The organism is Kribbella capetownensis (genome assembly GCF_004331485.1).
GTDB lineage: Bacteria > Actinomycetota > Actinomycetes > Propionibacteriales > Kribbellaceae > Kribbella > Kribbella capetownensis.
Window position 1 is genome coordinate 224459 of record NZ_SJKD01000001.1, and the last position, 229501, is coordinate 453959.

The window sequence follows — 229501 nt, forward strand, 5'->3', positions numbered from 1 at the left end:
CCTGGCCCCCTTGGTGCCGACGCCGAGCGCCTGCTCGAGCTCGGTCCGCTCCTTCTCGTCGACTCTCTCGGCGCTCGCCTTGGACTCTTCCTTGGCCGCGTCGAGCAGCTGCTGCGCCGACTTCAGGCAGGCACCGATGTCACGCAGCGCGAACGGAACCTCGAGCACCTTCGTACGGCGCTCCCGCACCTGCTCGTCCCTCGCCAGCGCGCGGGCCCGGCCGATGTGCCCCTGCGCGGCCCGCGCCGCGAACCCGGCCAGCTCCGCATCAACCCCAAGCTTGCTCGTCAGCATGTCCGCCACCGCTGCCGCCGGAGGCGTCCGCAGCACCAGCAACCGGCACCGCGACCGGATCGTCGGTACGACGTCCTCCACGGTCGGCGCGCACAGCACCCAGACCGTCCGTGGCGCCGGCTCCTCGATGCTCTTCAGCAACGCGTCCGCGGCCTGCTCGGTCAGCCGGTCCGCGTCCTCGACCACCATCACCTGCCAGCGGCCCTGGGTCGGGCTCATCGCGGCCCGGCGAACGAGTTCGCGGATCTCACTGACCCGGATCGACAACAGCTCGGTGCGGATCAGCGACACATCGGGGTGCGCACCGCTGAGCGCAGTACGGCACTCGTTGCACTCGCCACAGCCCTGGTTCGCACACTGGAGTGCGGCCGCGAACGCACGCCCGGCGTTCGATCGGCCGGATCCGGGCGGTCCGGTGATCAGCCAGGCATGCGTCATCCCGGCCACCGCGGCGCCGGTCTCCCCGCGCATGCCGGCCTCGGCCCCGGCCACAGCCTTCTTGAGTACGGCGATCGCCGGCTCCTGCCCGACGAGGTCGTCCCACACACTCATAGGTCCACCTTCGGGAGCATTGGCTGGAGTCGGGCTCTAATTTGCTTGGCGATGTCCTCGCGGTCCTGGGTGGCGTCGAGGATCAGGTAGTGCTGCGGCTCGGTGGCCGCGAGCTCGAGGAACGCGTTGCGGACCCGCTCGTGGAAGTCGTGCGACTGCGCCTCGATCCGGTCCCGTTCGGCGAACCGGCCGAGTCCACTCCGCGGCGGCAGGTCGAGCAGGATGGTCAGGTTCGGCCGCAGGTCGTCGGTCGCCCAGCGGTTGACCCGCTCGACGTCGGACAGGTCCAGATCGCGCCCGGATCCCTGGTAGGCCAAGGCGGAGTCGACGTACCGGTCGGTGATGACGACCGCGCCGGCCTTCAGCGCGGGCTTGATCACCGAGTCCACGTGCTCGGCCTTGTCGGCGGCGTAGATGAGCGCCTCGGCGCGATGCGAGATGTCTCCCGTGGCCGGGTCCAGCACGATCTGCCGCAGCGTCTTGCCGAGGTCGGTCGCGCCGGGCTCGCGAGTGAGCAGGACCTGCTGGCCGTGTTCCTTCAGCCACTCCACCAGCAGCGCGGACTGGGTCGACTTCCCCGCGCCCTCACCGCCTTCGAGCGCGATGAACAGGCCGGTCGTCGGGTACACGCCCGGAGTCTTGCCGAAGCTGCGCCGGAGGTCACGCCAGAACGGGACGCCCGGGCGGTCATCCATCTGCCGCCAGGCGATCAGGCCGATCACCCCGGCCACGATCGCCGCGATCAGCATCGTCATCGAGGCACCGTTGTAGGTGACCGACTTGCCGCTGATCGAGTACGTGTGCCGGCCGATCGCACCAGCCGCGAACGGCGCGATCGCCAGCGTCACCGCGAGCACCGTGCGTACGGCGGACTGCACGAAGGCGAAGGTCCGCCCGCGAACCGCGTCCGGCACCTCGAGACCGAGCAGCGTGTAGCCGGAGACCCAGGACGCGCCGGCGCAGAACCCGAGCAGGATCGCGATCATGGTGGCGATCTCGATCTGCTGGATCAAGGCCAGTCCGGTCAGGCAGATCCCCGATCCGACCAGCCCGGCCGCGAACAGCCGGCGCCGGGACAGTCCGGAGAACAGCCGCGGTCCGAACCCCATCCCGAGGGCGAGGCCGCCGAAGACAGCACCGAAGAGCACGCCGTACCCGGGGTCGCCGGCCCCGAGGTCCTCGACGTACGTGCGGCCGAGGCCGATGACCACCGCACCGGCGGCGAACGCCCCGGAGATGCCGACCACGAGTCCGCGGACCACCGGCGTACCGGTGACGTAGGACCAGCCCTCGACCATGGTCCGCCACAGCGTCGGGTGGTCCTCGTGCTCGTGCACCGCGCGGCCGATCTCCGCGACCGAGACGATCGCGAGGGCCGAGATCACGAAGGTCGCGGCGTTCACGTACACGGCCAGGTCGACGGCGAAGTCGCCGGCCCACCGGAAGACGAGGGTGATCGCGGTGAAGACGACGGCGGCCGGCAGCGCGGTCCCGTACGTCGTGATCAGGCTGATCTGGTTGGCCGCCTCGAGCCGGTGCCGCGGCACCAGGTTGGGCACGCTGGCGTCCTTGGCCGGGCCCCAGATCAGACTCACGATCTCGATCAGCACCGTTGCCACCAGCACCCAGGTGAGTGTGCCGACGATCGGGATGCTGACGAAGAACGCGGCCCGGACCAGATCGCCGATGATCATCGTCCAGCGCCGGTCCAGCCGGTCCGCGATCCAGCCGGCCACCGGTCCCATCACCAGTGCGGGCAGCACGCGCAGGAACAGCACGCCGCCGATGGCGAAGTTCGCCGCCTGGTAGTCGTCACCGGCGAACGCCTTCGCCATCGCGGTCAGCGCCAGCAGGCCGATCCAGTCACCGAGGCTGGACAACCCGAACGCGATCCACAGCCGCCGGAACGCCCGGATCCGCAACACCGCGCGCACGTCATGCGCCGGTGCGGGATCGGTCAGCGGGTCATATACCTCCGGCACACCCAAAGCCTAGTGCCTGGTCGACCAGGCACTTCAGTCGTCGGCATCGACAGCCTGGTGCAGTGCGGTCGCCAGGGCGTCGAGGGCGGCCTTCAGTTCCACTGGCGGGGGGAATCCGAAGCCCAGGCGGAACACGCGCGGCTCGTCGCCGAACCAGTCGCCGTCGGCGAGCCGCACGCCCAGCTCAGCGATCGCCCGGCGGAAGCTTCCGACGTCGACCGACGGCTTGAGCCGGATCGTGCACATGGCGCCCGCATCCGGCCGGACCCACTCGACCAGCTCACTGTGCGCCCGCACCCAGTCCTCCGTCGCGGCCAGTCCTTCGGCGAGCCACGGACGGCGTACGGCGAGGATCTCGTCCTCGAGTTCGAAGACGCGAACGGCGAGCGCCTCGGTCACCGGGGACGCGGACACCACCGTGTTGAACTTCGCGGTCACGAGTTGATCGACGAGATCCGTGTCGGTGCTGACGATCCACCCGATCCGCAGCCCGGCCGCACCGTGGCATTTCGACAGCGACGCGACCGTCACCACGTTCGCGCCGAGGTGGACAGCGGTCTCCGCCACCGGGTCTTCGCCGTACGACGCGGTGCGGTAGGTCTCGTCGACCATCAGATACGCGTCGGGGCAGATCTCGTTCATGGCGGCGACGATCTCGCGCAGGGTCTCCGGCGGTACGGCGACGCCGGACGGGTTCTGCGGTGTCGTCAGGCTGACCAGTTTCGTCTGTGGCGTAAGGCGTTCACGGACGGCGTGAGCGGTCAGCCGGTAGCCGTCGTCGAAGGTCAGTGGGATCACCCGGACGTCGGAACCCACGGATTCGTAGGCGTTGCGGGTCAGCGGGAACAGCGGTGCGGTCGTGACGACCTCGCCACCGTGATCCGCGAGCAGATAGGCGAGCAGGAAGATCGCGTGCATCCCGCCGACCGTGACGACCACCTGATCGGGCCGTACGCCGTGCGCGTCGGCGATCGCGGTCCGGAGCCGGAGGTCGCCGGCGGCGGTGCCGTAGCTCAGCTCCAGGTCGCCCAGCTCGGGGGTGAGCAGGTCCGAGAGCCGGAGGTCTGGCCCGTAGCTCTCGCCCAGCTCATGGCGGGATTCTTCGTCGGTCAGGGACACGATGTCGTTGTGCGGGAAGGTGGCCATGCCGCCATCGTCCGGGACCGGCTCTGGCGGCCCCAGAGCCAATCCGGCACAATTGGTTTGCAGATGAGACCAATCGAGCTGAGCGAGCGGTTGGGGCGGTGGTCGTCGGGCCGCGGCCCGCTGTACGTGCTGCTCGCGGCCAGGATGCGGCGACTGATCGACGACGGTGAGCTGCCTCCGGGCGCGCTGCTGCCTCCGGACCGCGCGCTGGCTGGGGCGCTGGCGGTCGGGCGTACGACGGTGGTCGCCGCCTACGAGCTGCTGCGCTCCGAGGGGCGGATCACTCGGCGCCAGGGCAGCGGGACGCGGGTGGCTGGAGTCCCGTCTGGGGCCGCGGTCGAGGACGCTCCGGTGGACCCGATCTTCCTCGACTCCCTGGAGTCGCACGATGACGGCGTACTGCTCGCGATCTGTGCCGCGCCGGAGGATCCACCGCCGCACGTCGCGGAGGCGTACGCCCGGATCGTGCCGGAGCTCGGGAGGATCACCGGCGACATCGGCTACTACCCGTACGGCGTACCGGTCCTGCGGGAGGCGGTCGCTCGGCGTTATGCGGAGTACGGCGTACCGACAGTGCCCGAGCAGATCCTGGTGTCGAACGGTGGTCAGCAGGCGCTCTCGTTGCTGGCGCACACGCTGCTGTCTCCTGGGGATCAGGTGCTGGTCGAGGCGCCGACGTACCCGGGTGCGCTGGAGGCGTTCCGAGAAGGGGCCGCGGTGCTGCGCGGGCTGCCGGTTGGGCTGGAGGGGTTCGAGGCGGCGGTGCGGGAACGGCGTCCGGCGTTGGCTTATGTGATTCCGACGTACCACAACCCGACCGGGTCGGTGCTGTCCCCGCTGGCCCGGCAGCGGCTGGCACGGGCGGCTGCGGCGGCCGACGTACCGCTGATCGAGGACGAGGTGCCGGCGGATCTCGGCTTTCCTGGTGAGCCGCGGTTGAAGCCGTTGGCGGCGTACAGCGATGCGGTGATCTCGGTCGGCTCGCTGAGCAAGAGCATCTGGGGCGGCCTACGCATCGGCTGGGTCCGCGGACCGGCTCCGTTGATCACCCGCCTGGCCCGCGTCCGCGCCGTCCACGACCTCGGTGGCAACGTCCCCGCCCAACTGGCCGCTGCACACCTGGTGACACAACTCGACGACCTGAGCCTCGCTCACGACCTGGAGACCCGCCACAACCACCTACACGCACTCCTGGCCGAGCATCTCCCGACCTGGCACGTCCCACCCGTCCGCGGCGGCCAGAGCCTCTGGGCCCGCCTCCCCCACGGCGACGGCAACTCCTTCGCCCAATCCGCCCTCCGCCAAGGCCTGGCCATCCTCCCCGGCGCCGGCCTGGACGTCACCGGCGCCGCCGACCCCTACCTCCGCCTCCACTTCCGAGCCCGCCCACCCGACCTGACCGAAGCAGTAACCCGCCTAACCACAACCTGGTCCACCTACCGCCCCCCAACCACCCGAGTACACCCCCGCCCAGCCATCGCCATCTGAGCTCCTGGCAGGACGCAATCCACCTCGGGCGGATCTGTGCCACTCACCAACCGGGCGTTTTGGTGACCGCGGGCCTGCAACTGAGCGCGACCCCCACGGCTGGCACCAGCTTGGTGAGTGGCGCAGGCCCATCCCGACGGACCCGCCTCAGCCGACGAACGGCTTCTCCACCGTGACCCACGTCGGACTCGCTGCATCCGGAACCCTGTCACGAGGTTCCGGCCAGTCGTGCGCAACCGCCAGCGGAACAGTTCTCACCGGCTCAGGCAGCACGAGGGTGAGTCCGTCGCCTCGAGCCTCGAGCTCGGCGGCGTACTCGGGATCGGCCCGGTCGAGACCGATCATGATCAGACCCGACACCGGGTCCGGACCAGTCGTGGTGACGCTGGTCGGCAGCCGCAACTCCTCCTGCCTGCGCATCAGACCGAGCACCCACTGCAGGGTCCACTCAGCCTCCTGCTCCGACGGTTTCCAGCGTCGGAAGCGCACAAGCTCAGGGAAGCGCACGAGCGGGGGGATCTCGGTCCGGGCCCGAACCAGCTCCTCGTGATCGGGGAGGCTGATCACCAGCACCACGCGGTCGCCGCCGTGTTCGGTCGTCTCACTCAACTGAGCCTGCGCACCAGGGTTCCGCTCGACCCACTCCCGGACGACCGCCAGGTCTGGAGAACTCGACGCAGACATGTACTTGTAGGACACCCTCACCTCCGGCTGATGCTTTCAGGAAAGCATCAGCCGGAGGTGAGCAGAACCGCTATGCGGTGGTGAAGCGGAGGGTGAGGGTTGCTGGGGCGGTTTTGAGTTTGTCTCGGTTGGGGAGGGCTGGGCCGCAGGCGGCTGTGCCTACGCCGGTTTGGGCGAGGTCGAGGGTGACGTAGGTGGTGTCGCCGGGGGTGAGGTCTGCCGTGTGTTTGGCGGTCTCGAGGGCGTGGGTGGTCCAGTCGCGGACGGTGAGGCCGAAGAGGGGGCCGAGCGCTTCGATCCGGAGGCCGTCGAGGGTGGCCCAGCGGGTGTCGATGCGGTGGCCGTTCTCCTGCGGGCGGACGTACGGCGTCTGCAGTTCGGCGACCGTGGCCGAGTACTTGCCGACCGCGGCAGCCTCGCGGGTGTCGACGTACGCCTCGTTCGGGCCGGTGCCGAACCACTCGACCCGCTCCACCTTCGGCAGCTCGAACGTGACGCCGAGCCGCGGCAGCACCTCCGGGAACTGACCTTCAGGTACGACGTTCAGCTCGAGAACGACCGCACCGTCAGCAGCCGTCCAGCGCCAAGTGCTGACGAGACCCCACTGCAACTGCGGCGGCGCAGTCCGGGTGACGACCTCCCAGGCACCATCACGTTCGCCCTGCGACACGATCCGGTGCTGCACCCGATGCATCCCCTGCTCACGCCACGCGTCCGCAACCCCGGGGTTCGCATCGTTGTCGATCGGCGCGCGCCACACATCCAGCCGGGCGTTCCGCACATCCCCAAAGGAGATCCCGCCCACACCAGCCGCCACATTGGTAGCCGGCACCCCCGCGCCCACCTCGGCTGGGCGAGCCGGTTCGTCCAGCCGCATCTGACCCCAGGCAACGCGGTGGCCGGCTTCGGCCCACGACGTCGCCTCGATGAGCTCAGCAGACACAGTCAGCCAGGTCTCCGGCCGGCCCGCGTCGCGCAGCTTCACCAGCGCCGGCGGGAACTCGACCGACACGGTCTCACCGGCAGCGATGACCGGAGCCGGCAGTCCACCGCCGCCGACCACCTCGCCGCCGGCCTCGATCCGCACGGTGAACCTCAGGTGGCTGGTGTCCAGCACCTCGTAGCGGTTCGTGATCGCGATCCGGTCATTGCCGTCAGCAACAATCCGCAGCGGCTCGATCACCTTGATGTACTCGAGCATGCCCGGCGACGGCGTCCGGTCCGGGAACAGCAACCCGTCGCAGACGAAGTTCCCGTCGTGGATCGTCTCGCCGAAGTCACCGCCGTACGCGTAGACCTCGCGCCCGTCGATCGTGGTCCGGATGCCGTGGTCGATCCACTCCCAGATGAAGCCGCCCTGGCAGCGCGGGTACTTGTCGAACACCTCGCGGTAGTCGAGCAACCCACCCGGCCCGTTGCCCATCGCGTGCCCGTACTCGCACAGGATGAACGGCAGATTCCGGTACAGCGAGGTGTCCGCACCGATCTCCGCACACCCCTCCGGCGAGGTGTACATCCGCGAGTAGATGTCGACGAACTCGGCCTCGGTGTCGCGCTCGTAGTGCACCGGCCGGGACGGGTCGATCGCCTTCACCAGGTCGTACATGGCGCGCAGGTTCTCGCCCATCCCGCACTCGTTCCCGAGTGACCAGATGATGATCGACGGGTGGTTCTTGTCCCGGTGCACAGTCCGCGCCATCCGCGCCACCAGGTCGTCGCGGAACCGCGGGTCCATCACCGGGTTCGGCAACTTCGGCGGCTCCGGCTCGTACCCGAACCCGTGCGTCTCCAGATCACACTCGTCGATCACATACAGGCCGTACTCGTCGCACAGCGACAGGAAGTGCGGGTGCGGCGGGTAGTGGCTGGTCCGGACCGCGTTGATGCCGGCCCGCTTCATCAGCAGTACGTCGTCCAGCATGTCCTGCTCGGTCAGCGCCCGGCCGCGGTCGGGGTGGAACTCGTGCCGGTTGACGCCGTTGAACAGCACCCGGTTGCCGTTGACCTCGAGGACGCCGTCGACGATCGCGACCGTACGGAACCCGATCCGCAGCCGCACCTCACCACCGTCGGTCCGCAGCACACCGTCGTACAAGCGCGGCACCTCGGCACTCCACGGCTGCACCCCCTCGATCCGGGTGTGCTCGTTGGTCGGCAACTCCAGCCCCAGCTCGGGCACCGACACCGTGCCCGGTACGTCGGACTCGACGAGCAGCGTGCCCGCGCCGTCGATGTGATCCCAGGCAGCCTTGACGAAGACGTCAGTGGGAGCACCTGACTTGAACGCGAGCAGGTTCACCTCACGGAAGATCCCGGACAGCCACCACATGTCCTGGTCCTCGACGTAGCTGCCCGCCGACCACTGGTGTACCCGGACGGCGATCCGCGCTTCCTTGCCCGGAGCAACCAACTCGGTCAGCTCGAACTCCGACGGCAGCCGCGAACCCGACGACCAGCCGACCATCGAGCCGTTGACGTGGACGGCGAACCGCGAGTCGACGCCCTCGAACCGCAGCACCACCCGCGAACCGGACCAGTCCGCCGGGATCGTCACGGTCCGGACGTAGTCACCGGTCGGGTTGTCCGTCGGCACGTACGGCGGCTCGAGCGGGAACGGATAGACCACGTTCGTGTACGCCGGGGCGCCGTACCCGCTGAGTTGCCAGTGCCCGGGGACCGCGATGGTGTCCCATCCGGTGGTGTCCGGGTCCTTCAGGTCGCCGGGGGCGTCGGCCACGCTCGGCGACAGCCGGAAGCTCCAGTCCCCGCTGAGCGGGATCCGCTCCGCATCGTCGTCCAGCCAGGCCCGCGGGGGAAGTACGCCCGCACCGGGGGCAAAGTCCTCGACATAGCTCAGGTCATCCGTCACACCCACCGACCCTAAGCCCAACCTGTTCACATATCCACACCGATGAACAGATATGGACAGTGAGACTCAGCTCTGGCACTCCACGCACACGCCGACCAGGGCGACCTGCTCGGGCGCCAACTGGAAGCCGAGCTCGCGCTGGACCTTCTTCCGGGCGGCCTCCAGGATGTCGCCCGGAGCGTCGTACACGGTGCCGCACTCGGAGCAGCGCAGGTGCAGGTGGCGAGGCGCGAGATCCCCAGCCAAGTGGTACGTCGTCCCGGCGCGCCCGAGGTGGACGTGCGTAACGAGGCCGAACTCACCGAGCGCGTCCAGCGCCCGGTAGACGGTGGCGCGGTGGATCCCCGGACGCAACTCCTCGGCGCGCTCGCCGATCTGCTCGGCGCTGAGGTGCTCCTCCGTGCCGGCGAGCACCTCGACGACCGCCAGCCGGGCCGGTGTGACCCGCTCGCCACGGTCCCGCAGCCGCTGCGCGGTGACCTCGACAGCACTCGTCACATCGGCCTCCTCACGCTATGACTTCTTCGCGGCCGTCTTCTTGGTCGCCGTCTTCTTCGCGGCGGCCTTCTTGGTGGTGGTCTTCTTGGCCGCTGTCTTCTTGGCCGCTGTCTTCTTCGCCGCGGTCTTCTTCGCGGGCGACTTCCGGGCCGTCTTCTTCACCGGTCCACGAGCCCGCTTGTCGGCGAGCAGTTCGGCCGCGCGCAGCAGCGAGATGCTGTCGACCGAGTCGTCCTTGCGCAGGGTCGCGTTCGTCTCGCCGTCGGTCACGTACGGACCGAAGCGGCCCTCCTTGACCACCACGGGCTTGCCGGACTCCGGGTCCTCGCCCAGCTCCTTCAGCGGCGGCGCCGCGGCCCGACGGCCACGCTGCTTCGGCTCGGAGTAGATCTTGAGCGCTTCCTCGAGGGTGATGTCGAACATCTGCTCCTCGGTCGCCAGCGACCGCGAGTCCGTCCCCTTCTTCAGGTACGGCCCGTAGCGCCCGTTCTGCGCCGTGATCTCCTCGTCCGTCGACGGGTCCTTGCCGACCACCCGCGGCAGCGACAGCAGCTTCATCGCGTCGCCGAGGTCGATGCTCTCCAGCGTCATCGACTTCAGCAGTGAACCGGTCCGCGGCTTGGCGCTTTTCGGCGCGTCCTCCGGCAGGACCTCGGTCACGTACGGCCCGAACCGCCCGGCCTTCGCGACCACCTTCAGGCCGGTGTCAGGCGCGTTCCCCAGCTCGTGCTCGACCCCGGACGGCTGGCTGAGCAGTTCCTGGGCCTTGTCCACGGTCAGCTCGTCCGGCGGCAGGTCCTCCGGCACGTTGGCGCGCCGCTCGTCCTTGTCCTCGACGTACGGCCCGTAGCGCCCGACCCGGAGCACGACCCCGGAGTCGTCGCCGCCGACCGGGAACGTCGACATCTCCCGGGCGTCGATGTCGCCCAGATCGCTGACCATCGACTGCAGGCCCTCGACGCCGTCGTCACCGAAGTAGAACCGGCCGAGTACGCCCTCGCGCTGCAGGTTGCCGGCCGCGACCTCGTCGAGGATGTCCTCCATCGACGCGGTGAACGTGTAGTCCACCAGCCGGGTGAAGTGCTCCTCCAGCAGCCGCACGACCGCGAACGCCAGCCAGGCCGGCACCAGCGCCTGGCCCTTCTTGTAGATGTATCCGCGGGCCACGTTCGTGCCGAGGATGGTCGCGTACGTCGACGGACGGCCGATCTCGCGCTCTTCCATCTCGCGAATCAGCGTGGCCTCGGTGTAGCGGGCCGGCGGCTTGGTCTCGTGCCCGGAGGCCAGCACCTCGATCGCGGGCAGTACGTCGCCCTCGGTCACGTCGGGCAGCCGGGTCTCCTGGTCGTCCGTCCCGGCGGACGGGTCGTCCGCGCCCTCGACGTACGCCTTCAGGAAGCCGTGGAAGGTGATCACCCGGCCGGACGAGGTGAACTCGCACTTCTCCCCGGTCGACGCGGTCGCGTCGATCCGGATCGAGACGCTGCGTCCCTCGGCGTCCTTCATCTGGGACGCGATGGTGCGCATCCAGATCAGCTCGTAGAGCCGGTACTCAGCACCCGACAGACCGGTCTGCGCCGGGGTCTGGAAGACCTCGCCGGCCGGCCGGATCGCCTCGTGCGCCTCCTGCGCGTTCTTCACCTTGGAGGTGTAGACGCGCGGCTTGTCCGGCAGGTACGACGCGCCGTACAGCTCCCGGACCTGGGCCCGGGCCGCGGTGATCGCGGTGTCGGACAGCGTGACGCTGTCCGTACGCATATAGGTGATGTTGCCGTTCTCGTAGAGCCGCTGGGCGATCTGCATGGTCTGCGAGGCGGACATGCCGAGCTTGCGGCCGGCCTCCTGCTGCAGCGTGGTGGTCCGGAACGGCGCGTACGGCTTGCGGGTGTACGGCTTGGAGTCGATCGACCGGACGGAGAACTGCGAGTCGCGCAGCGCGCCGGCCAGTGCGGTCGCGGTCGCCTCGTTCAGATGGACCGTGTTCTGGCTCTTCAGCTCACCGATCGAGCTGAAGTCGCGCCCCTGAGCCACCCGTCGGCTGTCCACCGAGATCAGCCGGGTCGGGAACTGCCGGGGCGAGCGACCCTCACCCGCGTCGAGAGTGGCGTCCAGGTCCCAGTACGACGCGCTGCGGAACGCGATCCGCTCCCGCTCCCGGTCGACCACCATCCGGATCGCGACGGACTGCACGCGGCCCGCCGACAGCTTCGGCATGACCTTCTTCCACAGCACCGGCGAGACCTCGTAGCCGTACAGCCGGTCGAGGATCCGGCGCGCCTCCTGCGCGTCGACCAGCGCCTCGTCGATGTCGCGGGCGTTGCCGACCGCGTCCTGGATCGCCTTCGGGGTGATCTCGTGGAAGACCATCCGCTTCACCGGGACCCGCGGCTTCAGCTCCTCCAGCAGGTGCCAGGCGATCGCCTCGCCCTCGCGGTCCTCATCGGTGGCCAGGAAGAGTTCGTCGGCGCCCTTGAGCAGGTCCTTCAGCTTGCGGATCTGGGCCCGCTTGTCCGCCGGTACGACGTACAGCGGGTCGAAGTGGTCCTCGACGTTCACGCCGAGCCGTGCCCACGGCAGGCCCTTGTACTTCGCCGGGATCTCGTCCGCCCCGCTCGGCAGATCACGGATGTGGCCGAAGCTCGACTCCACCACGTACCCGGACCCCAGGAAGCCGGCGATCATCCGCGCCTTCTTCGGCGACTCGACGATCACCAGGCGGCTGCCCGCCGATGTCTTCGTCCCTGCTGCCCCTGCCACTGCGCTCCTTGCTCTCGCTCTCGTCCTGCGCCAACGTCCATGACCGGACGTCTGTTCCCCCGGACACAGACCGACCCCGTCCGAGGACAGGGTACGGCCGACGGCAACACATTTCTCAACGCACGGTAACCGCTGCCACCCCGGTCCGCCTCCCAGGGTTTCAGAAAGTGGCGAACCACCCACAGTCGTCGCGCGTCGCGGCGCGGCCACCTCCGGCCCCCGAGATGTCCCGAGGGTACGCCGTCTCAGCGGACGAAACGGATCTCCGGGTATTTCGGGGAGTCGCCGCGGAGCAGCAGCCCGGGCCGGCGGCGCAGGGTCTGGTCGAAGAACGCCACGAGGTATTCGCGCTGCGCGAGCACGCTGCGCGCGGGGTCGGCCTTGCCGACGAGGGCCGTCATCACCGAGGTGATGATCGGGTCGTCGCCGTAGATCGCACGGAACAACTGGTCGAAGACGAACTGGTAGTCGGTGAACGCCTTCTGCTTGGCGCCGGCGAGCCGGAGGTTGAGCTTCCAGCCGCGCTGCGCCGCCCAGAAACTGGCCCAGGACTTGTCGTAGTTCTCCTGGTCCGGATCGGTCCGCTGCGTGGTGTCCGATCCGAACAGCAGGAACGGCTGGTCCAGACCCTTACGCGCGACGTCGCCGAGCGGACCCTTCGCGAGGTCGTCCTGCAAGGTGCCGTCCAGATCCAGGCCGGCCGAGATCCGCCGGTCCTCGAGCAGCGTGTTCGCGGTCGCGTAGCCGCCGAGCGAGAAACCGAACATGCCGACCCGGCGCAGGTCCAGCCCGGCCGCCAGCCCCGGCGGGAGATCGTTGCCCTCGGCACCGGGATTCTGCCCGGCGGCGATCTTCTCCAGCTGGTCCAGCACGAACCGCGCGTCGGCCGTGCGGGTCTCGACCGCCTTCCGGGTGAAGACCGGATCCGGCAGCTGCGACGCCGGCACGCCGGGCAGGAACCGCCCACCGGGGAACTCGACCGGCGTCTCGTGGGTGTGGTCCATCGTCACCACGACGTACCCGCGGCTGGCCAGCTCCTCGACCTGGGCGGTGTTCACAAAGCGGCTGTACTGATAGCCGGGAGAGAACAGGACGACGGGGTGCCGCATCGGCTGCATCGGCGCGTCGATGCGCGAGTGCGTCTCGGTGCCGGCGAAGTCGAACGAGCCGGGCGGCAGTGCGAGGCCGTACTCACCGGTCCAGGTGTCGTCCACCTCCTTGGCGGTCCGGGCCGGCATGTACTTCGCGAACGGCGCCGAGCCGATCACCGAGGCCGGGTACCAGATGCTGATCATCAGCTCGCGCCGGCCGCTCGGCATGCTCGGGTCCGGCCGGGACTGGTCGATCAGGTGGACGGCGGTCGTGCCGAGCGCCTTGCGCCCGGTCGGCGCCGGTAGCTCGAAGGTCACCGGGTGGAAGTCGGGGTCGTCTTGGTCCGGGTCGAACCGAACGGCTCTGGCGACGCCGGGAGCGGCCATCGCGAGGCCTGCGGCCAGCCCTGCCGTCAGCACACCCCGCCTTGTCACAGGCCTCGTCACAACCTTGGTGACCATGTGGCTGGTGGTGCGGATGGGACGCCTGTTCGCCATGCGACTCATCGTCACGGCCACATTTCACCCCGTGATAGCGACCTCGTCTCAACTTCATGACGGCGAGCTGATGACAACTGCCGACGGGTGAGCTTCAATGAGCGCACTCTTGTTCATAGATGCGTGAAGTGAGGCAGTCGTGAACATCTCCGCCCGCATGAAACGTTCATTAGTCGCCTTGGCCCTGATCGCCGGCGCCCTCGTGCACACGGCCGCTCCTGCGCAGGCCGACAGCACCGCGCTCGGTGACGTCACCGGTTTCGCGGCCGACAAGGCGACGTACACCCTGACGGCCGGTGCCGCGAAGGTCCGGGTCGTCTTCCTGAAGGACGACGTGTTCCGGCTCTGGCTGGCGCCCGACGGGAACTTCACCGACCCGGCCGGTACGCCGCCCACCGACCCGAACGAGCCCGCGTCGACAATCGTCACCAAGACCGACTACGGCACCCCGCACACCTCCTGGCGGGACCGCGGCTCGTACTACTCGCTCACGAGCGGCAAGGTCGAGGTCCGCGCGCAGAAGCACCCACTCAAGTTCAGCGTCTACCGCGGCAACGGCCAACTGGTCTGGGCCGAAACGGCGCCGCTGTCCTGGGACGACACGTCCACCACTCAGTCGCTGGGCCGTGGACCGAGCGAGCAGTTCTTCGGCGGCGGCATGCAGAACGGCCGCTTCTCGCACCGGGACCAGACCATCACCATCTCCCGCGACTTCAACTGGGAGGACGGCGGCAACCCGAACGCTTCGCCGTACTACATGAGTACGGCCGGGTACGGCGTACTGCGGAACACCTTCAGCCCCGGTAGCTACAGCTTCACCGACCCCGTCGTCACCAAGCACGACGAGCAGCGGTTCGACGCGTACTACTTCATCGGCGACCTCAAGACCTCACTGGACCGCTACACCGAGCTCACCGGCCGCCCGTTCATGCCGCCGATCTACGGACTCGAGTACGGCGACTCGGACTGCTACAACCGCGGTCACTACGGGACGGACCCCGACCCCAGCAACGACTGGAAGGTGCACCCGGACAAGGTGACCACGCTGGACGCGGTGAAGGTCGCGCAGCGGTTCAAGGACGAGGACATGCCCGGCGGCTGGATGCTGGTCAACGACGACTACGGCTGCGGCTACTCCGACGACACCGACTCCGAGCAGGTCGACGGCACCTGGTGGGGCAAGCGGGAGATCCCCGCGCTCAAGCAGACCGGTGACGAACTGCGCAACCGCGACATCCAGATGGGTCTGTGGACGCAGTCGTCGCTGGACCGCCAGCCGGACGAGGTCGGCGAGGCCGGAGTGCGGGTGCGCAAGTTGGACGTCGCCTGGGTCGGCCCGGGCTACCGGCACGCGCTGAGCGCCTGCGACACCGCACATGACGGCATCGAGCAGTACAGCAACGCCCGCGGCTTCGCCTGGATGGTGGAGGGGTGGGCCGGTGCGCAGCGGTGTGCGGTGCAGTGGACCGGTGACCACAGCGGTTCGCTGGACGCCATCAAGTGGCAGATCCCGGCCATCACCGGCTCCGGCAACTCCGGCATCGCCTACAGCGCCGGCGACGTGGACGGCATCTTCGGCGGCTCCGCCACTTCGTACGTGCGCGACATGCAGTGGAAGGTGTTCAACCCGGCGTTCATGACCATGTCCGGCTGGGCCACACCGGCGATCAAGCAGCCGTGGGCCTACGGCGAGCCGTACACCTCGATCAACCGCAAGTACCTCAAGCTCCGCGAGCGCCTGCTGCCGTACTTCTACACCTACGCCGCCGAGGCGCACCGGACCGGCGCACCGCTGAACCGGTCGCTGGTGCTGGAGTACCCGAACGACCCGAAGACCTGGGACGACACCACGAAGTACGAGTTCCTGGCCGGTCAGGACTTCCTGGTCGCGCCGATGTGGGGTGCGGACGAGGTGAAGGGCGGGATCTACCTGCCCAAGGGTCAGTGGGTCGACTACTGGACCGGCCGGGTCTACCAGGGTCCTACGACCGTCAACGGCTACCACGCCGCGCTCGACACGCTGCCGCTGTTCGTGAAGGCCGGTGCCGTCGTACCGATGTGGAAGCAGGGCATCAACTCCGCGGCCGAGCAGGGCTTCGGCGAGCGGCTCACGCTCGACATCTACCCGCAGGGCAAGTCGTCGTTCAGCCTCTACGAGGACGACCGGGTCACCCGGTCGACCAAGTCCGCGACGCAAACCCTCACCGTGGACGCACCGACGCAGTCCCGCGGCGATGTGACAGTGAAGATCGGCGCGAGTGTCGGGACGTACGCCGGCAAGCCCGCAACCCGTCCGTACGAACTCACGGTCCACACCGGCACCGCACCGCGCGAGGTCACCGTGGACGGCCGCAAGGCCAGTTGGACCTATGAAAACGGAGTCGTCCGGGTACAGACCGCGCCGATCTCCACCGCACGCACCGCAGTGGTCCGGCTCAGCGGGACCTCTTCCGTCGGTGGATCCGACGTGACGAACACCTTCGGGACACCCGAGCTCACCACGCCGTCGTTGTGGAACGCTCCGGGCCAGGCGACCGAGGTCACTGCCACGTTCCGCAACGGCAGCCCGACCACCATGCGCAACGTGAACCTCGCGCTCCAGCCGCCGGCTGGGTGGACCGTCGCCGGGCAGAAGGTGTTCGACAACGTCCGGCCTGGACAGACCGTCACGACCAAGCTGCAGGTCACCCCCGGCGCTGAGGTGAAGCCGGCGAGCTTCACGCTGGAGCTGGCCGCAACCTACGTTGCGCAAGGCAAGAGCTGCACGAACAGCGCGGTCGCGACGGCTCAGTTGCCCTATGCATCGTTGTCCCAGGCAGCGAACGTGGTCGGTGTCAGTGACGCAACGACCTATGCCCAAGGCAACTTCGACGGATCCGGCGACAGCTACAACGGCGAGGCACTCGCGGCGGCCGGCTACACGCCGGGCGCGACGGTGACCGTCCAGGATGCCGAGTTCACCTGGCCGACCGGAGCACCCGGAACGCCCAACCTGGTGAAGAACCAGCCCGCTCCGATCCTTGTCTCCGGCACCGGTTCGCATCTCGCGCTCCTGGGCGCCGGCGCGAGTCTCAACGCCCGCGGCACCGTGACGATCGTCTACGCCGACGGGACGGAATCCCAAGGCACGTTCCAGCTGCCCAACTGGTGCTGCCAGGACCCGGCCACCGGTGGAGCCAAACTGGCGGTGTCGGTGAAGGGTCGCTACACCCCGGCGGGTCTCGCCAACACCACGACCGACTATCGCGTCTTCTACACCGCCGTACCGCTCGATCCGGGCAAGACGGTCAAGGCGATCAAGCTGCCCGGCGGTGGGCTCGGGTTCTTCGCCGCCACGATCGCCGACAAGCCGTTGCCTCCGGCACCGACCGGTGAGCAGTGGGTGAGCGACCTGGAGTTCCTCGACTCGACGAACGGCTGGGGTCCGGTCGAACGGGACCACAGCAACGGCGAGGACGGCGCCGGTGACGGTGGGCCGATCACCCTCGACGGCGTGCAGTACGCGAAGGGTCTCGGGACCCACGCGGCGTCGTCGGTGAGTGTCCGGATGGGCGGGAACTGCAAGACCTTCACCGCCAAGGCCGGGATCGACGACGAGATGGAGGACCGCGGCAAGGTCAGCTTCAAGGTCCTCGTCGACGGGACCGCGAAGTACACCTCGGACCTGCTCACCGGTACGTCGCCGACCGCGAGCGTCTCGGTGGACGTGACCGGCGGCCAGACGCTGACGCTGCAGGTCACCGACGGCGGCGACGGCGTCACCAGCGATCATGCCGACTGGGCAGAAGCCAACCTGACCTGCAACCCATAACCCACCCAACGACGCCACCCACCGCACCACCCCGCCACCGCACGACCCACCACCCCACCACCCGCCGCCCCAACAACTCCCCCCGCCACGCCGCCACCCGCCACCCGCCACCCGCCACCCGCCACGCTCACCCACCCCGCCACACCCACAGGGGCATTTGAGCGGATAACCCTCCAAATGCCCCCTTCCACCCTCGTATTCAGACCGCAGAACCGACTACTTCAGGGGTTGTCCGTCCACCTTGCCTGCTGTGTGGTCGGTTCAGGCTGGGGTGTGGGGCGGCGTACAGACGGACAGGAGGTGTCAGGCCGTACGTAGTGCACCTGAGCGCAGGCGTTGCCCTGCGTACGGCGTCTCACAACTGCACTACCTGTCGGTCTGCACACCGCCTGTCCGCGCACCACCTGTCCGCGCACCACCCGTCGGCAGACGACCGGCTGGTGACCGGCGCCGTCCTGGCCGTGACGTGCAGAAGGACGGTTGTCCCCTCGAATGACCGGTTCTCTGGCCGAAATACGGCGGGAGAAGGGGCAAGCTCAAGGGTTGTCCCCTGAAATTTGCCGGAGGGGGTGGTGGGAGGATGAGCGCGTGAACGGACTGACGGGGAGCGACGTGGACGCGCTGCGAGAGGCGTTCACGGTAGCCGGGTACACGGTTGAGGGAGTGGCCGGCCGGCTGGGTCCTCAGGCGAACGGTGCGCTGGCCCGCAACGAGACCACTCTCGCGGGCCGGCGCACCTCGTCCGGCGACCCCCTCGACACGATCATCCGGTTGTTCCTGCTACAACACGACGTACCGGAATCCCTTGCCCTGCGGGCTTTTCCGGGTATCGACCTGGTTGCTCTCGGCATCATCGCGGTCGACGGCGGTTCTGCTCGGGCTCGCCTCGACATCAGGCCGTACGCCGAGGACGACCGGCAATGGTGGGTGATCGCGGACCTGACGCCCGGCCTGGACGGGCGGCGCGAGCCGATGCGCAGCGACTACGCTCTCGGGATCTCGTCAGCCAGCCTCAGCCTGGTCAATCTGACCGTGCCGATCAAGGCCGAACGGGCACTCGACATCGGCACCGGCAGCGGGATCCAGTCGCTGCATCTGTCCAACCGGGTCAACCAGGTCGTCGCCACTGACGTGAACCCCCGCGCGCTCCGGCTGGCCCGGTGGACGGGCGCGCTGAACCGGATCGAGCTCGATGTCCGCGAAGGCAGCCTGTTCGAACCGGTCCGGGGCGAACGCTTCGATCTGATCGTGAGCAACCCGCCGTACGTGATCTCACCTCCGGGCGACGATCAGCTGACGTACCGCGAGACGGGGTTCGCCGGCGACTCCCTCGTCGAGCAGCTGGTGCGGCAGGCGCCGGACCACCTGACCGAGGGTGGCTGGTGCCAACTGCTCGCCAACTGGACCTACGTCCGCGGCGAGGACTGGCGTGACCGGATCGCTGCGTGGACAGGCGATCGGTCCGCCTGGGCAGTGCAACGCGAGCAGCTCGACCCCTCCGAGTACGTCGAACTCTGGCTCCGCGACGCCGGTGCGCCTGGCACACCGTCGTACACCTCTCAGTACGACGCCTGGATGCGCTGGCTGGACGCGCAGGACGTGGAAGCGATCGGCATGGGCTGGATCACCTTGCACAACGTGGCAGGGACGCTCGACGCCGAGGAGTGGCCTTACGAGATCGAGCAGCCGATCGGTCCGCACCTACTGCACCGGTTCGAGCGGGCAGAGGGAACGCCGGCTGACCTGACCGGGCTGCATCTGGTGGTAGCGGACGACGTGATCCAGGAGACGACCGGGCGACCGGGTGCGGAGGATCCGGCGGCCATCGTGTTGCGGCGCCAGCGTGGGATGCGGCGGGCGGAGCAGGTCGACACCGTGCTGGCCGGCTTCGTCGGTGCGTGTGACGGCGACCTGACTGTCGGGCAGATCCTCGCCGCGCTCGCCGACCTGTTGGATCGTCCGGTCGTGGAGGTCCTGCAGGACTACCTGCCGCAGATCCGTCGCCTGGTGGTGGAAGGGTTCCTGGACTACTAGGCCTGTCCGCGGCGGCGGCGTTTCTCGGCGTACATCCGCCGGTCCGCCTCGGTCAGCAGTTCGCCGACCGCGATGCCGTCGGTGCTGCTGGCCTGGCCGATGCTCAGCCGCAGCATCGTGAACCACGGTTCGACCGCGCTCGCCGCGACCCGGTCGGCCGTGGACTTGATCCGCTCGACCAGCTCCCGCGCGCCGCGCTCGTCCGGATTGTCCAGCACCACGACAAACTCGTCGCCACCAGCGCGCGCGACCACGTCCTCGGCACGACTTTGCTCGGTCAGGAGCTGGCCGACCCGGCGCAGTACCGCGTCACCGCAGGCGTGCCCGTAGCTGTCGTTGATGACCTTCAGGTTGTCGACGTCGATGGCGATCACCGCGACCGATCGCGCGGCGTCGTGGGCCACCGACATCCGTTCATCCAGCGCACGCCGATTGCCCACACCGGTCAGCGGATCCTCACGCGCCGCGCGCCATTCCGCGTCGTGTCTGATCGACAACTCATGGTTGGCCAGTGCGGTCCGTACGGCGTACAGACCGCGCAGCCGCTCCGCCCACCAACCTCTGGTGATCGCCCGCGCGTACTGCAGGCCTGTCGCGGCTCCCGCGTCACCCGACTCGGCAACGATCTGTACGGCGGTGTGCCGGATCAACGCCTCCACCGGCGGATCCGAGGTCGGCGGAAGATCCGTGCCGGCCCGGTCCGCGGCCTCCATCGCATCGTCGAGTTGGCCCATGGCGGCGTACGCCTTGGCCAGATAGGCACCCGCGATCGCGGCCAGCTCCAGGTCGCCCAGCTTCGCCAACTGGTCCCGGCAGTCCTTCAGGATCACCGTGGCCTCGGCGGCCTCGGTGTCGTCGTTGCTGGCGGCCAGCCACATTCGGCCGGCGATCGGCCAGTACCCGAGCAGGTCGGCGCCGACGATCACCTGGATCGCCTCACCCGCCCACCGGCGCGCCTCCCGCCGCCGTTCGGCGATCTCCTCGCCGTACGACGTGTCGCCGAGCCGCTCGAGCTCGTGCGCCCAGCGGAGGTTGGACTCGGCCAGGTTGAGCCGGTTGATCGCCGGAGCCTCCGCCAGCCCGAGTGGGTCGTGGTCGCCCTCGGCGGCAAGCTCGAAGTGCGGGATGCACAGCTCGTACAGGCGGAGCAGATCGTAGGCGTAGCCGAGGCCGGTGTGGGCCCAGCCGGCCAGGCCGAGATCGCGGGTCCGGGACAGCGCGTTCTCCGCCGCGACCAGGTCCGCGACCGAGTCGCCACCCTCGCCGGTACGGATCAGCGTGACGATCCGGATCGCGATCGCGTTCGCCTCCCAGCCCGGCTCGTCGATCGCCCGCGCGACCCGGATACAGGCGTTGACCGCGTCCAAGGCCTCCATCGCGTCGGTGGCGTGGTGTGCCGCGACGGCCCGCACGTACTCGGCCGCGGCGCGCTCATGCGTCGGCTCCGGCCCGAGTTCGACCAGCAACCGGTTGATCTCGGTCGCCGCCTCAGCCGGATTACCCGACTGGGCCCGGGTCATCGCCGCCGCGATCCGCGCCGTCACCCCCGACGTCTCGCGCAAGAAACCTCCCCTGAGTGCCTGCCTCACCGCTGACGACGTTTGTCGCCGTACAGCCGCCGATCCGCCGTCGCGATCAGCTGGTCCACTGCAACACCTTCCGCCGTAGCGGCGTACCCGATGCTCAAACCGAGCCGCCGCAGCCACGGCTTGTCCGTCGCCGCCGCGATCGCCCTGACCGCGGTCCGGATCCGCAGTGCCAGCAGCGCACCGCCCTTGGCGTCCGGCTGATCGAGCACCACGACGAACTCGTCGCCCCCCGATCGAACCACGGCATCAGTTGCTCGCGCCTGTTCTACCAGCAGGTTTGCCACAACCTGCAGCAATTCGTCCCCGCAGGCGTGCCCGAACGTGTCGTTGACCACCTTCAGGTTGTCCACATCGATCGCGAGGACAGTCACAGCCCGCCCCGAATCACGCGCCGCGGTCAGTCGCTCGTCGAGCGCGCGCCGATTCCCCACGCCGGTCAGGGGATCCTGCCGCGCCGCATGCCACTCAGCGTCGTGCCGCGCCGAAAGGTCGTGCGCGGCAAGCGCATGCCGTACGGCGGTCAGCGCACGCTGCCGCTCCTTCCACCAACCGCGCGCCTCCGAACGCGCATACTCCAACCCTGCAACGGCTCCCCGCTCACCGGACGCGGCGGCGATCTCCGATCGGGTCTGCAGAACCAGCACGTGCGTGGCCGGATCCGCCAATGGAATCAGGTCATCCGCGGCCCGATCGGCCGCCGCCCTTGCCTCTTCGGACTTGCCCTGTGCTTGCAGAGCCCTGGCCAGGTAGGCGCCCGCGATCGCGAGCCGCTCGGTCTCACCCAGCTTGCTGATCTCGTCGCGGCACTCGGTCAGCTCGGCCACCGCCGAGTCCGGATCGTGGTCGGTCGCCGCGCCGGCCAGCCACAGCCGCGCACTCAACCGCCAGAACTCCTGGCTCTCGTCGTCGACGATCACCCGCTCACCCTCACGCGCCCAGTACGCCGCCGATCCGAGCCGCTCGCGGATCTCCCCGACGTACGACGGATCGCCCAGGCGCTCGAGCTCATGCGCCCACCGGAGATAGGTCTCGGCGAGATTCAGCCGGTCGATCGCCTCCGACTCGGCCAGCTCGAACACGTCGGCGTCCGCCCGGGCCGCCTGCTCGTAGTGCGGGATGCACAGCTCGAAGAGGCGAAGTACGTCGTACGCGTAGCCGAGACCTGTGTGTGCCCAGGCGGCCAGGCCGGGATCCTTCGTCCGGATCAGCGCCTGCTCTGCGGCGACCAGGTCGTTGACGGTGTCACCACCGCGGCCGCTGCGGGCGAGGTTGATGATGCGGATCGCCAAGGCGTTGGCTTCCCAGCCCGGCTCGTCGATCGCCTTCGCGACCGCGATACACGCGTCGACGGCCTTGAGCGCCTCGTCGGCGTCGCTGGCATGGTGCGCCGAGACACCGCGCACGTACTCCGCCGCGGCCAGCTGATAGCTCGGCACGCCACCCAGCTCGGCCCGGATCAGCTCGATCTCGGCAGCCGCGCTCGCATGCCCACCGGACTGAGCCGATGTCATTGCGGCGGCGATCCGGGCGGTCAGTACGTCGCCCGTCGCCATCTCGCCACTCCCCATACCCGCCGGCGGCCTCCCCTGATCCTCACCCGCACCTCGGGCCGGACCGCCCATTGTGACCACCCACCCCCACCTCTGTCACGACCCGATCCGGCCAACGACCACCTAGTGCCACCCCAAAACTACCCACCGCCATTCCGGACCCCAAAGTTCACCAAACTCCAGTGGTTCCCCACACCCCACAACCCGACGCCTGCAGACAGCTGGTTCCCCCACGCGTGCAGGTGCATCCTCTGAAGACTGCGGACAGTGGACCGGCGGTGGCTGCGGCGACTGGGTGGGGTGGTTTGGTAACTCTGCGGGGGGTTCAGGCATCTAGGGGGTGAGGGGTCTAGCCGTCGGTGGCTGCGTGTCTGGGGCTGGGAGTCGTGGTGGTCGTGCGGCAGATCGGAGCGGAGGGGATTCCGATGAAACTCAGGCGGGTAGTGGTAGTGGTTGCGGTCGCGGGGTTGGGGCTGGTGGGAGGACTGGGCGCGGGGCCGGCGGCGGGTGCGGAGGTGCAGGTCAAGCCGAAGGCGTCCAGCGCGGCGGGACCGACGGCGGTGAACGACGCGTGCCGGCAGAGTGTCGGTTGGTTCACGGCGACCGGGATGAACGGTCGGGCCGCGTTGTTCTCCACGCGGCCACCGACCATCGTGGCGTCCGAGCAGTCGTGGCAGGTGTTGCCGGTGAAGGCGAGCGCCAACTGGTACACGTCGCCCATCGATGGGAGCTTCTGGGAGTACGGGAACGTCATCAGCGGATCGGCCCTGTACTACGCCGAGATCTTCTGGGCGCATGCCGATCCGACCCAGCCCAGCATCGGCACGCGCCGGATCGGTGGTGGCTGGGATCGGTTCACCCAGATCCAGACCTCCAACTACCGCGACCAGCAGGGCGAGACCCACAACCCCATGTTCGGCACCCTGTACGGCCTCCGCGACGACGGTGTTCTGTATCGCTGGGTCACGAAGGCCGGTCGTACGGCGCGCCCGGAGTCGTACCCCGGGTTCTCGGCGGTCAAGGCGATGACACTGATCAGCACCACCGCGACGTACGACACCCTGCTGGCCACCCTCCGCGGCGGATCGCTCTACACGATCCGGATCCCGGTCGCGTCGCCCATGAAACCGATCGTCAAAGCCGTCCGTACGTCCACCTGGCAAGGCTTCGAATCCCTCGTCGCCACCAGGTGCGGCACCCAGAGCACCCTGCTCACCGGCATCGACCGCGACACCGGCAGCGCCTACATGTACGCCGTCGGCCACGCCAACGGACTCTCGACTCCGATCCAGAGCCTCGGCAAGGTGCCGTACGCCTTCAGCAACCCGGTCAACCACACCTTCGGTGGCGCGAACGGTGTCGTGGACAACCTCTTCGGCGAGTAAGTTGCCTTGACCCTGGGGGCAACGTTCTAAGGTGCTGCCCCACGGCGGAAGGAACGGGATGAAGTTCGCGGTCAGCTACAGCACGACCATGTTCGGAGTGGATCCGGATCACTTGGCGGCGTTCGCGCAGCATGCGGAGGCGTGTGGATTCGAAGGGATCTACGTGCCGGAGCGGGTGGCGCTGACGACCGGTGACACGTTCGGCGGTACCGAACTGCCGGTGACGCTGCCGTACGGCGCTCCGCTCGACCTGCTCACGTACGTCGCTGCGGCGACCGAGCGGATCCTGCTGGGAACCGGAGTGTTGCTGCTGCCGTACTACCACCCGGTGATGCTGGCGAAGCGGCTGGCGACGATCGACGTGCTCTCGAAGGGGCGGATGCGACTGCTCACCGTGGGCATCGGCGCTCTGCCGAGTGAGGCAGTGGCGGCCGGCGTGGATTTCAGCACCCGCGGTCGCCGCGCCGACGAGGCGATCGACGTACTGCGGCTGCTGTGGTCCGACGAGGCGGACGGGGCCAGCTACTCCGGTGAGTTCTTCGAGTTCAAGAACGTCCACAGCTTTCCGAAACCCCTGTCCCGGCTGCCGATCCACGTCGGCGGGTCGAGCCGCGCCGCGGCCCGGCGGGCGGGACTGCGCGGTGACGGGTACTTCGCCGGCGGCGCGCTGATGGGCGACGAGCGCGCGGCCCAGTGGGACCTGGCTCAGACCATGGCAGGCGACCGCACCCTCGACTACACACGCTGGGGTTCGATCGAGCTGACCCCTGCCTCGCTCGAGGCGTACGCCGCCCAGGGAGTCACCCGCCTGGTGGTCGGCACGTCGAGCCCGGACCCCTCCGAGCAACGCGACCAACTCTCCGCCTTCGCCGACCGCTTCGCCCTGAGCCCAAGCACCCCAAGCACCCCAAGCACGCCGAGCCCCCCGAGCTGAGAGCTCAGGCGACGCGCACGCCGTGCTCACAGAGGGCCGTCGTGCCTTCGTGCACGGCCGCGAGGGCAGCGGTGAGTCGATCGGCCAACAGCGGCTTCACCCGCGCGCGTACGTCGGCCAGGGAGTAGAGCCCGACGGACAGAATCTCCCCGTCCGGGAACGTGAACGCGGCCAGGTCGGCCTCCGTCACGACACCGCCGTCGAAGACGAAGATCATGCCTTCGAGGCGGCCGTCGTACGCGTGCACGTGATCCACCAGCAGCAACCGCCCGATCGGCCGCTCCGCCCCGAGCTCCTCCTTCAGCTCGCGGGCCGCCGCCACCCACGGCGCCTCGTTGGCCTCGACCACACCCCCGGGCAGCTCCCAGTTCGGCTTGTACGACGGCTCCACCAGCAGAACGCGATCGTCCTCACCTCGGAACAACACCCCCGCCGCCATCCGCTTCCGCGGCAACCCGGCGGCGTACTGCTCGGTGGACTGCACGTCAGCCGGCCACCTGCTCGGGCTCTGCGGCGTGGAGCTGGACGGGCAGAGTCTCGACGCCGTAGACGATGGAGAAGTCGCGGAACCTGAGCTGCTCCTCGGGAATGGCGAGGGACAGGTCGGGGAAGCGGTGGGCCAGCGCGGAGAACGCGGCCCGGAGTTCCATCCGGGCGAGTTCGGCGCCGACGCAGCGGTGCATGCCGTGGCCGAAGGCGAGGTGCGCGGCCGGTGCGCGACGCGGCCAGAACTCCTCCGCGTCCGGACCGAACACCTCCTTGTCGCGGTCGGCCCCCGACAGCGACACCGCGACCAGGTCGCCCTTCTTCACCTGCTGGCCGAACAGGTCCTGGTCGTGCCGCGCGAACCGTGGGAACGCCACCTGGACGACGGTCAGATACCGCAGCAGCTCCTCGACGATCGCGTCGACCGCCCCGGGTTCGTTGCGGATCCGCTCGAAGTTCTCCGGGTTGCGCATCAGCACCAGCGTGCCGAGCGCGAGCATGCTCGCGGACGTCTCGTAACCACCCAGGAACACGCCGTCGGCGAGCCCACCGAGCTCGACGTCGTCGATGTCGTCACCCTGCTCGCGGATGATCGACCCGATCAGTCCGTCGCCCGGGTTCTTGCGCTGTTTGCGGACGATCTCGAACAGGAAGTCGCGGGACTCGCTGGCCGAGCCGAACACCCCGATCCCACCACCGGACAGGTCGAACCGCGCCGGCCCGAGCGCCCGGAAGCGGTCGCGATCCGACTCCTCGACGCCCAGCAGGTCGGCGATCAGCAGGAACGGCACGTTGAAGGCGAAGTCCGACACGATGTCTGCGACCGGACCCTTGGCCTCCATCAGGTCCAGCTGGTCCTGGACGATCTTCTCGATCGCCGGCTCCAGCCGCGCCAGCCGCCGCTTGGTGAACTCCGGTGTCAGCAGCTTCCGCAGCCGGGTGTGGTCCGGCGGGTCGGTGAACCCGAGCCCCCCGATCCCCTCCGACGGCTTGTTCGGGTCCGAGCCGACCAGCGGCCGGATGTCGTTGCTGAAGTTCGTCGAGTCGGCGAGCACGGACTTGGCCTCCGCATGCCCGCTCACCACCCAGACGTTGAGCCCGAACAGATGCGCCAGCTTGTGCACGGGCTCTTCCTCGCGCACCTTGGCCAGCTCCGGCACCGGGTCCACGCCGTGACGGCGCAGCGGCATCGAGACCTGGCTGGGAAACATCCGCATCTTCGACAGGTCGAGACCACCCTTGCGAGTGGTCCTGTTCAAGATCCGGCTGCCGACCCATCTCTTCAGGTATGTCGCAACCATGACTTCCACGCGCCCTCTCTGAACTGCTTGCCCCCGACGGCTTTCGTCACCTAAAAAGTAGCGTTGCCAAGGAGCAGATCTGATGGTGTTGGCACTACTGCGGTAGTGGCGTTGGCACCACCATGGGAGGGGACCACGGCAATACCAGCACAGACCTTGTCATGAACGAGATCTCTGCATCTACCGGAAACCACCTGTACATCGCCCTGGACCGCGGCACGCCGTACCTCGGGGACACTTCAGGGAAATCTCAGCCGAAAGTCGGATGCGGGTCTCATCCTTCGACGGCTGTGGTGCGGATGTGATCAAGTCAACACCCGTCCGCCGCAAGCTCACAGATAGTACGGCGTCACCATCCGGACGACCTCGGTGATCTTCGCCTTCACGAGGTCGCGGTGCGGGATCTGCGTGACCGGGCCGGAGCTCGGCACGCGAACGCCGTGGTCGACCAACAGGTAGAGGACCCGCAGCGTGCGGATGGTGTTGGTGACCTCCGGTGTGATGCCCTCGCTCGGCGGATTGGCGAGGATCCGGACGGCGGGGTCGAGCCACTCGGTGGCATCGGTCTCGGTGAGATCTGAGCGGGTCAGGGTGGTCGCCAGAGCGTAGCCGAGGCGGTCGTCCTCCATGTCCCGCAGGACGTACTGTGTCGGCGTCAGAATGCGGCCTATGCCCAACCGGAGCATCTGCACCGGCTCGACGGCCGGATGCAGCCCGAGGGCGCCCAGCAGGTCGGAGCCGTGCGCGATCGCGTGCAGCCAGCCGAGCTTGGCGTCGTACCCGCGCAGGTCCTCCTCGGCGACGTACCAGCGTTCGAACGGCGGCACCCAGTGCGGCTCGAAGACACCTGCGGTGACGATGCAGTCCAGGATCAGCGGCGCGAACGTGCGGGCCTGCGTCTCGGGGTCCGCGAACCGCACCACCATCTCGTCGCCGAGCGCGCGCAGCTGATCGGCGGACAGTACGCCGCGGCCGATCCAGGTGGCGAGGATCGAGTACGCCTGGGCGTCGCGCAGCACCGGGTCCGGGGAGCGCAGCAGCGCGGACAACTCGGCGACGAGCTCGGTGAGCGGACGATCGGTCGGGACGGAGAACTCATCGGCGCGCACCTGCGCCCAGTCGGTCATGCGCGGCAGGCTAGACGCTTTCCCGCCGCCCCCGCCACCCCTACGCAGCGGTACGGCGACCGCCTCGGAGCAAGGGTGGGCCCGTGGAACGTGACGTTCCACGGGCCTCAGCGCGGCCAGGACCCCTCAGCCCGGCCGGGCCTCACGACCCCGGCCAGGGCCCCTCAACCACGGCCGGGATCGTCGTCATCGCGATCAGGCGTCGCGCTTGCTCGCCGTGAACAGGGCGATCACCAAAAGCGCCGCCGCCCAGCCGGCGAAGTACAGCAGGGCCCACCAGGGACCGAGGGCGAAGTCGCTGCCACCGGCACCCGCGCCGGCCAGACCGAAGTCCTGGCCCTGGTTCAGGAACGAACTGCCGTTCGCGAACGGCGCCCACTTGGCCAGGTCGTCGCCGACCTTGGGGATCAGCGTGACCAGGTTCTCCACCAGCAGCGGCCAGAGGATCAGGATCGCGATCGCACCGGCGCTCTGCCGGATCAGGATGCCGACCGCCACCGCGATCACCGCGGACAGCGCGAAGATCAGGCCCTGGCCGGCCAGCAGCCGCCACTCGGCCCCGGTGTTGATGGCCAGGTCCGCGTTGCCGGCGAACAGGCTGCCGATGCCCCAGGCACCGAACGACGCGATCAGGCCGATGACCCCGGCCAGGAAGGCCACGACCGCGGTCTTGCCGAGCAGCAGCGCGGCACGCTGCGGAACAGCCTGGAAGCTGGTCCGGATGGTGCCGAAGCGGTACTCGGTGGTGACCGCGAGGGCCGCCATCACCATCATCACCATCTGGCTGAGCTGCGCGCCGGGCTGGGTGATGAAGATCGTCGCCTGCTGCTCGTCCGTGGAGTTCAGGAAGCCGGTGGTGAGGGCGGCGAAACCGACGGTCAGGAACGCCGCGATGACCATGCACCACCACGGCGAGCGGGTGGAGAAGAGCTTGATCCGCTCGACTGTGATCACCGACATGTCAGTTGTCCTCCTTCGGACCCGCAGCCACCTCGGCGGCGGTCGGCGCCTCGAGCTGGGTCACCGCGGCGACCTCGTCGTGCGCGTGGTATTCGACCGAATCCCCGGTCATCTGCATGAACGCCTGCTCCAGCGAGCCGCGTTGCAGGGTCAGTTCGTGCAGCACGATGCCGTGCGCGGCGGCGGCCTCACCGACCTGGTCGGTGCTCAGGTCGCCCTCGACGAACAGGACCTTGCCCTGGTCCTCGACGTCCTCGATCCGAGTGACCAGCTGCTGCTGTTGCAGCACACCGGCCAGCTGGTCGAGCTGCGGGGTCCGGACCTTGACCGTCGTACCGCTGGCGCGGTCGACGAACTCCTGGGTGGTGCTCTGGGCGATCAGCCGGCCGCGGCCGATGACGATCAGTTCCTCGGCGGTCAGCGCCATCTCGGACAGCAGGTGGCTGGACACCAGCACGGTCCGGCCCTCATCGGCCAGCCGGTGCATGAAGGTGCGGATCCAGACGATGCCCTCCGGGTCGAGGCCGTTGACCGGCTCGTCGAACAGCAGCACCTCAGGGTCGCCGAGCAGTGCACCGGCGATGCCTAGCCGCTGCGACATACCCAGTGAGTAGGCGCCGGCCCGCTTGTTCGCGACCGTGGTCAGGCCGACCATCTCCAGTACCTTGTCGACGCTGTCCTTCGGCAGCTTGTTGGAAGCCGCCATCCAGGCCAGGTGCGATCGGGCCGACCGGTTCGGGTGCACCCACTTGGCGTCCAGCAGCGCGCCGACCTTGGTCAGCGGCTGGTGCAGGTCGCGGTAGCGCTGGCCGTCGATCCGGACGTCGCCGGATGTCGGGGTGTCCAGGCCGAGGATCATCCGCATCGTGGTCGACTTGCCGGCCCCGTTCGGGCCGAGGAAGCCGGTCACCTTGCCGGGTTTCACCTCGAAAGACAGGTTGTCAACGGCAACAGTTGCGCCGTATCGCTTGGTGAGGCCCTTTGCCTCGATCATCGCCTACTCCTCGTTCGGTGGCGCCAGTGTTCCCGGTCGGGCGGTGGTGTCGCATTGAGTTCAGTATCGAGGTCGGACCGGTGCAGAACATCGGACCCGGGGCGGATCCGGTGTGTCCACCCGTGGGTTGATTCTGCCGTCCGCCCGGGCCAGGCGACCATCCGTTAAAGCCCTGACCACGACCCCGACGATCCCCCATCCGGCCACCCGCCCACATCAGCCGAAAGTCGACGACCGGCCGTACTTCGGTTGGGAGTAGATGGAAGTGACTACCAAAAGAACGGCCCCCGCGGCTAGGTCGTGTCTGGTAATCCCGCGCAGTAGGCGCGGGATTGCCAGCCACGGCCTAGTCCACCGGAACACCGTAGAGCACGAGATTGCTGCTGTAGCGGTGCGTCGTGTGGTTGTACGAGCCGGTGCAGGTCACCAGCGCCAGCCGCGGCTTCACTGCACCGTGGAAAAGGTCCGCGGGCAACGCTTCCTGCCGGTAGGTCCGGCGCGCCACGATGCGGTACCAGTGCACGTCTCCGCCCCCGGCCGTCACGGCAACCCTGGTGCCCACCCGCACCCCTGAGAGCGCGGCGAACACTCCGCGACCGCGAGCCGTGTCCACGTGACCGGCCAGCAGCACCGTACCGCCGGCCGAGCCCGGCGCCGCACCAGCCGCCCACCAGCCCACGTCGGCCGCCGACGCAGGCATCTGCAGCCGCCCGTCGCCGGCGGTCGCCACCGGCTGCACCGATGCCTCCAGGACGCCAGGCAGCTTCAGTCGCACCGGCGGAACGGCAGCCTCGCGGTCCATGGCCGCCGCACTCGCGTCCGGGACCTGCCCGCTGTCACCGGGCCTGCCGAACACCATGACCAGTGCGGCACCGACCGCTACGACTCCGAGCAGACGCCGCCGGACCGGAACCGGCTTGCCGACAAGAAGGAGAAGTACGCCGACGCCGAACAGCAGCACCGCCGCCCGAGACCGAGTCCGCTCGGCATCGGCCACCTGACCGCCGTCGCCGGTCGACACGACCGGCGGCTTGGTCTCGTCCTTGCAGGGACCTGACAGCGTGCGCAGGTGCATCTCGATGACCGGTTTGGCGCCGTTGGCCACTGACTCGACGGCAGGCGAGGCGCTCTTCGGCAGCTCGCCCTCGACCAGTGCCAGGTACTGCTGGTGCAACTGGCGCTGCAACTCCAGCCAGGCGGCGTCGTACCCGGAAGTCCCGGCTTTGGCCGCGAGCGCGGCGAGCTGCTCACGCTGCGCGGCCGACGGCAGTGTCACCAGCCCGATGCCGAACTGATTGGCGACCTCGAGCTGCTGCGCGGCCAGCTTGCGATGATCGCGTTCCTCTTGGGCGGCGACGTTTTTCAAGCACGTAGTCCGGCCGTGGATCGTCCCCGAGTGGGCAGCCTGGATAATCGTCAGATCGAGTTGGTGGGCGGCGTTGAGATAGTCGGCATCCGGCTGCTGTGCGGTCGCGCTCGCAGGCTGCGCAGTTGCGAGCGCTCCCGCCACGATGAGAAGCAGGAGCGCCGAGAGACGGGCGAGCGTCGCCCGTCTCGGGGAAGCAGAGCCCGTGGCCGGTCGTCGAGGCACCGCTACCTCCCTACGCTCGGCGTAGCGCAGTTCGTCGTACAACGACAGTAAAAGGGCGGACCGTCCTGGTCCAGCCATACGAAACGGCCCGCCGGAAACCGGCGGGCCGTTTCTGCGTGTTACCGCGCTCAGGCGGCGGCGTTCACCTCGGCCGGGGTGTCGGAAATGACCGACTCACGGCGCTTGGAGACGAACACGGCAGCCGCCAGGATGACGACCGCGACCACGGCGATACCGATCCGCAGCGGCTTGTTGGTGTCGTCGCCGATCGCCGACAGTCCGACGACAGCCGGAGCGATCAGCACGGAGACCAGGTTCATCACCTTGATCAGCGGGTTGATGGCCGGGCCGGCGGTGTCCTTGAACGGGTCACCGACGGTGTCACCGATGACGGTGGCCTCGTGCGCGGGCGAGCCCTTGCCGCCGTGGTTGCCGTCCTCAACCAGCTTCTTGGCGTTGTCCCAGGCACCACCGGAGTTGGCCAGGAAGACCGCCATCAGGGTGCCGGCACCGATCGCACCGGCCAGGTAGCCGGCCAGCGCCCCGGCACCGAGGCCGAAGCCGACGGCGATCGGCGCAGTCAGCGCGAGCAGACCCGGAGTCGCCAGCTCCCGCAGCGAGTCGCGGGTGCAGATGTCGACGACCTTGCCGTACTCCGGCTTGCCCGTGCCCTCCATGATCCCGGGGATGTCGCGGAACTGACGACGTACCTCGTAGACGACCGCACCGGCGGCGCGGCCGACGGCGTTGATCGCGAGGCCGGAGAACATGAACACCACGGCCGCACCGAGGATCAGGCCGACCAGGGTTTCCGGGTTGAACACCAGCGCGGAAGCCTCGAACTTGGCGTAGTTGTCGCCCAGCGAGGACCGGATCGAGTCGGTGTAGGAGCCGAACAACGCGGTCGCGGCCAGTACCGCGGTGGCGATCGCGATGCCCTTGGTGATGGCCTTGGTGGTGTTGCCGACGGCGTCCAGTTCGGTCAGGATCTGGGCCGCCTCGCCGTCCACCTCGCCGGACATCTCGGCGATGCCCTGCGCGTTGTCGGAGACCGGGCCGAAGGTGTCCATCGCGACGATGACGCCGACGGTGGTGAGCAGACCACAGCCGGCCAGCGCGATCGCGAACAGCGCGACCACACCGGTGCCGCCGACCAGGAAGGCGCCGTACACGGCCGCCGCGATCACCACGGCGGTGTAGACGGCGGACTCGAAGCCGACCGAGATACCCGACAGGATCACGGTCGCGGCGCCGGTCAGCGAGGTCTTGCCGACGTCCTTGACCGGCTTGTCCTCGGTGCCGGTGTAGTAGCCGGTCAGGGCCAGGATGATGGCCGCCAGCACGATGCCGATGATCACCGAGACGGTGGCGATCAGCCGCGGGTCGCCGTCGGTCGCGGCGATCGTCTCGGTGGCGCCGGTCAGGTCCTTGAAGCTGCTCGGCAGGTAGACGAACGCTGCCACCGCACAGAGCACACCGGAGATGATCGCCGAGATGTAGAACGCCCGGTTGATCGTGCGCAGGCCGTTCTCACCGGTCCGCGGACGGGTCAGGAAGACGCCGATGACCGCGGTGATCGCGCCGATGGCCGGCACGATCAGCGGGAAGATCAGGCCCTGCTCGCCGAACGCGGCCTTGCCCAGGATCAGCGAGGCCACCAGCATCACGGCGTACGACTCGAACAGGTCGGCCGCCATACCGGCGCAGTCACCGACGTTGTCACCCACGTTGTCGGCGATGGTCGCCGCGTTGCGGGGGTCGTCCTCGGGGATGTTCTGCTCGACCTTGCCGACCAGGTCGGCGCCGACGTCGGCGGCCTTGGTGAAGATACCGCCGCCGACACGCATGAACATGGCGAGCATGGCGGCACCGAAACCGAAGCCCTCGAGCACGGTCGGGGCGTCGCCCTTGAACAGCAGCACGACCAGCGAGGCGCCGAACAGGCCGAAGCCGACCGTCGCCATGCCGACGGTTCCACCGGTGCGGAACGCGACCCGCATCGCGGGGTCGCGGCCCTCGTCGCGGGCCGCGGCGGCGACCCGGACGTTGGCGCGCGTCGCGAGCCACATCCCCAGGTAGCCGATCAGCGCGGAGAAGCCCGCACCGATCAGGAAGAAGACGGAGCGGAAGATCTTCAGCGTGGTCTCGTTGTCGCCGTCACTGTGGGCGGGCAACAGGAACAGCAGCAGGAACGCGACGATGGCGAAGACGCCCAGCGTTCGGAACTGCCGGTTCAGGTAGGCGGATGCGCCTTCCTGGACCGCCGCGGCGATCGTCTTCATGTTCTCGGTGCCATCGTTCGCGGCAAGCACCTGGCCCCGGAAGACCATCGCAATGGCGACCGCGAGGATCGCGATCACTCCGACGACGATCACCAGTGTGGTGTTGCTCGACGAAAGATCCACCGCTTGTGCAAGCAGCGCGGACATCCGTCCTCCTTGTAGGCAACCCCTCAGGGCTTGACGGCCCCCGTCTGCCGCAACCGAAGGGTTGGGAAAATACGGCACAGCACCAAAGAGACTTGGCGCGGTGGGTCACTCTAACGGGTATCCGACCAGACCTGACGACAGGGTGGTCTACGCCATACCCGAGCGCGCGAGCTGGTACCTCACTCTTCGTGTTGAAGGGGACACGTTTTCACTTCGTCGTCACGTCGTCAGATCGCCGAGGCGACGTCCGGATGGATGTCGAACACCTTCGTCAGGCCGGTGATCCGGAAGATCTTCAGCAGCCGTTCCTGGGTACAGACCAGGGACAGGGATCCGTCGTGGGTGCGCACCCGTTTCAATCCACCGACGAGGACGCCGAGACCGGTGGAGTCCAGGAAGTCCACCCGTTCCAGGTCGACCACCAGGTGGTAGACGCCTTCGTCGACGAGCGCTGCGATCTTCTCGCGGAGCTTCGGTGCGGTGTAGACGTCGATCTCCCCCGCCACCTCGATGACGGTGCGCCCGCCCTCGGCGCGCGCGGTCAGCGACAGATCCACTTCGGCCTCCGATCCCGTGAACTGCTGCATTCAACCATGTACGGACCGTGAGAAGGACCGTTGCCGAAAACTCTTTCATCTCGTCGAACCGAAGTCGATCTTCCTCCCCAAAATGAGGCGTGCATCCGGCGCGTGCACACGCCCCGTGCACTCCCGCCGCGTGCTGTCCGTGGCCGGCACTACGCTCGCGGTATGCGCGGAGGTGGTGAGGCGGCGGCTGTGCTGAAGCGTCTGGCAGCAGGCCGGGACGACCGGCTCACGCATGTCGAGACCGTGCCGGCGCGACTGGGGCAAACGTCTGACTGGCCGCGCTGGGCGCCCGCCGAGGTTCTCGCGCAGCTCGCGGACGCCGGCATCACCGCGCCTTGGACTCATCAGGTCGCGACCGCCGAGGCGGCGTACTCGGGCCGGCATGTGGTGGTCGCGACCGGGACGGCGTCGGGCAAATCGCTCGGCTACCTGCTGCCTGCCTTTGCCACCTTGAGCATCGCCCAGGCCGCGTCACCGCATCGACGGGTGGCGTCTGTTCTCTACTTGTCCCCGACCAAGGCGTTGGCCCACGACCAGCTTCGCGCAGTGTCGTCGTACACGGTGCCCGGCCTGCGGCCGACAACGTTGGACGGCGACTCCGAGCGCAGTGAGCGCGACTGGGCTCGCGACCATGCGACGTACGTGCTGAGCAATCCGGACATGCTGCATCGCTCGGTCCTGCCGAACCATCAGCGCTGGGCCCGCTTCCTGGGCTGCCTGCAGTACGTCGTGGTGGACGAGTGCCATCACTATCGCGGTGTCTTCGGTGCGCATGTGGCCGGAGTACTGCGTCGGCTGCGACGGGTGTGCGCGCAGTACGGCGCTCATCCGATCTTCATCTGTGCATCGGCGACGGTGGCCGAGCCGGCAGTGTCCGGTGAGCGGCTGACCGGTCTGCCGATGGTGGAGGTGGTGGACGACGGATCGCCCCGCGGCGGCATCTCCTTCGGCCTGTGGGAGCCGCCGCTGACCGCGGTGCGCGGTGAGAACGGTGCACCGGTACGACGTTCCGCGACGGCCGAGGTGGCCGACATCCTGACCGATCTGGTCGTGTCCGGTGTGCGGACTGTTGCCTTCGTTCGGTCGAGGCGTGGAGCCGAGACAGTCGCGATGACAGCCCGCGAGAACCTTGCGGAGGTTCACCCCTCGCTGATGGACCAGGTGTCTGCGTACCGGGCGGGCTATCTGCCCGAGGAGCGGCGGCGGCTCGAAGGCATGTTGCAAAGTGGTGAGCTCACCGGCGTTGCCGCGACCAACGCTCTGGAGCTAGGCATCGACATCGCCGGACTGGACGCCGTACTGCTGTCCGGCTGGCCTGGCACGCGCGCATCGCTGTGGCAGCAGGCCGGACGGGCCGGCCGAGCCGGTGGGGATGCTCTGGCTCTGCTGGTGGCGCGTGACGACCCGCTGGACACCTATCTGGTCCGGCACCCGAACGCGATCTTCGGCCGACCGGTGGAAGCGACTGTCTTCAACCCGGAGAACCCGTATGTCCTCGGCCCACAGCTGTGCGCGGCCGCGCAGGAGTTGCCACTGACCGATGCGGACTACGACATCTTCGGCAGTACGACGCCAACCGTGATCCAGCAGTTGGTCCGCCAAGGGCTGTTGCGTGAGCGACCGCATGGATGGTTCTGGACGCGGCGGGAGCGCGCCGTGGACGCCATCGACATCCGGTCGGCCGGCGGCAAGACGGTGCAGATCGTCGAGGACCAGACCGGGCGGCTGCTCGGCACAGTCGACGGTGGTTCGGCGCACACGTCGGTCCACGAGGGTGCCGTCTATGTGCATGCGGGCGAGTCGTACCTGGTCCAGACGCTGGACCTCGAGAACCACGCCGCCGTGGTCGAGCCGGCCTCGCCGGACTACACCACCTTCGCCCGCGACGTGACCGAGATCAGCATCCTGGCGACCGAGGAGACCTGCACCTGGGGTACGGCGGAGCTGTCGCGCGGCTGGGTCCAGGTGACCAGCCAAGTCGTCTCGTACCAGCGCAAGTTGATCGCGACCGGCGACGTACTGGACGAACAGCCCCTCGAGCTGCCGGAGCGCACACTGCGGACCAAGGCCGTCTGGTGGACCATGCCCGACTCCGCGGTCGAGGCGCTCGGTCTGTACGACGTACCTGGAGCAGCCCATGCGGCCGAGCACGCGTCGATCGGACTGCTCCCACTGTTCGCCACCTGCGACCGCTGGGACATCGGCGGCGTCTCCACCGCGCGGCACGCCGACACCGGCTGCCTCACCGTCTTCGTGTACGACGGCCACCCGGGCGGCGCCGGATTCGCGGAACACGGCTACGCCGCGGCGCGCGAGTGGTTGACGGCGACACGTGAGGCGATTGCACACTGTGAGTGCATGGATGGCTGTCCGTCGTGCGTACAGTCGCCCAAATGTGGGAACCAGAACAACCCACTCGACAAGAGCGGCGCGGTGGCGCTGCTCACCGCACTACTCAGTAGTGAGGCCTGAAGAGCCAGCCCGGCGCTGGCGGAGAGGCAGCTTGCCATGGCCGTCCTCGGAATCGTCCTGATCGTCCTGGCCGTGCTGTTCGGTCTGGGTGTCTCGGTGACCTCGACCGCCTCCACCACGATGGAGGTGTTCGGCATCGACTTCGGCGTCTCGGTGCCGACCGTGTTCCTGATCGGCGCACTCACCGGGGTGGCGCTTGCCCTCGGGCTGTGGCTGACGAAGAAGGGACTTGCCCGCGGCTACCGGCGGCGCAAGGAGATGCGCGAACTCCGCGAACAGGCCGCGAGTACCGAACCGGCCGCGACCACCACGAGTGACACCGCGCCCGAGGTCACCGCGGCGCCTGAGCACACCGAGGCTGACAGCACCGAGCCTGATGGCACCGTGCCCGATCGCGCCGTGCCTGAGCGCGAGCCTGTCGCCGAGGAGCGGCTCGCCACCGAACGGCACGTCGCCGAGGATCCCACTGACACCAAGCAGCCCCACTGACCACTCTGTTGCCCATGGCATCAACTAACGCGTTGCGGCACCGGAGTTTCGCCGGCGTACGGTAATATCTCGATCGGCGCACAGCCTCCACTCAGCGGTGGCACGACGGCCCTGCGGCCGGATTTCGATGCCTTGCGCAACGACTTTGGCCTGGCAATTAGTTGCCATTGGCATCAAGTTTCGCGGCTTCGCCATAACCACCGCCGACCCACCTGTGCATTACTGGTTGTGGCGTCAACGTCGCGTTGAGTCACAGTCGGCCTTCCGGGCCACACCGCCTCCTCACGGGGGATCGACCCGCAGCTCGCCCTCCGCGCAAAAGGGTGTTTGTCGCGGTTCCCGGAACCGGACCGGCTCGCGCCACGGGGTCCCGACGACCTGACGCCGCGAGATGGCACGACCTCTGGAGGTTGTCTTGATCATCCGTAAGTTGTTGAGCCGTACCGGCGTGGCCGTGCTCGCGGCCAGCGTCGCACTGGCCACCGCGGTCCCGGCCCAGGCGGCGAACCCGTCGACGGGCGGATCGGCCGCGGCCCCGGGCGTCGAGGTCGGGGTGGCCAAACAGATCGCCACCCGCGCCGACACGCGGTACTGCCTCACCTTCGTCGCGGCCGCCAAGGTCCCGATGGCGGTCATGATGGCGTGTGCACCGGGCAAGGAGGGCAAGACCCAGGAGTGGATCTACACCGAGTCCGGCCAGTTGCAGGTCGCGATGAGCAAGAGCGTCGGTGGCGCCCTTGCCAAGACCGGCGCCTGCCTGGACAGCGGTGCGGACCTGGCCAGGGTGCCTGCCTCGGCACCACTGCTGGTGCTGCCCTGCCGTGACGGCGACGGACAGAAATGGACCTACGACGAGAGCGCCGGCACGTTCGTGAACACCGCCAGCGGTCTCGCCCTGACATCCCTGCTCGGCAAGGGGAAGGCCAAGCAGGCACAACCGACCGGCAGCATGTCCACGGCCGGCACACCGGTCCAGGGCTGGAGCGCGCTGCCGCTGCCGGGCCTGGACATCCTGGGTGCGGTGTTGGCACTCGTGAACGCGCTGCTGGCGTCCCTGGGCCTGGCCCTGCCGCTGCCGATCGCGAAGGCCGCGTCCAGCCTGCTCGAGCTGGTTCGGCCGGCGACGCCGATCCCGGCTCAGATGTCGGTGCTGCCGAAGCAGATGATGCAGCTGGCACAGCGCTGATCCACAAGGAGGATCCTCAGCCAGACAGAGGACAACCGGCCCCGACGATGTCGGGGCCGGTTGTTTTCTCACTCCTTCGTGATCGACGCCATTCGGTTGTTCGGTCGTGCAGTGTCTGGTGAACCTCGTCGGTCGTGGGGTCCGGTGCTCGGGGAGTGACCTCGGGTTGCCCCGCTGCTTGCGCGTCAGCGGGAGCCCAGCGTCGTCGTCACCGTCGACCCACCTCCTCGGTGGCCGTCACCAGCCGGCCGGCGTCACCACCAGCAGTGGTGATGGCACCAGTGGTGGCAATGACTGAGCAGGTCGTCCAGAAGGCAAGAAAGCAGCCCCATGTCTTTCACCTCCGATCCGCTGAACCGATCGGCAAGACCGTACCGCTCGCTGTCACGTTCTGTATCTAGTCCACTACTGGTTGCCACACAACCTTGAGCATCCTTTAACCCTTCTGCAACGCTTCCCGCCCGAACCCGACTTGACAGTTCGCAACTGGTTGCCTATAGCACCTGTCAACCGTTCTCCTCCGGGTTGGGTAAAAGTCTTCACAAAGTCGCCGTCGAGTGCCAATGTTTGACCGGCACTCCGCAGTACCGATCTCGCTAGGAGCTTTGATGCGATCTCTCCCGCGGTTCTCCGCGCCCGCCCTCCTCGGCGTCGCCGCAACCCTGCTGCTGACCGGCTGCCTCGGCTCGTCCGGATCCGACAGCGGTGACCAGGACACGAACCGCAACGCCGATGCCAAGAAGGTCGAGCTCACGATCGGGTCGAACTCGATCAAGGGCGGCAAGAGCAGCGCCGGGGCCACGTTCATCGAGGACGTGCTGATCCCGAAGTTCGTCGCCGAGCAGAAGGGCAAGGGCGTCGACGTCACCGTCAAGTTCCAGGGTGACGGCTCCGACGACGAGGTCTACAAGCAGAAGCTGTCGCTCGACCTGTCGAACAAGTCCGGTCCGGACCTGTTCCAGATCGACGGCATCTGGGTCGGCGAGTTCGCCCAGGCCGGCTACATCAAGCCGCTCACCGACACCGTCGGCGAGGCGAGCAAGGTGGACGACTGGGACGGCTGGAAGCAGATCCCCGAGGCCGTGCAGCAGCTCGGCAGCTACAACGGCAAGCGGTACGGCGTCCCCGGCGGGACCGACGGCCGGGTGCTGTTCTTCAACAAGAAACTGTTCCAGCAGGCCGGGCTGCCGGCCGACTGGCAGCCGAAGTCCTGGGACGACGTGATCACCGCCGGCCAGGCGCTGAAGAAGCTGTCCGGCGTCACGCCGATCCAGATCAACGGCGGTACTGCGATGGGCGAGGCGACCACCATGCAGGGCGTACTGCCGCTGCTGGTCGGCGCCGGCACCACCGTCAACACCGACGGCAAGTGGCTCGGCGACACCCCGCAGCTGCGTCAGGTGCTGGACTTCTACCACCAGATCTACAGCACGGGTCTCGGCGACCCGGTGCTGCAGCGCGAGGCCAAGGGCCGGGACAAGTCGTTCGCCGAGTTCGCCGCGAACAAGGTCGGCATCCTGCTGGAGAGCGACTACTTCTGGCGCAGCGTGGTGGAGCCCAAGGAGGGCGTGGCCAAGATGGCCGACCGCGACTCCGCCGTCGGCTACGCGCTGATCCCGGCGAGCAAGCCGGGCGGCGGCGTCAAGGGTCAGGACTTCGTCTCCATGTCGGGTGGCGGCGCGACCGCGATCAACCCGAACACCAAGTTCCCGCAGCAGGCCTGGGAGCTCATGCAGTTCTGGAACTCCGCCGAGATGGTGAAGGCATCGCTCGACGGCGCCGCCAAGATCACCCAGCGCAGTGACGTCAACGCCGAGGTGCTGGCCGGCGACCCGATGCTGAACTTCGTCGCCACCAAGGTGCTGCCGATCACGCAGTTCCGTCCGGGCCTGGCGGAGTACCCGAAGATCTCGGCCGCTTTGCAGCAGGCGACCGCGGATGTGATCGGCGGGAAGAGCACCGACGCGGCCGCGGCGGCGTACCAGAAGGCGGTCGAGACGGCGGCCGGCAGCAAGGACAAGGTCACCAGTAACTGATGACGACGGCTTCCCCACCTGCACCGGCAGACCCGGTCCAGGGACGTGGTCCGGCCGATGGGGGCGGCCGGGCCGGTGCGCGGGGACCGGCACGCGATGTCGCAGGGCTCGGCGTCGGCCGGGCCCTCGGCTTCGTCGCGCCCGCCCTGCTGCTGATCGGCGCGTTCCTGGTCTTCCCGGCGATCTGGACCATCTACATCGGCCTGACGAACTACCGGCTGACCGGTGTCGAGGCGGTCTCGCCGTCGATGGTCGGGCTGTCCAACTACACCAAGGCGCTCAACGACGCCCTTTTCCACAACGCGTTGTGGCTGACGCTGCTGTTCGTCCTCGGCTCCGCGATCATCGGCCAGAACATCCTCGGCTTCACCCTCGCCTGGGTGATGCGGCGAACCCGTCCGGCGGTCCGGCGTACCGTCGAGGCGTTCGTGCTGCTGGCGTGGATCCTGCCGTCGACGGTGGTCGCGTACCTGTGGGTCGCGTTCTTCGACCGCGACGGCGGCACGCTCAACAACATCCTCGGTACGCCGGGGACCGCGTGGCTGATCGACTACCCGATGGCCTGCCTGGTGTTCTTCAACACCTGGCGCGGTACGGCGTTCTCGATGATGCTTTACTCGTCCGCGCTGCAGGCCGTGCCGCCGTCACAACTGGAGTCGGCCCGGATGGTCGGCGCATCGGGCTGGCAGACGCTGCGGGACGTGGTGTTCCCGCACATCCGCGGGCACGTGCTGACGAACACGCTGCTGATCTCGCTGTGGACGGCGAACGACTTCTCGCCGTTCCTGCTCACCAAGGGCGGGCCGAACCACGAGTCCGAGACGGTGCCGGTATACATCTACAACGTGGCGCTGCAGGGCGGTGAGCTGGGCTACTCCTCGGCCATCTCGTTCCTGCTGCTGATCGCGAACCTGCTGGTCTCGCTGATCTACCTGCGGCTGCTTCGGAGGCGCTCGTGAGTGCGGGTTTTGTGGTACGCCGGATCGGCTTCTACGTCCTCATCTGCGCGATCACGCTGTTCTTCGCCGTACCGATGCTGTGGATCGCGTCGGCGCCGTTCGACAAGAACCCCGGCCTCGGGGTGCACTGGCCGGACTGGACGCTGGAGAACGTCCGCAAGACGCTCGAGCATCCGTACGCGATGCACTCGATGGTCAACTCACTGCTGATCTGCGTGACCACCGCGGTCGCCGTCACGGCGTTCGCCGCGCTGGCGTCGTACGCCTTGTCGCGGGTCCGTATGCCGGGCCGCGACGCCTTGCTGTACGGGTTGTTGCTGCTGTCCTCGGTCGTCACCGGGACGGCGGCGATGGTGCCGATCTTCGTGATGATGTTCCAGCTCGGGCTGATCGACTCCCGGTTCGGGGTCGCGCTGGTGATGACCGGCGGTCTGTTGCCGGCGGCAATCTTCATCCTGAAGGACTTCGTCGACGCGGTGCCGAAGTCGTACGAGGAGTCGGCCCGGGTCTTCGGCGCGTCCACCGGCCAGATCCTGCGCGACGTCGTACTCCCGGTGGCGCGGCCCGGACTGGCCACCATCATGGTCTGGGCGTTCGTGAACTCCTGGGGCAACTTCCTGGTGCCCTTCCTGCTCATCCGGTCGATCGAGAAGCAACCCGGTGCGGTGCTGATGCAGACCCTCACCGACGAAGGCGGCAGCGTGAACCTGCAGGTGCTGCCGGTCTTCTCGCTGCTGTTCTCGATCCCGGTCGTCGTGCTGTACCTGCTGGTGAACTCGCGCTACGGGTTCCGCTTCCACGGAGGGATCAAGAGCTGATGGCGGGCATCGACATCGAAGGCCTGGCAACCGTCTACCCCAACGGCGTACGCGCCGTCGACGGGCTGGACCTGCACGTGGCCGACGGCGAGTTCTTCGCCCTGCTCGGTCCGTCCGGGTGCGGCAAGACCACGCTGCTGCGCACGATCGCCGGTCTGGAGTCCGCGACCGAGGGCAAGGTCCGGATCGACGCGGCCGACGTGACCCGGACCGAACCGGGCAAGCGCGGGGTCGCGATGGTGTTCCAGGACTACGCCCTGTTCCCGCACATGAGTGTGTCGGAGAACATCACCTATCCGCTCAAGGTACGACGGGTCTCGGCCGCGACTCGTGCGGAGACGGCGGAGCGAACTGCGGGCGAGCTGTCGCTGGACGGACTGCTGGAACGCAAGCCGGCACAGCTGTCCGGTGGGCAGCAGCAGCGTGTCGCGCTGGCGCGCGCGATCGCGTCCCGGGGCAAGGTCCTGCTGCTGGACGAGCCGTTGTCCAATCTGGACGCCCGGCTGCGTCTGGAGGCTCGGACGTTCCTGAAGAAGCTGCAGCGCGACCTTGGCATCACCACGGTCTTCGTCACCCACGACCAGGCGGAGGCTCTGGCGCTGGCTGATCGGATCGCGGTGATGGAGTCCGGCAAACTCCGCCAGTTGGGTAGCCCGCGCGAGGTCTTCGCCCGACCGGCGAACACGTTCGTCGCGAACTTCATCGGCTCGACGCCGATGAACCTCCTGCCCGGCACTGTCTCGTCGACCTCGGGGTCGGACACCTATGTCGATGAGGTCGGGGTGGTCTCGGTGGCCGGCGGATCGTTGTCTGCGGCCACTTTCTCGGCGCCCGCCGGTGCTGAGGTGACGGTCGGCGTACGGCCGGAGTACCTGACACTTGCCAGCGGCGACGTCAGCGGGCCGTCGCTGCGTGGCCAGGTCGTGGTGGCGGAGAACCTCGGCACCCAGTCGCTGGTCAGCGTCGACTGTGACGGCACTCTGATCGGTGTCACCGTGCCCGAGGAGAACGAGCCGGAGCCCGGTACGACGGTGGTCCTCACGGCACCGGCATCGCGGGTACTGCTGTACGACCGGGAGTCCGGTGAGCTGCTCGCCCGTCAACCGGCCACGGTTGCCTGATGGCGGTCACGACGTACCGCCGTACCTGGACTCTCGACGATCGGGCGGAGTCGGTCTGGCATTCGCTGCCGGTCGACATCCCGGCGGACTGTCCTGGTCTGCTGGTCACGCTCACGATCCCGCCGGTCGAGGGTGCGGTCATCGACATCGGTTGCGAGGGGGCCGGCGGATGGCGCGGGTGGTCCGGCGGTGCGCGTCAGACCTTTGCGATCACGCCGGACGCGGCGACACCTGGGTACGTTGCCGGTGAGCTCGAGCCGGGGACTTGGTGGGTCGTTCTCGGTTTGCATCGGGTGCCGGTCCAGGGTGTCGAGCTTGTTGTCGAGGCCGTGACTGGTCCGGTGTCGTCGGTGCCTGGTCTGACGGAGTACGCCGACGCCACCGCGGCAATCGCCGTACCGGCTCGACCTCCGCGTCGGACGCTGCCGGCGTCTGCTGGGTTGAAGTGGATCGCTGGCGACTTCCATGCGCATTCCCTGCACTCGGACGGGTCCACTCCGATCGCGAACCTCGCTGCTCTGGGTGTCGCGGCTGGGCTGGATGTGTTGGCGGTGACCGATCACAACACGGTCGCTCATCATCTCGAGCTGCCTGGGCTGAGCGATCGGTTCGGCATCGGACTGATTCCTGGGCAGGAGGTGACGACCGACACCGGTCATGCGAACGCCTTCGGTGAGATCGGTGCGATCGACTTCCGACAGCCGGCCGCGACGTGGGTGACCGAGGTTGCCCGGCGTGGTGGGTTGCTGTCGATCAACCACCCGCTCGGCGGCGACTGCTCGTGGCGTCACCCGCTCCCGGAGCACCCACGGCTCGCCGAGGTCTGGCACTCCTCGTGGCTCGACCACCACTGGGGTGGACCGATCGCCTGGTGGCAGGCATGGGGCCTCGACACCATCCCCATCGGCGGCAGCGACTGGCACAACCCGACGTCCCTCACCCCACCCGGCACCCCCACCACCTGGCTAGCCGTAGACGCCTCCGCCGAAACCCCCGCCGAACTCCGCGACGCCACCCTAGAAGCCCTCTCCGCGGGCCGCACCGCCATCTCCACGTCCTACACGGCCCCCGTCTTGGTCCACGCCGACGACGAACTGATCGCCCTGGACGCCCCCAACACCCTCGTCATCACCCCCGACGGCACCCGCCACCCCATCGCCACCTCCCACCACCGCCTCCCCGCCACCGCCGGCCCCCACATCCTCATAACCCACACCGGCCAATTCCTCTCCACCTGCACTTGACCCACCCGGCCTGCGGTGCGGCGAGCTGGGGAAGAGGCAGACTGACCTGATGGTGACTGGTGGGCATCAGGTGATCGTGGTGGACGCGGCGAACGTGGTGGGCTCGCGTCCTGACGGGTGGTGGCGTGATCGGCCGGGTGCCGCGCGGCGGCTGCTGCGTCAGCTCACCGCCCTCCAGGAACGCCTCGAAGACACCGAGATCGTCGTCATCCTGGAAGGCGCCGCGCGCTCTGCCACCTCCGGCCCCGACGCGCCCGACACCGCCGCCCTCCGCATCGTCCTCGCGCCCGGCTCCGGCGACGACACCATCGTCACCACCACCGCCGCGATCACCAACGGCCACGTCACCGTGGTCACCGCCGACCGAGGCCTCCGCGAACGCCTCGAACCCACCGGCGCCACCATCACCGGCCCCCGCTGGCTCCTGGACCAACTCGAGCAGTCCTGACCTACCGCTCCCCGGGGAGGGATCACCCATGACGAACCCCGTGACCATCGAGCTCCAGAACGTCGTCTTCGCCTGTCCCGGCAACACGGAAGAGTCCTACGAACGCGGCGCCCGCCCACTCGCCGAGTTCTACGCGAACCTCCTGGGTATGCGGATCATCCGCGAGGACTGGTTCCTGATCGCCCACGAGGATGACCCGGACGGTCTCCGCCTAGGGTTCGGCGACGGGCCGATCGACTACCGGCCGCCCCGCTGGCCGGACCCGGACTACCCACAACAGATGCACCTCGACATCACCGTCGACGACCTCGACGCCGCCGAGCAACGCGTCGTACAACTCGGTGCCTCCAAACTCCAGCACAAAGACACCTTCCGCACGTACGCCGACCCCGCCAGCCACCCGTTCTGCCTCTACCCCAACACCGAAACACCGACCAGCGGGAGCGCTCAGATCGCGCGCGTGGTGATCGACTGCTTCAGTCCGCGGGCGCTCGCCGGGTTCTACGCCGACCTCCTCGACATGCCGAACCGCGAGCTGGACACCCCCGATCGAGTCGTCATCACCCGAACCGACGGACGCCTACCGGCCCTCGCGTTCCAGTACGCCCAGTTCCCCGCACCCCGCTGGCCCGACCCCGCGTACCCACAACAGGTCCACCTGGACCTCCGCGTCCCCGCCGTCGACGAACCCAGCCTGCAATCGGCCCGCGCGCTCGCCGACAACCTCGGCGCCATCGAGCTCAAACCCGGCCCACACCACCACGTGTACGCCGACCCTGCAGCCCACCCCTTCTGCCTCTAACCCACCGGCCGGCGGGAACACCCTCGCCCGGTCCGCACCACCCGACCTCCCGGGCCGAGCGTTAGTCGAGGAGCCAGCCGTTGCGGTCGGCTATGTGGATGGCGTCGGAGCGGGTGCGGGCGCCGGTCTTGCCGATGGCGGACCAGAGGCGGGTGCGGACGACGCGTTCGGAGACCTCGAGCTTGCGTGCCATCAGCGCGATTGAGCCGCCGTCGCGGGCAGTCCGCAACGTGTCGGTCTCATCGTCGCTCAGCGGGGTCTCGGAGTACATGAGCGTCTCGGCCGCCAGGTTGGCGTCGACCACGCGGAGGCCGAGGTGCACGCGTCGTACCGCGTCGGCCAACTGCGGCGCCGGACTCCCCTTCAGAGCGAACCCCTTGGCGCCCGCGTCGAGACCACGCCGGAGATGGATCGGACGGCCGTACGTCGTGAGCATGACGACGCGACACTCCGGGATCGACGTCCGCAGTCTGGTGGTGACGGTGATGCTGTCGTGGCCCGGTCCGGCGGCGTCGAGTAGGGCGACGTTCGCGCGGTGACGTTTCGCGGCGCCCACGACGTCGTCCGATCTGTTGAGCTCGGCAACGATCTCAAGATCGCGCTCGCGCTCCAGACCGTTTCTGAGCACGCCTCGGCTGAGGATCTGGTCGTCGACCAGCAACAGCCGGATGCGGTCGGGCAAACGGGCCTCCGGGGTAACCGTCCGGGCGCCAGGGAAGTGCGTCCGGGAGGATGGGCAGGTCTTCGGTCCAGATCATGGAGTCCGCTCCCACGCCTCGTCCACATCAACGCGGCATCTCTACCAGATTGCGACCAGATCGCGACCGCTTCAGAACCCTGCACGCGTGCGACGCCTCGAAGGCTGCTGGGTCAGTCGACTCGGGTCAGGGCTACTTGCCTGGACAGGGTCCAGGAGATGCCGTCGTCGGTGCGTCCGTGGGTGGCGGACTGGGTGCGATCGGTGAGGGTTGCGGGGTTGAGGCGACCGGGGTTCACAGTGGGCCGGCTCGGGAGGTGGTGGTGAGGGTGGGGTGGGCGAAGGCTGGGACGTGGAGTTGGAGGGTGACGGTGATGGTGACCGTGGTGTCAGTGGGGTGGCAGGACGTGAGGCGGACTTTGTGGAGGGTGGCTATTCGGTCGGCGATCTCACATGGGGTATCAACTGCTGGATGTGGCGGTGTGCCGGAGTCGCCGGTCGGTGGGGTGGCTGCAGATTGCGTGGTGGCGAGGAGGGCTTGAGCGGCGCTCAGGGCGGTTAGGTCGGCTGCGGCTGAGAGCTTGTGGCGGGCTGTGGAGACTGACGACCAGAGGGTTGCGACGGTCAGGGCTGTGAGGAGGAGCAGAACCGCCAGGAGGGACAGGACGGTGGCGGAGCCTCGCTGGTTGGGTGACACGAGGTGACGGCGGGCGCGGTTTGTCATGGGGTGGCTGCTTCGGATTGGAGGGTGGCTTCGGCTGCTAGGTCGGTGGGAAGCAGGTGGGTTAGGAGTGGGGGTTTGTGGTTTGGGGCGGCGGTGACTGTTACGTGGATGTCTTTGCCGGTGCGGGTGATGGTGATCGTGGCGCCGGGGGCGGTGCGGCGGCCGATCGCCTGCGCTTGGTCGAAGGAGTCGCCTCGGGCGGCCGAGCGGGCGGTGTCTCGGGCTGCGTCGATGCATTGGATGTTGAGGATGACGAGGCCGATGGCCCAGATGCCCAGGAGGAGCAGGGTCAGGAGGACCGGTAGAGCGATCGCCAGTTCGGCGGTGATCGCGCCGCGTTGTGTTCTGCGAGAAGGCATCCAGGTACTCCTTCGATGGGTGGCGGTGGCCGGTCGCGGTGAAGGGGTGACCGCGACCGGCCACCGGATGGTCGGCCCTTCAGGTCAGAGCTGGACGCCCTCGACGCCGGCGAGCTTGAGCGCGTAGTTGATGAGGGCCTTGAGGGCGTTCATCATCACGTCGGACTTCAGCAGCGCGACGAGGATGCCGCCGAACCCGCAGGCCGCGACGACACTGACCGCGTACTCGGCGGTTGCGGCGCCGCGTTCGGAGCGGGTGCGAAGACGGTGGCGAACGGCCACCAGTGCCTTGGACATGTGATACCTCCCGGGTCTGCGATTCGGCTCGTCCGGATCGCTCACTGAGAACATGCAGTCGTCGAATGCCCTTTTTTCACAGGAGTTTCAGGCTGTGGATGACGGCTATGGCTGAAGCAGGTACGGGATCAAGGCGTCGGCGATCGTGGGGACGATCGACAGCAGAATGAAGGCGGGCAGGAAGCAGAGTCCGAGCGGGAGCGCGGAGCGTGACTCGGCGGCGCGTGCTCGTTGGTCTGCGGCGTGCTGATGGGACTGACGGGTGTCGTCGGCTAGATGTTCGAGGGTCTTCGAGAGGGGTGCGCCGGAGCGGATGGAGCGGTCGATGGCTCGGGCGACTGGGGCACAGGCTGGTTCGGTGCGTAGGTGTGCCCAGGCGTCGGCTGGGTCCGCGCCTAGGGCGAGGTGGTGCGCCACTTTGGTGAAGAGCTCGGCGAGAGGTCCGCGGACTGCGGTGGCGACGACACCGAGCGCCTGTTGAGGTGGGCGGCCGCCGCGGAGGCAGGCGGCTAGCAGGTCGACGGCTAGCGGTAGGTCGCGGCCGATCTGGGCTGCTCGTTGTTTGGATTCGGCTGGTTCGAGGCGGGACAAGGCACGGGGTACGCCGTAGTACACGAGCGCTGCGAGTAGCACGCCCCAGGGGAGGCCGATCAGGACGATGGCTCCGATCGCGGCGACGATGGCAGCTAGTCGGTGGGTACATGGGGTTGGGGCGCGGGTACGTCGGGAGCGCGGGGTCAGGCGGCGGAGATTCGAGCGGGATGGGATCAGGAGATATACCGCGAAGGCGCTCGCAAGTGCAGCTACCGCGGGCCCCGAGGACATGGCGGGGGTCATGTTGGGACCTTTGCCAGATGGGTGGTCCAGTTGAGGCCGAGGGTGGTGAGCGCTAGGCCGGCCGCTAGGCAGACCCAGCCGGCGGGGGTGGCGGTGAGGAAAGTCAGGGGTCTGGCTCCGAGTGAGTAGCCCAGGGCGATTCCGAACACGGGGAGTGCGGCCAGGATGCGGGCGGTTGAGTGGGCGCCCGCGAGGCTGGCTGCGGTTTGCCGGTGGATGGTCTCGTCTGCGCGTAGGGAGTCCGACAGTCGTTCGGTGAGTGAGGCGAAGGCGGCGCCGGATTCCTCGGCCACGCGCCAAGCTGCGGCGAGGGCGCGGAGGCCGCCGGCGCCTGGGGCTTCGGCGGCTAGCTCGAGTGCGCCGGGGACGTCGCCGCCGAGCCGGGCTGCGGCGTGGGCGATCTGGAAGTCGGGGCTGATGGTTGTGGCGCCTTCGAGCGCGTCGATGGGTGGGCGGCCTGCGGTCAGTTCGGCGGCCAGTACGTCGAGTGCCTCGATGATCTGGGCACGTCGGGCAGCTGTGGCCAGGCGACGTTGGTGTTGTGCGCGTTGTACGACGATCAGTGCGGCTATTACGCCGATGGCTATCACCGATACGAGGATCTGTGCTCCGAAGAGGAGTGCGATGGTGACGGCGATGGGACCGGCCAGCCAGCGGCGGGTGAGGGAATCGGAGCGGCTGGGGATTCGCGCGGTCAGGCGATGCAGGCCGCGGCCTCGGATGGGCAGGACGAGGACGACAACGAAGAACGCCAGGAGACCGGCGACGAAGGCGGGATTCATGCGGCACCGGCTAGGAGGTTGGTGAAGTGGTGGGCTGGGGGGAGGACGTTGATGGTGCCGGTGGGGTGGAACTCGACGGCTGGGCGGGTGACGACGTGGCCGTTGGGGAGGCGGTCGAAGGTTCGGATCTCGGCGATGCGGCGTACCCCGTCCGTTGCTCGGGTCAGGTGGATGACGGCATGCAGAGCGGAGGCGACCTGGCTGTGTACGGCGTCCCGGGTGAGGCCGGCCAGGGCACCGAGAGCCTCCAAACGCGCGGGGACGTCGGATGCCGAGTTGGCGTGGATGGTGCCGCATCCGCCTTCGTGGCCGGTGTTCAAAGCAGTCAGCAGATCGACCACTTCGGAGCCTCGGACCTCTCCAACGACCAAACGGTCGGGCCGCATTCGCAGTGCCTGACGCACCAGGTCGCGCAGCGAGATCTCGCCACTGCCCTCGACGTTCGGTGGGCGAGCCTCCAAACGAACGACATGCGGATGATCCGGACGCAGTTCGCTCGCGTCCTCGACCAGCACCAGGCGTTCGGACGGATTCACCAACGACAACAGGGAATTGAGCAGTGTCGTCTTCCCTGTCCCAGTGCCGCCGCTGATGAGGAACGCCACCCGCGCTGCGAGCAGATCGCGCAGGATCGCCGTACCGGCTGGAGGTACGGCGCCCGCGGTGACCAGGTCGTCGAGGGTGAAGACGTGGCGGGCCGGGACGCGGAGCGAGAGGCACGTGCCTGGCGCTGCAACCGGGGAGAGCACAGCGTGGAAGCGGGTGCCGTCAGCGAGGCGCACATCGACGTACGGCGTGGCGTCGTCGAGTCGGCGTCCTGCGGCAGCCGCCAGGCGGGTCGCGAGGCGGCGTACAGCGGGCTCGTCACCGGTGCGCACCAGGACTCGCTCGAGACCCGAACCGCGATCGATGTACACCTCATCGGGGCCGTTCACGAGGATGTCAGTGATGCCTGGCTCGGACAGCAGAGTGTCGAGTGGACCGGCTCCCAACGCGTCGCGGCGGAGCGCCTCGACGACGGCGAGGACCATGGAATCGCCGCAAACCCTGCCGTCCGCGCGGAGAGCGGCCGCCACCTGGGAGGGAGTCGGCTCCGCACCGGTGATCGCCAGACTGCCGCGGACCCGGTCGAGAACCTCTCGGGACACGTTCATGCCGCGGCCGCTTCGGGGAGACCGAAGAGGTCGAGTAGCGCGGCGGCCGCGCGGGCCAGCGGACCTCGAGGCCGAGGATCGAAGCGACCCTGGTCCATGGCAGCCCCGAGATCGCGCTCCCGCCTGAGATCTGTTGCCAATGGCAAGGACAGATGTGAGGCGACGTCAGTGGCGGAGAGACCATTCACCTGGGATTCGCGAGTGACGACGCGAAGGTCACCGGCGACGACACGCAGCGGACCCACCAGACGCTTGGCCGCCGCCACCGACCGGACGTCACGCGGCACGACCAGCAGCGTGGCGGCGGCGCGGATGAAGCCCTCCTCGACCGCCGGATCCGCACGTCGCGGCAGATCGACAACGACCAGATCACTACTGCGTTGGGCGGCGCCCAGCACCGAACTCATCGTCTCCGGCGGCAGCACCGTCACATCGGACTGATCCCAGGACAGCACCGCGAGCCCGTCGACCGTCGGCAAGGCAGAACGCAGGGCAGCCGCGCTGATCCGACCCGAGGCGTTGAGCAACTTCGGCCAGCGGTCACCGTCGTCACGCTCGATGCCCAGCGCGAGCTCGATCCCGCCACCGAGCGGATCGCCGTCGATCAACATCGTGCGGAACCCACGCCGATTCCCGAACACCGCGACCGCCGACGCCAGCGTGGTCGCCCCCGCCCCGCCACACCCGCCGACGAACGCGAGCGTGAGCGCCGTCCGCACGCCACCGTCCAGGGTGTCCGCAAGCTTGCCGGCCAGTGCCGGTTCGTCGGCCGGTAGTCGAAACACGGCATCCGCACCGATCTCGAAGGCGCACCGGAACAACTCGTCGCCGTCCAGCGCCGAACCCACGACAACAACACCCTGCCGATGATCCGGCTGCTTGTGAGCCAGCAACTCGGCCAGGTCGCGCCCGACGACGACCAGCGCGCAGGACTGCCAGCTGCGCCGCAGGCCGTGCAGGTCGTGCTCGACCAGCGGCGTGATCGACGCGGCCGCCGCCAGCCGGAGCAGGTCGTCGAGCAGCATCTCGTTGGTAGTTGCCATGAGCACCGATGTGGGAACCGAAGGTGTGTCCATGCCTAGAACATGCCGTTCCCGGACCCGCTCCGGACAACGAACCGGATCCCTGTGGACAAAGGCTTGTCGGCTTCCCGCCACGAGCGGGAATCCGCCACGACGAGGCGGCGACCAACGCGTCGCGACCGGTTACCGTTCCTTTCGAAGCGTCTTTAACTAAATTTCACCGGACCGCTTCCGTCCCAGCTCCGGAGGACCCGCCCATGAGTCGATTACGCTTGCTCGCCGCCACGGCCACTGTCGCCGCCACCGCTCTGATCGCTGCCGCCGGCGTCTCCTTGGCGAGCGCCGAAACACCTCACACCGCAGCCGCTCCGCTTGCCGCAGCCACCAGCGGCGGCGTCAAGACGGCGTACTTCACCCAGTGGGGTATCTACGCCAACGCGTTCTACCCGAAGAACCTCATCACCACCGGCGTGGCCGGCAAGCTGGACTTCCTGAACTACGCGTTCGCCAACGTCCACCCGACCGACCACACCTGCTTCATGGCCAACAAGGCTGCCTCGCAGGACGAGAACAACCCGAACGCCGGCGACGGCGCCGGGGACGCGTTCGCCGACTATGTCAAGTCGTACGGCGCGGACATCAGCGTCGACGGCGTCGGCGACGTCTGGAACCAGCCGATCCAGGGCAACTTCAACCAGTTGAAGAAGCTCAAGACGCAATTCCCCAACCTGAAGGTCCTGATCTCCATCGGCGGCTGGACATACTCGAAGTACTTCTCCGACGCCGCCTCCACCGACGCCAAGCGCAAGGCGTTCGTGAGCTCCTGCGTGAACATGTTCCTGAAAGGCGACCTCCCGGTGATCGACGGCTTCGGCGGTCCCGGTACGGCGGCCGGCATCTTCGACGGCATCGACATCGACTGGGAGTACCCAGGCTCGCCGAACGGCCACGTCGGCAACCACTTCAGTGCCGCGGACAAGCAGAACTTCACCCAGCTGCTGGCCGAACTGCGCGCGCAGCTCAATGCCTACGGCAACCAGACCGGCAAGCGCTACTACCTGACCGCCGCCACACCGGCCGGGCAGGACAAGATCGCCACGATCGAGACGAACAAGATCGGGCAGTACCTCGACTACAACAACGTGATGTCGTACGACATGCACGGCGGCTGGGAGGCCACCGGGCCGACGAACTTCCAGGACCCGCTCTACCAGGCGCCGGACGATCCGAGCAACCCGATCCCACCGGGCTCGAGCAAGTACTCCGTGGACGGCGCCGTCAAGGCGTGGACGACCGGCGATCCGGCGTACGGCATCCCCGGTGGGTTCCCGGCGAACAAGCTGACGATCGGATACCCCTTCTACTACAGGGGATGGAAGGGTGTTCCGGGCACAGCCAACGGCAAGTACCAGACGGCCACCGCACCGGCCGACGGACACGCGCTGAGCGGCAACGTGCCCGGCGTCTCGTTCTACAAGGAGCTCAACGGCTTCGTCGACGACCCCTCGGCCACGTACTTCGACGACGCCACCAAGTCATCGTGGTTCTACCGCAACGGCACCTTCTGGACCGGCGACAACGCCCAGTCGATCAAGGCCAAGGCGGACTACCAGCACTGCAACGGTCTGGCCGGCGCGATGATGTACTCCCTCGAGGCCCTGGACCCGAACGTCACGCTCTTCAACAACGTGGTCAACGCGGTCAACGCCGACACCCCCGGCTGCAGCGGACCGCCCACGACGCCGCCCACGACACCGCCAACCACGCCGCCAACCACGCCCCCGACGACACCGCCCACCACCCCACCGACCACGCCTCCCGCCACACCGCCGACGACGCCTCCCACGGCAACCCCGTGGGCGCCGAACACGACGTACGCGACCGGTGCACTGGTGTCCTACAACGGCGTCACCTACAAGTGCATCCAGGGCCACACCTCCCTGACCGGCTGGGAGCCGCCGAACGTCCCCGCACTCTGGGGCCGGGTCTGATCACGTACCGCCCACTGATCGGAGCATCATGAAACGCATCACTCTGGCGATAGCAGCCATCACCGCAGTGGTCATCGCACTGCTGACAGCACAGGCGGCGAACGCCGCAGGAGTCACCGCAGCCTTCACCAAGGTGTCCGACTGGGGCAGCGGGTTCGAAGGCAAGGTGACCGTCACCAACGGCACCACCAGTTCACTGAGCACCTGGTCGGTCGCACTCGACTTCCCGTCCGGCTACACGATCTCGAGCTCGTGGGACGCGACCAGGAGCAGCAGCGGCCAGACGCACACGTTCACCCCGCCCAGCTGGGCCGGACCGCTCGCCCCGGGCGCAACGGTCACGTTCGGCTTCAACGGCAGCCCGGGCAACTTCCCCGGTCTGGCCGCTTGCCGGCTGAACGGCGGCTCCTGCACTGGCGGCGGTGGCGGCACCGCCCCGGGGGCACCGACCGGCCTCTCCGGTACGGCGTCCTCCTCGTCGGTGAGCCTGACGTGGTCGGCGCCCAGCGGTGCAACCAGCTACAGCGTCTACCGCAACGGCACGAAGGTCGGCAGCCCGACCAGTACGTCGTACACGGACTCCGGTCTGGCGGCCAACACGACGTACAGCTATCAAGTCAGCGCTTCCAACAGCGCAGGTGAGGGTCCGAAGAGTACGACGATCTCCGTGAAGACCTCCACCGGTGGCGGCAACACCGGCACCCGCCGGGCGGCGCCGTACCTGTACATGGGCTGGGGTGACCCGCCCAACCCGGCGACGGTGATGAACGCCGCCGGCATCACGTGGTTCACGATGGCCTTCATCCTCTCGTCCGGCGGCTGCAACCCGGCCTGGGACGGCAACCGGCCGCTGCAGGGCGGCGCCGACGCCAACGCGATCGCGCAGATCCGTGCGGCCGGTGGCGACATCGTGCCGTCGATCGGCGGCTGGAGCGGCAACAAGCTCGGCCCGAACTGCAGCACCCCGGAGGCGCTGGCCGGCGCGTACCAGCAGGTGATCAGCGCCTACAACCTGAAGGCGATCGACATCGACATCGAGAACTCCGACGAGTTCGAGAACGAGGCCGTCCAGGACCGGATCCTGACCGCGCTGAAGATCGTCAAGCAGAACAACCCCGGCATCCAGACGATCCTGACCTTCGGCACCTCGACCACCGGCCCGAACTACTACGGCAACCGGCTGATCGAGCGGTCCGCGGCGCTCGGCGCGAACATCGACATCTTCACGCTGATGCCGTTCGACTTCGGCAGCGCCAACATCTACAACGACACGGTGGCCGCGTCCCAGGGCCTGAACAACAAGCTGAAGGCGACCTTCGGCTGGAGTACCGCGGACGCCTACGCCCACCAGGGCATCTCCGGTATGAACGGTCTGTCCGACCAGCAGGAGATGACCACCACCGCGACCTGGCAGAACATCACCAACTGGGCCAAGAGCAACGGGCTCGGCCGGCTGGCGTTCTGGTCGGTGAACCGTGACCGCGGCTGCGCCGGTGGCGGCGTGGTCTCGAACTGCAGCGGCATCGCACAGCCCGACTGGGAGTTCACCCGGATCACCGCGGGCTTCTGATCGGTACGGCGGCGTGCGGGGAATCACCCCGTACGCCGCTCAGCCGGACTTGAGCGCCTTGACGATGAGGGCGTTGCGGATGTTCTGGCCGCGCGGGACCGAGGGGTGCAGGCCGTCGCGCAGGTACAACTGCAGGCGCTCGGGCTTGGCGGCCAGATACTCGGCCCACTGGATGATGCGGAGGTTGTCGTGCCGGCGCTGCGCCTCGGCCAGCTGCAGGTTGATCCAGGCGCTGTTGCGCTGGTCGGCGACCTGGACGGCCGGACCGTACAGAGTGCGCGCGGCCTGGATGTTCACCCAGAAGACCGTGCGGTCCTCGCCGACGATCTGCATCGTCCGCTCGATCTGCGCGGCCACCGCGGGCGGCGTGAAGATGTCGTTGGAGCCGACCGACATCAGGATGCGGTGCGGCAGGCCGTAGTCCTGGGCCCAGGTGTTCAGTGCATCGACGGCCGGGGTGACCGGACGACCGGCCCAGTTGTTGGCCGCGATGTCGATGCCGACCAGGGTCAGCTGCTTCGCCAGCGACCGAGCGTCCTGGAGGGCGATGCTGTCGCCGAACATGAAGACGCCGTCGGTCTCCTGCGCCGTCCGGATCTGTGCCTCGGTGGAGATCGCGTGCGCCTGGCGCTCCCAGGTGCCCAGCACTCCAGAGCCGTAGACACCGGCCGCGCTGGCCTCGGCGCTCGTGGCAGTCGCCGTCGCGGCCGACGCGACAGTCGACGCCGCGGCCGCCGTACCGGCCGCGAACAGTAGCCGCCGGCTCGGCCTGAACGAACTGAGACGCTTCCTCACGGAGAAAACTGTGCGGGGGAAAGCCCTCTCTCTGCAAGTCGACACCGCAGAAATGGGATAGACGCTACGAAAGTCAGGTGGACGTCGCCGGCCGGGAACGGACGAACGTACGGAACCGCTCGGCGGCCGGCGTGAGCTGTGTCCGCAGCCGCCACGCCATCCCGATCTCCCGTCGAGCCTGGACACCGGCCAGTGGCACCGATACGGCACCGCTCTCGCTGCCACGGACCGCACCGGCCGGCATGACGGCCACTCCGAGGCCCGCACCGACCAGACCGTCGATGGTGGCCAGGTCGGTCGCCTCGAAGGCCAGCTGCGGCGTGAACCCGGCCGCCCGGCACAGCTCCTCGCTGATCCGCCGGAAGCCGAACCCCGGTCGCAGCCCGATGAACGGCTCGTCGGCCGCCGCCGCCAGCTCCACCCGGCGCCGCGACGCGAACGGGTGTCCGGGCGGGACCTGCAGGCACAGCCGCTGCTGCTCCATCAGGTGCCAGCCGAACACCTCCGGGTCCGGCCGTGGCGCGATGATGCCGATCTCGGCCTCACCGCTGACGAGGTCCTGCACGATGTCGTGGGACGGCTCCTGCCGCAGCGCGAACCGGACGCTCGGCGCCACCTCACGAAACGCCTTCAGCAGGTCCGGCACCAGGCTGGTCGCGACCGAGTGCAGGAACCCGAGGCGGACCATTCCGGACTCCGGATCGATCAGTGCGTCGATCCGCCGCCGGGCCGAGTCGACCGCCGCCGTACCGGCCTGGGCTGCCTCGAGGACGAGCCGGCCGTACGGATTCAGCCGTACGCCGCGATGCTCGCGCTCGAACAGCTGGACCCCGAACGCACTCTCGACCCGGCGCAACGACCGGGACAGATTCGGCTGGCTGGTGCCCAGCGCCGCGGCCGCCTCGGTCAGGTGCTCGGTCTCCGCGAGTACGGCGAACCACCGCAGGTCCTCGATGTTCATACCAAAAGCGTATCGGTAACTTCTGAGATCGACATTTTACGTATGGCACAAGCTGTGCGACCGTCGAAGACATGCACGTCGCCCCGGAACTGACCGAACCCGGCTACCGCCCCGGAGACCGCGAGTACCGCAAACTCTCGATCGCACTCTTCGCAGCCGGCCTGGCGACGTTCGCACTGCTCTACAGCACCCAGCCGCTGCTCCCCGAACTGGTCGACGCGTTCCACGTCTCCCCCAGCCAGAGCGCCTTCACCGTCTCCCTCGCCACTCTCGGACTCGGCATCGCTCTGCTGATCGCAGGCCCAGCCTCCGAGGTGGTCGGACGTACCAATCTGATGCGCTGGTCGGTCGCAGCCACCTCCGGCTTCGCCGTACTCACCGCAGTCGCACCGACCTGGCACACGCTGCTCGCCCTCCGCGGCCTGCAGGGCGTCGCCATGGCCGGACTGCCCGCCGTCGCAATGGCCTACCTCAGAGAAGAGGTGCACTGGTCCAGTCACGCCCGCGCCAGCGGCCTCTACATCGCGGGTACGGCGGTCGGCGGGATGACGGGTCGCCTGATCACGGGAGGCCTCGACGATCTCGGCGGCTGGCGCGTCGCGACGGGCGGCATCGCACTGGTCGGTGTCCTGTGTGCTGCGCTGGTCTGGCTCCTGCTGCCGTCGTCACAGAACTTTCACCCAAGCCCTGCCAGTCCGCGACAACTCCTCCAGCAGACCGGTCGAGTACTACGTGATCCCGCGCTGCTGGCCCTCTACGGAATCGCAGCGACCGCAGTGGGTGCGTTCGTCGCCGTCTACAACGGAGCGGTCTTCCGGCTGTCCGAAGCGCCGTACCTCCTGAGCTCCGGGATGGCCGGGCTGGTCTTCTGCGTCTATCTGCTCGGCTCGGTCGGGTCAGCAACGGCAGGATCGCTTGCGGACCGGTACGGGCGCCGGGTCGTCGTACCGGTCGGCTGCCTCATCACGCTGGCCGGAGTCGCGATCACGCTGGCCGCGCCGCTCCCGCTCATCATCCTGGGGCTCGCAGTGATGACCGCAGGCTTCTTCGCAGTCCACGGTGTGGCCGGTGGATGGGTCGCAGTCCGGGCGCATGCCGGAGGCGGCGGCACCGGACAGGCAGCCAGCCTGTACCTCTTCTCCTTCTACCTGGGCTCGTCCGTCTTCGGCGGTCTCGCAGGTACGGCGTGGAGCAGCGCGGGCTGGAGTGGAGTCGCACTGGAAGCTGGAGCACTGTTCCTGGTGGCGCTGGTGCTGTCGATCGTGCTCAAGGGCGTTCCCAGCAAGGTGCCAAACTAGCCACGTGACCAAAGCGACCGATGCAGCGGACCAGTTGGGGCTCAGCTACGAGGTGACCCGGCACGGACGAGTCAACTCGCTGGAGGAGGCCGCGGCCGCACGCGGCATCGAGCCGGCCCGGCTGATCAAGACGATCGTGGTGCGGCTGGCCGACGACGACTACCGGTTCGTGCTGGTCCCCGGCGACCGCGAGATCGCCTGGCCGAAGCTCCGGTCGCTGCTCGGCGTCAACCGCATCTCGATGCCGGACAAGGACACCGCGTTCGACGTGACCGGCTACGTCCGCGGCACCATCACCCCGCTCGGCAGCACCCACGCGTGGCCGGTGATCGCCGACGAGCGGATCACCGGCACCATCTCCATCGGCGGCGGCGACCACGGCGTGGGGATGACGGTGAACGCCGAAGACCTGGCCAAGGTCCTCGACGCCACCGTCGCCGACGTGACCTAGACCAACAGCCCACGCTGGCCTGCCCGGAGGCCGGCCTGGAAGCGGGTGCTGGCGTCCAGCGACTTGAGGATGCGCTGCATACGGCGCTCCACCGTCCGCTGCGCCACACCGAGCCGCCGAGCGATGGCCTGGTCGGTCAACCCGGCCGCTGCCAGCGACAGCAACTGCTGGTCCTCGAAGCTCAGCGGACCCTCCGCTGCAGACGGAGCCAACGGACTCGCCTGCTTCCACAGCAGCTCGAACAACCGCAGCAGCCCGTCCAGCAGACTCGAAGGCCCGAGCTCCACCACCACATCCGGACTCGTCGGCAGCAGCCCGGTACGTCGATCCACAACGACCAGCTTCAGCGGTACGTCGCGCAAGATCCGGCAGCCGGCAGAACGGGCAGCCACCAGGTCAGTCGGCTCCGACAACGACGCCATGTCGTAGATCGTCCGGTACAACACACCCTGCGCCCGCCGCGGCTCGATCGGAACCACCGCGTACGGCGGCCGATCCAGCACCAGTACTTCGTCCTGAGCGCACTGCTGTGCCTGGTAGAACCGCTGAGCGATAGCCTCCGCACCGCGCACTACCGTGAACGCGTCATGCCGCGCCCGGAACTCCGCAGTCAGTACCGAGGCACCCACGCGCGCCTCGACGATCGCGGCCTGCTTCCGGAGCGCCAGCAACTCGACCGCGGCCTCCGGCACAGCCGGGACGTAGCGCGCAGGACGCCCCGGTGTGCGGGAGGCCAGGCCGAGTGACAGCAGGGACCGCAGATGCCGGCCGATGCGGGTGGCCGGCCAGCCGGTGTCGTGGGACAGCTCGATCGTTGTGCACTCCGGCCGGGCCAGAAGCGCCCGGTAGAGCTGCTCGTCCTCCGAGCAGACACCGAGTGCCTCCAGCACCGGAGCGGGTCGGTAGCTGTGCATGTCAGCGCGTCAGGGCAGTGAGTGGACGTGGGATCCGACCTGGTTGGCGAACGCGTTGCCGTTCAACGCGTCCCAGTTGGTCGACCACGTCATCGCGCCACGCAGCGACGGCCAGGTGGTGCTGGGCTTGAAGTTGCCGCAGTTGGTGCCCTTGGTCAGGCAGTCCAGTGCGTTGTTGACGATCGTCGGCGAGACGTACCCACTGCCGGCCGCACGGGACGACGCCGGCAGGCCGAGGCCGACCTGGTCGGGCCGGAGTCCGCCCTGCAGCATGATGCAGGCCTGCGCGGTGATGAAGTCGACCGTGCCCTGCGAGTACACCTGTCCGTCGCAGCCGTTCATCGAGCCGGAGTTGTAGTACTGCACGTTGACCACGGTCAGGATGTCCTTGATCGCCAGCGCCAGCTTGAAGTACTCGAACGACGTACTCTGCATGTCGATCGTCTGCGGGGCCATCGCGATCACCAGACCGCTGCCAAACTGGCTCTGCAGGCTGCGCAGCGCCTGGCCCATGTACTGCGCGTTGACGCCGTTCTCCAGGTCGATGTCGATCCCGTCGAACCCGTACTCCTGCAGTACGGCGAGCGCACTGCTCGCGAAGTTGTTCGCAGCGGTGGAGTTGCCGACCGAGATGGTGCCGTTCTGGCCACCGACCGACAGGATGACCTTCTTCCCGGCAGCCTTCTTCGCGGCGATGTCTGCCTTGAACTGCGCGACGGTGTAGCCACCGAGTCCGGCGGAGTCCAGGTTGAAGGTGATGGCACCTGGCCGAGACGCGTCCGCATCGGCGAAGGCGACCGCGATCAAGTCGTACGCCGCCGGTACGTCGGAGATCCGCTGGACCGTCGCACCGTTGTTGAAGTTCTGCCAGTACCCGGTGAGGATGTGCTTCGGCAGGCTGCTGGCCGGCGGGTTCGTCGGACCGCTGGACGTCGTGCCGGAGACGGTGGCGCCGTACGGCGAGCAGTTGCCGCTCGGGTCACACGCCCGCACCTTGAAGCTGTACGTCGTGCTCGGGCTCAGACCGGTCGCGGTCCAGTTGGTCACGGCGCCGACGTTCTGTGCGGCCGAGGTCCCGCGCACCACGTCGTAGTGGTCGATGCCGTTCGCGTCCGACGCGGCGGACCAGTTGAGCTGCAACGAACTCGAGGTCGGGTTGCCGACCGTCAGCCCACCAGGAGTCGACGGCGGCGTGGTGTCCGCGGTCCCACCGGGGCCGTCCAGTACGACGTCATCAGCCTGGTACGCCGGGAGGCCGTACCAGCCATGCAGATAGATGGTCACGGACGTGGCCGAAGCGCCGGTGGTGAACGGGACAGTCAGCTGGCTCCATGTGGTGCTCGTGGTCCACGTGCTGGGTCCACCGTCGACGCCCAGATAGACATTCGATCCCTTCACCCAGGCAGACAGCGTGTACGCCGTATTGGGCTGTACCGGTATCGATTGGGAGCACCGGGCGATGTCGGCTCCGCTCGGGGTGGCCTGGAGCGCGTACCTACCGGTGCGGGCCGAGCCGGAGACCGTGCCGGCCGGGCAGGACCACCCGGAGGTGGTGCCGGTTTCGAAGGATCCGTTGGTGACGAGATTGGTGGCGGCCGTCCCGGTCGAGGGGACCAGGACCAGGCCCGCGAGGGCGAGGAGCAGCGTGAGCAGGACGGGAATGATCGCGGCCTGGGGGCGGTGTGCAGGCGGGTTCATGCATTACAAACTGTGACTGCATAACTACATTGTCAAGACCCTGCATAAAGTGAACGCGCTCTCACGCTGCGAGAAAGTGAAGAATGTACAGATTCTTGACATAACCGTTGCGAAAATCCGCCGGTAGAAAGGCGACGGCCCCCGGCGGGGGGGTGACCGGGGGCCGTCTTCGGCCACGGGCTCGGGGGGAGGAGCCGGGGGCCGATCAGGAGGCGACAGTCTGCCACTGTCAGGGGGTATGTACCCCCCAAGATCGAATCTCACACATCTCGATTCGGTTGCGACCGAGCAAGTATGGACCGAGCGCCCAGGAGTGCCGATCAGGCCTCCCGAGCCAGTGTCACTGTCACACTGCCCAACAGTCTAACGGGAGACCGGCCGACACAAAAGCCCGGGCCCCTCGGCGTTTCTCTCCGATGCCTATGCTCGACCTCATGGAGCCCCTCGGGACCACTCGGTCCGCCGCCTTCTTCGATCTGGACAAGACCATAATCGCCCGTTCGAGCACGCTCGCGTTCTCGCGGCCGTTCTATGCCGGCGGGCTGATCAACCGGCGGACGGTGCTCCGGAGCGCGTACGCGCAGTTCGTCTACCTGCTCGGCGGGGCGGACCACGACCAGATGGAGCGGATGCGCGAATACATCTCCGCGATGTGTACCGGGTGGGACGTTCGGACGGTCCAGGCGATCGTCGCCGACACCCTCCACCACATCGTCACGCCGATGATCCACGACGAGGCGGTGGAGCTGATCGAGGCGCATCACGCGGCCGGCCGGGACGTCGTGATCGTGTCCTCGTCGGGCGTCGAGGTGGTCGAGCCGATCGGCGCGATGCTCGGCGCGGACAAGGTGATCGCCACCCGAATGGTAGTTGCCGATGGCAAGTACACCGGCGAGATCGCGGAGTACGCCTACGGCCCGAACAAGGCGACCGCGATCCAGGCGCTGGCCCTTGCCGAGGGCTACGACCTCGGGAACTCGTTCGCCTATTCGGATTCCATCACCGACGAACCGATGCTGGCCACGGTCGGTCACCCACACGCGGTCAACCCGGACAAGGCGTTGCGGCGGCTCGCTGCCGAGCGTGACTGGCCGGTCCTCGATTTCAAGGAGCCCGTCGGCCTGGCCGAACGGTCACGTTTGCGTGAGGTACGACGTCCCGCGATGGCGGCCGGCCTGGTCGCCGGACTGGCCGCCGGGGTGTTCCTGCTGGCGTCGCGCCGGCGGTCCCGGCCGGCCTCGGACGGCCTGGGCGGCGGCCCGGAAAGCTGAAGGTTGCTTCATTGTTCTCAACTGCATGAAGACCTGGCTTCCCCTTCACAGAAAGGGTTTTCAGGAGTACAAAGGAAGCACAAAGGACCTCCGGGTCCGGTAGAGATTGCACGGCAGCCAGGCACCCACGCGGCGACCAGCCCATCCCAACCGGGCAGCGCGACCCAGGCCTAGTCCTGTGGCGGCAAACAGGTGCACGCATGGTAACCAGGATGGCGTGCCAGCGACGGCGTTCTCATCTGAGAACGCCGTTCGCACGTTACTGCGACCGGACCAGCGGGGACCGTTCGGCACCGAGTGTCAGGACTTCGCAGGTCCGCAATAACCAGTCACGAACCCCGGTCAATCCTCGCGCTGCGTAGTCACCGAGGCCCGATCCATAGGATCCGGCCAACTCGTAGTGACCAAGCTCCGGCACCGTGACCCCGACCGGGTCGATGCCCCGGGCAACCAACAGGCAGCGTTCGGCGGCCCGGGCGACGAGTCCGTTCGCGGTGGGGAACGGGCGCAGGACGGCCAGTTCCGCGTGCACGATGCCCGCGACGACCAGGCCGGGCGCCGTGGTCGGGCGGGTCAGGTTCTGCGCGAGAGCGCTCAGCCGCTCCCACATCTCGTCCGCGGGCGGCGCCGGCGGCAGTCCCGGGATGTCGTCAGGTAGTGGCTCGCGGGTGGTCCGCAGATGGCCCAGCTGCTCGTCCGGTCCGAGGTCCGCGGCCGCCAACTGGTGCAGTCTGGTCCAGACCTGCACCGGCGCGGCGTCCACCCGCGGCGCGAGCGCCATCAGCTCACCGGTCATCCGGACTGCTCCGGTCGCCAGTCCATCGGCGGCGCCACGCCGTACCTCGTCGAGCGTCGCCGGGCTGCCGGCCAGCGCGGCGGAGGCGTGGGCGCCGCGCAACAGGGCCTCGGCGGTCATGTCCGAGCCGACCTTGCGCAGACCACGGTCCCGCAGCAGCACGTCGACCGCGTCCCGGGCCGCCCGGGCCGCCGACCCGACCCCCTCCAGCCCGCCCAGTGGCTCGAACACATCAACACTCATAGCTGCACCCTAGGGCGTCGCTGGTGGTCCCACGCCTACTGCGCGGCACTCGGCACGGCATCTCGCCGCACTGGAGCAAAGACCATGATGGATCCGCATCGAGGCCTTCACTCCAGCGCGCCGAGCTACCGCGCCGAGCACCTGCTCGCGACGACGTGGGACCACCAGCGACACCCTAGGATGACGTGGCATGGCGCTCGGCACCGTCCCCAAGTTCAGCATCGTGGTCCCCTGCCATGCCTCGCGGGCCTGGCTGCGACCGTGCCTGGACTCGGTGCTGAGCCAGTCGTTCACCGACTTCGAGATCATCGGGGTGGACGACGCCGATCGGGACGGCTCCGGCCGGATCCTGGCGGAGTACGCGGCGGCCGACCCGCGTGTGCGGGCGCTGCATCTGGACGAGAACGTCGGTTTGGGCCTGGCCCGGAACGCCGGGCTGAAGGAGTGCCGCGGCGAGTACGTGCTGTTCCTGGACGCTGACGACCTGTACCTGCCCGGCTCGCTGGAGGCGATCGCCGGCCGCATCGATGACACCGACCGGCCGGACATCGTGCTGTTCGACTACGAGCGGATCTTCTGGGACGGCCGGGTGGTCGGCAACCGGCGGCACGACGCGTTCGCCCGGGAGGGCGCCGGGGTGTTCACCGCCGCCGAGCGGCCGATCTTCCTCACCTTCCTCGAGGTGGTCTGGAACAAGGCCTGCCGGCGCGACTTCCTCAGCCGGCACGGTTTCGCGTTCACGGACGGCTTCTACGAGGACGCGCCGTGGACCTACTCGACGATGCTCACCGCCGAGCGGATCGCCACCCTCGACCGGGTGGTCGTGCACTACCGGCAGCACCGGACCGGCGGCAACATCCACGCCACCGGCGGTCGCAGGCAGTGGGACATCTTCCGCCAGTACGACCGGGTGCACGCGTTCATCCAGTCCGACCCGGAGCTGGCCGGCTGGCGGCGGTTCGCGTTCGACCGGTCGCTGGACCACATCCTCGCCGTACTGGCCAAGCCGGAGCGGATCGATCCGGACGAGCGGGCCGACTTCTTCCACGCCGCGCACGCGTTCGCGAAGCGGTGGAAGCCCGAGGGATACACCTCCGACCGCACCGGGCGCGGCTTCAAACGCTGGCTGCTGATCCACGACGACTACGCGACGTACTCCACGCTCAAGCTGAGTGCGAAGGTGCTGCAGGTCCCGAGTCCGCGCAAGACCGTCGGCAAGCTGCTGCACCGGGCCAAGCTCGACCCGAACCTCGCGGCCTACACCGCCTACTGGTTCAAGCAGTACGCGTGCAACCCGCGCGCGATCTACGAGAAGGCGGCCGAGTTGGCGCCGCACCTGCGCGGTGTCTGGGTCGTCGACTCCGACCACGTGGCCGCCGTCCCGGAGGGTGTCGAGTACGTCGTCGCGGGCTCCCCGGCGTACGGCAAACTGCTGGACCGGGCGATGTACTTCATCAGCAACATGAACTGGCCGAAGGAGCTGGAGAAGCGGGACGGGCAGATCCACCTGCAGACCCAGCACGGTACGCCGCTGAAGACGATGGGCACCGACCTGCGGCACTTCCCGCAGGCGGCGAAGGACCTCGACCTGGACGAGTTGATGCGCCAGGTCGACCGGTGGGACTTCAACCTGTCCTCCAACCGGTATTCGTCGGAGATCTGGGAGCGGACCTATCCGGCGTACTTCGAGGAGCTCGAGTACGGCTACCCGCGGAACGACCGCCTGCTCACCACGGGCATCGAGGAGGTCCGCGCGATCCGGGCGTCGTTCGGCTTCGACGACTCGCACTTGGTCGTGCTCTATGCACCGACGTTCCGCGACGGGATCGACTCGATCCGGACTCCGACCGGGGTGGTCGACCTGGGTGGCACCGGCGTCCAGCTCGACCTCGACCGGTTGGCAGGTGCGGTCGGCGAGCATGGCCGGGTGCTGGTGCGGACGCACTACTCGTTGTCGACGTCTCCGGAGGCCAACTCCGGCAGAGTGGTCGATGCGTCCCGGCACCCGCGGGTCGAGGACCTGATGCTGGCCGCCGACGTCCTCGTGTCGGACTACTCCTCCATCACCTTCGACTACGCGAACCTGGACCGCCCGGTCGTGCTGCTGGCCGAGGATCAGCGCTTCTACAATCGCCGGCGCGGCACCTACTTCGACATCACCGAGTTCCCGCCCGGGCTGGTCGCGCGGTCGCCGGAGGAGCTGCTGACCATCCTGCAGACCGGTGCGTTCGCGTCAGCCGAGGCGTCCAAGCACCGGCAGCTGTTCCGGGAGAAGTTCTGCGAGTTCGACGACGGCCGGGCGGCGGAACGAGTGGTACGCCGGGTGTTCCTCGGTGAGACCGACGTACCGGCGATCGTGCCTCTGCACGACCGCACTCCGGCAGCCTCGCCACACTCTCATGCATAATGGTTGACATGTCGATCAGCCTGAAGTCCGTGAGCGCCCTGCGCCCCCGCTTCAGCCTGCGACGACGACGCACTGTCTGAACACCTCAGTCCCTGTTCCAGTGCGTCTGTCTTTGAAGGACCCTTCATGTCCGCTGTTCTGCCTGTCCTGGCCACCAGACTGTCCACTGCCGCCGCGGCCACCTTCGGTCCGTCGTACGGCGAACTCGATCCCGAACTGCGGTCGGCGACCAGACCCGAGTTCGGGCACTACCAGACCAACCTCGCGCTCCGGCTGGCGAACGCCCTCGGCCGGCCGCCGCGGGAGATCGCCGCGCGCCTGGTCGCGGAGCTACAGGTCGACGACCTGTGTGAGCCGCCGCGGATCGCCGGACCCGGGTTCGTCAACCTGACCTTGCGGGCCGAGACGTTGGCCGCGGCGGTGAACGAGCCCGAGACGTTCGGGCCGCGCGGCGAGCGGGTCGTCGTCGACTACTCGCAGCCCAACGTCGCGAAGCAGATGCACGTCGGTCACCTGCGGTCGACGGTGATCGGCGACGCGCTCTGCAACGTGCTGCGCTACGTCGGCTACGAGGTGATCCGGCAGAACCATGTCGGCGACTGGGGCACCCAGTACGGGATGATGATCGAGCAGCTCGAGGACGAGGGACTGGACCCGGAATCCCTTGATCTGCAGGGATTGCAGCTGCTGTACGAGCGGAGCCGGAAGCACTTCGATGCCGATGGCACCTTCGCGGACCGGTCCCGGCTGCGGGTCGTAGCACTGCAGTCCGGCGATCCCGGGACGCGGGCGATCTGGCGGCGGATGGTCGACGTCTCGCTGGACGACTTCGAGCAGGTGTACGCGCTGCTCGGATCCGCCCTGACCCGGGACGACGTGGTCGGCGAGAGTGCGTACAACGACGACTTGCAGCCGATCGTGGACGAGCTGTCCGCGGCTGGTCTGCTGACCGAGTCCGAGGGTGCGTTGTGCGCGTTCCTGCCCGGGTTCCTCGGCCGGGACGGTCAGCCGCTGCCGGTGATCGTGCGGAAGTCCGACGGCGGCTTCGGCTACAGCGCGACCGATCTCGCCGCTGTCCGGCACCGGGTGAACACGCTGCACGCCAGCCGGATCGTGTACGTCGTCGACCACCGGCAGTCCTTGCACTTCGACCAGATCTTCACCCTGGCCAGGACGGCCAGCTGGTTGCCGCCGACAACAACCGCCGAGCACGTCAGCTTCGGAACCGTACTCGGGCCGAATGGAAAGCCCTTCAAAACAAGGGCAGGCGGCACGGTGAAACTGACCGCCCTGCTCAACGAGGCGGTGGCGCGGGCCGATTCACTACTCGAGGGTCGCGACGGCGTGGACCGGCAGACGACCGCACGCGCGGTCGGCATCGGCGCGGTCAAGTACGCCGACCTGTCCAGCGACCGGGGCAACGACTACGTGTTCGACCTCGACCGGATGGTCGCGATGACCGGCAACACCGGGCCGTACCTCCAGTACGCGCACGCCCGGCTGACCCGGCTGCTCACCAAGGCCGGCGCATCCGACGGCGAGGTGACCGACCTCAAGGACCCGGCCGAGGTGAGACTCGCACTGCTGCTGACCGGGTTCGCCGGCACGGTCGCGCAGGTCGCGGAGACACTGCAACCACACCGGCTCTGCACCTATCTGTACGAGGTCGCCGCCGCGCTGTCCACCTTCTACGAGCAGTGTCCGGTGCTGACCAGCGAGGGCGCGACCAAGGTCAGCCGAATCGCCCTCTGCGTGTCGACCCGGAAAGTGTTGCAGGATGGACTCGGCCTGCTCGGTATCGCGGCCCCTGACGCCATGTGACAGTCGCCCTGTGACAGTCGCCCTGTGACACCCGAAGGAGTTGCCCATGTTGCCGTGGTCCGCGGATCTGGCCGGCCGGTTCGAGCAGACGACGTACGACAGCGCCTTGCTGCGCGGGAACCCACTGGGTGATCCGCACGAGCGGCCGGTGCTCGTCTACCTGCCGCCGGGGTACGGCGACTCGGACCGGCGCTACCCGGCGATCTACGTGACGATGGGGTACACCGGGCACATCGGGATGTGGTTCAACCGGACGCCGTTCCGGCAGCCGTTCCCGGAGTTGCTCGACGCGCTCTTCGCACCCGGCGACGTACCGCCGGCGATCGTCGTGTTCGTGGACAGCTGGACGCGGTACGGCGGCAGCCAGTGCCTCGACTCCCCCGGCACCGGGCAGTACCACTCGTACCTGTGCGAGGAGATCGTGCCCTGGGTCGACGCGAAGTACCGGACCATCGCCGACCGCGACCACCGCGCGATCACCGGCAAGTCGAGCGGCGGCTACACCGCGATGGTGACGCCGATGCTGCGGCCGGACGTGTTCGGCGCCTTGGCCACGCACGCCGGGGACGCGGCCTTCGGCGTCTGCTACACGCCGGAGTTCCCCGCGCGGGCGCGGACGCTGCGGGACAAGTACGACAGCAGCTACGAGAAGTTCTTCGAGGCGTTCGCCGGCAAGGCGGGCCGGACCACGAACGAGGACCTGCACATGCTGGAGATGTACGGCTACTCCTCGGCGTACTCGGCTGAACCCGACGGCACCGTGCTCCTGCCGTACGACGACCTGGGCCGGATCATCCCGGAGGTCTGGGAGCGCTGGCTGGCCAACGACCCGGTCGAGATGGCCCGCCAGCCGCAGTACGCCGACGCGCTGCGCTCACTGCGGGCGGTCTGGATCGATGCGGGGAAGCAGGACGAGTTCTACCTCGACTTCGGTGCCACCGCGTTCCACCGGGAGGTCCAAAAGGCCGGCGTACCCGAGGAGCGTGTCCACTTCGAGCTGTTCGAAGGGACTCACGGCGGCATCGAGTACCGCTACCCACTCGCGGTGCGGTGGCTCTGCGAGCAACTGCAGTAATTCGGGTGCTCCGGCCGGAGCCACCCCGTACCTTCGGGCCATGGGGACTATCACCTGGCCGGAGGGGCTCGACGCGCGCCCGATCGACAAGGGCGACGCGGAAGCGTGGGCCGAGCTGCTCGCCGCGCGGGAGAAGGTCGATCAGGAGGGCGAGAACTACGACGCCGACGACCTGATCGAGGAGCTGGAGGATGCGCAGCTGGACACCGCCCGCGACACCGTCGGGCTGTGGGCCGGCGGGCGGATGATCGGGTACGGCAAGGTGTACGCCTCGAGCTCGGTGGTGGACGTCGCCCGGATTCGCACGGAGGGCACTGTCCATCCGCAGTGGCGCAGGCAGGGAGTCGGTACGGCGCTGCTGCGGTGGCTGATTCAGCGCGCGGGTGAGGTCCACACCGGGAAGCACCCGGACACCAAGGGCGAGATCAACACCGCCACGATCAGCACGAACGTCGGCGCCGACCGGCTGCTGCGGACCTTCGGCTTCGAGGAGTGCCGCTACTTCTTCGACATGAAGCGCCCGCTGGATTCCGTCGTGCCCGAGACCGAACTCGCCGATGGACTGCGGCTCGCGCAGTTCGACCCGGCGATGAACGAGGACCTGCGGGTGACCCACAACGAGGCCTTCCGTGACCACTGGGGCTCGACCCCGCGAGACCCGGAGAGCTGGCAGAACTGGGTCACCGGCTCCCGGGCCTTCCGCCGAGGACAGTCGTACGTCGTCCTGGACGGTGACACGATCGCAGCGTACGTGCTCTGCTACGAGTGGGTCGCGGACACCGAGGCCACCGGGATCAAGGAGCTGTACATCGGCCAGGTCGGGACCCGGCGGAACTACCGCGGCCGCGGGCTGGCCCGGGCCACGCTGGCCAAGGTGCTGACCGAGGCCGTACAGGCCGGCTTCCAGCGCGCGGGTCTCGGCGTCGACGCCGACAACCCGACTGGAGCGCTCGGCCTGTACGAAGGCCTCGGCTTCGCGATTCACAGCAAGTGGATCACCTACCGCCTGCCGCTCTGATCAGGTCGTGGCTGGTGATCCCGCGCCGTAGCGAGCAGGTGCTCGGTGCGGTAGCTCGGCGTGCTGGAACGGAGGTCTCGATGCGGAGCATCGTGGCCTTCGGGCCAGTGCGGCGAGATGCCGTGCCGAGTGCCGCGCAGTAGGCGGGGGATCACCAGCCACGACCTATACGTGTGAGTCCACGACGACCGGCTCCGGAGTCGCCTCGAGCGGCTCCGGACCGCGCCGGAACCAGTTCCACGGGCGGACACTGACCACGATCATCGTCAGGCTCAGGACGGCGTACACCAGGGATCCGATAAAGGCCGCGTGCACGCCGTCGGTCAGCACCTCGCGCGGGATGGTCGAGGTGGAGTTGCGGCTCGCCGTACCGAAGATCGTGACCAGGATGCCCAGGCCGAGTGCGCCGCCGACCTGCTGGACCACGTTCAGCATGCCGGACGCTGCGCCCGAGTCCTGCGGCGCGACGCCCGAGATGGCCCGGCTGACCAGCGGAATGAAGATCATCCCGGCGCCCATGCCGAACAGCAGCATCGGACCGACCACATCGGGGAGGTACGTGCTCTTCGCGTCCAATCGCGTCAGCCACACCGTTCCCAGCGCGACCAGCGTGGACCCGGTGAGCATCAGCTTGCCGCTGTCGATCCGGGCGATCAGCCGCGGCACCACGCGCGACGCGGTGAACAGCAGACCGGTCATCGGCAGGAAGGCGAGACCGGCTGCCAGCGGGCTGAACGCGAGCACACCCTGCAGGTACTGCGTCAGGAAGAAGAACATCCCGAACATCGTCCCGACCACCAGCAGCATGGTCAGGTACGACGCCGACCGGCTGGCGGACCGGAACAGGCGCAGCGGCACGATCGGGTGGCTGACCCGGCGCTCGACCAGGACGAACGTGACCAGTAGCACCACGCCGACCGCGAACGCACCCAGGACCTCGGCCGACGTCCAGCCGACCTCGGCGACCCGGATGAACCCGAACACGAGCGAGGTGATGCCGAGTGTCGAGGTGAGCGCACCGGCCACGTCGAACCGGCCGGTCTCCGGCTCGGTCTCGGTCAGCACCCGCCGGGCCACGATGACCAGGCCGATGCCGATCGGCACGTTGACAAACAGACCCCAGCGCCAGGACGCCCAGTCGGTCAGCATCCCGCCGAGGACCAGACCGACGCTGCCGCCGCCGGAGGACACCAGGCTGTAGTAGCCAAGCGCCTTCAGCCGCTCAGGGCCTTCGCGATAGGTGAGCATGAGCAAGGTCAGGGCGGCCGGGGCGGCGATGGCACCGCCGATGCCCTGCAGGACGCGGGCGGCGAGCAGTAGTTCCGCGCTCGGCGCGAGACCGCCGAGCAGCGAAGCGAGCGTGAAGACACTGATACCGGTGACGAACACCCGGCGGCGACCGAGCAGGTCCCCGGCCCGGGCACCGAGCAGGAGCAGACCGCCGAACGCGAGCGCGTAGGCGTTCTGCACCCAGGACAGGCTGGACGGACTGAAGTCGAGCGCGTGCTGGATCTTGGGCATCGCGATGTTCACCACGGTGCCGTCGAGGATCACCATCAACTGCGTGATCAGGATGACCGCGAGAACGACCCCTGGCCGCCGTGCGGGCGTGCGTGGGGTGGCGCCGGACGGCGCCGCGGCTGTTGCCGACATATTGCTCCTTACCCCGGAGGGGCTACAGTTGAGACAGAAAGCGGAGCGCTCCTCCGGATACAATACGGAGGCCCCCTCCGCTTTGCAAGCGATATTCTTCGGGAACTTCGACTGCTGCGATCCGTGAGGAGGTCTGATGAGCACGCCCCCGCTGCCGTCCATGCGGCCGACCCGCTCGGACGCGGCCCGGAACTACGACCTGCTCGTCACGGCCGCGCGCGAGGCGTTCACCGAGAACGGCGCCGACACCTCGCTGGAGGAGATCGCCCGCCGGGCCGGCGTCGGCATCGGCACGCTCTACCGCCGGTTCCCGAACCGGACCGCCCTGCTCGAGGCGGTCTACGTGGACGAGATCCAGTCGGTCTGCGACCGGGCGTACGGCTTCGCCGAAGAGCTCGAGCCGTTCGCGGCGCTGGCCGCCTGGCTGCGCAGCTTCGTCGGTTACGCCATCTCCAAGAAGTCCCTGGCCAGTGAGCTCACAGTTGCCTTGGGCAAGGACTCGGAGTTCTTCCAGACCTGTAAGGTCAACGTCCGGGAGGCCGGTCAGCTGCTGCTGGACAAGGCGAAGGCGTCCGGCGAGGTGCGGCCCGAGCTCGACCTCGGCGACATCATGCGTCTGGTCGGCGGGATCAACATGAGCCGCGACATGGAGCCCGAGCAGGCCCAGCGGCTGCTCGACATCATCCTGTGCGGCCTCAGGCCGGCCGGCTCCCGGCCTCAGTCAGCATCCTGATCTCGGCCAGCGTCGGGTTGCCCGCGTCGCGTTCGGTCCAGCTCAGTTGCCGGCGCGGGAACGGCCAGTCGATCTCGAGCTCGGGGTCGAACAGGTCGACCGTGATCCGCTCCGGCGACCAGTACTCGTTCACGAGGAAGTTGTAGACCGTGTGCGGCGTCAGCGTACAGAACGAGTTCCCGCACCCGCGCGGAACGTAGAGCGCCTGCCCGGCCTCCAACTCGAATGTCTCGACAGCACCGAACGTCTCGCCGGAGCGCAGATCCACCAGCGCGACGAACACCCGGCCGGCCGACGGCGACAGGTACTTGTCCCAGGGCTCCGCGTGAATCCCGCGGATGATCCCCGCCTCGGCGAAGTACGACACGTTGTGCTGCACCGCATCCAGCGCAGGCACTCCCGCCTGCTCCAACTTGGCGCGGTGAAAGTTCTCCTTGAACCAGCCGTCGTCGTTCGGCTGCACGTCCAGCTCGATCCGCAGTACCCCGGGGATCGTGGTTTCGTGCGCCCTCACCGGCGAACCTGCCGGCGGGCCTCGAGCTGGGCCTGGTCGGCCGCGGTCAGCCCCGCCTCCCAGCCGGCGCCGTTGGTGATCCGCGTCCGCCGCGTGGTCGTGTTCGGGAACAGCTTGCTGAACAGCGCGTCGACCTGTTCCTCTCGCCTCGTCAGCACGGGCAGCAGGCGCCCAGCGTCGGCCTCTGGTACGGCGGCCTGGGTCGCCGCCGCGGCCGCCTGCAACCGCTCCCCGATCCGCTGCGCGTAGGCCATCAGGAACGACTGCCGGAACGACCGGGTCCGCGACTCACCGCGCCGGCCGAAGTGTTTGCCCGCAGCAAGCATTGCCCGATTCGCCTGCACCAGCAGGGAAGTGCTGAGGATCTCGGTCAGCTGCAGATCCAGGTCGGCACCGACGATGGTGACCACCGCCAGCTCGTCGATCACCACCGTGCGGCAGCGGTTCGCCGACGCGACGGCACCGATCAGCTGCGCCTTCGCCGACACGTACGGCGTGTCGACCCACAGTCGCCGTCCGGCCGAGTCATCGGGGATCTCCACCGCCGGATCCGCCTCCACCAGGGCACTGTCGAGCGAGAACTTCGCCATCAGCTCCTGCGCCTTGCCGGACAACGCCTCCGCCTCGTCCGGGAACTCCGTCGCCTCCGCCTTCGCGAGCAGGCCCCGGATCCGCGCCAGCACCTTCCCGTTCACCGGTACGACGTGATGTTCGCCGCGGCGGACCGGCGTACCAGGGACGGGGTAGAGGCGGGCGAGGATCGGAAGGGTCTGGAGGAAGCCTGCCAGGGAAAGGGCGTGGTGCAGGGTGAGGTAGCGGCCGACGCGGGCCTCCGCGGCCCAAGCGGTCAGGTCGAGGCCGGTGAACGGTGGCGAGACACCGAGGTCCGTGAGCTGGTCGAGCCAGCCCGGGTCGATCGTGGCGGGCTTGTAGGCCTGGTGTTCGGCGGAGATCGCGGCCAGGAGGAGCGGCTCGACACCCGAGTCCAGCTGCCGTCGCCCGTGCTGGACGACATCGGCCGGCGACCAGCCGCGCTCCCACGTCGCACGGAGCAGGCCGGTCAGAAACCTCTGCAGGCAACGATCGACCTGCGCCTGGTCGCGCTCGTCGTACGCACCGAGGCGGGCCAGCTCGGCGTCGGCGCGATCGTCGCGCAGGGCAACGACGGCGGCCGCGATCGGCAACAATCGCAGGATCTCGTCGTCACTCACGCGGTCGAGTCTGACACCCGGCGAAGTTCCCGCCCAAACGGGACTGCGATCCCTTGTGGAAAACCCGGCGTTTCTGAAGCCTGGCTGAAGACAGCGCACGAAGATCTGCCCAAAAGGACGCTGTCGCAGGGGGAACGGGCACTAGCCTGACAGCACCAAATCGGGGAGGAAACGCAATGACTCAGCTTGCGGAAGCTGGATTCGACGAACTACGCGCGGCGCTCGAGGGGACCGTGCTCGCGCCGGACGACGCGGGGTACGACGACGCGCGGCGGCTCTGGAACGCGCACCACGACCGGCGTCCGGCGGTGATCGCCCAGCCACGGACCGCCGAAGACGTCCAGGCCGCGGTCCGGTTCGCCGTCGCGAACGACCTGGAGATCGCCGTCCGCGGCGGTTCACACAGCATGTCCGGGGCGTCGTCGGTCGACGACGGACTGATGATCGACCTGACCCGGATGAACCAGGTCACGGTCGATCCGGAGGCACGCCGCGCCCGCGTCGGCGGCGGTGCACTGCTCGGCGATCTCGACGCGGCCACGCAGGCCCACGGCCTGGCCGTGCCGGCCGGCATGATCAGCCACACCGGTGTCGGTGGGCTGACGCTCGGTGGCGGCATGGGCTGGCTGACCCGCAAGTACGGCCTCAGCATCGACAACCTGGAGTCCGTGCGGGTCGTCACCGCGGACGGAAGCATCCTGCGGGCGGCCGAGGACGAGAACCCGGACCTGTTCTGGGCGATCCGCGGTGGCGGCGGCAACTTCGGCGTGGTCACCGAGTTCGAGTTCCGGCTGCACGAGGCCGGACCGATGGTGCAAGTGGGCATGATCTTCTTCGGCCTCGACCAGGGCGCCGAGGCGCTGCGGATGGCGCGCGACGTCATCCCGAGCCTGCCGCGGGACCTCAACGTGGTGATCGCCTGCCTGAACGCGCCACCCGCGCCGTTCGTTCCGGCGGAGCACCACTTCAAGCCCGGCTACGCGCTGGTCGTGGTCGGCTTCGGCTCCCCGCAGGAGCACGCCGACGCACTCGAGCGCATCCGCACCGCGCTGCCGCCGCTGTTCGAGTTCGCGTCACCGATGCCGTACGTCGCACTGCAGCAGATGCTGGACGAGGCGAACGACTGGGGCCGCTACAACTACGAGAAGGGCATCTACCTCGACGCGCTGACCGACGGCGCGATCGATGTGATCACCGAACAGGTGCCGCGGAAGACCTCGCCGATGTCGGTCGTGCTGTTCTACCACCTCGACGGTGGCTACCTCGAGGCCGACGACGACGCCACCGCCTTCGGCGGCGGACGGACCGAGCGGTACGCGGTCTTCTCGATCGCGATCTGCCCCGAGCCGTCGATGTTCGACGCGGAGCGGGCCTGGGTCCGCGGCCTGTGGGACGGGTTGCAGCCGCATGCGAGTGGCATCGGCGGCTACGTGAACGGGATGACCGACCCGGACGAGGACCGGCTGCGGGCGTCGTACGGCCACAAGTACGACCGGCTCGCGCAGCTCAAGGCGAAGTACGACCCGGACAACGTGTTCCACCGCAACCAGAACATCAAGCCGGCCTGACCGACGACGCTTCCCCGTCTGCCTGGCTGACCCACGCCACGGTGGGTTTGCACCCGGGACTCCGAGGGGCAAACCCACCATCCGGTAGGTCAGCCAGGCAGACGGGCAGGGGTCAGATCGAGGCGGCGCCGTCGACGACCAGGACCTGGCCGTTGATGTTGGTCTGGTCGAGCAGGAGCATGCGGACGACGGGGACGACCTCGTCGGGCTCGGTCAGGTGGCCCGTCGGAGTGCGGCGGACGATCTGGTCGAGCTGGGTCTGGCCAAGGACCGCGGACATCTCCGAGGCGAAGAAGCCGGGCGCGACCGCGTTCGCCAGCACGCGGCCGCCGAGTTCGCGGGCGAGTGAGCGGGTGGCGGCGTCCATGCCGCCCTTGGTGGCGGAGTACGCGACCAGGCCCGGGTAGCCGCGCTGCGCGCAGATCGAGGTGACGTTGACGATCCGGCCCTTCAGGCCCTTGGCAAGCATCCGGCGGAGTACGAACCGGGTCAGGACAAGTGGCGAGGTCAGGTTCGTTGTGATGATCTCGGCGAGCTGGTCGGCCGAGGTGTGGACGTGCAGCGAGTCCTGGCCGATCGCGGCGTTGTTGACCAGACCGTCGATCGGTCCGAGTGCGGTCTCCACCGCCCGTACGAACGCCTGCCCGGCCTGGGCATCGTTGATGTCGACGGACCCGTAGTACAAGTGATCCGGGTACTTCTCGCCGAGCGCCGTCAGCTCCGGCGTCACGGTCCGGGCGAACGCGGCGACCTTCACGCCGTTGGTGAGCAGGTCGGTGACGATCGCGAGCCCGAGGCCGCGCGAGCCGCCCGACACCAGCACGACCGACGCGGGCGGAATCACGCTGGGTTCAGACATCGCTCTTCAGGGTTTCCTTCTGCGGGATCTCGTCGAGGAAGGTGATCCGCCGCGGTACGCCGTAATCCGGCAGACGGCTCGAGCACCACTGGACCAGGTCGTTGTGGGTGAGCGGACCCAGGGTCGGATTCCGCACCACCTCGGCGGCCACCATCCGGCCGACCAGCGGCGCCCTGCGCGCGAACACGCGCGCCCACGAGACACCGGGGTGACCCATCAGCACGTTGCGTACGACGCCTGCCGACACCTTCGACCCACCGACGTTGATCTCGTCGGTGTCCAACCGGCCGGTGATCAGCACCCGGTCGCCGGCGTACTCGACCCGGTCGCCGGTGTGCACCGCACCGACCAGACCCGCACCATGATGCGGTGACCGGATGACGAGTTCGTCGCCGTCGGTGGAGAGGATCGGGCGGTCCGGATCGGGCTTGCGATCCAGCCACTCCCGCGGGAATCCGGCCTTGCCGTCGTGCACCACGATCGACGCACCGACCTCGGAGGACGCGTAGATCCAGGAGATCCGGGCCTTCGGGAAGATCTCGCGCAGCTGGTCGAGAATCGCCTGGTCGACGGGTTCGCCGCCGAGCGTGATCTGCTCCAGCGGTACGGCGGCCAACGCGTCGGCGTCACGGTAGATCGCCTGGCGCCAGAAGGTCGGCGTCCCGGACGCCGCGGTGACGCCATGCGTGGCGGCGATCGACGGCCAGTCCTCGAGCTCGTCCGGCTCGATCGCCACCACGCCCTGATCGGCGTGGGTCAGCGAGAGCGTGACGACCTGCCACCAGGCATACGTGCCGGGTGAGTACGGCAGGAGCCAGGTGCGCGGTGGCTGGTCGCCGGTGACTGTGGTCAGGGACTCCAGGGTGTGACCGATGCGCTTCGGACGGCCGGTCGAGCCGGAGGTGAGCAGCCAGGCGCGGCCGGACTCCTCGACGCGCTTGAGCTTCGCCGGAGTCACTTCCCCAGTGGGCAGAACGATGGCGAATCCGGACTCACCCAGCTCCTCGCGCATCCGGTTGTCGACGCGCGACGAGGTGGCGACCAGGAGCTCGGTGCCATGGACCGCGTGGTGACGCAGCGCGGCGAGAGCGTCGGCGCCGTTGTCGACCAGGACGGCGGCCGGTGAGGGCAGTTGCGGAAGTTTGTGCAGGGTCCGCCAGGTCAGGCTCTTACCCGCGACGACCACTGTGTTGTCGTCACCGATGAGAGCGGTGGTCCGGCGCGGTGCGGTCACGCCGACTGAAGTTGCTCGATGAAGTCCAGCACATCGCCGACAGTGGCGATCCGGCGCAGCCCGGGGGCATCGAAGTTCAGCTCGGCCTCCAGCTCGTCCTCTACCCGGAGGGCCAGCTCGGAGAAGTCCAGCGACCGGAACCCGATCTCTCGCAGATCGGCGGTGTCGTCGCCCGGCAAGTTCTTTCCCTGCGCCGTCATCACCTCGCCCATCAACTCCCTGACCCTGCCACGCGCTATCGAACTCATGAGGCCAAAGCCTAGCTTGTGCGCTCGCCGGCTCGCGGCGGCTCCGGCGGCGGGGTGATGGCGCGACGCCGGACCAGGGATTTCAGTCGTTTGACCCGGCTCGAGATTTCCCAGCCGATCAAGGCGATCAGCGGTGACGCGGCCGCGACGGCGGCGAGCAGGATCTCCTCGACCGGCAGACCGGCGATGTGGAGGGCGGCCATCGAACCTCCCGAACCGTACGAGAGCTGGGAGATTACTGAGTGTAATGGGGATCGCGCCACGGGTAAACGTCTCGGGCGACTCCGGTGACCCATACACTGCACCGGTGACCACACCGGGCCGGGGGACGCGCGTGGCCGCGATGGTGAGCCTGCCGGTGCTTCCGCTGGCCTGGTTCGTCGCCTTGCAGGAGCATCCGCCCTGGATGCCGGCCGCGTATCTCGGCTATCTCCTGATCATCATCGCCATCCCGGGCACGATGTTCTGGCGTCGGCTCACCGGCGGGACCGGATGGTTCTTGGCGGACGCAGTTCTGGGGACGGCGTTCGGACTGGCCGTCGAGACGTTGCTGTACCCGATCGGGATGCTGTTCAAGATGCCGTTCGCGGCGCTGCTGATGCCTGCGCTGGCGGTCGGGGTGTACCGCGCTCTGCCACGCCGCAAGCTGCCCGAGCGACCGACCCCGTGGTGGGCAACGGCCGGCGTGATGGTGGCGGTAGGCGTTGCGGCCGCGTGGTTCGTGCGGGTCGGCTCGCAACTCATTCCACTGAACGGCGCGAGTGCACTGCGGCCGAACTCTGACGCACCGCACAATCTCGCGCTCGCCGGTGAGCTCACGCACCACTTCCCGCCGAAGGTCCCGTACGCGGACGGGAGATGGCTGACCGGCCACTGGGCGGCGTACGACGAGATCGCCTCGTCGCACTGGCTCACGAACATCCCTCTCGACGTCCTGACGCACCGGATCGCGCCGTTCGCCTGGATCCTGTTGACCGTGCTCGGTGCAGCAGCCGTCGGCATGCTGTTCACCGGCCGCGCGGTCGCAGCGCCCATCGCAGCTGGGCTGACTGTTGTCGCCGGGGACCTCACCGCTTGGCCGTGGGCCGTGTCTGACCGTGTCCTCACCGAGAGCCCGTTCTCGCTCGGTCAACTGACCAATCCACCGCAGGCGTTCTCCACAGTGCTGTTGCTGCCGCTCATCGCGGTCACCACCCTGCTTCTGCGGCGGAAGCCCGGCCAGACGAAGGGTCAGTTGTTCCGGCTGTTCGTCACGGCCGGTGTGCTCATCGCGGCCCTTGCACTGACGAAAGAAACCACTCTCCCGATCTACGCCGCCGGACTGGCTGCAGCGTGGATCTACCTGACTGTCCGGGCCGGGCGTCTCAACCTCCGTGCGCTGGTGCTCGGTGTGAGCGTTGCGGCGGCGTACGTACTGACCTTCTTCGTCGTACTGGGCGGAGGAGTGTCGAGCGTCCTCTTCAAGCCGGGTACGACGTTCGACCAGTTGGCCGACAGGATGGGTGGCGGGTCCGCGGTCGCGGTGATCGGCGTTGTCGTCGTGCTCGGCTGGGTCATGCCTGCTGTCGGCGCGCTACTGATCAAGCGACGCGTGCGCCGCGACCCGATGCCGCTGTTCCTCGTCGCCGGCTTCCTCGCTGCGATCGCGGCCGCCGCGGTGCTGTACGACGACGGCCTGACGCAGCTCTTCTTCGTCCGCACCGGCTTCATCTACGGCGTTCTGCTGGCCACCTGGGGTCTGGCGTCGCTGGAGCGCCGGCAGTTCGCCATCGCGGCCGTTGCACTCCTGATCGGGGTCGCCGCGATCTACTGGGGTCGCTACCGGTCGGACGATGCATGTACGTCGGCCAACTGCTTCGGGCAGGGCCTGGTCGTCGCACTGGTCATCGCAGCGATCGGCGTCGGCGTCTTCGGGCTCGTCCTGCGCGGCTCACGTCGTACCTGGGCTCTCATCGCTGTCGCGGTGCTGCTGGGTACGACGGTGTCGCCGACGGTGGTGTCGTTGCGCAAGTTCGCCACGCCACCGCTGACGGAGTACGAGTCGATCGCACCGGGCGGGATCGACGCGGCACGGTTCATCCGGCGGAACTCGGGGTCCGACGACCTGATCGCCACCAACCTGCACTGCCACCGCGCCCGCGCCTCGCACTGCCTCACCGGCTCGTACTGGATCTCCGGGTACGCCGAACGCCGGGTGCTCGTGCAGGGATGGGCCTACCAGACCAGAGTGGACGACACGTACCCGGACGGCGTGCAAAGCAAGTACTGGAACGAGGAGACGCTCCGGCTGAACGACGAGGTGTTCACCGACCCCACGCGCGAGAACCTGGAGACGTTGCGGACCAAGTACGGCGTGCAGTGGCTGCTGCTGGACGAACGCGTCAGCGCACCGCCGAAGAACCTGGACCGCCTGACCGAGCTCCGCTTCCAGTACGGCTCGGTCCGCGTCTACCAGCTCTACCCACCGCCGCCGGCCAACCCGTTCCCGTCCCAAAGCCCATCACCCACGGGGACTCCGTCACAGACGCCGAGCTTCCCGACAGGGACCCCGAGCTTCCCGACAGGGACCCCGAGCTTCCCGGCGGGGACCCCCAGCTTCCCCACCGGGACCTCGAGCTTCCCGACCCAAACGCCCAGCTTCCCCACGCAGACCTTCCCGACGGGCACCACAGGCTTCGCGACGCAGACTCCCTGACCGTCAGCGCAGGGACACCGCCGGGATCGGGATGCTCTGGTTGGCGAGACGGTCCAGCGCGGTGACCGAGTACAGGTAGATCTTGCCGGGCGTCGCCGTGGTGTCCAGGTAGGACTGCGCAGCCCCGCTCGACCGGACCGTCGCGATCAGGTTGCGAGCGTCGTTGTCCGGGCAGTGGTCGCCACCCAGCAGCTCACGCCGGTAGATCGCGTACGACGTGGTGTCACCCGACGTACGGCGCCACTTGACCTGTACGCCGCTGCTGGTCCGAATGGCCTGGACGGCGTGGACCGGGAGCGGTGCACGCGAGTCGAGCGCCGGCATGGCGGGAATGAGCGCCGGGCGGGTGTACCAGGTGTTGTTCAGCAGTGTGGTCGCACCGAGGCGGTCAGCGCGGACGTCCTTCGCGGAGAAGTAGATGTTGCCCTTCACCTCGGGGATCGCGCTGTCGAACGCCAGGTGGTCGCTCAGCTCGAGCGGATCCGCCCAGTCCGGCGACTGGGTCGACGTACCGACCTTGTACGTCGCCTCGCCGATGTACAGGTGCACATGGGTGCCGCGGACCTGATCGGCCCACCACGGGACGATCTTGTTGTAGTCGGCCGGCGCGAACCCACCGGCCCAGTAGACCTGCGGGACGATGTAGTCGATCCACTCCTCGCGGACCCACTTGCGGGTGTCCGCCGCCAGGTCGTCGTACGTCTGCACGCCGGCGGTGGTGTCGGTGCCCTCCGGGTCGGTCGCCTTGTTCCGCCAGACCGCGAACGGCGAGATGCCGAACTTCACCCACGGCTTGATCGCCTTGATCTTCTGGCCCAGCTCCTGGATCAGCAGGTCGATGTTGTTCCGCCGCCAGTCCTGCAGGTTGGAGAAGCCGGCGCCGTACTGCGCGAATGTCGCGGCGTCGTCGAAGACCTGGCCGGCCACCGGATACGGGTAGAAGTAGTCGTCGAAGTGGACGCCGTCGATGTCGTAGCGCGACACCGCGTCCATGATCGCGTCCTCGACCAGCTTGCGGGCTGCCGGAATGCCGGGGTTGTAGTACAGCTTGCCGCCGTACGAGACGACCCAGTCCGGGTGCTGCCGGGCCGGGTGCTCGGGCACCAGCGCGTTGATGTCGGTGCCCATCGACAGCCGGTACGGGTTGAACCAGGCGTGCAGTTCGAGGTTCCGCTTGTGGGCCTCGGCCACCGCGAAGGCCAGCGGGTCGTAGCCGGGGTCACCGCCCTGATGGCCGGTCAGGTACTGCGACCAGGGCTCGACCGTGGACGGCCAGAAGGCGTCCGCGGTCGGGCGGACCTGCAGTACGACGGCGTTGTGGTGCTGGCGGACCGCGTCGTCGAACCAGCCGATCAGCTCCGCCTGCTGCTGCGCCGGGGTCAGACCGGTCTTCGACGGCCAGTCGATGTTCACCACCGAGGCCACCCAGGATGCACGGAACTGCCGGAGCGGCGTGGCCGGGTTCGCCGCGCATTTGCTCCCGTCCGTGGACGCCGCCGGCGCGGCTGACGCCGTACCGGTCAATCCGCTCAGCAGCAGCCCTGCCGTGGCACCGAGGACACCCATGACTCGCCAGACTCTCATGTCACTCTCCGACTATCGCTCCGGACGAAGTGGAAAGATGTTTACACATGAAGGCGCTTCAGAGAAGACGCTAGGTTGGGTGCATGCTGCGCACCGCGACCGAGGACGACCTCGACACCATCCGGCGGCTCCGCAACCAGCAGGCCAACCGTGAGGTCAGCATCACCTCCCACGAGATCTCAGCGGACGAACACGCTGCGTGGTGGGCGAAGACGTCGGCCGACCCGACCCGCCGGGTGCTGATCTACACCCGCGACGGCGTGACCGCGGGCGTGGTGAACTTCTTCGACCTCGACGGACCTGCCGGAGCGTGGGGCTTCTTCCTCGACGCGGACGGCCTGGCCGAGCGCGGCCAGACACTGCCCGCGTGGATCGAGGTGATGCGCGAGGCGACGGCGTACGCGTTCGACGACCTCGGGCTCGATGTGCTCACCGGCGAGGTGCTGGAGCACAATACGGTAGTGCGGCAGATGAACCGGCGGTTCCGCTTCACCGAAGGGACGCCGGAGCAGCGCTACGCCGACGGCCGCGAGATCATCGTGATTCCGATCAGCCTGCGCAAGCAGGACCGAAGAAACGACCGCAGTCAGGGGAACAGACAGTGAGCACGATCGAGATCGGCGGCGTGCCGGTCGGGCCGGACCACCAGCCGTTCGTCATCGCGGAGATGTCGGGCAACCACAACGGCGACCTGGAGCGGGCGAAGGACATCGTCCGGGCGATCGCGGAGTCGGGTGCGCAGGCGCTGAAGCTGCAGACCTACACCGCGGAGACGATGACGCTCGACGTCGACCTGCCCGCGTTCCGGCTGCCGGCCGAGCACGAGTTGTGGAGCGACGCGCGGCTGTACGACCTCTACCACGAGGCGCACACGCCGTGGGAGTGGCACGGGCCGCTGTTCGAGCTGGCCGCGTCGCTCGGGCTGGTCGCGTTCTCCTCGGCGTTCGACCGGACCGCGATCGACTTCCTGGAGGGGCTGAAGGTCCCGGCGTACAAGGTCGCCTCGAACGAGATCGGTGACCTCCCGCTGGTCCGCGGCATGGCGGAGACGGGCAAGCCGATCATCATCTCCACCGGCTCCGCGACGCTGACCGACATCGACGCCGCGGTCCGCGCCGCCCGCTCCACCGGCAACGAGCAGATCATCGTGCTGTCCTGTACGGCGAGTTACCCGGCGCCGCCCGAGCAGTCCAACCTGCGCGCGATTCCGGTGCTGCGCGACGCCCTCGGCGTACAGGTCGGCCTCTCCGACCACACCATGGGGATCGGCGCCGCCATCGCCGCGGTCGCCCTCGGTGCGACCGTGATCGAGAAGCACGTCACCCTCAAGCGCATCGACGGCGGCGTCGACTCCGCGTTCTCCCTCGAGCCGGGCGAACTGGAGCTCCTGGTCGAGAGCACTCGCATCGCCCAGCTCGCGCTCGGCGAACCGGTCATCGGCCCGAAACAAGCCGAGCAGAACGTGCTCCGCTTCCGCCGCTCCCTGCACGTCACCCAGGACGTCAAGGCCGGCGATGTTGTCGGCCCCGGGAACGTCCGCTCCATCCGCCCCGCCGGCGGCCTCGCACCCGACGCCTTCACCCAGGTCGAGGGCCGCCCCTTCCGCACCGACGCCAAGGCCGGCACTCCGCTGACCTGGGACCTGCTCTGATCGGTTAACGCACCTCGACGTGCAGCGTGCCCGCATGTGGTCGTACGGCGAGAACGTGCGCACCACGGGAGATCGTCAGAGGCAACCGGCTGGACAGGAAGGGCTCGCACTGGACGGCGTGGGACGTGCCGTCCGGCTTTGTCGCGAACAGGATCCAGTCCTCCGCGGACTCGGCCGGAATCAGCGCGTCCAGGTCCACGGCCGCCGCCCAGCCGTCGTCCGAGATGGTCTGACGGCAGTCAACGTCGATGTGGTCGTCGGAGTTGGGCAGATAACGCCGCCACGCGAACTCGACGTCACCCCAATCGGGCCCACGCACCATCAACATGTTGCCCGCGGCAACAGCAGCGGTCGCCGTCGTACGGATCGGCGACTCGTGCAGGTTCACGTACCCGCCGGTGGAGCGCGTCAGCATCACCGCCCGGCCGCCCTCGGCTCGCGAGATCAGGCGGTCGCCGGCTGTCCACAACAGCAACTGCTCTTCGCCCTCGCGACCGCGCAGCCGGAACGCCCGCGTCGTCCGCTGGGTGAAGGGATCGTCCGGGTTCGTCTCCTCGATGATCGGCCGGATCGGCAACCGCGCGGTGAAGTCGCGCCCGTCGACCTCCAGCGGAACCGCTTCCTCGCCGCCCGACACCGGCCGGGTCACGAACAACGACGGCTGCTCGAACGACGACCGCCCGTGCAACACCAACGCAGCCGGTGTCTGCTCGACCGACGTCAACCGGCATGGATCCGACAGCCGCCGGACAGCGAACGCGCCGTCCTTGCCCGGACCCGGCTGGATCCAGTTCGTCTCGTCGATCCACGCCCCCGGCGGCCATCCCGGACTGCCCGGCCCCTGCCCGCGCAACGTGTCCCGCCGCCGTACGCGGCCCGACCTCATCCGTACGTCGAAATGCGCCGGACCTGCCGTGCATTTTGCCAGCAGCTCACGGCCCAGCAAGACCTCGAAACCGACCAACGCCGCGTCACCCTGCAGGTCTGTCATGGGATATCGCCGTACTCGCAGGGGATACGAGCGCCCGGCGATGACGAGCGCGATCCGCAGGCTCGAGGATCGTTTGGTCGCCAAATGCCGGATCTCGGCTGTGCCCTGGACCGACAGCTTGCCGTCGACCCACGCGACCTCGCGCACAGTCGTCGCCAGCGTCAGATCGTCGTCCGACGCCTGATACAGCTCCTGCGGTACGGCGGCCTCACGCGCGCCCGGATAGTCGAGCTGCCAGCTCCGCGAGCGACGTACCGCACGCACGTCGCCGACCGGTCCGCCGTCACTGCGGTACTGCGCGAGCCGCCGGAGCAACTCGACATCGCCGGCCCGGAGCGCCGCGAACTGCAGCCGGTCGAAGCGAGGGGCTTCGTCGAGCGCCGGCTGGTCGAGCCGGTCGAGCAGCTCGTGGGTGAGCCCGAGTAGCTGTTGCTCCTCCTCCGCGGGCACCATCCCGAAGGCCGACAGCATCGCCGGCAGGTCGATCTGGGTGAAATGCGCGTGCAGCCGTTGGCGAATCGACGGGAGAGCGCGATCGGCCAAGTCCATCACCAGGCCCGCCGACACGACCCGGTCGCGGATGTTGGCGAGCTGGAACTTCTGCTGGGTGATCGAGTCGCCCGACTCCCGCTCGCGCCAGAAGTACACCGGGGCCGCGAGCGTGTCGACCGTGACCGCGTCGAGGTGCGCCTTCAGCGTGACCGGGTAGTCCTCGTAGCGGATCGCCGGGAAGCGATAGCCGTACTCGTTCCAGAACGAACGCCGGTAGACCTTGTTCCAGACCATCCGGTCCAGCACGAGCTCGGGCGTCTCCGACACGTGGGTGGCGAACCGGTCCCGAGTGAAGCACTGCCGTTGGAGGTACGACGGCCGGACGCCGTAGCTGTTGTTGAACCGCCGGGCGTTGCCGCCGGCGAAGTCCGAGCCGGTACGGTCCAGCGTCCGGACCAGCAGTCCGAACCCGTGCCGTGTGACCAGGTCATCGCTGTCGACAAAGGCGACGTACTCGCCGCTGGCGTGATCGACGCCGGTGTTGCGAGCCGGCCCGAGTCCGGCGTTGTCCTGCTGGACGAGGTGGAACCGGGAGTCCTTGGTGCAGAACTCCTTCGCCACCACAGCGCTGTCGTCGAAGGAGCCGTCGTCGACCAGGATCGCCTCGAAGTCGGCCCAGGTCTGCCGGGCGATCGAGTCCAGACAGTCGCCGATGTACTCACCGACGTTGTAGAACGGCACCACCACGCTCAGTCGCGGTTTCATGGCTAGCGCTTCCGCACGCGTCGAGCGACCTTGCGCGCCACCACCCGCGGCTTCCGGATCTGCGCGGCGTGGAAGACCACCCGGGACAGCGCGTACGTCCGGGATCCGCGGATGCGGTTGTGGTCCGCGGTCACCTTCTGCAGCTGGGTCCGCAGTTCACGGATGCGGTTCTCCCGCGTCTTCATCGCCTTGTTGCGGAATCCGAGCGTGCGCTCGAGACCGAAGACGTGTCCCCGCAGCTCGAACAGCTCCTGCCGCGCCCGCTCGGCATCCGCCAACGCGGTGCGCACGTCGGCGGCCGCATGCTCACGAGTTTCGAGTACGCCGGCCAGTGCGGCGGCCAACTCCTTGCCGCGAGCAACGTGTCCGGCCGACGCCGGCGGGGTGTCGGGTGAGGTCGCCTGCACCGGCTCCGGCAGCTCGATCCCGGACATGCTCATCCAGGTCGACACGAGATCGTCGCCCACCATCCACGGCGGCCACGGGTGGCGCCGGTGCTGCCCGATCAACCGATCGTGGAACCGGTACCAAGCAGCCGCCAGCAGGTCCGCGCTGTCGGTCGGCTCCTCAGTCACCCACGGCGAAACCCCATGAGCAAAGGACTCCCCGTCAATCACCACGTCGTCCCACCGAAGCACGACCGGCGAGTCCGCGGCCCACTCTCCGAGACGCGCGGCCAGCTTGCGGAACGCCGGCACGTCTTCAGCCGCAGCCAAACGGATCAGCGCGGACTCCACCGACGTACCATCCGGCACCTTGGCAGGCACGACGGGGGGGTCGAAGAGCAGTCCATCAGCAGGCGAAGTTCCACCAGTGATGGAGGTTTGCCAGCCGGTTGGGGTCTTGTCCGCGGTGAGGACGGACGGTCCGGTCTGGGCATAGAGGTCGTGCTCGGCGTGCATGCCGCAGATCGCGATCCAGCCGGTGGGAATGGCGGACAGCAGACCAGCCCGGGCAGCCGAGTCGACACCGTCGGCGATCGGCGAGAGCACAGGGACATCGGCTGCGTCCAAGGCGTCCACGGCCAACCGCGTCGGCAGCTCCCCCGGCCGAGCGGCTGCGGCGACCTCAGCCGCCACGAACGCCCGCGAGCCGAAGTCCGCGTAGAGCTGCGCTGTCCAGGGCAAGGCGGACGCGAACTGGTCGACCGACACCGGGCGGGTCGGGTCGTCGTGCAGCGGACGCCATTCGTCGTCACCGTGGCGCTGGTCGGCAGGACGGCTGTCGAGCAGGTTCAGCAGGGAGAACTCGTTCTGGAGAGCGAGCACGACCACTGCGTCCGGAGCAGCCAGTGCAGTCAATGTCTGAAGGCGCTCGGTCCAGCTGAGGTCGCCGCTGTCGTAGCCCAACACCCGGTCGAGTCCGTCAGCGGCAACGACCACCTGGAACGGTTCAGCCTGCAGACCGTCGAGAGCGCCGGCCACGACCTGCAGTCGATCGCCGAACTCCGCGGCCAACTCCTCCGCGTCCGACACGGAGCGCACGAGGACTGTCGTATCGGCAGCACGGTCGAGAACGGCCGAGATCAGCGGGCGCGAGTGCGGGCCGACGATCAACGTACGACGTTCGCTCGGAAGCGCGTCGGCCAGCAGAGCGGCCAGGGCCGGACGGTGGTCGGTGCTGTCGGTCCACGGCTGCATCTCACCGAGAACCACCTGCAGGTCAGACACGCTCTCTCCAATCGAACAGCATCCGCAACTCCGCGGGCGGCATCATCCAGGGCTTGCCCAGCTCCAGGTCGGTCGTCGCCTGCGCGGCTCCCAGGTCGATCGACTTGCCGAGCATCTCCGGCCACAGCCGCTCGATCCGGCTCTGCCCACCGAACAAGGGGTTCTCGCCTTCCATCTCCATCGGGTCGCCGTACACCGCCGGTTCGCAGCCGGCCGCGACGCCGTAGAAGATTGCCGTCGACAACCGGTTGGCGGCGACCCGCTTGTGCCGCCGCAGCTCGTCGAGTTGCTTGAACAGGAAGCGCCGGTCGGTGCGCTCGTAGGAGAACCCGCGCTGCCCGAACGACACCACCCGGAAGCCCGCGTCCTCGTAGTACCCGCGCACTTCCGGACGGTCGTATTCGGTGTAGTAGAGGCTGAACGTGACCGGGCCGGGTTCGGTCTCGCGGATCTCGTCGATCAGCCGCTGGTGATCGCCGTGGATCTTGCCACCCTCCCAACCGTGGAAGAGGAACCACAGCGTGCCCTCGCGCTCGACCGGCTCGGCCTGCTGCTCCAACTCCTGCAGGTACAGGAAAGGCGCGCCGATGCTGTGGTAGTTCCGCCGGCCGAGTGCGTGCCCCCGCCGCCGCGGTGCGTCGCTCCAGGTGAACCGCCAGGCCCCGTCGTAGAACTCGTGCACCGGGTTCCACCCACAGCCGATGTTCCAGCCGTGCTGCAGATATCCGCGCAGCCGCGGCGGGTGGTCGAAGTCCAGACCCGCGTAGCGGGCCAGGATGTGCGTCTGACCGTAGTAGTGATTGTGATGATGCATCAGCGCACCTCCACGTGCAGAGTGCCGGCATGCGGTCGTACGGCGAGGGCGTGCGCACCGCGGGAGATCGTCAAGGGCAATCGGCTGCACAGGAAGGGCTCGCACTGCACGGCGTGCGTCGAGCCATCGGGCTTCGTCGCGAACAGGATCCAGTCGGCCAGCGATGCCAACGGATCCACCGAAACCTTCACCGCGACCGCCGGAATCAACGCGTCCACGTCGGCCTCCGCTTCCCAGCCGTGCTCGGACAAGGTACGGCGGCACGCGACGTCCAGGTGATCGTCGGAGTCGGCCAGGTAGCGGCGCCAGCTGAAACCGACGTCTCCGCCATCACTCCCGCGCACCACCAACATGTTGCCGACAGCAACCGCAGTGGTCGCGACCGTCCGGATCGGGGACTCGTGCAGGTTCACGTATCCACCGGTGGACCGCGTCAGCGTCACCACGCGGCCGTCCTCGGCGTACGAGACCGCGGACTCACCGGCGGTCCACAGCAAGACTCGCTGCTCCCGCTCGGGACCACGCAACCGGAGTACGCGCGTCGTCCGCTGGCCGAACGGGTCGTCCGGATTGGCCTGCGCCAGAATGTCCCCGATCGCCAGCCGGGCGGTGAAGTCACGCCCGTCGACCTCCAGCGAGATCTCTTCTTCGCCGCCAACGACGGGCCGGGTGACGAACAACGACGGCTCGTCGAACGACGACCGCCCGCGCAACACCAGCGCACCCGGCTCCCGCTCGACCGAGGTCAATCGGCAGGGATCGGTGAGCCGCCGGACGGAGAAGCATCCGTTCCTGCCCGGCCCGGGCTGGATCCAGCTCGTCTCGTCGATCCACGCACCAGGCGGCCACCCAGGACTCCCCGGTCCCTGCCCACGGAGCACGTCCCGCCAGACCCGTCGCCCGGACTTCATCCGTACGTCGAAATGCGCCGGACCGCCCGTGCACGCGGCGAGCAACTCGCGGTCCAGCAGCACCTCGAAGCCGACCCTCGTCGTGTCTCCGTGCAGGTCCAGCGCGTCGTGCCGGCGTACCTCGAGCCGATGTGGAACGTCGTCGATGACCAGCGAGATCTGCAGGCTCGAGGACGGTGTGGTCTCCAGATGCCGGATCTCCGCGGTGCCCTTGACCGACAACTTCCCGGCGACCCAAGCCACCTCACGCACACTCGTCGCGAGCGTCAGATCGCTGTCCGAGACCCAGTACAGCTCCTGCGGTACGACGGCCTCGCGCAGGCCCGGGTACTTGTAGTCGAGCTGCCAGGGCTGCCGCGGGCGTGGCACTGTCCGGGCGCCGCCACGAAGCCCACCATCGTTGCGGAACAGCGCGAGCCGCCGGAGCAGTTCGACGTCCCCAGACCGGAGTGCGGCGTGCTGGATCCGGTCGTACCGGTGGGTGGTCGCCAGAACCTCGTCGTCCAGCCGGTCGAGCAACTCCCGCGAGAGCTCGACCAGGTGTTGCTCCTCGTCGGCGGGCACAGTGCCGAACGCGGACATCAGGGTGAGCAGGTCGATCTGGGCCAGGTGCGCATGCACCCGGCGACGGATCACCGGCAGGCCGTCCTCGACCAGGTCCATCACCAGACCTGCCGAGAACACCCGGTCACGGATGTTGCCGAGCTGGAACTTCTGCTGCGTGATCGACTCGCCGGACTCGCGCTCGCGCCAGTAGTAGACCGGAGCGGTGATCGTGTCCACGGTGACCGCGTCCAGGTGCGCCTTGAGGGCGACGGGGTAGTCCTCGTACCGGATCGGTGGGAAGCGGTACCCGTTCTCGGTCCAGAACGATCGCCGGTAGACCTTGTTCCACAGCATCCGGTCCAGCACCAGGTCGGGCACCTCGGACACGTGGGTGGCGTTCCGTGCGCGGGCGTAGGGCTGCCGGTGGAGCCACGAGGGGCGGATGCCGAAGCTGTTGTTGAACCGCCGGGCGTTGCCGCCGGCAAGATCCGAGCCGGTCCGGTCCAGCGTCCGGATCAGCGCCTCGAAGCCGTGCCGGGAGACCAGGTCGTCGCCGTCGACGAACGCCAGGTACTCGCCGGAGGCCAGATCGATGCCGGTGTCACGGGCCGGCCCGGGCCCGGCGTTGTCCTGCTGGACGAGGCGGAACCGGCGGTCGCGGGAGCAGAATTCCTTCGCGATCACCGCGCTGTCGTCCGGCGATCCGTCGTCGACCAGGATCGCCTCGAAATCGGCCCAGGTCTGCCGGGCGATGGAGTCCAGGCAAGCGCCGATGTACTCACCGACGTTGTAGAAGGGCACCACCACGCTCAACCGCGGCGTCACTTAGGCAAAACTCCCCTCGCTGCAGCTGGGTGTGCCCCCCAAAGCACTGTCTACGTAGCGGCAACGAGATGAACGGTCAGAAGGTTATGCACGGGTTCGAATCCGTATCGGGCCCAGACCCGCTGGATTCCGGTCTGGTGCGCTTGGGTGGACACCACCAGACGCCGGGACGTGGCAGCGTCCTCGATGGCCGAGAGCAGGTGGCCGTAGCGGCCGCGGCCCTGCTCGGCGGGGACGACTCCGGCCAGCTGGATCTCGGTCCAGGACCGCTGCTGGTCGAGTGAGGCGATAGCGAGCACCCGCCGGTCGGGACCACGCAGTACGACGGCACCGGTCTCCGCGATCCGCCGTCGGGCCCACTCCTGCCGGCCGGCCAACGCGGCGGCGCGGTCGAAGACGGGGTTGGAGCAGTAGTGGTTCCCCGAGTCGCCGAAGACGTCGGCGGCCAGGTCGTCCACCAGTACATCGTCAGCTGTCGGCTCCAGCTGCACCGTGAACCCGGCCAGTGGCGCGGGGCGCCGGCCCTTGCCGACCGGGAGAGACCAGAACACGACCGTGTCAGCCAGCAGCGCCTGCCGCGGCCCACTCGACAGCGCGGCGAACCAGGTCGTCTCCCGCGCCGGGTAGCGCAACACGATCACGTCGGCGGTCGATCGCTCGACCGCGGCCAGGACCTCGGCGAGCGGCGTACCGGCCGAGGCGGACACCGACATCCGGTCGATCGAGACCCCGAACCGCTTCGCCGCGTCCACAGACGGGCGCACCGTCAACTCGCCGGCCTCGAGCGCGTCGTACCAACTCATAGGCCACGGAGCTTAGTCGGTGTCGTCGATCGATTCGGTGAACGTGTGGTGCCCGGGTTATCGAGGCTGTCGTAGCCGAGCAGCTCGCATGAGGGACCTCCGACCGGGACTCCTACTCGTGGTGACACTGCGCATTCGTGACACTACTGTTACGGCATGCGCGCGAAGGCGAAGCGGCGGGGGCCGCGCACGGCGGGGCCTTCCCTGTCCGGTCTGCTGGCCGGGGTGTTGGTCCTCGTGCTGGCGATCGCCCTGCTCTTCCTGCACTCGACACCGAGTGAGGTCGCGCGCTTCGTGCTGTTCACCGGGCTCGCAATCGCGCTGCCGGGGTTCGCTCTGTGGCGGCTGATCGGCAGCTACGGCCGCAACCTGGTCGAGGACCTCGCAGCCGGCTTCGCAGTGGGCACAGCCGCGCAGGTCATCGTCTATCTGGCCAGTGCGTCGGTCGGGCTGCAGGCGTGGTCGTGGGTGTGGGCGCCGGTCGTGCTGCTGACCACCTTCGTGGACACTGACGTCAGAGCGCGGGTGTGGCGGCGGGTCGACCAGCCACTCCGACCACTCCAGGCCTGGCTGCTCACTGCCTCGACCGCAGTCGTCGTACTGATCGTCTACCGGCGCGGACCGGGTCAGTTCCTGCCCGCGTACACGGACCCGCTGCGTTCGTATCCGGACCTGGCCTTCCAGCAGGCCCTGGCCGCCAGCGCCAAGTACGACGTACCGATCTCGACGCTGTGGCTCGGTGGCGAGCCGATGAAGTACCACACGTTCTTCCACCAGGCGACGGCCGCGACCGCGTGGGGGACACGGATCGACCTGACCGACCTGATCCACTCGCTGGGCTGGCTGCCGCTGTTCCTGGCCGGGTGCGGACTGGTGTTCGCGCTGACCACGCGGTTCGCGCCGACCGCGGAGTCGGGTGCGACCTGGGCCGGGCCGCTCGCCGTACTGATCGCCGGCCTCGGCGGTGCGGTGCAGCCGCTGGCGGACCAGGGTCTCGGCGGGATCTCCACCGCCGTCGCGGCGTACCTGAGCCCGACGCAGAACCTCGCCGTACTGATCGCGCTGGCGCTCTGCATCGTGGCGGTCGACCTGCTGCGATCCGGTACGCCGCGCGCCCGGTGGGTGCTGCTGATCCTGCTGGCGCTGGTCGCGGCCGGCGCGAAGTCGACGATCCTTCCGTTGCTGGGCATCGGGTTCGCGTTCGCGTTCCTGCACCTGGGGCTGCAGCGGCGGAGCAACCGGCCGGCTTTGATCGGCGGAGCCCTGTCGTTCGCGATCTTCCTGGCCGCGCTGGTGACGATCTTCGGCGGGAGCACGTGGGGAACGGAGGTGAAACCGTTTCAGACCTTCGTCCAGTTGGCGCCGTACTCGACGCTGGTCTCCGAGCCGCACGCGCAACTGTTGTCGGGGGCAACGACCTTGCTGAGCTGGGGACTCGCCGCGTCCGGAATGCTGTTCCTGGGGAGGAAATGGCGCGACACCGGCGCTGTGTTCCTGGTGGGCTTCGCAGTGGCGGGTCTGCTCGGGACGCTCCTGACGACGCAGTCGGGGATCAGCCAGCTGTACTTCCTGCGGACGGCGTTCCCGGTGATTGCGGTGCTCGCGTCCGTTGGGCTGGCCAACCTGGTCGGACGCCTCGGCGATCGGCGGGGCGTCGTACTCGTGGGTGCTGCCGGGTTGCTCAGCTTGGTGGCGCTCGGCATTGCACGGGCGGAGTCGACCGACTTGCGTGGCATCAAAGGCCCTTGGCTGTGGACGGCTGCGGCGATCGGAGTGGTCGGCGTCGTCGTCGCCGTGGTCTGGAAGCTGTCCCGGCGTCCGGGGAACTTCTTCGTGGCTCTGCTCGCCGGAGCCGTCGCGGCGAGCATGATCGGGGCGGCACTCGTTCCGTTGCAGGCGTTCGTGTCCGACAAGGCATCGAACCTGGTCTTCGCCCACACCAGCCGCGGTGGAGCGACCGCCGCGGAGGCCGGCGCCGCGCAGTGGCTGCGGCGGAACAGCCGGCCCGGCGACCTGATTGCCACGAACGCGCACTGCATCATCCAGCGGGACGGTCTGTGCGACAGCCGGCACTTCTGGCTGGCTGCGCTGTCCGAGCGTCCGGTGCTGATCGAAGGCTGGTCGTATTCCAACCAGGCGAACCGGATCGCACTCACCACCGGCGGCAACCCCAGCCTGATCCCGTACTGGAACCGCGAGGAGCTCGCCGTCAACGACGCCGTCTTCAAGTCGCCGACGCCGGCGACGATCGAGCGGCTCCGCACCGCCGGTGTGCGCTGGCTGTACGCCGACAACCGGGCCGGCGAGGTGTCACCTGCACTGCACACCTATGTGCGGCTCCGGCACGCCACCCTGGACGCGACGATCTACGAGATCAGGTGAGCGCGAGGAACGCGTCCGCGACCCGGGTGCGGCCCTTGCCGTCGACAAGGCGCCAACCTGCAGCCGCGAGACGTGCCCGCTCACTCGGATCGGTGAGCAAACGTTTGAGGACCGCTGCCGCCGCCGACGGGTCGGTCTTCAAATCGGACAGTACGCCGAGGCCGGCCGCCGTACCGGTCGCGATCGCACGCTCGTAGCCCATCACCTGGTTGTCCACCACGCAGACGAGCCCGGCCGTCGCGCCGAGACACAGCAGCTCCCAGGTCGACGTACCCGAGGCGCTGATGGTCAGGTCTGCATCGAGTACGGCGACGGCGAGGCGGTCCGTCGGCCCGATCACGTCGACCCGCTGCTGCGGCCGGAGCTCCACGGCGGCGATCTGCGCGGCCAACTCCGGGGCGGGAGCCACCACAGTGGCCTCGAACGGCGCCCCGCTCACCGCGAGCGCCTGCACCACATGCGGCCCAGCTCCGAACGCATCCGTCCCACCGAAGAACGCGAACACCTTGGGTACGACAGTCAGCGGCGGCGCCGGCGGGTCGGCCGGGCGGAGCGCGAGGATCTCGTCGCGGATCATCACGTACTCGAGACCGGCCAGCCGAGTGGAGTTCGCCGGCAGGGCGGGTCGATCCAGCTCGGCGGCGAGATTCTGGTCCACCAGGATGTCCGCCTCAGCGCCACGCAAGTCGCCGTCGACGATCGCGAGCGTGGGCCTCCCCGTCGTACGCACGGATGCGTAGACCGCCGCGTCAAGGTCGTAGCAGTCGAAGACCACTGCATCGAGCTGGAGCCGCTCGAACAGCTCCAGATGCTCCGCCGGAGTCCAGACCGCTGGCTCCACCGAGATCCCGCGCCCCGCGATCTGCCCAGCCGCCCAAGGGACCGTGTGCGCATCACAGACGAACAGGACTTCGATCCCGCGAGACAGTAGCTCCTCTGCCAGTGCCAGGGTCCGCATCACGTGCCCGATCCCCCGACCCGGCCCCACATCGCACCGCACACCGACACGTTCCACACCTCGACCGTATCGATTGGATTGAACCAGCGTGGAAGCGGGCAGCCATTGTTTCGTCTCGGCACTGACAGAACGTCATTCGGGGATCTCGCCGATGTGACCACGATGTTCTGCTTCCCGACCAACCCAGGGTCGGAGCCTTCAACCAATTGGGCCTCGGAGTACGGGGTTAGCGGACCCGCACTGCGAGAGCCGCTTGGGTCACTTTCTCTTCAGGACGTTGAGTTGGCGGCCGCCGTGGACGAGCGGGTCGCCGTACTGCCCGATCACGGTGTAGCCGCGCTTCTCGAAACCGTTGAGGATGTCGGCCGACGTGACCGGCTGGAGCGAGCCCCACTCGCCAGCCTTCGCAGCTTTGACCGTGCCCAGCCTGGAGTTCAGCGACACGGCGTACTTGACGCCCTTGGCGCACACCTTGTCGATGTAGTTGTCGACCACCTCGGGTTCCATCTCCTGGAACGAGAACGAGTTGACGAACACATCGAAATCGCCCTGAACATCCTCCAGCCGCCAGCTCGGCACCACCGCGGACCCCCTCACCTCGATCACCCCACGGTCGGCGATCGCGCCGTCATACACCTGCACCCGGTCGCGGCCGAACAGTTCGGTCAGGTAGAACGACGCGACGGTGACCAGGGGCGGGATGTCGATGTCGACGTACCTGGCCTCGGCGTCGCGCGACATCACGATCTCGCCGAGGACGCCGAACCCGCCGCCGATCTCCAGGAAGCTCTTCGGCGGCGCATCGACATGGTTCGACAGCGCCGCCATCACGATCAGGTAGTTGAGGTACGGCCGCCCGAACCGCACGCCCTCGGTCAGGCTCAGCCCGTACGCCTGCGGCGGAGTGCCGACCGGGCTCTCGCCGAAGTCGTCGAGGTTCGCCGGCCAGCGGTCCTGGTTCCAGCAGACGCCGGCGACGTCGAAGTCGCGGCGGGCCTCGAACGCGCCGTTCAGCGCCGAGGTGACCCAGTTCTTGCTCGCCCTCGGGTTGGCCTGCAGCGCCGCCTCGTAGGCCACGCCGATCGAGGCGTTACTGAACCCGTTGCCGTAGCGCGGATAAAACCACGCCCCCGACGTCGGCCACGACTTGAACCTGTCCAGGCCCAACGTGTCCAGGTCCTGCAGGATCTTGTTCAGCCCGACATCCCAAAAATTCGTCGGCCGGTAGATCGACGCGCAGGTCTTGACCTCCGCCAGCGTCCGCTCGGTCAGCGCGGACCAATCCTTCGCCTGCACCGTATCGCGACCATCCGTCATGGCCAGACGCTACCCGATCACCCGACCGCCAATCAGCCATCAACAACATCCGACCACTCCCGAGACCACCCATCAGCCCCACCCTCCTCCTCGACCCGGACCTGACCGACGTCGACCGGGTGATCGAGACCCTCACGAAGCTGGTTGGCTAGCGCCCATGGTCGGAGCTTAAGGTGACCCCTGTGATCCGATCGATCCTGGTCGGCGCCGAGATGCCCAACTGGTCCGACCTGCACCCGGTCGATACCCGACCCGCAGCCGCCGGACCGGCCGCCGTGGCGCTCTTGGCCGCCACCCTTCAGCCCAACGACGCCGTCCTGCTCGCCGGTCCGCACTCCTTGAACCTGATCGCCGACATCGCCGCGCGCGTCGCCTCCGTGGATGTCCTCGTGCGTTCCGCCCCGGACGCCGAAGAGATCGCCCGCGTCGTCGCCCAGCCACTGGCCGACAACAGGGTCTTCTGCGGCGGCCTGGACCGCTTCACCCCGACGTACGGCAACTCCTCCGGGTACGACGTGGTCGTCGCGCTCGGCGGCCTGGACCGGCTCGTCAGTCCGGACACCTCAAAACTCACCTGGGCCGACGCTCTCGCAGCTTTGCAGAATCGGCTCGCGCCCTCGGGCCGTCTGCTGTTCGGCGCCGAGAACGCGTTTGGTTTCGAGCGCTTGATCCAGCCCGCCATCGCGGCCGAGCTACCACGCGACGAGGACTGGGCGCGCGACCTCACCGAGGCGGCACCCTGCGGCCTGAAACCGCTCCGGACCGCCGTCGAGGACGCCGGCCTCGACAGCTCGACGATGTACGCGGTCTTTCCGTCACTGGTCGACGCCCAGGTCGCGCTCACGGACGTCCGCGAACCGCTACCGGCTGCGGTGGCCGCCCGTACCATGGCCGAGCGGTATGCCGGTCCAAGCCTGATGGACCCGTACCGCCTCGTGCAGGACACCGTTCGGGCCGGCCTGACCTTCGAACTGGCTCCGGCTTGGTACGTCGTCGTCGCCGATGACGTGGCCGGTGCACTGCCAACCGATGCGGTTCCGGATGGCTCAGGTGTCCTCCTGGAGGAATACCTGCTCGCCGCTCTCCGGGTCGACGATCAGGCGGCGGTGCGGCGTACGGTTCCCGATTACGTGACGTGGCTGCTTGAGCAGGACCACGACGTCGCGCAGCTCGCTGCTCTGGACAACGTGGTGCTCGACGGTACGTCGTACCGGTTGTTCGGGGAAGGCGAGCCGGTCGGCGCGCGGGGCGAGGCACTGGTCATCGCCCACCTGGAACGCTTCGCCCGACGTTCGCTGGACAGTGGCTCGAGGCAACCATGGCCTGCCGGTGGCTACTCTGACGGGTTGACGGCACGGCTCGCCTCGATGGCGGGATTCACTGCGACAAAGTGGCTTTCGTCACGACGTGAGATGGTCAGACCACTCGGCACTGCCGAGCAGCTGGCGACCGTCGCGCGCCTGTCAGAGGAGCTGACCTCCGCCAGTGCGCGGGCGATCCTCTTCCGGGGTCAGATCAGCGGGATTCGACAGTCGAAGCCGTACCGTGTCGGCCACGCCGTGACGGGCCCGCTGCGGGTGACACGCCGGCACGTGCTGCGGGCACTACGGAAGGTCCGGGGACGCTGATGCACCACGCCAACCACTTCTACGGGCACGCGAACATCATGGCGTCCTACGCCGGATACACGAAGCCGCCGTACATCTGGGGATACCTCCAGCACGGCTGGAACATCCTCGACGGCTTCGCCCACGGCACCACCTTCGCGCCCGGGATGCCGAAGTACGTCTGGTCCGACAGCGTCCGCCGACGCGGCCACTCGATGGGACTGCGCAACTACTCGGTGATCGGCTCGGTCTGGCTCTACCTGCTGAAGGTACATCCGGAACTGGCCACTCCGGCAGAAGACGCCGAAGGCACCATCTTCTACCCGTTCCACGGCTGGGAAGGCCAGCACGTGCTCGGCGACCACGGCCGTATCGTTGCCTCGATCAACGAACACGAGACCAAGCCGGTGACAGTCTGCCTGTACTGGAACGAATACGAGAAACCCGCCATCCGCAACGTCTACAAGAACGCCGGCTTCCGCGTCATCACCCACGGCTACCGCGGCCTGCACTGGCAGCGAACCGACACGAAATTCCTGGTCAACCAGCTCCGCGAACTCCGCAAACACCGACGCGTCGCCTCCAACCGACTCAGCTCCGCCGTCCTGTACGGCGCCTCCCTCGGCCTGCAACCCGGCGTCTACGGCGACCCGATGGTACTGGAAAACGAACACCCCTCCTTCGGCGGCCAAGCCCGGATCAAACGCCTATGGCCCGAACTCGACCAACCATTCGTACCGCCCCCCATCGCCCGCGAGTTCACCGACACCGAACTCGGCGTCGACCACCTCGCCTGCCCCGCCGAGATCCGCGAGTTGTTCCGATGGAATCCGTGACACCAGCACTGAAAACCAGCATCATCACCCAGGTCCGGGCGACCAGCACCTGACTGCCGGTGATCGTGGCGACCACCAAAACTTCAACGACGGCCACTGCTGGTGACCGCCGTGCGGCGGGGCCGAAACGTTCACGTTATTGCTCAACGCGCTGGCGTTGGCCCTCTTCAGACCCCAAGCTTTGGCTATGGAGGCAGCGGAGATCCGCAAGCTCGCCGCACTCGAGCACCAGCACTGGTGGTATCGCGAGCGACGCAGAGTGCTCGCCCGGTCACTCGACGCGCTCGTGAGGACCGGCGAGAAGCCGGGCCGCGCGCTCGACGTCGGCGCTGCCGGCGGCGGGAACACCAGGGTGCTGCGTGGCCGGGGATGGGACGCCACGGCGCTGGAGTACGGCGAGGAGGGAGCGGGGGTCGCGCGCGGGCGCGGTCTCCCGGTGATCCGGGGCGACGCGATCGCGCTGCCCATGGCCGACGACGCGTTGGACCTCGTCGTCGCGTACGACGTGCTGGAGCACATCGAGGACGACAAGTCCGCGGTCCGCGAGATCGCCCGGGTCCTTCGGCCCGGTGGCACCGCCTTGGTCGCCGTACCGTGCGACATGGAGCTGTGGAGCGAGCACGACACCGCCGTCGGACATTTCCGCCGCTACGACCGGGACGGTCTGCTGAACTTGCTCTCATCGGCCGGCCTGCGGATCGAGGAGGTCAGGTCGTGGAACGTTCTGCTCCGGCCGGTGGCGGCCTGGCGGCGGAAGAGGAGCACGGGCAGTGACCTGGAGGACCTGTCCCCGCTCGTCAACCTCGGACTCAGCGCGGTCATCGCCGCTGAACGGTACTTGCCTGTCGGCAAGCTGCCCGGAGTGTCGGTGCTGGTCCGCGCCCGGCGGCAGGATCCGGTCGGGTCATCGCCCAGACCAGGTACTGATTGAGGATTCCGCTGGTTGGGCGGCTATCGTACGGACTTGCGCGCTCCGTGCGCCCGACCCGAACTGGCCTGAAGAAGGGTCCAACGACGTGTCTATCCTGACCGGCTCCGACATCCTCGTCACCGGAGGTACCGGCTCCTTCGGCAAAGCGTTCATCCGCTACGCGCTGGACAACCTCGACCCACGCCGGATCATCGTGTTCAGCCGGGACGAGTTGAAGCAGTGGGAGGTCCGTCACCTGTTCGGCGACGACCCCCGGCTGCGGTTCTTCATCGGCGACATCCGCGACAAGAACCGGCTGGACCGGGCCATGCACAAGGTCGACTACGTCGTGCACGCGGCCGCGCTGAAGCAGGTCGACACCGCGGAGTACAACCCGTGGGAGTACGTGAAGACGAACGTGATCGGCTCACAGAACGTGATCGAGTCCAGCATCGACACCGGGGTGAAAAAGGTTGTCGCGCTGTCCACCGACAAGGCGTCCAGCCCGATCAACCTGTACGGCGCGACCAAGCTGACCGCCGACAAGCTGTTCATCACCGGCAACCACTACGCCGCGGCGTACAGCACGCGATTCGCCGTGGTCCGGTACGGCAACGTCATCGGCAGCCGGGGCTCGATCATCCCGAAGTTCAAGGCGCTGCACGCCGAGGGCAGGTCGCTGCCGATCACCGACCTGCGCTGCACCCGGTTCCTGATCACGCTGCCGCAGGCCGTGCGGTTCGTGATCGACTCCTTCGAGCTGATGCAGGGCGGCGAGCTGTACGTGCCGCGGATCCCGTCGATGAAGATCACCGACCTGGCCCAGGCGATCGCGCCCGGCGCCGCGGTGCACGACGTCGGCCTGCGGCCCGGCGAGAAGCTGCACGAGGAGATGATCAGCCCGGAGGAAGGCCGCCGCGCGCTCGCGATCGGCGAGCGCTACGTCCTGCAGCCGGACCTGGCAACCTGGGGTTACACCCCGCCGGCCCACGGCATTCCGGTCGCCGCGGGCTTCCACTACACCTCGGACAACAACGACCAGTGGTACTCGATCGAGGAGATCACCAAGATCCTCGAGAGCGACGTCTGATGCTCCCCTACGGCCGCCAGTCCATCTCGGACGAGGACGTCGAGGCCGTCGTCGCGATCCTGCGCGGTGACTGGCTGACCACCGGCCCGACCGTCACAGCGTTCGAGAACGCGGTCTCGGAGCTGGCCGGCGGACACCGCGCGGTCAGCTGTACTTCCGGCACGGCGGCGCTGCACATGGCGTACGCCGGACTCGGGATCGGCCCCGGCGACGAGGTCGTGACCACGCCGATGACCTTCGTCGCGACCGCGTCCTGCGCCGCGATCATGGGCGCCAAGGTCGTCTTCGCCGATGTCGAGGCGGATACCGCGCTGCTCGACCCCGCGGCCGTCGAAGCGGTCGTCACTGACCGCACCAAGGTGATCGCTGCCGTCGACTACGCCGGCCATGCGGCCGACTACGACACGCTGCAGGCGATCGCGGACGGGGTCGGTGCGAAGACGCTGGGCGACGCCGCGCACTCGGTCGGCGGGTTCTACAAGGGCCGCCCGGTCGGCGACCTGGCCGACGTCACCACGATGTCGTTCTTCCCGACGAAGAACCTGACCACCGGTGAGGGTGGCGCGGTCGTCGCCAAGGACCCGGCCGTCGCTCAGCGGGTGCTCGAGTTCCACTTCATCGGCCTGGTGCGCGACCCGGCCCGGTTCCAGATCACCGACGAGGGCCCGTGGCATCAGGAGGTGCACGAGTTCGGGGTGAACTACCGGCTCACCGACATCGCCTGCGCGCTCGGTCTGTCCCAGCTGAAGCGGCTGGCCGACTTCACGAAGCGGCGAAGCGAGATCACCGCGCGCTACAACGAGGCGCTCGAGCTTGTCGACGGCGTCCGGACCCCGGCCCAGCGCGACTACGTCGATCCGGCCTGGCATCTGTATCCGGTCCGGATCCTCGGCGGCCGCCGCCGGGAGATCTTCGAGGGACTGCGGGCCGCCGGCATCGGCGTCCAGGTCAACTACATCCCGGTCTACTGGCACCCGGTGTTCGCCAACGCCGGTTACGAGCGCGGGATGTGCCCGAATGCGGAACAGTACTACCGTGAGGAGATCTCACTACCGATGTACCCGGACCTGACCGATGCCGACGTCGATCGGGTGATCGAGACCCTGACGGACCTGGTGTCCTGAGACGTGACGTGGTTGCGCCTCTCGACCGCGTACAGTCGCGACCAGGCGAAGATCCTGGACACGAAAGTGGCTTCATGACGATCGGCATCATCACCCAGGCCCGGGCGACCAGCACCCGGCTACCCGCGAAGGTTCTGCTCACCGCTGGTGGCAAGAGCTACCTGCACCACCACCTGGAGCGGCTCGCCCAGACCGGCCTGCCGGTGATCGTGGCGACCACAACCAACCCCGCCGACGAACCCATCGTCGAGCTGTCGACCGAGCTCGGCTTCCCGGTGTACCGCGGCAGCGAGCTCGACGTGCTTTCCCGGTTCGCCGGCGCGATCCGCGAGCACGACCTCACCGGCGTCGTCCGGGTCACCTCCGACTGCCCGCTGATCGACCCCGCGGTCATTGCCGAGGGCGTCGAACGGTACCGCGCCGAGAACGCCGGCAACGTGTACGTGTCGAACTGCCTGACCCGGACCTACCCGCGCGGCATGGACTACGAGGTGTTCTCTGCTGCCCGGCTCCTGCAGGCCGACGAGGTCGCGACGCTGCCGGTCGACCGCGAGCACGTCACTACCTACCTGCACCAGAACCGGGCCGGCGACATGCGGCTGGTCAACGTTCCCTGGGACGGCGGCGACGGAGCGGGGTACCGGCTGACCCTGGACACCGAAGACGACCGGAAGCTGCTCAGCACACTGATCGAGGAGTTCGCCGCGGAGAAGCTGAACTGCGCCGAACTGGTCGCGCTGATGGACTCGCACCCGGAGCTGGCGGCGCTGAACGCGCATATCGAACAGAAGAAGCTCGGCGAGTGACAGCGGGGCCCTGCAGGACGCAAACGGCCCTACATCTTGGCGACGAGGTGGCCTCGAGCGCGTCGTACCAACTCATCAGGCACGGAGCTCAGGGCATGTCCTTGTCCGGCGCATCGGCTGTCTCCTGAAAGGTGTGGTGACCCGGGTCATCGAGGCTGTCGTAACCGACGAGGAACTGAGGCCGGCGCTGACTCGACTGGAACAATCGCGCGACGTACTCACCCAGGAGACCAAGACACAGCAACTGGATCGCACCGATCACGCCGACAGCCAAGACGGTCGACGTCCAGCCAGGTACGCTTCGCCCGGCAAGCTTGACGGCCAGCGCACCGATCACAACTGCGCAAGACACCAACCCACCAAGCAACCCGAGCCAGGTCGCCAGCCGCAACGGCGCCGCCGAGAACGCCGTCACACTGTCAAACGTCAACCGCAGCATCTTCGACAAGTTGTACTTCGTCGTCCCCGCCATCCGCTCCGCACGCACGTACCGAACCTGCGCGCTCGGGAACCCCAACCACGGAATCACCAGCCGGAACACCCGGCCGTCCTCCGGCAACGCGTTCACCGCGTCGACCACGCGCCGCGACACCAACCGGAAATCACCGGCGTCGAACGGGATCTCCTCGCCCACGAGCCGGCACATCAACCGGTAGTACATCCGCGCGGTCGTCCGCTTCACCCAGGTGTCGCTCGACCGGTCCGACCGGACGCCGTACACGACGTCCACATCCTGCTCCCGCACCGCCGCGAGGAACTCCGCGATCACTTCCGGCGGGTCCTGCAGATCCGCATCGATCGTCACCAGGAACTCACCCCGCGCCCGCCGGAACCCGGCCGACAGCGCCGCCTGATGACCGCTGTTCCGCAGCAGCCGTACGATGCGCAGCTGCGGCCAGTCCCTCGCGGCCTCCAACAGCAGCGCCGCGGTCCGGTCGCGGCTGCCGTCGTCCACCACGATCAGTTCGTAGGAGATCCCGAGACCGTCCAGCAACGGATGCATCCGCTCGAAAAACAGCGGCAACACTTCCTCCTCGTCGTACATCGGCACGACGACGGAAAGTACGGACTGCTCGGTTCGCATAGAGGACCTCCGGTTCCGGAGACTACTCGGAAGACCGCCACCCCGCGGGCACCGGACGCTCGTGCTGTTCACCTGTCTCGGGATCGCGCTGCCCGGGTTCGCGCTGTGGCGCCCGGTGGCCTCATCGACCCCGAGGGCGACCGGATGATCGAGACGAACACGACGCTGGTTGGCTAGCGCGCATGGTCGGAGCTTAAGGTGACCCCTGTGATCCGATCGATCCTGGTCGGCGCCGAGATGCTCAACTGGTCCGACCTGCACCCGGTCGACGCCCGTCCCGCAGCGTCCGGACCGGCCGCCGCAGCACTCTTGGCCGCCACCCTTCAGCCCAACGACGCCGTCCTGCTCGCCGGTCCGCACTCCTTGAACCTGATCGCCGACATCGCCGCGCGCGTCGCCTCCGTGGATGTCCTCGTGCGTTCCGCCCCGGACGCCGAAGAGATCGCCGGCGTCATCGCCCGACCGCTCGCCGACAACAAGGTCTTCTGCGGCGCCCTGGACCGCTTCACCCCGACGTACGGCAACTCCTCCGGGTACGACGCGGTGGTCGCGCTCGACGGACTGGACCGGCTCGTCGGTCCAGACACAGCGAAGCTCGGCTGGGCGGACGCTCTGGCCGCTCTGCAGGCTCGGCTTGCTCCCTCGGGGCGCCTCCTTCTCGGGGCCGAGAACCAGTTCGGTTTCGAGCGCTTGCTCCAGCCCGCCATCGCGGCCGCGCTGCCACGGAACGAGGACTGGGCACGTGACCTCACCGACGCCGCACCCGGGGGCCTGAAACCGCTCCAGACCGCCCTCGAGGACGCCGGCCTCGACAGCTCGACGATGTACGCGGTGTTCCCGTCACTGGTCGACGCCCAGGTCGCGCTCACGGAGGTCAGCGGACCGCTACCGGCTGCGGTGGCCGCCCGCACCATGGCCGCCAGGTACGCCGGGCCGACCCTGATGGACCCGTACCGTTTCGTGCAGGACACGGTTCGGGCCGGCCTGACCTTCGAACTGGCTCCGGCTTGGTACGTCGTCACCACCGCCGATGACCTGCCCGGTGTGCTGCCCGCCGATGCGGTCCCGGGTGGCTCAGGTGTCCTCCTGGAGGAGTACTTGCTCGCCGCTCTCCGGGTCGATCAGGCGGCGGTGCGTCGTACGGTGCCCGAATACGTGTCATGGTTGCGTGAGCAGGACGACGCCACCGCGCAGCTCGCCGCTCTGGATAACGTGATCCTCGACGGCATGTCGTTCCGGCTGTTCGCGGAGAGTGAGCCCGTCACGGCGTACCTGCCGGAGACGCTGGAAGGGGACTACGTCGCGCCACCTGGCGAGGCATTGGTCGTCGCGCACCTGGCACGCTTCGCCCGACGTTCGCTGGACAGTGGCTCGAGGCAACCGTGGCCTGCCGGTGGCTACCCTGACGGGTTGACCGCACGGCTCGCCGCGATGGCCGGAATCACTGTGACAAAGTGGCTTTCGTCACGACGTGAGATGGTCAGACCGCTCGGCAGCGCCGAGCAGCTGGCGACCGTCGCGCGCCTCTCGGAGGAGCTGGCCTCCTCCAGTGCGCGGGGGATCATCTTCCACGGTCAGATCAGCGGGATTCGACAGTCGAAGCCGTACCGTGTCGGCCACGCCGTGACGGGCCCGCTGCGGCACGTGCTGCGAGTACAGGGGAAGGTTCGGCGATTGGCGCGGAAGGTCCGGGGTCGCTGATGCACCACGCGAACGACCGAGGAACTACTCGGCGACCACCGAGCCTGCCCCGCCGTGATCCGCGAGTTGTTCCGATGGAACTGAAGATCGGCATCGTCATCGGCGAGTGACACCGCGCCAGCCCGCCGCTACGGCATGATTTGCGGTGATGACCACCGAGGATCCAGTACCGGAGCCGGCGACCGACCGGGACACGCCGGAGACCGGCTCGAACGCGGCCCGCGCCCAGGCCTTCGGCGCCGTGGCGACCGCGTACGACGCGGGCCGGCCGACGTTTCCCGCCGAGGCACTGACCTGGATCCTCGGGCCGGGGCGCGGGCTGCAGGTCCTCGACCTCGGGGCCGGCACCGGCAAGCTCGCCGCCGTCGCGGCAGCGCTCGGGCACGACGTGATCGCGGTCGACCCGTCGCAGGAGATGCTCGAGGTCTGCCGCCGCCGGCCCGGCCTCGACACGATGATGGGTGCGGCCGAGTCGATCCCGCTCGCCCACGCCTCGGTCGACGCGGTGATCGTCGGGCAGGCGTTCCACTGGTTCGACCACGCTCGGGCCTTGCCGGAGATCGCCCGCGTGCTGCGGCCGAACGGCGTACTCGGGCTGCTCTGGAACAGGGCCGACATCGTGGTCCCCTGGGTGCGGCGGATGGTCCACACGATGCAGGGCGATGCCATCGGCGGCGATCGGTTCGACCCGGTGCCGGTCCTGCTGCAGTCGGGCCTGTTCGCGCTCGTCGAGGACACGCGCTTCCGGCATTGGCAGGACCTGGATCGCAACGGTCTGCGTCAGTTGGCGCAGTCGCACTCGCGGATCGCTGTTCTGACCGAGTCCCGCCGCGACGCCGTACTGGAGCAGGTCGACGCCATCTACGACAACACTGCGCGACCGCCGGAGCCGCTCCGGATGCCGTATTTCACCGATTGCTACCGGGCTCGGCCCAGTGACCTGGCGAATTACCGCCGGACCCTCGACGCCCCGGTCGCGCCCCATCTCTAGCATTCCCCGAAACGTTTTGGTTGCGGTGGGTCACAAATCCGCGACATGGGGCTAACGTGCACGTGTTCGTGTTCAGCGCTGGGCCATTGGAGAACAGGGAAACTCATGGACGAGGAAATGGTGCGCGAGCGGGATGCCCGCGCCTATGAGGCCGTACACGAGGCGGCCGACTTCACCAAGCTGAAAACGCGCTACAAGAACTTCGTGGTGCCGTGGACCATCGCGTTCATGGCCTGGTACCTGGCGTACGTCGCCTGCTGCAACTGGGCCCGCGGCTTCATGGACCACCAGGTGGTGGGGCATATCAATGTGGCCCTGATCTTCGGCCTGCTGCAGTTCGTGTCGACCTTCGTGATCGCGGCGGTGTACGGCCGGTTCGCGAACCGCAAGCTCGACCCGCTGGCCAGTGGACTGAACGCCAAGTACAAGAGGGAGCGTCGCCGGTGAACGTCCTCAGCATCCCGATCCTGATCCCGCTGGCCGACGCCGAGCCGGGCAACCGGGCCCTCACCATCTCGCTGTTCTCCGCGGTCGTCGCCGTGACGCTGTACATCACCTGGTGGGCGTCCCGGCAGAACAAGACCGCGGCCGACTACTACGCCGGCGGCCGCTCCTTCAGCGGTGCGCAGAACGGACTGGCCGTCTCCGGCGACTACATGTCCGCGGCGTCGTTCCTCGGCATCTCCGGCCAGATCGCCCTGTTCGGGTACGACGGCTTCCTCTACTCGATCGGGTTCCTGGTCGCGTGGCTGGTCGCGCTGTTGCTGATCGCCGAACTGCTGCGGAACTCGGGCCGCTTCACGATGGCCGATCAACTCGCGTTCCGGATGAAGCAGAAGCCGGTCCGGACCGCGGCCGCGACCTCGACGATCGTGGTGTCGATCTTCTACCTGCTGGCCCAGATGGTCGGCGCCGGTTCGCTGGTCGGGCTGCTGCTCGGTGTGAAGAGTGAAGGCCTGAAGGCGGCGGTGATCGTCCTGGTCGGCGCACTGATGATCGTCTACGTGACGATCGGCGGCATGAAGGGCACGACCTGGGTGCAGATCGTCAAGGCCGTGCTGCTGATGGCCGGCACGGTGGTCATCACCTTCCTGGTGCTGGTGAAGTTCAACTTCAACCTCTCCGACCTGCTCGGCGCGGCCGCGGACAACTCCGGCAAGGGCGAGGCGTTCCTGCAGCCCGGGCTGCTCTATGGCAAGGACCTGACCGGGCAGATCGACTTCCTGTCGCTCGGCCTGGCACTGGTCCTCGGTACGGCGGGTCTGCCGCACATCCTGATCCGCTTCTACACCGTGCCGGACTCGCAGACCGCACGCCGGTCGGTGCAGTGGGCAATCGGTCTGATCGGCGCGTTCTACCTGATGACGCTGGCGCTCGGGTTCGGTGCGGCGGCGCTGCTCGACACCGGCAAGGGTTCGGCGGTCGCGGAGTCGAAGGGCAACGTGGCGTCGCCACTGCTGGCCGAATCCGTCGGCGGTGGCGCCGGCTCCACCGGCGGCGCGATCCTGCTCGCCCTGATCGCGGCGGTCGCGTTCGCCACGATTCTCGCGGTGGTCGCCGGGCTCACCCTGACCTCGGCCTCGTCGTTCGCGCACGACCTCTACGCGAACGTGATCGCCAAGACCAAGCCGGACGAGAAGACCGAACTGCGAGTGGCGCGGTTCGCGGCGATCGGGATCGGCGCGGTCTCGATCGCGCTGGCGATCCCGGCGCAGAAGCTGAACATCGCGTTCCTGGTCGCGCTGGCGTTCGCGGTCGCCGCGTCGGCGAACCTGCCGGCGCTGCTGTTCAACCTGTTCTGGAAGCGATTCAACACCGCCGGCGCGGCCTGGAGCATCTACGGCGGCCTGATCTCCGCGGTCGTCCTGGTGTTCTTCTCGCCGGTCGTGTCCGGTACGCCGACGTCGATGATCACCGACGCCGACTTCTCCTGGTTCCCGCTGTCGAACCCGGGCATCGTGTCGATCCCGCTGGGCTTCCTGTTCGGTGTCCTGGGCACCTTCCTCGGCCGCGACCGGTCGAGCGAGTCCCGCTACAACGAACTCTCCGTCCGCGCCCTCACCGGCGCCGGCGCCGAAGGCCCGGCCAAACACTAGTCGCCCCCTGGCGGATCCAGCGTGCGTGCATGCGGAGTCGGCGGCGGTTCCTCGGGCTGATGCCCGCGGCCGCCGCCGTTCTGCTGTCCGCTGGCAGCGGTCGCGCAGATGATCGCTGCCGTGCTGTGAGGGCCGCCGTCGCAGTGTTCCTGCTCAGCGACTCGCTGGTACGGCCGCCGGCTTTTTGACGGGTCGCACGAATTTACGCACTCCGGTCTAGCGCAGAGTGGGTCTGTGGGTTAAGGCTGCTCATGTTCCTGTGGGCGGGCTTGAGGAGATGGTGATGGCTGAGCGGGTTTTAATGGATGTGCCGGCGTTCTGGGAGAACGGGTGGCAGATTCTGCGTGGGGTGTACACCCCGGAGGAGGTGCAGAAGTTTCGTGACGGCGCGCAGGCGTCGAGAGGGGTGAGCGGCGAGCTACTCTCGCGGCCGCTGATGAGGCACGCGATCCTGGACGGGAAGATGGTCGAAGTGGCCAGGCAACTGCTTGGTTCCGACGACATCATGTACGCCGGTGACAGTTCCTTCACCATCAATTCCGGCCAGCACGGCTACCACAAGGACAACGCGGACCGCAAGGACGCGAACGCACCGGACTGGCAGGGCCGCTACACGATCCTCAGGTTCGGGATCTACCTGCAGGATCACACCAGGCACACGGGTGGCTTGAACCTGCGGCACAAGTCGCACAACGAACCTGACCTGACCACCGGCAAGACGATCTATGTGAAGACCAGGCCGGGCGATCTGGCGGTGTGGAGTCTGCGCACGACGCACAGCGGCAACGGCAAACTGCTCAGCTTTCCTTGGTGGGTAACGCCCGAACCGCAGAGCCAGGACAAGGAAGGGTGGCCCTGGTACTACCGCGAGGCCAAACCGGATGGCGACCGGATCGCGGTGTTCGTCGCCCTCGGCCTCGACGACGACCATCACGACCGCTATACGACGTACCTGAAGACGCGGAAGTACATGGTCGACATGTGGCACCGATCGAAACTGGATCCGGAGGTCTTCGACCAGGCCGCCAAGATCGGCCTGAAGATCCGCGACATGCACGACGAGGTCGCCGAAGACCCCAACGTGGGCCAGAACGTCGAATGGAAGCCGATCCCGTACTGATCGGAACGGGGCCGGTCCTTATCGACCGGCCCCGACTGGTTCGGCTGATCAGCCGATGGTGAGGGAAGGGCTTCTACACCGCAGGCTCCACATTTCTGGGGGAGCCGACATTCCCCGCCCTGTGATCTATTCCGCGACGAAGGTCTTCAGCACCGGTTAGGCTCCACTACCATGTCCGACCTGATTCCTGTCACCAAGAGACCGTCTTGATGACGGACAGGTCTCGCAGATCTACCCGTCCACCGTTCCTGAGTGCACTCGTCTGGCTACTCCCGGCCGCGACCGGGTACTGGGTAGTTGCAGGCACAGGGGTGACCGACGGCGACATCCTCCGCTACGCGGCCTACTTCTCGGGCTGCGTGGTGCTTCCGGGGGTGTTGCTGCTGCGAGCTTTCGCGCCGGGCCGGCGCACCTGGCCGGAGGACGTGGGCCTCGGCATCGTCGTGGGGCTCTCCTACGAGTTGCCGGGGTGGGCGTTGTTCACGGCCGCTGGGATGCAGCAGTGGTTGGTGGTGTGGCCCGCGGCGGTGCTGGTCGTCTTCGCCGCGGTACCGCGGTTACGACGCTGCTGGCGGGCGCAGGACGCGCCGCGGCTGCCGCTCGCCTGGGGCGCCACGCTGGCGCTGCTCCTCTCGGCGACGTTGCTGCTGTACTACGGCACCACGGTCAGCGCCACGCCGGTCCCCGAGAACGGCGGCGACTACTACCAGGACCTGCTCTGGCACCTAGGGATCGTGCACGAGCTGGGCCGCTCCGTCCCGCCGCAGATCCCGCAGGTGGCGGGCGAGACGATGCAGTACCACTGGTTCGCCGACGCACACCTGGCGTCGGCCGCACAGATCGCCGGAATCGACCCCCGGCTCGTGCTGTTCAGGCTATGGTTCGCCCCGATCATCATCGGGCTCGTCCTCGCGGTGGCCGCACTCGCGCGCCAGGTCAGCGGTGTCTGGTGGACCGCCCCGTTCGCGGTCGCGCTGACGACGGTCGTCCCGCGGGTCGCCATCTGGCAGTACGTCGGCGGCGTCGGGTCCGCACCACTCGTTTTCCTGAGTCCGTCGCAGTCCTTCGGGACGACGGTCAGCGTCGGAGCCGCGGCGCTGCTGCTCGGCGCATTGTACCGCGGTGCCCCGAGACGGTCCTGGGTGATCGTGATGCTGGTCGTCTGCGTATCCGCCGGCTCCAAGCCCACCGCTGCGCCGCTACTGCTCGGCGGGACCGGCCTGGCGGCGTTGTTCCTGCTGGTGCGGAACAGGCGTATCCCCTGGCCGATCCTCGGCTTCGGCGGCGCACTGGTGGGTGTGATGGTGGCGTCGATGCTGACTGTCGCGGGTAGCACCGCAGGTACTCCGCTGCGCTTGTTCGGGGCCTTGCGGGCTTTCCCGGGATATACCGCTCTGACCGGTATCACCGGCCCTCCGGCGCCGGGTGGATGGATCACCGACGGGCTTCTTGACGCTGACCCGCAGACGCTGACCTGGGCGATCGCGATCCTTGTGTCCGTGGTGGTGAGCAGGGCGGTGGTGGCCGTCGCATTCCTTGGTCTCGTACAGCGCCGGACCCGGACCGATCCGGTGCAGTGGTGGCTGGTCGGCACGCTCATCGCCTCGCTGCTCGGATTCGTGGTCGTCGACCATCCGAGTTTTGGCGAGTTCTACTTCCTCGGCGGCGCGCTTCCCTTCGCCGCTGTCGCCGCGGGATACGTGGTCCACGGCGCGGTCACCGGACGCCGCCGCGTGGCCCGCCGGATGATCATCGCAGGTGGCCTGCTGGCCGGTGCGGCGCTGGCACTGGCGATCCGGGCGTTCGGCAACATCGACTCCCGGCCTGTCTCCCCGGCGGGGATCACGCGGGCGGTGAGCGAGCCGATGCTGTGGCTTGCGGCGGCACTCGTGGCCGGGCTGCTCGGCTGGCTTGTCCTCCGCGCCGTCCGTCCGCAGGTGCGTGGCCTCGGCCTGGCGCTGCTGATGTGCGTCGCGGTCGGCCTCGCTCTGCCCAGCCGGCCCTGGTCGGACTGGCGCAACACGGCGGACGGGATCACCGGGGATGGCGGGCAGATCCCGGTCCCCGCGCTTCCGTTGTACACCACGGACGAGATCCAAGCCGCGCTGTGGCTGGAGCGCAACGCTGGACGGTACGACGTGGTCGTGACGAACACCGCCTGCCTGTCGCGACGACGACCTGGTCCGGTCTGCGACGCGCGTGGCTACCTGGTCAGCGGTGTCGGCGGTCACCGGACGCTGATGGAGGGCTGGGCCTACACCCAGCAGTCGCTGGCCAACCAAGGCGAACGGAACGTCGGGTACAGCCTGCTGCCATCGCCCTGGCCCGACCGGGTGGAGCTGACGACGAAGGCACTCACGGCGCCAACGCCTGAGGTGCTGGAGAACCTGCGCCGCGATTACGGCGTCCGCTGGGTCTTCGCGGACACGCGAAAGGGCAGGGTCGCCGAGCGCACTCTCGACCGGCTCGCCGACCGGAGGTTTACCCGAGGGCAAGTCATCGTCTACGAACTCAGGGACTGAGCGAGTGCGTTGATTTCCGTGCCGAGATGCTGAAGCATGATCAATCCCCGAAGGAGATATCCATGGACGGTCTGAAAGGCCTTCTCAGGCATGTGCGCGCCTACGTCCTGCTGCAGCGCATCGTCGGCGCCGACCGCTTGCGATATCGCTGCATCGAGGAGATCCAGCCGGGTGAAACCGTCCTGGACATCGGCTGCGGTCCCGCGTACTACTTCCCGCGTCTGCCCCAGCCGCTGAACTACCACGGGTTCGACACCGATGCGCCGTACATCGACTGGGCCAAGGAGCGCTTCGGCGGTGAGAACGCCAGCTTCCATTGCGGCAACTTCGACGAAGCCGCTGCCCGATCGCTGCCGCCGATCGATGTGGTGCTGCTGCTCGGGCTGCTGCACCACCTGTCGGACGAGCAGTGCACACATCTGCTGAACCTGGCCGCGAGTGTGCTGGGCCCCGGCGGCCGGGTGATCAGCCTCGACACCTGCTTCGAGCCGACCCAGGGCCGGATCTCGCGGTGGATGTCGGCGAACGACCGCGGCGAGTACGTCCGGGAGCCGCCGGCGTTCGAGAAGCTCGCCCTGCAGTCCTTCGGCCAGGTCGAGGGCAAGGTCATCGATGATGCCACCCATGTTCCAGCGAGCTACTGGATGATGAGGATGACTGAGGCGAACCGACTGCAGGCCGAATAAGTCAGAGGTCGTCGGCGATCCGGGCGAGGACGACGCCGGCGCGCAGGACGAGTTCGCTGTCGGCGTCGTCGAGGCGGCGGAGGAGCTTGCCGAGTTCCTCCGCGGCCTGCCGGCCGGAGGCCTCGACCGTCTCGGCGCCCGCCTCGGTGAGCACGACAGCGGTCGCACGGCCGTCGACCGGGTCCGGCTCGCGGCGGACCAGGCCCGCATCCTCGAGGCCGGCGACGGTGGTGGTCGCCGTGGGCTGGGAACAGGGGACGCGGGCGGCGATCTCGCCGATCCGGATCGGTTGCTCGTCGGCGACCAGCATCAGCGCGAGGAACTGGGTCGGGTGCAGGGCCGTAGTGGTACGACTCCGGCGCAGATGCCGGACGATGCGATGCATGGCCACCAGGAGCTGCAGAGTCTCTTGTGCCATCGTGATCGCCTCCTCCGAACGGATGCGTCATCATGGCACACGTCCGAACCGATCTCCACGGATCACAGCTGACTGGCGGCCACCCCGAGCGCGAACGCGGCACCGGTCAGACCGAGCATCGTGCCTGCCAGTACGACGAGTTGCCGCCGCAGCACGACCAGTTCGGTCTCGGTCGAGAACACCCGTCGCGGCCAGTGCCGCCACGAGACGTACCAGAAGATGCCGCTCGCACCGAGCAGCAGAACCCCTTTCACCGCATGGATCCCCCAGTGCTCCGGCCCCAGCGCCAGCCCCACCGCTCCGGTCAGCGCGATCGTCGCGATCAACCCGACCACCTTCCACCGGTTGCCCGAGGCAATCACTGTGGTCAGTGCCTCCCGCCCTTCGTCGTCGGGGCCGAAGTACTTCTTCATCTTCGGCTGCACCACGAACAGCGAGTAGGCCATCCCCCCGACCCAAACCGCCGCCAACCCCGCATGCACGATCGCCACGACGACGGTCATGCCGCACAGCCTAAGCCCACCCGGGGGTCGTCCCTCAACGCCATCGGTCCGACGCAGGCGGCTCTATCGGATGGCCACCGTGACGGCGTTGTTGCCGTAGCGCCAGACGACGTCCGCAGTCTCGAACCCTGCGGCGTGGAGCTCGTCGAGGTGCCAACTCGCGGACCGCATCAAGTCGCCCGACCAATGCGTGAAGAGGCGTTGTCTTTCTGCCCACAGGGACCGGTACTGCGGAAGAGCGTAGGCGCGGCGGTACCAGTCGTCACAGCTCTGCACGCCCGCCGCGAACGCTGTGTCGAGGTGCTGCTGGTGGAGGGCGTCGGCGGCCGCTCGCAGCCGCTCATCGTCGATCAGAACGTGATCGGCGTTGAGGAACACCCCACCCGGGCGGATCAGTCCGGCGACCGCACGGCACACACGAGCGAACGCCGGCGGGCTCAGCCAGTGCAGGGCGGTCGCAGTCAGTACGGCGTCGAAGTCGCCGTCGATCCCAGTCGTCCAGTCGGGGTGGTCCAGGTTCCTGCTCAGCACGTTCACTCGCTCGTCGCCGGCGAACGCGCCCGTGGCCAGGCGCAGCAGCAACGGATCCAGATCCACTGCGACGACTCGTACGGCGGGGAAGCGGTCCAGCACCCTCCGGGTGATCGAGCCAGGCCCGCAGGCGAGGTCGAGGACCCGTTTCGGCGCACCTGTGAGGCGCTCCACGTAGTCGAGCATCACGGCGAAGCGCTGCTCCCTGTCGATCTTGTGCACCGCCTGCTGGTCCTCCCACGTGCGGCGCAGGTCATCGTCGGTCGTCATGCCACCGACAGTGCCGTCGGAGCGCCGGCGCTGTCCAAGACATAGGCTGCATGACGTTATCCGGAATGGTTATCACCGCAGGTCAGGAGCACCACGGTGGACGTCGACCTCAGACTGCTTCGGTACTTCGTCGTACTCGCCGAAGAACTGCACTTCACCCGGGCGGCGCAACGCTTGTACGTCTCGCAGCCGGCGCTCAGCAGCCAGATACGCCGCCTCGAACACCGCCTCGACCTCGTCCTGTTCGATCGCTCATCCGGTGGTGTTCGACTCACACCCGCCGGCGCTGCCTTCGTTCCACACGCCCGCGCCGCGTTGTCCGAGGCTTCCCTCGGGATCGCCGCAGCCGTTGCGGCCGCCGCGACGCCGGCGGAAGGTGACACGCTGCGCATCGACGTCCAGGCCTCCGGCTTGGCCACGCCCCGCATGGTGATCGGCGCATTGCGGGCCGCGTTGCCGAAGGTGGCACTTGACGTGACCAGCTACGGCAGCACATCTCATGCCGAACGGCTACGGTCAGGCGATCTCGACCTCGCCCTGTGCGGCGCCCGCGCGCCTAGCGGGCCAGACATCGCGGAACAGCCTGTCCGTGCCGAGCCGGTCGGCGTCGCACTCCCCGAGACCCACCTGCTTGCAGACAGCGCGGCGGTCGACCTCGGAGACCTCGCCGCCGATCTGCATTATCTGCCCCGCGACGGATTCGCACCCGACTGGAACGACTACGTGCTGACCGCCTGCGCGGCCGCCGGATTCACACCACGCCGTCATCCATCCAGCACCGACGGCACCGACACCGCCCTCGAACTCGTCCGGTCCGGTGAATGCATCGCGCTCAGCCTCGTGTCCACATCCCCGCCACCCGGCTGCGTCATCCGGCCACTCGCCAAACACCCAGCCCCGTACCGATGGGTCCTCCGCTGGCCCGTCCGTACGCCGATGCACCCGCACATCACACAAGCACGCCGAGCGATCAGCAACCTGAGCATGGCCCACAGTTGGCTGAAGGGCTGACACGCGCAGTCGTGACCGGCCACGGCGTAGGCATCAGCCCGTACGACGTTGCGTCGTACGGGCTGATGCCGACAGGAAGGTCAGTCTTCGTCGGATTTGCCGGATTCCAGGTTGGACTTGATCAGGTCCATGACGGTGGAGTCGGCGAGGGTGGTGACGTCGCCTACCTCGCGGTTCTCGGCGACGTCGCGGAGCAGGCGGCGCATGATCTTGCCGGAGCGGGTCTTGGGGAGTTCGGCGACGACCATGATCTGCCGGGGCTTGGCGATCGGGCCGATCTCCTTGGCGACGTGGTTGCGGAGTTCCTGAACGACGTCCGGTCCACCGTCGCCGGCCTCCGAGCGAAGGATCACGAAGGCGGCGATCGCCTGGCCGGTGGTCGGGTCGGACGCGCCGACGACCGCGGCTTCGGCGACCTTCGGGTGCGAGACCAGGGCGGACTCGATCTCGGTGGTGGACAGGCGGTGGCCGGACACGTTCATCACGTCGTCGACCCGGCCGAGCAACCACAGGTCGCCGTCCTCGTCCTTCTTCGCACCGTCGCCGGCGAAGTAGACGCCCGGCCAGCGCGACCAGTACGTCTCGACGAAGCGGTCGTCGTCGCCCCACAGCGTGCGCAGCATGGCCGGCCACGGCTTGGTGATGACCAGGTAGCCGCCGGAGCCGTCCGGCACCGACTTGCCCGCGTCGTCGACGACGTCGACGCTGACGCCCGGGATCGCCTTCATCGCGGCGCCCGGCTTGCCCGCGGTCACGCCCGGCAGCGGCGAGATCATGTGCATGCCGGTCTCGGTCTGCCACCAGGTGTCGACGACCGGCGCCTTGTTGCCGCCGATGTTCTCGCGGTACCAGATGTACGCTTCCGGGTTGATCGGCTCACCGACTGACCCGATCACCCGCAGCGTGGACAGGTCGAACTTCGCGGGGATGTCCGCGCCCCACTTCATGAACGTGCGGATCGCGGTCGGGGCGCAGTACAGGATCGAGACCTTGTACTTCTGGACGATCTCCCACCAGCGGCCCTGGTGCGGGGTGTCCGGGGTGCCTTCGTACAGCACGGACGTGGTCGCGTTCGCGAGGGCGCCGTACACGATGTAGCTGTGGCCGGTGACCCAGCCGATGTCGGCCGCGGTCCAGTACACGTCGGTCTCCGGCTTGAGGTCGAAGACACCCCACTGCGTGTACGACGTACCGACCAGGTAGCCGCCGGTCGTGTGCAGGATGCCCTTCGGCTTGCCCGTGCTGCCGGACGTGTACATCACGTAGAGCGGGTGCTCCGCGTCGAACGCCTCAGGTGTGTGGTCCACAGACTGCTTGCCGACGAAGTCCTCCCACCACAGGTCGCGGTTCTCGACCATGGCGGTGTCCTGGCCGGTCCGCTTCACCACGAGCACATTGCGTACGTCGGGGCAGTCCACCAGCGCGGCGTCCACCGCAGGCTTCAGCGCGGCCGGTGCGCCCCGGCGGTAGCCGCCGTCGGAGGTGATCACGACGCGGGCGTCGCAGTCCAGGATCCGGTCCTTCAGCGCCTCGGCGGAGAAGCCGCCGAAGATGACCGTGTGCGGGGCACCGATCCGGGCGCAGGCGAGCATCGCGACCACGGTCTCGGGGATCATCGGCATGTAGATGGCGACGATGTCGCCGGCCTGGACGTTCAGCTCGAGCAGCGCGTTGGCGGCCTTGCTGACCTCGTCCTTGAGCTCGGCGTAGGTGATCTCCCGGGTGTCGCCGGGCTCACCCTCGAAGTAGTACGCGACCTTGTCGCCGAGGCCGTTCTCGACGTGCCGGTCGACGCAGTTGTACGCCGCGTTCAGCTTGCCGTCGGCGTACCACTTCGCGAACGGCGCGTTGCTCCAGTCCAGCGTCTCGGTCGGCTCGGTGGCCCAGGTCAGGCGCTTGGCCTGCTCGGCCCAGAACCCCTCGAAGTCGGCGGCGGCGCGGTCGTAGGCATCGGCCTTGACGTTCGCGTTGGCGGCCAGGTCCGCGGGCGGCTCGAACATGCGCTCCTCGTGCATCAGGTTCGACAGTGCCTCGGACTGGGGTGACTCTGCATTCGTCACGTCGACGACTCCTCCTCGCTGGCTTCGGCGCGCTGGAGCGCCCGGTTACCTTTCTACCAACCGCACGCCCCGGCGCGGAACCGGTGTATCGCCAAGCAGTCCCCGATCTGCGCCGAACAGGACCAATTCCGGGCCGGACGGCAGCGGATTCCCGGCCGGGCGGTGGGTCATTGGTGGTTGGTCACTGGTGCTGGGACAGGACGCGGGCGAGCAGGGTGGTCAGGCGCTTGCGGTCCGTCGGGGACAGGGCGGCGAAGATCTCGTCCTGGGCCTTCGCGACCAGCGTCGTGAGGCGTTTGTGCTGACGGCGGCCCGAGGCGGTGATGGTGATGATGTTGCGGCGCCCGTCGGCGGGATCCGGGCTGCGCTCGACGTACCCGTCGTCGACCAGTTCGTTGAGGGCGGCAACCACGTCGCTGCGGTCGATCCCGGTGTGCCGGCCGAGCGTGGCCTGACTGGCCGGGCCGAACTCGACCAGCGTCGCGAGCAGGCGGAAGTGGTAGCCGCGGGCCCCGGCCGCCGCGAAGGACTCGGTCACGATCCGCTGCGCGTGCGCCGCGCTCTGGGTCAGCAACCAACTGGGCGTCTGCAACAACACGCTCGGCGTCTGTTCGTCCACAGCCCCGAGTGTATCCGTTGGCCGGTCCTACGATTCCGGTCCAGAGGAGTGCCGGAGAGTTCCGGAAGAGGTCCAGGTGAGTTCCTGGTGGAGCCGTCGGCGGGTGGGTAGGTTCGGCGTCATGGCTGGGGCTGAGGAATACATGGAGACGGCGTTGGACGTCGCGCGGCGAGCGGCGGAGACGCAGGTCGGGGCGATTCGGGTCGCCGCTGGTCTGGTGGTCGAGGCGATGCTCGCGGGCCGGGTGTTCTGGGTCTTCGGGACGGGGCACAGTCACCTGATCGCCGAGGAGGTGTACGGGCGGGCCGGTGGGCTGGCCGACGTTCGGGCGGTGCTCGAGCCTGGGCTGATGCTGCATGAGGGGTTGCAGAAGAGTTCGCTGCTCGAGCGGCTTCCGGGGCTGGCCGACGTGGTGCTGGAGATCAACGAGATCGCCGCCGGTGACGTCGTACTGATCGCGTCGAACTCGGGGCGGAACGCCGTACCGGTGGAGTTCGCGCTCGGAGCACGGAAGCGGGGTGCCCTGGTGATCGCGCTGACTTCGATGGCCCACAGCACGGCAACGACGTCGCGAGCGCCGGGAGGTCAGCGGCTGTTCGAGACCGCGGACGTGGTGATCGACAACTGCGGCGTGCCAGGGGACGCACTGATCGAGGTCGACGGCAGCCCGGAACTGACCGGCGCCACCTCGACGATGGTCGGCGCGATGCTCGTGCAGGCGCTGACCGTGGAAATCGTCACCAAACTCACCGCCGCCGGCGAGACGCCGAACATCCTCCGCAGTCAGAACGTCTAGCAAGCCATGAGCGAGGTCAGGCGGTTTCTCCTTCAGATGTCGGGCGTTCCAGGGTCCGGCAAGTCCACGATCGCGCGACACGTCGGTTCCCGGTACGGCGCGATCGTCGTGGATCTCGATGTCATCAGGAGCGCCGTTCTCGATGGTGGGGTGCCGGCCGAGGACAGTGGCCGGGCCGCCTACCCAGTCATGTACGCGTTGACTCGAAGCCTCTTGGATCAGGGTTTCAGCGTGGTGATCGACAGCCCTTGCCAGTACGACGAAATCATCGCGACGGGCCGGGAGATCGCCCACGAGCGTGGTGTCGCCTACAAGTACGTGGAATGCCGGACGGACGATCTCACCGCGATCGACAATCGGCTCGGGGCCAGAGTCCCGATGCGAAGTCAGCGTCGAGGCGTCAGCGTGCTCCCGGTCGATCTGGGCGGGGCCGACGCCACCGGCGAGCAGGCGTTTCGAGGGTGGCTGCACGCGACGAAGCGACCGGTGGAGGGGTATCTCCAGGTGGAGGCGACGGAGTCGATGGACCTGATCCTCAAAGAGGTCGGGGCCTATCTCGAGCTCGGTCAGGTGGCGCGGTAGGCCACCGTGATGTCGTAGCGGTCCGAGCGGTAGACCGAGCGGCCGAACTCGATCACCTGGTCGTTCGCGGTCCGCGGGGCCGAGGTGATGATGAGGCACGGGGTGGTCGAGTCGATCTCGAGCAGCTGGGCGTCGATCGGGTCCGGTGGGGCCGCGACGATCGACGCGGACACCATCCCGAGCGCGACACCCCAGCGGGACGACAGCTCGCCGTACAGCGACTTCTCGGCGAAGTCGACCTCGTCGAGGCCGGGCCACCGCCGCAACGACAGTGCCGTGCGCTCGACGGCCATCGGCTCGCCGTCCGCGGTCCGCAGCCGGACCAGGTGCAGCACCGGGGTGCCGGCCGGCTCTTCGAGCTCGCGGGCCAGGTCCTCGTCGGCTGCGCCGACGCGATGCTCGAGCACCTTGGCGCCCGGCGTGATGCCGCGGTCGATCATGTCCTGGCTGAACGACGACGCGAGGATCCGGGTCGGCCGCGGCTCGGCAACGAAGGTGCCGCCGCCGGGACGACGGGCGGCCAGTCCTTCGGCCACCACCCGGTCGACTTCCTGGCGCACCGTCATCCGGGCCACGCCGAACCGCTCCGCCAGCACGCGCTCGGACGGCAGCACCGTACCGACGGCGAGCGAGCGGGTGAGCTTCTCCAGAATCTCGCGAATCTGGTCACCCTTCGGGCGATCGGTCCGAAGCTCCGTGGGGAGTTCGGCGAGATCGCCGGGGTTGTTCCGTGGGCGGGCCATGAGGTCAGTATCCCTGGGAATGTGCCCGGCAAACCGGTTGCCGGGGGGCGCGTGCCGCGGTCGTGGTCCTGATCGTTCGAACTGCTCCGGCCGTCCGCGACAGTGCTGTCCCGGACGACCTCGTCAGCCAGACTGTAACGTCAGTTACCGGCTCACGGCCAGTGAGCGTCCGCGGCCGGGCGATTCCTGTGCCGGGGGTAGTTTTACCGTTATGAGCCCCGCACAGTTCGTGAAGGAAAGCTCAGTGCCCGGCGAGTTCACGCGCCAGGGCAACAGATTCACCGGCCGGATCGCTCGCGATTCCACCGCCGGTCCGGGCGAGGGCCCGGACGATCAGGACCGCTGGCCGGTCGAGCCGGGCAGGTACCGGCTGGTGGTCAGCCTGGCGTGTCCGTGGGCACACCGATCCGTGATCGTGCGCAGGCTACTCGGTCTCGAGGATGCGATCAGCCTGGCGATCGTCGACCCGATCCGGGACGAGCGCGGCTGGCGGTTCACCCTCGATCCGGACGGGCGCGATCCGGTACTCGGCATCGAGTTCCTGGCCGATGCATACCGGCGGACCGATCCGACGTACGAGGGTCGGGTGACGGTGCCGACGATCATCGACACGGTGACCGGGCTCGTCGTCACCAACGACTACCCGCAGATCACGCTCGACCTGTCGACCGAGTGGACCGACCACCAGCGCGAAGGTGCGCCGGAGCTGATCCCGGCGGACCGGGCCGAGATGGACGAGCTGATCGAGGACATCTACCGGGACGTGAACAACGGCGTCTACCGCTGCGGCTTCGCGACCACGCAGGAGGCGTACGAGGCGGCGTACGACGCTCTGTTCGCGCGGCTCGACGTACTCGAGCAGCGGCTGGCGGATCGGCCGTACCTGCTCGGCGACACGCTGCGCGAGGTCGACATCCGGCTGTTCACCACGCTGGTCCGCTTCGATGCGGTCTATCACGGTCACTTCAAGGCCAACCGCAACAAGCTGACCGAGTTCGCCAACCTCTGGGTGTACGCCCGACGCCTGTACCAACTCCCGGCCTTCGGCGACACGGTCGACTTCGACCAGATCAAGCGCCACTACTACCTCACCCACGACAACATCAACCCGACCGGCATCGTCCCGAAGGGCCCCGACCCCCGCGTCTGGACCACCTGACCCGGGCGGCGCACGAGGTAGAATCCAGCTTCGGGTGTGCCGGGAAGTCTGGTCGGCGTTCGTCCGAGCGACCCCGAGCGAAGGCCCGATGCATGAGTGAGCCCCCGAGGATCCGGCAGAAGAAGCGCGCGTTCCCCCGCATTCTGGGCCGAGAACGCGCCTTCCTGGCCGACACCCTGCGAGCCGAGACCACCGGTGGTCTGCTCTTGCTCGCCGCAGCGGTGGTCGCGCTGGTGTGGGCGAACTCTCCGTGGCAGGACGCGTACCACCAGGTGCGCGAAACCCAGTTCGGCCCGCTGACCGTGGAGGCCTGGGCATCCGACGGCGCGCTGACCCTGTTCTTCTACCTGGCCGGCGTCGAGCTGAAACGTGAGTTCGTGGTCGGCACTCTCTCGCGGATCAGCGAGGCGGTGGTGCCGGTCGCCGCGGCCCTGGCCGGAATGGTGCTCCCGGCAATCATCTACCTCGCCATCAACCTGACCGCCGAGAACGGCAAGCCGCACGGCTGGGCGGTGCCCACGGCAACGGATATCGCGTTCGCCCTTGCGGTGCTCGCGATCGTCGGATCGTCGCTGCCGAGTGCGCTGCGGGCCTTCCTGCTCACGCTCGCGGTGGTCGACGACTTCGGCGCCATCCTGGTGATCGCCGTGTTCTTCGCGCACGGTTTCCACCCGCTCTGGCTGATCGCCTCGGTCGCCCTGATCGCGGTCTGGTACGTGCTCCAGCGTCGCCGCATCCGCACGCCGTTCCTGTACGTGCCGATCGCGCTCGCGGCCTGGTGGTTCATGCACGAGTCGGGGATCCACGCAACGATCGCCGGCGTCGCACTCGGTCTGGTCACCCGCGTCGTCCCCGATCCAGGTGAGGAGCACGCTCCCGCCGAGCGGATCGAGCACCGGCTCCGGCCGTGGTCCGCGGGTGTCGCCGTACCGCTGTTCGCGTTGTTCGCCGCCGGGGTGACGTTGAGCGGGAACGCCTTGCGCGAGATGCTGACCGACCCGGTCGCGATCGGAGTCGTCGCCGGGCTGGTGGTCGGCAAGGTGATCGGCGTGTTCGGCGGATCATGGATGACCGCACGCTTCACCCGGGCCGAGCTGAACTCCGACCTGTCCTGGCGGGACGTCGGTGCGGTATCGGTGCTGGCCGGCATCGGGTTCACCGTCGCATTGCTGATCGCCCAGCTGGCGTTCGGTGATGACGGCGCCCAGGTCGAGCGGGCCAAGGCCGCGGTTCTGGTCGCCTCGCTGTTGTCCGCCCTCATCGCCGCCGGGTTGCTGTTCCGCCGCAACCGCGCGTACGCCGACTGAGCCGGCCGCCGGACGCATGAGCCAGATGCATGGGGTTGGGTAACGGCGGCGGTAGTGTCGGGGCCACGGACCGGTGGAAGGAGTGCCATGTCGATGGGCCAGAACGGGGACGAGCCCACGGTCGGCCAGCTCGTCGCGAACGCCAGCAAGGACCTGTCCAACCTGGTTCGCAGCGAGATCGAGCTGGCCAAGACCGAGCTGAAGAAGACCGCCGTCAAGGCCGGCACCGGCGCGGGCCTGTTCGCCGGCGCTGCCTTCCTGGCGCTGCTGGCGATCGTCTTGCTGTCCATCGCGTTGGCCTACGCGTTCAACGCGCTCGGCCTGCACCCGGCACTCGCCTTCCTGGTCACCGCCGGGATCTATCTGCTGATCGCCGCCGTCCTCGTGCTGATCGGCAGGCGGGCCCTCAGCAGCGCGAAGGGTCCGGAGCGGGCGATCCAGACGTCGAAGGAGTCGGTCGACGCACTCAAGGCGATCGGCAAGGGCGACGAGGTGAGCCTCCCCACCGCTCCTCCTGAGCCCGGCGGACGGCGCTGAGCCCGGCGGGTGTCGTCGACCTGCTGGTCGACGGGCCTTGGTCGCACTCACTGGTCGCGGCCAACGGAGCACGCTTCCACGTCGCCGAATGCGGAGCGGCCGACGACCCACTGGTCCTTTTCCTGCACGGCTTTCCCGAGTTCTGGTGGGCCTGGCGTCACCAGCTCCCGGTGGTCGCCGCGGCCGGCTACCGCGCCGTCGCGATGGACCTGCGTGGGTACGGCGCCAGCGACAAGACCCCACGCGGTTACGACCCTTACACCGCCGCCGCTGATGTCTCCGGCGTCATCCGTTCGCTCGGCTCCACGGACGCCGTCGTGGTCGGTCACGGCTGGGGCGGCTTCATCGGCTGGTCGGCCGCCGTACTCGCGCCGCATCAGGTCCGGGCGCTGGCCGCGGTCTCGGCACCACACCCGCTCCTGCTGGCCCGGTCCGGTCAGCCGAAGGCGCTGACGCGCACCGCATGGTTCCAGCTGCCGATCCTGCCCGAGCGTCGTCTGCTCGCCCAGGACGGCCTGCACATCGAACAGCTCCTCCGCGCGTGGGCAGCACCTGGCGGCAGCTTCCCCGACGCCGAAGCGTCCCGCCGCTACCGCGCCGCCTTGCAGGTCTGGCCGGCACCGCACTGTGCACTCGAGTACCACCGTTGGTTCGCCCGGTCCCGGCTGCGTCCTGACGGGCGCAAGTACTCGGCCAGGATGGGTACGCCGATCGCCGTACCCGTGCTGCAGATCTACGGGGCACAGGACGCGGCGGTGTCGCCGACGGCGGTCACTCCTCCGCGCCTGATCACGGCACCGCTGCGCCATGAACTGCTCACCCCGTCGGGTCACTTCCCGCACGAGGAAGCGCCGGACCTGTTCAACACCCACCTCGTGGACTGGCTGGCGTCGCTGCCGGCCTAGAGCAGCTAGGTGCAGGTTTGGGTGGAGACTTCCTGGGTGGCGTCGGCGCCCTCGCGGGCGTCGTCGGCGACCTGCTCGGCGGTCAGCACGTAGCCGGTCCGGTTGTCCTCGACCGATGCCGCGAACACGACGCCGTACACAGTGCCCTTGGACGACAGCAGCGGACCGCCGGAGTTGCCCGGCCGGACCGAGGCCCAGATCGAGAACGCCTGCCGGGTGACCGTGCGGTCGCCGTAGATGTCCGGACCGCGGAGCCGCTCCTCGGACCGGATCCGGGCCGGCTCGGAGTCGAACGGGCCGTTCTCCGGGTAGCCGAGCACGACCGCCGGGTCGTCGGCCTTGCCGTTCAGGTCGAAGTTCAGCGGCGCCATGTCCAGCTTGGGCACGTACAGCACCGCGATGTCGACCTCGGGGTCGAACAGTACGACGGTTGCCTCGTACGACTTCCCGTTCACCTCGACCTGCGGCGACCCGACACCGGCGACGACGTGGGCGTTCGTCATCACCCGCTGCGGCGCGTACACGAACCCACTGCCCTCGAGACCGCGTGAGCAACTCGCGACCCCGGTGACCTTGGCGATCCGCGTGTAGGCCTGCCGGACCTGCGGCTGCCGGGCGATCGCGGCGTCCGGCGGCTGCGTCTCGCGGATCCGCTCCGGCACGAACGGGTCGAGGAAGCGCGGGAACAGGTCGGTGTTGACGACGTCGTTGAACGCCTGCAGGGCCTGGTCGGCGCGGCTCGGCAGCACCTGGTCGACCTTCGCCAGGACCTGCGAGCCGCGTACGGCGGACGTCACGCTAGGGATCCGCGCTCCGCTCACCGCGACGCCGAGCACCCACGAGACGATCAGCACGGACACCGCTGCCAACGCGGCACCACCGAGCGCGTCGACGGCCTTCACCGGCCGCCAGGTCATCTTGTTCCTGAGTCTGGATCCCAGCAGGGCACCAATCGTCCGCCCGATCGACGCGAGCACCACGACCAGGACCAGCGCGGCGAACGAGACCGAGACGCTCGGCGAGAAGTTGTCCAGCACTCGCGGTACGCCCCAGACGCCGACCGCGGCACCGGCGAGCAGGCCGATCGTGGCGCAGGCACCGAGGACGAAGCCCTCGATGTACCCCGAGATCGCCACCAGCGCGGTGATGATCAGCAGCGCGTAGTCGAGCTTGCTCACTCCACACCTTCCGACTCGTCACCGTCCGGCCGGCCGAGGTCGTGCTCGATGGCGGTCAGCCGCCGCACGTCCTCCGGTCGTCGTCCCTCGCTCCGCCAGGCCGCCTCGACCAGTCGGTCGGGCAACGGTACGACGACCGAGGGGTCCCAGTCGCGCGCCCAGCCGCCCAGCACCAGCAATTTGTCCAGCAGCCCGGCGGTGAAACCCCAGATGTAAAGGTCGCCGACGATGAACGCCGGTCCGGTGAATCCGGACGGATGCAGGCAGCTGATCCGGTTCGCCGGATCGACCAGTTCGCTCACCGGCACGGTGTGCACCGAGGCGACCTCGGCCGGGTCGACCACCGCGACGGACGACGGCTCCCGCCACCAGGCCAGCACCGGCGACACCCCGAAGTTGCTCACCGGCACCCAGAGCGGCGGCCAGATCGCGAACGGTACGACGCCCGCCGGGTCCAGACCGGTCTCCTCCTCGGCCTCCCGCAGGGCGGTCCGCACCAGGCCTTCGTCACCGGTGCCGTCCTCCGGATCGACGCCGCCACCCGGGAAGGCCATCTGCCCGGCGTGCCGGCGCAACGTCCAGGCCCGCTCGGTCAGCAGCACCTCCGGCCCGTCGTTGCCCTCGGCAAGCAAGATCAGAACGGCGGACTGCCGCACGGACGGATCGTCCGGCGGCAGGAAGCGGGACAACAGCTTCGGGTCGACCTCCTCGGACGCCTTCGCCAGCGGCTGCAGCCAGTCCGGGATCTCCACACCCTCGAACATCACAACGTCACTCCCAGCTTGTCCCGCACCAGTTGGTCCAGCTGTTGCCGCGACGTGAACGGTCCGTGGTGGACGTAGGCGATCGCACCGTCGGAGTTGACGAAGACGCTGATCGGAGGCCCACCGATCTTGAACGGCTGGCGCAACTGCTTGTCCGGGTCCACCAGGTGCGGGTAGCTCAGCTGCTGATCGCCGGCGAACTTCACCGCCAGCTCGGCCCGTGGATCGTCGTAGTCGATCCCCAGCAACTGCAGCTTCCCGGTCGCCCGCTTCGCGAGATCCGCCAGGTACGGCGCTTCTTCGCGGCACGGACCACACCACTGGGCCCAGACGTTGATGACGAGTGGGCCGCGCAGATCCGCGAGCCTGATGTCAGGCCCACTGCCCAGGCACGGCAGGCTGACGTCCGGAAGTCCGTTGCTGACCGGCGGTTTCGACTCGGTCGACGGGCAGGCCGCCAGTTTGTCGGCGCCGGCGACCGCCGACGGGCTGGTCGAATCGGTCGCGCTCGGCTGGTCGGGTCCACACGACGCCAGGAGCAGTCCGGCAACAAGCCAGCCGACCGCCCACAGCGTCGTACGCACCCTCATGCCGGGACCTTCACCAGCTTCGCCGCAGCCTCGGGGTTGGTCGGGCCGGTGCCGTACGACGGGCACCACTGGGCCACCGGGCAGGCGCCACAGGCCGGCTTCTTGGCGTGGCAGCGGCGGCGGCCGTGGAAGATCAGCCGGTGCGAGAGCATCGTCCAGTCCTTCTTCGGGAACAGCTCACCGACGATGTGCTCGACCTTGACCGGGTCCTGCTCGGTGGTCCAGCCGAACCGGCGGACCAGCCGGCCGACGTGGGTGTCAACGGTGATCCCGGGGATGCCGAAGGCGTTGCCGAGCACCACGTTCGCCGTCTTGCGGCCGGTGCCGGGCAGCTTCACCAGCTCGGACAGCTTGTTCGGTACGACGCCGTCGTAGTCGTCGACGAGGGCCTGGCCGAGCTTCATCACGCTGTTGGTCTTGGCCCGGAAGAAGCCGGTCGGCTTGAGGATCGCCTCCATCTCCGCCCGGTCCGCCTCCGCGTAGGCCTCGGCGTTCGGGTACTTCCCGAACAGGCCCGGGGTCACCTTGTTCACCAGCACGTCGGTGGTCTGGGCGGACAAGATGGTGGCCACCAGCAACTCGAGCGGGGTGGTGAAGTCCAGCTCGCAGTGAGCGTCCGGATACGTCTCGGTGAGCACCTTGTGCATCTTCCGGGCCCGGCGGACCAGCTGGGTATGCGTCTCGTCGACGAAGACCGGCGCCTTGCGGGGGAGCTTCAGAGGTACTGTCGGCAGCGGCCCTGGGACCGGCGCCGCGACACGCGGGGATGGCATGCAGGACAGCCTACGTGGCGGGTCCGACACCCGAGGGGCTACGGTTTTGGGGCAACCGGGTGTGCACGACCCGGTGCCGGGCGGGGTCGAACCCCCACCCGCAAGTCGTGGTCGAAGGTCCTAGGAGGCCCAAAGTGGATGCCGCAGTGCTCCGACAGGCACCGCTGTTCAGTCAGCTCGACGACGAGGCGGCCGACGCCCTGGCCGCCTCGATGACCGAGAACCGGCTGCGCCGCGGCCAGGTGCTGTTCCACGAGGGCGACTCCGGTGATCGGCTGTTCGTGGTCGTCGAGGGCAAGGTCAAGCTGGGCCGGACCTCGGCCGACGGCCGGGAGAACCTGATCGCGGTCCTCGGCCCGGGTCAGATGTTCGGCGAGCTGTCCCTGTTCGACCCGGGACCGCGCTCCGCGACGGTCACCGCGGTCACTGACGCCTCACTGATGTCGCTGACCCACGACGAGCTGCTGCGCTGGCTGGCCGGCCGCCCCGAGGTGGCCCGTGGCCTGCTGCTCCAGCTGGCCTCCCGGCTGCGCAAGGTCTCCGACGTGGTCGCCGACCTGGTGTTCTCCGACGTGCCGGGGCGGGTCGCGAAGGCCCTGCTCGACCTGGCCAGCCGCTTCGGCCGGACCGCCGACGACGGCGTACACGTCCACCACGACCTCACCCAGGAGGAGCTGGCCCAACTGGTCGGCGCCTCCCGCGAGACCGTCAACAAGGCCCTGGCCGACTTCGCCTCCCGAGGCTGGGTCCGCCTGGAGCCGCGTTCCGTCGTACTGCTCGACGTGGACCGTCTCCAGCGCCGAGCGCGCTAACCGCCCCCCCCCCCCACCCCACCCCACCCCACCCCGCCCCGCCCCGATTTCAACGGACAACCCCTCGCGTTGCCGGTTGTCAGCCCGTATTAGCGACTGACAACCGGCAACTTGAGGGGACAACCCTCGAATCGTCTCGGCGTTCAGGCAGCTCGCCGCGCACGGGCAAAGGCGTCGCCGATGGTGGCCGCCACGCGGTCCGGGCGATTGAAGTCCGCCCACGTCACCCGAACCACCTGGCGACCGATTGCACGGAGCCTGTCCTCGCGACGTTTCTCGCGGACCAGCACCTCGGGCGAACCCGCGCCGTACTTGAGCAGCCCGTCGAACTCCACGATGGTCGCGTCCGACGGGAAGTCGAAGTCGACCCGGGCGACGAACCCGTCGGCGTCGTAGAACTCGGCCTGGAGCACCGGGTCGGGCAGTCCGAACTGGTGCATGAGCACTCTGAGGCGCGACTCCCCGACCGACTCGGACAGAGGACTCGCGAACTGCATGGCCGCCCGCGCTGTCGGACTACCTGGCCAGAACTCGATCGCCTGCAGCAGGCGGCGCAGCTCCGCGTCCTCGAGGCCGGATTCGCGCAGTACGGCGTCTGCGGCGACGACTGCAGCCTCGAAGGACGCCGTACAAGCCGTCTCGACCAGAGCACGAGGCAATGCGGTCACCGGCACACCGTCGACCGTGGTGACATCCGCCGGCACCAGACCACCCAGATGATGCTGGACTCCCGCGATGAGGCCACCGGTCCGGTCGCCGCTGCGCGTGACATGCACTCGGTCGAGATCAAGACCCCAGAGCGGCATCCCATGGAGCGCGAGTGCGGACTGATGGCTGATCACGACGCTGCCGTCGCGACGCGAGTTCAGCACCGCGTGGATCGCGAGTTGGTGCCGGATCCGCTGCTGGTCCCAGTGCGGCATCGTGGTGAGGTCGAGCCGCTCGGCGTACTGGCCGTGCCTGATGCGCTCCCACCGGCCGTCGGCCAGGCGCTCGGCGATCTGCCCCGCGGTGTAGCCGCTGGTGAGAGCCTGCCGACGGCTGAACACGCCGCCGCTGGCGGCTGCGAGCACCGTGAGTCTCGGGTTCACCTGGCCAGCATCCCTGCCTCAATGCTGCTCGAACACCCACCTTCGCAGATCTGTGGATAGTCGCCTTCGACGGATATCCGTTCGACTTGCCCCTTGTCTGGTCGAATTACGAGGGGAGAACGCACAACGCGAGGGGTTAACCATTCAAATAGTCGAGTTGGGCTCGGACTGAGCGTTCGGCGGCAGGCCAGAGGGTGGGGTCGACGTCGGTGTAGACGTGGCGTACGACGGCTTCCGGCGTGGTGCGGCCTGCGGCTACTGCCGCGCGGACCTGGTCCAGGCGTTCGCGGCGGTGATCCAGGTAGTAGGTGAGGACTGCGGTGGGGTCGTCGATGACCGGGCCGTGGCCGGGGAGTAGGCGGTCTACGCCGGCTGGTGAGTTGGCGAAGGCGCGGAGGCGCTCGAGGGACTCGAGATAGGGGCCTAGGGCACCGTCTGGGTGGGCTACGACGGACGTGCCGCGGCCCAGGACGGTGTCTCCGGTGAGGAGTGAGCCGTCCTGCGGGAGCCAGAAGCAGACGGAGTCCAGCGTGTGCCCGGGCGTCGGTAGGACCTCGATGCGGAGGTTGCCGGCGGTGATCACGTCGCCCTCGGCGAGGCCGTGCGCGTGGTCGGTGGGGATCCGGAACGCGGGATCGACCGAGCGGACCCCGCAGTTCGCGCGGTTCGCGAACCAGGCCGCGCCCTCTGAGTGGTCCGGGTGCTTGTGCGTGAGCAGTACGACGGCCACGTCGCCGGCGGCGTCGAGCACGGCCTGCAGGTGCTCCTCCAGCAGCGGACCGGGATCGACCACCACGGACCGATCCGCGTCAGGCGCTCGCAGGATCCACGTGTTCGTGCCATCAAGCGTCATCGGCCCCGGGTTCGCGGCCAGGACACGGGCGGCGTACGGCGTCACCTGCTCGACAGTCATGTGGTCTCCAAATAGGCCTGGTCGCCGTCGACCCGGACGGTGGGCAGCACCGGCCGGATCTCACGGTCACCTGCCGCGGCCAGGATCGTCGCCACGTCGTCGTACGGCGTGAGGTCGCGGCAGCAGACGTACGTCGGGGGCAGCATCAGCAACCCACCGGCGTGCACCGCGGCGACGGCGTCGGCCGGCCGCATCCAGGCGACCTGGTCGGACTCGCTCGTCACGTCCCGGGTGATCTGGCCGGCCGGGAGCGCGGCGACGAAGAAGCGGGTGTCGTACCGCCGTGGCTCGAACTCGGGAGTGATCCAGTGCGCCCACGCGCCGAGCAGATCGGCCCGCAGCACCAGACCGCGCCGGTGCAGGAAGTCGGCGAACCCCAGCTCGCGCGACTCCAGCGCGACCCGGTCAGCCTCCCAGTCGTCGCCGGTGGTGTCGTCGACGACCGATTCACTGGACGGCCCCGCCAGCAGTACGCCGGACTCCTCGAACGTCTCGCGTACGGCGGCCGCGACAAACGCAGCCGCGGCGTCGGCTGAGCACCCCATCCGGGCGGCGAACCACTCCGGCGGCGGCCCTGACCACGAGTCGGCCACCGTCGAGTCCGTCGGATCGACCCGCCCGCCGGGGAACACGGTCATCCCGGCCGCGAACGCCATCGACTGCTGCCGCCGGAGGAGGTAGACCTCCGGTCCGGCGGCAGTGTCGCGCAGCAGGATCACCGTCGACGCCGGTCTCGGGTCGACCGGCGTACGGGCCTCACGGACGTAGGCGAGGGCAGCCTCCGCCATCCGTCCGGACAGCAGTTCAGAATCCAGATCGCGGACCATGCCGAGCCGTCAGGCGACCTCGACGATCAGCTCGACCTCGACCGGCGCGTCCAGCGGCAGCACCGGTACGCCGACGGCGCTCCGCGCGTGCTGGCCGGCTTCGCCGAAGACCTGGCCGATGAGCTCGGACGCACCGTTGGCGACCTGCGGCTGACCGGTGAAGTCGGGGGTCGACGCGATGAAGGCGACCATCTTGACGACGCGGGCCACGTTGGCCAGGTCACCGATCTGCGCCTTGACCGCGGCCAGCGCGTTCAGCGCGCACTGCTGGGCGCAGTCGCTGGCGACCTCGGCGCTCACCTCGCCGCCGACCTTGCCGGTGGCGATCAGGGTGCCGTCACGCAGCGGCAGCTGGCCGGAGGTGTAGACGAGGTTGCCGGTCCGAACGGCCGGCACGTACGCCGCCACCGGCTTGGCCACGTCGGGCAGCTTGAGGCCGAGCTCGGTCAGCTTCTCCTCGGGGTGGCTCATTTGTCCTCGATCTCCCGCTTGAAGTAGGCGACCAGGTTCTCCGGGTTCAGGCCCGGGACGACCTGGACCAGCTCCCAGCCGTCCTGGCCGAAGTTGTCCAGGATCTCCTTGGTCGAATGAACCAGCAGCGGTGCGGTGAAGTACTCGAACTTCTTCATGAGGTGGACTCTAACGGGCGCCGTGGCGAGTGTGGTGTGGCCCACGTCCTACCCTGGACCCTATGGCGAGGCTGCACGTGGTGACCGGTAAAGGGGGCACCGGGAAGACGACCGTTGCGGCTGCCATGGCACTCGCGCTGGCCGAGCAGGGCAAGCGGATCCTGCTGGTCGAGGTGGAAGGCAGGCAAGGGCTTGCCCAGCTCTTCGACATCCCGCCGCTGCCGTACGTCGAGACCCGGATCGCGCAAGGTCCGGGCGGCGGCGAGGTGTTCGCGCTGGCGGTCGACGCCGAGGCCGCGCTGCTGGAGTACCTCGACATGTACTACCACCTGGGCCGGGCCGGGAAGGCACTCGACAAGGTGGGCGCGATCGACTTCGTCACCACGATCGCCCCGGGTCTGCGCGACGTACTGCTGACCGGCAAGGTCTACGAGGCGACCCGGCGCAAGTCGCACGGGCGGCTCGCGTACGACGCCGTCGTCCTGGACGCACCGCCGACCGGGCGGATCGCGCGGTTCCTGAACGTGAACCACGAGGTCGCCGATCTGGCCAAGGTCGGGCCGATCCGCAACCAAGCGGACGCGATCATGGGCATGCTGCGCTCCGACGTGACCCGGATCCACCTGGTCACGCTGCTGGAGGAGATGCCGGTCCAGGAGACGCTGGACGCGGTCGAGCACCTGGAGGAGCTGGACCTGCGGATCGGTTCGATCGTCGTGAACATGGTCCGCAACAGCCCGCTCGACGACGAGGCGATCGCCCTTGCGGTGAAGGAGAAACTGCCCGCCGCCGAAATCTCCCGGGGACTGCGCGCCGCCGGTGTCGCCGTCAGCAAAGGGCTGGTCGACACCCTGGTGGCCGAGGCGCACGACCACGCGGTCCGGATCGGACTGGAACGCGAGAACCGCGACCGGATAGATGCCCTCGGCAAGCAGGTGACCGAACTGGCGCTGCAGCCCGAAGGAATCGATCACGGCACGTTGATCGATCTGGCCGAGGAGTTCCGCCGATGAAGGAGCGGAGCGAGTTCATCAACAGGCACAGCACCAAGGGGTCATCCGCGTCCGCAGCGAAGCGAGGACGCGGATGACCAACCTGGACCTGGACGCATTGATCGACGACCCGGGCACGCGCATCGTGGTCACCTGCGGCGCGGGCGGGGTCGGCAAGACGACCACAGCCGCGGCGCTGGGGCTGCGGGCCGCCGAACGTGGGCGGAAGGTCGTCGTACTGACGATCGACCCGGCCCGGCGGCTGGCGCAGTCGCTCGGGCTGACCGAGCTGGACAACACTCCGCGCGAGGTGGCCGGCGTCCACCCGGCGAATGGCGGCCGGCTGGACGCGATGATGCTGGACATGAAGCGGACCTTCGACGAGGTCGTGCTCACCCACGCGACCCCGGAGAAGGCCGAGCAGATCCTGGCGAACCCCTTCTACGTCGCGCTGTCGTCGTCGTTCGCGGGGACGCAGGAGTACATGGCGATGGAGAAGCTCGGCCAGTTGCACAAGCAGGCGGAGCAGTCCGGCGACTGGGACCTGATCGTCGTCGACACCCCGCCGTCGCGGTCGGCGCTGGACTTCCTGGACGCGCCGGAGCGGTTGGCTTCGCTGCTGGAGGGACGGTTCCTGCGGTTGCTGCTGGCCCCTGCCCGCGGGCCGTTCCGACTGATGTCGGCCGGCGTGAACATGGCCATGTCGGTGCTGAACAAGGTGCTCGGTGCGCAGGTACTGACCGACGTACAGACGTTCGTTGCGGCATTCGACACACTGTTCGGCGGCTTCCGGCAGCGGGCCGAGCGGACGGTGGCGCTGCTGCGTGAGCCGCACACGGCGTTCCTGGTGGTCGCCGCTCCGCAGAACGACGCGCTGCGGGAGGCGTCGTACTTCACCGAGCGGTTGCGCGAGGAGAGCATGCCGCTGGCCGGGGTCGTCCTCAACCGCGTGACCAACACCCACGTGCCGGATCTGTCGGCCGAGCGGTCACTCGGCGCGGCGGAGCGGTTGGAGGAGGCGGACAAGTCGCCGCTGACTGCCGCCGTACTGCGGTTGCACGCCGACAAGATGCAGCAGGTCGTCGGGGACCACAAGCGGGCCGACCGCTTCCGCCGCGGCCACCGCGCGATCCCGACGGTGGAGGTCCCGGCCCTGGCCGACGACGTCCACGACCTCACCGGCCTCCGCGTCATCGGCGACCTGCTCACCGCCTGAGAGCGGAGCACTACATCCGGTACGCCGGTTTTCACTGTCAGCGAACGCCGGAAGCGGCGGGAATGACCAGGTGGGGACCATGGTTGAGCCTGTCAGACTCAATCTTTCGTAAGGGTGTGACAGCGTGACCGATACGTTGAATCTTCCTGTTCTGCCGCTGGACGACGTCGTGGTCCTGCCGGGGATGGTCGTGCCGGTCCGACTGGCCGACCCCGAGGCACGGGCGGCGATCGACGCCGCCCAGGCCTCTGGCCAGGACCAGGTGCTGCTGGTACCGCGGCTGGACGGGAAATATGCCAAGGCCGGAACGCTCGGTGAGATCGAGCAGATCGGCCGGCTGCCGGGCGGTGCCCAGGCGGCCGTGATCCGCGGGACCTCGCGGGTCCTGATAGGCGCCGGGACCACCGGTCCGGGTGCCGCGCTGTGGGTAGGCGCAACCGAACTGCACGAGATCACCGACTCCAGGTCGGCCGAGCTCGCTCGCGAGTACAAGACCCTGATGACCTCGGTGCTGCAGCGTCGCGGCGCCTACCAGGTCATCGACTCCGTGAAGCAGGTGAACGATCCCGCGGAGCTGTCCGACCTGGCCGGCTACGCGTCGTACCTGACCAACGAACAGAAGTCCTGGCTGGTGGAGAACCCGAACGTCTCCGAGCGGCTGGACAAGCTGATCGGCTGGGTGAAGGACCACCTGGCCGAGCTCGAGGTCTCCGAGACGATCCAGAAGGACGTCCAGGAGGGTATGGAGAAGCAGCAGCGGGAGTTCCTGCTGCGCCAGCAGATGGCCGCGATCCGCAAGGAACTGGCCGAGCTGGACGGCAAGGCCGAGTCCGAGGAAGAGGACTACCGGGCCCGCGTCGAGGCTGCCGACCTGCCCGAGCACGTGCGCAAGGCCGCGCTCGCCGAGGTCGACAAGCTGGAGCGGACCGCGGAGCAGTCCCCCGAGGTCGGCTGGATCCGGACCTGGCTGGACACCGTTCTCGAGCTGCCGTGGAACGAGCGGACCGAGGACAGCTACGACATCCGCGACGCGCGGGCCGTGCTGGACGCGGACCACTCCGGTCTGGACGACGTCAAGGAGCGCATCACCGAATACCTGGCCGTACGGCGCCGCCGCGCGGACCGTGGCCTCGGTGTGGTCGGTGGACGCCGCAGTGGCGCCGTACTGGCCCTGGTCGGTCCGCCTGGTGTGGGTAAGACCTCGCTGGGTGAGTCCGTGGCGCGAGCGATGGGCCGTAAGTTCGTCCGGGTCGCCCTGGGCGGCGTACGGGACGAGGCCGAGATCCGCGGTCACCGGCGGACGTACGTCGGTGCCCTGCCGGGTCGGGTCGTCCGGGCCATCACCGAGGCCGGGTCGATGAACCCGGTGGTGCTGCTGGACGAGATCGACAAGGTGGGTGCGGACTACCGGGGTGACCCGACGGCCGCTCTGCTGGAGGTCCTCGACCCGGCGCAGAACCACACCTTCCGGGACCACTACCTGGAGGTCGAGCTGGACCTGTCCGACGTGGTCTTCCTGGCCACGGCGAACGTGCTGGACTCCATCCCGGCGCCGCTGCTGGACCGGATGGAACTGGTGCAGCTGGACGGATACACCGAGGACGAGAAGGTCGTCATCGCCCGTGACCACCTGCTCCCGCGTCAGCTGGAGCGGGCGGGCCTGACGGCGGACGAGGTGACCATCGAGGACTCGGCACTGCGACTGCTGGCCGGCGAGTACACGCGTGAGGCCGGCGTACGGCAGCTCGAGCGTGGGATCTCCCGGGTTCTGCGCAAGGTGACGGCTCGGATGGCACTCGGCGAGGACACTGGTGCGCTGACCATCGGCGCCGGTGACCTGAAGAGCTACCTGGGTTCGCCGAAGTTCACTCCGGAGTCCGTCGAGCGTACGGCGCTTCCGGGTGTGGCTACCGGGCTGGCAGTGACCGGTGCGGGTGGTGACGTGCTCTTCGTGGAGGCGTCGCTGGCCGACAAGGAGACCGGCCCGACCGGAGTCACGCTGACCGGACAGCTCGGTGACGTGATGAAGGAGTCGGCGCAGATCGCCCTGTCGTACCTGCGCTCGCACGGCGCGGAGCTGGGGCTGCCGGTCGGCGACCTGGCCGAGCGGAACGCCCACATCCACGTCCCGGCCGGTGCCGTCCCGAAGGACGGACCGTCGGCGGGTGTCACGATGACGACCGCACTGGCGTCGCTGCTGTCCGGGCGGCCGGTCCGCTCGGAGGTCGCGATGACCGGTGAGGTGTCGCTGACCGGACGGGTCCTCCCGATCGGTGGGGTGAAGCAGAAGCTGCTCGCCGCACACCGGGCCGGGCTGACCACGATCCTGATCCCGAAGCGGAACGAGCCGGACCTGGAAGACGTACCGGAGTCCGTGCTCGCGGAGCTGACCGTCCACCCGGTCAGCGACGTCCGCGAGGTGCTCGACCTGGCCCTCGAACCGGCCCAGGTGAACGCGCACCAGTACGCCGCCTGACCGGCGTACGACCGGAGGGCCCGAGCACTTCGCTCGGGCCCTCCTCCTTTTGGATGAAACCTTTCCGACACGCCCCTCGGAGCGTGATGGAACTCACATTCGCCCAGGTAACCCAACTAGGCGATCCCGTAGTCTCTATAACCATGCGCGTCAGGGAAAAGGGCGACCGGGGAGTCGTCCAATCTGTGGTTCTGTTCCTCGGGGTGAGCGTGCTGTCGGGGGCCTTGGCCGCCGGTCTTGCCATCCCGTTCGCCGGCCTGGCCGGGTTCACCACCGAGAAGACCACAGAGACCCTGCAGGACCTGCCGCAACAGTTCGACGAGGTCCCGCTCAAGCAGAAGAGCACCATCCTGGCCGCCGACGGTTCGCTGATCGCCACGCTGGCCGAGCAGAACCGGGTGCCGATCTCGCTCAGCAAGGTCGCGCCGATCATGCAGAAGGCGATCGTCGCGATCGAGGACGACCGGTTCTACGAGCACGGCGCGCTGGACGCCAAGGGCACCCTGCGCGCCCTGCTGCAGAACCAGTCCGAGGGCACGGTCCAGCAGGGTGGCTCCAGCATCACCCAGCAGTACGTGAAGATCAGCCTGGTCGAGAAGGCGAACACGCCCGAGGAGGTCGCTGCCGCCACGGCCGACACCTACCAGCGCAAGGTCGCCGAACTGCGGTACGCGATCGCGGTCGAGAAGCAGTACTCGAAGAACGAGATCCTGGAGAAGTACCTCAACCTGGCGAACTTCGGTGATGGTGCCTGGGGCATCGAGGCCGCCTCGCTGCACTACTTCTCCGTGCACGCCTCCCAGCTGACGCTGCCGCAGGCCGCACTGCTGGCCGGCCTGGTGAAGAACCCGACCGGCTACGACCCGACGAACAACATGAAGCGGGCCAAGGATCGCCGCGATGTGGTCATCCGCCGGATGCTCGAGCTGAAGGTGATCTCGCTCGCGCAGGCGAACGCGGCGCTGAAGACCCCGGTGATCGATCCGAAGAAGGTCCGGCCGAACAAGCTCGGCTGCGCGAACGGCCCGTACCCGTTCTACTGCGAGTACATCGTCTCCCAGCTCGAGGACAACAAGGCCTTCGGCAAGGACCGGACCAGCGCGGCCAACTACCTGAAGACCGCCGGTCTGACCATCCGCACCTCGCTGGACCCGAAGATGCAGAAGGCCGCGCAGAAGTCGATCGACCAGCACACCAAGAAGGGTGACGAGGCGATCGCCGCGATCACTATCGTCGAGCCCGGCACCGGGCTGGTGAAGGCGATGGTGCAGAGCAAGCCGTACGGCAGCAAGAAGGGCCAGACGTCGTACAACTACAACGTCGAGAAGTCCTACGCCGGGGGGTACGGCGGGTTCCAGAACGGTTCGACGATGAAGGCCTTCACGATCGCGGCCGCGATCCAGAAGGGCTTCCCGCTGACCTACAAGATCAACTCGCCCAACAGCCTCCCGCTGGGCGGCAAGAAGTGGACCACCTGCACCGGACACGTCACGGCCGAGAAGGGGTACACCCCGGGCAACTCGACCACGAACGTGGCCGATCCGACCATGATCCAGGCGGCGCAGAAGTCGACCAACACCTACTTCCTGCAGCTGTCCCAGCAGGTCGGACTGTGCCCGATCGCGACCATCGCGTCGAAGCTCGGCATGTACGACGCCCAGTCCGGCGACCCGCTCGGCCAGTACCCGTCGATGACGCTGGGCGTCGGCTATGTGACCCCGCTGCAACTGTCGAACGCGTACGCCGCCTTCGCGGCGCGAGGCATGTACTGCAAGCCGTGGCTGATCACCTCGGTGAAGGACGCGGCCGGCAAGGCGATCAGCACGCCCGGCGCGGACTGCAAGCAGGTGCTGGCCCCTGAGGTCGCCGACGGCGTCAACGAGGTGCTGCACATGGTGATGGAGAAGGGCGGGACCGGCCAGCACCTGAAGTTCGGCTCGAGCGATCTGGCCGGCAAGACCGGAACGATCCAGGACGCCAAGGCCGTCTGGTACGCCGGTTACTCGTCGAAGCTCGCCTCCGCCGCGGTCGTGGCCGACGCCTCGCCACCGTACAAGCGGCTGGTCGGCCAGACACTGGACGGCCACGACATCGGCGAGGCGTCCGGCTCCGGGACCGCAGGTCCACTGTGGGAGACCGCCTTGCAGGGCGCGCTCCAGGGCCTCCCGACCACCCACTTCACCGCGCCGTCGGACAAGACCATGCGCGGGAACGTGAAGGACCTGCCGTTCGTGAACGGGATGAACCCCGACGACGCCGCCAACAAGCTGCGTCAGGCCGGCTTCGACGTGGAGATCGCGTCCGGCACGGTCAACTCCGAGGAGACCGCGGGCACCGTCGCCTACACCGACCCGCGGCAGCGCGACGGCGCGCCGGAGGGCTCGAAGGTGACGATCTTCGTCTCCAACGGCAGCAAGAAGAACGAGCCCCAGAACACGCCGAAACCGCCGGCGAACACGACCAAGCCCCCCGGTGGCCCGGTCACGATCAACCCCAACTGCCCGCCGTGGAACCCGAAGTACCCGAACTGCGGCGGCGGTCGCGGTCCCGGCTAGGCCGTACGGCGTGCTCAGGCACCGAGCTGGCGCTTCACCTCGGCGGAGACGACGGCGCCGTCGGCCTTGCCCTTGACCTTGGGCTGCAGGGCACCCATCACCTTGCCGATGCCACGCGGGCCGAGCTCGGCGGCACCGGTGGCGGCGACGGCCTCGGTGACCAGGGCAACGATCTCTTCCTGGCTGAGCTGCTCCGGCAGGTACTCGGCCAGGATGTCCGCCTCGGCCTGTTCCTTGTCGGCCAGTTCGGCGCGACCGGCGTCGCGGTACGCGACCACGGACTCGCGGCGCTTCTTCGCCTCCGAGCTGAGCACGTCGACGATCTCGGCGTCGGACAGCTCGCGGGCCTCCTTGCCGGCCACCTCCGCCTTGGTGACCGCCGTGAGCGCCATCCGCAGGGTCGACTTGCGGAGCTCGTCGCGCGCCTTCAGGGCGGCGGTCATGTCGTCGTGCAGGCGCTGCTTCATTCCGGAGTTGGACATGACCAGCATTGTGGCAGGCTGGTGGAATGAGTTTGCGCGGGCTAGCTGGTAGCACCCTCAAGGCCACTGCGGTCGTCGGCGCCGTGGGAGCGGCCTGCGTCGCGTACGCGGCCGCCGTCGAGGTGCGCTGGTTCACACTGCGCAGAGTGACGGTCCCGGTGCTCCCCGAGGGCTCCGAGCCGCTGAAGGTGCTGCACCTGTCCGACCTGCACCTGATGCCGGCTCAGGAGCGCAAGATCAACTGGGTCAACGACCTGGCAGCACTCGAGCCCGACCTGATCGTGAACACCGGCGACAACATCTCCCACGAGGCGTCGGTGCGGCCGCTGATCCGGGCGTACGGCGACCTGCTCGACGTACCCGGGGTGTTCGTGTTCGGCTCCAACGACTACTGGAAGCCGCACTTCAAGAACCCGGGGAAGTACCTGCTGCCCGCGAACAAGCAGCGGCACAAGCCGCACGGTCCCGACCTCCCGTACGAGGAGATGCGGCGTGCGTTCACCGGCGCAGGCTGGACCGACCTCAACAACGCGAAGGCGACGCTCAAGGTCATCGGCCTGCGGCTGGACTTCGCCGGCACCGACGACCCGCACATCAAGCGCGACCGGTACGACGAGGTCGCGGGCGAGGTGGACCCGACGGCCGACCTGTCCATCGGCGTGACGCACGCGCCGTACCAGCGTGTGCTGAACGGGTTCGTCAGCGACGGCTATCCCCTGGTGCTGGCCGGCCACACCCACGGCGGACAGCTGGCAGTGCCGCTCTACGGCGCGCTGGTGACCAACTGCGATCTCGACACGTCCCGCGTGAAGGGCCTGTCCACCTGGGGCGCCGGCGACCGTCAGGCTGCCCTGCACGTGTCCGCCGGCCTGGGTACGTCGCCGTACGCGCCGATCCGATTCGCGTGCCGGCCGGAGGCGACACTGCTGACCCTGGTGCCGCGGATAAACCCGATTTCGTCCCCACGGTCGGCGCATGTAAGCTAACGGCGACTTCGGGCTGTGGCGCAGCTTGGTAGCGCGCTTCGTTCGGGACGAAGAGGTCGCAGGTTCAAATCCTGTCAGCCCGACCACGTGGAAGAGGTCCCTCGGTGAGGGGCCTCTTGTGCGTTTGCTGGGCACTCTTTTCGTTGCTCAGTCCCCCGAGGCCTCGGCGATCGACCGGGGCGGGTGCACCTTGCCGAACTGCAGGTTGCCGGCGGGCATCATCCAGGTCATGACGTCGACCGCCAGCCTGCCGGCCAGCACCGCGGGATCGGCTTCCACCTGCGCGCGGGCCGTCGCAGCGTCCACCGACCAGATCGAGAAACCCCGGTAGCGCTCGTCATCCTGGTCGGTCAGCGGCCCGCGGGCGAGGATCAGCCCGCGCTCCTGCAAGTCGGCGCCGTGCGCCAGGTGCCGGTCCTGCAGGGCAGCCGCCTCGTCGTCCGTCATCACCGGCGCGTCCGGTCGCAACGTCAGCAGGGTCACGGTGTAGCGGTCGAATCGCATACGTCGAAACGTACGCTGAAAGACATGCAGCGAGTGGATCTGGGCGAAGTGGACTACGAAGTCGCGGCGAAGGAGATGCGCGACTGGGTCGAGGAGCGGGTGGAGGGCAAGGCCGAGGACCGGCTGTTCCTGCTCAGCCATCCGCCGGTGATCACCTACGGGCCGCGGACCTCGCTGGACGACCTGCCCGCGGAGGCGGCCGCGATCCCGTCGGTGGCGGTCGACCGCGGCGGCTTCGCGACGTACCACGGACCCGGGCAACTGGTCGGGTACCTGGTGATCGACCTGAAGCAGCGCGGGCCGGTGGACATCGTGCGCTGGCTCGAGAACGGACTGATCGAGGCGCTCGGCTCGCTCGGGTTCCCGCTGGTACGCCGGGACACGCCGAAGGGCGCGAGCAGCCTGGTCGGAGTGTGGACCGCGGACCACCGCAAGCTGTGCTCGATCGGGATGCGGATCCGCCGGGGTGTGACCAGCCACGGCTTCTCGGTCAATGTGGATCCCGCCATGGACGTGTTTCACACGTTCACGAGTTGCGGCTTGCACGACGTCACGATGGTCTCGCTGGCTGAGCTGGCGGCCGAGCGCGGCGTACCCACGCCGACCGACGCCGAGGTGCGGGATGCGATCGCCCACTCCCTGGGCGCTGTCTGATCCCGATAGCCTGCCGCAATGAGCCAGGATGACGACGCCCCGCCGTTGCCGCCGCTGCTGATCGTCGCGGTCGTCGGGCTGCTGTGTGGGTTCGCGACCGTCGGGCTGGTGTGGCTGAGTGAGCGCGGCTGCGAACGGTTCCGCGACACCTCGAACTGCGGCCCGCTGGGCTTCCCGCTGCTGGTCCTGATCGTGGTGGTGACGATCGTCCTCGGCGGCCTCGCCCTCAGCCGGCTCGCGCTGCCGCACGCCCGGCTGATCGCCTTCCTCGGAGTCGCGTTCATGCTGATCGTCGTGATCGCGTTCCTGTCCGGGAACCTGTCGTCGCCGTGGACGCTGGCCATCGTCCCGGCACTCACCACGATCACCTTCCTGCTCGCCAATCTCGTCGCCCGACTGCTGGAGCGTGCTGATGCCTGACCTGCCCGTCTACGACTGTCCGCGGACCCCGGCCGCGCCGAACCTCGACGGCACCCTGACCGATCCCGCCTGGGACGTCGCGCCGTGGACCACCGACTTCGTGCCGATCACCGGATCCGGCCCGGCGCCGCGCTACCAGTCCCGGGCCAAGCTGATGTACGACGACGAGTACCTGTACGTCGGCGGACTGCTCGAGGAGCCGCACGTGTGGTCGACGATGCGGGAGAAGAACACCAAACTCTTCCACGAGAACAACTTCGAACTGTTCCTCGACCCCGACGGCGACGGGCAGAACTACTACGAGTTCGAGATCAACCCGCTCGGCACGATCTGGGAGCTGACGTTGCCGAAGCCGTACGTCGACGGCGGCGTACCGGTGGACCCGACGAACCTTCCCGGCCTGCGTACGGCGATCCACGTGGACGGCACGGTCAACGACCCGTCCGACACCGACACCGGGTGGTCGGTGGAACTCGCCGTACCGTGGGCCGACCTGGCGTCGTACAACGCCGGCCGGGCGACGCCGCCGAACGCGGGTGACGAGTGGCGGATGAACCTGATGCGCTGCCAGTGGCCGCACGAGGTCGTCGACGGGACGTACGTGAAGGGGACCGACCTGGAGTTCTGGGTCTGGTCACCGCAGTACGTCGAGGACATGCACCTGCCGGACCGGTGGGGTGTACTCCGCTTCTGACCCTGGTGACGTGGGGTTACCACCCGCGAGGGACAATGAGGTACGTGAACTCAGGGGGGTCAGGCGGCCTGCACAGCCTCGAGGCGGACCAGGTCGTCAGCGCGATCGAGCGCGCTTGCGAGAGCGACCTGCGTACCGCCCTCCGGCTGGTCGCCCGGTACTCGGCCTACTGGTGGTCGCGCGGGCTCCAGGACGAGGCCGCCGCGGCCGCGGAGCGAGTGCTCAGCATGCTCGGACGCAGCGTCCCGGTCGGGCTGGACGAGGAGTACCTGCTGGCTGTGCTGCACGGTGCTGCGTCGGCCGAGCAGGAGCAACTGGAGCTGGCCCAGCAGATCGTGGCGGCGACGACCGGACCCTTCCGGTACTCCGTGACCGTGCTGCTGTGGTCACTGGTGTTCGGACCGTTCGAGTCGGCCGAGTTGGTCGACGAAGTGCTGGAGCGGAACGAGGCCGGTGACGCCTGGGCCCGGGCTGCCGTCGAGCTCTGCCGCGGATACCCAGGCCTGACGGCGGTGACACCGGATGAGGCCGCTCAGGCGCTGCGTACGGCGCTGGGCCGGTTCCGGATGCTCGACGACGCCTGGGGGATGTTCCTGGCGGTCGGCGCGCTTCGGCAGACCGTGGACGAGCCTCTGGACCTGACCACGGAGTCTCTGGCTCTGGCGGAGCAGCTCGGCCTGGACGAGGAGGTCGGCGTACTGCTGTGTCAGCGCGGTGACCTCTATCGGAGACTCGGCAAGCTGGAGGACGCGCGGGACGACTACAGCCAGGCTCTGGACGTCAGTGAGCGTGCAGACCTGCCCGAGACCGCCGCTGCGGCCCGCATCGGCCTAGCCCGGACCGCACGTCTGTGCGGCAATCTCCCGGCGGCCCGGACCCACCTCTCGGCCGTCCTCGTGTTCCCGGAGCTGGAGGACGCTCATTTCGAGGCGCTGCACGAGCTCGCCGTACTGAACGCCTCCGAGGCGTCCGCATAGCACCCGACCACATGTCCGGGTGGTACGGCGGCACATCTGTGGTCGCGGCCACATCGCGGGAGTCCTCCCCTGCTGGTTAGAGTCGGGAACGACCCAGCTCAGACATCCAACGGAGCAGCCTGATGGACAAGACGTACGACTCACCGCAGGCCGCGGTCGACGACATCGGCGACGGCGCGAGCCTCGCGGTCGGCGGCTTCGGGCTGTGCGGCAACCCGATGGAGCTGATCACCGCTCTGCACGACAAGGGGGTGAGCGGGCTCAGCGTGGTCTCGAACAACTGCGGCGTCGACGACTGGGGCCTGGGCATCCTGCTCGCGGACAAGCGGATCGCCAAGATGACATCGTCGTACGTCGGGGAGAACAAGGAGTTCGCCCGGCAGTTCCTGACCGGTGAGCTCGAGGTCGAGCTGACGCCGCAGGGCACGCTGGCCGAGAAGCTTCGGGCCGGCGGCTGCGGGATCGCCGCGTTCTACACGCTGGCCGGGGTCGGTACCCAGGTGGCCGACGGCGGGCTGCCGCAGAAGTACAACCCCGACGGCTCGGTCGCCAAGGCCTCGGAGCCGAAGGAGACCCGCGAGATCGACGGTACGACGTACGTGCTGGAGAACTCGATCACCACCGACTTCGGGCTGGTGCACGCGCTCAAGGGCGACACCCACGGCAACCTGGTCTTCGACCGCAGCGCGCGCAACTTCAACCCGCTGGCCGCGATGGCCGGCCGGGTGACCATCGCGCAGGTCGAGGAGCTGGTCCAGCCTGGCGAGCTGGACCCGGACGAGATCCACCTCCCGGGCGTCTACGTGCAGCGAGTGATTGCTGTCGGCAAGGACATCGAGAAGCGGATCGAGAAACGGACCGTTCAACCCCGCGCGGCGTACGAGGCCGCGCGCGAGAAGCTGGAGGCCTGAGATGCCACTCACCCGTGAGCAGATGGCCGCCCGCGCCGCCTCCGAGCTCGAGGACGGCTCGTACGTGAACCTCGGCATCGGCCTGCCGACGCTGGTCCCGAACTACATCCCGGACGGCGTCACCGTCGTACTGCAGAGCGAGAACGGCATCCTCGGCGTCGGCCCGTACCCGGTCGAGGGCGACGAGGACCCGGACCTGATCAACGCCGGCAAGGAGACCGTCACGACGCTGCCGGGCGCCTCGTTCTTCGACTCGTCGCTGTCGTTCGGGATGATCCGCGGCGGTGCGATCGACGCGGCCATCCTGGGCGCCATGCAGGTCTCGGCCAAGGGCGACCTGTCCAACTGGATGATCCCCGGCAAGATGGTCAAGGGGATGGGCGGCGCGATGGACCTGGTGCACGGCGCCAAGAAGGTGATCGTGCTGATGGAGCACGTCGCCAAGGACGGCTCGCACAAGATCCTCGAGGAGTGCGACCTGCCCTACACCGGGCGTGGCGTGGTCAACCGGATCATCACCGACCTCGCCGTACTCGACATCACCGAGGACGGACTGCGGCTGGTGGAGCTCGCCGACGGCGTCAGCTTCGACGAACTCCAGGCGAAGACCGGCGCGCCGATCAAGCAATGAGTGTGTTCAGCTCCTGAAAGACACCTGTGATCGTGGGCGAAAGTCGGGTATACGGGACGGGTGGAGCTGGATGTGTTCGTCATCGGCGGGGTCGGGATCGACACGATCGTTCGCGTGCCCGGGCTGCCCCTGGACGACGTGGAGACGATCCACGTCGAGCCGGTCGAGTCGTACGTCGGCCACACCGGTCACGGCGTTGCGCTCGGCTGCCACCTTCTCGGGCTGCGGACCGGGCTCGCGGATGTGATCGGTGACGACGAAGAGGGCTACCGGATCCGCAAGCTGTACGACGACCTCCGGCTGCCACTGCACGTCGCGTTCCACCCCAGCGGCACTCGGCGTTCGGTCAACTTGGTCACCCCCGACGGGCGGCGCCTGGCGCTGTACGACGGACGCCACCCGGCCGGGCTGCAGGTCGACCCGGATCTCTGGCGGACGAGCTGCGCCCAGGCCGAGCACGTCCATGTCTCGATCATGGACTTCGCCCGGCAGGCGCTGCCCGACGCGCTCGCCTGGGGCTGCTCGATCTCGACCGACCTGCACGACTGGGACGGCCGCAACGACTACCACAAGGACTTCGCCACCGCCGCGGACATCGTCTTCGTCTCGACCAGCGCGCTCACGCTGGACGCGGTCGACTGGATCCTCGCCAACGGCCGCGCCCGGCTCGTGGTCGCGATGGCCGGAGCCGACGGCAGCTACCTACACTTCCCCGACCGGCCGCCGCAGCACATCGCGGCGATCGAGCTCCCCGACCGGCCCGTCGTCGACACCAACGGCGCCGGCGACGCCTACGTCGCGGCGTTCCTGGCCCGCTGGCTCGACGGCGTCAGCTGGTACGACGCCGCCGTCGCCGGCTCCATCGCCGGCGCCTGGGCCTGCGGCTCCCGCGGCACCCACACGGACCTGATCACGGCCGAAGAGCTAGCTGCTCGAAGCAGAACGCTCTGATGAAGCAGTCGCGGGGCTGACCGACGGCGAACATCACGCAGTCGACCACGGACCGCGCGGTCAGGGTCGCGCCGGCCTCTCGCGGTCCGTCCTGTACGAAGTCCGGCGGGAACAGCGAGATCACCCGGATCCCCTCAGGCCGCAACCGTTCGGACAGGATCTCGGCGTACCCGGCCTGGGCGTGCTTCGCGGCGTAGTACGCGGCGTGGGCGGCCGAGCGATGCTGTCCGGGCTCTCCCGTGGCGGAGACCAGGTTGACGATGTCCGGGCGTTCGGAGGCGCGCAGCAGCGGCAGCATCCGCTGGGTGAGCAGCACGGTCCCGGTCGCCACCCCGGCGATCGTGTCGGCGATGTCGGCCGGGCCAGCGACTGCGCCCAAGTAGCGAGCGCCACTGTTCACGAGGATGTCGAGCCGCTCGATCCGCAGGGCATCGATCGACGCCGGGTCAGCGAGGTCGAGTACGGCGGAGCTCGCCGTACCACCGGCGGCACGGATGAGGTCGACAGTCTTATCCGCCGCGGCCTTGGTCCGCGCGGTGGCAAGCACCTCGGCCCCGCCCGCCGCAAACGCAAGAGCAAGCTTCCGCCCGGTATCACGGCCAGCTCCGGTGACGAGAACGCGCCGTCCGGTCAAAGTCATGCGCCGGATACAACCACCTCAACCCAACTGGAGGTCAACCACGAGCAGCCCAGTCAGCGGATCGTCGTGTTCCAAGCGGAGTACAGACGACGGGCCGAACCGCCGATGGGACCAACGGCGGCGAAGACGGAACCCCGGCTTGCTGGGCGCGCGTTCTCGACGGCGTCCCCGGCCCGCTCCGGGCTGTCGATTGTCGACGAGCAGCAGTCGAGGATGTAGTCCGGTACCTGGAGCTTGGGGTCCACGCAGCCGACCAGCGGTACGCCGACCGCCGCCACGTTCGGGAACACGGTCCCGGGGATTCCGACCGCGCACTCCGCGGTCGCCGAGGCTGGGACCGAGCCGAGTGCGCTGATCTCATACCGGTCCCACAGCGTCGGGTCCTCGCGCGGGTGCAGGCCAACGACGTGTGCTTGCCCGCCGCCTCCAACTTCGCGGCCGAGTCGAGCAGCAACTGAGTCCCGGGCGCGGCGTTGCCGGTCTGATCCGGGTGGGTCACGCTCGTCAGCACCAGCACGCGATCCGGCTGCGGCGTGTAGTCCGGCAGGTTGTCGGTCTGCGGCGACCCGACCATGCGCACCCGCCGGCGCTTCCAGCCCAGGTACGCCGCGAACACCTCGGACTCGGCCGGAGACGTAGCCGTCACCAGCTCCAACCGCGAGCGGAACTCCTTGGCCCGTGGCGCCTCCACCGGATTCAGGTACGCCAGCGAACTCGCCACCAACGGCATCCGGTTCAACGCCGCCGCACAGTCCGCCGGCCAGTCCGAAGCCCCGCTCACGACCAGCAAGTCACCCCCCGGTACGTCGTCCAGCGTAGCCACCGGCACCGGATCGGTCGGCGTGATCTGCGACCGATCCGGAACCAGCTGCACCAATTCCCATCCTCGCCGCGCGGCCTCCGCGAGCAGCGGCTGCGCGTGGTACGTCCCCCACGGCTCGTTAGTTGCCAGCAGCACCCTCGTGCGCCGCGCCCGGGCGGCGATCGAGAGGCCTGGGGTCGCGGCGAGGCCGGCTCCCAGCGCACCGGCCTTCAGCAGGGTCCGTCGCGTCATGATCATGCGCTTGAACCTAAACGGTTCAACCCACCCCGACGTGAACACCTCCTGAAGACTCGGGCCCAACACCGCTCGGGGACGAGCCGCTCGTCCCTCGCCCTCCCCGGCTACACCACAGCCCTCACCAACCCGGAGACCCCGCAGTCCCGCATCCCGTCCACCCGCCTGTCCCAACCCGAACCCGAGAAGAACCCGATTGAGTTGATGCGCCAAATGGTCGAGGCCTCCCGCTGAACACCAGGCGGTGTGCAGCCCGACAGGTAGTGCACCTGCGATACACCGTACGCAGGACCCGTGGCACGCTCAGCTGCACTATGAGCAGCACGACACCTCCTGTCCGTCTGCACGCCGCCGCCCCAGCCATCACCTACCCGCCCGTGTTGGGATGGGTGCGTGGTCAGGCTGGGCGGTTGGCGAGGTCGGCGTAGGCCTTGACCAGGCGGGCGGAGTCGGACTCCCAGTTGAGTTCCGCAGCCGCGGCGCGGACTCCGCCGGTGTAGGTGGTGTAGTTGTCGATCAAGTCGCGGACGGCCGTGACGAGCGACCGGGCGTTGCCGGGCTCGTAGAGGGTGCCGAGTTTGTGAGCCGTGACCACGGCACGCATCTCGGGGAGGTCGGCGGCCACGACAGGTACGCCGGCCCGGACCGCGTGGAAGAGCTTGTTCGGCAGAGCGAGGCGGTGGTTCTCGCAGGTGTTGGTGAGCGTGACCAGCGAGATGCCGTACGACCGGAGCGTGTCGTCGACCTCGTCGATCGAGCGCTCCGCCACGGTCTCCACCGGCCCGAGATCCAAACGGTAGTTGGGATCCACCGACCCCATCAGCACAGTCCGGAACGGCGCCAACTGACGCGCGGCCGCCACCACGGTCGGCAGATCACGACCCGCACCGATGCGACCGGCGTACAGCAGACCCTCCGGCGCGTCCGAAGCCGCCGGTACGTCGTCCGCCCGCGGGAACGTGTTCCGTACGACGCGGACGTCGCTCAACCCACGTTCGCGCAACCTGGCCGCGATCCCGTCCGACACGGTGATGACGAAGGACGCCTTACCTGCAAGGGAAACCTCGAGCTTCCGCCCGCGCGCCCGCCACAACGGCGTCGGCCGGCCGGGCAGCGCGCGGTCGAACCACAGCTCATGCGTGTCGTACACGAGCTTCGCCGACCACTTCCCGGCGTACTCGGCGGCAAGCTCGAGGGCGTTGAAGTCGTGCGCGTGCACGACCTCGAACGGACCCGCCGCGGCCACTCGCGGGGCCGCGGCGGTCCGCCACTGCTTCTCGGTCCGGTTCCGGTGCTCCGGCAGCAGCAACCACCGGCCGAACCGCTGGACCAGGACCTTCGGCCCGGTCCGGCCATGGCCGACCGCGAGGCCGCCGTTCCCGGTCCGCAGTCCGGCCGATCGGGAGACCGACTCGACCGTGACGCCCGGCCCGACTGCGAAGCCGTCCGGGACGTCACGCCCGATGATGTGGATCGTGTGCCCCGCGCCGGCCAGCGCGGTCGCCTCCCGCAGGATGCGCGAGTCCCCTGCGATCGGGGACTGCGCGATCATCAGAACCCGCATGTCACCTCTCGCCGGTGATGAAGGGCCGCAACACCTCGACCGATCTGCGGCCGTCGTGCAGCTCGCGGACGTACTCCGGAGCGGCGTCGGCGACCTTGCGGGCCGGGTCGCGCTCGGAGATCAGCCGCTCGATCACCTCGGACAGGTCGTCCGGGTTGGCCTCCACGATCGGCAGTCCGGTCGGCAGCAGGTCGCGGACCGGGTCCGCCACATGCCCGACGGTGACCCGGCCGGCCGCCATCGACTCGCAGGCGAAGACGCCGTACGACCCGAGCAGCAGCTGGTCGACCACGATGTCCGCGCTGCGCACCATCTCGGCGAGCTCGGAGTGCGGCAGACCCTGGACCCGCTGGTACTTGATCAGCCCGCGCGCATCCAGATCGGTGAGCACCGGGTCGACGTACGCCGATCCCTTCAGCGCACTGGCCGACGGCGCGTGCAGCACCACCGGCACCTCCCGGTCCAGCACCGGCTGGGTCGACGCGAACTTGTCGACGTCGACGGCCAGCGGCAGCCAGATGCTGTTGTCGACGAACTCCAGCAGGTCCGGAGTGGTGACGTACACCGGACCCTCGTAGACATCCAGCTGGGTCCGCAGCAAGTCGTTCGCCGACTGCAAGCGCTGGCTCAGCTCGTCGTCCGGGTCGCGGAACGGCGAGTACCGGTACTTGGCCCGGTGCAGCGACGGGTCACGAATCTCCGACCCGTGGAAGATCAGGCCGTGCTTGATGCCGGCCTGCTCCAGGATCGGGATGTCGATGTTGAACATCTGCCCGCGCTGCTGCCCGAACATCGGCCGGCCGGCCTCGAGCAGCACGTGGGTGACCTCGCGCAGCACGTACGCCGTGAGCTCCAGCTGCCAGCGCAAGTCGGACCGGTACTGCCGGTACGAACCGGTGCGGTGCACCCTGAAGTCGAACGCGCCACTGCCCGTGGTGAGTGACTCGGCGACGAGCCCGGGCACCTCACGCTCGAGCGCGGTCGCCCACAGCCAGGCCTGACCGGCACTGTTGACCGGACCGATCAGCAGACGCTTCTGCTTCTTCTCGACCCGGCCGCCAGGCTGGACCCGCTCCAGCGTGCGGCCGACCAACTCGCCGTACAGGCCACGGAGCTTGTCGGCCTGCCCGGCCCAGGAGACCTCCTGCTGGTACCCCGGGTCCGCCACCTTCTCGCGGTAGCTGTCCAGGTCACCGAGGACCATCCGCACCTTCGACGCCAGGTCGTGCGCATCCGCCGCGACGAACACCTCGCCGATCCGGGTCCGGTCGACGAACTCCTTCATGCTCGGCATGTCGCTGACCACCACCGGCAGGCCCGCAAAGGCGTACTCGAACAGCTTGTTCGGCAGCGCCATCTCGTGGCTCGGGTACCGCAGGATCGGGATCAGGCCGACGTCCGCGGTGCGCAGGAACGCGACCACCTCGTCCGGCTCGACCGGATCGAGGCAGTGCAACCGCTCGTCCACGCCGAGGTCCGCGGCCTGGGTCTGCAACTCCTTGACCGCGTCGGTCGCGACACCGGGCACACACACGATGGCCAGGTGCACCTCCGGCATGTCGACCAGTGCCTCGATCGCGGTATGGATGCCACGGGCCCGGGTGACGCCGCCGCTGTAGACCAGCAGCGCCACCTCGGACTCCAGACCGATCCGGCTGCGGATGTCGGACACCTCGACCGACACGTCCGCCGGATTCGGGGTGTTCATGATCACCGTCGGCTCGCGGTCGAGGTGGTGATCCTTCTTCAGCGTGCGCGCGATCGCCGGGCTAACGGTGACCACCCGGTCCACGGCGTTGATGTACTCCGCCTCGTGGTTCGCCCAGGCCGCGATCGAGCGACGGGTCCGGGCGCCGTACTGCGACAGCCCGGCCACGTACTCGTGCGCGTCGTAGACGACCTTCAGGTCCTTGCCGCGCAGCTTGGCCCGGCCGGCGGCGCGAGTGGCGACGCCGATCACGTGCATGTCGTGCGCGTGCACCACATCGGGCTCGAGACGGTCGATCAGGTCACCGAACGCGAGCTCCAGGTCCAGCGCCTCGGGGTGCAGCTTGCGCCACGGCGCCGGCCAGGGCATCCGGTGGATCACGCCGTCGTACGCGCGCCAGCTGAACTTGAACGGCACGTCGACCTTGTTCCCGACACCCTTGCGGACCCAGGTCGCCTTCCGCGCCGCCTGCCACCGCGTGCGACGCAGCAGCCGGCCGCCGACGCCGAGCTTGTACTTGATCGGATTGCCCTTGCCCGCCTTGGCCGCGGCGATGGCATGCCCGGACTCCGCCTTGAGCTCCTGCAGCCCGACGTCGATCCGCTGGTCGCGGGCGACGTACGTGCCCCGGTACCGGTAGCCGACGAACGGCGGCCGCCAGTCCCGGCGGGCCTTGCGGCTGCGCCTGCGTTCCTCGCGCAGAGCGAACGGAACCGCCACCCGGACGATCAGCGCGCCGTCGAGCATCTCCCTCGACGGCAGGCCGCTGGCCGAGACACCGAGCACAGTCACCTCTGCTCCGGTCTCGGCCAGCGCTGCGGCCTCCTTGCGGACCCGGCTGTCGTTGGTGACGTCGTTGGCGACGATCATCACGACCCGCAGGTCGGCATGTGTCACTGGCTGACCGACCTTCCGATCACAATCCGGCGCACGCCCGCCCACCGGGCCGGATCGGTGCGGTCACGACCGTCGACGAGCACCTTGACGCCCGGCAGCTCGGCCGGGGTCAGCTGGGCGTACTCCGGGTGGTCGGCCTGCAACACGGCCGCGTCCACCGGCGTGCCCATTGCGTACGGCGTGAAGCCGAGCTGCTGCAGCTCGTCGTCGGTGTACAGCGGGTCGTGCACGGAAACCACCGCACCACGGGACTCCAGCGCCTCCACGGCCGGGAAGACCCCGGAGAACGCCGTCTCCTTCACGCCACCACGGTACGCGGCGCCGAGCACGACCACCGTCGCTCCGGCCAGATCGCCGTACGCTCCCTCGAGCAGGCCGACGGTGTATTCCGGCATACCGAGGTTCGCCTCGCGGGCGGCCCGGACGACGGTGGCCTCCGGGTCGGTCCACAGGTAGAGCCGCGGGTAGACCGGGATGCAGTGGCCGCCGACCGCGATACCAGGCCGATGGATGTGGCTGTAGGGCTGCGAGTTCGACGCCTCGATCACCTGGTGGACGTCGATGCCGTTCTGGCCGGCGAACCGGGCGAACTGGTTCGCCAGGCCGATGTTGACGTCGCGGTAGGTGGTCTCGGCCAGCTTCGCCAGCTCGGCTGCCTCGGCCGATCCCAGGTCCCAGACGCCGTTGCCGCGCTCCAGGTCCGGGCGCTCGTCGAAGTCCAGCACGGCCTCGTAGAACGCGGTGGCGCGCTTGGCGCCCTCCTCGGACAGGCCGCCGACCAGCTTCGGGTACTTGCGCAGGTCCGCGAAGACGCGACCGGTCAGCACTCGCTCCGGCGAGAACACCAGGTGGAAGTCCTGGCCCTCGGTCAGGCCGGAGATCTCCTCGATCATCGGCTTCCACCGGTTCCGGGTGGTGCCGACCGGCAGGGTGGTCTCGTAGCTGACCAGGGTGCCGGGGCTGAGGTGCTCGGCCAGCGACCGGGTGGCGTTCTCCATCCAGCCGAACTCGGGCTCGCCGGTGGTCTCGTCGACGAACAGCGGCACGACCACGACGACGGCGTCGCTGTTCGGGATGGCGTCCGCATAGTCCGGCGTCGCCCGCAGGCGGCCGTCGGCCACGGTCTCGGCCAGCAGCTCGGCCAGGTGAGCCTCACCCGGGAACGGCTCCTGGCCGGCGTTGACCAGCTCGACGAACTTCTCGTTGATGTCGACACCGACGACCTGATGACCCTTGGCCGCGAACTGGACCGCCAACGGCAGTCCGATCTTGCCTAAGGCAACAACACTGACACGCACAGGAACTCCACTAGGTAGTGATTCTTCATCGGGGGCCTCGAAGCTTCCGTTCCAGCGGATGCTCGACGACCTTGTACATCAGCCACGAGGCGAGGATCGAGAGGGCGCAGACACCGGCGTACCAGGTCAGGTTGAACCAGCCGACGGTGCCGACCGGACCGTAGAACTCCCTGATCGCGTACAAGATGGTGGCGTGGATCAGGTAGAAGGAGTAGGACCACTGGCCGAGCGCGACCAGTGGCTTGCTGCGCAACCAGGACCTGCCGCCGCGGGTGTCGCGGATCGCGACGGCGAAGATCAGGAAGCCGTACAGCAGGGTCAGGATCTCCTTCTGGGTCAGGCCGATGGTGATGCCGAAGGGGACCTTGGCCGGGTGCTCGCCCGAGTAGTACAGGGTGTAGAGGCCGAACGCGACGACCAGGAACCCGAACCAGACCGGGATCCGCGGCCGCCAGCCGGACCGGAGTGTGATCGCCAGTCCGATGCCGAACAGGAACGACACCGAGTGCAGCACGGGTTGCGGGAAGACCGGGACGACGTCGGGGAAATGGAACAGCAACAGCCGGTACGTCCCTGAGATCACGAGGGTGGCCACGCAGAAGATCAGGCCGCCGGTCGTCTTCAGCCTGGCCGTGGCGCGCTGAACGAACGGGTGGTACGCGTAGAAGAACGCCTCCACCGACAGCGTCCAGGACGCCGGGTTGCCGCCGTACAGGATGGTCGGGTCGTTGGTCCAGCCGTGCAGCAGCAGCACCGACAGCAGCAGCACGGTGAGCGAGATCGGCTTGATCCAGGGCATGTCGGCCGGCGGATCGACCCGGTAGAACACGAAGAAGGCCGCGATCAGCGCGACCATGTGGGCCGGCCAGATCCGGGCGAACCGGCGCCGGTAGAAGGTGCGGATCTTCGTCCCCGGCTGGGCCGACCAGGTCAGCACGAAACCGGACAGCACGAAGAAGAACGTCACCCCCGACGTACCCCACCTGAGGAAGTCGAGGATCGGCAGCGGCGCGAGGTTGGACATGTGGTGGCAGAACACGAAGAACGCCGCCCACCACCGCAGGCCGGTCAGCGACTCCACCCTGGGCAGTCGCTTGCGTGGCGCCTCCGGACTGGAGGTGCCTGGTCCCGCCGTGACGTCGGCAACGGCCGACGCCGGGGACTGGGTCCCCGGCGCTGGCAGTTGGCTCTGGTCTTCCTCGGCGGCCTTCGTCATATGTCTACTCCGCGAGTGCGGAGACGACCCGGCCTGCGGCGTGGCCGTCTCCGTAGGGCATGGGGCGGTTTGATGCCGGGACCGGCCGGGCGGCCAGTTCGGGCAACTTGCTCACATCGGAGGTCAGAACGTTCCAGCCGTCATCCAGGGTCTCCACCCACTCGGTCTCGGTGCGCAACGTGGTGCACACCCGGCCGAGCAGGAACGCCTCCTTCTGGAGACCACCGGAGTCGGTCACCACACCGGCCGAGCCGAGCACGGCCGCGACCATCTCCGGGTAGGCCAGCGGCTCCCGGACGTGCAGCGAACCGTCCGGACGGTCGAGCTTGATGCCGTACTCCGCGCAGCGCGCGACCAGCCGGGGATGCGCGAGCAGCAGTACCGGTGCACCGGCGGCCGCGAGACCGTCGATGATCGCGGCCAGCCGCGCCGGGTCGTCGGTGTTCTCGGCCCGGTGGATGGTCGAGACGACGTACTCGCCGCGCTTGAACGGCAGGTCCAGCGGCTTGTCCTGGACCGCGTCGCGGACCCGGAAGCACACGTCCGTCATCACATCGCCGACCAGCCGCGCCTTGTCCGTCAGGCCCTCGTTGGCCAGATGGTCCATCGCCACCTGGGTGGGGGCCAGCAGGATGTCGGCCGCGTGGTCGGTCAGGACGCGGTTGTGCTCCTCCGGCATCCGCCGGTTGAACGACCGCAGCCCGGCCTCGAGGTGCGCCACCGGCAGGTGCATCTTCACCGCCGACAACGTCCCGGCCAGCGTCGAGTTCGTGTCGCCGTACACGAGCACCCAGTCCGGCTGGTGCTCGTCCAGTACGGCGTCCATCGCGGCCAGCATCGCGCCGGTCTGGACACCGTGACTGCCCGACCCGACGCCCAGGTGGACGTCCGGGTCTGGGATGCGCAGGTCGGCGAAGAACACGTCGGACATGTTCTTGTCGTAGTGCTGCCCGGTGTGCACGATCACATGCTGGTGCTCGGTGGCTGCGAATGCCTCCGCCACCGGCGCCAGCTTGACGAACTGTGGTCGTGCCCCGACGACACTCAGGACCTTCATGACTGCGCGGGCTCCGTGGCGACCCTGATGGTGCGGTCCTCGGCGGCGGACTGGATCACGGCCTCGGCGACGACGACGGTCTGCAGACCCTGCTGCAGCGTGACGATGTCGGCCTCCTTGCCCAGCACCGCGTCCCGGAACGCCTCGTGCTCGGTGCGCAGCGGCTCGGGCTTGCTGATCGCGTAGCGGATCATGTCGCCCTCGCTGACACCGCGGAAGTGCGCGACGTCGTCCCACGCGGTGGCGACCGTGCCGTTGGCGTGGAAGGACAGGTCGGCCAGCAGCGTGTCGGCGATGAACGCGCCCTTCTCGCCGGTGACGACGGTGAGCCGCTCCTTCATCGGGGACAGCCAGTTGACCAGGTGGCTGGTCACGGTGCCGTCGGCAAGCTTGCCGGTCACCGCGATCAGGTCCTCGTACTGGCGGCCGGACTTGTGCGCGCTCTGCGCGGACACCGCGATGAACGGCGACTGGGTCACCCAGGCGGTCAGGTCGATGTCGTGGGTGGCCAGGTCGAGCACCACGCCGACGTCGGCGATCCGGGCCGGGAACGGGCCCTGGCGGCGGGTGGTGATCTGGTAGATGTCGCCCAGCTCACCGGCCTCCAGCCGCACCCGCAGCGCCTGCAGCGCCGGGTTGTACCGCTCGATGTGACCGACCGCGCCGATCACGCCGGCCGCCTCGAACGCCTTGGCGATCTCGGTCGCCTCGGCGGCGGATCCGGCCAGCGGCTTCTCGATCATCGCGTGCACGCCGGCCTCGGCCAGCGCCTTGGCGATCTCGGAGTGGTACTGCGTCGGGACCGCGACCATGCAGTAGTCGATGCCCTCGGCGATCAACTGCTCGATGTTCTCGTGCACCGGGCGACCGCCGGCCACGCCGAACTTGTCACCACCCGGGTCGGCGACGGCGACCAGGTCGACGCCCTCGAGGGAGGCCAGCACGCGGGCGTGGTGGCGTCCCATCATGCCCAGGCCGATCAGTCCGGCTCGCAGGTTCGCCATCTCACGCACCAGCCTTCGCCACGGTGTTCACCGCGGAAACGATCCGGTTCAGTTCTTCCTCGGACAGCGAGGGGTGGACCGGCAGCGAGAGCACCTGCGCCGCGGCCTTCTCGGTCTCCGGCAGGTCCAGCTCGCGCTTGAACGAGGGGAGCCGGTGGTTCGGGATCGGGTAGTAGACACCGCAGCCGACGCCGTACTCGGAGCGCAGCGCGTTCGCGAAGCCGTCGCGGTCCTCGGTCACCCGGATCGTGTACTGGTGGTAGACGTGCGTGGCCTCGGCGGCCACGGCCGGTACGGCGACACCCTGCAGGTTCGCGTCCAGGAAGGTCGCGTTCTCCTGCCGCTGCTTGGTCCAGCCGGCCAGCTTGGTCAGCTGCACCCGGCCGATCGCGGCGTGCAGGTCGGTCATCCGGTTGTTCAGGCCGACCAGCTCGTTCTCGTACTGCTTCAGCATGCCCTGGTTGCGCAGCAGGCGCATCCGGCGCTCGATGTCGGCGTTCGCGACCGAGTTCATGCCGCCCTCACCGGACGTCATGTTCTTGGTCGGGTACAGGCTGAACATCGCGAACTCGCCGAAGCTGCCGACCTGCGTGCCGTTCCAGGTCGCGCCGTGCGCCTGCGCGGCGTCCTCGTAGATCTGGATGCCGTGCTTGTCCGCGATCGCCTGCAGGGCGGTCATGTTCGCCGGGTGACCGAACAGGTGCACCGGCATGACGGCCTTGGTCTTCTCGGTGATCGCGGCCTCGACCGCGGCCGGGTCCAGGCAGAAGTACGTCGGCTCGATGTCGGCGAACACCGGGGTGGCGCCGGTCAGCGCGACGCTGTTCGCGGTCGCGGCGAAGGTGAAGGACGGGACGATGACCTCGTCACCCGGTCCGACGCCCGCGGCCAGCAGGCCGAGGTGGAGACCCGACGTGCCCGAGTTCGTCGCGACGCAGGCTCGGCCGGAGACGAGCGCTGCGCCGAACTCCTGCTCGAACGCCGCCACCTCGGGGCCCTGGGCCAGCATTCCGGACTGCATCACCCGGTCGACTGCCTCGCGCTCCTCCTTCCCGATGATCGGCTTCGCGGCCGGAATCGGCTGCACCATCAGTTCTCCTCCATGTCTTCACCGGCCGGCCGCAGCCGTCCGTCGGTTTCGATGTACGTCTCGCCCGTGTTCGGGCACTTCCACTCGCCGTTCCCGACGTCGAGCAGCGGAACCCCGGCCTTGCCGACCCACTTGATCCGGCGGGCCGGAACCCCGGCGACCAGCGCGAAGTCTGGCACGTCCTTGGTGACCACCGCACCCGCGGCGACCGTGGCCCAGCGGCCGATGGTGACCGGCGCCACGCAGACGCTGCGCGCACCGAGCGAGCAGCCTTCCTTCATGGTGACGCCGACCGGTTCCCAGTCGTGCCCGCTCTTCAGTGAGCCGTCCGGGTTCACCGCGCGCGGGAAGTAGTCGTTGGTCAGCACCACGGCCGGACCGATGAACACGCCGTCCTCGAGCGAGGCCGGTTCGTAGACCAGGGCGTTGTTCTGGATCTTGCAGTTCTTGCCCATCCGGACCCCGGTCCCGACGTAGGCACCGCGGCCGACGATGCAGTTCTCGCCCAGCACCGCGTTCTCGCGGATCTGGGCCAGGTGCCAGATCGACGAGCCGTCGCCGATCACGGCGCTCTCGTCGACATCGGCGGTGGGCGCGATGCGGGACGTCACAGGGTCTCCTTCGAAGTGAGCCAGCTGGTGAGTGCTTCGGCTGAGCGGCTTCCGTCGTGCAGCTCCGCCACGTAGCCGGGGCCGGCGGCCGCCCGCTCGGCGGCGGCACGATCGGCGATGAGGCCCGTGACGACATCACCCAGGGTGTCTGGATCTGCCTCCACGATCGGCACCTCTCGCCCAGTCAGACTACGCACGCGGTGGCGCACGGCGTCACCGACGTACGACACCACGATCCGCCCGGCGGCCAGTGCTTCGGCGGCGGCCACGCCGTACAGGCCGATGCGGAGTTGGTCGACAACGATGTCTGCGTCGCCGATGACGCTCGGCATCCGTTCGTGCGGTACGCCGGTGATGCGCCGGTACTCGATCGCGCCGGAGTCGTGCAGCCGGGTCAGGACGGCGTCGATCTCCTCGGTGCCCTTGAGTTTTGCGTTCGACGGGACGTGGGCGACGACCGGCCGTTCGGCGGTGAACAGCGGCCGGGCTGCTTCATGCCAGCGCGAGGCATCGATCGCCACCGGCAACCATTGCGCGTCCGGTACGTCGTCCAGCAGGTCGACCGTGGACACGAACACCGGCAGGCCGAGGCTCTCGACCAGCTCGGCGTGCCGGCGCGCCTGCGTCTCCAGGCGCTCGGTCAGCTCGTCACCGGGGAGGAACGGCGACCAGCGCTCGCGCTTCGCGTGCCGGCTGGGCACGCGGATGTCGGAACCGTGGAAGAGCAGGGAAACGTTGATCCCGGCATCGAGCATGGTCGCGATGTCGGGCGACGCGTCCGGGAAACCGCGGGCACCGAAGATCGGGCGCAGCGACTCCACCATCACGTGGGAGTACGAACCGGCGATGTGCTGCTCCTGGGCCCGCTGCCAGCGCGGCTGGCCGAACCAGGCGAGCGGTACGCCGTAGTCGTGGACGAACTGGAACTGTGCCTTGCGCTGCAACGTGAACGAGACGGCACTGACCCCGGGGATCGTCTGGGCGGCTTGGGCCCAGGCGTGACCCTGGCCGGCGGAGTTGGTCGGTCCGACCAGCATCCGCACGGGGGTCGTTGCCACCGGCGGGAACGCCGGCAGTTGCGCGAACGAGTACCGCACACCACGCAGGCGCCGCCGGACCGCTCCAGCGGTCCGGGCCAGGGGCGCCGGCAGGTGCTCGCGGATCGCACGCGTCACCGTCATCGTTTCACCCATTACCTGCAGCGGCCTTTGTCGTGGCCCTCAGCTGATCCAGCTCGCGGCGGGCGGCCGGGAGACCGAGGACGACGGGGACGCTGCCGCGGCGCTGACCGAGGTTCCAGCCGGCCCAGATCGCACCGGCGTCGAGGGCGATCACGACATCCGCCTTCTCGATCGTGGTCAGTACGTCGCGACGGCCCTCGATCCGGCCCCAGTACGTCTTGCCCAGGTCCTTGCTGGCCCGGTTCCCGCGCAGGAACTTCACCGGCGCCGAGGTCTTGATTGCCTTAGGCAACACCCTGCCCGCAACCTTCCGAACCCGCCGATACCGCCACCCCAAAGCCTTCCGAACCCGCTTGATCCCCGCAGGCCGCGGCTTCGCCGCCGGCCGAGCGGTGGGCGCGGCGCCCGCCGGGGCTGCGGTGGGTTGGGAGGAGTCGGCCTTGGATTCCACTTCTTCGGCGGGAGCGGCGGAGGTGGCAGCTTCGTCTTCCGCCGCATCGGCAGGGACCTCAGCCGCAGCGGGTGCGATCGCAGCCTCGCCGACCACGGACTCCGGATCCGCGACCGCCTCGGGAGCGATGACCGCGTCGGCGGCTTCGAGCGGGGTTTCCGGCTCGGGCTCGGGTTCGACCGCGGGTGCTTTGGGCATCCGGCCCGGGCCGATCAGCGTGAACGTGTGGACCTTGTCGGCGACGTACCCCGACGGCGGCATCCAGGCGATGACCTCGAGGGACAGCTCCTGGTTGCCGAGGTCCTCGCGGACGGTGTCGAAGTACGTCGGCGGCAGGCGCCGGGTGCTCAGCAGGACGACGGTCTTCACGCCGCCACCCCCTGCACGGACGCGGCCAGCGACTCGATCCGCGGGTCCAGCTGCAGGTCCCGCCGGTACGACGCACCGAACTCGCGCGCCTTCGCCCGGATCCCCTCGTCCGCCGTCCGGGCCGCATGCGCCGCCTCGATCAGCGCGGCCGCGATCGCCTCCGGCGTCACGTCCGTCACCGGGAACCACAACGGATGACCACGCAGTACGTCGGACGCCGCGTTCTCCGGGTCGTGCACGGACACGATCGGCAGCCCGGTCGCGAGGTACTCGAACACTTTCCCGCTGGTCACGTAACGCCCCTTGCCCAGCATCAGCAGCTGGACGTCGAACTCGTCGTACGCCCGGGCGATTTCCGCCTTGCCGACGGGACCTTCGTAGCTGACCCCGTCGTCGGTGGCTTTGTTGATCGTGGCAAGCATGTCGGCGCGCGGCTGGGCGTAGTACCCGAGATAGCCGTAGATCTTGGCCTTCGCGCCGTCCAGCTCGCCGGACTGCGAGCGAGCCAGCTGCCAACCCTCGACGAACTCCGTCAGCGGGACCTTCGGCGATACGGTGCCGACGTACCCGAAGGTCAACGGACGGTCGCCGGCCGGGCCGCGGTCCGTGGTGTCCGGCACCAGGTCGGCGTCGAAGCCGTTGGAGACCGTGTGCATCTTGTGCGCGTGCGCCGGGTAGAGCTTCTCGTGCCAGTCGCGGATCGGGTCGTTCACGAACCAGATCTCGCGGGCGGAGTCGACCAGCTTCTTCTCCCAGCGGGCCGCGCGGCTCTTCGGCTCGTGCAGCCGGTCACCGGTGAACACGTCCAGCAGCCAGGCGTCGCGGTAGTCCATCACGTACGGCACGCCGTACTTCTTGTGCAGCAGGTACGCCGGGGTGAAGGCGACGTTCGGGTTCGCGGTGGCGACGGTCAGGTCGACCTTGTGCGCCTTGTGGATCCGGTCCGCGGCCTTCTCGATGACCGAGCGCCACGGTCCGTACCCGGTCTCCGGGAACGGAACGTGGTCCTGCTTGGTCCGCCACTTGCTCCAGACCTTCGGGTTGAGGGCGCGGCGCTTGGACCACCGGCGCAGGTCGGCCTCGAGGATCGGCCAGTCGAACGGCACCCGAACGACCTCGATGGACGGGTCGACCCGCTCCTCCAGGGTCAGGTCGGCGCCGGTGAACCGGTGGAACGTCTCGCGGTCGGCCGTCAGCACGGTCACCTTCCAGCCGAGCGCGGCGAACCGGTTGGCCGTGGCCAGGGCCCGGTAGACACCGCCTCCTCGGCAGGGCGGGAAGCCCCAGGCGACGTACAGCATGTGTGGGCGGTCCTTCATGCACTTCCTCTTAGCAAGTTGAGAATCGCGTCGGCCAGTTCGTCGTACGGCGTGATCGCGGGCAGATGGTCGGCCGCCCACTGAAGCGCGTGGTCGCGCAGTTTCTCCAGCTCACCGGGATCCGCGGACCAGCGCCGCAGGATCTCGGACGCCTCTGCCACCGAGTCCACCAGGACTCCGCCACCGGACTCCTCGATCACCCTGGTCTGCCGGGGCAAACGGGTGGACAGGACGGGAAGACCGCTGGCGAGGTACTCGTAGATCTTGGACGGCATCGCCTCGATGAAGGCCGGGGTCGGCTGGAGCATGGCCAGGCTGGCCCAGGCACCCTGGGTGATCCGCCAGGCGTCGGCCGGTGGCTGCCGCCCGTGCAGCCGGACCCGGCCGGCCAGATCGGACTGCTCGATCCGGGCCTGAAGCTGATCCCAGTCCGAAGGCGCCACCGGGCCGACCAGGTCGAGTGACCAGTCCGGCGCCGCGGCGACGGTCTCGACCATGTCGAACAGGCCACGGCTGGCCCGCAGGTCCCCGATGTACACGGCCCGCGGCAGGCCCGAAGGCGGCGTCGGGGCCAGGAACGGCACGTAGGGGAAGTTCTGGACGACCAGCCGCCGCTTCGCCTCGTGCGGGGCCAGATGCGAGTCGGCGACGACGGTCAGGTCGGCGCCGGCGGCCAGCTTGGAACTCGCCCGGACGATCAGCCGGGCCGGGAGGCCGGCCGGTCCCCTCGCCCAGGCCCGGTCGGCGAGCAGCAGGTCGTAGTCCTCGTGAACGTCGGCAACCATTTTGCGATGGCGCAGGGTGGTGACGAGACGGGTGACCGGGATCATGTCCGGATCGACCGTCATCACCACCTTCGCCTTGGTCCGCCACGGCAGCACCGCGGTCCGGGCCATCCGCTGGACCAGGTTGCCCCGAGGGCCGGCGTGGACGACCGCGCCGACCGGCCCGCCTTCGGCCGCACCCAGGCCCCACAGCTCGACGCTCAGGCCCCGGTGGTGCAGGGCCGCGGTGATCTTGTGCAGGCGCGCGTCGGCGACGTCGTGACCGGTCGTGATGATCCCCACGTCCGGCGCAGTACTACGTGCCCCGGCGTGGGACCCGGAATCGGGCATGGTCAGAGGTCCTCGAGAGAGACGGATTCCTGTTCGCCGACCTGGAGGAACTTGGTGTACGCCGTGATCACCTCGTTGGGCTCACCGCGCATCATCACCTTGCCCTTGTGCAGCCAGATGCAGTCGTTGCACAGATCCCGGACGCTGCTCATCGCGTGGCTGACCAGGAACATGGTCCGGCTGTTGGTGACGAGTTCGTTCATCTTGGCCGCGGCCTTGGTCTTGAAGGACGCGTCGCCGGCCGACAGGGCCTCGTCGATCAGCAGGATGTCCGGGTCCATGTGGACCGCGACGGAGAATGCCAGCCGGCTGAACATGCCGGACGAGTACGTCCGCATCGGCATCTCCATGAAGTCACCGAGCTCGGCGAACTCCGCGATCTCCTCGTACCGCTCCTGGATCGCCTTGCGGCTGAGGCCTGCGGCCAGTCCACCGAGTACGACGTTCTCGCGGCCGGACAGGGCCGCGTTGAAGCCGACGCCCAGCGACAGCAGGGTGCTGACCCGGCCGTGTACCTCGATCCGGCCCGAGGTCGGCGGCAGGATGCCGGCGATCGACCGCATCAGCGTCGACTTGCCGGCGCCGTTCGCACCGATGATGCCGATGGTGGTGCCGTGGTTGACGTCGAAGGAGACGTTCTGCACGGCCTTGACCTCGCGGACCGCCCGCTCGCCGCGACCGAACCGCACGATCGCGCTCTTGAACGTCGGCACCCGCTCGAACGTGGTCCGGTAGGTGATGGACACGTCCTGCACCTTGACGGCGGGGACGGCCGGCTCGGTCTTCTGCATCGATTTCTTCTCAGCCTCAGAGACGGACAACGAACTCACGCTCCCTCGACATGAAGAACAACGAGCCGACCACGGCGGCGAGGACCGCCCAGAACCCGGCCCCGACCCACATCTTCAACGGCGGGATGTCACCGCGGACGAGCAGGTCGGTCCAGCCGCCGATCAGCGAGTAGAGCGGGTTGTACTGGATGAAGCCCTTGAACCTGGGCGGTGCCTGCTCGGCGAACCACAGCACCGGGGACAGGTACAGCCAGATCCGGACGAAGTACGGCAGGAAGGACGTCGTGTCCCGGAAGTACACCTGCAGCGCGGCGAAGATCATGCCCATGCCGGCGGCGAAGAACGTCAGCATGACCAGGAACGCCGGCGCGAGCAGCATCGGCCACCGGAACGGCTGGCCCATGATCAGGTGGATCGCCAGGTACACGACCATCGTCGGCAGGAAGCGGAAGAACGCCGTCCGCAACGCGGCCAGCGGCAGCAGCATCCGCGGGAACGACATGTTCATCAGCAGCTTGCCGCCGCCGACGACGCTGGTCGCTCCGGCCGTCATCGCGCTGGAGAAGTAGTAGAAGACGAACAGGCCGCCACACATGTGCGCGAACCGCTCCGAGCCGTCGGTCTTGTTGGCACCACCGGCGATGATCTCGGTCAGCAGGTAGTAGACAGCCGCCAGGAGCAACGGGTTCAGCACCAGCCACACCTGTCCGAAGAAGGTGTTGGTGTTGGCGGCCCGGATGTTCGTCCGGGACATCTCGGCCGCGAACTCCCGCCGCTGCCACAGCGCCTTGAAATAGGGACGCAACGGCGGCAGGCCGACCTTGTGCGGTTCGTACACATGCACCGACGGGTTGAACTCCTCGTCGACGCTAGTCGCGTTCATTCAGGCGACGCCTCTCTCTGCCGGAAGTCGAGTCCGCGCCGGCCGAACTCCTGCCGTTCGCAGCCACGCAGACCGGGAGCAGAGTAGCGGACCGGGCACTTGGCCGACGACACGGTGGTCCTCCATAGTGAGCAACGACGTACAGACGGCTACCAACGTCGCGCCCGACTGGGTGAACCACTGGAAGAAGTCGTCCGTCGCCGATCGTTATCCGGAATATACATTTGACGACCTGCGACGGCCAAAACGCCTTCCAGAGCATGAAAACGGCGCGCCGCCCATGCTCACCAAGCACTCTCGCGAACACCAGCGAGCAAGATCAAATCGCGGTCAATTCCCCTGTACGACGTCCTGCGGGGTCCCGAAGTTCGCGGCGGCGGCGTGATGTGCCGCACCCACGACACAGTGGTCTGGACCGGTGTCAGCCGGCGGTGGGCCCCAGGCGGCGCTTCCTGGCCGGGGCGAGCCGGACGGGGGACACAAGATCCCCGCGCGCCATGGACAGCCTCACCATCCACGGAGCTCCGCTCGGCACCTCCCGGGGCCCGGGCCGTGTCAGGGGCGACACGGCCGCAACCGGCGATCCGGTGACCCGTCCGCGCGGGGCGGAGACGGGACGGGCGGACACCGGATCGGCAGGCACGATGACCAGGGCGGCGGTCATCGCGCCGTGGGCACGTCCCCGGATCGGCTGCGATCGCCAGCAGGTGCGCGCAGCAGACGTCGAGACGGACCCGAGGCCGATGACGGAAGACACTGCCCGGCAGCGTGACCCAAGGACGGGGAGCCACGACCGGACACTGGGGACGGCAGCACCACAGCGAGCGGCGGAACGGGGCGGAACCGGTCGCATCGGCGCTCTCCTCCTCATCGGCCTCACGATGGAGATGCACAGTTTGTACACCCTCCAGCACAGCCGGTGATGGCACGGGAGTGCGAGGGCACCGATGCGCCGGGATCGAGACCCAACCGAAACGGGCTCCGCTGACGGAACAGCGAACTCGGGCCAGAATTGGAACAGCAGCCCGGCGGCGCTCAGGTGGTCCGTCGCCGGGCTGCTGGACCTCAATTCTCGCTCACAACTGCGCGGAAATGGTGGCCAGATGGTGACACGGCACAAGAATGCTGACAGGACAACAAATATCGCTGGATGCATTCAGGGCGACACGGACAGTGCGACCGGCACTGGATCGACCGTCCTACTCTGGAGGGACGGTAGCGGACAGTGACAGCATTCGGGAGGGAGGCGAGAGTTGTGAGCGCAACGGACACGGAGCGTTTCGACCATCTCAGGGTGCTCGGACTCAGCGACGACGAGATCAAGGTCTACCAGCACCTGCTGCGGACCGGGCCGTCGTCGATCACCGAACTGGACGAGGCGGTCCCCGATCGCGCCGCCACCATCGACGCCACGCTCGGCGGGCTGGTCCAGGCGGGCCTGGCCCGGCGATCCGGTTCCGACCACGCCCGCTTCCTGCCGGTGCCACCCGATGCCGGCCTCGAGGCGATGACGCTGCGTCGCGAGTCCGAGCTGAAGCAGGCCCGGATCGAGGTCCTGAACGCGTACGACGAGTTCCGCCGGACCGTGCACAACGAGTCGACCACGCACCTGATCGAGGTCGTCACCGGCAACGCGATCGTCGAACGCATCCACCAGATCAAGGGCGGTGCGCAGCGGGAGATCCTGGCGATCGACTCCCCGCCGTACTACATCGGCGGGCCGAACCAGGAGGAGATCGACCACCTCAAGCGGGGTGTCTCCTACCGGGTCGTGTACTCACCGGAGTCGGTCGAGGTGCCGGGATACCTGACCGAGAACATCCTGCCCTGCGTGGAGGCCGGCGAGCAGGCGCGGGTGCTGCCCGACGTACCGGCGAAGCTGACGATCATCGACGGTTCGGTCGCGTTCGTGTCGATGTCGGTGCGCGACACCGACGTGAACCGGTCCCTGCTGATCATCCGGCCGAGCAGCCTGCTGACCGCCCTGATCGGGATGTTCGAGCTGTGCTGGCGCAACGCGCTGCCGCTGCACGCGTCGGTCGGCGCCGAGGACGACCGGCTCGAACCGATCGAACGCCGTCTGCTCGCGTTGCTCGCCACGGGGGCCGCGGACGACACGATTGCCCGTACGCTGGGTATCAGCCGACGTACTTTCTTCCGCTACCTGGAGCGCCTGATGAACCGCACCGGCGCCAGCACGCGCTTCCAGCTCGCCCTGCACGCGGCGCGGGAGAACTGGCTGTAACAAGACACCCTTCGCTTGCTCGCCGGGGCGGGCGGGCAGGCGAAGGGCCTTGTTCTCTTGGGGTTCTAGGACACGGACGCGGTGAACTCCTTGGCGACGACCTCGGCGATCTGGGCGGTGTTCAGAGCCGCACCCTTGCGCAGGTTGTCGCCGCAGACGAACAGCTCCAGCGAGTTCGGGTCGTCCAGCGACTTGCGGATCCGGCCGACCCAGGTCGGGTCGGTGCCGACCACGTCGGCCGGGGTCGGGAACTCGCCCTCGGCCGGGTTGTCGAACAGCAGCACGCCCGGCGCATCCCGCAGTACCTCGCGGGCCTCGTCGGCGTCGACCTCCTGGGCGAACCGCGCGTGCACCGACAACGAGTGCGTGGTGACGACCGGTACCCGGACGCAGGTCGCGGACACCTTCAGGTCGGGCAGGCCGAGGATCTTGCGCGACTCGTTGCGGACCTTGAGTTCCTCCGACGACCAGCCGTCGTCCTTGAGCGAACCGGCCCACGGAACGACGTTCAGCGCGAGCGGCGCCGGGAACGGGCCGAGCGCGTTGCCGATCACGCGGCGGACGTCACCCGGCGTGGTGCCCAGGTCGCGATTGCCGGCCACCTTCATCAGCTGGTCGTACAGCGCGTCGATGCCTTCCTGCCCGGCACCCGAGGCGGCCTGGTACGACGCGACCACCAGCTGCTCGAGCTCGAAGCGGTGGTGCAGCGCACCCATCGCGACGATCATCGACAGCGTCGTGCAGTTCGGGTTGGAGATGATGCCGCGCGGCCGGTTCCGCGCCGCTTCGGCGTTCACCTCCGGCACCACCAGCGGGACGTCCGCGTCCATCCGGAACGCGCCGGAGTTGTCCACCACGACGGCACCCTTGGCGGCGGCGATCGGCGCCCAGTGCGCCGACACGGCATCCGGTACGTCGAACATCGCGACGTCGATGCCGTCGAAGGCCTCCTCGCTGATCGCGACGACCTCGACCTCCTCGCCGCGCACCCTCAAACGTTTGCCCGCAGAGCGCTCGGACGCGATCAGCCGGATCTCTCCCCAGACGTTCTCCCGGGTCGAGAGCAGAGTCAGCATCACCGACCCGACCGCGCCGGTCGCACCGACCACGGCCAGAGAAGGCAGACCCGTCCGGTCCTCGATCGTGTTCTCCACAGCGCTCACAGGGGTCACCGTCCAGTTCCTCCGTACACGACGGCCTGGGTGTGCTCGTCGTCCAGATCGAATGCGGTGTGCGCCGCGGTCACGGCGGCATCCACCAGGTTCTCGTCCACGACCACCGAGATCCGGATCTCCGAGGTGGAGATCATCTCGATGTTCACGCCGGCGTCGGCGAGCGCGGAGAAGAATTTCGCGGACACGCCCGGGTGCGAGCGCATACCGACACCGACCACCGACACCTTGCCGATCTGGTCGTCGTAGAGCAACTGCTCGTAGCCCACTTCGTCCTTCATCCGGGCCAGCGCGGACATCGCCCGGGCGCCGTCGACGCGGGGCAGCGTGAAGGAGATGTCGGTGCGGTTGGTGGCGACCGCGGACACGTTCTGCACGATCATGTCGATGTTGGTCTCGGCGCCGGCGACGGTCTCGAAGATCCGGGCCGCCTCACCGGGCTTGTCCGGTACGCCGACCACGGTGATCTTGGCCTCATTGCGGTCCTGGACAACGCCGGAGATGATCGCCTGTTCCATTTGATCCAGTTCCTTCGCATCGACGACCCAGGTGCCTTCCTTCTGCGAGAAGGAGGAACGCACATGGACGGGGACGTTGTAGCGCCGCGCGTACTCGACGCAGCGCAGGTGCAGCACCTTGGCGCCACAGGCGGCCATCTCGAGCATCTCTTCGTAGGAGATCTTCGGGATCTGCCGGGCGGCCGGGACGATCCGCGGGTCCGCGGTGAAGATGCCGTCCACGTCGGTGTAGATCTCGCAGTAGTCCGCCTCGAGCGCGGCAGCCAGCGCGACCGCGGTGGTGTCGGAGGCGCCGCGGCCCATCGTGGTGATGTCCTTGGTGTCCTGGGCGACGCCCTGGAACCCGGCCACGATCGCGATGTGGCCCTCGGACAGCGCTCCCTCGATCCGGCCCGGCGTGATGTCGATGATCCGGGCGTTGCCGTGCGCGGACGTGGTGATCACACCGGCCTGCGAGCCGGTGAAGCTTCGCGCTTCGTAGCCCAGGTTGGCGATCGCCATCGCCAGCAGGGCGGCGGAGATGCGCTCCCCCGAGGTGAGCAGCATGTCCAGCTCGCGCGGCGGCGGCAACGGGGACACCTGCTGGGCCAGGTCCATCAGTTCATCGGTGGTGTCGCCCATGGCGGAGATGACCACCACCACGTCGTTCCCGGCCTTCTTCGTCGCGACGATCCGTTGGGCCACACGCTTGATGCAATCGGCGTCGGCGACCGAAGAACCGCCGTACTTGTGCACGACGCGTCCCACAGCTGTGTCTCCTCAAACCACTGGATGCGGTACGCCGTGCCGCATTGCACCAGGCGTAGTCATTCGCGGTCATTCTAGCCGTGACTCGCTCGTTGCCTACCGGCTGACCAGCACCCGGTCGGCTCGTCCGGCCGATCCGGACGGCGCCTGGAGGTTCCGCGGCCGCGCTGACGACCGGCCGCAAACCGTCCGGCCGGCGACGCCCCTTGTTCATATAAGTCATCACTGAAATACTTCGATCCGTGCACGCGTTCGACATTCTCGGCGACCCGGTCCGGCGCCGGATCCTGGAACTGCTGGCCGACGGCGAACTGCCGGCCGGCAGCATCGCCACGTCGATCGGCGCCGAGTTCGGCATCAGCCAGCCGGCCGTCTCCCAGCATCTGCGGGTGCTGCGCGACAACGGCTTCGCGACTGTCACCGTCGACGGCACCCGGCGGCTGTACGCCGTGGACCCCGGACCGCTGCGCGAGATCGACAGCTGGCTCGATCGGTACCGCAAGTTCTGGATCAATCGCTTGGATGCGCTGGAGACCGAGATCCATCGCGGCCGCCGGCAGAGCTGACAACATTTCGCCTCTTCGCGGCATCTGACAGGTGAACCGACCTGGAGGGGGCAGTGGCATGCGGACGATCGTCGCCAGACTGTGTATGTCGGAGGACGGGATCGTGGACCAGCCGGAGCGCTGGCTGCCCCAACCCGCCCACAGCGCCGTCGTCGACCAGCTCGTGACCGGCTCCGAGACCATCCTGCTCGGCCGCAAGACCTTCGAGCAGTACGCCGCCACAGGACTCGAGCACACCAGGACTCTCGTCGTGTCCTCGCAGCCCGTGAACGCGCGGCCGGACACCGAAGTACTGCAAGGTGATCCGCGCCGGGTGCTGGCCGCGTTGAAGCGGGTGCCTGGATCAGACCTGCATGTCATCGGCAGTCTCACGCTGATCCGTTCGCTGCTGCGGTGGCGGCTGATCGACGAGGTGGCTCTGCGGATCTATCCCGTCGCCGCTGGCCGGGGCGCGTTCCTGGACCGGCGTGCACTGCGGCTGATCTCGATGTGGGCCGGGGACTCCGGCGTACTGGAGGCTCGGTACCGGATGCTCTACGCCGGGACCGCGAGCTCCTCGATGTCGGCGGACTCGGCGGGCCGGTGGGGTGGGACGCGAATCAGGGACAGGGTCGCCAACAACCCCAGGACAGCCATCAGGACCCACGCGTAGCGGACGCCGAAGGACTCGACCACCGTGCCCGCGACGGCCGAACCGACCGCGGAGCCGATCATCCCGCCGCTGAGCATCCAGCCGAAGATCTCGGTCCGCGCCGATGCCGGCGTCATCGCGCCGATCCGCTCGTAGATCGCGCCGATCGTCGGTGCGATCAGGCAGCCGGCCGCGAACAGCATCACGGCGAGGGCGACCACTGAGAACGTGGCGAACACGCACCCGGTAGTGAGGACGGTCATCGCCAGCATCCGCCGCCAGACGTAGGAGTTCCGCCGGCCGGGGAGTGCCCCGCCGACCAGGCCGCCACTCAGACTGCCGGCCGCGGCCACCATCTCCAGTACTCCGGCGATCAGGCGGTTGCCGTGCTCGTCGGCGAACGCGACGATGCCCAGCGACATCGACGCGAAGCCGGTGACCATGCAGGCGAACGCGAAGAGCAGTGGCAGCCGGTGCCGGTGGAGCAGAAGTTGCACAGCGGTCGGGCGGGGCCCGTCGGACTCGTCGTGCGGTGTCCGCGGCTGTTGCTTCAGAGCGAACCACCAGATCGCCGCAGCCGCTGTCACCGCACACGCCAGCAGACCGGCGCGCGGACTGGCGAAGCTGACCGCGATGGCACCGAGCATCGGGCCGACCAGAAACAGCAGCTCCTGCGCGGTCGCGTCCAGGGCGTAGACCGCGCGCAGCCGTGCACCCTGTACGAGCTTCGGCCAGCTCGCCCGCAACGCCGAGGTGACCGGGGCGACGAACATGCCAGCCAGTGCGGCCGCGACCGGGAGGACCCGGTACCAGCTGTCCGGCAGCAGGGCGAGCACTGCCATCAACACGCCCCACGCCATCCCGGTGGTGAGCAGGACCCCCCGCGCTCCTCTGCGGTCCGCGAGACGCGACCACACCACGCTGGCAACCGCCATACCGACGGAGTAGGCACCCGCCACCACTCCGGCCCAGCCGAAGTTGCCAGCGGCATCCTTCGCCAGGAACGACAGCGGCACCATCGTCGCCATCACCGGCAGCCTCGCGATCAGCGCCGACGCCAGCAGCGCCATCACTCCGTGGGTCTTCCAGAGATCGCGATATGCGGTCAGGTCCATAAGCAGCATTCTGTCCTGACACCGACGGTGACCGCCTCGGGATTTCTCCCTATCTTCGGCACTGTGAGTATGCGAACATATGTTCGTGGCGGGATCAGGCGGGGCGACCATCCTGCATGCCGACCTGGATGCCTTCTACGCGTCGGTCGAGCAGCGGGACGACCCGCGCCTGCGCGGCCGCCCGGTGATCGTCGGCGCCGGCGTCGTCCTCGCCTGCAGCTACGAGGCCAAGGCGTACGGCGTCCGGACCGCGATGAACGGTGGACAGGCGTTGCGCCGCTGCCCCGGCGCGGTCGTGGTGGATCCGCGGATGTCGGCGTACTCGGAGGCCAGCAAGGCGGTGTTCAAGGTGTTCGAGGACACCACGCCGCTGGTCGAGGGCATCTCGATCGACGAGGCCTTCCTCGACGTCGGCGGGCTGCGGAAGATCGCCGGGACGCCGCTGGAGATCGCCCGGCGACTGCGCGCCGAGGTGCTGTCGAAGGTCGGGCTCCCGATCACGGTCGGAGTGGCGCGGACGAAGTTCCTGGCGAAGGTCGCCAGCGGGGTGGCGAAGCCGGACGGGTTGCTCGAGGTGCAGCCGGACCGCGAGCTGGAGTTCCTGCATCCGTTGGACGTCGAGCGGTTGTGGGGCGTGGGCGAGGTGACCGCGGAGAAGTTGCGGACCCGGGGTCTCACCAAGGTCGGCGACGTCGCGATGCTGCCCGAGGCCGCGCTCGTCGCGATGCTCGGCCGGGCGTCCGGGCGGCATCTGCATGCGCTGGCGCACAACCGTGATCCGCGGCCGATCGAGGTCGGCCGGCGCCGGCGGTCGATCGGTTCGCAACGGGCGCTGGGCCGGTCGCCGAAGTCGCCGGCGACGCTCGACGCCGTGCTGGCCGGGCTCGTCGATCGGGTGACGCGACGGATGCGGACGGCGGGTCGGTCCGGGCGGACTGTGACGCTGCGCTTGCGGTTCGACGACTTCAGCCGGGCGACCCGGTCGCATACGTTGCCCCAGGCAACGGATCAGACACGGGCGATCCTGATCACCGCGCGGGCGCTGCTGTCCGCGGCCCGGCCATTGATCGCCAGCCAGGGGATCACCATGATCGGCATCTCGGTCGGCAACCTGGAGAACGAGGCCGCCCTGCAACTCGCGCTCCCCTTCGACAAAGCCGCGAACGACGAACTCGACAGCGCTCTCGACCTGGTCAAGGACAAGTTCGGCATCAACGCGATCACCCGCGGGATCCTGCTGGGTCGCGACCAGGGCCTCACCGTGCCGATGCTGCCTGACTAGTTCTCGCGAGCAGCTCAGACGTCGAGGCGGAGTTCGAGGGTGAGTTCGTCGCGAAGTGGGATGCCGTAGGCGCCGGTCGCCGGGATCCAGGGCTTGACCGCGCGGGCCGCATCCATCGCATCGGGGGTCACACCAACGATCCGCAGCCCGCGCCGCTGGTAGAACCGCAGAGCGTCCAGATTGTCGTTCGTCGTGATCAACCACAACCGCCGAACCCCCGCCTCCCGCGCCACCTCGATCGCGGCGGTCAGCAACGCACTCCCCACCCCCAGGTGCCGAACAGGCGCGTCGATCGTGACGACCTCCAGGTCGCCGTCCGCCAGCGTGTAGGTGAGCAGCCCGACGATCCGCCCGTCCTGCTCAGCGACAAGCGCGGGCAGCGTCGTCGCGTCGTACACCGTGCCGTGCGCGACCACGGTCGTGCCGCCCCAGGCCGTCGTCAGGAGGTCGACGACGGCCTCTCGATCGGCTTCGGTGGCCTTCCGGACCCGGAGATCCCGCATCTGACGAGCCTAGTGGTTCAGAATCCGATGGCTTCGCGGAGCAACAGCACGGTGCCGCGGTCCTGGAACTCCGCGTTCAGGATGAGCAGCCGGGTGATGGCGCTGGGCCACCCGTACGCCGCCCGGGAGCGGACGTCTTCCAGCGGGAGACAGTGCTCTTCGACGCGGCGCAGCGCGGTGGTCAGGTCGGGGACCACCTTCTGCGCCCCGACGACCCAGATCGCGCGGGCGGCTCCACCGGCGTACCCAGGCAACTGGCTTCCGCTGCCCGAGGCGATCACGAGAGAGCCGGTCTCGGTGGCCGCGTGGACGCTGCCCACGCTGACGTCAGGGCTGGCTCGCAGCCGCCGGATCTCGTCGGCCTGGGTAGCGCGGTCCATGGCGAGGGTGCGTGGCTTGACGGCCTCGTACCGCCCGCTGGCGTTCAGGTCCTCCTCGATGCCGGACAGGCGCAGCGTCTCGCTGGCACCGGTGAACACGCTCGCACCCTCGGGAACCAGCTCCTTGATGCGCGTCCGCGCGGCGGCGACGTCGTCGAGGAGCTCGACGGTGAAACCGTGTTCGCTGAGCGCGGCGGCTGCCCGCTCCAGGCGCTGCACCGGCGCCGGCTCGGTGAACGTGGTCGCCGCCATCGGGGTCGTCATGAGGTCTCCTGTCGCTGGATGATGGATCCGTCTCAGCAGTTCGACAGGACAGCTCGCCGGAACGTCAGGCCTGACATTGCGGCGGGTTGCCTTGTCGAACAGGTGACAGGCAGCTGCGACCGAGGGAGCCGGCGGCACGATGAACACCCGATCCGGGCCACGACAGAACCGGCATGATCCGGGACTGGACGCGATCATGAGCGAGCGTCGTCAGCTGATCAATCTCGCCTACCGGTTGCTGGGCTCGCTGGCCGAGGCCGAGGACGCCGTCCAGGAGACGTACACCCGCTGGTACGCCATGTCCCGGGAGCAGCAGGCCGCCGTCGAGTCTCCCGGGGCCTGGCTGACGACGGTCGCCAGCCGCATCTGTCTCAACCTGCTCAACTCGGCACGGGTCCGGCGCGAGACCTACGTGGGCGACTGGATCCCCGAGCCACTGCCTGGCGGAACGGAGTGGATCAGCGGCCGGCCGGGTGGTGCGACCGTCGACCCGGCCGACCGGGTCACCCTGGACGAGTCGGTCAACCTGGCCTTCCTGATCGTGCTCGAATCGATGACCCCGGCCGAGCGCGTCGCGTTCATCCTGCACGACGTCTTCTGTCACTCGTTCGCCGAAGTCGCCGAGATCGTCGGCCGGTCCCCGGCGGCCTGCCGCCAACTGGCCTCATCGGCGCGCCTCCGCCTCCGCGCCTCGCCGCCGTCCGCGACTCCGGCCGCCCAGTCCGCCGGCGTCGTCAGGGACTTCAAGCAGGCCTGGGCGGCCAAGGACATCGACGCTCTGATCCGGCTGCTGGACCCCGACGCCACGGCGGTCGGCGACGGTGGCGGCCTCGCCACCACCTTCCTGGATCCCATCGAGGGTGGCGAGCAGATCGCGCACGCCTGGGTCGCGCTCGCCCACCGGAAGCCGGCCGACATGACGTTCCTGGAGCGTACGGTCAACGGTCGGCCCGGTCTGGTGGCCGAGCAGGACGGCGCCGTCGTGACGGTGTTCGCGTTCGAGGTCGCGGGCGACCGGATCAGGCACATCTGGGTGATCCGCAACCCCGAGAAGCTGCGCCGCTGGACGACGGGCTGAGGCCGGGTCAGTAGCTGTCGTCGTGCTTGTAGCCGGCGTACCAGTTGAGTGCGGCCCGGAGCTCGTTCAGCTGGTGCATGCGGCGTTTGTGGGTGGCTCCGTGGGCGATCGGGTAGAGGCGGATGCCGCCATGGTCGTTGCGGCGTGGGACAGGCAGGGAGGATTGGAAGGGCGGGTCGATCCAAGCGATCAGCCACGGGCGGCGGGGGTCGCCGGCGACCCGGAGGCGGGGCACTGCCTGCCACGGGACACTGGCTTGTTGGGACCGTCTGATCACGGTGAGCCCCTGCGGAGTCAGCCGTAGTTCTACTCGGCGTCGTAGGACGAGACGCCAGGTGCGGATCGTGAGGTAGAGGAGGAACACGTCGAACGCGAGGAAGAACAGGGCGACCGCTGGAGGCATGGTCCGCCTGCTCTCTTCGCCCGGGAAGAAGCCGATGGTCAGGATGGTCAGAAGCGCTGCGAAGACTGCCGACCGGGTCTTGCTGGTCGTGAAAGTGGCACCGGCCGGTTGAGCCGGCTGCGGGTGCGGCTGTGACTGTGGCTTTGGCTGTGGCTTTGGTTGCGGCGGTGGTGGTTCGGGGAGGAGCTTGGTCGGTGGCGGCGGGAGGCGGATCGTGTCGGCGGGTGGGGCGAGAAGCCCTGTGTTTGCAGGGGATCCGAGGAGGTGGAGAAGGTCCGAGGGGGTCGGGCGTTGGGCGAGGTCCTGGGCGAGGCAGTGGCGTACGGCGTCGTGGAGCGGGCTGGGGAGCGGCGGGATGTGGGGCTGCTCGTGGACGATGCGGTGCAGCAGCGACGCCGGGTTGCCGGTGGCGAACGGACCACGGCCGGACGCCGCGAACACCAGCACCGCGCCCAGCGCGAACACGTCACTGGGCGGGCCGATCGACGTACCCGTGATCTGCTCGGGCGACAGGTAGCCCGGCGTACCGATCACGAGCCCGGTCGCGGTCAGGCTGACCTCCTCGAGCGCGCGGGCGATGCCGAAGTCGATCACCCGCGGCCCGTTGCCGGTCAGCACGATGTTCGACGGCTTGAGATCGCGGTGGACCAGACCGCAGCGATGGATCGCCACCAGGGCTTCGGCCAGGCCGCCGGCGAGCGCCTGTACGCCGGCCGGCGTCATCGGTCCGGAGGTCTCGATCGCGTTCTGCAGGGTCGGACCGGGCAGGTACTCCGTGGCCAGCCAGGGATGCTCCGCGTCCGGGTCAGCATCGACGACGGCGGCCGTGAACGCGCCGCTGACCTTCCGCGCGGCCTCGATCTCGCGCGCGAACCTGGCCCGGAACCTCGCGTCGTCGGCCAGTTCGTCGCGGACCACCTTGACCGCGACCAGCCGTCCGCCCGGCGAGCGGGCCAGGTACACCGAACCCATCGCGCCGCGACCGAGCCGGCCCTGGATCGCGAACGACCCGATCGTCGTGGGATCGCCTGCCTGCGTAGTCATCGGACAGTCACGCTAACGCGCTTCAGGAGCGCGGGTAGCCGATCTCGGCGATGCCCTCGGCGAGATCGGTGAGACGACGTTGCCGGTTGAGTGAGGTGACGACGTACTCGGTCAGTGGCATCAGGGCGTAGACATGGCGGATCGGCTCGAGGTCGAGAGCTGTCTGGTAATAGTCCTCGGCGAAGGTCAAGTACGCCTCTGGCCGCCCGTCCGCGATCACCTCGAACAGCCAGTCCGCGCCGTCCTTGTCGACACCCTCAACCGGTCCACACCGCCAGGCGTCGTCGTCCGTCGTACGCCAGAAGCACACCGTCGCACGCGGCACCATGTCGCTGAACGCCGGCTCGTCCCGCGCACCGTGGAAGACCTCCGGTACGCCGTCGAGCAGGCCCGGCCAGGTCTGCATGTCGTTCCCGTACGGCGACACCGGCGACTCATGGTCGAATCCGTACGCGAACGCGCCGTCCGGCGAGAACACGATCGAGTACTCGTCACCGGACCCGTTGCGCATCAGCGCGGCTTCCTCGGTCTCCGACCACCGCGCGTCGAACGAGAAGTGCCGCAACTGGTACGGACTGTTGCTGAGCACCAGATCCAGCACCGCGAGAGCACGACTGACTCGCCGCACCGTCGACAAATCGGGCAGCCGCTGGATCACCTCATAGACAGACACCGGGCCATTCAACCGGCCCGCGAGTCCATCCGACTAGCGCCGCTGAACGGCTTCCTCCGCGACCTCGACCAGTTCACGGTCGGTGGCCTCGGTTTCGGCGTCGTGGGCCGGCTCGAGCCGGTCGTGCGCGATCAGTGACTGGATCGCCCGCAGTACGGCACTCGCCGCGGCACCCCAGGTGGACACGTAGGAGAACTGCCACCACCAGAGCGCCTCGACGATCCGGCCCTCTTCGTAGTGGGCCAGGCCGTGCACGAGGTCGTTCGCGATCGCCGTCAGGTCGTCCGACAACCGGTTGACGGTGATCTCGGGCGGAGCGGCGTACGGGTCGAAGACCTCGGCGTACTCGTCCAAGCCCTCGAACAGCACCGCGAGCCGGTCGCGCATCGCGTCCAGGTCCGGATCCGGTCCGGCGTCGGACTCGAACCGCTCGTCCGGGACGAAGTCCTCGAACGCACCGAGCCGGCCGCCGGCCAGCAGCAACTGGCTCACCTCGAGCAGCAGGTACGGCAGCGAGGCGAGGCCCTCGTCGACCCCGTCCTCGTCCGGCTGTGCGGCGATGTCGCGCACCGAGATCAGGAAGCTCTGCACCTGGTCGGCGATCTGCTCGGCGAACTCGGAGAGGTCCTCGGAGTCGGTGCCCAGCGCGCGCTCTGCAATATCGGTTGAATCAGTCATCGATCGATCGTCGCCCTTCAAACGCCCGTCCGAGTGTGACCTCATCGGCATACTCGAGGTCACCGCCTACAGGAAGTCCACTAGCCAATCGGGTGACGCGCAAGCCCATGGGCCGCAGCAAGCGGCTCAGGTACGTCGCCGTCGCCTCACCCTCCAGGTTCGGATCGGTGGCCAGAATGATCTCGGTCACCTCTCCGCTGGCCAGCCGCTGCATCAGTTCCTTGATCCGCAACTCGTCCGGCCCGATCCCCTCGATCGGCGAGATCGCGCCGCCGAGGACGTGGTACCGACCGCGGAACTCGCGGGTCCGCTCGATCGCGACCACGTCCTTGGCCTCTTCGACCACACAGATCAGGCTCAGGTCGCGGCGCGGGTCCCGGCAGATCCGGCACTGCACTTCTTCCGCGACATTGCCGCAGATCTCGCAGAACTTGACCTTCTCCTTGACCTGCACGAGCACATGCGCGAGCCGCCGTACGTCGGTCTCGTCGGCGGCGAGCAGGTGGAACGCGATCCGCTGCGCGGACTTCGGACCGACACCGGGCAACCGGCCGAGCTCGTCGATGAGGTCCTGGACGGCCCCTTCGTACACGTCAGCCCGGGTTCTGACCGGGCTGGCCGGTCCCGTTACCCGGGTTCACGAACCCGGCACCGCCCGAACTGGGACCGCCCGTGGAGCCACCCTTGTCCGGGTCGTCACTCTCTTCACCGGACTCGACCGCGGGGGTCGTCGAACCTGGCAGGCTGAAACCGGCCGGTGCTCCGGATCCACCACCGAGTCCGGGGAGCCCCGCGCCGCCGAAGTCCGGCGCGTCCGGACCGCCGCCGAACCCCGGGAGGCCGCCGGCCAGCGGGCCCATCGCCCGGGCCGCGACCTCCTTCGCGTTCTCCGAGGCGTCGCGCACCGCGGCGACGACCAGGTCGGCCAGCGTCTCGGTGTCGTCCGGGTCGACCGCCTGCGGCTTGATCGTCAGGCTCAGCAACTCCCCGGTGCCTGACACCAGCGCGGTCACCAGGCCGCCGCCTGCCGAGCCCTCGATCTCCTGGCTCTCCAGGTCGGCCTGGGCCTCCATCAGCTGGTTCTGCATCGCCTGCGCCTGCGCGAGCAGGTTGGACATGTCGAAGCCCCCAGCACCGCCACCGTCGAACACTGCGATCTCCTCGTCCCAACCGCTCTGTGACTACCCCGAGCCTCAACACTAGCCGGTCCCCAGGACAACCCCACTTCGGACCAGAAACCGACCAGTCTCCCCAAGTTATCCACAACCCTGTGAACATTCCCGTCCACAGCCTGTGAATCCTGTGGAAGCCGCCTGGCTTGATCCACATCCCCGTGTGGATGACTACGGCTTCTCCCAGCCGGTGGTGACGACGTAGTCGGTGTACCAGGTGGTGAGCTCGACGAGCGGCCGGAGCGTCTTGGCGATCAGCCCGACGTCATCGGTGTCGATCGGCTTCTCGGCGTACACGGATCGCCGCCGGAGGAGGTCGGCGCGCGGATGGTCGGACGAGTACTCACGCGGCATCCGAACCGCGCTCGGCCCAGTGAGCTGGTAGCCGTCGCGGCCGAGCGTTTCGACGATCCCGGCGAGTTCGCGGCCGCTGTCCTCGGCGTCGACCATCGCGCGGTAACGCCGAACCTGATCGCTCTCGGGATGCGCCGAGCCACCGCCCAGCGCGAACCCGTCGACGTCGAACGTGAACGAGATCCGGATCCGCCGCGCGATCCACGACGTCGCGTTCTGCCGCTGCCACGCCGCGGGGCGATCGGACATCCCGCCCAACCAGAACTTGCCGAACTCGCCCGTGTCGTTCAGTTCGTCACACAGGTCCTGCAACGGGCCGCGCACGTACCGCTCCAGGTCATCCCGGTGCGACTCCAACTGAACAGGACTCGGATCGCCTTCGAGCTCGACCATCACATCGAACGCCGCGTCGCTCCATCCTTGGAACCCCATACCCAGCAACTTGCCACGCAGCACCGACAACTTCCTGCCGGGTGCGTGGACTGCTGCTAGTTGGGTTCTTCGGTGATGATCTGAGCGCCGAGGGTTTCGCGGAGGAGGTCGGTGTGGGAGCGGGAGTCGTCTTCCAGGACCACGTCGTCCTCGCCGATCGAGTCGGCTTCTTCCTCGGGGGTGAGGGGGACCTCTGGAGTCGCGGGGGCGGCCGCGGCTCGGCGGGCCTGCTCGGCGGCTACCGCGGCTTCCGCGGCACGGCGTTTGCTGGCTGCCTGCTCACGGCGATCGGGCGCCGGCCGGCGTGAGTCATCCCATGGATCAGGCTCTGGCGGTACGTCGTACTCCGGGTCCGGCGGCTCCTGTACGGCGATCGCACCACCTGGACAGTCGGACCACTGCCCACTAGCACCGTTCGAGGCACCCCGCGAGCCCCGACCCGACGCCCCCGAGCCACCCACCGGCGCATCCCGAGACGACCCCTGCGAGCCAGGACCGGGAGCCGTGCCTGCGCCAGGACCGGCACCTCCGCCAGGTGCACTGCCTGCACCGGGAGCACTGCCTGCTCCGGGAGCGGCGCCTGTCCCTGCCGCGGATCCTGGGCCGGTAGCGGCTGTGTCCGCTCCACTGGGTGCGGTCCCGTCAGAACCTGATGCGAGACCACCTACACCCGAGCCACCTGGTCCGCCTACCCCGGCCGCACCAGCTGAGTCGGGTCCTCCGGCCGAGGTGGTGCCGCCGGTCGGACCAGTTGCCGTCGCAGGTCCAGCGCCCTGGCCGCCCGCGCTGCCCGCACCGCCAGGCGCACTGTTCGCACCGCCCGCACCACCGGTGCCAGGCGCGCCGCTCGCGCCGCCCGCGCTGGGCGCACCGCCCGGACCGCCCGCGGTAGGCGCACCGCTCGTGCCGCCTGCTCCGGGCGCTCCACCTGCGGGCGTGGTTGAGCCGCCGCCGGATTGGGGGCCGCCGGGGCGCGGCGCGGCTGGTTGGTGGCCGCCGCCTGCGCCTGGGTCGGTGGAGGGGTCGACTACTGCTTCCACGCGGCGGTTCAGGCCGATGGTGTCGATCATGGCTTGGCGGAGGATCTCGTCACTGCCAGACCGAGCGAAGCTCTCACGAGCGCCCGCGTTGACCAGCCCGAGCGTCAGAGTCTGGTCGTCTATGGCGATAACCTGCGCGTTCTGGCTCAGCATGATCCAGGCGAACCGGCGCTTGGCCTTCACAGCCTCCAGCACCTCAGGCCACAACCGCCTGATGTCCGCCAAACCCACAGCCCCACCCGCCGGCGCCCCCGCAGCACTCGCACTCGCCGACGCCGGAGCTGACTCTGCAGGCGCGGACGGCGCCGACGTTCCCGACGATCCTGCGGGTTGACCTGCAGGTGGCTCCTGTCCCCAGGCACCCTTCCGGCTCGCCGAGCCGTCCCCACCAGCCGCATCCGCCCCGCCGGACGGCGTACCGCCCGCAGGCTCCCCACCACCCGACGCCGGCCCGCCACCAGCGGCCGCTCGGGCTGCCGCACGACTGGCCGACGCGTTCGCAGGCGCTTCCGCGGACGCCGGCGACGCCACAGGCGCAACCGCAGCAGCCGACTGCGCACCCGCCGCACCCGATGGCGCAGCCGCAGCAGACTGCGCAGGCGCGGCGCCCGGCGGCACCGCAGCGGCACCGGACGGCGCTGCCGCGACACCAGACGGCGCGGTCGGAGCGGCTTCCGGCGTACCAACCGGCACACCGATCGTCAGGCGACGTTCCATCCGGTCCAGCCGGGCCTGAATACCGTTGGTCGAGTCGTCGGCACCAGGCAGCAGCACCTTCGCGCAGATCAGCTCGAGCTGAAGCCGAGGAGCCGTAGCCCCACGCATCTCGAGCAGTCCAGCCGCAACGATGTCGGCCGCCCGGGTGAGCTCGGCCGCACCAATCCCCGCGGCCTGCGTCTGCAGCCGCTCGCCCTGGTCCTCCGCGGCCTCGATCAGGCCGGAGGCCACCGCGTTCGGCACGGCGGACAGTACGACGAGGTCGCGCAGCCGCCGGAGCAGATCCTCGGCGAACCGCTTCGGGTCCTGGCCGGTCTCGATGACCTTCTCGACCGTCTCGAACACAGCCCTGCTGTCGTGCGCCGCGAACCCATCCACACACGCGTCCAGCAACGAGTCCGGCGTGAACCCGAGCAGCGCAACGGCCAGCTCGTACGTCACGCCGTCCGGCCCCGCACCACCGATCAACTGGTCAAGCACACTCAGCGAGTCACGCACCGAACCCGCGCCCGCGCGCACAACCAGCGGCAGCGCGGCCGACTCGATCGCCACGCCTTCGGACTCGCACAACAAGGCCATGTAGTCGCCGAGCGCCTTCGGCGGGACCAGGCGGAACGGGTAGTGGTGGGTCCGGGACCGGATCGTCCCGATCACCTTGTCCGGCTCGGTGGTCGCGAAGATGAACTTGAGGTGCGGCGGCGGCTCCTCGACCAGCTTCAGCAGGGCGTTGAAGCCCTGCGTGGTCACCATATGCGCCTCGTCGATGATGTAGATCTTGTAGCGGCTCTCGACCGGCGCGAAGAACGCCCGCTCGCGCAGGTCGCGCGCGTCGTCGACACCACCGTGCGACGCGGCGTCGATCTCGATCACATCGATGCTGCCGGGACCGCCGCGCGCCAGGTCGGTGCAGGACTTGCAGACCCCGCACGGCTCGGCGATCGGGCCCTTCTCGCAGTTGATGGCGCGGGCCAGGATCCGGGCGCTGGTGGTCTTGCCGCAGCCGCGCGGCCCGGAGAACAGATAGGCGTGGTTGACCCGGTTGTTGCTCAGCGCGTTCCGCAGCGGCGCGGTGACATGGTCCTGACCGATCACCTCGGAGAACGTGTCCGGGCGATACCGGCGGTACAACGCAAGGGGTGCTTCCACGCCCGCAACCCTAGCGCCGCCGCCCGACAATTCCTCCCCCGCGCCGTGCCGCCGCGAACTTCGGTCCGGCAACGCGCGTCCTGTCGCTCACAATCGCACAACTGGGGGGAACAGATGAAGGGACGACGGACAGGGCAGTACGACGGACAGCGCGGGACCAAGTGGGGCATCGTGCTCGCGACCGCGGCAGTGGCACTGCTCCTGACAGCCGCTCAGGCAACCACGAGCACAGCAAGCACTTCAGCGGTCGACGCTACAGCGGCCGCCTGCCGCATCGATGCAGGAGGCGTGAGCTCCACAGGGATCATCTGTCGCACTTGTTCGTGAGCAGTCGACCGGTGACCCGCCAAGACCAGCTCCGCGCGCGGGGAGTCTTCGCGCCCGGCCAGGTCAGGCTCAGCACCCAGGACCGGCCGTACGAGGTCATCATCGACCGGGTGGCGGCGGCTGGGACCGCTGGATCATCACGGGCACGACGAACCGCGCAGCGTCGTACCCAGGCTTCGCCGGTGTGAAGGCCATGACGCTGCTCAGCCGGACGTCGACGTACGACACCTTGCTGATGACGATGCGCAACGGCGCGCTCTACACCGTCCACATCCCGCTGACCACGCCGATGCGTCCGGTGCTGAAGGTGGTCCGCAGCTCGACGTGGCAGGGATTCGAGACGCTGATGGCCAGCCGCTGCGGTCAGTACGGGACGCTCCTGCTCGGCATCGACAAGGACACCGGGTCCGGATACCTGTACGCCGTTGGTCACGCGAACGGCACCGCCACGGTGATCCAGAGCATCGGCAAGGTCCCGGGCACGCTCGCCGACGCGGTCGCGTTCCGCTGGGCGCAACAGACCGAGCAGCCGCTCTTCAGTGAGTGAGCATACGATCCGAAGATGACTACTGGGGACGAGAAGCAGCAGGCGGTCATCAAGCGAGCAGGCAGCGAGTTGCCTGCGGACGAACGGATCCTGGCGGTCTACCTGGTCGGAAGCTACGGCACCGGCCAGGCGGACCGCTTCAGCGACGTCGACGTGCACTGCGTCGTCACCGACGAGAGCGTCGGCTGGTTCGAGGAGAACTGGCTCGAGCCGATGACCGCGCTGACCGGGCCGACGGTGTGGGCGGACCGCATCCCCGGCCTGGTCGGCGGACTCGGCATCACACCCGACTGGCTGCATGTCGATCTCGTCATCCACCCGCTCAGCTCGTTCGATCGCTTGCAGTACGACGGGGTGCGGGTGCTGTTCGACCGGGACGGCACCTTGTTCCCGGACGGCGACATCCCTGCAAAAGAAGGGCTTCCCGGTACGCCGTACTGGCCCGAAGGCCCGGTGAACCTCTTCTTCTACTTCCTCGGGAACCTCGTCACGGTGCTCGGCCGGGACGAACGCATCGTCGGCAACCAAGGCGTCGGCGCGGTCCGGGATCAGCTGATCAACCTCATGCTGGCCGAGCGCGGAGTACGCCGTACCGGTGGAGCCAAACGCCTCAACGCGTTGCTGTCCGACGAGCAACGCGCCGCGCTGGAGGCGATCCCGGCGGCGGGCTCCGATCCGGCCGGGATCATCGCCGCCAACCAGTACATCTGCCGGCAGTTCATCGAGCGTGGCACCGCCCTGGCGCAGGTGACCGGTGAACGCTGGCCGGCCGAGTTCGTCGACGCGACCCTGGCGCACCTGCGCAACCACTTCGGCGTCGAGTTCTACTCCTCCAGGTGATAGTCGGCGAAGCGCGTCCGTAGGTCCTTCTTGGAGAACTTGCCGACCGACGTCTTCGGCACCTCGTCGATGAACTCGACGGCGTCCGGGAGCCACCACTTGGCGACCTGCGGGCGGAGGTACTCGAGGATCTCGTCGCCGGTGACGGTGGCGCCTTCCTGCAGGACCACGCAGGCCAGCGGACGTTCGTCCCACTTGGGATGACGTACGCCGATGACGGCCGCCTCCTTGACGTCGGGGTGAGCCATCAGCAGGTTCTCCAGCTCGACGGAGCTGATCCACTCACCGCCGGACTTGACCAGGTCCTTGGTGCGGTCGACCAGGCGGACCGAGCCGAACCTGTCGATGGCGGCGACGTCGCCGGTCTTCATCCAGCCGTCCTCCGTGGTCAGCTGGACCGGCTCGTCGGGCTGGTAGTACTCGGCCGCGATCCACGGACCGCAGACCTGCAGTTCGCCGGTCGCCTCGTCGTCCCACGGCAGCGGCGTGATCGACCCCGGCTCGACGATCCGCACCTGGACACCAGGCAGCGGCAGCCCTTGCCGCGATCGCAGATGTGCCTGCTCGTCCTCGGCCAGGTCCCTGTTCCGGGCCGGTACGTGCGAGGCCGTCGCCACCGGGCTCGTCTCGGTCATCCCCCACGCCTGCAGGATCGGCCGGCCGAGCTTCTCCCGGAACGCCTCGGACAACGCCAGCGGTACGGCGGACCCACCACACGGGATCCGGCGGAGCTTGGGAAGCTCGACACCGTCCAGCAGCGGCAACACGCCCTGCCAGATCGTCGGCACACCCGCCGACAGCGTGACCTCTTGTTCCTGCAGCAGTTTGAGGATCCCCTGCGGAGTCATGTCCGGACCCGGGAAGACCAGGCTCGCCCCGGCCATCGGCGCCGCGTGCGCGAGACCCCAGGCGTTCGCGTGGAACATCGGCACGACCGGCATCACCGTGTCCGTCTCGTCCAGCCCGATCCCGGCGTTCGTCAGTACGCCGATCGAGTGCAGCCAGGTGGACCGGTGCGAATACACCACGCCCTTCGGGTTGCCCGTCGTACCGCTCGTGTAACACATCGCGGCGGCCTGGTTCTCGTCCTCGACGTGGAACTCGACCGGCTCGGCCGCGGCCAGCAGTACCTCGTAGTCGTGGAACCGCGGGTCGTCCGGCACCTCCAAACGGTCCGCGCCGGCAGGCAGGTCGTCCATCACCACGATGTGACGAAGCAGCGGCAGGCGATCGAGCAGCGGCAGGAAGAGCCCGAGCAGGGACCGGTCGACGAACACGACCTCGTCCTCGGCATGGTTTGCGATGTAGACGACCTGGTCCGGGAAGAGCCTGATGTTCAGCGTGTGCAGGACGCGGCCGGTGCAGGGCGCGGCGAAGTACAGCTCGAGGTGGCGGCCGGAGTTCCAGGCGAAGGTCCCCACCCGTCCGTCCGCGCTGATGCCCAGTGTGTCGAGGACGCCGCCTAGCCGTCTGGTCCGGTCGGCCCACTCGCCGTACGTGAGCTTCGCCGGCGCCGGACCGCCGGTGTAGACGGTCTTGTCCGGGTAGAACTGCTCGGCCCGGAGAAAGATGCTGTCCAAGGACAGCTGGAAGTTCTGCATCAGACCCTTCATGCAGACACTGTGCCAGCGATGCTGTCAGCTTGGCCACGATCCCGCGGGTGTCGCGAGACAGTTGACACGACATACATGTCGTGTAATCTATTGCTCATGCCGACGATCGACCGGGTGTCCGTGGTGAGCACAGGCACCGTCAAGATCCGGCCCGAACATGTCGGACCGACGACCAAGAACCTCTATGTCTGGCTCGCGACCTCACGAGAGTGGACGCAGCCGCGACCCGTCAACGCATACGTCGTGCAGCACGCCGACGGACTGGTGCTGTTCGACACCGGGCAGGACCGCGCGTCCGTGACCGATCCCGGGTACTTCCCCGGCGGCCTGAACGGGGTGGTCTACGACCGGCTGGCACAGTTCGAGATCGGTCCGGAGCAGACGCTGACCCGGCAGCTGGCCGCGATCGGGTACGACATCCGCGACGTCCACACCGCAGTCCTGTCCCACCTCCACCAGGACCACATCGGCGGATTGCCCGAGCTCGCACACGCCCGCATCGTGATCAGCGAACCCGAGTGGACCTCGATGCGCAGGCCGCTCGCAGCCGCCCGCGGTTTCCTCCGCTCCCACATCGAGCTGCCCGGCCTGCGCTGGGACCTGATCCGCCCCGAACCACTCGACGACTCCACGATCGCGCCGTTCAGCGCCGGGCACGACCTGTTCGGTGACGGCAGTCTGGTCCTGCTACCGACGCCCGGGCACACGCCTGGATCCCTGTCCTTGCTGGTCCGCCGCCCCGAGGGGCCGCCGCTGTTGATGGTCGGCGATCTCACGTACGACGCCAACCTGCTGGCCGCTGGTGAGATCCCGGGAGTCGGATCCAGGTCTGCGCTCCGGCGTACCGTTGCCCAGGTCAACGAACTGCGAGCGTTGCACCCGGACCTCGTCGTACTGGCCGCGCATGACCCGGCGGCAGCTGGGCTGCTCGCCCGCGCGGTCCCAGCGGGGGCGGCGTGAAGGCGGCGGAAGAACTGCGCTACCTGATCCTCGCGATCCAACGCGAGGGCAACCGACTGCTGGCTGCGGAACTGCGGCCGCTCGGGGTGACGCCTTCGCAGGCCGAGGTGCTGCGGGTGCTGCGCGACCACGGGCCGCTCACCCTCAGCGCCCTCGGCGGCCTGCTCGTCTGCGAGACGGGCAACAGCCCGAGCCGCTTGGTGGATCGGCTGGTCGCGCAGGGCCTGGTCCAACGCGACACGGATCCATCGGACCGGCGCTACCTCGCCCTCAGCCTGACCGCGGAAGGCCGCAAGCTCAGCCAACGAATCGTCGCGGCCGAAACCGTTCTGCACAAGGCGATCGACGACCTCGTCGCCGATCAGCCTGTTGATCAAACCATCGAAACGCTGCGGGTGCTGGCCGGCGCCTTCCCCGCCGGTGAGGCCCTCGCCCGGCGCCGCGCAGCAGAACAGGACACCTGAAATGGAACAAGCGACCCTCTCCATCCCAGCCGACCGCGACACGATCCGCGCCGTACTCCTCGACGTACTCGCACTGCCCGAGTGGAACGAGGCGTTCGTCTCCCTCTCCGGCCCAGCTGTGCCTACTGTCGGAACGCCGTACACACTTCAGGTCCGCCCGGGGCTCAGCGGCCGGTTGGAGTACGCCGCAATCGAGCCGGACCGCATCGAGATCCACTGGCAAGTCCCCGGCTTCCGCGAATCCGGCATCTGGACCATCGCCGACTCCGGCCAGGTAACCCACACCTTCACCCAATCCGGCCCCCTCGCCGCTGTGTTGAAGCCCGCCTACCGCGGAATCGCCCACGTCCGCCTCAACCGCCTCGCGACTCGGGTTCAGCGACTCCTGACACGGAAGGCTGGTCGCGCCTAATCTTGCGGGCATGCTGATCGAGGTCCGTGACACCAGGCTGTACGTCGACCGACGCGGCCCCGAGGACGCACCGCCAGTGCTCTTCCTGCACGGCGGTCCGGGAGCCGGGTCGTACGACTTCATGTCGTTCCAGGGTGACCGGCTCGCCGAGCAACTCCACGTCGTCGGCGTCGACCAGCGCGGCGTACAGCAATCCGATCCCCTCACCGGACCGGTCACGGAACACGACCTGATCGCCGACTTCGAGGCACTCCGCGAGACGCTCGGCCTGGAGAAGTGGTCGATCCTCGGGCATTCGTACGGCGGTCGCCTGGCCGTCCGGTACGCCGTGATGCATCCCGAGGCCGTCACCAAGGTCATGTTCGAGAACCCGGGCTGGGACATGGTCCTTGCCACCGACACCTTGCTGAAGGCCGCGCTGCCGCTGCTCCCCGGCGTCGAGATCCCGCCCCACACCGGGCCCGCGACCAAACAGATGTGGGACGAACGCGTCGCCCTCCTCGGCCGCCTCGGCGACCGCCGGATGGAGATCTACCTCGGCCCCGACACGAAGACCCTCGCCCTCCCGTCCGACACCGAACTCCCCGAAGAAATCCAATCCCGCGCTGCCCGCTTCTCCGACGAGATCACCCGCACCGCCGACTTCGCCGAATCACCCCTGCCACTGTTCGCGAAGATCACCCAACCCGCTCTCCTCATCAAAGGCGAACACGACCCGGCAACCAGCGCCGAAGAAATCGCCCGCTTCCAGTCGGATGTCCCCCACGGCACGTACTACTTCGCCCCAGGCGCCGGCCACTTCGTCCACGCAGAACAACCAGCAACCTTCACCAACCTAATCACCGACTTCGTCCTCACCCCCGCTTAAGGACAGGAGGTAGTCGGCTCGCCGACCGACGCCGCCGCCTGGACCGCACCCACACCGCCGCCCGGAGGCCACTACCTCCTGTCCTTAGCGCCACACACCGAGCGGGTGGGAGCGACCGCGAACACGCGGCCGTCGACCACATGCCTTTACACAGCGATCGGTAGGGCCCGCTTGTGTGCCGTACGTCGGTGGGTTGCGATGATCGTCGCCGCTGCCTTCTCGTCGATCTCGCGGCCTTCGAGGAAGTCGTCGATCTCGTCGTACGTCACCCCGAGCACCGCCTCATCCGGTAACCCCGGATTGTTCGTCTCCAGGTCAGCCGTAGGCACCTTCCCGGTGATCTCCGGTGCCGCGCCCAGCCGCGCCCCGACGTCCCGCACCCGCCGCTTGGTCAGCCCGGACAACGGCGTCAGGTCGCACGCCCCATCGCCGTACTTCGTGAAGAACCCCATCACCGCCTCAGCCGCATGGTCGGTCCCCACCACGAGACCACCACGAGCCCCAGCCACGACGTACTGCGCGATCATCCGCTGCCGGGCTTTCACGTTCCCGATGTGGAAGTCCTCACGGTCCCCGAGCCCGGAGTGCCGGACTGAGTCGACCATGGCGTCGGTGGCAGGCTTGATGTTGACCACGAGGGTCTCGTCGGGCTTGATGAACTCGAGCGACCGCTGGGCATCGTCCTCGTCGGCCTGGACGCCGTACGGGAGCCGCATCGCCACGAACGTCGCCTGGCCGCCCTCGGCGCGGATCCGCTCGACCGCGAGCTGAGAAAGTCGGCCGCCCACCGCGGAGTCGACGCCGCCGCTGATGGCGAGCACGTACGACGTCGCGCCGGTCAGCCGGAGGCGGTCGGCGAGGAACTCGACCCGGCGCTCGATCTCGGTGTCCGGGTCGAACGACGGGGACACGCCGAGCTCGGCGATGATCAGTTCCTGCAGGTAGCGGCGTTCGTCGCTCATCGGGCTCCCTCACGGTCAGGTTCGGCCTGACCAGCCTAAAGGGCCCAGACATGAGGATTCCCCGCGCACCCGGAAGAGCTCACTTACCCTTGCTGCCTTCCGGCCCTGGGGGAGTTGGGCGAGATACCGCCACGCGGGGAACCGACCAAGAGTGTACGGGATGGCGACGGCCAACCGGGAATCGGTCCGCACGGACAACGCTCTGAGCGAACACGGTAGCTACCGGGACCGGACGAGGATCAAGCTGACTGGGTGACGAATCATCAATTCGGTCCGTTCGGGATCACGACCGGGCTGACCAGCAGCCCGGAGTCGCTGGCGGCGGCGCAGGCTGCCGAGGAGCTCGGGTACCCCGCGATCTGGCTGTCCGGCGGCCCGTTGCCGGGGCTGCAGACCATCGCCGACCTGATCGGCGCAACCAACTCGATCAAATTCGTCAGCGGGATTCTCTCCGTCGACAAATACAGTGCCGCCGACGTCAGTACGGCGTACGCCTCGCTCGAGAAGACCGCCCCGGGACGCTTCACCGTCGGGCTCGGAGGTGCGCACGGTCCCAAGCCACTGGCGAAGATCAGTGCGTTCCTCGACGAGGTCGACGTACCGGAAGAGCGTCGGGTGCTCGCAGCACTCGGCCCGCGCATGCTCGAGCTGGCCCGCGACCGCTCCGCCGGCGCGTACCCGTTCCTGGTCTCTGCGCCGTACTCCGCCGAGGCGCGCAAGGTGCTCGGACCGGACAAGCTGCTCGCGGTGAGCCATCTCGTCGTTCTGGAGACCGACGCCGACAAGGCCAGGGCGATCGCGCGGAACACCATCAGCTTCTTCCCACAGATCCCCGGGTACGCCGCCTCCCTCAAGCGGCAGGGGTTCCCTGAGAAGGATCAGGCCGAGCTGCCCGATCACATGGTCGACGCACTTGCCGCCTGGGGTACGCCGGCGGATATCAAGGCCAAGTTGACCGAGCACCTGGACGCCGGCGCTGACCACGTGACAGTCAACGTCATTACCGGCGTCACCGGTCCGCAGCCGGTGGAGCAATGGAGGGCGCTAGCCCCCACGCTGCTTGCGTAGCAGTGTCGGGATCCAGTGGTCGCCGTACCTGGCCTGCAGGTCCGGCAGCTTCCAGTCGTCGCCGGTGACGACACCGCGGCACAACGGGGATCCGCAGCTGCACTGCAGGTTGTACTCCACGCCGGTCGAGGTCCCGTAGTCGCTCGTCACCTCGTCGCCCGCCGCGATGTCCCGGCGGGCCTCGATGGTGACGGCGTCGACCCACCACATGTTCGGGTCGCAGCTGTGGTTGCCGTACGCAATCACCGGTCGGGGATCGTTGCTGAGCACAAGGTGTTCGTCGTCGTCGATCGTGATGGTGTCGACCGGTGGGTTCTTCAGGAGTTCTCGCAGTTCCGCGGTCGTCACCCGGCGACCGGACAGCTGACCGACAACGGCGCCCTGGGCAATCGGCTTCGTTGCGAACAGCCCCTTTCCGGCGACCGGCGAGTCACGCACCTCAAGGTGCGGATGCGCCCAGGTCAGCTGCTTCTCGTACAGCCGCGCCGTCGTCTCCAGCTTGTCGTACCGGTACGGACGCTCCTCACCCGTCGGTTCGAACCCTTGCCGCAGCCAGAACGCGGTCGCGACGTGCGCGTTCGTCGCCACGATCGCCAGCCGCAGCGTCCGCACCTCCGGCCACGACGTCTCGACGTACTGCTGGATCAGGTCGTACGTCGCCCTGCCGATGCCGAGCCCCTGATGGTTCCAATGGACCTCGAGGAGGCCGATGTAGGCGGTGTGGTCGTTCGGGAAACCCCTGAGCAGGTCGGCGACGGCGACGAGCCGGCCGTCTTGGAACGCCCCGAGCACGACCTTCGCGTCCTCGGCCAGCCCATCCGGCCGCATCATCAGCAGACTCTGCGCGTCCGCCGGCCCGGGCGGATAGCCCGTGACCCGCTCGGTGTAGCCGGGATCCGATTCGATCAAATCCTGCAGCGCGCCAACGTCCTCGACCGCGATCGGCCGCAGTACCAGGTTCATCGTTCCAGCTCCTCGATGCTGCCGGCCATGATCGCCCGGACATTCGCCGTGACCCGCTCGACCGGCCAATCCCACCAGGCGGTCGCCAAGAGTCGCTCGACGTCCTCGTCGGAGAACCGACGGCGGATCAGATTCGCCGGATTCCCACCCACGATCCCGTACGGCGGTACGTCGTCGACCACGACCGCACCAGACGCGATGATCGCGCCATCGCCGATCGTCACCCCGGGCATGACCAGGCTGCGATACCCGAACCACACGTCGTTGCCGACCACGGTGTCGCCGCGACCGGGCAGCCCGGTGATCAGGTCGAAGTGCTCCGCCCAGGCGCCACCCATGATCGGGAACGGGAAGGTCGACGGCCCGTCCATCCGGTGGTTGGCGCCGTTCATGATGAACGTCGTACCCTCGCCGAGCGCGCAGTACTTACCGATCCGCAGCCGCTCGGGTCCGTAGTGGTAGAGCACGTTGTTCGTCTCGAACCCCACCGGATCCCGCGGATCGTCGTAGTACGAGTAGTCGCCCACGTCGATCAGCGGCGACTTGACCACCGCCTTCAGCAGCACGACCCGCTCGGCCTCGGGCATCGGATGGACGACGTTCGGATCCGGTGCATCCATGCTCCGACCCTAGATGAGGACCCCCACCACCAGCAGCACAATTACCACGCCACCAACCAGCAGACCCGCCCGTCTGCCACCGAAACGCTTCATCGCGATCCCCAACGGACCGATCGGTCCCATCGCTTCTTGGCGTGGTGCGCGACGGCGAGCAACACGAGTGCGAGGACAACGACCGGCACACCGACCAGACCGCAGTCGGCTGGCGCCGCTCCACCCCCACCTCCTCTCCCACCCGACACAGTCGTCCCGCCCCGCCCCAGGCTCACGCCCCCCGATTTTCCGAAACCCTCGCCGCTCGCGTATCCTCTCGGCTTGGAGGATTCGCCTAGAGGCCTAGGGCGCACGCTTGGAAAGCGTGTTGGGGGCAACCCCTCACGAGTTCGAATCTCGTATCCTCCGCCACTCCCCCGGAGCAGCAAAACCGCAGGTCGGAGCGCTTCAGCGGGACGAGCATGGAGGAAGGCCGGTTGCTGAGGCGACCGGCCTTTCTGTTGTTCGGGGTCTCGGGCGGCTCAGCGCCAGTCGTTCGACCGATGCGGACGCAGGCGGCCGGCTCCTAGCCTCACGGAGATGGAACGGCCGACCGGCTGAGGCGGCACGACGCAGGTTCGGCAGGTGTCGACGCAGTGCTTGGGAGTGGGAGCGATGGATACGACCGGATATTTGAACGCCGTTGTGGAGCAGACGAGCACGTTCGCCGAGTGGGTGGACGGCAAGGATGCGGCGATCCCGGTGCCGACGTGCCCGCAGTGGACGCTGGCCGATCTGGTCGATCATGTCAGCGCGACCCAGCGCATGGTGGCAATGCTCGTGGGTGAGCGGATGAGTGAGCCGAGCGAGGCGTTCGCCCGGTACGTTCCGGCGCCGGCCGATTCGGGCCAGTGGGGCGCCTGGATGACCGACGCCGCGGCCGAGGCGAAGCAGGCGTTCGACTCGGTCGACGATGACACGCCGGTGTGGGATCCGTCCGGCGCCGCCGCGGGCGTGCCGTTCTGGTCACGCCGGCTGTTCGGCGAGGCGTGCGTGCATCGCGCGGACGCGGCTGCGGCGCTCGGCATGCGGTACGAACTGGCGCCGGAGTATGCCGCTGAGGCCCTCGAGGACTGGCTGGACACGATGACTTCCAGCGGCTATTGGGAGAACAGACCGGGCTTCGCCGATGCGATGCGCGGTGGCGGACAGACCTTGCACTTCCACGCGACCGACGCGCCCGGGGAGTGGCTGGCACGCCGGGAAGCGGACCGGGTCGTCCTGGCACGCGCACACGGCAAGGCGGACGTCGCGGTCCGCGGGCCGGCCGCCGAACTACTGCTCGTGATCAGCCGGCGCCGCCCGCTGCGCGAGGTTCCCGGATGTGCAGGGCGATCGGGCCCTGTTCGACCACTGGATCGACCACATGGACTGGGTCACCGACTGACCCACACCAGGCCCGGCGGCGGCTACGTACCGACGGTGCCGTCTGTTGCTTCGCGCAACAGATCGAGGTGGCCGCAGTGGCGGGCGGTTTCCTCGATCATGTGGATCATCGCGAAGCGCAGCGTGAAGTCCATGTCCTGGCCGCGGGCGGAATCGTCGAGGTCGGCGTCCGTGATCGCGCGTCGAGAGTTCTCGCACTCCCGGACGTAGTCCTCCACGATCGCAGCCAGAGTGTCGCCGGGCGCGATCCGGAAGTTGCCGTGCAGATCGTCGTCCGGCCACGGCCACTCCACGTCGAGATTCGCGAAGTCGATGCTGAACCAGAACCGCTCGGTCCCCGCCAGGTGCTTCACCACGGTCGCCGGCGTCAGACTCGACGGCGAAACCACCGCCGTGAACGCCTGATCGTCCGTCAGCCCAGCCACCTTGTTGACCACAGTGGCGCGGTAGAAGTCGAGCATGCTCTCCAACATCGCCCGCTCGGACCCACGCGAGATCGGACGACTACGCGTAACCGGAACAACCTCAGTCATCCCCACAGGCTACGCAACTGTCCCGCTCACCCAGGCCTGTTGCAGGTAGTTGTAGTGATATGAAGGCCAGCATGACCATCTCGCCCGAGTCGTCTGCGTTCGCCGCCATTCGCGAGGGGATTGCCCTTCGCGAACAGGGACGCTCGCCGGAAGCGAAGGCCTTGATGGAGGCCCTGGTCGTTGAGGTTGACAGTGGAGACGACGCGTTCGCCAAGGTCTTCCTGGCTCACTCGCTGGCTGACGTGCAGGAGAACCCCGAGGACGAGCTTGCGTGGGACCTCCGAGCCCTCGCTCTCATGGACGAACTGACCGACCAGCGAGCGGTCGAGAGAGGCAACGCGGGCGGCAAGAACGCCCTCCTGCCGTCCCTCCACCTCAACTTGGCCGTCGACTATCGACGCCTCGGCGATGACGCCAACGCTTGTCGGCACTTCGAACTCGGCCAGGCGCACCTGGACGCGCTGGCGGACGATGCGTACGGCGACAGCATCCGGAGTGCGTTCGCCGAAGGCATCTGAAGCGTCAGCGCAGGCGGGCGCCGGTGCGGGCGGCCCAGTTCAGGTAGGCCGTCGAGAACATCGGGATCACCTCGGGCGCCGGATTGTTGACCGCCAACCGCTCGGCGGCGGCGCGGACCAGTGCCTGGGTGTCGCCGAACGACGCCACGCCGAGCCAGGACGGGATGATCGACTCGTACGCCGGGTTGGACAACGGCCCGCTGCCGTCCACGTTCGTGGTGACCGTCGGTCTGCCGTCCGCTGCGGTGACCAGGACTCGTTGGCTGAACGTGCAGCACAGCTGGGTCATGTCGTCGCTGGTGACGCCGATCCGGGCCCGGTAGGCGGCCGCAGCCATCGTGATGCTGACGTGGGCGTGTGACACGTCCTCCTGCTGGCGGGCGGGTCCGTGCGCGGGGAAGTTGTCGGACAGGTCGTCGGCCCTGGTCCAGCCGGACCACAGCCATCCGTTGGTCCGGTAGTAGTGCCAGGTGGCGGTGCCGTCGGTCTGCCGGGTGAGGTCGCCGACGAAGTCGCGGACCAGCTCCGTCGCCCGCCGGCGGTGCTTGTGCCGGCCGGCGTGCGTCAGCTCGAGGTACGCCCGTGCCGGCGAGGTGGCGTAGTTGTGCGGCAGGTCCACACCGTCGAAGTTGTTCGGAACGTCGCGGAGGTAGATGTAGTAGCCGCCGCCCTGATCCGACAGCCGGTACTCCTCGTCGTGGACCGCGAGCGCCTGTTCGGCGGCGTCCAGGTATTCCTTCGCCTTGTCCCGGTACCGGCGTACCGATCGCAGCCGAGGAGTCGTCGCCACGATGCGCCCGAACCAGGCCAGCGGGTACGCCGCCTGACCGGAGTGCACCGACGAGTGGAAGTACGCCGAGTGCATGGTGTCGACCAGCGGCGCCGGATCACCCGCGGCGTCCGGCGACGGCCGCAGGTCCTTGGCCGTCAGCAGATCGACCCGGCCGTCGAAAGCCGCGTTGATCCGGCGTACGGCGAAGTCCGCCGAACCCGGGTCCATCGTCAGGTTGTCGTACGTCCGGCCGACATGCTTGTCACGGTGGTACGTCGTGATCTTGAAGGTGCCCGGACTGGTGCCGGCAGACGCGGTGACGTCGAGGCTCTCCGCGAACGTCCACGCGGTCCGGAGCCGCAGCGACGGCCGGCCCTGCACGTCGGCGAGCGCCAATTCGCCCGCGGAGTACGGCCAGTAGATCCGCCACGCAGGCAGCGACAGGCCGCGCCAGTCGCTCACGCCGCGCACAGAGTCGCGGGTGGCGAGCATGTGGTCGGCGTGGTCGATCGTCTTGTCGAGGTAGTACGGATCCCGGTAGGCCTCCCACATGAGCAGGTAGGCCTGCAGGATGTACGCCTCGCCCCAACCGACCGCACCGCGGTCCTCGTTGAGTTCGTCCTTGCGGCCGTTGCCGTTGTTGAAGCCCAGGTCGAGCGCGTCGAACTTCGCTCGAGTGGTCCACTCCTCGGCGTCGGCACTGGCGGCGCGCGCGGTGGTGTGGGAGGACAGTCCCCAGCCGAGCGCGCCGACTCCAGCGGCGCCGAGCAGCGTACGGCGGTTGATCCCAGGTGTGTGGTTCTCCATCGGACAAGCCTCCTGATCAGGGCGGTGATCGGATTTCGGTCATGACCGTAATTTCATCAGACGGTACCTGAACCAAGGCCTCCGCGCGAGAGGTCGTGCACAACCTGCCGCGGTGTCAGTTCACGCGCGCGCGGTGCTGGGCTTCGGCGACGATCCGGTCGGCGGTCTCGGTAGGCGTCAGCGCCGAGGTGTCGAACCACCAGCCGGCGTCGCCGAACTCACGCTGCATGTCGGCTTCGAGGGCGTCGTACCCGTCGAAGTCGAACCGCTCGGCAGGATCCCTGATCTCGTTGCGATGCCGGCAGACCTCGATGCCCGGAGTGAGGACGATGAACAGGACCTGGCGCGGCGCAAGCAGGTCGAGGAAGAAGTCGAGCTTCGCGCGGGACGGGATCATCGCGTCGATCAGTGGCGTGAAGCCGGCGTCAATGAAGTTGTTCGCGAGCGCGCACAGGTTGCGGTGCAACAGTTCCACCTGGCGTGCAGCCTCGTCGGCAGGCTGACCCAAGGCCCAGACGAACCCGTTCACGATCAGCTGGTTGACCTCATCGCCACCAATCCGGGCCGACCGCGGCAGCCGCTCGGAAACCAGCCGGGTAACCGTCGACTTCCCAGCCCCAGGCATCCCCGTCACCAACACGCACGCCGGCGCACCCACACCACGCATGCCCGGCATCGTGCCAAACCCCCACCACCCGAGCAATCACGTTCTTTCTTGTCGGTGGCGGCTGGCAGGGTCGGCGCATGGATGGTGGATGGGCGGACGCGCTTCGGGAGCTTGCCGTGCGGCTGGCGGGGACCGACGTGGAGTGGATGCTGGTCGGCAGCGCGGCGACAGCCCTTCACGGCGTGGCCATCGAGCCGGGCGACCTCGACGTTGCGGTGTCAACAGCCGCAGGCGTCCGTACGGCGGCGACCGTCCTGCCGAGCCGGACGGATCGATCGAGCCCAACAGATCCGATCTGGTTCAGCAGCGTGCCTGAGCCAACCATGACGTTCGTGGGCCCCGGCGATGCCCGTTGGACCTTCGGCCGGTGGACGCTGGCTGGGTTCAGGGTTGAGTTAGCGCATATCGACAGTTCGGCGCCAGCAGATCTGTTGGTCGAAACCCCCGCCGCAGCAGTCTGGGACGAGCGGTTGGTCATCGACTGGAACGGGACGCAGATCCCCGTCGTACCAATTGAGGTTCAGCTCGCGACCATGCTCTTCCGCGACCAGCCCGACAGATTGCAGGCAACTCTCACGGCCGTCGACCCGGCATCGCTGGACGTCGACCTACTGCGTCGAGCACTGGCAAGTCGAGAGACGGACGGCACACCTCTCAAAGTCCCGGACGTACTTCGCGAGCGACTCACGTCGACTGAACACCGAGCGGAGCGGGGGCGTGGTCGTCGGGGCCGATGAGGGAGGTGGAGAGGGACTGGACGACGACGTCGAGGCTGTCGCGGAGGCGGTCGGCGGACAGTTGAGCGGCCCGGCGTTCGTTGCCGGACTCGATGGCGCGGGCGATCGCGACGTGCTGCTCTGCGGAGACGCGTAGGCGGTCGAGCCGATGCCGGGACAGGCAGAATTCCATCGACGTCATGTTCGCGCGGATGGCCGGCGTACTGCCGTGCGGCGCCAAGCTCCGGGTCGACGATGGTGATGTACGCCGTCCTTCGCAACGAGATAACTCAGGTGCGCTACACGCCGGGACAGTGAAAACATCGACGCATGGTTGAGCGGGCATTGAGTTTCGGGGGTGCGGCTGCGGCGTACGAGCGGTTCCGGACGGGGTATCCGGACGAGCTTGTGGACAAGGTCCTGGAGTACGCCGGCCGGGCGGTGAGCACCGCATTGGAGATCGGGGCGGGGACCGGGAAGGCCACCCGGGTGTTTGCCGCGAGGGGGATCGCGGTGACGGCCACAGAGCCGGACGCGGCGATGCTCGAGGAGTTGCGCAAGCAGGTGCCGTCGAGTGTCACCGCGGTGCAGGGCGCGTTCGAGGATCTGCCGCTGACTTCCACGTTCGACCTGGTCTTCGCAGCAGCGTCATTGCATTGGACCGATCCGACCGATCGCTGGACGCGCGTGGCTGCGCTGCTCAACCCTGGCGGGATCCTCGCGTCCTTCAACGGGCCGCTGTATCTCGCGGACAAGGACCTCGACGAGGCTGTCGTCCTCGCCAGGTCGGAATTCGTGGCGGACGACGGCATTCCGTCACGTGATGGCACCGCGGAGGAGTGGCCCGGGACGGACCTGCTTCGCTCGGACCTCTTTACCGACGTACGCCGGACCTCCATCCAACGGCGTACGACGTTGACGGCAGCGGACTACATCGGCCACCTGTCGACGCTCTCGGCGTACCTGCTGCTTCCCGGCAGGACGCGGGAACTGGTCTTCGAGCGGATCGCCGCCGTGCTCCCGGACGAGGTGACCCTGGTCTCCGACCTGACGCTCCACCTGGCGAGACGGTCCTAGACGTCGTACTCGTCCGGCACGCGCATGTTCGGCCCGCCGACCTGCAAGCCGAGGGGCTCAGCGCGGCCGGCTGGTTCCTCCCACTCCTCCTGGCGGCCGAGGACGGTGAGGTCGAGGTAGCGATAGCCGTTGTGGAAGTCCTCGATCCCGCGGCCGTACGTCGCGTAGGTGTGGAAGACCTCGTCATCAACCCGCAGGAACGCGCTGATGCCCGGCATGTCCATTCCACGCCAGTCCTCGGTCCACGGTCCGTCCGACAGCGGCGCACCTGAGCCGGCGATATCGGCCATCTCGGCTTCGGTGCGGAACTGCAACAGCACCGGCGCGATCCGATCGTCGAGCGTGGCCTGGAAGTCGTAGTTGAAGTCACCGCCGTACGACGAGTACCACGGGAACGACCAAACCATCCGGTCCCGATAGGCGGCGAGCTTCGCGTACGGCGCCCGCGAGACCGCAACAAGCGTCGTGTTGCGCACCTGCAACTGCCGCAGCTTGCCGATCCCGTCGGCGGCGGAGGAACAACTCGTGCAGCCCGTGCCCCAGTCCGGATCGAACATGAAGTGGTGCATCACCAACTGCTGCCGGCCCTCGAACAGGTCGAGGAGCCCGACCGTCCCCTCCGGCCCTTCGAACAGGTATTTCTTGTCGATCCAGACCATCGGCAACCGGCGGCGATCCGCGTTGAGTCGATCCCGCGCCCGCGTCAGTTCCTTCTCCTTGGCGAGCAACTCCCGCCGCGCCGCGAACCATTCCTCCGGCGACACGACCTCCGGCAGATTGCCGATCTTGCTCATCCCGAACCTCCCAACAGATTCCTTCCGGTACCCATCCGGCGGAACTTCAGCGGGCTGCGCGGATCCAGGCAGTGGTCACCCGGGTGATGAGCGCCGGGTCGACCTTGGCCGGAGCAGGGCTCGGGGCGACGTACTTACCGGCGGTAACATGCCCGATCAGGGTGATGTCGAAGGTCTCTGGGTCGTCGCTCACCGCCAGGTCGATCGGGTTCGCCACGGGCAGCTCGGCCATCGCCTTGAGGGTCGTCGCGAGCTCGGCGTCGGTGATGTCCCTGGCGATGGTCAGGTTGGCGGACTCCGGGCCGACCTGTACCTCGGTCACGCCGGCGAGATCGGCGACGGCCGCGTGGATCCGGTACTCCGCACCCGCGTCGAAGAGCGAGCCCCGGAAGACCGGTCGGCCGAGATGCCCGACGTACCGGGACGATCTCCTGATCAGTTGGACCGACAGATACGAATCCCAGACCGAGCGCAGGCTCGCGATCGTGGCGACGTACCCGGCGCGATCCTTCACGGTGACGGTCTCCGGCTTCGCCACGCCGTCGTCGTCGCGAAGGTCGATCCGCGTCACGCCGGGGATCTTCACCAGCGGCCCGATCAGCGCCCGGACCTGCGGAGTGAACGCCTTGGTGAAGAGGGTGTGCGGTGCCCGGACGGGTCCCCAGCCGAGCTCGAGCTTCTTGAACTGCTCAGTCGTCACGAGCTTCGGCAGGCCCGTGAGCAGCGCGTCCAGCTCGATGTCCGCCGCCGCGAAGTAGATGCCGGCCAGCCGGTCCGGCGCCTGGATCCACCCGGTCAGCCCGGGGTACTTCGCCTGAAGGTCGGCGAACTGCTGCGTCGCCACCCGATCAAGGCGGAACCCGAGGCCGGGACTGTCGGTCCATTCGACGACGACCTGCCGGTCCACCGACTCGACCCGGTGCGTACGCCGTCCGTCGTCGCTCTGTGCGGCCTGATCGAACCCAACGGCCACCGCAGCCACCGCAGACGCCGGCGCCGTCACGATCGGGCCCGACGAGCCGTACGTCGACGCCGTCGCCCGGCCGTCCTTGCGCAGCCAGAGCACCCGCTCCAGATCGGAATCCCGCACCGCCCTCCTCGGCGGGGAGAATCGGGCACGGAAGTCGTCGATGGCCAGCTCGATGCTGTTGTAGTAGTCATCGTCGTACCGATCGAAACCCCGCTTGACCTCGTCGACCAGGGTGGCGACGGCCTGGTCCGGCAGCCGCTTCGCCAACGTCAGGACGATCAGCTCATCGTTGCCGGCGGCCACGACCTCGGCCTTCTCCACACCATCCAGACCGCGCAGCCACTCGAGCCGGTCGGCAGCTGCCTCCTCAGGCGTCTTGGCGCACGCCGTCAGCAGCCCCAGTACAGCGCCGCCGGCCAGGGTCCCGAATGCACGACGGCTGAGACGCATGCCGCGATTCTCTCCGCGGCACGGGTCAACTCACTCGCCGTTCCAGGCGGCCAGGACGCGCATAGAACCGCTGGTGACCCGGATCTTGCGGTCGCGGAGGGCGCCGAGACGTTCCACCGGTGGGATCAGGCGCGAGACCGGGTTCAGCAGTTCGCGGACGCGGGTGCCGATGAACGGCAGGGCGTAGTACTGGTACGCGCTGTCAACGCTCCGGACCGTGTAGCCGGTGCGGTTCAGCAAGGTGGTGATGGTGCCCGGGTCGTAGTAGCTGACGTGTTCGGGGATCTTGTACGAGACCCAGCGGGAGCCGGAGACGCGGGACAGCAGGCTCTTGATGTTCGGGGTGACCATGACGACCAGGCCGCCGGGGCGGAGCAGCTTGCCGGCCTGGCGCAGGAAGTCGGCCGGCTCGGTCAGGTGCTCGATCAGGTGCGACCCGAAGATCACGTCGTACTTCTGGTCCTGGATCTCGGGCACTTCCTCGAGCAGACCGAGGAACACGCGGTCCGGGTGGCGCTTCGCGGCCCACTCGACGGCCATCGGCGAGAGGTCGATCCCATACGCGTCGTACCCGGCCTCTTCCGCAGCCTGCAGGAAGTAGCCGTACCCGCAGCCGACCTCGAGGATCCGGCCGCTCGGGATGAACTCACCGATCCGGCGGACGTCCTCACGGAACGTCGCCAGGTACTCTTCTTCCTGGTCCTCGTACTCCGAGTAGCCGGTCCCTGCCTCGCCGTCGAAGTACGTGTCGCCCTCGTAGAGAGCACGCAGGGTCTCGGGCGTCGGCGTGGGCACGAGCTGCACGAGCCCGCAGGCAGGGCACTCCTCGATCCCGTAGCCGCCCTTCTCCCCCCGCCGCCGGAACGGCCCCTTCTCGGCACACAGAATGCAGACGCTCGGTCCGTCGCTCATCAACCAGTCCCCTTTGTCCCAAACCCCAGTGCAGACCATCGTCACGTCGAGGCTCCGGGGGCCACCAGACCCGTTTCGTACGCGAGTACGACGGCCTGGGCGCGATCACGGAGTGACAACTTGGCGAAGATCCTGGCGACGTGAGTCTTCACTGTCGCCTCGCTGAGGGTCAACTCGGCGGCCAGCTCGGCATTGGACAGTCCGTGTCCCATCAGCGTCAGTACTTCGAGCTCCCGCGGCGTCAGGGCGGCCAGGTCACGATGTACGGCGGGTGGCGTCGCCACCGAATCCCCGGTCGCGAACCGCTCGACCAGCCGTCGCGTGATCGAAGGCGCGAGCAGCGCGTCACCGGTGTTGACCAGCCGGACGGCGGCCGCGAGGTGCTCGGGTGTGACGTCCTTCAGCAAGAATCCGCTGGCTCCCGCGGCCAGAGCGGCGTACACGTAGCGGTCCAGGTCGAACGTGGTGAGGATCAGTACTCGGCAGTCCGGCGACTCGGCGAGGATGCGCCGGGTCGCCTCCAGGCCGTCCATCGTCGGCATCCGGATGTCCATCAAAACGACGTCGGGCTGCAGCCGCCGGACCGCATCGACGGCCTCGCCACCGTCGGCGGCCTCACCGGCGACCTCGATTCCTCGCGCGGTCAGGATCATCCGGAACCCGGTCCGCACCAGCGCCTGATCGTCCGCGATCACCACCCGCGGCGCACTCACGGCCGCTCCAACGGGATCTTGGCCCGCACGCGGAACCCACCACCGAGTCGGCGCCGTGCATCGAGGTCGCCGCCGTACACGGCGACCCGCTGCCGCAGTCCGAGCAAGCCGCGACCCTCGCCGTCCGGGCCGGGTGGACGTCCGCCGGAGAGCACGCTCGGCCCGGAGTTCAGGATCTCGATCCGCAGCGCGTGGTCGGCGTACCGGACTGTCACCTGCGCCTGCACCCCGTCGCCGTGCTTGAGCGCGTTCGTCAGCGCCTCCTGGATGATCCGGTACGCCGTGACGTCGACGCCGGCCGGGAGCGGTCGCGGCTCCCCGGAAATCCGTACCTCGACCGGCAGTCCGGCGAAGGCGATCCGGTCGATCAACGGACTGAGCCGGCTCAGACTCGGTTGCGGGGCCAGCGTCTCGTCCTGGCCTTCCGCCGACGGTGCGAGCAGACCGAGCAGGTGCCGGAGCTCCTTCATCGTGTCGCGGCCCGCCGCCTCGACTGCGAGCAACGCGGCTTCGGCATCGGCCGGCTCGCTCGCGAGCACATGGCGGGCGGCGCCGGCCTGGATCACCATCACGCTCACGTTGTGGCTGACGATGTCGTGCAGGTCCTGGGCGATCCGGGCTCGTTCGGCGTCGACGGCGTTCTTCGCTGCCGTCTCCCGCTCGCGTTCGAGCAGCCAGCCTCGTTCCTCGAGCGCCCGGGCGTGCGCCCGCCGGGCCCGGACCAGCGCGGCCGCGAGCAGTCCGGCGGCGAGCACCGCCACCACCGCAACGATCAGCCAGACGACGTTCCGCACAAGAACACTGTCCCAGTGGCGGTCCGGGTTCCGCATCATCCGCGGGCGTACATCTGCAGGATGACCCGCCGCGGACGTTACCTCCGCAGGCTGACGCCCGGCGGGCACCGGTGCTCCTAGCGTGAACCCATGACCGATGACGAAGGCAACGGACAGGCGGTCGTACGGCTCACCGCCGTACGCAAGGAGTACGGCGAATCCGTCGCGCTCGACGGGGTTTCACTAGAGGTCAACTCTGGCGAGGCTGTGGCCGTGATGGGACCGTCCGGCAGCGGCAAGTCCACGCTGCTCAGCATGGTCGCCGGACTCGACCGGCCGACCTCGGGGACCGTCACGGTGCACGGCGAGGACCTGGGCGCGCTGAACGAGAAGGGTCTGGCGCTCTACCGGCGCCGGCGGATCGGCATGATCTTCCAGTTCTTCAACCTGCTCGACGATCTGTCCGCCCTGGACAACGTCGCACTGGCCGCGCAGCTGACCGGGACATCTGCCTCACAGGCCCGCAAACGCGCCCTCGAACTCTTCGAGGAACTCGGCATCGCCGGTCGCCGGAACACCTATCCGGCCCAGCTCAGTGGTGGCGAACGACAACGGGTCGCCGTCGCCAGGGCGCTGATGAACCGGCCCGCCGTCCTGCTCGCCGACGAACCAACCGGTGCACTCGACACCCGTGCCGGTGAGCAGGTGATGGACCTGCTGCTGGACCTCAACCAGATCGGTCAGACCCTGCTGCTGGTCACCCACGACCAGCAACTCGCGACCCGCTGCGCGAGCCGAGTGATCGAGGTAGTCGACGGGCGGATTGCCGGCGAGCGCGCTTTGGAGCGTACGCCGTGAGCGCCGTCTGGCCGGTGTCGCGAGCAGCGGTACGACGGCGGAGGCTGCAGACGATCGTGATCGGTGTGGTTGTCGCATTGTCGACAACGATGATCGTGGTGGCGCTCGGACTCCTCGCGGCGTCGAGTGGTCCCTTCGACCAGGCGTACACCCGGCAGAGCGGTGCCCACCTGGCCGCGTCGTACGACCGGACCAAGGTCACGGACGCGCAGCTCACCGAAGCGAGCAAGCCAGCAGAGGCAGTGGCCGGTCCGTTCGCCATGGCGACGGTCGCGCTGGGCTCGGGGCAGCAACCCGGTCAGCCTGATTCGATGGTGACCGTCGGGCGGGCGGATTCCGGTGGGCCGGTGGACCGGCTGAACGTATGGAAGGGCCGGTGGGCGGACAAGCCGGGCGAGATCGTGCTGAACCGGAACCCGGTCGAGTCGAGCAACGGACCCGGGGCCATGACGTTGGACTCCAAGCTCACGGTCGCGAACGGTGGGCCGACGCTGACGGTCGTCGGGTTCGCGTACAGCGTGAGCATGTCGGCCGATGCCTGGGTCGTTCCGGAGCAGATGACGGCGTTGCATCCGACGGCGAGTCAGATGTTGTACCGCTTCGCCGATGCCGCGACGAACGAGCAGATCACCGCCGGCCAGACCGCCGTGACGACCGGACTGCCGTCGGGGGCTCTGCTGGGGACGCAGTCTTACCTTGCATTGAAGGCACTTGCGACTGGTGAACCGAACACATTCGTGCCGTTCCTGATGGTGTTCGGTTGGCTCGGACTGGCGGTGGCCGCGCTGATCGTGGTCAACGTGGTCAGCGGTGCGGTGGTGGCCGGCTTCAAGCACATCGGCGTACTGAAGGCGCTCGGGTTCACGCCCACGCAGGTGATGACGGTCTATCTGGCGATGATCTCGATCCCGGCGATCGTCGGGTGCGCACTCGGGGTCGTCGCGGGCAATCTGCTCGCGGAGTCCTTGCTGACAAGGGCTTTCGAGAATTACGGCGCCGGCGGCATCGGCGTACCGCTGTGGGTGGACGTGGCTGCGATGGTCGGCGTACCTGTCCTGGTCGCGTTGTCCGCATTCGTACCCGCACTCCGCGCACGCAGTTTGTCGGCAGCGCAGGCAATCAGCGCGGGCAGTGCTCCTCGTGCCGGACGCGGTCTGCGTGCGCAGCGCTGGTTGAGCGGCATCCGGCTGCCGCGGCCGGTCAGCCTTGGCCTCGGTCTGCCGTTCGCACGCCCGGCGCGCAGTGCGCTGACGCTGGCTGCCGTCGTACTGGGGGTGACAAGCGTGACGCTGGCGGTGGGGCTCGGGACGTCGCTGACCAACTACCAGACGGCCGCCAGCCGCGTGGGGGCGGTCGACCTGACCATGTTCGCGGGTACGTCGGGACCGCAGCCACCGTCGGAGGACGGGCCGCCGGTCGCGAAGTTGAGCGATCCGGAGGACGAGGCGCTGCTGCGGTCCACCGCGGGAGCGCAGTACGTGACGGCGAGTGCGGACCTCCCGATGCGGTTGGCCGGGACGAGTCAGGACCTGCGAGTGTCCTTCTATCGTGGGGATTTCGAGCACCTTGGCTACCGGCTGCTGGAGGGGCAGTGGTTCGACGGACCGGGGCAGGTGGTCGTGTCCGAGCGGTTCCTGCGGCAGCGGGCGCTTGCCGTCGGCGACACGATCACGCTGGACTCGCAGGGCAAGAGCGTTCGGGTGCGGATCGTCGGCAAGGCCCTCTACAACTCGGGCGAAGAGGTGCTGTCCAACTGGGCGACTCTGCAACTCGTCGCACCCGAGACGCGGGCGCAGTTGTACGAGGTCCAGCTCCAGCCGGGCACTGACCTCGGCACGTACGTCGAGGCGGTGCAGGCCGGCGATTCGGGGCTGCAGCAGACATCGGGTCAGGACGCGGGCACGTTTGTGACGGCCGTCCTGGTGACCGTCATCCTGCTGACCTTGATGCTCGGGACCGTGGCCGCGCTGGGCGTGTTCAACACCGTCGTACTGAACACCCGCGAGCGGCGGCGCGACCTCGGGATGCTCAAGTCGATCGGTATGACGCCGGCCCAGGTGACGTTGATGGACGTGACGTCGATGGCCGCGCTGGGGGCGATCGGGGGATTGCTGGGCATCCCGCTCGGCATTGTTGCGCACCGGCTGGTCGTTCCGGCGATGGCGAACGGCGCGCAGGTCGACGTACCCGACTTCATGCTCGACGTGTATCCGCCCCAACTCCTCGCTGTGCTGGTCTTGGCCGGCATCGTCATCGCCGGCCTCGGTGCGTTGCTCCCGGCTCGCTCGGCGGCCCGGACGACGATCGCCGAGGTTCTGCACAACGAGTAAGAGGGTTCTCAGACGCCCTCTAATGTCGGCGGCCGTTGATAAGAAGTCGGGCATGACTGATCGGGCGCGTGTGGTGGTATCTGTGACGGCGTCGGTGGACGGCCGGGTGACGCTCGGGCGCGACCGGCTGCTGCTGTCGGAGGAGGCTGGGCGTGTATGGCGCTCGATGCAGCCGGATGGTGCGGACGCGGTGTACGCGGCGCGGAACGCTCTGCTCGAGGAGTTGTACGCGCCGACCGCGATCCTCGAGGGCAGCGGCACCTTCGTCACCGAGGATGCCGCGCCGCTGGAGCTTCCACCGGCGGCCGACGACGGACTGTACGAGGACTATCTGCCGCCGGAGGTCGTTGAACACCCAGACCACCGCAAGTGGTTCACGGTCGTGGACGGTCGCGGTCGCGTGCACTGGGATCAGAAAGGCGGCGAGGGCATTGATCTCCTGCTCCTCGTCGCCCGCGCGACCCCACCGTCGTACCTCGCCTATCTCCGCCACGAAACCATCCCCTACCTGGTCGCCGGCGACGATCGCGTCGACCTCGCGTTGGCGCTCCGCAGCATGCGCGACGCCCTCGGCGTCACCCACGTCATCTCAGAAGCCGGTGGCACCCTGAACGGCACCCTCCTGCGCGCCAACCTGATCGACGAACTCCACCTCGTCCTCCTCCCCACCGCCATCGGCGGCCGCGGAGTCCCCACCATCTTCGACGGCCCCGAACTGACTCTCGACCAATCACCAACCCAACTCCGCCTCCTCACCAGCAACACAACCCCCGAAGGAATTCTCAGCCTGCGTTACGAAATCCTGGGAGACTCCTCGGATGGATGAGGTGGTGCGGGGTAATCGGGTGGTGTGGGAACGGGCCTCGGGCAAGCATGTTCGGGAGTACGACGAACTGTTGGCGCAGGCTCGGGACGGGGGGCGGTTGTTTGCGCGGGAGGCGGAGTTGTTGGGGCCGTTGCTCGCCGATCGGCCTGTGGTTGTGCACTTTCAGAGCGGGCATGGGCTGGATGACGTGGCGTTGCTGAACGGTGGGGCGTCGCGGGTGATCGGGGTGGACTACAGCTCGGTCGCGGCGGGGGCGGCTCAGCGGCGTGCGGTCGAGCTGGGGGTTGCCTGCCGGTACGTCGTCGCCGAGGTTCCCGGCGTACCCGTGAAGGACGGGTCTGTCGACCTCGTCTACACGGGCAAGGGTGCGTTGATCTGGATGCGCGATATCGGTGCGTGGGCGCGGGATGTGGCTCGAGTACTGCGGCCGGGCGGGAGCCTGTTCGTGTACGAGGCGCACCCGACGGTTCCGCTGTGGACCTGGGACGAGGACGAGCCGCGGATCCGGCCGGACCGCAGCTACTTCGCCGAGACCAACGTCAACGACACGTTCCCCGGCAACGGCGCCCGCGAATGGCAGTGGAACCTCGGCCACATCGTCACCGCACTCGTGGCGGCCGGCCTGCGCCTCGACGTACTGGAGGAGTACGCCGAACCGTTCTGGCGACCCGCCGACGGCACCAAGGCAGCCGCCTGGTCCGGCCGGCTCCCCAACTCCTACGCCCTAGTCGCTCACCGGCCCGCCTGACTTGCGGCCCTGGATCACGAGGTACTCGGACGGCAGTACGACGCCACTCCCGCTCGGACTGCCGTCCCGCGTGAACAGGTCGACCAGGTCTGCCCGCAGAGCCGGCCACCGATCACCCAATGCCTGCCGCGCCAGCATGACCGGGCCGAACTTCGTCCCGTAGCAATCGGCCGCGGCCTCCGGCGACTCGTGCTGAAGCCCGGCGAGCTCACGGCTGAACTCGAGCTCGATCCCGGTGCCTTCGAACATCTCCCGGACGTGGTCCTCGTCGCCCCAGGCCAGTGGTGGATCGGCGAACTCCGGCGCGGGCGGGACATACCCAGCGACCACGCGGAAGAACTCGCCGATCGACCCTTCCGGCGTCCAGGCGCACAGTCCGATCCGGCCGCCCGACCGAAGTACCCGGGCGATCTCGTCGGCGACGACCTCGTGCCGGGGCGCGAACATGCACCCGAACGTCGACAGTACGACGTCGAAATGCTCATCTGCGAAGGGCAGCTCCTCGGCATCCCCTTCGATCCATTCGATCTCGCGATCCCCCGCACGTTCGCGCGCCGTCGCGAGCATCGCGGGCGTCAGATCCAGCCCGGTGACCCGTGCTCCCGCCGCCGCGGCCGGAATCGTCGCGTTCCCGGTCCCACAGGCCACGTCCAGTACGTCCTCACCACGCTGAACGGCGACCGTCCGCACCAGCCGCGCTCCGGCCTCGTACAGCCCCTCTTCCTGCAGCATCGCGTCATAGTCCCCGGTGGACCAGGTGTCACGCACCGATTCCTTGTACTGCGCCAGCAGCTCCATGCTCAGCAGCATCGACCAGCCGGCGATCCGACCGCTTCACCTGTTCAGGCCATCTACAACAGACCCAGCTGAGTGGCTCGGGACACGGCCGCGGCGCGCGTCGAGCAGTCCAGCCGCGTGTAGATGTTGGCCACATGCCGATGCACGGTGTGCTCGCTGATCACTAGGCGACCGGCGATCTCGCGATCTCCCAGGCCGCCAGCGATCAGACGCAGGACTTCGACCTGCCGCAAGCTCAGCACCGTGCCTTGCAGACCGAGCGAGGTCAGCAATTCGGCCTGATCCCGTCTCGGCACGGCGACCGCTTCAAGCGCCGTACGGGCCTCTCGACGAGCCGCATCGGTGCGGCCGAGCGCCAGCAGGCTCCGCGCGAGCTCCAACCGGGCATGCCCTGCCTCGAAGGGAGCCATGCCGTCGAGCAGGTCGACCGCATCCTCGAAGCACCCGCACGCCTTCGCATGATCGCCGGCCGCAGCGGCCTGAAGTCCCTCACCGAACCGCGCCGCCGCACGCAACGGCGGCGTAGCTACCGTCGCCGCGATCGAGCCGAACTCGGCCAGATGGATCGCCGCCGACTCGTTGTCACCCAAGGCCGTCTCGGCCCGGACGAGAAGCTCGAGCGGCCAAGCGCGAGCAACCGATCCCGCCGGAATCCGCCGCAACATCCGATCCAGCACGTCCCGCGCGGCGGCCGGGTCGTTCCGATCGAGGCAGAGCTCGGCCACTCCGCGCTTGGCGAGCGGATGCGACGCGACCTCGTCGAACAGCGCCGCTGCCTCAGCCGCCCGACCTTGCCGTCGCCGAAGCTCAGCAAGACGTACGACGGCCTCGGCCCGCCAGTACGGGCGTTTCGCGGTCAGGTCTTCGCGAGCACCGATCAACTCCAGCTCGGCCTCGCTCCACCGACCGTGCCAACTGAGGATGGCCGCATAGTGCGCCCGGCAGACACCGGTGACGAAGCGGGCCTCCATCCGTCGACTGAACTCCTCGATCTGCCGGCACCACTGCGCGCCGCGCTCGTAGTCGCGAATCTCCTCACACGCGGACATCAGCCGGCAACACGTCCACGCGGCCGGCGCGAGGCTCTCGTACTCCCCGCCGAGCGCGGCCGCCGTCGCCTCGTCAAGACAGCGCATCCCCTGCTCGACGGCGCCGTCCTCCACCAGGGCAAGGCCCTCGGTGGCCAGGCTGAACATCTCCAGATCCACCGCGCCATGCCGCCGGCCGAGCTCGCGGGCTTCACCGGCCAGTTCCCGCGCGCGCTCGGTGTCATGGCCTCCGAGCGCGGCGTGCGCTTCGAACACTCGGAGCCATCCGAGCTCCGGACAGGACTCCAACTCGTCGAGCAGCCGCGCGGCCCGGTTGAACCATCCCTCGGCAACCGCCCCAGCGCCGTAGAACTCGTTGTGATCGTCGCCGAGCCACAACGCCATCCTGGCCGCGCCCCGCGCATCACCCGCCTGCCGATACAGCCGGTACGCCTGCTCCCGCGCATCCAGGCACGCAGCGGCGTCCTCGAGCCACCAGGTCGCCCAGCTCAGTCCCTCCAACGCCTCAGGAGTGACCGCCGCCTCCAAGGCGGCCTCGAACCGAGCGCGGGCGACCGGCCAGGCCCCCTGCGAAAGCGCAACCCGGCCAGCCTCGACAGCCTCGGCGTACATGAGGACCTCCTATCCCGCCGTCACCGGCGGCGCAAGGGTTGACAATGTCTACGTGACTGCCATCCCGTTGCGTGAGCGGCTGATCGAGGCCGGCGTCGAACTGCTCGAGGAAGAAGGGCTGGCGAATCTCTCGCTGCGCGCGATCACGCGTCGTACCGGCGTCTCGCACGGCGCACCGCGGCGCTACTTCCCCACCCACAACGCGCTGCTCGCCGCCATCGCCGCCACCGGTCTGACTGACCTCGCGAGTCGTCTCCAAGCCGACGGCGTACGCCGTGGGTCCCCTGAAGAGCTGTTGGTCGAGGCGGCCGGGCGCTATCTGGACTTCGCCGCCGAGCGGCCGGGGATGTTCGATCTGCTGTTCAGGCACGATCTGCTGGAAGGCGCCGGCGGGAATCTCCGCCAGCAGTCCCTCCCGCTCTTCCAGGTCTTCATCGACCTGGTCGCCCAGGTTCACTCCGACGATGCCCGCGACCGCGCCATCGCCCTGTGGACCAACATCCACGGCCTGGCCACCCTTCGAGCCACCCGAGCCCTCGACCTTCTCGCCACCACGGACCTCACCCCGATGGTGCGGCACGTCGTCCACGCCCACCTCAGCCGCTGAGGGCCATCATTGACCGTCACCGTTCCTACTGAGCGTCATCGCAGTGACGCGGCAGGTGACATTTGGTGGGAATTTGGTAGGGACCTACAGAAATCGTGCGGAGAGTTCACGAAAAAACCGCACGAATGATGTAACGACGGCCACACTGTGCCGATAAACGGGTGAGCGACCTGGTGGGGGGCCACTTGGGGGAAGCTCCGGTGTTTCTTCGGGACCACCGCATGAGGGGGGCCTCGCAGGTGCTCACCCGGGGCGGGGTGAGCACCTGTTCGAGGACCAGGGCTTCTAGCCCTTGATGCCCACGTTCGCCATTCCTTCGACGAACCGCTTCTGGGCGAAGACGAACAGCACGATCATCGGCAGCGTCGCGAGCGCCGTACCCGCCATCAGATACGGCCACTGGATCTCGGCCGGGTTCTGCGAGAAGATCGCCAGCCCCAGTTGCAGCGGGCGCATCGTGTCCGACGTGGTGATCATCAGCGGCCAGAGGAAGCCGTTCCAGGCCGCCTCGATCTGGAACACGCAGATCGTGATCAGGGCCGGCTTGATCAGCGGCGTCATGATCCGCCAGAAGATGCCGAACTCACCGAGCCCGTCCACCCGGGCCGCCTGGGCCAGTTCGTCCGGCAGCGAGACGTAGAACTGCCGGGCCAGGAAGGTGAACAGCGGCGCCGCGCCGAGCGGGATGATCAGGCCCCACCACGAGTTCAGCCAGCCGATGCCGCCCTGGCCGAGGATGTTGTTCCCGCCGAACAGCGGGATCGACTTCACGATCAGGAACAGCGGCACCAGGATGATCTGGAACGGCACGAGCAGCAGCAGGATGAAGTAGTTCAGCAGCATCTTGCCGCCACGCAGCGGCATCTTCGCGAGCGCGTAGCCGGCCGTCGTACACACCGCGAGCGTGAACGCGGTCTCGCCGACCGCGATGAACAGGCTGTTGCGGAAGTAGCGCAGGAACGGCGCGGTCTGCATCGCCTCGGAGAAGTTGCGCCAGCGCAGCTCTCCCGGCAGCCAGGAGAACTTCATGATCTCCAGGTCGCTCTTGAACGCGGTCAGCACCATCCAGACGAACGGCGTGATCATCAGGATCGCGCCGACGATCAGGACGACGTACAGCACGATCCGGCCCGGCCGGACGGCTGAGGGCTTGGTCGACGGCTTCGCGGATCCGACCGCCGGCAAGGTAGCGCTAGTCATTGGCATCCGCCTTCTGGAGGAAGCGCCCGACGCCGATGAAGAGCGCGATCACGATCATCATGATCACGGTCTCGGCGGACGCGTAGCCGAGTTTCAGGTCCTGGAAAGCGTTCTGGTAGATGTCCAGCACCAGCACGCGGGTCTCACTGCCAGGCCCACCGCGGGTCATCACGTAGACCAGGTCGAACACCTGGAAGGTGCCCACGATCGACGTGATCAGCACGAAGAACTGCACCGGCCCGAGCGCCGGCCAGGTCACGTTCCGGAACCGCTGCCAGCGGTTCGCGCCGTCCAGGTCGGCCGACTCCAGCAGATCGCGAGAGACGCCCTGTAGGGCGGCCAGGTAGATGATGATCTTGGTCCCGAGCCCCTGCCAGATCCCGACCACCATCAGCGACGGCAGCGCGGTCGCCGGGTCGGCCAGCCAGCGGTTCGGGGCGAACCCGAACAGGCTGAGGAATCCGTTCGCCAGACCGGAGCCCGGGTTGTAGATCCACAGCCAGATGGTCGCGATGGCGACCGTCGCGGTCACCGTCGGGATGTAGAAGGCGGTCCGGAAGAACCCGATCCCCCGGATCTTCTGGTTCAGCCCGATCGCGACGGCCAGCGAGATCGCCATCGAGATCGGGATCACCACGATCGCGTAGAGCACCGTGTGCCACAGGGAGGCGAGGAAGTCGACGTCGCGGAACAGGTCGGAGTAGTTGCCGAACCCGACCCAGGACCAGGTGTCACCGAAGCTGTAGTCGGTCAGGCTCAGCACCAGTACGGCGACGACCGGGATGACGATGAAGATGCCGGAGTGCAGCAGCGCCGGCGTCAGCAGCGCCCAGCCGGTCCGGACCTGACTGCGGAGCAGCGTACGGCTGTCCTTGGACGGGGTGACCTTGCGCGGAGTGTCCAGTGCTGGACGTTCAAGAGTTGTGCTCATCGGGACTGTCCTGCCAGGTTGGCCAGCACCTTGGCGGGATCCTTCTGTCCGAGGACCGCCTGGGTGAGCTGGATGTCGAAGTTGCCGCGCATCTCGAGCCAGTTGGACGGCACCTCGTTCTCGTTGGCCGCGTAGACGAGGCCGTCGGCGACGAACTTGCTCAACGGGTTCGACTTCGCCTGCGGCGAGTTGCCGGCGTCCTTGTAGGCCGGGATCTTCTTGTTCAGCTTGGCCAGCGCGTCCAGAGTGGCCGGCTCGGTCAGCGACTGGATGAACGACCAGGCCGCGTCCTTGTGCCGGCTGCGCGACCCGATCGAAGCCAGGTCGCCACCGACGTACTCGATCTCCTTGCCGCTGTTGAAGCGGAAGAACTTGAGGTCGTCGCAGTTCTTCTGGCCGATGCCCTTGTCGGAGCAGTCGACCGCCGCGCCGACGATGCCCATCGCGGCCTCACCGGAGTACACCAGCGGCTGCTGGGCCGCGTTCGTCTGGCCGTACGGCTGGACGTTGTTGATCATCGACTTGATCCAGTTCAGCGTGTCCAGCCCCGCCTGGCTGTTGAACGTCGGCTGACCCTTGACGTACAGCTGCGTGCCGGTCGAGGTCAGGAACGTCGTGAACGATTGCCGGAAACCGGTCGCGGAGGCCAGGTCGAAACCGCTGCGGGTGATGTTGCCGTCCTTGTCCCGCTTGGTCAGCTTCTCGGCCGCGGCCTTGAGCTCGGTCAGCGACGTCGGCGGCTTGTCCGGGTCCAGACCGGCCTCGCGGAAGGCACTCTTGCGCAGGGCGACGGCGCGGGCGTCGGCGACCAGCGGGTACGCGTACAGCTTGCCGTCGTACGTCGCCGCCGGGATCAGCGCCGCGACGCTCTTCTCCTTGATCACGTCCGGCGTCACGCCGTACTTGCCGAGATCCTCGAAGATCCGCTTCGACGCGAACGGCTGGATCCAGCCGACACCGGTGACCATCACGTCGTACGGGATGCCGGCCGCGATCGACGTCGACAACTTCTCGTTCAGGTTGTTGTACGTCGCGAAGTCCGGCTCGACCTTCATCTTCGGATACTTCTGGTGGAAGTCGTCGACGACCTTCTGGAACTCCTCCCGGCCCTTGGTACTGGGCGGGAAGGACGGAAGCAGTATCCGCAGGGTGCCGGTGGCCTCGGCCGGCGGGACCCCGTCCGTGCTCTTGTCGATCACCCCGTTGCCACAACTGCTGACCACGACGCCGAGCGCCGCCGCCAGCAAGGTCAGTCCCACACCACGTCTCACAGGGGAACTCCTTCGCTGCCGAACCTGTTTCGGGCGGGTCCGGAGGGCCGGGCCAGCACCAGGTGCAGCGAAAGTATGGGAAAGGGCTTTCCTCGTCAATACCCTGACGCTCGAATGATCACATTCGATCAGAACCGGAACCGGGCCGATCAGTGCATCGCAGGTTGAAGCGCTCCACACGAGGACCGGATCCGGAGTTCCGGGAGCAGGCTGAGGTGCTGGACCGCGGTCGGACGCGGCGCGCCGGACTCAAGGCGGCGGAGCAGCAGCTCGCAGGCGGTGCCGCCGAGGATGAACTTGGCCGGACTGACAGCGGTCAGCGGTACGACGGCCAGAGCCGCGGTCACGTCGTTGTAGGCGATCACGGCCAGATCCTCCGGAACCCGCAGCCCCAGCTCCATCGCGCGCTCGACCAGTCGCGCAGCGTGCTCGTCGGAGTGGATCAGGACCGCGCGCGTGCCGAACGACTCGCACTCGGCCAGGAACGCGTCGAGCTGCGCCAGCGTGGCCGCATCCTTCCCCTCCATCGGCAGGTCCACCGGCGACAGGAACAGGTCGACCCCGAGCGTCGACGCGGCCGCCTCGATCCCGCGCCGCAGCCAGTACGCCGTCACCGTGGCCTGCAGGTTGACCGCGATCCGCCGGTGCCCGAGCGCCGCGAAGTGCCGCAGCGCCAGCATCGCGCCGTACTCGTGGTCGGTCCGGACATAGTCGTACTCGCGCGCCACCTGCGGGAATCCGAACGCCCGCTCCATCAGCACCAGCGGTACTTCGATGTCGTCCAGGCGCGAGCCGACCTTGTCCGCGTCGGCGTCGCCGAGCGCGGTACTGAGCAGCAGACCGGTCACCCCGGCCCCCAGCACCTTGTCGATCCGCTCCTGCTCGATCGTCGCGTCGTAGCTCGACACCCCCAGCACCAGGCGGGCGCCGTGCCGGTCCGCCATCGCCTGGGCGCCGCGGATCACGTCGGAGTAGTACGTCGCCGCACTCGGTACGACGATCCCGATCGTGGGCCGGCCGCCGGCGGTGTGGTCGGCCGAGGTGATGCCGAGCGCGCCGCCGTGGACGCGGCGGAGGAGTCCGGCCGAATCCAGTTCGGCGAGATCCCGGCGTACTGTGATCGCGGAGACGCCCAGCTCGGCGACCAGCTCGGCCACCCGGAGCCGGCCGTGCCGGCGCAGGCTCCGCAGGATCAGCTCGTGGCGCTCCGGTGCAAGCATGCAGTCCCCTGTGCTGTGGCCCAGTCTGGCCGAGTCTGGTGCAGTATGTGGCGCGTGATTGTTCGTGATCATACGATCAGGCACGCTCACACGGAACGAGGAGGCAATCGGTGGAAGGCGCCGGCCGGACCAGCACTGTGCTGTCCAAGCTGTCGATCATCGGCGATCTGCTGATGTTGCAGCTGGTCTTCCTGGTGCTCTCGTTCGGCATCGTCACGCTGTTCCCGGCGGCGTTCGCGCTGCAACGAGTACTGCCGGAGGCGATCAGCCAGGACCGGCCGTCGTTGCTGCGGCGGTTCTTCAAGGAGTTCGGCTGGGCGTTCCGGCGGTTCTGGCTGACCGGGATCGGGCTCTACCTCGGCGGGTTGATGCTCGCCTTCGGGATCGCGTTCTGGGCGTACTCCGGCGGTGGCGTGCGAGTCTTCGCCCTCGCGGTGCTGATCCCGCTCACCGGGATGATCCTCGGGCTCTACCTGAGCGCGCTCGCGCTGCTGCCCGAGGCGGACGACGACACGACCATGAAGACACTCTTCCGGTCCGCCAACCTCTTCCTGCTCCGCCGCTCCCTCCCGGTGGCCGGTGGCGTGATCATCCTGCTCACCTGGTTCGCGCTCGCCTCCCAGCTCCCGACGCTGCTGGTGGTCGGCTCCGGCCTGGTCCCGGCCCTGGTCGGGTACTGGTTGTCCCGGGTCGGTCGCACGGGCCCGGAAAAAAGTTCTGAGGACGTGTCAATCTGAGCCCTCCTGGTCCGACGTAAGGGTGTAAAGGCCCTCACAAGGACTCAAGGAGACCCAAGATGTACGCGACGACCGAAACCCTGGCGACTTCGCCGGCCGCGCAGGGCGGCCGCTCGCGCTGGCTGGCGCTCTACACGCTGTGCGCGGGCATGTTGATGATCGTGCTCGACGTCACCGTGGTGAACGTGGCCCTGCCGGCCATCCAGGACGACCTCGGCTTCACCAGTTCCTCGCTGGCGTGGGTGGTGAACGCCTACCTGATCGCCTTCGGCGGCCTGCTCCTGCTCGCCGGCCGGCTCGGCGACCTGCTCGGCCGCCGCAACATCTTCACCGCCGGCCTGGTCGTCTTCACCGCCGCCTCGGTGCTGTGCGGACTGGCCCAGTCCCAGGAGGTGCTCGTCATCGCCCGGTTCGTCCAGGGTGTCGGCGGCGCACTGACCTCCGCGGTGATCCTGGGCATGATCGTGACCCTGTTCCCCGAGCCGCGTGAGCAGGCCAAGGCGATCGGCGTCTACGCCTTCGTCGCGTCGGCCGGCGGCTCGATCGGTCTGCTGGCCGGTGGCGTGCTGACCCAGGCGATCAACTGGCACTGGATCTTCTTCGTCAACCTGCCGATCGGCGCGCTGACCGCCGTACTGGCCGTCAAGCTGATCGACAAGGACAAGGGCCTCGGGCTGGGCCGCGGCACCGACGTACCGGGCGCCATCCTGATCACCGCCGCGCTGATGGTCGGCGTCTTCACCATCGTCAAGCCGGCCGCCGAGCTGGGCTGGACCGCACCGCGGACCGTCGTGCTGGGCCTGGTGACGCTGGTGCTGCTGGCCGCGTTCATCGTCCGTGAGGCGACCGCCGCGAACCCGCTGGTGCCGCTGCGGATCTTCCGCTCCCGCAACCTGACCGGTGCGAACCTGGTCCAGGCGCTGTCCAGCTCGGGCATGTTCGGCATCTTCTTCCTCGGCTCGCTCTACCTGCAGCGGGTGCTCGGGTACTCCGCTCTGGAGATCGGACTGGCGTTCCTGCCGACCACTGTGGTGATGGGGCTGCTGTCGGTGAAGTACTCCGAGAAGCTGGTCATGCGGTTCGGCCCCCGTCGCCCGCTGATCGCCGGACTGACGCTGATCGTGGTCGGTCTGCTGCTCTTCACGCAGGCTCCGGTCGGTGGCAACTACTTCGTCCACGTGCTGCCGGTACTGGTGCTGCTGGGCCTGGGTGGCGGTGTCTGCTTCCCGGCTCTGATGGGGCTGTCGATGGCTGACGTCAAGCCTGAGGACGCGGGTCTGGCCTCGGGTCTGATCGGTACCACCGCCGAGGTTGGCGCCGCCCTGGGCCTGGCCGTCCTGGCCACGCTGTCCGCCACCCGCACCGAGGCGGTCGCTTCGACCAAGCCGGCGCTGGAGGCGCTGACCTCCGGCTACCACCTGTCGTTCGCCATCGCCGCCGGCATCGTCGCCGCCGCCGTCGCGATCGCCTACACCCTGATGCGCCCCGCCAAGCAGGCCGAGGCCAACACCGAGACCGACGACCTGGTCCTCGAAGCCGCCTGACAACGAACGCCGAACTCCCCGCGCCCACCCCGGCCGCGGGGAGTTCGGCGTACCTGGACCACCTTGAGCACCCACCAACCACTTTCGCGCCGAATTCCTGGCCGGCCGGTGCTCAAAGTCGGTGGAGTGGCGGTGGTTGTCCACAGGGGGTGGGATGGGGGTTTCGGGGTGGGGGGGGGGATGGGGAAGGATATGGAGCCTGGCCGGGGCAGAATGCTCGGCGGGTTGTTGCCGGTAGAGGGGAATTGACGTGGTCGTGCAGTCGGTCGAGCAGCGGATCGCCGGGGAACTGGAGGTCGCCGAGTTCCAGGTGCGGGCAGCGGTGACGCTGCTGGACGAAGGGTCGACGGTCCCGTTCATCGCGCGGTACCGCAAAGAGGTCACCGGGATGCTCGACGACGCGCAGTTGCGCACGCTCGAGGAACGCCTGCGCTACCTGCGTGAGCTGGAGGAACGCCGCCAGACGGTGCTCGAGTCGATCGAGAGCCAGGGCAAGCTCGACGACGCGCTGAAGGCGTCGATCCTCGCGGCCGACACCAAGTCCCGGCTCGAGGACATCTACCTGCCGTTCAAGCCGAAACGGCGTACCAAGGCGATGATCGCCCGGGAGAACGGCCTCGAGCCGCTCGCCGACGGGCTGATGGCCGACCCGGACGTCGAGCCGTTCGCCGCGGCCGCCGTGTTCGTCAACGCTGAGGTCCCGGACCCGCAAGCGGCACTGGACGGTGCCCGCGCGATCCTGGTCGAGCGGTTCGCCGAGGACGCCGACCTGATCGGCGAACTGCGCGAGCGGCTGTGGACGCAGGGCCGGCTCGCGTCGGCGGTGCGCGAGGGCAAGGAGACCGACGGCGCGAAGTTCTCGGACTACTTCGACTTCGACGAGCCGTTCACGAAGATGCCGTCACACCGGATCCTCGCCATGTTCCGCGGCGAGAAGGAAGACGTGCTGACGCTGACGATCGAGCCACTGCCCGCCGGTGTCGAGGCCGACGGCCCGACCGAGTACGAGACCACCGTCGCCCGCAAGGTCGGCGTGGACAACCAGGGCCGCCCGGCCGACAAGTGGCTGGTCGAGACGGTCCGCTGGGCCTGGCGGACGAAGATCCTGGTCCACCTCGGCATCGACCTGCGGCTGCGGCTGCGGCAGCTCGCCGAGGACGAGGCGATCCGGGTGTTCGCGGCCAACCTGCGTGACCTGCTGCTGGCCGCCCCGGCCGGCACCCGCGCGACGATGGGCCTCGACCCGGGCTTCCGCACCGGTGTGAAGGTCGCCGTCGTCGACGCGACCGGCAAGGTGGTCAACACCGGCGTCATCTACCCGCACGTCCCGCAGAACCAGTGGGACAAGTCGATCGCCACGCTGGCCGCGCTGGCCGCCGCGCACGACGTCGAGCTGATTGCCATCGGCAACGGTACAGCGTCGCGCGAGACGGACAAGCTGGCCGCGGAGCTGATCGCGAAGCACCCCGAGCTCAAGCTCACCAAGGCGGTCGTGTCGGAGGCCGGCGCGTCGGTGTACTCGGCGTCGGCGTTCGCCTCCCAGGAACTGCCCGGGATGGACGTGTCGCTGCGTGGCGCGGTCTCGATCGCGCGCCGGCTGCAGGACCCGCTGGCCGAGCTGGTGAAGATCGACCCGAAGTCGATCGGCGTCGGGCAGTACCAGCACGACCTGGCCGAGAACTCGCTGTCGCGTTCGCTCGACGCGGTGGTCGAGGACTGTGTGAACGCGGTCGGCGTCGACCTCAACACAGCGTCGGCTCCACTGCTGACCCGCGTCTCCGGCATCACCCCGGGTCTGGCCGACAACATCGTCCTGCACCGCGACCAGAACGGGCCGTTCACGTCCCGGACGGCGCTGAAGGAGGTGCCGCGGCTCGGGCCGAAGGCGTTCGAGCAGGCGGCCGGATTCCTCCGGATCCCCGACGGCGACGACCCGCTGGACGCGTCCAGCGTGCACCCCGAGGCCTATCCCGTCGTACGGCGGATCCTCGACGCGACCGGCGCGGACATGAAGTCCCTGATCGGGTCGTCGGAGCTGAAGCGGCTTAAGGCGGCCGACTTCGTCGACGACATGTTCGGTCTGCCGACGGTGACCGACATCCTGGCCGAGTTGGAGAAGCCGGGGCGCGACCCGCGGCCGGCGTTCAAGACCGCGGTGTTCGCCGAGGGCGTCGACAAGATCGCTGACCTGAAGCCGGGGATGCGGCTCGAGGGCCAGGTCACCAACGTGGCGGCGTTCGGTGCGTTCATCGACATCGGCGTACACCAGGACGGGCTCGCGCACGTGTCCGCGCTGTCGAAGAACTACGTCAAGGATCCGCGCGAGGTGGTCAAGCCCGGCGACATCGTCACCGTCAAGGTGCTCGAGGTCGACATCCCCCGTAAGCGCATCTCCCTGACCCTCCGCCTCGACGACGAGGTCGGCAGCGGCCCGCGTACGCCGGGCAACCAGGGCAACCGCGGAGCCGGCGGCCAAGGCGGCGGTCGGGGCCCCAGCGGCCAGGGCGGACGCGGCGGTGGTCAGGGCGGCGGCCGCGGCGGCCAGGGCGGTGGTCAAGGCGGTGGTCGAGGCGGTGGTCGAGGCCAGGGCGGCCAGGGTGGCCGCAAGCAAGGCGGTCAAGGCCAGAACCGCGGCGGCTCCAAGGCCGACACCCCGATGGACGAGACCTCCCTCGCCGACGCCTTCCGGAAGGCAGGCTTCACCGTCCGCTGACCTCGTGATGTCGAGGGGTGGCGACCAGTTCCGACGTACCAACTGAACCCACCGAGGAGGGCTGATGCGCGAACTGGTTGTCACCCAGAACATCACCGTGGACGGTGTCATCGAGGCGGGCGACTGGTTCGCCCCCGCGGACGGCGGTGACGAGGTGCTCGGAGTCCTGCGCGACCAGATGGCCCAAGCGGACGGGTTCCTGACCGGGCGGACGACGTTCGAGGAGATGCGCGGGTTCTGGCCGGCGCAGGACGACGACGCCACCGGAGTCACGGAGTACCTGAACACCGTGCAGAAGTACGTCGTCTCGCAGACGCTGCAGGAGCCGGGATGGGAACCGACCACGATCCTGCGCGGCGTGGACGACGTTCGCGGGCTGAAGAGCACCGACGGTACGCAGATCGTCTGCACCGGCAGCATCACCCTCGCCCACGCGTTGATCGCGGCGGACCTGGTCGACGAGTACCGGCTGTTCGTCTACCCGACAGTGCTCGGCCAGGGTCGGCGGCTGTTCCCGGACGGCACCCCGCTGGCGCTGAGGCTCACTGCCTGCACCTCGTTCGGCAGCGGCGTGGCGCAGATGATCTACCGCCGCACGGACTGATCACAGCCTTTCACGAGAACTGAAAGGTCGATGCCGTCGGCCCCTTTCTGTCTTCCTACGACGCGTGCGAGGCGCGGGCGGCGCAGATCCGGGACGGCTCCACCGGCGCCTGGTGCGAGGACGAGTTCCACGCCTGGCCGTTCAGCCTCTACCGGCTCTACATCAGCGGCGCCTGATCCGCGAGCTCGTAGCCGGCCGCCTCCACCGCAGTTCGGACGGCGGCCGGCAGGAGTGCCTGATCGCTGGTGACTGTGACGGTCTCCGTCGGCAGATCGACCAGTACGGAAACCACACCAGGCAACGTCTTCAGCTCGTCGGTCACGAAGTTCACGCAGTGACCGCAGCTCATCCCCAGCACCCGGAACTTCTGTGTACTCATCAAGCGGTCACATCCCGGGTCGCCTGCGTCGTACGTCGCATCCGGCCATCTGGCGCGAGTTCCCCGAACAGATAGACCTCGGTCGAGATCGTCCGCCCCTGTCGCATCTGGGCATGGATCGTGAACCGCGCCGCCAGCCGGTCAGCGGTCCGGATCGCCTCGTGAACGTCGTACTCCCAGGTCAGCAGGTTCTTCCGGATCGGCCGCAGATGCGCAATCAGCCGCTGCCGGTCCAGCGCGACGCCGTCCGCGATCTGCTCCACGTCGGGCGTGTAGTAGCGATCCACCACCGCCTCCGCGTCACCTCCCGCCACGACCTCGCGCGTGAACGAATCGAAGAAGTCCGCGACGAACTCTCGTGCGCTTAACTCTGACATGCTGTCAAACATAAGCGCATCCACTAACCTTGACAAGGTGTCAGACAAAGAGCCGGTACGACGCAGGCGCCGTGCGGACGCCGATCGGAGCCGGACCGCGATCCTGACCGCCGCCATCACGCTGCTGGACGAGCGGCCTGACGCGGGCATGGAAGCCGTGGCTTCGGCCGCCGGTGTCACCCGGCAAACCGTCTACGCGCACTTCGCGTCCCGCGACGTTCTGCTCGACGCCGTCGTCGACGAGCTCACCCGGGAGACGATGGCGGCGATCGACGCGCTCGATCTCGACCACGGACCGGCACTGGACACATTGCTCGACCTGATCGACCTCGGCTGGCGGAGCTTCGAGGAGCATCCGTTGCTCCTTCACCTGCCGCCGTCCGGCGGGCAGGACGAGCGCCACGATCCGGTGGTGGAACGGCTCGAACGGCTGGTCCGCCGCGGTCAGCGCGCCGGCGAGATCACCCGCGACCTTCCGCTCGGCTGGCTGGTCGCGGCAGTGATCGCCCTCGGCCACACGGCGGGCGAGGCAGTGGCCGCCAACCGGCTGCCGGCCCGGAAAGCCACCGCCGCCCTCCGAGCCAGCGCCGTACGCCTCCTGCAGCCAGGCTGACGTCGTCAGCCGTGAATGACCTTCAGCACGTTGCCGGTCTTGTCGTACGCCGTCAGCGTGACCGGACCGACTTCGCGCAGATCCGGGTCGATCCAGGACAACGCGTAGTACCCGTCCCGCACCGCGATGTCATGGACATTGCCGCTGCCGGCCGGCGCGACCCGGATCCGGGCGATGGCGGCCGAGCTCAGCCGGCCGAAACCGCTGAAGTACGTCGACTTGCACTCGCTGCAGGCCTGGCCGCCGAGGACCGAGAACTGCGCGAACTTGTCGTCGAACGCCTCTCGGGCGTACACCGCGCTGGCGAAGACCATCGGCCCCGATCCGTCCGGAGTCGCGGTGCCGTCGGGCCTGGGAACCAGAGTGCAGTCGACGAACTTCGCACCCGACGGTGACACTGCGACCAGATTCGTCGCTCGCGCGGGCGCGGTGTCCGACGCGACGATCCGCCACCGGGTCATGTCGGTCCAGAACAGGACGGAGCAGTTGCGCAACCGGCCGGCGTCCGTCGTCGGCATCGGATCACGCCCGGCCGCCGCGACCAGCTCGGCCGACGGCTTGTCGCCGCCCGGGATGGTGCACTTCGCATCCGGACTGCCCTTCTGGGGCTGGTAGAACACGGTGGCGCTGGAGTACGCGAACGAGGGGGTCCGGATCGGCCGCTTGATCTGTGGGTACCGCAGTGCGCAGCGTCGCGCCACCTCGGCCTCGGTCAGCTTCGCGCCCACGCCCGCTTCGCCGCGCGGCACGCCGGGCACCGCGGTGAAGTCGACCCGGGCCACCGGTGTGTTCGTGCCCGCGACGCCCGCTTCCGGATCGGTCGCAACGACCTTCGGTAGCAGGCTCGCTGCCGTGGCAACCGCGGCGACTGCGACGACTCCGCCACCTGCGGACAGCATCCGCCGTCGGCGACGCGCGGCGCGGCCGCGGTGGAGCAGTGCGGTCCCGTCGATCGGGCCCAGCGGGTCGTTCTTGGCCAGTCGTCGCAGTTCGGCGCCGACGTCCTGGGTGTCCATGGCCTTCTCCTTCACGCTGGCCGGCGGATCTGCCGGGCCCGGTCGATGGCGGTTCGGAGAGTTTCGAGGCCGCGCGCTGCCTGGCTCTTCACCGTGCCCTCCGAGCACCCGAGAAGCTGGGCGGTCTGCTCGACGGACAGGTCCTCGTAGTACCTCAGGACCACGCAGGCACGCTGACGTGGCGCGAGGCTGCCGAGGGCCGTGAGGACCTCGTCGCGGTCGGCGTGGCCGTCCGCGTGGTCGTCGAGCCGGGCGCGGTCGAACGACAGGTCAGAGGCCGGCACTTCCCGGCGCCAGGGGCGCCGGCCAGTGTCCACTGCCGCGTTGACGACCGCGCGGCGCGCATAGGCGAGTGGGTTCCCCTTGCGATCCAGCTTCGACCATGACCGGTACAGCTTGTACAGCGCGTCCTGCACCACGTCGTCGGCCCGATGCCAGTCGCCGCAGACCAGGTACGCCGTCCGCCGCAACGACGCGCTCGATGCTTCGACGAACTCGACGTACTCCTGGTCTCGATCCACCGTCGCCCTCCGCTCTCCCTTGCCCCCTCAGTACGGAGCCGGGGTCCATCGAGGTTGCATCGCGGATCAGCGGAGATCGGCGAGATGGCCGCCGGGGTCGCCGAGGTGGACAGCGGTGGCCCTGGGCGTGAAGCCGAGACGGCGGTAGATGCGGTCCGAGCCGTCGTCGCCGGGGGTGAGCCAGGCGAGGGTGGCCCCGGCCAGCTCGAAGGCCTGACGGGTCGCGTACGCCGTCGCGATCGCGCCGAGGCCGCGGCGCCGATGACTGTGGATCGTGCCGACGCCGGCGATCTCGGTGACGCCGTCAGAGACCGCACCCCAGGAGGCACTCGCCGCGGGGACACCGTCGACGCGCAGCAGGATCCATCCACCGTCCGCGGGATCGGGCTCGAAGTCGGCAGCGGCGTCCTCGGATTCGTAGGCCTTGACGGAGACGGCGTTCGCCTCAGCCTGCTCCTCGGCGGAGCTCACCACCAAGGCCACGACCTCCGGAAGGTCAGGCTCTAACAGGCCAGCCGACTCGACGACCAGAAGCGGCGGCCGCGACGCGACCGTCATCCCGTTGGCCTCCAGTACGTCGGCCAGCCCGGGACTGGCCTCCTCGACCAACTCGGCGCTCAGCCACCGCCCCTCAGCCGCGAACGCGTGGCGAATGATGGCCAGCGCCTCCGGTACGGCGTCCTGATCGAAAGGCTCACCGGGCTCGGTGGCGACCATCCCCGACAGGTACCAGGTGTCGTCGTCGTGCAGCAGCCCGGTCAGAGGTCCCGCGACGATCTGCCGCCGCGAGTTCGCCAGACCCGCCAACTGTGCCCGCGCGATCCGCGCCCCAATGTCCATGATCGGACCCTACGGTGCGCGCGTCGCACTCGCCCCGGCTTCGGCCAGCAGCAGGAGATCGAGCAGCCGGTCGAGGTCGGCGTCCGTCGGCGCGCGGTCGAGCGCCCCGGCCAGCGCGTCGAGAGTCCGGATCACCTCGGCCCGAATGGCGGGCCGGGATCGCGACTGAGCGGCGGCGAGAGTGTTGATGACCTGCGCGGATCGATCAGACCCGCTCAGCAACCCGGCGCCGATCGAGGGCTGCTCTGCCGGCGGCTCGTCGCCGATGCCGACCTCGAGCCGGGCGCCCAGAGCGGTGGCCAGCCGGTCGAGCGCGGAGACGGTCGGGTTGCCGCGCCCGTTCTCCAGGTTGGCGATGTACGGCACGGACAGCCCGGCGTCGACGGCGACCGACGCGATCGTGCGGCCGGCCGCCTTGCGACGGTCGCGGAGGACTTCACCCAGTTCCACGCCTGCCACTCTATTCCCAGAAGACATATTCTGGGAAAACACTCTTGCTCGAATCTATCTTCACAAGATAGCGTCTCGCCCCATGAAGATCCTGGTGAACCGTGACTTCCGCCGGCTGTGGATCAGCGGCGGCGTGTCCGGCATCGGCTCGTGGTTGCTGGTCGTCGCCATCCCGTTCTACGTGTTCGACCTGACCGGCTCCACGGTCGCGACCGGCCTCGCGCTTGCCCTGGAGGCACTCCCCGCGCTGGTCCTCGGGCCGTGGGCAGGGGCCCTGCTCGACCGGTGGGATCTCACCCGCGCGATGTGGATCGCGGATCTCGTCAGCGCCGCCGCGGTCGCGCTGATCCTGTTCGCCGACGCGGATCACCTCTGGCCGATCTACCTGGCGATCCTCGGCGAGAATCTCGCGACGATGGTGTTCCGCCCGGCCGCGCGTGCTCTGCTTCCCGCCGTCGTCGGCACCGGCGAAGAACTCGCGGCGGCCAACGCCCTGAATGCCTTTACCGGCAGCGCAATCCGCCTGGCCGCGCCACCACTCGGCGCCCTCCTCCTCGCCGGACCCGGCATCAAGTTCGTCCTGGCCGTCGACATCGCCAGCTATCTCGTCTCCGCCGCTGTCATCGCGACAGTCCGCACCCGTCGCCACCCGGCAACGCCGAGCACCACCAACAGCCCACTCGCCGGTTTCCAGTACGTCGCCCGCCACCGCGTACTGCGCGGGATCCTGCTCGGCCAGACGATCTTCCTCACCGCTAACGCCGGCCTGACCGCGCTACTCGTCCCGTTCACGGTCGACGGCCTGCACACACCCGGCTATGTGCTCGGGTATCTGATCTCGGGGCTCGGCGCCGGCTATCTCCTCGGCGCGGCACTGAGCACCAGAGTCCAGACCTGGCTGAGCATCCGCGACATCCTCGCCGTCACGCAGTTCGCCACCGCCGCCGCCTTCTTCGCCCTGTTCAACGCCCCGAACGTCCCTTGGGCGATCGGCGCCGCCGTACTGATCGGCCTTCCGGGCAGCGTCCTGCTGATCACCGCGCAGACCGCGATCCAGCGCACCGCGCCATCGGCCATGCTCGGCCGCATCGGCGCGCTCTTCTTCGCGGCGGATTCGCTGGCTCTGCTCGTCGGCGCACTCGCCGCTCCGGCAGTGACACTGCTGCTCGGTCTCCCGCTGACCCTCAACCTGCTGGCGGCGTTCGCGGTCCTCGCGGCACCGCTGACTCTGGTCGCCGTACCCGGTCATCCGGCGCATTTCACTCGGACGCACACCGGTGCGTAAGCAGCTGGTCGCAAACGGTCAGCAGGACATCCAACAATTCGACCGGGCTCGAAAAGTGAGAGCTGCCAAATCGTATCGGCACATTCCTGCAACCATTCTTGACAGCCATTCCGGCCCGCTCGGAGAGCCCTTCCCGACGGCTCTGACCAGCGGATTCGAAGGTTTCCCTACTCTGCGTTAGGTGTCTGTAAAGGTCCCTTCGAAACTGTTCCGGAGGGCACGCGCGGTGAGGTGTTCTTTACTCAGCAGCGGACAAAGCCGTCCGCGGCCACGGATCGACTCACCACGAGGAACGAAGATGACGGAGACGCTCGAATCCCCCGCCTCGCACCGCCGGGTGCGGGTCTGGTTCGGCGCTCACCCGATCGCGGACCACACGGCCGCGGTGGAGCAGGCAGCGCAGTACGAGGAAGCAATGCGGCGGCGGTTCGCGTCCCTCCGGGTGACCAGCGAGCCGGTGCTGGTGGACAGTACGGCGGAGCCGGGACGATGACGACCCTGCCGACGCTTCTCGGGTATGTACGGGCCGACGCGCTCAGTTGCGCGGAGGAGCTGGCCGCGGCGACGGATTCACTCGTCGCCTTCGCCAGTGCCGAGGGATACACCCTCGGAACGGTCTACACCGAGCGCGACGCGGCCGAGTCCACCGCCTTCCACGCACTGCTCGAAGAGCTGAAGCGGTCCGGCGTCCACGCGGTCGTCGTACCGACGATGAACCACCTCGGCACGGTCGGCACCCCGGCGGCGACGCAGCAACACCTCGAGTTCCACCAGGCACATGTCTGGGCGGCCGACTCGAGATAACTCCACACAGGCAAGCGGAGCTGACGTCTTGACCCCTGCATCGGCGTCGGTTCCGCTCTCCACCTCCACAGCTGCACCGGGAATGCCCGGGCGGTAGTGGACCACCAAGGCCCCACCGGCTGCTACCGGTGGGGCCTTGTCGATTGCCTGGCCGTCGCGACGACTCTGCTCGCCGGGCGAAGGTTTGAAGAACGTGAAGTTTCGGCGCCGGCCGCGCGCCGCGACGTGTGCGTACGGCGCGGATGGGGTACCAGTAGGTGGTCCCGCGGTTCGGTCAGCGCCATTCGGGCATGGGTGGAGTTCACCGAGCCGCGAGTTCTCCCACTGAGGGGCGGGAGAACGACCGGCCCCGGCGGGCGTGCTTTCCCAGGCGCGCCCGCCGAGTCGGACCCCTCACAGAGCCGACGCGACGAACAGGTAGCGGTTCAGGCTGAAGAAGTAGCCCGCGCCGAGTGAGCGCAGGTCATCGGCCCACGCCTGCGCCTCCTCGGCAGTGACCTCGCCATGACCGGGCACGAAGTCGCCGACGATGTCGATCAGGCCGGAACTGTAGGTGTGCTGGTCGTACCCCGCGTTCAGGATCGGCACCACCTGCCGGTGGGTGACGGTGAAACCGGATTTGTCCAGTACGCCGGCCAGCGTCCGGGGCAGATGCGGATCCGCGAGATGGTCCTCGAACGCCGTCAGCACCCGGCCCATCCGGACGTCGTCGGTCGACCGCCACACGACCGAGCCCCAGTCCGTGTCCAGCAGTACGACGCGACCCGCGGGCCGCAGCACCCGGCGTACCTCGTTCAAGGCGCTGGGAACATCATCGATGTACTCGAAGACCTGGGTGGAGACGACGACGTCGAAGCTCTCCGAGGCGTGCGGGATCCGGTCCGCGGACGCCAGTTCGAGCTCGATGCCCGGGCCGCCGGGTACGTCGGCGCGAGCGCTGGCGATCGCGAGCATGCTGTCGCTGATGTCGATCCCGCAGATCCGCCCGCTCGGCCCGACCTCGGCCGCCATCTCCTCGGCCAGGAGCCCCGGCCCGACGCCGACGTCCAGGACTCGATCTCCCGGCCGCAGGGCCAGCGCGGTCCGCACCACCCGTCGCTGCTCGATCACGTCCGGAGTCGTGTACATCGTCTCC

At 68.4% G+C, this 229501-nt stretch carries 207 protein-coding genes, 2 tRNA genes, 1 other RNA gene and 3 pseudogenes (2 of these 213 cut by a window edge); 94 read left to right on the top strand and 119 right to left on the bottom strand.

All coding sequences use genetic code 11. From position 1 onward, the window contains the following. The 3 genes in view from E0H75_RS01130 to E0H75_RS01140 are tightly spaced (at most 33 nt apart) and all read right to left on the bottom strand, a layout consistent with a single transcriptional unit that may run on beyond the window. Positions 1-846, bottom strand: the 5' portion of a protein-coding gene (locus E0H75_RS01130; protein WP_131511160.1) for a DNA polymerase III subunit delta'. Its footprint begins 357 nt before the window's first position; 846 of the gene's 1203 nt are visible here — the first part of the coding sequence; it begins with the start codon at positions 844-846; the stop codon falls past the left edge of the window. Continuing rightward, positions 843-2828: a dTMP kinase gene (gene tmk, locus E0H75_RS01135; RefSeq protein ID WP_131511161.1), complete on the bottom strand. Its 1986-nt coding sequence runs from the start codon at positions 2826-2828 to the stop codon at positions 843-845. The genes E0H75_RS01130 and tmk overlap by 4 nt, the downstream gene beginning before the upstream one ends. A 33-nt stretch (positions 2829-2861) precedes the next feature. Beyond that, on the bottom strand, positions 2862-3974 hold the full coding sequence (locus tag E0H75_RS01140) for a pyridoxal phosphate-dependent aminotransferase (RefSeq protein WP_131511162.1): 1113 nt from the start codon (positions 3972-3974) through the stop codon (positions 2862-2864). A gap of 63 nt (positions 3975-4037) precedes the next feature. On the opposite strand from E0H75_RS01140, the gene E0H75_RS01145 reads away from it, so the two are divergent. Continuing rightward, positions 4038-5462: an aminotransferase-like domain-containing protein gene (locus E0H75_RS01145; RefSeq protein WP_131511163.1), complete on the top strand. Its 1425-nt coding sequence runs from the start codon at positions 4038-4040 to the stop codon at positions 5460-5462. Positions 5463-5609: 147 nt separating this feature from the next. Here E0H75_RS01145 and E0H75_RS01150 read toward each other — a convergent pair whose 3' ends face one another. The 5 genes from E0H75_RS01150 to E0H75_RS01170 form a co-directional block, all read right to left on the bottom strand. After that, positions 5610-6146, bottom strand: coding sequence for a hypothetical protein (locus E0H75_RS01150; RefSeq protein ID WP_131511164.1), 537 nt, complete (start codon positions 6144-6146; stop codon positions 5610-5612). 70 nt (positions 6147-6216) lie between these two features. Further along, the gene (locus tag E0H75_RS01155; RefSeq protein ID WP_238162750.1) at positions 6217-9015 is read right to left on the bottom strand and encodes a glycoside hydrolase family 2 TIM barrel-domain containing protein; all 2799 of its coding nucleotides are present in this window, start codon (positions 9013-9015) and stop codon (positions 6217-6219) included. 66 nt (positions 9016-9081) lie between these two features. Then, positions 9082-9513 (bottom strand): Fur family transcriptional regulator, encoded by a 432-nt coding sequence (locus tag E0H75_RS01160; protein ID WP_131511166.1) that lies wholly within the window; start codon positions 9511-9513, stop codon positions 9082-9084. 15 nt (positions 9514-9528) lie between these two features. Continuing rightward, a complete protein-coding gene (gene topA, locus E0H75_RS01165) occupies positions 9529-12270 on the bottom strand; it encodes a type I DNA topoisomerase (RefSeq protein ID WP_272948866.1) in 2742 nt (913 codons plus the stop codon). A 245-nt stretch (positions 12271-12515) separates the two neighbouring features. Next, the gene (locus E0H75_RS01170) at positions 12516-13796 is read right to left on the bottom strand and encodes an alpha/beta hydrolase (protein ID WP_165553363.1); all 1281 of its coding nucleotides are present in this window, start codon (positions 13794-13796) and stop codon (positions 12516-12518) included. A gap of 220 nt (positions 13797-14016) precedes the next feature. Here E0H75_RS01170 and E0H75_RS01175 point away from each other — a divergent pair, with 220 nt between their 5' ends. Then, positions 14017-17670, top strand: coding sequence for an NPCBM/NEW2 domain-containing protein (locus tag E0H75_RS01175; protein ID WP_165553365.1), 3654 nt, complete (start codon positions 14017-14019; stop codon positions 17668-17670). Positions 17671-18258: 588 nt separating this feature from the next. Continuing rightward, entirely contained in the window at positions 18259-19704 is a 1446-nt protein-coding gene (locus tag E0H75_RS01180; RefSeq protein ID WP_238162751.1) for a DUF7059 domain-containing protein, read from the top strand. On the opposite strand, the gene E0H75_RS01185 is transcribed toward E0H75_RS01180, so the two are convergent. Together E0H75_RS01185 and E0H75_RS01190 are read right to left on the bottom strand one after the other, a co-directional pair. Further along, entirely contained in the window at positions 19701-21266 is a 1566-nt protein-coding gene (locus E0H75_RS01185) for a GGDEF domain-containing protein (protein ID WP_131511169.1), read from the bottom strand. The genes E0H75_RS01180 and E0H75_RS01185 overlap by 4 nt on opposite strands. A gap of 23 nt (positions 21267-21289) precedes the next feature. Further along, entirely contained in the window at positions 21290-22846 is a 1557-nt protein-coding gene (locus E0H75_RS01190) for a GGDEF domain-containing protein (RefSeq protein WP_131511170.1), read from the bottom strand. A gap of 422 nt (positions 22847-23268) precedes the next feature. Here E0H75_RS01190 and E0H75_RS01195 point away from each other — a divergent pair, with 422 nt between their 5' ends. Further along, entirely contained in the window at positions 23269-24228 is a 960-nt protein-coding gene (locus tag E0H75_RS01195) for a hypothetical protein (protein ID WP_131511171.1), read from the top strand. Positions 24229-24286: 58 nt separating this feature from the next. Continuing rightward, the gene (locus E0H75_RS01200; RefSeq protein WP_131511172.1) at positions 24287-25162 is read left to right on the top strand and encodes a TIGR03619 family F420-dependent LLM class oxidoreductase; all 876 of its coding nucleotides are present in this window, start codon (positions 24287-24289) and stop codon (positions 25160-25162) included. Positions 25163-25166: 4 nt separating this feature from the next. Here the strand turns inward: E0H75_RS01200 and E0H75_RS01205 are convergent, their stop codons facing one another. The 8 genes from E0H75_RS01205 to E0H75_RS01240 all read right to left on the bottom strand — a co-directional run bounded on the left by E0H75_RS01205 (position 25167) and on the right by E0H75_RS01240 (position 34637). Then, positions 25167-25646, bottom strand: coding sequence for an NUDIX domain-containing protein (locus tag E0H75_RS01205; protein ID WP_202872792.1), 480 nt, complete (start codon positions 25644-25646; stop codon positions 25167-25169). A 1-nt stretch (position 25647) separates the two neighbouring features. Continuing rightward, positions 25648-26907, bottom strand: coding sequence for a cytochrome P450 (locus tag E0H75_RS01210; RefSeq protein WP_337589492.1), 1260 nt, complete (start codon positions 26905-26907; stop codon positions 25648-25650). Between the two features lie 374 nt (positions 26908-27281). Further along, positions 27282-28076 (bottom strand): DUF2785 domain-containing protein, encoded by a 795-nt coding sequence (locus E0H75_RS01215; protein WP_131511173.1) that lies wholly within the window; start codon positions 28074-28076, stop codon positions 27282-27284. Between the two features lie 195 nt (positions 28077-28271). Next, entirely contained in the window at positions 28272-29036 is a 765-nt protein-coding gene (locus E0H75_RS01220; protein WP_131511174.1) for an ABC transporter permease, read from the bottom strand. A 1-nt stretch (position 29037) separates the two neighbouring features. Further along, a complete protein-coding gene (locus E0H75_RS01225; RefSeq protein WP_131511175.1) occupies positions 29038-30030 on the bottom strand; it encodes an ABC transporter ATP-binding protein in 993 nt (330 codons plus the stop codon). A 346-nt stretch (positions 30031-30376) separates the two neighbouring features. Further along, positions 30377-31699 (bottom strand): DUF4142 domain-containing protein, encoded by a 1323-nt coding sequence (locus E0H75_RS01230; RefSeq protein ID WP_131511176.1) that lies wholly within the window; start codon positions 31697-31699, stop codon positions 30377-30379. Positions 31700-31749: 50 nt separating this feature from the next. Then, positions 31750-34050, bottom strand: coding sequence for a sodium-translocating pyrophosphatase (locus tag E0H75_RS01235; RefSeq protein WP_131511177.1), 2301 nt, complete (start codon positions 34048-34050; stop codon positions 31750-31752). Between the two features lie 227 nt (positions 34051-34277). Next, positions 34278-34637: an STAS domain-containing protein gene (locus E0H75_RS01240; RefSeq protein ID WP_272948868.1), complete on the bottom strand. Its 360-nt coding sequence runs from the start codon at positions 34635-34637 to the stop codon at positions 34278-34280. A 162-nt stretch (positions 34638-34799) separates the two neighbouring features. On the opposite strand from E0H75_RS01240, the gene E0H75_RS01245 reads away from it, so the two are divergent. From E0H75_RS01245 to E0H75_RS42850, 10 genes are all read left to right on the top strand, one after another. Beyond that, entirely contained in the window at positions 34800-37109 is a 2310-nt protein-coding gene (locus tag E0H75_RS01245) for a DEAD/DEAH box helicase (RefSeq protein ID WP_131511178.1), read from the top strand. 36 nt (positions 37110-37145) lie between these two features. Then, entirely contained in the window at positions 37146-37598 is a 453-nt protein-coding gene (locus E0H75_RS01250) for a hypothetical protein (protein WP_131511179.1), read from the top strand. Positions 37599-38013: 415 nt separating this feature from the next. Further along, complete coding sequence (locus tag E0H75_RS01255) at positions 38014-38784, top strand: RICIN domain-containing protein (RefSeq protein ID WP_131511180.1); 771 nt, start codon at positions 38014-38016, stop codon at positions 38782-38784. A gap of 608 nt (positions 38785-39392) precedes the next feature. Continuing rightward, entirely contained in the window at positions 39393-40820 is a 1428-nt protein-coding gene (locus E0H75_RS01260) for an extracellular solute-binding protein (protein WP_131511181.1), read from the top strand. Then, positions 40820-41779 carry a carbohydrate ABC transporter permease gene (locus E0H75_RS01265; RefSeq protein WP_238162752.1) on the top strand — a complete coding sequence of 320 codons (960 nt, stop codon included), beginning with the start codon at positions 40820-40822 and terminating at the stop codon, positions 41777-41779. The genes E0H75_RS01260 and E0H75_RS01265 overlap by 1 nt, the downstream gene beginning before the upstream one ends. Beyond that, the gene (locus E0H75_RS01270) at positions 41776-42597 is read left to right on the top strand and encodes a carbohydrate ABC transporter permease (RefSeq protein ID WP_131511182.1); all 822 of its coding nucleotides are present in this window, start codon (positions 41776-41778) and stop codon (positions 42595-42597) included. Before E0H75_RS01265 ends, E0H75_RS01270 begins: the two co-directional genes overlap by 4 nt. Continuing rightward, the gene (locus E0H75_RS01275; RefSeq protein ID WP_131511183.1) at positions 42597-43718 is read left to right on the top strand and encodes an ABC transporter ATP-binding protein; all 1122 of its coding nucleotides are present in this window, start codon (positions 42597-42599) and stop codon (positions 43716-43718) included. The genes E0H75_RS01270 and E0H75_RS01275 overlap by 1 nt, the downstream gene beginning before the upstream one ends. Then, positions 43718-44962 (top strand): CehA/McbA family metallohydrolase, encoded by a 1245-nt coding sequence (locus E0H75_RS01280; RefSeq protein ID WP_131511184.1) that lies wholly within the window; start codon positions 43718-43720, stop codon positions 44960-44962. The genes E0H75_RS01275 and E0H75_RS01280 overlap by 1 nt, the downstream gene beginning before the upstream one ends. A 49-nt stretch (positions 44963-45011) precedes the next feature. Then, complete coding sequence (locus tag E0H75_RS01285; RefSeq protein ID WP_131511185.1) at positions 45012-45410, top strand: hypothetical protein; 399 nt, start codon at positions 45012-45014, stop codon at positions 45408-45410. A gap of 28 nt (positions 45411-45438) precedes the next feature. Further along, positions 45439-46212, top strand: coding sequence for a VOC family protein (locus E0H75_RS42850; protein ID WP_165553368.1), 774 nt, complete (start codon positions 45439-45441; stop codon positions 46210-46212). Positions 46213-46273: 61 nt separating this feature from the next. Here E0H75_RS42850 and E0H75_RS01295 read toward each other — a convergent pair whose 3' ends face one another. The 8 genes from E0H75_RS01295 to ssd form a co-directional block, all read right to left on the bottom strand. Next, on the bottom strand, positions 46274-46894 hold the full coding sequence (locus E0H75_RS01295; RefSeq protein ID WP_131511186.1) for a response regulator transcription factor: 621 nt from the start codon (positions 46892-46894) through the stop codon (positions 46274-46276). 310 nt (positions 46895-47204) lie between these two features. Continuing rightward, entirely contained in the window at positions 47205-47633 is a 429-nt protein-coding gene (locus tag E0H75_RS44895; RefSeq protein WP_165553370.1) for a pilus assembly protein TadG-related protein, read from the bottom strand. Then, complete coding sequence (locus tag E0H75_RS01305) at positions 47630-47992, bottom strand: TadE family type IV pilus minor pilin (protein WP_131511187.1); 363 nt, start codon at positions 47990-47992, stop codon at positions 47630-47632. The genes E0H75_RS44895 and E0H75_RS01305 overlap by 4 nt, the downstream gene beginning before the upstream one ends. A gap of 84 nt (positions 47993-48076) precedes the next feature. Then, entirely contained in the window at positions 48077-48289 is a 213-nt protein-coding gene (locus E0H75_RS01310) for a DUF4244 domain-containing protein (RefSeq protein WP_131361499.1), read from the bottom strand. 105 nt (positions 48290-48394) lie between these two features. Then, positions 48395-49126 (bottom strand): type II secretion system F family protein, encoded by a 732-nt coding sequence (locus tag E0H75_RS01315; protein ID WP_238162753.1) that lies wholly within the window; start codon positions 49124-49126, stop codon positions 48395-48397. Further along, complete coding sequence (locus E0H75_RS01320; protein ID WP_131511188.1) at positions 49123-49908, bottom strand: type II secretion system F family protein; 786 nt, start codon at positions 49906-49908, stop codon at positions 49123-49125. The genes E0H75_RS01315 and E0H75_RS01320 overlap by 4 nt, the downstream gene beginning before the upstream one ends. Continuing rightward, positions 49905-51062, bottom strand: a complete 1158-nt coding sequence (locus E0H75_RS01325; RefSeq protein WP_131511189.1) for a TadA family conjugal transfer-associated ATPase — start codon at positions 51060-51062, stop codon at positions 49905-49907. The genes E0H75_RS01320 and E0H75_RS01325 overlap by 4 nt, the downstream gene beginning before the upstream one ends. After that, positions 51059-52138, bottom strand: a complete 1080-nt coding sequence (gene ssd, locus E0H75_RS01330) for a septum site-determining protein Ssd (protein WP_131511190.1) — start codon at positions 52136-52138, stop codon at positions 51059-51061. The genes E0H75_RS01325 and ssd overlap by 4 nt, the downstream gene beginning before the upstream one ends. A gap of 203 nt (positions 52139-52341) precedes the next feature. Here ssd and E0H75_RS01335 point away from each other — a divergent pair, with 203 nt between their 5' ends. Both E0H75_RS01335 and E0H75_RS44525 read left to right on the top strand, forming a co-directional pair. Continuing rightward, a complete protein-coding gene (locus E0H75_RS01335; protein ID WP_131511191.1) occupies positions 52342-54075 on the top strand; it encodes a glycosyl hydrolase family 18 protein in 1734 nt (577 codons plus the stop codon). 28 nt (positions 54076-54103) lie between these two features. Continuing rightward, on the top strand, positions 54104-55645 hold the full coding sequence (locus E0H75_RS44525) for a cellulose binding domain-containing protein (protein ID WP_131511192.1): 1542 nt from the start codon (positions 54104-54106) through the stop codon (positions 55643-55645). A 39-nt stretch (positions 55646-55684) separates the two neighbouring features. Here E0H75_RS44525 and E0H75_RS01345 read toward each other — a convergent pair whose 3' ends face one another. Together E0H75_RS01345 and E0H75_RS01350 are read right to left on the bottom strand one after the other, a co-directional pair. Then, positions 55685-56440, bottom strand: coding sequence for an SGNH/GDSL hydrolase family protein (locus E0H75_RS01345; protein ID WP_238162754.1), 756 nt, complete (start codon positions 56438-56440; stop codon positions 55685-55687). 73 nt (positions 56441-56513) lie between these two features. Then, on the bottom strand, positions 56514-57401 hold the full coding sequence (locus tag E0H75_RS01350) for a LysR family transcriptional regulator (protein WP_131511193.1): 888 nt from the start codon (positions 57399-57401) through the stop codon (positions 56514-56516). Between the two features lie 71 nt (positions 57402-57472). Between E0H75_RS01350 and E0H75_RS01355 the strand changes: the two genes are divergently transcribed. Beyond that, the gene (locus E0H75_RS01355) at positions 57473-58699 is read left to right on the top strand and encodes an MFS transporter (protein WP_165553372.1); all 1227 of its coding nucleotides are present in this window, start codon (positions 57473-57475) and stop codon (positions 58697-58699) included. A 4-nt stretch (positions 58700-58703) separates the two neighbouring features. Continuing rightward, positions 58704-59150, top strand: coding sequence for an aminoacyl-tRNA deacylase (locus E0H75_RS01360; RefSeq protein WP_131511194.1), 447 nt, complete (start codon positions 58704-58706; stop codon positions 59148-59150). Here the strand turns inward: E0H75_RS01360 and E0H75_RS01365 are convergent. Next, entirely contained in the window at positions 59147-60064 is a 918-nt protein-coding gene (locus tag E0H75_RS01365; RefSeq protein ID WP_131511195.1) for a helix-turn-helix transcriptional regulator, read from the bottom strand. The two genes, E0H75_RS01360 and E0H75_RS01365, sit on opposite strands and share 4 nt — an antisense overlap. Positions 60065-60073: 9 nt before the next feature. After that, complete coding sequence (locus tag E0H75_RS01370; protein ID WP_131511196.1) at positions 60074-61762, bottom strand: chitinase; 1689 nt, start codon at positions 61760-61762, stop codon at positions 60074-60076. Between the two features lie 422 nt (positions 61763-62184). Between E0H75_RS01370 and E0H75_RS01375 the strand changes: the two genes are divergently transcribed. After that, positions 62185-63033, top strand: a complete 849-nt coding sequence (locus E0H75_RS01375) for an HAD family hydrolase (RefSeq protein WP_131511197.1) — start codon at positions 62185-62187, stop codon at positions 63031-63033. A 259-nt stretch (positions 63034-63292) separates the two neighbouring features. Here the strand turns inward: E0H75_RS01375 and E0H75_RS01380 are convergent, their stop codons facing one another. Next, positions 63293-64072 (bottom strand): Fic family protein, encoded by a 780-nt coding sequence (locus E0H75_RS01380; protein ID WP_131511198.1) that lies wholly within the window; start codon positions 64070-64072, stop codon positions 63293-63295. Positions 64073-64262: 190 nt separating this feature from the next. On the opposite strand from E0H75_RS01380, the gene E0H75_RS01385 reads away from it, so the two are divergent. The 4 genes from E0H75_RS01385 to E0H75_RS01400 all read left to right on the top strand — a co-directional run bounded on the left by E0H75_RS01385 (position 64263) and on the right by E0H75_RS01400 (position 70393). Then, entirely contained in the window at positions 64263-66479 is a 2217-nt protein-coding gene (locus E0H75_RS01385) for a bifunctional glycosyltransferase/CDP-glycerol:glycerophosphate glycerophosphotransferase (protein ID WP_131511199.1), read from the top strand. A gap of 126 nt (positions 66480-66605) precedes the next feature. Continuing rightward, positions 66606-68300: an arginine--tRNA ligase gene (gene argS, locus E0H75_RS01390; RefSeq protein WP_131511200.1), complete on the top strand. Its 1695-nt coding sequence runs from the start codon at positions 66606-66608 to the stop codon at positions 68298-68300. 46 nt (positions 68301-68346) lie between these two features. After that, entirely contained in the window at positions 68347-69375 is a 1029-nt protein-coding gene (locus E0H75_RS01395; RefSeq protein WP_131511201.1) for an alpha/beta hydrolase-fold protein, read from the top strand. Between the two features lie 40 nt (positions 69376-69415). Further along, positions 69416-70393: a GNAT family N-acetyltransferase gene (locus tag E0H75_RS01400; RefSeq protein WP_131511202.1), complete on the top strand. Its 978-nt coding sequence runs from the start codon at positions 69416-69418 to the stop codon at positions 70391-70393. Positions 70394-70558: 165 nt separating this feature from the next. Here the strand turns inward: E0H75_RS01400 and E0H75_RS01405 are convergent, their stop codons facing one another. Then, positions 70559-72046, bottom strand: coding sequence for an MFS transporter (locus tag E0H75_RS01405; protein ID WP_131511203.1), 1488 nt, complete (start codon positions 72044-72046; stop codon positions 70559-70561). Between the two features lie 136 nt (positions 72047-72182). Here E0H75_RS01405 and E0H75_RS01410 point away from each other — a divergent pair, with 136 nt between their 5' ends. After that, positions 72183-72779 carry a TetR/AcrR family transcriptional regulator gene (locus tag E0H75_RS01410; RefSeq protein WP_131511204.1) on the top strand — a complete coding sequence of 199 codons (597 nt, stop codon included), beginning with the start codon at positions 72183-72185 and terminating at the stop codon, positions 72777-72779. Here the strand turns inward: E0H75_RS01410 and E0H75_RS01415 are convergent. Together E0H75_RS01415 and E0H75_RS01420 are read right to left on the bottom strand one after the other, a co-directional pair. Then, the gene (locus E0H75_RS01415) at positions 72742-73293 is read right to left on the bottom strand and encodes a dTDP-4-dehydrorhamnose 3,5-epimerase family protein (protein ID WP_131511205.1); all 552 of its coding nucleotides are present in this window, start codon (positions 73291-73293) and stop codon (positions 72742-72744) included. The genes E0H75_RS01410 and E0H75_RS01415 overlap by 38 nt on opposite strands. Then, positions 73290-74504 carry a DUF2786 domain-containing protein gene (locus tag E0H75_RS01420; protein ID WP_238162755.1) on the bottom strand — a complete coding sequence of 405 codons (1215 nt, stop codon included), beginning with the start codon at positions 74502-74504 and terminating at the stop codon, positions 73290-73292. Before E0H75_RS01420 ends, E0H75_RS01415 begins: the two co-directional genes overlap by 4 nt. A gap of 176 nt (positions 74505-74680) precedes the next feature. On the opposite strand from E0H75_RS01420, the gene E0H75_RS01425 reads away from it, so the two are divergent. Next, positions 74681-76072, top strand: coding sequence for an FAD-binding oxidoreductase (locus E0H75_RS01425; RefSeq protein ID WP_131511206.1), 1392 nt, complete (start codon positions 74681-74683; stop codon positions 76070-76072). Positions 76073-76184: 112 nt separating this feature from the next. On the opposite strand, the gene E0H75_RS01430 is transcribed toward E0H75_RS01425, so the two are convergent. The 4 genes from E0H75_RS01430 to E0H75_RS01445 are packed head-to-tail and all read right to left on the bottom strand — an operon-like array spanning position 76185 to position 78616. Then, positions 76185-76931, bottom strand: coding sequence for an SDR family NAD(P)-dependent oxidoreductase (locus E0H75_RS01430; protein ID WP_131511207.1), 747 nt, complete (start codon positions 76929-76931; stop codon positions 76185-76187). Then, positions 76924-78165, bottom strand: coding sequence for an AMP-binding protein (locus E0H75_RS01435; protein WP_131511208.1), 1242 nt, complete (start codon positions 78163-78165; stop codon positions 76924-76926). The genes E0H75_RS01430 and E0H75_RS01435 overlap by 8 nt, the downstream gene beginning before the upstream one ends. Then, complete coding sequence (locus E0H75_RS01440) at positions 78162-78413, bottom strand: phosphopantetheine-binding protein (RefSeq protein ID WP_131361476.1); 252 nt, start codon at positions 78411-78413, stop codon at positions 78162-78164. The genes E0H75_RS01435 and E0H75_RS01440 overlap by 4 nt, the downstream gene beginning before the upstream one ends. Positions 78414-78424: 11 nt before the next feature. Then, on the bottom strand, positions 78425-78616 hold the full coding sequence (locus E0H75_RS01445) for a hypothetical protein (protein ID WP_131511209.1): 192 nt from the start codon (positions 78614-78616) through the stop codon (positions 78425-78427). A gap of 104 nt (positions 78617-78720) precedes the next feature. On the opposite strand from E0H75_RS01445, the gene E0H75_RS01450 reads away from it, so the two are divergent. Further along, a complete protein-coding gene (locus E0H75_RS01450) occupies positions 78721-81108 on the top strand; it encodes a hypothetical protein (protein ID WP_238162756.1) in 2388 nt (795 codons plus the stop codon). A 3-nt stretch (positions 81109-81111) separates the two neighbouring features. On the opposite strand, the gene E0H75_RS01455 is transcribed toward E0H75_RS01450, so the two are convergent. Next, the gene (locus E0H75_RS01455; RefSeq protein WP_131511210.1) at positions 81112-82692 is read right to left on the bottom strand and encodes a glycoside hydrolase family 10-like protein; all 1581 of its coding nucleotides are present in this window, start codon (positions 82690-82692) and stop codon (positions 81112-81114) included. 83 nt (positions 82693-82775) lie between these two features. Between E0H75_RS01455 and E0H75_RS01460 the strand changes: the two genes are divergently transcribed. Both E0H75_RS01460 and pseI read left to right on the top strand, forming a co-directional pair. Then, positions 82776-83297 carry a GNAT family N-acetyltransferase gene (locus E0H75_RS01460; protein ID WP_131511211.1) on the top strand — a complete coding sequence of 174 codons (522 nt, stop codon included), beginning with the start codon at positions 82776-82778 and terminating at the stop codon, positions 83295-83297. Beyond that, entirely contained in the window at positions 83294-84343 is a 1050-nt protein-coding gene (pseI, locus tag E0H75_RS01465) for a pseudaminic acid synthase (RefSeq protein WP_131511212.1), read from the top strand. The genes E0H75_RS01460 and pseI overlap by 4 nt, the downstream gene beginning before the upstream one ends. Positions 84344-84347: 4 nt before the next feature. Here the strand turns inward: pseI and E0H75_RS01470 are convergent, their stop codons facing one another. Genes E0H75_RS01470 through E0H75_RS01490 form a run of 5 tightly spaced genes read right to left on the bottom strand, consistent with a single transcriptional unit; the run spans position 84348 to position 92160 of the window. Then, entirely contained in the window at positions 84348-86591 is a 2244-nt protein-coding gene (locus E0H75_RS01470; protein ID WP_131511213.1) for a glycosyltransferase family 2 protein, read from the bottom strand. 2 nt (positions 86592-86593) lie between these two features. After that, positions 86594-88261 carry a hypothetical protein gene (locus E0H75_RS01475; RefSeq protein ID WP_131511214.1) on the bottom strand — a complete coding sequence of 556 codons (1668 nt, stop codon included), beginning with the start codon at positions 88259-88261 and terminating at the stop codon, positions 86594-86596. Then, positions 88254-89075 (bottom strand): hypothetical protein, encoded by an 822-nt coding sequence (locus E0H75_RS01480; RefSeq protein ID WP_131511215.1) that lies wholly within the window; start codon positions 89073-89075, stop codon positions 88254-88256. Before E0H75_RS01480 ends, E0H75_RS01475 begins: the two co-directional genes overlap by 8 nt. Continuing rightward, positions 89075-91357, bottom strand: a complete 2283-nt coding sequence (locus E0H75_RS01485) for a glycosyltransferase (protein WP_131511216.1) — start codon at positions 91355-91357, stop codon at positions 89075-89077. The genes E0H75_RS01480 and E0H75_RS01485 overlap by 1 nt, the downstream gene beginning before the upstream one ends. Positions 91358-91407: 50 nt before the next feature. Continuing rightward, on the bottom strand, positions 91408-92160 hold the full coding sequence (locus tag E0H75_RS01490; protein WP_131511217.1) for an N-acetyltransferase: 753 nt from the start codon (positions 92158-92160) through the stop codon (positions 91408-91410). A 156-nt stretch (positions 92161-92316) separates the two neighbouring features. On the opposite strand from E0H75_RS01490, the gene E0H75_RS01495 reads away from it, so the two are divergent. After that, a complete protein-coding gene (locus E0H75_RS01495; RefSeq protein ID WP_131511218.1) occupies positions 92317-94542 on the top strand; it encodes a hypothetical protein in 2226 nt (741 codons plus the stop codon). Here E0H75_RS01495 and E0H75_RS01500 read toward each other — a convergent pair. Together E0H75_RS01500 and E0H75_RS01505 are read right to left on the bottom strand one after the other, a co-directional pair. Further along, on the bottom strand, positions 94535-95500 hold the full coding sequence (locus E0H75_RS01500; protein ID WP_165553557.1) for a PseG/SpsG family protein: 966 nt from the start codon (positions 95498-95500) through the stop codon (positions 94535-94537). The two genes, E0H75_RS01495 and E0H75_RS01500, sit on opposite strands and share 8 nt — an antisense overlap. A gap of 258 nt (positions 95501-95758) precedes the next feature. Continuing rightward, complete coding sequence (locus E0H75_RS01505; RefSeq protein WP_131511220.1) at positions 95759-96817, bottom strand: putative sugar O-methyltransferase; 1059 nt, start codon at positions 96815-96817, stop codon at positions 95759-95761. 182 nt (positions 96818-96999) lie between these two features. On the opposite strand from E0H75_RS01505, the gene E0H75_RS01510 reads away from it, so the two are divergent. The 6 genes from E0H75_RS01510 (at position 97000) to E0H75_RS01535 (ending at position 103190) form a co-directional block, all read left to right on the top strand. After that, the gene (locus E0H75_RS01510) at positions 97000-98445 is read left to right on the top strand and encodes a hypothetical protein (protein ID WP_238162757.1); all 1446 of its coding nucleotides are present in this window, start codon (positions 97000-97002) and stop codon (positions 98443-98445) included. Next, entirely contained in the window at positions 98445-99260 is an 816-nt protein-coding gene (locus E0H75_RS01515) for a hypothetical protein (protein WP_131511221.1), read from the top strand. Before E0H75_RS01510 ends, E0H75_RS01515 begins: the two co-directional genes overlap by 1 nt. A gap of 187 nt (positions 99261-99447) precedes the next feature. Further along, positions 99448-100191, top strand: a complete 744-nt coding sequence (locus E0H75_RS01520) for a class I SAM-dependent methyltransferase (protein ID WP_131511222.1) — start codon at positions 99448-99450, stop codon at positions 100189-100191. An 85-nt stretch (positions 100192-100276) separates the two neighbouring features. After that, positions 100277-101260 (top strand): UDP-N-acetylglucosamine 4,6-dehydratase (inverting), encoded by a 984-nt coding sequence (gene pseB / locus E0H75_RS01525; RefSeq protein ID WP_131511223.1) that lies wholly within the window; start codon positions 100277-100279, stop codon positions 101258-101260. Continuing rightward, positions 101260-102384, top strand: coding sequence for a UDP-4-amino-4,6-dideoxy-N-acetyl-beta-L-altrosamine transaminase (gene pseC / locus E0H75_RS01530; RefSeq protein WP_131511224.1), 1125 nt, complete (start codon positions 101260-101262; stop codon positions 102382-102384). The genes pseB and pseC overlap by 1 nt, the downstream gene beginning before the upstream one ends. A gap of 74 nt (positions 102385-102458) precedes the next feature. After that, complete coding sequence (locus tag E0H75_RS01535) at positions 102459-103190, top strand: cytidylyltransferase domain-containing protein (protein WP_131511225.1); 732 nt, start codon at positions 102459-102461, stop codon at positions 103188-103190. Positions 103191-103278: 88 nt separating this feature from the next. On the opposite strand, the gene E0H75_RS01540 is transcribed toward E0H75_RS01535, so the two are convergent. Continuing rightward, positions 103279-104274, bottom strand: coding sequence for a glycosyltransferase family 2 protein (locus E0H75_RS01540; RefSeq protein WP_131511226.1), 996 nt, complete (start codon positions 104272-104274; stop codon positions 103279-103281). A gap of 207 nt (positions 104275-104481) precedes the next feature. Between E0H75_RS01540 and E0H75_RS01545 the strand changes: the two genes are divergently transcribed. The 7 genes from E0H75_RS01545 (at position 104482) to E0H75_RS01575 (ending at position 113390) form a co-directional block, all read left to right on the top strand. After that, entirely contained in the window at positions 104482-105975 is a 1494-nt protein-coding gene (locus E0H75_RS01545) for a hypothetical protein (RefSeq protein WP_238162758.1), read from the top strand. Positions 105976-106123: 148 nt separating this feature from the next. After that, positions 106124-106966: a class I SAM-dependent methyltransferase gene (locus E0H75_RS01550; RefSeq protein WP_131511227.1), complete on the top strand. Its 843-nt coding sequence runs from the start codon at positions 106124-106126 to the stop codon at positions 106964-106966. A gap of 105 nt (positions 106967-107071) precedes the next feature. Next, positions 107072-107413, top strand: a complete 342-nt coding sequence (locus E0H75_RS01555) for a DUF485 domain-containing protein (protein ID WP_131511228.1) — start codon at positions 107072-107074, stop codon at positions 107411-107413. Continuing rightward, positions 107410-109062: a solute symporter family protein gene (locus E0H75_RS01560; RefSeq protein ID WP_238162759.1), complete on the top strand. Its 1653-nt coding sequence runs from the start codon at positions 107410-107412 to the stop codon at positions 109060-109062. Before E0H75_RS01555 ends, E0H75_RS01560 begins: the two co-directional genes overlap by 4 nt. A 283-nt stretch (positions 109063-109345) precedes the next feature. Beyond that, a complete protein-coding gene (locus tag E0H75_RS01565) occupies positions 109346-110182 on the top strand; it encodes a phytanoyl-CoA dioxygenase family protein (protein WP_131511229.1) in 837 nt (278 codons plus the stop codon). A 209-nt stretch (positions 110183-110391) separates the two neighbouring features. Next, positions 110392-112704 carry a hypothetical protein gene (locus E0H75_RS01570; RefSeq protein WP_131511230.1) on the top strand — a complete coding sequence of 771 codons (2313 nt, stop codon included), beginning with the start codon at positions 110392-110394 and terminating at the stop codon, positions 112702-112704. A gap of 62 nt (positions 112705-112766) precedes the next feature. After that, positions 112767-113390, top strand: a complete 624-nt coding sequence (locus tag E0H75_RS01575; RefSeq protein ID WP_165553374.1) for a class I SAM-dependent methyltransferase — start codon at positions 112767-112769, stop codon at positions 113388-113390. A 1-nt stretch (position 113391) separates the two neighbouring features. Here the strand turns inward: E0H75_RS01575 and E0H75_RS01580 are convergent, their stop codons facing one another. The 3 genes from E0H75_RS01580 to E0H75_RS01590 form a co-directional block, all read right to left on the bottom strand. Further along, entirely contained in the window at positions 113392-113808 is a 417-nt protein-coding gene (locus tag E0H75_RS01580) for a MarR family winged helix-turn-helix transcriptional regulator (RefSeq protein ID WP_131511232.1), read from the bottom strand. Between the two features lie 62 nt (positions 113809-113870). Continuing rightward, complete coding sequence (locus tag E0H75_RS01585) at positions 113871-114311, bottom strand: hypothetical protein (RefSeq protein ID WP_131511233.1); 441 nt, start codon at positions 114309-114311, stop codon at positions 113871-113873. A gap of 63 nt (positions 114312-114374) precedes the next feature. After that, positions 114375-115112, bottom strand: coding sequence for a class I SAM-dependent methyltransferase (locus E0H75_RS01590; RefSeq protein WP_131511234.1), 738 nt, complete (start codon positions 115110-115112; stop codon positions 114375-114377). A 96-nt stretch (positions 115113-115208) separates the two neighbouring features. Here E0H75_RS01590 and E0H75_RS01595 point away from each other — a divergent pair, with 96 nt between their 5' ends. Continuing rightward, positions 115209-116123, top strand: coding sequence for a LysR family transcriptional regulator (locus tag E0H75_RS01595; protein ID WP_131511235.1), 915 nt, complete (start codon positions 115209-115211; stop codon positions 116121-116123). 80 nt (positions 116124-116203) lie between these two features. Here E0H75_RS01595 and acs read toward each other — a convergent pair whose 3' ends face one another. After that, positions 116204-118138 (bottom strand): acetate--CoA ligase, encoded by a 1935-nt coding sequence (gene acs / locus E0H75_RS01600; RefSeq protein WP_131512944.1) that lies wholly within the window; start codon positions 118136-118138, stop codon positions 116204-116206. A 226-nt stretch (positions 118139-118364) separates the two neighbouring features. Further along, on the bottom strand, positions 118365-118802 hold the full coding sequence (locus E0H75_RS01605; RefSeq protein ID WP_131511236.1) for a MarR family winged helix-turn-helix transcriptional regulator: 438 nt from the start codon (positions 118800-118802) through the stop codon (positions 118365-118367). A 121-nt stretch (positions 118803-118923) separates the two neighbouring features. Here E0H75_RS01605 and E0H75_RS01610 point away from each other — a divergent pair, with 121 nt between their 5' ends. Continuing rightward, a complete protein-coding gene (locus E0H75_RS01610) occupies positions 118924-119598 on the top strand; it encodes a sugar isomerase domain-containing protein (protein WP_131511237.1) in 675 nt (224 codons plus the stop codon). Between the two features lie 36 nt (positions 119599-119634). After that, positions 119635-120180, top strand: a complete 546-nt coding sequence (locus E0H75_RS01615) for a P-loop nucleotide/nucleoside kinase family protein (protein WP_165553376.1) — start codon at positions 119635-119637, stop codon at positions 120178-120180. Here E0H75_RS01615 and E0H75_RS01620 read toward each other — a convergent pair. After that, positions 120165-120923 (bottom strand): GntR family transcriptional regulator, encoded by a 759-nt coding sequence (locus E0H75_RS01620; protein WP_131511239.1) that lies wholly within the window; start codon positions 120921-120923, stop codon positions 120165-120167. The genes E0H75_RS01615 and E0H75_RS01620 overlap by 16 nt on opposite strands. 211 nt (positions 120924-121134) lie before the next feature. On the opposite strand from E0H75_RS01620, the gene E0H75_RS01625 reads away from it, so the two are divergent. The 4 genes from E0H75_RS01625 to E0H75_RS01640 all read left to right on the top strand — a co-directional run bounded on the left by E0H75_RS01625 (position 121135) and on the right by E0H75_RS01640 (position 124831). Then, positions 121135-122082, top strand: a complete 948-nt coding sequence (locus E0H75_RS01625) for a glutathione S-transferase family protein (RefSeq protein WP_131511240.1) — start codon at positions 121135-121137, stop codon at positions 122080-122082. Positions 122083-122174: 92 nt separating this feature from the next. Then, a complete protein-coding gene (gene nhaA / locus E0H75_RS01630; protein WP_131511241.1) occupies positions 122175-123389 on the top strand; it encodes a Na+/H+ antiporter NhaA in 1215 nt (404 codons plus the stop codon). A gap of 93 nt (positions 123390-123482) precedes the next feature. Then, a complete protein-coding gene (locus E0H75_RS01635; RefSeq protein ID WP_238162760.1) occupies positions 123483-123926 on the top strand; it encodes a phage holin family protein in 444 nt (147 codons plus the stop codon). A 110-nt stretch (positions 123927-124036) separates the two neighbouring features. Next, positions 124037-124831, top strand: coding sequence for an alpha/beta fold hydrolase (locus E0H75_RS01640; protein WP_238162922.1), 795 nt, complete (start codon positions 124037-124039; stop codon positions 124829-124831). A gap of 5 nt (positions 124832-124836) precedes the next feature. Here the strand turns inward: E0H75_RS01640 and E0H75_RS01645 are convergent, their stop codons facing one another. The 4 genes from E0H75_RS01645 to nth are packed head-to-tail and all read right to left on the bottom strand — an operon-like array spanning position 124837 to position 128136. Continuing rightward, positions 124837-126009: a MarP family serine protease gene (locus E0H75_RS01645; RefSeq protein ID WP_131511244.1), complete on the bottom strand. Its 1173-nt coding sequence runs from the start codon at positions 126007-126009 to the stop codon at positions 124837-124839. Next, positions 126006-126773 (bottom strand): NUDIX hydrolase, encoded by a 768-nt coding sequence (locus tag E0H75_RS01650; protein WP_131511245.1) that lies wholly within the window; start codon positions 126771-126773, stop codon positions 126006-126008. The genes E0H75_RS01645 and E0H75_RS01650 overlap by 4 nt, the downstream gene beginning before the upstream one ends. Beyond that, positions 126773-127363, bottom strand: coding sequence for a TlpA family protein disulfide reductase (locus E0H75_RS01655; protein ID WP_131511246.1), 591 nt, complete (start codon positions 127361-127363; stop codon positions 126773-126775). The genes E0H75_RS01650 and E0H75_RS01655 overlap by 1 nt, the downstream gene beginning before the upstream one ends. Beyond that, positions 127360-128136, bottom strand: a complete 777-nt coding sequence (nth, locus tag E0H75_RS01660; protein ID WP_131511247.1) for an endonuclease III — start codon at positions 128134-128136, stop codon at positions 127360-127362. Before nth ends, E0H75_RS01655 begins: the two co-directional genes overlap by 4 nt. A 134-nt stretch (positions 128137-128270) precedes the next feature. On the opposite strand from nth, the gene E0H75_RS01665 reads away from it, so the two are divergent. Further along, positions 128271-128948: a Crp/Fnr family transcriptional regulator gene (locus E0H75_RS01665; RefSeq protein ID WP_131361434.1), complete on the top strand. Its 678-nt coding sequence runs from the start codon at positions 128271-128273 to the stop codon at positions 128946-128948. Positions 128949-129091: 143 nt separating this feature from the next. On the opposite strand, the gene E0H75_RS01670 is transcribed toward E0H75_RS01665, so the two are convergent. The 5 genes from E0H75_RS01670 to E0H75_RS42860 all read right to left on the bottom strand — a co-directional run bounded on the left by E0H75_RS01670 (position 129092) and on the right by E0H75_RS42860 (position 132408). Next, the gene (locus E0H75_RS01670; RefSeq protein WP_131511248.1) at positions 129092-130039 is read right to left on the bottom strand and encodes a type IV toxin-antitoxin system AbiEi family antitoxin domain-containing protein; all 948 of its coding nucleotides are present in this window, start codon (positions 130037-130039) and stop codon (positions 129092-129094) included. Between the two features lie 136 nt (positions 130040-130175). Further along, entirely contained in the window at positions 130176-130952 is a 777-nt protein-coding gene (locus tag E0H75_RS01675; RefSeq protein WP_131511249.1) for an MBL fold metallo-hydrolase, read from the bottom strand. Further along, on the bottom strand, positions 130949-131740 hold the full coding sequence (locus tag E0H75_RS01680; RefSeq protein ID WP_238162761.1) for an NUDIX hydrolase: 792 nt from the start codon (positions 131738-131740) through the stop codon (positions 130949-130951). The genes E0H75_RS01675 and E0H75_RS01680 overlap by 4 nt, the downstream gene beginning before the upstream one ends. Positions 131741-131788: 48 nt before the next feature. After that, positions 131789-132250 (bottom strand): RidA family protein, encoded by a 462-nt coding sequence (locus tag E0H75_RS01685; protein WP_131511251.1) that lies wholly within the window; start codon positions 132248-132250, stop codon positions 131789-131791. Further along, entirely contained in the window at positions 132247-132408 is a 162-nt protein-coding gene (locus tag E0H75_RS42860) for a Sp36 family protein (protein WP_165553378.1), read from the bottom strand. The genes E0H75_RS01685 and E0H75_RS42860 overlap by 4 nt, the downstream gene beginning before the upstream one ends. A 62-nt stretch (positions 132409-132470) precedes the next feature. Between E0H75_RS42860 and bagA the strand changes: the two genes are divergently transcribed. From bagA to E0H75_RS01705, 4 genes are all read left to right on the top strand, one after another. Beyond that, positions 132471-133421 (top strand): ATPase BagA, encoded by a 951-nt coding sequence (bagA, locus tag E0H75_RS01690; protein ID WP_131511252.1) that lies wholly within the window; start codon positions 132471-132473, stop codon positions 133419-133421. Positions 133422-133494: 73 nt separating this feature from the next. Beyond that, complete coding sequence (gene bagB, locus E0H75_RS01695) at positions 133495-134616, top strand: ArsA family ATPase (protein WP_131511253.1); 1122 nt, start codon at positions 133495-133497, stop codon at positions 134614-134616. Positions 134617-134740: 124 nt separating this feature from the next. Next, the gene (lon, locus tag E0H75_RS01700) at positions 134741-137092 is read left to right on the top strand and encodes an endopeptidase La (protein ID WP_131511254.1); all 2352 of its coding nucleotides are present in this window, start codon (positions 134741-134743) and stop codon (positions 137090-137092) included. Between the two features lie 143 nt (positions 137093-137235). Beyond that, entirely contained in the window at positions 137236-139647 is a 2412-nt protein-coding gene (locus E0H75_RS01705) for a penicillin-binding protein (RefSeq protein ID WP_131511255.1), read from the top strand. Between the two features lie 14 nt (positions 139648-139661). On the opposite strand, the gene E0H75_RS01710 is transcribed toward E0H75_RS01705, so the two are convergent. Further along, positions 139662-140129 (bottom strand): GatB/YqeY domain-containing protein, encoded by a 468-nt coding sequence (locus E0H75_RS01710; protein ID WP_131511256.1) that lies wholly within the window; start codon positions 140127-140129, stop codon positions 139662-139664. 32 nt (positions 140130-140161) lie between these two features. On the opposite strand from E0H75_RS01710, the gene E0H75_RS01715 reads away from it, so the two are divergent. Both E0H75_RS01715 and E0H75_RS01720 read left to right on the top strand, forming a co-directional pair. Then, positions 140162-141115, top strand: coding sequence for a metallophosphoesterase (locus E0H75_RS01715; protein ID WP_420323283.1), 954 nt, complete (start codon positions 140162-140164; stop codon positions 141113-141115). A 9-nt stretch (positions 141116-141124) separates the two neighbouring features. Next, a tRNA-Pro gene (locus E0H75_RS01720) sits at positions 141125-141201 on the top strand. A gap of 61 nt (positions 141202-141262) precedes the next feature. Here the strand turns inward: E0H75_RS01720 and E0H75_RS01725 are convergent. After that, a complete protein-coding gene (locus tag E0H75_RS01725; protein ID WP_131511258.1) occupies positions 141263-141619 on the bottom strand; it encodes a YciI family protein in 357 nt (118 codons plus the stop codon). A gap of 24 nt (positions 141620-141643) precedes the next feature. On the opposite strand from E0H75_RS01725, the gene lipB reads away from it, so the two are divergent. From lipB to E0H75_RS01760, 7 genes are all read left to right on the top strand, one after another. Then, positions 141644-142273, top strand: coding sequence for a lipoyl(octanoyl) transferase LipB (lipB, locus tag E0H75_RS01730; RefSeq protein ID WP_165553380.1), 630 nt, complete (start codon positions 141644-141646; stop codon positions 142271-142273). An 18-nt stretch (positions 142274-142291) separates the two neighbouring features. Next, the gene (locus E0H75_RS01735; RefSeq protein ID WP_202872794.1) at positions 142292-142693 is read left to right on the top strand and encodes a hypothetical protein; all 402 of its coding nucleotides are present in this window, start codon (positions 142292-142294) and stop codon (positions 142691-142693) included. After that, a complete protein-coding gene (locus E0H75_RS01740) occupies positions 142686-143387 on the top strand; it encodes a carbohydrate-binding family 9-like protein (RefSeq protein WP_131511259.1) in 702 nt (233 codons plus the stop codon). The genes E0H75_RS01735 and E0H75_RS01740 overlap by 8 nt, the downstream gene beginning before the upstream one ends. Positions 143388-143431: 44 nt before the next feature. Next, a complete protein-coding gene (locus tag E0H75_RS01745) occupies positions 143432-144364 on the top strand; it encodes a tetratricopeptide repeat protein (RefSeq protein WP_165553382.1) in 933 nt (310 codons plus the stop codon). Positions 144365-144486: 122 nt separating this feature from the next. Continuing rightward, on the top strand, positions 144487-145275 hold the full coding sequence (locus tag E0H75_RS01750) for a CoA transferase subunit A (RefSeq protein ID WP_131511261.1): 789 nt from the start codon (positions 144487-144489) through the stop codon (positions 145273-145275). A 1-nt stretch (position 145276) separates the two neighbouring features. Then, the gene (locus tag E0H75_RS01755; RefSeq protein WP_131511262.1) at positions 145277-145906 is read left to right on the top strand and encodes a CoA transferase subunit B; all 630 of its coding nucleotides are present in this window, start codon (positions 145277-145279) and stop codon (positions 145904-145906) included. Positions 145907-145966: 60 nt separating this feature from the next. Further along, positions 145967-146857 (top strand): carbohydrate kinase family protein, encoded by an 891-nt coding sequence (locus E0H75_RS01760; RefSeq protein WP_131511263.1) that lies wholly within the window; start codon positions 145967-145969, stop codon positions 146855-146857. On the opposite strand, the gene E0H75_RS01765 is transcribed toward E0H75_RS01760, so the two are convergent. The 16 genes from E0H75_RS01765 to E0H75_RS01840 all read right to left on the bottom strand — a co-directional run bounded on the left by E0H75_RS01765 (position 146817) and on the right by E0H75_RS01840 (position 165108). Further along, complete coding sequence (locus E0H75_RS01765) at positions 146817-147497, bottom strand: SDR family NAD(P)-dependent oxidoreductase (RefSeq protein WP_131511264.1); 681 nt, start codon at positions 147495-147497, stop codon at positions 146817-146819. The two genes, E0H75_RS01760 and E0H75_RS01765, sit on opposite strands and share 41 nt — an antisense overlap. Before the next feature lie 34 nt (positions 147498-147531). Next, positions 147532-148557: a hypothetical protein gene (locus E0H75_RS01770; RefSeq protein WP_202872795.1), complete on the bottom strand. Its 1026-nt coding sequence runs from the start codon at positions 148555-148557 to the stop codon at positions 147532-147534. Between the two features lie 394 nt (positions 148558-148951). Next, complete coding sequence (locus E0H75_RS01775) at positions 148952-150118, bottom strand: glycosyltransferase (RefSeq protein WP_131511265.1); 1167 nt, start codon at positions 150116-150118, stop codon at positions 148952-148954. A gap of 1 nt (position 150119) precedes the next feature. Continuing rightward, on the bottom strand, positions 150120-152723 hold the full coding sequence (locus E0H75_RS01780) for a glycosyltransferase family 4 protein (RefSeq protein ID WP_131511266.1): 2604 nt from the start codon (positions 152721-152723) through the stop codon (positions 150120-150122). After that, on the bottom strand, positions 152720-154021 hold the full coding sequence (locus E0H75_RS01785; protein WP_131511267.1) for a nucleotide sugar dehydrogenase: 1302 nt from the start codon (positions 154019-154021) through the stop codon (positions 152720-152722). The genes E0H75_RS01780 and E0H75_RS01785 overlap by 4 nt, the downstream gene beginning before the upstream one ends. A 25-nt stretch (positions 154022-154046) precedes the next feature. After that, positions 154047-155237: an acyltransferase family protein gene (locus E0H75_RS01790; RefSeq protein WP_131511268.1), complete on the bottom strand. Its 1191-nt coding sequence runs from the start codon at positions 155235-155237 to the stop codon at positions 154047-154049. Between the two features lie 4 nt (positions 155238-155241). Then, on the bottom strand, positions 155242-156294 hold the full coding sequence (wecB, locus tag E0H75_RS01795) for a non-hydrolyzing UDP-N-acetylglucosamine 2-epimerase (protein ID WP_131511269.1): 1053 nt from the start codon (positions 156292-156294) through the stop codon (positions 155242-155244). Next, positions 156291-157298: a Gfo/Idh/MocA family protein gene (locus tag E0H75_RS01800; protein ID WP_131511270.1), complete on the bottom strand. Its 1008-nt coding sequence runs from the start codon at positions 157296-157298 to the stop codon at positions 156291-156293. Before E0H75_RS01800 ends, wecB begins: the two co-directional genes overlap by 4 nt. 1 nt (position 157299) lies before the next feature. Next, complete coding sequence (locus E0H75_RS01805) at positions 157300-158391, bottom strand: DegT/DnrJ/EryC1/StrS family aminotransferase (RefSeq protein WP_131511271.1); 1092 nt, start codon at positions 158389-158391, stop codon at positions 157300-157302. Next, positions 158388-158999 carry an acyltransferase gene (locus tag E0H75_RS01810; protein ID WP_131511272.1) on the bottom strand — a complete coding sequence of 204 codons (612 nt, stop codon included), beginning with the start codon at positions 158997-158999 and terminating at the stop codon, positions 158388-158390. The genes E0H75_RS01805 and E0H75_RS01810 overlap by 4 nt, the downstream gene beginning before the upstream one ends. After that, positions 158996-160180, bottom strand: a complete 1185-nt coding sequence (locus E0H75_RS01815; protein WP_131511273.1) for a hypothetical protein — start codon at positions 160178-160180, stop codon at positions 158996-158998. Before E0H75_RS01815 ends, E0H75_RS01810 begins: the two co-directional genes overlap by 4 nt. 4 nt (positions 160181-160184) lie before the next feature. Then, positions 160185-161000, bottom strand: a complete 816-nt coding sequence (locus tag E0H75_RS01820; protein WP_131511274.1) for a hypothetical protein — start codon at positions 160998-161000, stop codon at positions 160185-160187. Next, complete coding sequence (locus tag E0H75_RS01825) at positions 160997-162319, bottom strand: glycosyltransferase (RefSeq protein ID WP_238162762.1); 1323 nt, start codon at positions 162317-162319, stop codon at positions 160997-160999. The genes E0H75_RS01820 and E0H75_RS01825 overlap by 4 nt, the downstream gene beginning before the upstream one ends. Beyond that, entirely contained in the window at positions 162316-163434 is a 1119-nt protein-coding gene (locus tag E0H75_RS01830; RefSeq protein ID WP_131511275.1) for a glycosyltransferase, read from the bottom strand. Before E0H75_RS01830 ends, E0H75_RS01825 begins: the two co-directional genes overlap by 4 nt. A gap of 2 nt (positions 163435-163436) precedes the next feature. Beyond that, entirely contained in the window at positions 163437-164225 is a 789-nt protein-coding gene (locus E0H75_RS01835) for an ABC transporter ATP-binding protein (protein ID WP_131511276.1), read from the bottom strand. Between the two features lie 16 nt (positions 164226-164241). Next, a complete protein-coding gene (locus E0H75_RS01840) occupies positions 164242-165108 on the bottom strand; it encodes an ABC transporter permease (protein ID WP_131511277.1) in 867 nt (288 codons plus the stop codon). A 1255-nt stretch (positions 165109-166363) separates the two neighbouring features. Between E0H75_RS01840 and E0H75_RS01845 the strand changes: the two genes are divergently transcribed. Next, positions 166364-167353: a helix-turn-helix domain-containing protein gene (locus tag E0H75_RS01845; RefSeq protein ID WP_131511278.1), complete on the top strand. Its 990-nt coding sequence runs from the start codon at positions 166364-166366 to the stop codon at positions 167351-167353. A gap of 65 nt (positions 167354-167418) precedes the next feature. Here E0H75_RS01845 and E0H75_RS01850 read toward each other — a convergent pair whose 3' ends face one another. Next, positions 167419-168525, bottom strand: coding sequence for an aspartate-semialdehyde dehydrogenase (locus E0H75_RS01850; RefSeq protein ID WP_202872796.1), 1107 nt, complete (start codon positions 168523-168525; stop codon positions 167419-167421). Beyond that, a complete protein-coding gene (locus E0H75_RS01855; RefSeq protein ID WP_131361394.1) occupies positions 168522-169790 on the bottom strand; it encodes an aspartate kinase in 1269 nt (422 codons plus the stop codon). Before E0H75_RS01855 ends, E0H75_RS01850 begins: the two co-directional genes overlap by 4 nt. Before the next feature lie 242 nt (positions 169791-170032). Here E0H75_RS01855 and E0H75_RS01860 point away from each other — a divergent pair, with 242 nt between their 5' ends. Beyond that, positions 170033-170356, top strand: coding sequence for an ArsR/SmtB family transcription factor (locus E0H75_RS01860; protein ID WP_131361392.1), 324 nt, complete (start codon positions 170033-170035; stop codon positions 170354-170356). Between the two features lie 58 nt (positions 170357-170414). Then, positions 170415-171008, top strand: coding sequence for a dihydrofolate reductase family protein (locus E0H75_RS01865; RefSeq protein WP_131511279.1), 594 nt, complete (start codon positions 170415-170417; stop codon positions 171006-171008). Here the strand turns inward: E0H75_RS01865 and E0H75_RS01870 are convergent. Further along, complete coding sequence (locus E0H75_RS01870; RefSeq protein ID WP_238162763.1) at positions 170891-172102, bottom strand: MFS transporter; 1212 nt, start codon at positions 172100-172102, stop codon at positions 170891-170893. The genes E0H75_RS01865 and E0H75_RS01870 overlap by 118 nt on opposite strands. Positions 172103-172181: 79 nt before the next feature. Between E0H75_RS01870 and dinB the strand changes: the two genes are divergently transcribed. Continuing rightward, complete coding sequence (dinB, locus tag E0H75_RS01875; RefSeq protein ID WP_131511281.1) at positions 172182-173384, top strand: DNA polymerase IV; 1203 nt, start codon at positions 172182-172184, stop codon at positions 173382-173384. Between the two features lie 14 nt (positions 173385-173398). Here the strand turns inward: dinB and E0H75_RS01880 are convergent, their stop codons facing one another. Together E0H75_RS01880 and E0H75_RS01885 are read right to left on the bottom strand one after the other, a co-directional pair. Further along, entirely contained in the window at positions 173399-173887 is a 489-nt protein-coding gene (locus tag E0H75_RS01880) for a GNAT family N-acetyltransferase (RefSeq protein WP_131511282.1), read from the bottom strand. A 17-nt stretch (positions 173888-173904) separates the two neighbouring features. Further along, a complete protein-coding gene (locus E0H75_RS01885; protein WP_131511283.1) occupies positions 173905-174531 on the bottom strand; it encodes an LUD domain-containing protein in 627 nt (208 codons plus the stop codon). 196 nt (positions 174532-174727) lie between these two features. Here E0H75_RS01885 and sigJ point away from each other — a divergent pair, with 196 nt between their 5' ends. Further along, positions 174728-175609, top strand: a complete 882-nt coding sequence (gene sigJ, locus E0H75_RS01890) for an RNA polymerase sigma factor SigJ (protein WP_238162764.1) — start codon at positions 174728-174730, stop codon at positions 175607-175609. A gap of 7 nt (positions 175610-175616) precedes the next feature. Here sigJ and E0H75_RS01895 read toward each other — a convergent pair whose 3' ends face one another. The 7 genes and pseudogenes from E0H75_RS01895 to E0H75_RS45205 all read right to left on the bottom strand — a co-directional run. Continuing rightward, entirely contained in the window at positions 175617-177056 is a 1440-nt protein-coding gene (locus E0H75_RS01895) for a serine/threonine-protein kinase (protein ID WP_131511285.1), read from the bottom strand. Between the two features lie 22 nt (positions 177057-177078). Further along, on the bottom strand, positions 177079-177729 hold the full coding sequence (locus E0H75_RS01900; RefSeq protein WP_131511286.1) for a hypothetical protein: 651 nt from the start codon (positions 177727-177729) through the stop codon (positions 177079-177081). Positions 177730-177762: 33 nt separating this feature from the next. Beyond that, positions 177763-178407, bottom strand: coding sequence for a DUF5063 domain-containing protein (locus E0H75_RS01905; RefSeq protein ID WP_131361381.1), 645 nt, complete (start codon positions 178405-178407; stop codon positions 177763-177765). Continuing rightward, a complete protein-coding gene (gene recR, locus E0H75_RS01910; RefSeq protein ID WP_131511287.1) occupies positions 178400-178999 on the bottom strand; it encodes a recombination mediator RecR in 600 nt (199 codons plus the stop codon). The genes E0H75_RS01905 and recR overlap by 8 nt, the downstream gene beginning before the upstream one ends. A 256-nt stretch (positions 179000-179255) precedes the next feature. Further along, positions 179256-179525 (bottom strand): annotated as a pseudogene (locus E0H75_RS45200) (YbaB/EbfC family nucleoid-associated protein); the annotation flags it as partial. 225 nt (positions 179526-179750) lie between these two features. Next, positions 179751-180365 (bottom strand): DUF2461 family protein, encoded by a 615-nt coding sequence (locus tag E0H75_RS01920; RefSeq protein WP_131511289.1) that lies wholly within the window; start codon positions 180363-180365, stop codon positions 179751-179753. A gap of 1079 nt (positions 180366-181444) precedes the next feature. Continuing rightward, positions 181445-183268, bottom strand: a pseudogene (locus E0H75_RS45205) (DNA polymerase III subunit gamma and tau); the annotation flags it as partial. 338 nt (positions 183269-183606) lie between these two features. On the opposite strand from E0H75_RS45205, the gene E0H75_RS42865 reads away from it, so the two are divergent. From E0H75_RS42865 to E0H75_RS01935, 3 genes are read left to right on the top strand one after another with little or no spacing between them, the layout of a single operon-like run. Then, positions 183607-183783, top strand: a complete 177-nt coding sequence (locus tag E0H75_RS42865; protein WP_165553384.1) for a hypothetical protein — start codon at positions 183607-183609, stop codon at positions 183781-183783. Continuing rightward, entirely contained in the window at positions 183780-184142 is a 363-nt protein-coding gene (locus E0H75_RS01930; RefSeq protein ID WP_202872797.1) for a hypothetical protein, read from the top strand. Before E0H75_RS42865 ends, E0H75_RS01930 begins: the two co-directional genes overlap by 4 nt. Before the next feature lie 15 nt (positions 184143-184157). After that, entirely contained in the window at positions 184158-184982 is an 825-nt protein-coding gene (locus E0H75_RS01935) for an aminoglycoside 6-adenylyltransferase (protein ID WP_131511290.1), read from the top strand. On the opposite strand, the gene E0H75_RS01940 is transcribed toward E0H75_RS01935, so the two are convergent. Continuing rightward, the gene (locus E0H75_RS01940) at positions 184967-186595 is read right to left on the bottom strand and encodes a long-chain fatty acid--CoA ligase (protein ID WP_165553386.1); all 1629 of its coding nucleotides are present in this window, start codon (positions 186593-186595) and stop codon (positions 184967-184969) included. The two genes, E0H75_RS01935 and E0H75_RS01940, sit on opposite strands and share 16 nt — an antisense overlap. Before the next feature lie 96 nt (positions 186596-186691). Here E0H75_RS01940 and E0H75_RS01945 point away from each other — a divergent pair, with 96 nt between their 5' ends. The 4 genes from E0H75_RS01945 to E0H75_RS01960 are packed head-to-tail and all read left to right on the top strand — an operon-like array spanning position 186692 to position 189299. After that, the gene (locus tag E0H75_RS01945; RefSeq protein WP_131511291.1) at positions 186692-187555 is read left to right on the top strand and encodes an N-acyl homoserine lactonase family protein; all 864 of its coding nucleotides are present in this window, start codon (positions 186692-186694) and stop codon (positions 187553-187555) included. Continuing rightward, on the top strand, positions 187552-188019 hold the full coding sequence (locus E0H75_RS01950; RefSeq protein ID WP_131511292.1) for a MarR family winged helix-turn-helix transcriptional regulator: 468 nt from the start codon (positions 187552-187554) through the stop codon (positions 188017-188019). Before E0H75_RS01945 ends, E0H75_RS01950 begins: the two co-directional genes overlap by 4 nt. Before the next feature lies 1 nt (position 188020). Beyond that, positions 188021-188431 (top strand): SRPBCC family protein, encoded by a 411-nt coding sequence (locus E0H75_RS01955; protein WP_131511293.1) that lies wholly within the window; start codon positions 188021-188023, stop codon positions 188429-188431. A gap of 10 nt (positions 188432-188441) precedes the next feature. After that, positions 188442-189299: an alpha/beta fold hydrolase gene (locus E0H75_RS01960; RefSeq protein WP_131511294.1), complete on the top strand. Its 858-nt coding sequence runs from the start codon at positions 188442-188444 to the stop codon at positions 189297-189299. A 146-nt stretch (positions 189300-189445) separates the two neighbouring features. On the opposite strand, the gene nadE is transcribed toward E0H75_RS01960, so the two are convergent. Together nadE and ffs are read right to left on the bottom strand one after the other, a co-directional pair. After that, a complete protein-coding gene (gene nadE / locus E0H75_RS01965) occupies positions 189446-190261 on the bottom strand; it encodes an ammonia-dependent NAD(+) synthetase (RefSeq protein WP_131511295.1) in 816 nt (271 codons plus the stop codon). A 49-nt stretch (positions 190262-190310) separates the two neighbouring features. Beyond that, positions 190311-190407, bottom strand: an RNA gene (ffs, locus tag E0H75_RS01970) — signal recognition particle sRNA small type. Positions 190408-190513: 106 nt separating this feature from the next. Here ffs and E0H75_RS01975 point away from each other — a divergent pair. Continuing rightward, on the top strand, positions 190514-191329 hold the full coding sequence (locus tag E0H75_RS01975; RefSeq protein WP_202872798.1) for a TIGR03620 family F420-dependent LLM class oxidoreductase: 816 nt from the start codon (positions 190514-190516) through the stop codon (positions 191327-191329). Here the strand turns inward: E0H75_RS01975 and E0H75_RS01980 are convergent. Both E0H75_RS01980 and E0H75_RS01985 read right to left on the bottom strand, forming a co-directional pair. Further along, positions 191306-192292, bottom strand: coding sequence for a GNAT family N-acetyltransferase (locus E0H75_RS01980; protein WP_131511296.1), 987 nt, complete (start codon positions 192290-192292; stop codon positions 191306-191308). The two genes, E0H75_RS01975 and E0H75_RS01980, sit on opposite strands and share 24 nt — an antisense overlap. Continuing rightward, complete coding sequence (locus E0H75_RS01985) at positions 192289-192912, bottom strand: CatB-related O-acetyltransferase (protein ID WP_131511297.1); 624 nt, start codon at positions 192910-192912, stop codon at positions 192289-192291. Before E0H75_RS01985 ends, E0H75_RS01980 begins: the two co-directional genes overlap by 4 nt. Before the next feature lie 317 nt (positions 192913-193229). Here E0H75_RS01985 and E0H75_RS01990 point away from each other — a divergent pair. Together E0H75_RS01990 and E0H75_RS01995 are read left to right on the top strand one after the other, a co-directional pair. Then, positions 193230-193317 (top strand) — tRNA-Ser (locus tag E0H75_RS01990). 243 nt (positions 193318-193560) lie between these two features. After that, positions 193561-194244 (top strand): annotated as a pseudogene (locus E0H75_RS01995) (maleylpyruvate isomerase family mycothiol-dependent enzyme); the annotation flags it as partial. A gap of 110 nt (positions 194245-194354) precedes the next feature. Here E0H75_RS01995 and E0H75_RS43885 read toward each other — a convergent pair. Beyond that, positions 194355-194864 (bottom strand): DinB family protein, encoded by a 510-nt coding sequence (locus E0H75_RS43885; RefSeq protein ID WP_131511299.1) that lies wholly within the window; start codon positions 194862-194864, stop codon positions 194355-194357. Between the two features lie 71 nt (positions 194865-194935). Here E0H75_RS43885 and E0H75_RS02005 point away from each other — a divergent pair, with 71 nt between their 5' ends. Further along, a complete protein-coding gene (locus E0H75_RS02005; RefSeq protein ID WP_131511300.1) occupies positions 194936-195382 on the top strand; it encodes a hypothetical protein in 447 nt (148 codons plus the stop codon). Positions 195383-195386: 4 nt separating this feature from the next. Here the strand turns inward: E0H75_RS02005 and E0H75_RS02010 are convergent, their stop codons facing one another. The 3 genes from E0H75_RS02010 to E0H75_RS02020 form a co-directional block, all read right to left on the bottom strand. Continuing rightward, complete coding sequence (locus tag E0H75_RS02010) at positions 195387-196961, bottom strand: hypothetical protein (RefSeq protein ID WP_131511301.1); 1575 nt, start codon at positions 196959-196961, stop codon at positions 195387-195389. A gap of 115 nt (positions 196962-197076) precedes the next feature. Beyond that, a complete protein-coding gene (locus tag E0H75_RS02015) occupies positions 197077-197637 on the bottom strand; it encodes an AAA family ATPase (protein WP_202872799.1) in 561 nt (186 codons plus the stop codon). A 675-nt stretch (positions 197638-198312) separates the two neighbouring features. Then, positions 198313-198546, bottom strand: coding sequence for a GntR family transcriptional regulator (locus E0H75_RS02020; RefSeq protein WP_131511303.1), 234 nt, complete (start codon positions 198544-198546; stop codon positions 198313-198315). A gap of 128 nt (positions 198547-198674) precedes the next feature. Between E0H75_RS02020 and E0H75_RS02025 the strand changes: the two genes are divergently transcribed. Further along, entirely contained in the window at positions 198675-199421 is a 747-nt protein-coding gene (locus E0H75_RS02025) for a class I SAM-dependent methyltransferase (RefSeq protein ID WP_131511304.1), read from the top strand. Here E0H75_RS02025 and E0H75_RS02030 read toward each other — a convergent pair. The 5 genes from E0H75_RS02030 to E0H75_RS02050 are packed head-to-tail and all read right to left on the bottom strand — an operon-like array spanning position 199418 to position 204054. Beyond that, positions 199418-200215 (bottom strand): DUF899 domain-containing protein, encoded by a 798-nt coding sequence (locus E0H75_RS02030; RefSeq protein WP_131511305.1) that lies wholly within the window; start codon positions 200213-200215, stop codon positions 199418-199420. The genes E0H75_RS02025 and E0H75_RS02030 overlap by 4 nt on opposite strands. 46 nt (positions 200216-200261) lie before the next feature. Then, entirely contained in the window at positions 200262-201635 is a 1374-nt protein-coding gene (locus E0H75_RS02035; protein ID WP_131511306.1) for a hypothetical protein, read from the bottom strand. Positions 201636-201665: 30 nt separating this feature from the next. Further along, complete coding sequence (locus E0H75_RS02040) at positions 201666-202547, bottom strand: class I SAM-dependent methyltransferase (RefSeq protein WP_165553388.1); 882 nt, start codon at positions 202545-202547, stop codon at positions 201666-201668. A 41-nt stretch (positions 202548-202588) separates the two neighbouring features. Further along, positions 202589-203260 carry a response regulator gene (locus tag E0H75_RS02045; RefSeq protein WP_131511308.1) on the bottom strand — a complete coding sequence of 224 codons (672 nt, stop codon included), beginning with the start codon at positions 203258-203260 and terminating at the stop codon, positions 202589-202591. Beyond that, complete coding sequence (locus E0H75_RS02050; protein WP_238162767.1) at positions 203257-204054, bottom strand: sensor histidine kinase; 798 nt, start codon at positions 204052-204054, stop codon at positions 203257-203259. Before E0H75_RS02050 ends, E0H75_RS02045 begins: the two co-directional genes overlap by 4 nt. 129 nt (positions 204055-204183) lie before the next feature. On the opposite strand from E0H75_RS02050, the gene E0H75_RS02055 reads away from it, so the two are divergent. The 4 genes from E0H75_RS02055 to E0H75_RS02070 are packed head-to-tail and all read left to right on the top strand — an operon-like array spanning position 204184 to position 208795. Continuing rightward, positions 204184-204891: an ABC transporter ATP-binding protein gene (locus tag E0H75_RS02055; protein ID WP_131511309.1), complete on the top strand. Its 708-nt coding sequence runs from the start codon at positions 204184-204186 to the stop codon at positions 204889-204891. Next, complete coding sequence (locus tag E0H75_RS02060) at positions 204888-207221, top strand: ABC transporter permease (RefSeq protein WP_131511310.1); 2334 nt, start codon at positions 204888-204890, stop codon at positions 207219-207221. Before E0H75_RS02055 ends, E0H75_RS02060 begins: the two co-directional genes overlap by 4 nt. Before the next feature lie 52 nt (positions 207222-207273). Continuing rightward, positions 207274-208047: a RibD family protein gene (locus E0H75_RS02065; RefSeq protein ID WP_131511311.1), complete on the top strand. Its 774-nt coding sequence runs from the start codon at positions 207274-207276 to the stop codon at positions 208045-208047. Beyond that, entirely contained in the window at positions 208040-208795 is a 756-nt protein-coding gene (locus E0H75_RS02070) for a class I SAM-dependent methyltransferase (protein ID WP_131511312.1), read from the top strand. The genes E0H75_RS02065 and E0H75_RS02070 overlap by 8 nt, the downstream gene beginning before the upstream one ends. Here E0H75_RS02070 and E0H75_RS02075 read toward each other — a convergent pair. Then, a complete protein-coding gene (locus E0H75_RS02075; protein WP_165553390.1) occupies positions 208772-209593 on the bottom strand; it encodes a class I SAM-dependent methyltransferase in 822 nt (273 codons plus the stop codon). The genes E0H75_RS02070 and E0H75_RS02075 overlap by 24 nt on opposite strands. A 53-nt stretch (positions 209594-209646) precedes the next feature. After that, entirely contained in the window at positions 209647-211254 is a 1608-nt protein-coding gene (locus E0H75_RS02080) for a LuxR family transcriptional regulator (RefSeq protein ID WP_131511314.1), read from the bottom strand. Here E0H75_RS02080 and E0H75_RS02085 point away from each other — a divergent pair. Then, a complete protein-coding gene (locus E0H75_RS02085) occupies positions 211253-211861 on the top strand; it encodes a TetR/AcrR family transcriptional regulator (protein WP_131511315.1) in 609 nt (202 codons plus the stop codon). The genes E0H75_RS02080 and E0H75_RS02085 overlap by 2 nt on opposite strands. 285 nt (positions 211862-212146) lie before the next feature. Here E0H75_RS02085 and E0H75_RS02090 read toward each other — a convergent pair whose 3' ends face one another. The 4 genes from E0H75_RS02090 to E0H75_RS02105 all read right to left on the bottom strand — a co-directional run bounded on the left by E0H75_RS02090 (position 212147) and on the right by E0H75_RS02105 (position 216483). Beyond that, positions 212147-213061: a carbohydrate ABC transporter permease gene (locus E0H75_RS02090; protein ID WP_131511316.1), complete on the bottom strand. Its 915-nt coding sequence runs from the start codon at positions 213059-213061 to the stop codon at positions 212147-212149. Further along, a complete protein-coding gene (locus tag E0H75_RS02095; RefSeq protein WP_131511317.1) occupies positions 213054-213992 on the bottom strand; it encodes a carbohydrate ABC transporter permease in 939 nt (312 codons plus the stop codon). The genes E0H75_RS02090 and E0H75_RS02095 overlap by 8 nt, the downstream gene beginning before the upstream one ends. After that, positions 213989-215263, bottom strand: coding sequence for an extracellular solute-binding protein (locus tag E0H75_RS02100; RefSeq protein ID WP_131511318.1), 1275 nt, complete (start codon positions 215261-215263; stop codon positions 213989-213991). The genes E0H75_RS02095 and E0H75_RS02100 overlap by 4 nt, the downstream gene beginning before the upstream one ends. A 149-nt stretch (positions 215264-215412) precedes the next feature. Further along, a complete protein-coding gene (locus tag E0H75_RS02105) occupies positions 215413-216483 on the bottom strand; it encodes a LacI family DNA-binding transcriptional regulator (RefSeq protein WP_131511319.1) in 1071 nt (356 codons plus the stop codon). A 110-nt stretch (positions 216484-216593) separates the two neighbouring features. On the opposite strand from E0H75_RS02105, the gene E0H75_RS02110 reads away from it, so the two are divergent. From E0H75_RS02110 to E0H75_RS02125, 4 genes are all read left to right on the top strand, one after another. Further along, complete coding sequence (locus tag E0H75_RS02110) at positions 216594-217220, top strand: YesL family protein (RefSeq protein WP_238162768.1); 627 nt, start codon at positions 216594-216596, stop codon at positions 217218-217220. A gap of 59 nt (positions 217221-217279) precedes the next feature. Next, positions 217280-218764: a DHA2 family efflux MFS transporter permease subunit gene (locus E0H75_RS02115; RefSeq protein WP_131511320.1), complete on the top strand. Its 1485-nt coding sequence runs from the start codon at positions 217280-217282 to the stop codon at positions 218762-218764. Positions 218765-219014: 250 nt separating this feature from the next. Further along, positions 219015-221477 carry a Tex family protein gene (locus E0H75_RS02120; protein ID WP_131511321.1) on the top strand — a complete coding sequence of 821 codons (2463 nt, stop codon included), beginning with the start codon at positions 219015-219017 and terminating at the stop codon, positions 221475-221477. 64 nt (positions 221478-221541) lie between these two features. Next, positions 221542-222081: a dihydrofolate reductase family protein gene (locus tag E0H75_RS02125; protein WP_131511322.1), complete on the top strand. Its 540-nt coding sequence runs from the start codon at positions 221542-221544 to the stop codon at positions 222079-222081. Positions 222082-222238: 157 nt separating this feature from the next. Here E0H75_RS02125 and E0H75_RS02130 read toward each other — a convergent pair whose 3' ends face one another. Beyond that, on the bottom strand, positions 222239-222460 hold the full coding sequence (locus tag E0H75_RS02130) for a heavy-metal-associated domain-containing protein (protein WP_131511323.1): 222 nt from the start codon (positions 222458-222460) through the stop codon (positions 222239-222241). Beyond that, positions 222460-222837 (bottom strand): nuclear transport factor 2 family protein, encoded by a 378-nt coding sequence (locus tag E0H75_RS02135; protein ID WP_131511324.1) that lies wholly within the window; start codon positions 222835-222837, stop codon positions 222460-222462. The genes E0H75_RS02130 and E0H75_RS02135 overlap by 1 nt, the downstream gene beginning before the upstream one ends. Before the next feature lie 37 nt (positions 222838-222874). On the opposite strand from E0H75_RS02135, the gene E0H75_RS02140 reads away from it, so the two are divergent. Beyond that, complete coding sequence (locus E0H75_RS02140) at positions 222875-223450, top strand: TetR/AcrR family transcriptional regulator (protein WP_202872800.1); 576 nt, start codon at positions 222875-222877, stop codon at positions 223448-223450. 5 nt (positions 223451-223455) lie between these two features. On the opposite strand, the gene E0H75_RS02145 is transcribed toward E0H75_RS02140, so the two are convergent. The 4 genes from E0H75_RS02145 to E0H75_RS02160 all read right to left on the bottom strand — a co-directional run bounded on the left by E0H75_RS02145 (position 223456) and on the right by E0H75_RS02160 (position 226277). Beyond that, positions 223456-224466: a hypothetical protein gene (locus E0H75_RS02145; protein WP_131511326.1), complete on the bottom strand. Its 1011-nt coding sequence runs from the start codon at positions 224464-224466 to the stop codon at positions 223456-223458. Between the two features lie 11 nt (positions 224467-224477). Then, on the bottom strand, positions 224478-224987 hold the full coding sequence (locus E0H75_RS02150; RefSeq protein ID WP_131511327.1) for a SigE family RNA polymerase sigma factor: 510 nt from the start codon (positions 224985-224987) through the stop codon (positions 224478-224480). Between the two features lie 66 nt (positions 224988-225053). Continuing rightward, positions 225054-225827, bottom strand: a complete 774-nt coding sequence (locus E0H75_RS02155) for a GNAT family N-acetyltransferase (RefSeq protein ID WP_131511328.1) — start codon at positions 225825-225827, stop codon at positions 225054-225056. A 9-nt stretch (positions 225828-225836) separates the two neighbouring features. Beyond that, entirely contained in the window at positions 225837-226277 is a 441-nt protein-coding gene (locus tag E0H75_RS02160; protein WP_165553392.1) for a helix-turn-helix domain-containing protein, read from the bottom strand. 82 nt (positions 226278-226359) lie between these two features. On the opposite strand from E0H75_RS02160, the gene E0H75_RS02165 reads away from it, so the two are divergent. From E0H75_RS02165 to E0H75_RS02175, 3 genes are all read left to right on the top strand, one after another. After that, positions 226360-227562, top strand: coding sequence for an MFS transporter (locus E0H75_RS02165; protein ID WP_165553394.1), 1203 nt, complete (start codon positions 226360-226362; stop codon positions 227560-227562). Between the two features lie 298 nt (positions 227563-227860). After that, the gene (locus tag E0H75_RS02170; RefSeq protein WP_131365786.1) at positions 227861-228055 is read left to right on the top strand and encodes a hypothetical protein; all 195 of its coding nucleotides are present in this window, start codon (positions 227861-227863) and stop codon (positions 228053-228055) included. After that, positions 228052-228366, top strand: a complete 315-nt coding sequence (locus E0H75_RS02175) for a hypothetical protein (protein ID WP_131511331.1) — start codon at positions 228052-228054, stop codon at positions 228364-228366. The genes E0H75_RS02170 and E0H75_RS02175 overlap by 4 nt, the downstream gene beginning before the upstream one ends. A 393-nt stretch (positions 228367-228759) precedes the next feature. Here E0H75_RS02175 and E0H75_RS02180 read toward each other — a convergent pair whose 3' ends face one another. Beyond that, positions 228760-229501, bottom strand: partial view of a methyltransferase domain-containing protein gene (locus E0H75_RS02180; protein WP_238162769.1) — the 3' portion only. 59 nt of this gene lie beyond the right edge of the window; 742 of the gene's 801 nt are visible here — the last part of the coding sequence; its start codon lies off the right edge, out of view; its stop codon occupies positions 228760-228762.

What these genes read in the sequence shown, in the direction of transcription:
- E0H75_RS01140 (WP_131511162.1), bottom strand. Translation starts at nt 3,974, where the DNA reads ATGGCCACCTTCCCGCACAACGACATCGTGTCCCTGACCGACGAAGAA.
- E0H75_RS01145 (WP_131511163.1), top strand. Translation starts at nt 4,038, where the DNA reads ATGAGACCAATCGAGCTGAGCGAGCGGTTGGGGCGGTGGTCGTCGGGC.
- E0H75_RS01150 (WP_131511164.1), bottom strand. Translation starts at nt 6,146, where the DNA reads ATGTCTGCGTCGAGTTCTCCAGACCTGGCGGTCGTCCGGGAGTGGGTC.
- E0H75_RS01175 (WP_165553365.1), top strand. Translation starts at nt 14,017, where the DNA reads ATGAAACGTTCATTAGTCGCCTTGGCCCTGATCGCCGGCGCCCTCGTG.
- E0H75_RS01190 (WP_131511170.1), bottom strand. Translation starts at nt 22,846, where the DNA reads ATGGCGACGGGCGACGTACTGACCGCCCGGATCGCCGCCGCAATGACA.
- E0H75_RS01195 (WP_131511171.1), top strand. Translation starts at nt 23,269, where the DNA reads ATGAAACTCAGGCGGGTAGTGGTAGTGGTTGCGGTCGCGGGGTTGGGG.
- E0H75_RS01200 (WP_131511172.1), top strand. Translation starts at nt 24,287, where the DNA reads ATGAAGTTCGCGGTCAGCTACAGCACGACCATGTTCGGAGTGGATCCG.
- E0H75_RS01215 (WP_131511173.1), bottom strand. Translation starts at nt 28,076, where the DNA reads ATGACCGACTGGGCGCAGGTGCGCGCCGATGAGTTCTCCGTCCCGACC.
- E0H75_RS01220 (WP_131511174.1), bottom strand. Translation starts at nt 29,036, where the DNA reads ATGTCGGTGATCACAGTCGAGCGGATCAAGCTCTTCTCCACCCGCTCG.
- E0H75_RS01225 (WP_131511175.1), bottom strand. Translation starts at nt 30,030, where the DNA reads ATGATCGAGGCAAAGGGCCTCACCAAGCGATACGGCGCAACTGTTGCC.
- E0H75_RS01230 (WP_131511176.1), bottom strand. Translation starts at nt 31,699, where the DNA reads ATGGCTGGACCAGGACGGTCCGCCCTTTTACTGTCGTTGTACGACGAA.
- E0H75_RS01235 (WP_131511177.1), bottom strand. Translation starts at nt 34,050, where the DNA reads ATGTCCGCGCTGCTTGCACAAGCGGTGGATCTTTCGTCGAGCAACACC.
- E0H75_RS01240 (WP_272948868.1), bottom strand. Translation starts at nt 34,637, where the DNA reads ATGCAGCAGTTCACGGGATCGGAGGCCGAAGTGGATCTGTCGCTGACC.
- E0H75_RS01245 (WP_131511178.1), top strand. Translation starts at nt 34,800, where the DNA reads ATGCGCGGAGGTGGTGAGGCGGCGGCTGTGCTGAAGCGTCTGGCAGCA.
- E0H75_RS01250 (WP_131511179.1), top strand. Translation starts at nt 37,146, where the DNA reads ATGGCCGTCCTCGGAATCGTCCTGATCGTCCTGGCCGTGCTGTTCGGT.
- E0H75_RS01260 (WP_131511181.1), top strand. Translation starts at nt 39,393, where the DNA reads ATGCGATCTCTCCCGCGGTTCTCCGCGCCCGCCCTCCTCGGCGTCGCC.
- E0H75_RS01265 (WP_238162752.1), top strand. Translation starts at nt 40,820, where the DNA reads ATGACGACGGCTTCCCCACCTGCACCGGCAGACCCGGTCCAGGGACGT.
- E0H75_RS01275 (WP_131511183.1), top strand. Translation starts at nt 42,597, where the DNA reads ATGGCGGGCATCGACATCGAAGGCCTGGCAACCGTCTACCCCAACGGC.
- E0H75_RS01280 (WP_131511184.1), top strand. Translation starts at nt 43,718, where the DNA reads ATGGCGGTCACGACGTACCGCCGTACCTGGACTCTCGACGATCGGGCG.
- E0H75_RS01285 (WP_131511185.1), top strand. Translation starts at nt 45,012, where the DNA reads ATGGTGACTGGTGGGCATCAGGTGATCGTGGTGGACGCGGCGAACGTG.
- E0H75_RS42850 (WP_165553368.1), top strand. Translation starts at nt 45,439, where the DNA reads ATGACGAACCCCGTGACCATCGAGCTCCAGAACGTCGTCTTCGCCTGT.
- E0H75_RS44895 (WP_165553370.1), bottom strand. Translation starts at nt 47,633, where the DNA reads ATGACAAACCGCGCCCGCCGTCACCTCGTGTCACCCAACCAGCGAGGC.
- E0H75_RS01305 (WP_131511187.1), bottom strand. Translation starts at nt 47,992, where the DNA reads ATGCCTTCTCGCAGAACACAACGCGGCGCGATCACCGCCGAACTGGCG.
- E0H75_RS01310 (WP_131361499.1), bottom strand. Translation starts at nt 48,289, where the DNA reads ATGTCCAAGGCACTGGTGGCCGTTCGCCACCGTCTTCGCACCCGCTCC.
- E0H75_RS01315 (WP_238162753.1), bottom strand. Translation starts at nt 49,126, where the DNA reads ATGACCCCCGCCATGTCCTCGGGGCCCGCGGTAGCTGCACTTGCGAGC.
- E0H75_RS01320 (WP_131511188.1), bottom strand. Translation starts at nt 49,908, where the DNA reads ATGAATCCCGCCTTCGTCGCCGGTCTCCTGGCGTTCTTCGTTGTCGTC.
- E0H75_RS01325 (WP_131511189.1), bottom strand. Translation starts at nt 51,062, where the DNA reads ATGAACGTGTCCCGAGAGGTTCTCGACCGGGTCCGCGGCAGTCTGGCG.
- ssd (WP_131511190.1), bottom strand. Translation starts at nt 52,138, where the DNA reads ATGGACACACCTTCGGTTCCCACATCGGTGCTCATGGCAACTACCAAC.
- E0H75_RS01335 (WP_131511191.1), top strand. Translation starts at nt 52,342, where the DNA reads ATGAGTCGATTACGCTTGCTCGCCGCCACGGCCACTGTCGCCGCCACC.
- E0H75_RS44525 (WP_131511192.1), top strand. Translation starts at nt 54,104, where the DNA reads ATGAAACGCATCACTCTGGCGATAGCAGCCATCACCGCAGTGGTCATC.
- E0H75_RS01350 (WP_131511193.1), bottom strand. Translation starts at nt 57,401, where the DNA reads ATGAACATCGAGGACCTGCGGTGGTTCGCCGTACTCGCGGAGACCGAG.
- E0H75_RS01355 (WP_165553372.1), top strand. Translation starts at nt 57,473, where the DNA reads ATGCACGTCGCCCCGGAACTGACCGAACCCGGCTACCGCCCCGGAGAC.
- E0H75_RS01365 (WP_131511195.1), bottom strand. Translation starts at nt 60,064, where the DNA reads ATGCACAGCTACCGACCCGCTCCGGTGCTGGAGGCACTCGGTGTCTGC.
- E0H75_RS01370 (WP_131511196.1), bottom strand. Translation starts at nt 61,762, where the DNA reads ATGAACCCGCCTGCACACCGCCCCCAGGCCGCGATCATTCCCGTCCTG.
- E0H75_RS01375 (WP_131511197.1), top strand. Translation starts at nt 62,185, where the DNA reads ATGCTCGACCTCATGGAGCCCCTCGGGACCACTCGGTCCGCCGCCTTC.
- E0H75_RS01380 (WP_131511198.1), bottom strand. Translation starts at nt 64,072, where the DNA reads ATGAGTGTTGATGTGTTCGAGCCACTGGGCGGGCTGGAGGGGGTCGGG.
- E0H75_RS01385 (WP_131511199.1), top strand. Translation starts at nt 64,263, where the DNA reads ATGGCGCTCGGCACCGTCCCCAAGTTCAGCATCGTGGTCCCCTGCCAT.
- argS (WP_131511200.1), top strand. Translation starts at nt 66,606, where the DNA reads ATGTCCGCTGTTCTGCCTGTCCTGGCCACCAGACTGTCCACTGCCGCC.
- E0H75_RS01395 (WP_131511201.1), top strand. Translation starts at nt 68,347, where the DNA reads ATGTTGCCGTGGTCCGCGGATCTGGCCGGCCGGTTCGAGCAGACGACG.
- E0H75_RS01400 (WP_131511202.1), top strand. Translation starts at nt 69,416, where the DNA reads ATGGGGACTATCACCTGGCCGGAGGGGCTCGACGCGCGCCCGATCGAC.
- E0H75_RS01405 (WP_131511203.1), bottom strand. Translation starts at nt 72,046, where the DNA reads ATGTCGGCAACAGCCGCGGCGCCGTCCGGCGCCACCCCACGCACGCCC.
- E0H75_RS01410 (WP_131511204.1), top strand. Translation starts at nt 72,183, where the DNA reads ATGAGCACGCCCCCGCTGCCGTCCATGCGGCCGACCCGCTCGGACGCG.
- E0H75_RS01425 (WP_131511206.1), top strand. Translation starts at nt 74,681, where the DNA reads ATGACTCAGCTTGCGGAAGCTGGATTCGACGAACTACGCGCGGCGCTC.
- E0H75_RS01430 (WP_131511207.1), bottom strand. Translation starts at nt 76,931, where the DNA reads ATGTCTGAACCCAGCGTGATTCCGCCCGCGTCGGTCGTGCTGGTGTCG.
- E0H75_RS01440 (WP_131361476.1), bottom strand. Translation starts at nt 78,413, where the DNA reads ATGAGTTCGATAGCGCGTGGCAGGGTCAGGGAGTTGATGGGCGAGGTG.
- E0H75_RS01445 (WP_131511209.1), bottom strand. Translation starts at nt 78,616, where the DNA reads ATGGCCGCCCTCCACATCGCCGGTCTGCCGGTCGAGGAGATCCTGCTC.
- E0H75_RS01455 (WP_131511210.1), bottom strand. Translation starts at nt 82,692, where the DNA reads ATGAGAGTCTGGCGAGTCATGGGTGTCCTCGGTGCCACGGCAGGGCTG.
- E0H75_RS01460 (WP_131511211.1), top strand. Translation starts at nt 82,776, where the DNA reads ATGCTGCGCACCGCGACCGAGGACGACCTCGACACCATCCGGCGGCTC.
- E0H75_RS01470 (WP_131511213.1), bottom strand. Translation starts at nt 86,591, where the DNA reads ATGAAACCGCGACTGAGCGTGGTGGTGCCGTTCTACAACGTCGGTGAG.
- E0H75_RS01480 (WP_131511215.1), bottom strand. Translation starts at nt 89,075, where the DNA reads ATGCATCATCACAATCACTACTACGGTCAGACGCACATCCTGGCCCGC.
- E0H75_RS01490 (WP_131511217.1), bottom strand. Translation starts at nt 92,160, where the DNA reads ATGAGTTGGTACGACGCGCTCGAGGCCGGCGAGTTGACGGTGCGCCCG.
- E0H75_RS01495 (WP_131511218.1), top strand. Translation starts at nt 92,317, where the DNA reads ATGCGCGCGAAGGCGAAGCGGCGGGGGCCGCGCACGGCGGGGCCTTCC.
- E0H75_RS01500 (WP_165553557.1), bottom strand. Translation starts at nt 95,500, where the DNA reads ATGCGGACCCTGGCACTGGCAGAGGAGCTACTGTCTCGCGGGATCGAA.
- E0H75_RS01505 (WP_131511220.1), bottom strand. Translation starts at nt 96,817, where the DNA reads ATGACGGATGGTCGCGATACGGTGCAGGCGAAGGATTGGTCCGCGCTG.
- E0H75_RS01515 (WP_131511221.1), top strand. Translation starts at nt 98,445, where the DNA reads ATGCACCACGCCAACCACTTCTACGGGCACGCGAACATCATGGCGTCC.
- E0H75_RS01520 (WP_131511222.1), top strand. Translation starts at nt 99,448, where the DNA reads ATGGAGGCAGCGGAGATCCGCAAGCTCGCCGCACTCGAGCACCAGCAC.
- pseC (WP_131511224.1), top strand. Translation starts at nt 101,260, where the DNA reads ATGCTCCCCTACGGCCGCCAGTCCATCTCGGACGAGGACGTCGAGGCC.
- E0H75_RS01535 (WP_131511225.1), top strand. Translation starts at nt 102,459, where the DNA reads ATGACGATCGGCATCATCACCCAGGCCCGGGCGACCAGCACCCGGCTA.
- E0H75_RS01540 (WP_131511226.1), bottom strand. Translation starts at nt 104,274, where the DNA reads ATGCGAACCGAGCAGTCCGTACTTTCCGTCGTCGTGCCGATGTACGAC.
- E0H75_RS01550 (WP_131511227.1), top strand. Translation starts at nt 106,124, where the DNA reads ATGACCACCGAGGATCCAGTACCGGAGCCGGCGACCGACCGGGACACG.
- E0H75_RS01555 (WP_131511228.1), top strand. Translation starts at nt 107,072, where the DNA reads ATGGACGAGGAAATGGTGCGCGAGCGGGATGCCCGCGCCTATGAGGCC.
- E0H75_RS01565 (WP_131511229.1), top strand. Translation starts at nt 109,346, where the DNA reads ATGGCTGAGCGGGTTTTAATGGATGTGCCGGCGTTCTGGGAGAACGGG.
- E0H75_RS01570 (WP_131511230.1), top strand. Translation starts at nt 110,392, where the DNA reads ATGACGGACAGGTCTCGCAGATCTACCCGTCCACCGTTCCTGAGTGCA.
- E0H75_RS01575 (WP_165553374.1), top strand. Translation starts at nt 112,767, where the DNA reads ATGGACGGTCTGAAAGGCCTTCTCAGGCATGTGCGCGCCTACGTCCTG.
- E0H75_RS01580 (WP_131511232.1), bottom strand. Translation starts at nt 113,808, where the DNA reads ATGGCACAAGAGACTCTGCAGCTCCTGGTGGCCATGCATCGCATCGTC.
- E0H75_RS01585 (WP_131511233.1), bottom strand. Translation starts at nt 114,311, where the DNA reads ATGACCGTCGTCGTGGCGATCGTGCATGCGGGGTTGGCGGCGGTTTGG.
- E0H75_RS01590 (WP_131511234.1), bottom strand. Translation starts at nt 115,112, where the DNA reads ATGACGACCGACGATGACCTGCGCCGCACGTGGGAGGACCAGCAGGCG.
- acs (WP_131512944.1), bottom strand. Translation starts at nt 118,138, where the DNA reads ATGCACGAGGAGCGCATGTTCGAGCCGCCCGCGGACCTGGCCGCCAAC.
- E0H75_RS01610 (WP_131511237.1), top strand. Translation starts at nt 118,924, where the DNA reads ATGGCTGGGGCTGAGGAATACATGGAGACGGCGTTGGACGTCGCGCGG.
- E0H75_RS01615 (WP_165553376.1), top strand. Translation starts at nt 119,635, where the DNA reads ATGTCGGGCGTTCCAGGGTCCGGCAAGTCCACGATCGCGCGACACGTC.
- E0H75_RS01620 (WP_131511239.1), bottom strand. Translation starts at nt 120,923, where the DNA reads ATGGCCCGCCCACGGAACAACCCCGGCGATCTCGCCGAACTCCCCACG.
- E0H75_RS01625 (WP_131511240.1), top strand. Translation starts at nt 121,135, where the DNA reads ATGAGCCCCGCACAGTTCGTGAAGGAAAGCTCAGTGCCCGGCGAGTTC.
- nhaA (WP_131511241.1), top strand. Translation starts at nt 122,175, where the DNA reads ATGAGTGAGCCCCCGAGGATCCGGCAGAAGAAGCGCGCGTTCCCCCGC.
- E0H75_RS01635 (WP_238162760.1), top strand. Translation starts at nt 123,483, where the DNA reads ATGGGCCAGAACGGGGACGAGCCCACGGTCGGCCAGCTCGTCGCGAAC.
- E0H75_RS01650 (WP_131511245.1), bottom strand. Translation starts at nt 126,773, where the DNA reads ATGTTCGAGGGTGTGGAGATCCCGGACTGGCTGCAGCCGCTGGCGAAG.
- E0H75_RS01655 (WP_131511246.1), bottom strand. Translation starts at nt 127,363, where the DNA reads ATGAGGGTGCGTACGACGCTGTGGGCGGTCGGCTGGCTTGTTGCCGGA.
- nth (WP_131511247.1), bottom strand. Translation starts at nt 128,136, where the DNA reads ATGCCATCCCCGCGTGTCGCGGCGCCGGTCCCAGGGCCGCTGCCGACA.
- E0H75_RS01675 (WP_131511249.1), bottom strand. Translation starts at nt 130,952, where the DNA reads ATGACTGTCGAGCAGGTGACGCCGTACGCCGCCCGTGTCCTGGCCGCG.
- E0H75_RS01680 (WP_238162761.1), bottom strand. Translation starts at nt 131,740, where the DNA reads ATGGCGGAGGCTGCCCTCGCCTACGTCCGTGAGGCCCGTACGCCGGTC.
- E0H75_RS01685 (WP_131511251.1), bottom strand. Translation starts at nt 132,250, where the DNA reads ATGAGCCACCCCGAGGAGAAGCTGACCGAGCTCGGCCTCAAGCTGCCC.
- E0H75_RS42860 (WP_165553378.1), bottom strand. Translation starts at nt 132,408, where the DNA reads ATGAAGAAGTTCGAGTACTTCACCGCACCGCTGCTGGTTCATTCGACC.
- bagA (WP_131511252.1), top strand. Translation starts at nt 132,471, where the DNA reads ATGGCGAGGCTGCACGTGGTGACCGGTAAAGGGGGCACCGGGAAGACG.
- bagB (WP_131511253.1), top strand. Translation starts at nt 133,495, where the DNA reads ATGACCAACCTGGACCTGGACGCATTGATCGACGACCCGGGCACGCGC.
- E0H75_RS01705 (WP_131511255.1), top strand. Translation starts at nt 137,236, where the DNA reads ATGCGCGTCAGGGAAAAGGGCGACCGGGGAGTCGTCCAATCTGTGGTT.
- E0H75_RS01710 (WP_131511256.1), bottom strand. Translation starts at nt 140,129, where the DNA reads ATGTCCAACTCCGGAATGAAGCAGCGCCTGCACGACGACATGACCGCC.
- E0H75_RS01725 (WP_131511258.1), bottom strand. Translation starts at nt 141,619, where the DNA reads ATGCGATTCGACCGCTACACCGTGACCCTGCTGACGTTGCGACCGGAC.
- lipB (WP_165553380.1), top strand. Translation starts at nt 141,644, where the DNA reads ATGCAGCGAGTGGATCTGGGCGAAGTGGACTACGAAGTCGCGGCGAAG.
- E0H75_RS01735 (WP_202872794.1), top strand. Translation starts at nt 142,292, where the DNA reads ATGAGCCAGGATGACGACGCCCCGCCGTTGCCGCCGCTGCTGATCGTC.
- E0H75_RS01740 (WP_131511259.1), top strand. Translation starts at nt 142,686, where the DNA reads ATGCCTGACCTGCCCGTCTACGACTGTCCGCGGACCCCGGCCGCGCCG.
- E0H75_RS01750 (WP_131511261.1), top strand. Translation starts at nt 144,487, where the DNA reads ATGGACAAGACGTACGACTCACCGCAGGCCGCGGTCGACGACATCGGC.
- E0H75_RS01755 (WP_131511262.1), top strand. Translation starts at nt 145,277, where the DNA reads ATGCCACTCACCCGTGAGCAGATGGCCGCCCGCGCCGCCTCCGAGCTC.
- E0H75_RS01765 (WP_131511264.1), bottom strand. Translation starts at nt 147,497, where the DNA reads ATGACTTTGACCGGACGGCGCGTTCTCGTCACCGGAGCTGGCCGTGAT.
- E0H75_RS01770 (WP_202872795.1), bottom strand. Translation starts at nt 148,557, where the DNA reads ATGATCATGACGCGACGGACCCTGCTGAAGGCCGGTGCGCTGGGAGCC.
- E0H75_RS01775 (WP_131511265.1), bottom strand. Translation starts at nt 150,118, where the DNA reads ATGCGGGTTCTGATGATCGCGCAGTCCCCGATCGCAGGGGACTCGCGC.
- E0H75_RS01790 (WP_131511268.1), bottom strand. Translation starts at nt 155,237, where the DNA reads ATGACGAAGGCCGCCGAGGAAGACCAGAGCCAACTGCCAGCGCCGGGG.
- wecB (WP_131511269.1), bottom strand. Translation starts at nt 156,294, where the DNA reads ATGAAGGTCCTGAGTGTCGTCGGGGCACGACCACAGTTCGTCAAGCTG.
- E0H75_RS01800 (WP_131511270.1), bottom strand. Translation starts at nt 157,298, where the DNA reads ATGGCGAACCTGCGAGCCGGACTGATCGGCCTGGGCATGATGGGACGC.
- E0H75_RS01815 (WP_131511273.1), bottom strand. Translation starts at nt 160,180, where the DNA reads ATGACGGTGACGCGTGCGATCCGCGAGCACCTGCCGGCGCCCCTGGCC.
- E0H75_RS01825 (WP_238162762.1), bottom strand. Translation starts at nt 162,319, where the DNA reads ATGAAGGACCGCCCACACATGCTGTACGTCGCCTGGGGCTTCCCGCCC.
- E0H75_RS01830 (WP_131511275.1), bottom strand. Translation starts at nt 163,434, where the DNA reads ATGCCCGATTCCGGGTCCCACGCCGGGGCACGTAGTACTGCGCCGGAC.
- E0H75_RS01835 (WP_131511276.1), bottom strand. Translation starts at nt 164,225, where the DNA reads ATGCAGAAGACCGAGCCGGCCGTCCCCGCCGTCAAGGTGCAGGACGTG.
- E0H75_RS01840 (WP_131511277.1), bottom strand. Translation starts at nt 165,108, where the DNA reads ATGAACGCGACTAGCGTCGACGAGGAGTTCAACCCGTCGGTGCATGTG.
- E0H75_RS01865 (WP_131511279.1), top strand. Translation starts at nt 170,415, where the DNA reads ATGCGGACGATCGTCGCCAGACTGTGTATGTCGGAGGACGGGATCGTG.
- E0H75_RS01870 (WP_238162763.1), bottom strand. Translation starts at nt 172,102, where the DNA reads ATGGACCTGACCGCATATCGCGATCTCTGGAAGACCCACGGAGTGATG.
- dinB (WP_131511281.1), top strand. Translation starts at nt 172,182, where the DNA reads ATGTTCGTGGCGGGATCAGGCGGGGCGACCATCCTGCATGCCGACCTG.
- E0H75_RS01880 (WP_131511282.1), bottom strand. Translation starts at nt 173,887, where the DNA reads ATGCGGGATCTCCGGGTCCGGAAGGCCACCGAAGCCGATCGAGAGGCC.
- E0H75_RS01885 (WP_131511283.1), bottom strand. Translation starts at nt 174,531, where the DNA reads ATGACGACCCCGATGGCGGCGACCACGTTCACCGAGCCGGCGCCGGTG.
- sigJ (WP_238162764.1), top strand. Translation starts at nt 174,728, where the DNA reads ATGAGCGAGCGTCGTCAGCTGATCAATCTCGCCTACCGGTTGCTGGGC.
- E0H75_RS01895 (WP_131511285.1), bottom strand. Translation starts at nt 177,056, where the DNA reads ATGACTACGCAGGCAGGCGATCCCACGACGATCGGGTCGTTCGCGATC.
- E0H75_RS01905 (WP_131361381.1), bottom strand. Translation starts at nt 178,407, where the DNA reads ATGACTGATTCAACCGATATTGCAGAGCGCGCGCTGGGCACCGACTCC.
- E0H75_RS01920 (WP_131511289.1), bottom strand. Translation starts at nt 180,365, where the DNA reads ATGGGGTTCCAAGGATGGAGCGACGCGGCGTTCGATGTGATGGTCGAG.
- E0H75_RS01935 (WP_131511290.1), top strand. Translation starts at nt 184,158, where the DNA reads ATGACTACTGGGGACGAGAAGCAGCAGGCGGTCATCAAGCGAGCAGGC.
- E0H75_RS01940 (WP_165553386.1), bottom strand. Translation starts at nt 186,595, where the DNA reads ATGAAGGGTCTGATGCAGAACTTCCAGCTGTCCTTGGACAGCATCTTT.
- E0H75_RS01945 (WP_131511291.1), top strand. Translation starts at nt 186,692, where the DNA reads ATGCCGACGATCGACCGGGTGTCCGTGGTGAGCACAGGCACCGTCAAG.
- E0H75_RS01955 (WP_131511293.1), top strand. Translation starts at nt 188,021, where the DNA reads ATGGAACAAGCGACCCTCTCCATCCCAGCCGACCGCGACACGATCCGC.
- E0H75_RS01960 (WP_131511294.1), top strand. Translation starts at nt 188,442, where the DNA reads ATGCTGATCGAGGTCCGTGACACCAGGCTGTACGTCGACCGACGCGGC.
- nadE (WP_131511295.1), bottom strand. Translation starts at nt 190,261, where the DNA reads ATGAGCGACGAACGCCGCTACCTGCAGGAACTGATCATCGCCGAGCTC.
- E0H75_RS01980 (WP_131511296.1), bottom strand. Translation starts at nt 192,292, where the DNA reads ATGAACCTGGTACTGCGGCCGATCGCGGTCGAGGACGTTGGCGCGCTG.
- E0H75_RS01985 (WP_131511297.1), bottom strand. Translation starts at nt 192,912, where the DNA reads ATGGATGCACCGGATCCGAACGTCGTCCATCCGATGCCCGAGGCCGAG.
- E0H75_RS43885 (WP_131511299.1), bottom strand. Translation starts at nt 194,864, where the DNA reads ATGACTGAGGTTGTTCCGGTTACGCGTAGTCGTCCGATCTCGCGTGGG.
- E0H75_RS02005 (WP_131511300.1), top strand. Translation starts at nt 194,936, where the DNA reads ATGACCATCTCGCCCGAGTCGTCTGCGTTCGCCGCCATTCGCGAGGGG.
- E0H75_RS02010 (WP_131511301.1), bottom strand. Translation starts at nt 196,961, where the DNA reads ATGGAGAACCACACACCTGGGATCAACCGCCGTACGCTGCTCGGCGCC.
- E0H75_RS02015 (WP_202872799.1), bottom strand. Translation starts at nt 197,637, where the DNA reads ATGCCGGGCATGCGTGGTGTGGGTGCGCCGGCGTGCGTGTTGGTGACG.
- E0H75_RS02020 (WP_131511303.1), bottom strand. Translation starts at nt 198,546, where the DNA reads ATGACGTCGATGGAATTCTGCCTGTCCCGGCATCGGCTCGACCGCCTA.
- E0H75_RS02025 (WP_131511304.1), top strand. Translation starts at nt 198,675, where the DNA reads ATGGTTGAGCGGGCATTGAGTTTCGGGGGTGCGGCTGCGGCGTACGAG.
- E0H75_RS02030 (WP_131511305.1), bottom strand. Translation starts at nt 200,215, where the DNA reads ATGAGCAAGATCGGCAATCTGCCGGAGGTCGTGTCGCCGGAGGAATGG.
- E0H75_RS02035 (WP_131511306.1), bottom strand. Translation starts at nt 201,635, where the DNA reads ATGCGTCTCAGCCGTCGTGCATTCGGGACCCTGGCCGGCGGCGCTGTA.
- E0H75_RS02040 (WP_165553388.1), bottom strand. Translation starts at nt 202,547, where the DNA reads ATGAGCGACGGACCGAGCGTCTGCATTCTGTGTGCCGAGAAGGGGCCG.
- E0H75_RS02055 (WP_131511309.1), top strand. Translation starts at nt 204,184, where the DNA reads ATGACCGATGACGAAGGCAACGGACAGGCGGTCGTACGGCTCACCGCC.
- E0H75_RS02065 (WP_131511311.1), top strand. Translation starts at nt 207,274, where the DNA reads ATGACTGATCGGGCGCGTGTGGTGGTATCTGTGACGGCGTCGGTGGAC.
- E0H75_RS02070 (WP_131511312.1), top strand. Translation starts at nt 208,040, where the DNA reads ATGGATGAGGTGGTGCGGGGTAATCGGGTGGTGTGGGAACGGGCCTCG.
- E0H75_RS02075 (WP_165553390.1), bottom strand. Translation starts at nt 209,593, where the DNA reads ATGGAGCTGCTGGCGCAGTACAAGGAATCGGTGCGTGACACCTGGTCC.
- E0H75_RS02085 (WP_131511315.1), top strand. Translation starts at nt 211,253, where the DNA reads ATGAGGACCTCCTATCCCGCCGTCACCGGCGGCGCAAGGGTTGACAAT.
- E0H75_RS02080 (WP_131511314.1), bottom strand. Translation starts at nt 211,254, where the DNA reads ATGTACGCCGAGGCTGTCGAGGCTGGCCGGGTTGCGCTTTCGCAGGGG.
- E0H75_RS02090 (WP_131511316.1), bottom strand. Translation starts at nt 213,061, where the DNA reads ATGACTAGCGCTACCTTGCCGGCGGTCGGATCCGCGAAGCCGTCGACC.
- E0H75_RS02095 (WP_131511317.1), bottom strand. Translation starts at nt 213,992, where the DNA reads ATGAGCACAACTCTTGAACGTCCAGCACTGGACACTCCGCGCAAGGTC.
- E0H75_RS02105 (WP_131511319.1), bottom strand. Translation starts at nt 216,483, where the DNA reads ATGCTTGCACCGGAGCGCCACGAGCTGATCCTGCGGAGCCTGCGCCGG.
- E0H75_RS02115 (WP_131511320.1), top strand. Translation starts at nt 217,280, where the DNA reads ATGTACGCGACGACCGAAACCCTGGCGACTTCGCCGGCCGCGCAGGGC.
- E0H75_RS02125 (WP_131511322.1), top strand. Translation starts at nt 221,542, where the DNA reads ATGCGCGAACTGGTTGTCACCCAGAACATCACCGTGGACGGTGTCATC.
- E0H75_RS02130 (WP_131511323.1), bottom strand. Translation starts at nt 222,460, where the DNA reads ATGAGTACACAGAAGTTCCGGGTGCTGGGGATGAGCTGCGGTCACTGC.
- E0H75_RS02135 (WP_131511324.1), bottom strand. Translation starts at nt 222,837, where the DNA reads ATGTCAGAGTTAAGCGCACGAGAGTTCGTCGCGGACTTCTTCGATTCG.
- E0H75_RS02145 (WP_131511326.1), bottom strand. Translation starts at nt 224,466, where the DNA reads ATGGACACCCAGGACGTCGGCGCCGAACTGCGACGACTGGCCAAGAAC.
- E0H75_RS02155 (WP_131511328.1), bottom strand. Translation starts at nt 225,827, where the DNA reads ATGGACATTGGGGCGCGGATCGCGCGGGCACAGTTGGCGGGTCTGGCG.
- E0H75_RS02165 (WP_165553394.1), top strand. Translation starts at nt 226,360, where the DNA reads ATGAAGATCCTGGTGAACCGTGACTTCCGCCGGCTGTGGATCAGCGGC.
- E0H75_RS02170 (WP_131365786.1), top strand. Translation starts at nt 227,861, where the DNA reads ATGACGGAGACGCTCGAATCCCCCGCCTCGCACCGCCGGGTGCGGGTC.
- E0H75_RS02175 (WP_131511331.1), top strand. Translation starts at nt 228,052, where the DNA reads ATGACGACCCTGCCGACGCTTCTCGGGTATGTACGGGCCGACGCGCTC.